The 230,686-nt window shown below is 49.3% G+C and carries 98 protein-coding genes and 1 riboswitch (2 of these 99 only partly in view); of the genes, 69 read left to right on the top strand and 29 right to left on the bottom strand.

The genetic code is table 11. The annotated features are described in order from the left end of the window. Window positions 1-162 carry the beginning of an Ig-like domain-containing protein gene (locus tag KTO58_RS10310; protein ID WP_095839437.1) on the bottom strand. Its footprint begins 2,097 nt before the window's first position, so only the first 162 of its 2,259 coding nucleotides appear in the window; its start codon is at window positions 160-162; its stop codon lies off the left edge, out of view. Between the two features lie 254 nt (window positions 163-416). Continuing rightward, entirely contained in the window at window positions 417-833 is a 417-nt protein-coding gene (locus tag KTO58_RS10305; RefSeq protein ID WP_095839438.1) for a nucleoside-diphosphate kinase, read from the bottom strand. A gap of 196 nt (window positions 834-1,029) precedes the next feature. Between KTO58_RS10305 and KTO58_RS10300 the strand changes: the two genes are divergently transcribed. Beyond that, complete coding sequence (locus KTO58_RS10300; RefSeq protein WP_095839439.1) at window positions 1,030-2,034, top strand: DHH family phosphoesterase; 1,005 nt, start codon at window positions 1,030-1,032, stop codon at window positions 2,032-2,034. Window positions 2,035-2,060: 26 nt separating this feature from the next. Beyond that, complete coding sequence (locus KTO58_RS10295) at window positions 2,061-2,981, top strand: FKBP-type peptidyl-prolyl cis-trans isomerase (RefSeq protein ID WP_095839440.1); 921 nt, start codon at window positions 2,061-2,063, stop codon at window positions 2,979-2,981. A 67-nt stretch (window positions 2,982-3,048) separates the two neighbouring features. Here the strand turns inward: KTO58_RS10295 and KTO58_RS10290 are convergent, their stop codons facing one another. From KTO58_RS10290 to folP, 3 genes are read right to left on the bottom strand one after another with little or no spacing between them, the layout of a single operon-like run. Next, complete coding sequence (locus KTO58_RS10290; protein ID WP_095839441.1) at window positions 3,049-3,450, bottom strand: thiol-disulfide oxidoreductase DCC family protein; 402 nt, start codon at window positions 3,448-3,450, stop codon at window positions 3,049-3,051. Window positions 3,451-3,464: 14 nt separating this feature from the next. Continuing rightward, window positions 3,465-4,277, bottom strand: coding sequence for a diadenylate cyclase (locus tag KTO58_RS10285; protein ID WP_095839442.1), 813 nt, complete (start codon window positions 4,275-4,277; stop codon window positions 3,465-3,467). Window positions 4,278-4,317: 40 nt separating this feature from the next. Continuing rightward, on the bottom strand, window positions 4,318-5,163 hold the full coding sequence (folP, locus tag KTO58_RS10280; RefSeq protein ID WP_095839443.1) for a dihydropteroate synthase: 846 nt from the start codon (window positions 5,161-5,163) through the stop codon (window positions 4,318-4,320). Window positions 5,164-5,389: 226 nt separating this feature from the next. Between folP and KTO58_RS10275 the strand changes: the two genes are divergently transcribed. The 7 genes from KTO58_RS10275 to KTO58_RS10245 all read left to right on the top strand — a co-directional run bounded on the left by KTO58_RS10275 (window position 5,390) and on the right by KTO58_RS10245 (window position 10,547). After that, window positions 5,390-5,938 (top strand): DUF1599 domain-containing protein, encoded by a 549-nt coding sequence (locus KTO58_RS10275; RefSeq protein WP_095839444.1) that lies wholly within the window; start codon window positions 5,390-5,392, stop codon window positions 5,936-5,938. A gap of 57 nt (window positions 5,939-5,995) precedes the next feature. Further along, the gene (locus KTO58_RS10270; protein WP_095841622.1) at window positions 5,996-7,084 is read left to right on the top strand and encodes a BT_3928 family protein; all 1,089 of its coding nucleotides are present in this window, start codon (window positions 5,996-5,998) and stop codon (window positions 7,082-7,084) included. Between the two features lie 52 nt (window positions 7,085-7,136). After that, on the top strand, window positions 7,137-8,186 hold the full coding sequence (locus KTO58_RS10265) for an ABC transporter permease (RefSeq protein ID WP_225860181.1): 1,050 nt from the start codon (window positions 7,137-7,139) through the stop codon (window positions 8,184-8,186). 111 nt (window positions 8,187-8,297) lie between these two features. Continuing rightward, window positions 8,298-8,813 (top strand): GFO_1088 family ECF-type sigma factor, encoded by a 516-nt coding sequence (locus tag KTO58_RS10260; RefSeq protein WP_095839446.1) that lies wholly within the window; start codon window positions 8,298-8,300, stop codon window positions 8,811-8,813. Further along, window positions 8,803-9,336 (top strand): PG0215 family putative anti-sigma factor, encoded by a 534-nt coding sequence (locus KTO58_RS10255; RefSeq protein ID WP_095839447.1) that lies wholly within the window; start codon window positions 8,803-8,805, stop codon window positions 9,334-9,336. Before KTO58_RS10260 ends, KTO58_RS10255 begins: the two co-directional genes overlap by 11 nt. An 18-nt stretch (window positions 9,337-9,354) precedes the next feature. After that, complete coding sequence (locus tag KTO58_RS10250; protein ID WP_095839448.1) at window positions 9,355-9,882, top strand: DUF4252 domain-containing protein; 528 nt, start codon at window positions 9,355-9,357, stop codon at window positions 9,880-9,882. Between the two features lie 35 nt (window positions 9,883-9,917). Next, window positions 9,918-10,547: a DUF4252 domain-containing protein gene (locus KTO58_RS10245; protein WP_095839449.1), complete on the top strand. Its 630-nt coding sequence runs from the start codon at window positions 9,918-9,920 to the stop codon at window positions 10,545-10,547. A 54-nt stretch (window positions 10,548-10,601) separates the two neighbouring features. On the opposite strand, the gene KTO58_RS10240 is transcribed toward KTO58_RS10245, so the two are convergent. Beyond that, on the bottom strand, window positions 10,602-10,889 hold the full coding sequence (locus tag KTO58_RS10240) for a DciA family protein (protein WP_095839450.1): 288 nt from the start codon (window positions 10,887-10,889) through the stop codon (window positions 10,602-10,604). Window positions 10,890-10,906: 17 nt separating this feature from the next. After that, the gene (locus KTO58_RS10235; protein WP_095839451.1) at window positions 10,907-11,236 is read right to left on the bottom strand and encodes a YciI family protein; all 330 of its coding nucleotides are present in this window, start codon (window positions 11,234-11,236) and stop codon (window positions 10,907-10,909) included. A gap of 592 nt (window positions 11,237-11,828) precedes the next feature. Here KTO58_RS10235 and KTO58_RS10230 point away from each other — a divergent pair. From KTO58_RS10230 to KTO58_RS10195, 8 genes are all read left to right on the top strand, one after another. Further along, on the top strand, window positions 11,829-14,978 hold the full coding sequence (locus KTO58_RS10230) for an RHS repeat domain-containing protein (RefSeq protein ID WP_225860180.1): 3,150 nt from the start codon (window positions 11,829-11,831) through the stop codon (window positions 14,976-14,978). Window positions 14,979-15,000: 22 nt separating this feature from the next. Beyond that, window positions 15,001-19,326: a DUF6443 domain-containing protein gene (locus KTO58_RS10225; protein WP_095839454.1), complete on the top strand. Its 4,326-nt coding sequence runs from the start codon at window positions 15,001-15,003 to the stop codon at window positions 19,324-19,326. A 576-nt stretch (window positions 19,327-19,902) separates the two neighbouring features. Next, window positions 19,903-20,121: a hypothetical protein gene (locus tag KTO58_RS10220; RefSeq protein ID WP_157753047.1), complete on the top strand. Its 219-nt coding sequence runs from the start codon at window positions 19,903-19,905 to the stop codon at window positions 20,119-20,121. A gap of 29 nt (window positions 20,122-20,150) precedes the next feature. After that, window positions 20,151-20,435: a hypothetical protein gene (locus tag KTO58_RS10215; RefSeq protein WP_095839457.1), complete on the top strand. Its 285-nt coding sequence runs from the start codon at window positions 20,151-20,153 to the stop codon at window positions 20,433-20,435. Between the two features lie 693 nt (window positions 20,436-21,128). Continuing rightward, window positions 21,129-21,494, top strand: coding sequence for a hypothetical protein (locus KTO58_RS10210; RefSeq protein WP_095839459.1), 366 nt, complete (start codon window positions 21,129-21,131; stop codon window positions 21,492-21,494). 5 nt (window positions 21,495-21,499) lie between these two features. Beyond that, window positions 21,500-21,640 (top strand): hypothetical protein, encoded by a 141-nt coding sequence (locus KTO58_RS10205; protein ID WP_157753048.1) that lies wholly within the window; start codon window positions 21,500-21,502, stop codon window positions 21,638-21,640. Between the two features lie 276 nt (window positions 21,641-21,916). Further along, window positions 21,917-22,093, top strand: coding sequence for a hypothetical protein (locus KTO58_RS10200; RefSeq protein ID WP_157753049.1), 177 nt, complete (start codon window positions 21,917-21,919; stop codon window positions 22,091-22,093). 30 nt (window positions 22,094-22,123) lie between these two features. Continuing rightward, the gene (locus tag KTO58_RS10195; protein ID WP_157753050.1) at window positions 22,124-22,420 is read left to right on the top strand and encodes a hypothetical protein; all 297 of its coding nucleotides are present in this window, start codon (window positions 22,124-22,126) and stop codon (window positions 22,418-22,420) included. On the opposite strand, the gene recF is transcribed toward KTO58_RS10195, so the two are convergent. Continuing rightward, window positions 22,421-23,506 (bottom strand): DNA replication/repair protein RecF, encoded by a 1,086-nt coding sequence (gene recF / locus KTO58_RS10190; protein WP_095839461.1) that lies wholly within the window; start codon window positions 23,504-23,506, stop codon window positions 22,421-22,423. 216 nt (window positions 23,507-23,722) lie between these two features. Between recF and pdhA the strand changes: the two genes are divergently transcribed. From pdhA to KTO58_RS10160, 6 genes are all read left to right on the top strand, one after another. Then, window positions 23,723-24,733 (top strand): pyruvate dehydrogenase (acetyl-transferring) E1 component subunit alpha, encoded by a 1,011-nt coding sequence (gene pdhA / locus KTO58_RS10185; protein ID WP_225860179.1) that lies wholly within the window; start codon window positions 23,723-23,725, stop codon window positions 24,731-24,733. A 129-nt stretch (window positions 24,734-24,862) separates the two neighbouring features. Further along, a complete protein-coding gene (locus KTO58_RS10180; RefSeq protein ID WP_095839462.1) occupies window positions 24,863-25,564 on the top strand; it encodes a tetratricopeptide repeat protein in 702 nt (233 codons plus the stop codon). A gap of 58 nt (window positions 25,565-25,622) precedes the next feature. Further along, a complete protein-coding gene (ribH, locus tag KTO58_RS10175; RefSeq protein WP_095839463.1) occupies window positions 25,623-26,120 on the top strand; it encodes a 6,7-dimethyl-8-ribityllumazine synthase in 498 nt (165 codons plus the stop codon). Between the two features lie 129 nt (window positions 26,121-26,249). Next, window positions 26,250-26,969 (top strand): (Fe-S)-binding protein, encoded by a 720-nt coding sequence (locus KTO58_RS10170; RefSeq protein WP_095839464.1) that lies wholly within the window; start codon window positions 26,250-26,252, stop codon window positions 26,967-26,969. A gap of 42 nt (window positions 26,970-27,011) precedes the next feature. Further along, window positions 27,012-27,425, top strand: a complete 414-nt coding sequence (locus KTO58_RS10165) for an EVE domain-containing protein (protein ID WP_095839465.1) — start codon at window positions 27,012-27,014, stop codon at window positions 27,423-27,425. Window positions 27,426-27,583: 158 nt separating this feature from the next. Beyond that, on the top strand, window positions 27,584-28,273 hold the full coding sequence (locus KTO58_RS10160; protein WP_095839466.1) for a Sir2 family NAD-dependent protein deacetylase: 690 nt from the start codon (window positions 27,584-27,586) through the stop codon (window positions 28,271-28,273). 47 nt (window positions 28,274-28,320) lie between these two features. On the opposite strand, the gene KTO58_RS10155 is transcribed toward KTO58_RS10160, so the two are convergent. Next, window positions 28,321-29,646, bottom strand: coding sequence for a saccharopine dehydrogenase C-terminal domain-containing protein (locus tag KTO58_RS10155; protein ID WP_095839467.1), 1,326 nt, complete (start codon window positions 29,644-29,646; stop codon window positions 28,321-28,323). 385 nt (window positions 29,647-30,031) lie between these two features. Here KTO58_RS10155 and gyrA point away from each other — a divergent pair, with 385 nt between their 5' ends. The 7 genes from gyrA to KTO58_RS10120 all read left to right on the top strand — a co-directional run bounded on the left by gyrA (window position 30,032) and on the right by KTO58_RS10120 (window position 42,247). Then, window positions 30,032-32,629, top strand: coding sequence for a DNA gyrase subunit A (gene gyrA, locus KTO58_RS10150; protein ID WP_095839468.1), 2,598 nt, complete (start codon window positions 30,032-30,034; stop codon window positions 32,627-32,629). A gap of 197 nt (window positions 32,630-32,826) precedes the next feature. Then, window positions 32,827-34,083, top strand: a complete 1,257-nt coding sequence (locus KTO58_RS10145; RefSeq protein ID WP_095839469.1) for a tetratricopeptide repeat protein — start codon at window positions 32,827-32,829, stop codon at window positions 34,081-34,083. A 136-nt stretch (window positions 34,084-34,219) separates the two neighbouring features. Then, complete coding sequence (locus tag KTO58_RS10140) at window positions 34,220-34,543, top strand: DUF6660 family protein (RefSeq protein WP_095839470.1); 324 nt, start codon at window positions 34,220-34,222, stop codon at window positions 34,541-34,543. Between the two features lie 125 nt (window positions 34,544-34,668). Continuing rightward, window positions 34,669-39,036, top strand: a complete 4,368-nt coding sequence (locus KTO58_RS10135) for a CusA/CzcA family heavy metal efflux RND transporter (RefSeq protein WP_095839471.1) — start codon at window positions 34,669-34,671, stop codon at window positions 39,034-39,036. A gap of 11 nt (window positions 39,037-39,047) precedes the next feature. Further along, window positions 39,048-40,274 carry an efflux RND transporter periplasmic adaptor subunit gene (locus tag KTO58_RS10130; RefSeq protein WP_095839472.1) on the top strand — a complete coding sequence of 409 codons (1,227 nt, stop codon included), beginning with the start codon at window positions 39,048-39,050 and terminating at the stop codon, window positions 40,272-40,274. A 159-nt stretch (window positions 40,275-40,433) separates the two neighbouring features. After that, complete coding sequence (locus KTO58_RS10125) at window positions 40,434-42,002, top strand: hypothetical protein (RefSeq protein WP_095839473.1); 1,569 nt, start codon at window positions 40,434-40,436, stop codon at window positions 42,000-42,002. Window positions 42,003-42,052: 50 nt separating this feature from the next. Beyond that, complete coding sequence (locus KTO58_RS10120; RefSeq protein WP_095839474.1) at window positions 42,053-42,247, top strand: hypothetical protein; 195 nt, start codon at window positions 42,053-42,055, stop codon at window positions 42,245-42,247. A 68-nt stretch (window positions 42,248-42,315) separates the two neighbouring features. Here the strand turns inward: KTO58_RS10120 and KTO58_RS10115 are convergent, their stop codons facing one another. After that, entirely contained in the window at window positions 42,316-43,257 is a 942-nt protein-coding gene (locus tag KTO58_RS10115; protein WP_095841624.1) for a metallophosphoesterase family protein, read from the bottom strand. Between the two features lie 139 nt (window positions 43,258-43,396). Between KTO58_RS10115 and KTO58_RS10110 the strand changes: the two genes are divergently transcribed. Further along, a complete protein-coding gene (locus tag KTO58_RS10110) occupies window positions 43,397-43,792 on the top strand; it encodes an NUDIX hydrolase (RefSeq protein WP_095839475.1) in 396 nt (131 codons plus the stop codon). A 56-nt stretch (window positions 43,793-43,848) separates the two neighbouring features. Here the strand turns inward: KTO58_RS10110 and KTO58_RS28905 are convergent, their stop codons facing one another. The 3 genes from KTO58_RS28905 to KTO58_RS10095 all read right to left on the bottom strand — a co-directional run bounded on the left by KTO58_RS28905 (window position 43,849) and on the right by KTO58_RS10095 (window position 44,854). After that, on the bottom strand, window positions 43,849-44,073 hold the full coding sequence (locus KTO58_RS28905; protein WP_198314951.1) for a class I lanthipeptide: 225 nt from the start codon (window positions 44,071-44,073) through the stop codon (window positions 43,849-43,851). A gap of 74 nt (window positions 44,074-44,147) precedes the next feature. Further along, a complete protein-coding gene (locus tag KTO58_RS10100) occupies window positions 44,148-44,336 on the bottom strand; it encodes a class I lanthipeptide (RefSeq protein WP_157753051.1) in 189 nt (62 codons plus the stop codon). A 281-nt stretch (window positions 44,337-44,617) separates the two neighbouring features. Further along, window positions 44,618-44,854 carry a class I lanthipeptide gene (locus KTO58_RS10095; protein WP_157753052.1) on the bottom strand — a complete coding sequence of 79 codons (237 nt, stop codon included), beginning with the start codon at window positions 44,852-44,854 and terminating at the stop codon, window positions 44,618-44,620. A gap of 556 nt (window positions 44,855-45,410) precedes the next feature. Here KTO58_RS10095 and KTO58_RS10090 point away from each other — a divergent pair. Beyond that, the gene (locus tag KTO58_RS10090; RefSeq protein WP_095839476.1) at window positions 45,411-45,593 is read left to right on the top strand and encodes a hypothetical protein; all 183 of its coding nucleotides are present in this window, start codon (window positions 45,411-45,413) and stop codon (window positions 45,591-45,593) included. Between the two features lie 69 nt (window positions 45,594-45,662). On the opposite strand, the gene KTO58_RS10085 is transcribed toward KTO58_RS10090, so the two are convergent. Together KTO58_RS10085 and KTO58_RS10080 are read right to left on the bottom strand one after the other, a co-directional pair. Further along, entirely contained in the window at window positions 45,663-46,529 is an 867-nt protein-coding gene (locus KTO58_RS10085) for an aminoglycoside 6-adenylyltransferase (protein ID WP_095839477.1), read from the bottom strand. Next, window positions 46,529-47,278, bottom strand: a complete 750-nt coding sequence (locus tag KTO58_RS10080; protein WP_095839478.1) for a class I SAM-dependent methyltransferase — start codon at window positions 47,276-47,278, stop codon at window positions 46,529-46,531. Before KTO58_RS10080 ends, KTO58_RS10085 begins: the two co-directional genes overlap by 1 nt. 294 nt (window positions 47,279-47,572) lie before the next feature. After that, a riboswitch (Fluoride riboswitch) is annotated at window positions 47,573-47,641 on the top strand. A 42-nt stretch (window positions 47,642-47,683) separates the two neighbouring features. Here KTO58_RS10080 and KTO58_RS10075 point away from each other — a divergent pair. The 3 genes from KTO58_RS10075 to KTO58_RS10065 all read left to right on the top strand — a co-directional run bounded on the left by KTO58_RS10075 (window position 47,684) and on the right by KTO58_RS10065 (window position 52,606). Further along, window positions 47,684-48,976, top strand: a complete 1,293-nt coding sequence (locus KTO58_RS10075; protein ID WP_095839479.1) for a voltage-gated chloride channel family protein — start codon at window positions 47,684-47,686, stop codon at window positions 48,974-48,976. Between the two features lie 52 nt (window positions 48,977-49,028). After that, window positions 49,029-49,973 (top strand): NADP-dependent oxidoreductase, encoded by a 945-nt coding sequence (locus KTO58_RS10070; RefSeq protein ID WP_095839480.1) that lies wholly within the window; start codon window positions 49,029-49,031, stop codon window positions 49,971-49,973. 407 nt (window positions 49,974-50,380) lie between these two features. After that, a complete protein-coding gene (locus KTO58_RS10065; protein WP_095839482.1) occupies window positions 50,381-52,606 on the top strand; it encodes a bifunctional alpha,alpha-trehalose-phosphate synthase (UDP-forming)/trehalose-phosphatase in 2,226 nt (741 codons plus the stop codon). A gap of 63 nt (window positions 52,607-52,669) precedes the next feature. Here the strand turns inward: KTO58_RS10065 and KTO58_RS10060 are convergent, their stop codons facing one another. Next, window positions 52,670-54,466, bottom strand: a complete 1,797-nt coding sequence (locus tag KTO58_RS10060) for a glycoside hydrolase family 15 protein (protein ID WP_095841625.1) — start codon at window positions 54,464-54,466, stop codon at window positions 52,670-52,672. 274 nt (window positions 54,467-54,740) lie between these two features. On the opposite strand from KTO58_RS10060, the gene KTO58_RS10055 reads away from it, so the two are divergent. From KTO58_RS10055 to KTO58_RS10035, 5 genes are all read left to right on the top strand, one after another. Continuing rightward, window positions 54,741-55,181: a DUF6841 family protein gene (locus KTO58_RS10055; protein ID WP_095839483.1), complete on the top strand. Its 441-nt coding sequence runs from the start codon at window positions 54,741-54,743 to the stop codon at window positions 55,179-55,181. Window positions 55,182-55,210: 29 nt separating this feature from the next. Next, window positions 55,211-56,278: a glucokinase gene (gene glk, locus KTO58_RS10050; protein WP_225860178.1), complete on the top strand. Its 1,068-nt coding sequence runs from the start codon at window positions 55,211-55,213 to the stop codon at window positions 56,276-56,278. An 84-nt stretch (window positions 56,279-56,362) separates the two neighbouring features. Beyond that, window positions 56,363-58,789: an AsmA family protein gene (locus tag KTO58_RS10045; RefSeq protein WP_225860177.1), complete on the top strand. Its 2,427-nt coding sequence runs from the start codon at window positions 56,363-56,365 to the stop codon at window positions 58,787-58,789. 284 nt (window positions 58,790-59,073) lie between these two features. Then, complete coding sequence (locus tag KTO58_RS10040) at window positions 59,074-59,439, top strand: SpoIIAA family protein (protein ID WP_157753053.1); 366 nt, start codon at window positions 59,074-59,076, stop codon at window positions 59,437-59,439. A gap of 126 nt (window positions 59,440-59,565) precedes the next feature. Further along, entirely contained in the window at window positions 59,566-60,360 is a 795-nt protein-coding gene (locus tag KTO58_RS10035) for a M90 family metallopeptidase (protein WP_095841627.1), read from the top strand. Here the strand turns inward: KTO58_RS10035 and KTO58_RS10030 are convergent, their stop codons facing one another. Then, on the bottom strand, window positions 60,361-61,071 hold the full coding sequence (locus KTO58_RS10030) for an SMUG2 DNA glycosylase family protein (RefSeq protein WP_095839486.1): 711 nt from the start codon (window positions 61,069-61,071) through the stop codon (window positions 60,361-60,363). Window positions 61,072-61,078: 7 nt separating this feature from the next. Beyond that, entirely contained in the window at window positions 61,079-61,939 is an 861-nt protein-coding gene (locus KTO58_RS10025; RefSeq protein WP_095839487.1) for an AraC family transcriptional regulator, read from the bottom strand. 95 nt (window positions 61,940-62,034) lie between these two features. On the opposite strand from KTO58_RS10025, the gene KTO58_RS10020 reads away from it, so the two are divergent. The 18 genes from KTO58_RS10020 to KTO58_RS09930 all read left to right on the top strand — a co-directional run bounded on the left by KTO58_RS10020 (window position 62,035) and on the right by KTO58_RS09930 (window position 208,811). Further along, complete coding sequence (locus KTO58_RS10020; protein WP_095839488.1) at window positions 62,035-63,042, top strand: quinone oxidoreductase family protein; 1,008 nt, start codon at window positions 62,035-62,037, stop codon at window positions 63,040-63,042. A gap of 1,460 nt (window positions 63,043-64,502) precedes the next feature. Then, entirely contained in the window at window positions 64,503-65,027 is a 525-nt protein-coding gene (gene nusG / locus KTO58_RS10015; RefSeq protein ID WP_095839490.1) for a transcription termination/antitermination protein NusG, read from the top strand. A 60-nt stretch (window positions 65,028-65,087) separates the two neighbouring features. Then, entirely contained in the window at window positions 65,088-67,463 is a 2,376-nt protein-coding gene (gene fabD, locus KTO58_RS10010) for an ACP S-malonyltransferase (protein WP_095839491.1), read from the top strand. Between the two features lie 51 nt (window positions 67,464-67,514). Beyond that, entirely contained in the window at window positions 67,515-68,489 is a 975-nt protein-coding gene (locus tag KTO58_RS10005) for an acyltransferase domain-containing protein (RefSeq protein WP_095839492.1), read from the top strand. A gap of 145 nt (window positions 68,490-68,634) precedes the next feature. Beyond that, a complete protein-coding gene (locus tag KTO58_RS10000; RefSeq protein ID WP_095839493.1) occupies window positions 68,635-68,919 on the top strand; it encodes a DUF5952 family protein in 285 nt (94 codons plus the stop codon). Between the two features lie 281 nt (window positions 68,920-69,200). After that, the gene (locus KTO58_RS09995) at window positions 69,201-107,687 is read left to right on the top strand and encodes an SDR family NAD(P)-dependent oxidoreductase (protein ID WP_225860176.1); all 38,487 of its coding nucleotides are present in this window, start codon (window positions 69,201-69,203) and stop codon (window positions 107,685-107,687) included. A 6-nt stretch (window positions 107,688-107,693) separates the two neighbouring features. Continuing rightward, window positions 107,694-148,346: an SDR family NAD(P)-dependent oxidoreductase gene (locus tag KTO58_RS09985; protein WP_307728977.1), complete on the top strand. Its 40,653-nt coding sequence runs from the start codon at window positions 107,694-107,696 to the stop codon at window positions 148,344-148,346. A 182-nt stretch (window positions 148,347-148,528) separates the two neighbouring features. Further along, window positions 148,529-189,229, top strand: coding sequence for an SDR family NAD(P)-dependent oxidoreductase (locus KTO58_RS09980; RefSeq protein ID WP_225860175.1), 40,701 nt, complete (start codon window positions 148,529-148,531; stop codon window positions 189,227-189,229). An 11-nt stretch (window positions 189,230-189,240) separates the two neighbouring features. Further along, window positions 189,241-189,483, top strand: a complete 243-nt coding sequence (locus KTO58_RS09975) for an acyl carrier protein (RefSeq protein ID WP_095839499.1) — start codon at window positions 189,241-189,243, stop codon at window positions 189,481-189,483. Beyond that, complete coding sequence (locus tag KTO58_RS09970; protein ID WP_095839500.1) at window positions 189,467-190,705, top strand: beta-ketoacyl synthase N-terminal-like domain-containing protein; 1,239 nt, start codon at window positions 189,467-189,469, stop codon at window positions 190,703-190,705. The genes KTO58_RS09975 and KTO58_RS09970 overlap by 17 nt, the downstream gene beginning before the upstream one ends. Window positions 190,706-190,771: 66 nt before the next feature. Continuing rightward, the gene (locus KTO58_RS09965; RefSeq protein ID WP_095839501.1) at window positions 190,772-192,034 is read left to right on the top strand and encodes a hydroxymethylglutaryl-CoA synthase family protein; all 1,263 of its coding nucleotides are present in this window, start codon (window positions 190,772-190,774) and stop codon (window positions 192,032-192,034) included. Continuing rightward, a complete protein-coding gene (locus KTO58_RS09960) occupies window positions 192,031-192,795 on the top strand; it encodes an enoyl-CoA hydratase/isomerase (RefSeq protein ID WP_095839502.1) in 765 nt (254 codons plus the stop codon). The genes KTO58_RS09965 and KTO58_RS09960 overlap by 4 nt, the downstream gene beginning before the upstream one ends. 47 nt (window positions 192,796-192,842) lie before the next feature. Beyond that, complete coding sequence (locus KTO58_RS09955; protein WP_095839503.1) at window positions 192,843-193,592, top strand: polyketide synthase; 750 nt, start codon at window positions 192,843-192,845, stop codon at window positions 193,590-193,592. A 101-nt stretch (window positions 193,593-193,693) separates the two neighbouring features. After that, entirely contained in the window at window positions 193,694-198,922 is a 5,229-nt protein-coding gene (locus KTO58_RS09950; protein WP_198314953.1) for a type I polyketide synthase, read from the top strand. 29 nt (window positions 198,923-198,951) lie between these two features. After that, a complete protein-coding gene (locus KTO58_RS09945) occupies window positions 198,952-203,280 on the top strand; it encodes a beta-ketoacyl synthase N-terminal-like domain-containing protein (RefSeq protein WP_095839505.1) in 4,329 nt (1,442 codons plus the stop codon). A gap of 97 nt (window positions 203,281-203,377) precedes the next feature. Then, the gene (locus KTO58_RS09940; RefSeq protein WP_225860173.1) at window positions 203,378-205,159 is read left to right on the top strand and encodes a carbamoyltransferase family protein; all 1,782 of its coding nucleotides are present in this window, start codon (window positions 203,378-203,380) and stop codon (window positions 205,157-205,159) included. Window positions 205,160-205,215: 56 nt separating this feature from the next. Then, entirely contained in the window at window positions 205,216-206,994 is a 1,779-nt protein-coding gene (locus KTO58_RS09935; protein WP_095839508.1) for a carbamoyltransferase family protein, read from the top strand. A gap of 53 nt (window positions 206,995-207,047) precedes the next feature. Next, on the top strand, window positions 207,048-208,811 hold the full coding sequence (locus tag KTO58_RS09930; protein WP_198314954.1) for a carbamoyltransferase family protein: 1,764 nt from the start codon (window positions 207,048-207,050) through the stop codon (window positions 208,809-208,811). 80 nt (window positions 208,812-208,891) lie between these two features. Here the strand turns inward: KTO58_RS09930 and KTO58_RS09925 are convergent, their stop codons facing one another. Then, window positions 208,892-209,632 carry a 4'-phosphopantetheinyl transferase family protein gene (locus tag KTO58_RS09925; RefSeq protein WP_095839510.1) on the bottom strand — a complete coding sequence of 247 codons (741 nt, stop codon included), beginning with the start codon at window positions 209,630-209,632 and terminating at the stop codon, window positions 208,892-208,894. A gap of 92 nt (window positions 209,633-209,724) precedes the next feature. On the opposite strand from KTO58_RS09925, the gene KTO58_RS09920 reads away from it, so the two are divergent. Beyond that, entirely contained in the window at window positions 209,725-210,015 is a 291-nt protein-coding gene (locus KTO58_RS09920; RefSeq protein WP_095839511.1) for a DUF5952 family protein, read from the top strand. Between the two features lie 177 nt (window positions 210,016-210,192). Here KTO58_RS09920 and KTO58_RS09915 read toward each other — a convergent pair whose 3' ends face one another. Further along, window positions 210,193-210,924 (bottom strand): YggS family pyridoxal phosphate-dependent enzyme, encoded by a 732-nt coding sequence (locus KTO58_RS09915; protein WP_095839512.1) that lies wholly within the window; start codon window positions 210,922-210,924, stop codon window positions 210,193-210,195. A 239-nt stretch (window positions 210,925-211,163) separates the two neighbouring features. Between KTO58_RS09915 and KTO58_RS09910 the strand changes: the two genes are divergently transcribed. The 3 genes from KTO58_RS09910 to KTO58_RS09900 all read left to right on the top strand — a co-directional run bounded on the left by KTO58_RS09910 (window position 211,164) and on the right by KTO58_RS09900 (window position 214,515). Beyond that, on the top strand, window positions 211,164-212,051 hold the full coding sequence (locus KTO58_RS09910; protein WP_095839513.1) for a mechanosensitive ion channel family protein: 888 nt from the start codon (window positions 211,164-211,166) through the stop codon (window positions 212,049-212,051). 72 nt (window positions 212,052-212,123) lie between these two features. Then, window positions 212,124-213,860 carry a family 43 glycosylhydrolase gene (locus tag KTO58_RS09905; RefSeq protein WP_095841628.1) on the top strand — a complete coding sequence of 579 codons (1,737 nt, stop codon included), beginning with the start codon at window positions 212,124-212,126 and terminating at the stop codon, window positions 213,858-213,860. 79 nt (window positions 213,861-213,939) lie between these two features. After that, the gene (locus tag KTO58_RS09900; RefSeq protein ID WP_095839514.1) at window positions 213,940-214,515 is read left to right on the top strand and encodes a peptidoglycan recognition protein family protein; all 576 of its coding nucleotides are present in this window, start codon (window positions 213,940-213,942) and stop codon (window positions 214,513-214,515) included. On the opposite strand, the gene KTO58_RS09895 is transcribed toward KTO58_RS09900, so the two are convergent. Then, entirely contained in the window at window positions 214,507-215,328 is an 822-nt protein-coding gene (locus KTO58_RS09895) for an alpha/beta hydrolase (protein ID WP_095839515.1), read from the bottom strand. The two genes, KTO58_RS09900 and KTO58_RS09895, sit on opposite strands and share 9 nt — an antisense overlap. A 99-nt stretch (window positions 215,329-215,427) precedes the next feature. On the opposite strand from KTO58_RS09895, the gene KTO58_RS09890 reads away from it, so the two are divergent. Beyond that, entirely contained in the window at window positions 215,428-216,111 is a 684-nt protein-coding gene (locus tag KTO58_RS09890; RefSeq protein ID WP_095839516.1) for a phosphatase PAP2 family protein, read from the top strand. Between the two features lie 385 nt (window positions 216,112-216,496). Here KTO58_RS09890 and KTO58_RS09885 read toward each other — a convergent pair whose 3' ends face one another. Together KTO58_RS09885 and KTO58_RS09880 are read right to left on the bottom strand one after the other, a co-directional pair. Beyond that, complete coding sequence (locus tag KTO58_RS09885) at window positions 216,497-217,228, bottom strand: trimeric intracellular cation channel family protein (RefSeq protein WP_095839517.1); 732 nt, start codon at window positions 217,226-217,228, stop codon at window positions 216,497-216,499. A gap of 79 nt (window positions 217,229-217,307) precedes the next feature. Then, window positions 217,308-217,553 (bottom strand): hypothetical protein, encoded by a 246-nt coding sequence (locus tag KTO58_RS09880; protein WP_095839518.1) that lies wholly within the window; start codon window positions 217,551-217,553, stop codon window positions 217,308-217,310. Window positions 217,554-217,833: 280 nt separating this feature from the next. On the opposite strand from KTO58_RS09880, the gene KTO58_RS09875 reads away from it, so the two are divergent. Continuing rightward, window positions 217,834-220,029: a S9 family peptidase gene (locus KTO58_RS09875; RefSeq protein ID WP_198314955.1), complete on the top strand. Its 2,196-nt coding sequence runs from the start codon at window positions 217,834-217,836 to the stop codon at window positions 220,027-220,029. Between the two features lie 140 nt (window positions 220,030-220,169). Further along, a complete protein-coding gene (locus KTO58_RS09870; RefSeq protein WP_095839520.1) occupies window positions 220,170-220,556 on the top strand; it encodes a hypothetical protein in 387 nt (128 codons plus the stop codon). A 5-nt stretch (window positions 220,557-220,561) separates the two neighbouring features. Here the strand turns inward: KTO58_RS09870 and KTO58_RS09865 are convergent, their stop codons facing one another. From KTO58_RS09865 to KTO58_RS09855, 3 genes are all read right to left on the bottom strand, one after another. Continuing rightward, window positions 220,562-221,218, bottom strand: coding sequence for a VIT1/CCC1 transporter family protein (locus tag KTO58_RS09865; protein ID WP_095839521.1), 657 nt, complete (start codon window positions 221,216-221,218; stop codon window positions 220,562-220,564). A 41-nt stretch (window positions 221,219-221,259) separates the two neighbouring features. Further along, on the bottom strand, window positions 221,260-222,498 hold the full coding sequence (rocD, locus tag KTO58_RS09860) for an ornithine--oxo-acid transaminase (protein ID WP_095839522.1): 1,239 nt from the start codon (window positions 222,496-222,498) through the stop codon (window positions 221,260-221,262). A 424-nt stretch (window positions 222,499-222,922) separates the two neighbouring features. Further along, window positions 222,923-223,183 (bottom strand): acyl-CoA-binding protein, encoded by a 261-nt coding sequence (locus tag KTO58_RS09855; RefSeq protein ID WP_095839523.1) that lies wholly within the window; start codon window positions 223,181-223,183, stop codon window positions 222,923-222,925. Window positions 223,184-223,396: 213 nt separating this feature from the next. On the opposite strand from KTO58_RS09855, the gene lepA reads away from it, so the two are divergent. Further along, window positions 223,397-225,187: a translation elongation factor 4 gene (gene lepA, locus KTO58_RS09850; RefSeq protein WP_095839524.1), complete on the top strand. Its 1,791-nt coding sequence runs from the start codon at window positions 223,397-223,399 to the stop codon at window positions 225,185-225,187. A gap of 217 nt (window positions 225,188-225,404) precedes the next feature. Here the strand turns inward: lepA and KTO58_RS09845 are convergent, their stop codons facing one another. Then, window positions 225,405-225,986 (bottom strand): DUF6580 family putative transport protein, encoded by a 582-nt coding sequence (locus KTO58_RS09845; protein WP_095839525.1) that lies wholly within the window; start codon window positions 225,984-225,986, stop codon window positions 225,405-225,407. Window positions 225,987-226,066: 80 nt separating this feature from the next. Then, the gene (gene manA, locus KTO58_RS09840) at window positions 226,067-227,284 is read right to left on the bottom strand and encodes a mannose-6-phosphate isomerase, class I (RefSeq protein ID WP_095839526.1); all 1,218 of its coding nucleotides are present in this window, start codon (window positions 227,282-227,284) and stop codon (window positions 226,067-226,069) included. A gap of 119 nt (window positions 227,285-227,403) precedes the next feature. Between manA and KTO58_RS09835 the strand changes: the two genes are divergently transcribed. Further along, window positions 227,404-227,760, top strand: coding sequence for a YraN family protein (locus tag KTO58_RS09835; protein WP_095839527.1), 357 nt, complete (start codon window positions 227,404-227,406; stop codon window positions 227,758-227,760). 62 nt (window positions 227,761-227,822) lie between these two features. Here the strand turns inward: KTO58_RS09835 and purB are convergent, their stop codons facing one another. After that, entirely contained in the window at window positions 227,823-229,166 is a 1,344-nt protein-coding gene (purB, locus tag KTO58_RS09830; protein WP_225860172.1) for an adenylosuccinate lyase, read from the bottom strand. A gap of 135 nt (window positions 229,167-229,301) precedes the next feature. On the opposite strand from purB, the gene KTO58_RS09825 reads away from it, so the two are divergent. Both KTO58_RS09825 and KTO58_RS09820 read left to right on the top strand, forming a co-directional pair. Next, a complete protein-coding gene (locus KTO58_RS09825; RefSeq protein WP_095839528.1) occupies window positions 229,302-230,039 on the top strand; it encodes a menaquinone biosynthetic enzyme MqnA/MqnD family protein in 738 nt (245 codons plus the stop codon). A gap of 162 nt (window positions 230,040-230,201) precedes the next feature. After that, a protein-coding gene (locus tag KTO58_RS09820) for an NADPH-dependent F420 reductase (protein ID WP_095839529.1) crosses the window boundary here: on the top strand, window positions 230,202-230,686 show its 5' portion. 172 nt of this gene lie beyond the right edge of the window; only the first 485 of its 657 coding nucleotides appear in the window; it begins with the start codon at window positions 230,202-230,204; its stop codon lies beyond the right edge, outside the window.

Raw genomic sequence — 230,686 nt, 5'->3', positions numbered from 1 at the left:
GCCGGCGGGTTGTACAGACCGGCTGAGGGTCGTTTGGAATTGTTGCCGAAGGGTCGCGACGGCGCCGAGTGGCAGGGGCTGGGCGGTAGACTGTGCTAACAGAGGGCTGCTGAGCAGGAAGGTGCAGCAGAGCAGCCATAGGGCATGTAGTGACTGTTTCATGAAATGCTGTTTTGATTTTGGTGTGTAAGGGGATGGGCAGGGCCGTTCTTTCCCCGGCGACGGCAAAGGGGCCGCCTGGTCATAGTAGCGTAATGAAGGAGGGATCTTTTATTGGGTAAGGCAAATATCGGGGAGGGATATGCGGGGAGGTGGCAGTGTGGAAAATAAAGAGGCGGTGTAGCAAATAAAAAGGAGGGGCACGTGAGTGCCACCTCCTGGTATAAGGTGTGGGCCGGGGCCCTAGCGTACTGCGATTAGAATTTTTCGAGGCCGCTGAAGAAGAAGTTACCTTCTATAGCAGCGTTCTCATCGGAGTCAGAACCGTGAACGGCGTTACGGCCTACGGATTCAGCGTACTGTTTGCGGATAGTACCTTCTTCCGCGTTCGCAGGGTTGGTAGCGCCGATCAGTTTGCGGAAGTCTTCTACAGCGTTGTCTTTTTCGAGGATCGCTGCTACGATGTGGCCGCTGCTCATGAACTCAACGAGTTCGCCGTAGAAGGGTCTTTCTTTGTGTACAGCGTAGAATTCGCCGGCTTTTTCAGCAGAGAGACGGGTCATTTTCATGGCTACAATACGAAAGCCTGCTGCGCAAATCTTATCCAGGATACCGCCGATATGACCATTGGACACTGCGTCCGGTTTGATCATGGTAAATGTTCTGTTACTCATATAATAATTAAAGGATTATCGGTTGCCAGTTTACTTTGGAGTTAGTATGCTTCCAAAAATTGCGGCAAAGGTAAACAGATTTTATATAGTGGTAAAAAATTTTGAAATTCTGGTCCAAAAGAAGAACTTCGCACTTCGCATTTGATTAAAACGATCACATGTAATAGACTGTAAATAAATTACCTTACTGTATTTGATGAAGCCAATAGAAGAAATTAAGCCTTTGCTGGAGGACCCCAAGAAGATAGTGGTAACCATGCATCAGAAGCCAGATGCGGATGCGATGGGTTCTTCGCTAGCGTTATATCACTATCTGCAGCAGAAAGGCCACGAGGTAACTGTCATTTCGCCTACTAATTTCCCCGATTTTTTAAAGTGGATGCCTGGGGCTGCCCAGGTGGTAGACTTTGAGTCTATGCAGGAGAAGGCGTTAAAATCACTGGAAGGGGTGGAATTGTTATTTTGCCTTGATTTCAATGCATTGTATCGTACTAAGAACCTGGCGCCTTACCTGGAGCAGGTGGATGGGGTGAAGATACTGATCGACCATCACCTGGAGCCGCAGCCTACTTTCGACTACGGGGTGAGTGACACGACGGCCAGTTCTACGGCACAGCTGGTGTATGAGACATTATACCGTCTTGGTGAGGAGCGTTATATTACGGTGGATATGGCTTCCTGTATCTATGCTGGTACGATGACGGACACGGGATCTTTCCGTTTTGCCTCTACGACGGCGCGGGTACACCGCATGGTAGCTGACCTGATGGATCGTGGTTTAAAACATGAAGAAGTACACCAGGCGATATACGATAACTTCCTGGAAAACCGTTTACGGTTCCTGGGTCATGCGCTGCTGAACCGGATGGAGGTGTTCTATGAATATAATACGGCTATGATCGCCATCCCCTATAGCGACCTGAAGCGGTTTGATCTGCAGACGGGCGATACGGAAGGGGTGGTTAACTTCCTGTTGTCCATACAGGGTATCAAATTGGCGGCGCTGATCATAGACAGGAATGTAGAAGTGAAATTATCGTTCCGGTCCAAAGGTAATTTCGACGTGAATACATTTGCCCGTAAGTATTTTGACGGCGGTGGTCATTTCAATGCCTCGGGAGGTCGTAGTACCGATCCGCTGGATGTGACGGTAGACCGGTTTGTCAAAGCCATTGAAGAAAACGAAACATTATTACAATAAGTCCTTCAACCCACTAACACGATCAAATGAAAACAAACAAACAATTACTCATTGCAGCATCTGCATTGGGCTTATTCCTGGCCAGCTGTGGCGGCGGTACAGGCGATAAGAAGACGCCTCTTGGAGTAGACTACACGGTACACAAGGCCGGTAATGGCGCGCAGCTGAAATTGGGCGATACTGTACTGATGAACATTACACAGAAGATCAATGACTCCCTGCTGACCGAGTCGCTGAAGTTGGCTGGTGCCCCTGTACCTGTGGTGATTGCCAAAGGCCAGCAGAAATATGACCTGATGGATGGTCTGACACTGCTGAAAGAGGGCGATAGCGCTACCTTCATCATTCCTTGGGATTCCTTACCGGAGATGCAACGTCCTCCTTTTGGTAAAAAAGGCGATAAGCTGAAGATCATCTTCGCTATAAAGAATGTATACAGCTCTGCGAAGCAGAACGAGAAAGATGCAAAAGACATCAAAGAATACCTGGACAAAAACAAACTGAAAGCTACCAAAACACCTGAGGGTGTATATGTAGCGGTAACACAGGAAGGTGCCGGCGAGCAACCTAAAACGGGTGATACCGTATCTGTACACTACACCGGTAAACTGCTGAGCGGTAAAACTTTTGATTCCAGTTTGGATTCTACCCTGAGACCGGGTATGCCTTTAGAGCCTATCAAATTCCCTGTTGGACAAGGATTTGTGATCAAGGGTTGGGATGCTGGTATTGCTACCCTCAAAAAAGGCAGCAAAGCGACCCTGCTTATTCCTTCTGGTCTGGCTTACGGTCTGATGGGTGCACCCCCGAACATTCCTGCTAACTCTATCCTGGTATTTACCGTAGAGCTGGTAGATGTTAAAGCTGGCAAACCAGCACCTGCTGCACCGGTAACTCCTCCTCCGGCACCTGCTGAGTTGAAGTCCGGCGATGCCAAGAAAAAATAAACGATATCCAACCAGATATTTCAGGGGGCTGACCATTATGGTCGGCCCTTTTTTATTGGTGGCCGGATCAGAGGAATTTGCTGCGTAATGCAGAGGTAGGGATCATACAGGCGTCCTTTTTGCCAAACCAGCGGTAGCGGTTACGGGCGATCTGGTTATAGACGGCATCCCGCAGGAAGGCAGGCAATATCATGAACAGGTAAAGACAATAATAGGGAAAACCGAGATGACGGACTACCCGTAATGCGGCTGTACTGCGTTGATAGACTTTTCCTTCTTCTATCAATATAAAGGAAGAGCGGCTTTCGAAAGAAGTTTGGTATTGTTGTGCAAGGAGGGTAGCCGCTTCCGATTGCAGGGAGGCAAAGCGGAAGCGGTCCGCTCTATCGTGGCGGATGACGAAGTTGACGCTGTTATTACAGAGATTGCAGACGCCGTCAAATAGTATGACCGGATGGGTGATGTCCATACCAGGGGGATTTATCAGGAGTATCCATCTACCAGTACTTCGTAGAGTTTGATCTTCAGTTCTTCGAGGGAGATGTCCTGTATCAGGTTGCCATCCTGTGCATAGGAGACGGTGCCTCTTTCTTCTGAAACGATGATAGCCAGGTTGTCGCTATGTTCGGTGATACCGACAGCGGAGCGATGGCGCAGGCCCACGCGGGAAGGGAGGTTAGGATTCTCTGATACGGGGAGGATGACTTTAGCGGCCAGTATTTTATTGCCGACGATGATCAGGGCGCCGTCGTGCAACGGGCTGTGTTTTTCGAAGATACTTTCTATCAATTTGGCGCTTACATTTCCTTCTATGGAGATGCTGGAGGCGGTATCAAACTTTACACGGTAGGTAGTAGCGATGACGATCAGCGCGCCGGTGCGGGTGGCGCACATGTGGCTGATAGCGATGATGATCTCATTGATCATATTTTCCTCTTCCTTGTAGCTCTTGAATTTGTCGGGCAGGAACAGTTTGGTAAGGAAGCTGTCTTTGCTCAGGGGTGTTTTTTTGCCCAGTACGAGGAGGAACTTACGTATCTCGGGTTGGAAGATGATGATAATGGCGATCAGGCCGACGTTGATAAAGCTCTGGAGGATGGTGGTGAGGATCGGCATATTGAGTACCTGCACCAGGAAGTAGGCGGCATATACCATCAAGAGGCCTACAAATATATTGAAGGCGAGACTACCTTTCAGCAGCCGGTATAGTTGTATAATGAGAAAGATCACTATCAGCAGGTCCAGAATATTCAGCCAATTTAACTTATATCCATAAAATTGAAACACTTCCATCATATTGTAAATGTACTGATTTAGAGATTGATAACATGCTATCTTATTGCGCCTGCATATATTCTACTATGCGGATAGCTTCTACGGCAGCGGCTACATCGTGTACACGTAATAGTTGGGCGCCCTGTTGCAAGGCGATGGTGTGTACGGCGGTGGTGCCATTCAGTGCGTTGGCGGCATCTGTTTCCAGGAGTTTATAGATCATGGATTTGCGGGAGACGCCGACGAGGAGGGGGTATTGCAGCAGATGAAAGGTGCGGAGATGTTTGAGCAGGGTATAGTTGTGTGCAAGGGTTTTGCCGAATCCGAAACCGGGATCTATGATGATATCGTTAATGCCTGCTTCGCGGCAGGCGGCTACTTTGCGGATGAAATAGTCCAGCACTTCCTGTACAACATCACCGTATTGGGGTTGGCGTTGCATGGTAGCGGGCGTGCCCTGCATGTGCATGGCGATGTAAGGTGCACGATGTTGAGCTGCTACATGGATCATGTCCGGGTCCAGCTCGCCGGCGCTGATGTCGTTGATGATAGCGGCGCCGGCCTGCAAGGCTTTTTCGGCGACGCTGGCGCGGTAGGTATCTACTGAAATGACAGCCTGCGGATACTGATGTAGGATCGCATGGATGGCGGGGAGCAGGTGGTCGAGTTCTGCCTGCCCGCCGATATCGGCGGCGCCGGGGCGGGTGCTTTGAGCGCCCAGATCGAGGATGGCGGCGCCCGCCTGCAGATGTGCCGCCGCCTTGTCGAGCACCTGGTGCAGGTGTTTACTGCGGCTTTCCGTATAGAAAGAATCGTCGTTGACATTAATGATACCCATGACAGCCGGGCGGGAGAGATCCAGCAGGTGTCCGCGGCAGTTGATAGTAAAAGTATTTGCAGCATTCATAGCGGTTAGATTAAAATACTACGGTACAAATAGCCCGGCGTGGTACATATACCGGGTATCCCTCGGTTCCGGCAGACGGTCTGCCGGGACATTCTCGTAAGAATTGTTTATTTTGCCCTGCAAATTTAAAACAAAGCAGTTATTAATCGTTTAATCATCAGTACAGTATACATTATATACGGTCGAAATGATGGTTGAACGGTACTAACACCCGGTATATCTTTTTATGGAGCAGACATTGGCACAATACCAGCAGGCGCTGGCGGTATGTAAGGAAATATTTGGCAAGAAAGCGAAGGATTACGGCACCTCCTGGCGGGTATTGCGTCCTATTGCGGTGGCTGATCAGCTGTTCATCAAAGCGCAGCGTATTCGTAATATACAGGAGCTGGGGACGCAGAAGGTGGATGAAAATATCGACGGAGAGTTCCGTGCCATCGTCAACTATGGTATTATCGGGCTGATTCAGTTAGGGGAACATGGGAATCCCTATGAAGACCTGCCAGTGGAAGTAGCGCTGCGGCTGTATGAAGAGCAGGCCGCTTTTGTGCAGTCGGTGATGCTCGACAAAAACCACGACTATGGAGAAGCCTGGCGTAATATGAGCCAGGAGTCTTTTGTAGACCTGATACTCACCAAATTGCTACGCATACGGCAGATCGTCCGTAATGACGGCAAGACCCTGATATCCGAAGGTATCGATGCCAACCTGGTAGATATCATCAACTACGCGCTGTTTGCGCTGATCAAGATCAGCGAACAGCCCGTTAAATAATGATTGTCCATGCCTTTGCAAAAGGCTATCTTATACACTACCTTATTTAAAGCAATTATGAAGATCGTCCTAAACCTGTTACGCATTATAGTAGGAGTGCTGTTTATCTTTTCCGGTCTGATCAAAGCGAATGACCCGCTGGGGCTGAGCTATAAGATGGAAGAGTTTTTCGAGGTACTGCACCTGACGTTCCTGTCCCCTTACTCGCTGGCATTTTCTGTATTGATGAATGCTTTTGAGATCATTGCCGGTGTGGCGGTGTTACTGGGATACCGGATGCGCCTGTTCTCCTTCCTACTGCTGTTGCTGATCCTGTTCTTTACTTTCCTGACAGGCTTTGCACTATATAGCGGTAAGATACGCGAATGCGGTTGTTTTGGCGATTGTATCAAATTGTCTGCCGAAGGTACGTTCTACAAGGATGTAGCGCTGCTGGTGATGATACTGGTGATCTTTATCTACCGGGATCGTATCCAGCCATTGTTCAGCGCCAAAGCAGTGGGAACACTGATGATCCTTTTCACCGTTTTCTCTTTCGGCATTCAGTGGTATACCTTGCGTCACTTACCATTTGTAGACTGCCTGGCTTATAAGGTGGGTAACAATATCCCGGACAAGATGAAGCTGCCTCCCGGCGCTACACCAGATGTATTTGAGACGGTACTGATCTATGAAAAGAACGGAGAGAAAAAGGAGTTCACCATGGAGAACTATCCCTGGCAGGACAGCGCATGGGTCTATGTAGACCGTAAGGATAAGCTGGTGAAGAAAGGGAATGCAGAGCCGGCGATCAAAGATTTTATACTTACCGACTTTGACGGTGTGAACCAGACGCAGGTGATCCTGACGGAGTTGAAGCCGGTATACCTGTTCCTCGTCAAGAATGTAGATGAAGCCGGTAGCGGTTGGGATGCCAAAATGAGAGGCATCCAGGAAAAAGCTGCCGGTTCCGGCGCCCTGATATACGGTATCACTGCATCGGGCAAGGAAGCGACTGATGCTTTCAAACAGCAACACGGCCTTAACTTCCCGTTTGTACAGATGGACGGAGTGGCTATCAAGACGGCCGGCCGTAGTAATCCCTGTCTGATATTGCTGGAGAAGGGAACGATAAAAGGTAAATGGCATTATAACGATATTCCCTGATCATAAGGCCGGTATGCGGACAGCCTGCTGGCCATATTAAATTTTGTCGGTATTGCGATTCCTCTTAAGAAAGACCGGGTATGGATTACTGGTACTGGCTGGTGTGGTCGTGCTGGTGTTTTTCCTGTTCAACGTCTTACCCGGTGATCCTGCCCGGCTGACACTGGGGCAGCGGGCGGATGTGGCCTCCCTGGAGAATGTCCGCAAAGAGCTGTACCTGGACAAACCCCTGCGTACACAATTCCTGCGCTATATTAACGACCTTTCCCCGCTGGGTATACATGCCCGTAGTGACTTGCAGGATAAGCTGCACGGGGTGGCGCTGTTGCCGCTGCCGGGCGATCGGGTGCTGGCGTTGAAGACGCCTTATCTGCGTCGTTCTTACCAGGGGAAAAAAGAGGTATGGCAGATCCTGACGGAGGCGCTGCCCGGTACGCTGGTGCTGGCGCTGGCGGCTATGCTGTTCGCCACGGTGGTAGGGATATCACTGGGCGTCTTGTCCGCTGTAAAGCAGCATACCTGGCTGGATACGGGCGCCGTATTTGCCAGTGTGGCGGGGATATCGGTCCCTTCATTTTTTGCCGGCATCGTACTGGCGTATTTATTTGGTTTTGTACTGAGTGCTTATACCGGGTTGCATATGACGGGCAGCCTTTTCGATACCGATCCTTTTGCCGGGCGGCAGCTGAACCTGGGCAACCTGGTACTGCCGGCCATCACCCTGGGCATCCGGCCGCTAGCCATCATCGTACAGCTGACCCGCGGGGCTATGCTGGACGTATTGCACCAGGACTATATCCGGACGGCCTATGCCAAGGGGCTGGGGCGGCGGGCGGTGATCTGGCGGCATGCGCTGCCTAATGCCCTGAACCCGGTGGTGACAGCCATCACCGGATGGTTTGCCGAGCTGCTGGCAGGGGCTTTCTTCGTAGAATATATCTTTGGCTGGAAGGGCATCGGCAAGGTCACGGTAGATGCGCTGGAGAAGTTCGACTTCCCCGTATTAATGGGATCTGTACTGTTTACGGCCGGTATCTTTGTGATCATCAATCTGCTGGCCGACCTCTTATATACCTTGATAGATCCCCGGATCAAGCTATAGTGGCTGATCTTAATGAAAAATGGAAAAAAAGTCCACTTTTTTTGTAACAAAGCATTTCCGCAGTCGTCTCCTTCATATACAAACACACAGAAAGCTGGAATTGTCGTCCTTATGTCGTTAGAATTGTTCCTTTCCCAAGTCGTTCCCGTCAGGCAGAAGCTGTACCGCTTCGCATTCCGCCTGTTGGGGAATGAGGAGGATGCGAAGGACATCATTCAGGACGCACTATTAAAAGTATGGCATCAGCAGGAGCGGATGGCGGAACTGCAGAACCTGGAGGCCTGGTGTATGCGCATCACGCGTAACCTGGCGTTGGATAAGATCAAGTCGCGGAAGTACCGCATGTCGGAGGACCTGGAGCGGGCAGACCATGTGCCGGTAGCTTATCAGCAGGACCCGCATATGGCGGCAGAGAAACAGGATGTGATGAAGAAGGTACACGCCATCATACATACCTTACCCGAGAAATACCGTACCATCATACAGCTGCGCGATATGGACGGTTACTCTTACCAGGAGATCGCTGATATCCTGGAGGTGGAGATGAGTGAAGTAAAGATTAACCTGCACCGGGCGCGCAAGGCGGTGCGGGAAAAACTACAAAACATGGAGGTGTATGGAATATAAAGAGATCAGGCAGCTGCTGAAAAGATATTGGGAGGCGGAGACTTCCCTGGAAGAAGAGGCCGTATTGCAGGCTTTCTTTGCAGCACATGCCGGTGAGGAGCTGCCCGAAGACCTGCGGGAAGCGGCGCCTTTGTTTGCCTACTTCGGCCTGGAGCATGAGTTGGCGCTGGAGTTGCCGGAGGCGGACATCAGCTGGCCGGACTTCCACGAACGGCCGCCAATGCAGGTAATACAGGGTGGAGCCGGCAAGACGATACGTCCCTGGCAGCATTGGATGAAATATGCCGCCGTACTGCTGATGGTTGCCGGTATCGGATATGGCGTACAACGGGCACATATCAAACAAGTAGAGAGTGCTACACCGCTCGCACAGCGGGATACCTACGACGATCCGGAAAAGGCCTTTGCCGAAGCACAGAAAGCCCTGGCGCTGGTAGCCAAGAACCTGAACAAAGGTACCCGTCAGATGGAGAAGCTGACCTATTTCAACGAGGCGACCGATCGTATCAAAGAAACGAATTGAGTATTTTAATAGATCATTATGAAAAAGCGTCTTTTTTTACTGTTGCTGGTTTTGGGGAGCCTGCGTGTCAGTGCGCAACAGGGGAGTGTTATAGACCGATTTTTTGAGAAGTATGAGTCTGACCGTTCTTTTACCCTGGTGAGCATTACGCCTAAAATGTTCAGCATGTTCAGCAAAGTGTCGGTAAATTCTGTGGAGGGCAAGCGCATGATGCAGGTGATACAGAAACTGAGAGGGCTGCGTATCCTGGCCAAAGAGAACACCAAAGACGGACCACGCATGTTCAAAGAAGCGACCAGCTTCCTGGGTAAAGACTTGGAAGACCTGATGGTCGTACGGGACGGCGACAGCGACATCCGCTTTATGGTCAAAGAGAACAGCCATGGCAACATCGCTGAGCTGGTCATGCTGGTAGGAGGAAAAGATGAGTTTGTAGCCATGAGCCTGGTCGGCGATATCGACCTCAACGAGATCTCCCAGATCGCCGGTAACCTGAACATCAGCGGCTTTGACAAACTCAATAAACTGGACAGAAAGAAACTGTAATTACCTGATTATCGTTATACCAAAATCATTTCGTTATGAAACGTATATCCATCCTGACCTTCGTATTAGTAGCGGTACTGGCCGTACCAGCCCTGGCCCAAAAGAAATATCTGCGCCAGTTCCATCGTAAGTATGTAGACAAAGCCGAAACCCACCGTATCGGTGTAGGCGGTTTTTTTGTAAAGCTGGCCAGCTGGGTAATACCTGCCGAAGGCGATGAAGACACCAAAAACCTGAAACGTATACTCGGCAAAGTAGGGGGTATCAAAATATACACCATCGAGTCGGAGAACGGCCGCAGCGTGATCAACCCAGACGATATTGCCGCCCTGAAACAGAAGCTGGTAAAAAAAGGACATTTCGAGTCACTGATGGAAGTACGCAGCGACGGTGATATCGTCCATGTGATGAACAGCGGCAAAGACGACGAGATCGGCAACCTCGTCGTGCTGGTCAACGACGACGACCAGATGGTGATGATACACCTCCGTACCCGCCTGAAGATGTCGGACCTTGACTTCGTGATGAAAGAGCTGGGAAATAAAGGTTTCCTGAAACCGGAGGTCGCTAAAGAACTGCAGGAGCAGTCGCCTGTCAGCACTCCTGCCAAAGACAGTAGCGTTACTTCCAATACCGCACTCACCACCACGGCTACCGTACACTAACAACATTAGCAGAAAGAGAAAGCCCCGGTATACGTTAGTATGCCGGGGCTTTTTTTATTTGATGATGACCTCCCTGACGACCGTTTCGCCTAACATCTCATTGACCAGCTTGATGATCTTGTCTTTAGAGTAGTTCAGTTCATGTTTCAGGGGAGCGACGGAAGTAGAAATGAAGAGCTTATGGTCTATCAGCTGTATACTCTGCGTATAACGGGCGATGGTCTTCCCCATCAACTTTTCCCAGTTCTCCTGGATACGCACCTCCATATACCGGGGTTTCATCCGGCTTTTGTTGATATATTCATTCAGTGCATCCCCAATACTGGTAAATCCGTAACGCATAGCACAAAGATAGGCCTTTATTGTAACTCTCTCACCTCCGCATAGCCGTCAAATTCATAAATAGGACATCCCCGGGCAATTTCTACCGCCTCGTCCAGGTTATCAGCGGTAAGCAGGAGGAATCCGCCTACTATTTCCGTGCCTACCTGGTGGATGCCATCGCTGACCTGGGCATCCCTGCCCTTGATCAGCCTGCCATTAAGGGTAAGCCCCTTGCCGCCGGTGAGCTTGGATCGCCACTGGCCCATCCAGGATTGCCAGTGTTGCTGGTGAGCAGCTATTTCTTCCCGAGTATGTGTGCCGGTGCGGCCGTCAGGTTCCCGCATCAGAATGATGTAATTGGGCATAAGCGTGGTTTATCCGGTTTGAAAAAATGATACGGAAAGGTACGGAAAGTTGGGGGAGTGGAGAGGGGAAAGGTGTGGAAAAAGTTGTCTTGAGGAATGGGGAATTTGGTGTTAATTTGTGTGGAATGTAGCATTATATCTTAACTGAGAATAAACCCCCTGGTAATTGTTTTGATCGAAATATATATACTTATGAAATCTGTACTATTAATTATTTGTCTGTTAATCTTTCGCTTTTTGTTTCCTTAAAGTTTTACGAGGAGAATAGCAATGTACATGTCTGTGTAGAATAGATCGTGCATAACTACCATGTATTAAGTGGTGGGTATATTTATTACGTAACCCACTTGATTCCCGTTATATAGCAGATTAAAAAGTACCTGGCTTAGACTGGGCAAGATATCTAGACACACGAACATTTGTCAGAAATGCCTACAGCAAAAGACGTGGCTGCAGATAGGCGGGTCCAGAGAATGATGAATAAAAGGTTAATGTCAAAAAATGAAGAGCACATATTGCATATGATTGTGAAGAGCAAGTAATTGGAAGTGTTAAAGAATATTAAGAAAAGGACAAAATGAAATATTTATTTATGAAAAAGGGATTGCTACTATTGTTGATATTCATGGTGAAAATGATGTTTAGGGAAGATGCCGTTGCTCAGAAAGCGCCACCACTTCCTGGAAATGACCATTTGCGTATTATACCGCCAACTCCTGATGCAGCTAAGCTTGGTCAATATGGAGAGTTGAGTACAAATCTATTCAATGGAGTGCCAAATATTCAACTTCCTTTATATACGATACAATTAGGGACATTTAAATTACCATTATCCCTAGATTATACGTCGAATGGTATTAAGGTCGATGAAATAGCATCTTCAGTAGGGCTCGGATGGGTACTGAATACGGGAGGAGTTATTACTGCAAGCATTAGAGGTGGTAACGATAAGTCAGAGATAAGGCATAAACCAGCTGATATATTTAAATTCAACCCTCATGATCAGAATATCCCAGTAGGAGAAGTGATGAGTGACTATGAGTGGGCTAAAGTTATTATTAGCGGGAACTATGATACTCAACAGGATATATACTATTATACAGTCAATGGGATGTCCGGGAAATTCATTTATGATTATGATATTTCCCGGGTTATTCCCATTCCCTATGCAAATATTAAAATTGACAAGGGAGGTGCACAAATTATAGATAGTGAAGGAAATAAGTATTTATTTAACGCACGGGAAACCTCGAATACGGATGAGCGTCCTATCATAGGCAGTAAAAATAGGCCTAATCCGACATTTACTGTTTCAAGCCTTTTTTTGGAAAAGGTGATTACAAATGAAGGCAGGGAGTTATTATTTGAATATGATGAAGTCGCTGTCACTTATCTACAGGGATTATCAGAGATCAGATATGTACAACCAGGAGGAGTGACAGGTTTTTGCCCACAATTAACGATTAATGATAAGTTATATGCCAATATCAACCGCTCGATCCAACGGCGATTAAGGCGGATAACATCGGATGATGGGGCACTCGAAATAAATTTTGCCTATTCTACGCAACCAAGGGAAGATATTGCTTTTGAAAATACACGATACGGGAATGCCTTGACAAAAATTGAAATAAAATCACATACAAATTTAATTAGGCGTTTTAACTTCTATTATGATTATTTCAGAGCCTTGACCTATAACAGTAATACTTCTATTGAGGAACAATCACTCAATTCCCGGCTTAAATTAACAGCAGTTGAGGAAGAAGGGAAAGGGAAATATGAATTTGATTATGAGGAGTCCATAAAACTTCCAGCACGTTTATCTTTTGCACAAGATAGCTGGGGGTATTACAATGGAGCCAATAACAATCGTTCGCTCATTCCAGCGATTTATTTTGGTGGAACCGCTAACAGGAGTACGATCGGTACATATAAAACCGGCTGGATGATTTCTAAGATGACCTATCCAACCGGTGGCTATACCTCTTTTCGATATGAACCGCATATGACACGAGAACAAGAGCGCGAGATCACAACCCGGACAGTAAATATTGCAGAGTTATCGAATGATAAACTAGGGGCAAGAAAAGACTTTGAGATAGCTCCTGGTATGTTGTTTAATCGTATAACGATATACTGGGATTTAGCAGACGATTTTTCTCAGGCGAGGTTAACAGGGCCGGGGATTTCAAGAACATTCGGTAAAAGTGGTCGTGAATCTATTAGTCTTGGCCCTGGACAATATAGCTTAAGTATTGCGGGGAGGGGAAATGCCAGCAGGTATATAGGTATAACAGGGGAAATAGATAGTGCATATTATGTATGGAAGAACATTCCTGTGGGTGGTGTAAGAATAGCGAGTATGACTGATTTTGCTTTGTCAGGAACGGCAGTAAAAAAATATTTTAACTACAACCATCCTCAGACAGGGGAGTATAGCATTAACTATAATCACTACCCTCCTTATAATTTAGGTACTTACATTAATAGAACAATGCTTAATGCAAGTCCATATGAATGTCAGTATAATATTAACAATGCATCTTCATACCCCGAATTAGGGTCGGATAGGGCAGAATTGCCTATTGGATATCGTCATGTTACTGTTACACGGGACTCGCTTGGATATATGGGACGAATTCGATATACTTTTTCTACAAAACAAGAGGATATAAATGGGGATTTGTACACTATGCCAGATTGGTGCAGAGGATTAAATATTGAAACAGTATATGAACGATATGACGATGGGTTAAATACCTGGGCGCCTGTCAAAAAGGAACGAAACGTTTATAAAACAAATATTCATCCTACTATAGACAACAAACCTGGATATCCTGAAGAAAATGAAGAATTAGTACCATGTTTTCGAATTTCCTATTTGAAACATGAGTTGCAGCCAGGACAAGGTACAGCCATACCAGCAGAGTTTGTATATGAGGTGTTTACTTATAATTCCGGTTGGGTGAGGCTTGAACGGAAAGAAGAATATACATACAGTTCTAAAGACGGGGTGTCGCTTATAAACACGGAAGAATATTCTTATCAAAACAAGAACCATGCCCTACCCACTTTTGTAAAAACCAGAAATAGTAATAATGATATAATAACTACAACAAAAAAATACCCACATGAGTTTGCTGGTGTGCCAGTCTATGATTCGATGATCAGTCGGAATATAATTTCTCCTGTAGTAGAAGAGATAGCATTAAATGATGAAAAGATAGTGGTTAGACAAAAGAATAATTACAATTTTTATGCGGGAAATCTGATACTGCTATCAAATATTGAGAAACAGTATGGAAATGAACCATCATTTCTAAGTAGCACTTTTGATAAATATGGAAGTAAAGGGAATATTCAACAATATACGGGACAAGACGGACTTATTCATTCATTTATATGGGGATATGCTGATAAATATCCAGTAGCGGAAATAGTAGGGGTTGATTATCAAACGGCTATTAGTATCGTAAATATGAATGTTATTAATAGTTCGCTGCCAGATGAGAATTTGTTGAGAATAGAATTGGAGAAATTAAGACAAGCTTTAAAGGATAAGGCTATAATCAATACTTATACTTATTCTCCTTTAGTAGGATTGACTACTAGTACAGATCCGTCTGGTAAGATATCTTTTTATGAATATGATCAGTGGGGGCGACTAAAAGTTGTAAGAGATCATCAGGGCAAGATAGTTCGACTATTTGATTATCAATATCAATCGCCTATACAGTAATATCAAAAGTAAGTGCAGATCTATGAAATGGATACTATCTATTCTGTTTTCGTTTCCTTATATTATTAGTTGGGCACAACAACCGACAGGAGAGAACCAACCAAATGCTATTCCACAGTTATTGCCTGTTCCTTATACAAATATGAACGTTATTAATTTTACACGTATCTGGGAGCCATCCGTTTCCATCATAGATACATTGGCTGTAGTTGGTAACAATAACGTGCGGCAGGTGAAGCAGAGTAGTCAGTACTTCGATGGGCTGGGACGGCTATTGCAGACGGTAAGTAAAGGAATGGGTACCGGTGAGAAGGATATCGTTGCTCCGGTGGTGTACGATGCTTTCGGCCGGGAGCAGTTTAAATACCTGCCTTATGTATCTCCGGGTAGTGATGGGAAGTTTAAGACAAATCCTTTTGCAGAGCAGTCGCAGTTTATGAGCGGATATTACCCTGGAGAATCTGTTTACTACGGCGAGACGGAGTTCGAAGCGTCTCCGCTGAACCGGGTGATGAAATCCTACGCACCGGGTAACAGCTGGGCACGTACAGGCGGTAACCGCCCTACGGGTACGGAGTACCTGGTGAACACGGCCGCTGATGCGGTAACGATCTGGGATATGCCTATTAACGGCACTTTGCCTTCCCGCGTGGGTGCCTACCCGGCAGGTGAGCTGTACAAAAATGTGGTGAAGGACGAACGTGGTAAAAGTATTGTGGAGTTCAAAGACAAACAAGACCGGGTGATCCTCAAGAAAGTACAGCTGGCTGATAACGTAGCGGATGGACATACCGGCTGGCTTTGTACCTACTACGTATACGATGATCTCAATAACCTGCGCATCGTATTACCACCGAAAGCGGTGGAATCCCTGATCAGCAATAACTGGACCTTTGCTGCCGGGGTAGCGGAGGAGTTATGTTTTCAGTATAAATACGATGGCCGCCGCCGGATGATCGAAAAGCGGGTGCCGGGTGTAACGGCGCCTACGGAGCTCGTGTACGATGTCCGCGATCGGCTAGTATTCAGTAGAGATGGTAACCTGGCTGCTGCCGGCAAGTGGATGGTCACCTTTTACGATGGGCTGAACCGACCTACTATGACGGCTTTTTATGCCAGCACAGATGCCCGGGATGCCTTGCAGACGGGCATGAATGCCGCGGTTTCCAATACGACAACAGTTACGTACGACTTCCCGGTGCCGGGTGTACTGACCGCGAGTGAACATGATGGCCGACCCAAATACCAGGCTTCTCAAAGCATAGATTTTACAACTGGTTTTGATACCAACAGTATGGATACAGAAGGGGAGATCGTACCGGGAGGTAAGTCGGGAACTACCATACTGACGGTTACCAACCCGCTGCCTACCCTGGACGCGAACAAAGTCGATCCACTGACCTATACTTTTTACGATAACTACGATTACACGGGCGCACATGCGCTGCGGGCTGCCGATCTGAGTAAACCCCAGAGTACAGATCCTGCCCGCGAAGTAGCCACCGCTGCCAGCATTATGACCCGCGGGATGGTGACCGGTACTAAAGTGCGTGTACTGGGCACTAATCAGTGGCTCACTGCTACTTCCTACTACGATGATAAAGGCCGGGTAATACAGGCCATTGCTGATAATGTGAGTGGCAACCAGGATGTGATAAGCACCTTGTGTGCTTTCAGTGGCCAGGTGCTCAGCACTTACCAATACCATAACAATGCGAAGAGTGTCCCTACTACCACTACCCGTATACTCACGGTGCTGGACTATGACGATGCCGGCCGGTTACTCACGGTACGTAAACAGGTGAATGATCAGCCTTTAAAAGTACTCGCTACCAACGAATATGACGCGATGGGGCAGCTGAAGACCAAAACCCTGGGAAATAACCTGGAGACACTGAACTATGCCTACAACATCCGTGGTTGGCTGAAAGGGATCAACAAAAACTACATTACCGCCAACGAAACACATTTCTTCGGTACGGAGCTGCACTATGACTATGGTTATACTGCCAGCCAGTACAACGGCAATATCGCCGGTGCTACCTGGCGGAGTGCCGGAGATGGACAACGTCGTTCTTATGGTTACGGCTACGACGCAGCTAACCGTCTGCTGAAAGCGGACTTCACCGAAGGGAATGGCAGCACCTGGGCTGTCGGCGCGAAAAACTTCAGCATGCAGATGGGAGATGGTGTGAACGCGACTTCCGCCTACGATGCGAATGGTAATATCAAATCCATGACCCAGCAAGGTCTGAAAGGCACGAGTAGCGCCCCGATCGATCAGCTGACGTATGAATATTTAGCGAACAGTAATAAACTGAAAGGTGTGACCGATGCGGTGAATGATCCTACTTCCACATTGGGAGACTTTAAAGAGATCAATGGCACCAGTACGAACGACTACGCCTACGACAGCAACGGTAACCTGACCCAGGATGGCAACAAAGGTATCGCTGCGGGTGGTATCACCTATAATCACCTGAACCTGCCGGTGCAGATCACCGTAGCCGGTAAGGGCACTATCTCCTACCTGTATGATGCCGCAGGCGCCAAACTGCGTAAGACCGTGGTAGATAATACCGGTGGCACTCCTAAAACCACTATCACCGACTACATCGGTGGGTTCGTCTACCAGAATGACACCTTGCAGTTCTTCTGGCACGAAGAAGGCCGGGTACGCTGGGTAGCCGGTGGGCCGGTATTCGACTATTTCTTAAAAGACCACCTGGGCAATACCCGCATGGTGCTGACCGAACAGACGGACTTCTCCATGTATGCCGCTACGATGGAATCATCCAATGCAGCGAAAGAGAATGCGCTATTTAGCAATATCGAAGAGACGCGTACGGCCAAACCTGTGGGTTATCCATCCGGGCAGGATCAAAACGAATTCACCGCCAAGCTGAACGCCAAAAGCGGTGGCAAAAAGATCGGTCCGTCGCTGGTACTGAAAGTAATGGCTGGCGACACCATCCAGCTGAGTGCCCAGGCGTTCTATAAATCACAAGCACCTTCCAATAACAAAATCGCTACCCCGGTAGAAGATATGGTCGCCGACCTGGCGGCCGCCTTCAGCACCAGCACGCAGGAGTCCTCGATACATGGCAATGCGCAGCAGTCCGGTAACAGTCCTTTTACCAGCAACTTCTACAGCAATGATTACCAACGCCTGAAAGAACGTGACCAGGACCCGAATCAGCCCGATAAACCTAAAGCCTACCTCAACTTTGTATTGTTCGACGAGCAGTTTAACTTAGTAGAAGATAACAGCGGGGTGAAACAGGTGAAAGCAGAGCCGGATCAGTTGCAGCAGTTAGCCGTCGATAAGAGGGTGATGAGCAAGAGCGGTTATCTGTATGTGTATACTTCCAATGAAAGTCAGCAGGATGTGTTCTTTGATAATGTAATGGTGGGTAGAGCCGCAGGGCCTATCCTGGAGGAGACACATTATTATCCATTTGGATTGACGATGGCGGGGATCAGTAATAAAGCCATTGGGCCGTTGGAGAATAAGTATCAATACAATGGGAAAGAGTTACAGTCGAAGGAGTTCGGAGATGGATCAGGATTGGAGTGGTATGACTATGGTGCAAGGACGTATGATCTGCAAAATGGAAGATGGGGAGTTGCCGATCCCAAAGTTGAGAAATACGAAGGGATCTCTCCATACACTTATACTTATAACAATCCTATTAGATTTATTGATATAAAAGGAGAAGATCCTGGTGACGTTGTTGTAGCCTTTGGTGGTGCAGATATTTTTGGAAAAAAGGGGAAAGGAGGTGCTCCATTAATTATTCAACAGTTACAACAGGAATATCTCAATAAAAAAGGTGGAAATGCAGAATCCTTTTATTCTAAATATTGGAATACATTTCATCTCAACGCGGAAAGTTTGGATAATGCGACGCAAAGCGCCTATGACTACGTGTTGGCAAATTATAATAAAGACAATGGTAAAGATGTTGAAGGTGGAAAAATAGTATTGGAAGGATACAGCTATGGAGGAGTATTGGCAATGCATTTGGCAGCTAGGTTGAAAAAAAACAGCGTCCCCGTTTCCTTATTAATTACAGTGGATGCTGCCGCAGGACCTGAATCAAATAATATTAATAGGACGGTGTCCTCAAATGTAGACAAGAACATAAATATTTATCAAACTAATCCCTCCATTGTAAGGTCACATGGGGACAAAAATAAAACGCAAGAGGGAAGCCAAACGAAGGTAGTGAACATAGATGTCACTAGTATTACCAATGAGCATGGCAAGATTGATGAATATGCTTTGAAAGCAGTTGTAAATAGGATTTTAGCGGATCTTAACAAGAAAAGAAAAGTAGATAATTAAATCATTATTATGGTTATTCCAATGAGAAATATGTTCTTAGCTTTCCTATACTTTATAGGAGCAATTCTAGTTTATCCCATTTTATTATATTTTTTGCAAAATTATAAGATCATTTATAGTTACTTACCATTACTTCCCCTTCATTCATATATCCAAGTGTTTTTCAGTGGACCATTTTTAATTGTTGTAGGTGGAATACTTTTTTTCAGATATAAACATAAAGTATTCGGACTATGTTTCTTTTTAACAGGAGTACTTTGGATAGGAGCAATTTTTTATGAATTAATAGCTAAAAACCTATAACATACCTAGTTTAGGATTAAAAAGATTCTACTCACCGGCATGTCCGGTACTGGAAAAGCAACATTAATAGCGGCATTAGCTTCAATAAGCTATGCCGCTGTCGATTTGGATACAGCGGAATACTCCATAGGGGTAGATGCAGCGCTGGGGTCTGCGTATGCTGACAATGAGGTAAAACCAGGCAAGGACTGAGTATTGAATGAGTAACGTGTAAATGATCTGTTGGCAAAGGATGATAACGATGTGCTGTTTGTAATTGGCACAGCCAGTCATATGGAGAAGTTCATGGATCAGTTTGATCATGTGATATTACTTACTGTACCTGATGAAGTGATTGTGCTGCGTTTGCTGAAAAGAACAGGTGCCGCCTATGGGCAGTCAGAAGCAGAGATAGCACCCGCATTGCAGCTGAAACACGAAATAGAACCTTTACTGGGAAGCTTACAAAAAGGGAATTTGCAGAAATCGTTGCCTATGCCGAGTCTGTTGTAGGTAACTATCGGAAAAATGGGGCATTGAAAATGGTGGATGCTAAAGGAAATATTTACTATCAAAACGTTATTAGTTTTTATGGTAATGAGAGATTCGATTTCGCGATTGGTAGTGTAACGGTAACATTTAATGAGCGTGGTAAGGCTATTGGTTTCTTCGATGTTTATGATTTCGATCCAAAGCTTTATAGTAAACGAGGGCTCTTGGCTGAAACTGTTACAAGAGTTGTTTACAATAATAGTCCCTCAATGGCAAAACCTAATTTTATATACTATGGTATTAATTCAGCTAAAAACATGAATTCAATTCGCTGATACACATGAAAAAAATAACGTATTTTTTGCTTTCTGCTATTATCATTATTCCAATGGCCTATGGATATCTTTATTATACTAGGTTTTCAGAGGCTGAGAAGATTTCAGGATTTAAAATCCTTTAGGAGCAGAAATAGTTGAAAAAACTAAAAAGGCAGATGATTTTGATGGCAGTAATTTTTTATTTTTTGCTATAAAATTGAATGATGAAGAATACCAGGATTTATTTGAGCAATGTAAAAAGAGGAAATTTAAGCAAGGACCAGTTGCACCGTTAATTTATTCGAATGAATATGTGCATAAAGAAGATCCTGTTATATTTCAACTTACTAATTTTGACTTCCCGGACTATGATCTGGTTGTCTTAAATACTAAAAAAAGACTATTGATCGTATATCGTAGTGAAGTAAACAAAAGTAGATAGCTCCTAAATAGCAAGAAACGGATGTTATTTAGTATTGAATATTTGCTAAAGAAATAACAACTAATAGTAAATGCTTTACAAATATAGCTGGCTTTATTAACAGCGGCATTCGCTTCAATAAGACTTACATTTAAGCTTGAGGTTTTCATTGAAAGTAAGTATCCTTATATGGCGAAATATAATCTATTCGGTAAAGCAGAACTGTATCGTGAAAATGGGAGGTGGGAGATAAGAAGGAAATAAACGATTGGACGTAAATTAGGTAACCTATGAATATTGTAACTGAATTAAACGAAATAAATGAATTGCTGAATTCGTACGCTGGTGCAAAATTTCAGATAAAGGGATATACAGATAGCTTGCAGAAAATAGTGATAAGGCTGGCTGTACCAGATCGAAAGGAAGTATTATATATGGTTGCTGTTGGTTGTCGTTCGGTAAGTGGATTGTTTAGTTTTTCAGGAGCTGACATAGAGGTATCGAAAGAGTTAGCAGAAAATAAGCTTGATGTTTTGATAACGGTAAAAGATAAATCTGGAAATTTTCTGCTACAGGCTGATGCAGGATTGGGCTTGGCAAAGGGTTTAGAATCAGAATTCGGAGATATATTCGGAGACTTTTTGAAAGGGAAATAAGTTAGATGAAAGACAACTTAGCCTCGCTTATCACTTTGTATTCCGGAAAAATTACCGACGAGCAGTTTGTCTTTGACGGAAAGAATTATGATGAGGAACTGGGCGTCGAAGTGGATCAAGTTAGTCATAGAAAAGCAAGTGCATAATTCCTCAGTGCTATTCGTCGATAGTGGCGAAGATATCGCCTCTTGTTAAATATGATCGCAGGCACTGATACAATTGAATGGCTGTATCTGGCAGTAGAAATAGAGGTTGAGTATTTGAGTTATAATAATCCATTTCAATTTGCGAGGAAATCGTATCATGGCGCTTGCCCGGATCGGAATTTCAGCGGCTATTAACTATATTAAACCTTTAGCCAATAGTAATAATCCGATTATTGCAGGATATGCAGAAAAGAAATTAATTTATCTTTCTCAGTAATGAAAAAGATCCTCCTCACCGGCATGTCCGGCACTGGAAAAGCAACATTAACAGCGGCATTAGCTTCAAGGAGCTATGCCGCTGTCGATTTGGATACAGCGGAATACTCCATAGGGGTAGATGCAGCGCTGGGGGCTGCGTATGCTGACAATGAGGTAAAACCAGGCAAGGACTGAGTATGGAATGAGCAACGTGTAAATGATCTGTTGGCAAAGAATGATAACGATGTGTTGTTTGTAAGTGGCACAGCCAGTAATATGGAAAAGTTCCTGGATCAGTTTGATCATGTGATATTACTCACTGCACCTGATGAAGTCATCGTGCAGTGTTTGCAGACAAGGTCGGGTACTGCCTATGGACAGTCAAAGGAAGAAATAGCACGTGTATTGCGTCTGAAGCACGAGATAGAGCCTTTACTCCGAGAAGGCGCCGACCTGGAAATAAACACAGATATGCCGGTGGAAGCAGCGGTAGCATTAATACGCCATCATATAAAACACTGATCACCCCTCCATTTCAATCAACTGTAAACATGCCGGATCATGAGCAAAAGCCGCCTGTACCCGCTCTGCATGGGTATCGGTGATGAACACCTGCCCGTAGGCATCGCTGCTCACCAGCTGTATCAGCCGTATGACCCTTTCCTGATCCAGTTTTTCGAAGATATCGTCCAGTAGCAGGAGCGGAGGGAATTGTTTAAAGTTTTTGAGTACTTCAAACTGGGCCAGTTTGAGGGCAAAGAGAAAGCTTTTACGCTGACCCTGGGAGGCGTTGGTTTTCATGGGATGGTCATCCAGCAGGAATAGTAGGTCATCGCGATGGATACCGGCGCTGGTACGTTGCAAGAGCAGGTCTTTCGGACGGTTGACCCGCAGCTGGGTAGCCAGGTCTTGCTCCAGTAAGGAGCATACATAGCGGATGTTGACTACTTCATGTTTACCAGCGAGGAAGTCGTAGCGGGATTGCACCTGGTTGATGAAATCCAGTAGGAAAGCGCGCCGGCATTCGAAGATAGGGGTGCCATGTTGTACCAGCTGCTCGTCGAATACCTCCAGCAGACTGTCCAGGCTGCCGGATTGGGTAGCGGCAGACTTCAGCAGGCTGTTCCTTTGTTGTAGTATCTTTTGGTATTGGATGAGGTGATCCAGGTAGCCGGGATATAACTGTGACAGGAGGGTATCGAGCCATTTACGGCGTTCTTCGCTGCCACCGAGGATGATCTCGGCATCATCCGGGGCGATCATCACGGCAGGATATTGCCCGATATGCCGGGAAAAACGGTCATAGCTCTCGTCATTCAGGGAGATATCTTTTTTCCCATCTTTGACGGTACAGATGATCTTTCCTGCTTGTCCTTCTTTGTCCAGCAGCCCTTCTATCCGGAAACCATTGCTGTCATATTGGGTGTTCTGGCTCTCTACACTGTTGAAATAGCTGCGGGTAAAGCACAGGTAATAGATGGCATCCAGCAGGTTGGTCTTGCCGGAGCCATTGCGGCCGGTGATGCCTATAATCCTTTTATGAAAGCGGAAATGGCTTTGTGTATAATTTTTAAATTGTACCAGTGATATATGTCGTACTGTCAGCAAATGATCTCTTGTTTAAGTCGTCCAAACCGGCAGGGGAGGGCAGGGAAGCCCCGCTTGATCCGTATTTTTAATTAGATATATCTTTAATTCCTTCTCGGCCAATACCTTCAATTAAATGTTTAACCGCCGCCTGGAAATAGTTCTAAATCCCAAAATTACGTCAGGTATTTAGTTTTTAGGATTTTCCTGTTATATTTGCGAACAAATTAAGAAACAGTGGCTACAAAAACAGAAGTGAAGACGAAGTTCACCAAAGAAACGTACTTGTACTGGTATGAATTGATGCTCTTGCTGCGCCGTTTTGAAGAGAAAGCGGGCCAATTGTATGGTATGCAGAAGATCCGCGGTTTTTGCCACTTGTACATCGGACAGGAAGCAATAGCGGCAGGCGCAATGACAGCTACAAAACCCGGAGATAAGTTCATCACCGCTTACAGGGATCACGCACTGGCGATCGCCAAAGGCATGTCTCCTAACGAGTGTATGGCGGAATTGTATGGTAAAGCGACTGGCTGCTCTAAAGGTAAAGGTGGTTCCATGCACTTTTTCTCTAAAGAACACAATTTCTTCGGCGGTCATGGTATCGTAGGTGCGCAGATCGGTACTGGTGCAGGTCTTGCTTTCGCAGAACAATACCAGGGCACTGACAATGTGGTACTCTGTTTCTTCGGAGATGGCGCTGCCCGTCAGGGTATCCTCCACGAGACCTTTAACATGGCCATGCTGTGGAAACTTCCCGTGATCTTTATTTGTGAGAACAACAGATACGCCATGGGTACCTCGGTAGAGCGTACATCTAACGTATTGGATATCTATAAGTTAGCGGATGCTTACGACATGCCCAGCGATTCTATCGATGGTATGAGCTGCGAAGCAGTGGCCGAAGGCCTGGAAAGAGCCGTAAAACGTGGCAGAGAAGGGAACGGTCCTACCCTCGTAGAGATCAAAACCTACCGCTATCGTGGCCACTCGATGAGTGACCCCGCTAAATACCGTACTAAAGAAGAGGTAGAAGAATATAAAGAACAAGATCCGATTAACGTAGTGCTGAAGACCATTCAGAAGAACAAATGGGCGACAGAAGAAGAGATCGAAGCCATCAACGAAAAAGTGAAGAAAGAAGTGGAAGACTGTGTTCAGTTTGCTGAAGAGTCCCCTTGGCCTTCCGATGATGAACTGCTGAAAGATGTTTATATCCAGGAAGATTATCCGTTCATTGTAGACTAAGATATTATAAAAAAGGTTAACAAGCCGTTCGGAATGAACGTGAATTGTTAACCTTTTTTATATTTGCAGGGGGAAATAAGAAAAAACCTTATACCTCAATGATTTAAAATTTATCAATTAAACCTTCAAATGGCAGAAATTAAAAATAAAGCCACTAACGCACCTGCTAGCAGCCAGGACTTCGATCTGGAAGGCTCCATGCATAAAGCAGAAGATTTCTACGTAAAGAATAAGAACACCATCAACATCGCCCTGCTCGCAGTAGTACTGGTAGTGGGTGGTTTCTTCGCCTACAACCGGTTTGTTAAAGCCCCCAACGAGAAAAAAGCACAGGAAATGATCTTCCACGCACAGAACTATCTGGCAGTGGATTCCTTTAAACTGGCCCTCAACGGAGATGGTAACAACTACGGTTTCCTACAGGTAGCCGACAAATTCGGTGGCACCAAAGCCGGTAACGTCGCCAAACTGAGCGCCGGTATCTGTTACGTGAAATTGGGAGATTTCCAGAAAGGCATCGATATGCTGAAATCCTTCAGCGCTAGCGATAAGCTGTTACAGCCGACCGCATGGGGATTGATCGGTGATGCATATATGGAACTGGGCAAAACAAATGAAGGTATTGACTTTTACAAAAAAGCAGGTCACTATAATGATAACGAACTGACCTCTCCCGTATACCTCTTCCGTGCTGGTATGGCATTGGAAAAAGCTGGTAAACCCGAAGATGCAGTAGCTATCTACAAAGAGATCAAAGAAAAATATCCCCAGACAAACGAAGGCAGGGAAATGGATAAATACCTGTCCCGCCTGGGTGTAGTGAAGAATTAATCGCCGGTGCCGGCAGTAGCATCGCCTTGCTGCCGATACCGACATCGAAATTATAATTATGTCAATTAATAACGAAAGTTTATTAAACGATGCTGGCATTCTCAATCTGGAGGATGCCAGTGTTGTTATGGTGTATACCGAATGGAATGATGAGGTAACAGGAGAATTGATAGCCGGCTGCGAACGCGCATTGACTAAATACAACGTATCCAAAACCACCAAACTACAGGTACCCGGCGCATTTGAGCTGCCATTTGCCTGTAAACAATACTGGGAAAGAACACAGGGGACAGGCACACAACCTGGCGCTATTATTGCATTCGGATGTGTCATCCGCGGAGAAACACCGCATTTTGACTATGTGTGTAAAGCCGTGACCGAGGGTATCCTGCAATTGAACCTTCAGTTACCCATCCCTGTTATATTCGGTGTACTGACGGTAGATAACATGCAACAGGCACAGGAAAGACTGGGTGGCGCACATGGACATAAAGGAGAAGAGGCAGCAGTAACTGCACTCAAAATGATCGGTATGATGAGACAACTCAACCGGTAACCGTTACGCTACAAGAAAAAGCTTTTATTATTAGAGAATGCTCCCGGTAACAAAGACACTCCCGTTATCCGGTATCCAACCGGATCAACCCGACTACGCATCGCTGCCGGAAGAAAAATATATGAGGAAATGAACGTACAGCTTTTTATACCTTGTTTTGTGGATCAACTCTATCCTGAGACAGGATTCAACATGGTAAAAGTGCTGGAGAAATTAGGTTGTACGGTCAGCTATAATCCAAATCAGACCTGCTGCGGACAACCCGCTTTTAACGCGGGCTATTGGAATGAATGCCGCTCTGTCGCTACCAAGTTCGCCAAAGATTTTCACACATTTGATTATATAGTAGCACCTAGTGGCTCCTGTACCGGCTTCGTACGAAACTACTACGGCAAATTGTTCGATAACTCATCCACCCACAACGAAGTGAAGATGCTGCGTAAGAACCTCTATGAATTCACAGAGTTTCTGACAGAGATATTGCATGTAACAGATGTAGGCGCATCCCTCCCCGGCACCGCTACCTATCATGATGCCTGCGGAGCATTACGCGAATGTGGGATAAAGGATGGCCCCCGCCAGCTACTCGCCAACGTAAAAGGCCTCGAACTGCGGGAAATGAATGACAGCGAAGTATGTTGCGGATTCGGTGGCACATTCGCCGTGAAATTCGAGCCGATCTCCATCGGTATGGGAGAACAAAAAGTGATGAATGCCCTCGATAGCGGCGCCGATTATATGATCAGCACCGACCTGTCCTGCCTCATGCACCTGGAAGGGTACATCCGTAAACATGGACATCCTATCAAAACCATGCATATCGCCGATGTACTAGCCAGCGGCTGGTAAATCACCCATTTTAACATCAGCAAACGTAATCAGCATATCAATATGAATTATTGGCTTGTAAAGTCTGAACCTTTTAAATACTCCTGGGAACAATTCGTGAAAGATGGCGTCACCTTCTGGGATGGCGTACGTAACTACCAGGCCCGGAATAACCTGAGAGAAATGAAAAAAGGTGACGAGGTGTTATTCTATCATAGTAACGAAGGTCTTTGTGTAGTAGGCATCGCTAAAGTAGCCAAAGAGCACTACCAGGACCCAACCACTCCCGACCCTAACTGGGTAGTAGTAGACCTGAAACCAGTGAAGGCGATCAAAAAACCAGTAACACTGGCAGAAATGAAAGCCGAAAAGAGATTGGCCAACCTCTCCCTCATCAAGCAGGGACGACTTTCCGTATGCGCCGTCACTTCGGAAGAATTTAATACTATCCTCGAAATGGGGGGTATGAAAAAATAATCCATATTCCGGGAGACCATAAGTACTCCCGGAAATATCCCCACTGCCCTCCTTCGCTAGCCCCATTCCATCCCCTGCGTACCAATACTTCTTTTTCCATATTTATCTATAACTTGCTGACAGCAAAAAAGGCAAAGAGCAGATAAACTGACCAACGTATGCAAAAGAAAAAATTGATCGTACTATCCGGCGCCGGTATCAGCGCAGAAAGTGGTTTGCGGACCTTTCGTGATAGCGATGGATTATGGGAGGGATATAATGTATATGAAGTGGCTTCACCCATAGGTTGGAATAAAGATCCTCAGCTGGTACTCGATTTTTACAATATGCGCCGCCGTGATGTAAAGGCGGCGCAGCCCAATGCCGCCCATATAGGACTAGCCCAACTGGAAACCCTATACGACGTATGCATCGTTACCCAGAACATCGATAACCTGCACGAAAGGGGAGGCTCCTCTAATGTGTTACATCTGCATGGAGAAATATTCCAGATGCGGAGCGTGTTAAACGAACAACAATACTATCCCATAGAAGGAGATATCATGCTAGGCGACCTGGCAGCCGATGGCGGCCAGCTAAGACCACATATCGTTTGGTTTGGAGAACCAGTGACGATGATCGAAAAAGCTGCAGTGGAAATGATGACAGCCGATGTATTCGTGCTGATCGGTACTTCGATGAATGTATACCCTGCCGCCGGTTTAATGGACTATGTCAGACCAGAGGTGCCTAAATATGTCATCGATAAAAAGATACCACCAGTATCCCACTATGAAAATCTGATTGCAATTGAAAAGCCGGCAACGGAAGGAGTAGCTGAGCTATGCCGCCTGCTAGGTTGTGGTTGAGTAAAAAGAAACAGTTGTATTTCGTTGGAGAAACGAAATACAACTATCTATTCAAAACTTTCTTCAAAACGTATATCGAACTCTTCCAACTCTTTCAATACCGGATTGTAAATATCAGGAGCAACGGGGATATGCAACCCCTTTAAAGCTACCTTATCCTGTAAGATCATCTTCGCCATAATCCCCAATGGTAAGCCCACCGTCTTCGCCATAGCCGTCCGTAGATTATCTTCTCCCTGAACGATCATATAACTATGCAAACGAGTAGCCATTCCCCTGCGCTCAAATTCGATCTCATGCATCATCACGATCATATCCTTGTCTGTCGGTGCCATCCCCAGCTTATGTTCGATCACATGCTGTAATATATTGGCATTGGTCTGCTCCCCCTGATTGATCACATCCCCATTCAGTAATCCCAGATATTTAAGCTGCCGGATGATCTTCGACTTATTACTGACCCCCAGGTACTGAGCCATATTCTCTTCATGGCTGAGGTGCTCATCAATATTTAAATGCTGGCTCGCCCAGTTGAAATAAGTCAGGTTATCTGTACCTCGCTTGTGATCATCTTCCGTAAGCCCCAGCTTGATCAATGTGCTCCATCCCTCACAGAAATCAGGATAACGCAGGGTGGCCCGCATGAACGTCGGGATGTCATGTAGATTATACACATCCATATAACTAAGCGAATCCCTGTTAGGGTAATATGCGAGCTTACCTAACTGCGGGATCTGGATAGTCTTGGACTGGTCGAATAGCTGCTCATAGGTCAGCTCCTTCACCTTTCCTTTCTCTTTATAAGTAGCGCCGGACTTGCCGGCCAGCACGATATTACGGGCATTCCAGGATATCTTGTACTGCCAGGGATTGTCATTGCTTTCGGGAGAGATCAAACCACCGCAATAAGACTTGAAAGAGGTCATCTGCCCGCCCTTCTTCTCAATAGAATGGATGAGCTTCATGGCGGACATGTGATCAATGCCCGGATCCAATCCCATCTCATACATAAAAAGTAACCCGGCAGCTGCTATCTCTTTTTCCAACTTCTTAACCTCCGGATCTATGTAAGAAGCCGTCAGCAGGTTTTTACCAAATTGCAGACAGTCCTTCGCAACCAATATATGAAGGTGAGCCGGTAAAAGAGAGATGACGAGATCTGCTTCCTGTACGAGGGGCTGACGGGCTGCAGCATCTTCCATGTTGATCGCCGCCGGCGTAACGTAATAAGACTTGCCCGTCTTCGCTTTTATTAACATTAGATCGTGGTCCGCGATCGTCACATGCCACTTTTGCCTGGGCGCATTCGCCAACAGGTAGTCAATAAGACAGGTGGCTGATTTACCCGCACCAAACAATAGAATGTTTCTCATATATCGTCATTAGGATGGTTTATGAATCAGGGGAATAACAGCAGTTATCCTACTAATGTTCGAAAAAAAGGTAAAATTCGGTTTTACTGGTTCCTATTATTTTTCCCTGCTTTGAAGCTTTGATTATCACGAGGTTAAAGACAAATAGTTTGCCAATATTTTTTTTATTATATATAGTAAAGTTATCTTATGATGAATGAGCGATGTGACTGGGGCAAAGTTAGCATAAACACTTAAATTACAACATATTTGCATGTTGGTTTTCCCTTATATGACAAAAGCATATTTATTCACATTCAGTCACTTTTGTGCCGGATTTGGCGCTGAAATCGCTATATTTGCATCTATTTGTTTTTAGCAGAAATAACTGTAAACCAATAACTAAATGACAGAGCATACGGAAAATCAGCAGGAAGGCAGGATTGTCCAGATCAACATTGAGGAGCAGATGAAAACGGCTTACATAGATTACTCTATGTCCGTGATCGTAGGCCGTGCATTACCGGATGTGAGAGATGGTCTCAAACCCGTACACCGACGCGTGCTGTTCGGCATGAATGAACTGGGTAACAACAGTAACAAGCCCTACAAGAAATCAGCGCGTATCGTGGGTGATGTAATGGGTAAGTACCACCCACATGGAGACTCATCTATTTATGATGCGATCGTACGTCTCGCCCAACCCTGGTCTATGAGATACCCCATGGTAGATGGACAGGGTAACTTCGGTTCCGTAGATGGTGACATGCCCGCAGCCATGCGTTACACGGAGATCCGCCTCCAACGCATCGCAGAAGCCATGCTGGAAGATATCGATAAAGAAACAGTAGACTTTACCCTCAACTTTGACGATACCCTCGAAGAACCTACCGTACTGCCCACTCGTATCCCTAACCTCCTGCTCAACGGTGCTTCCGGTATCGCAGTAGGGATGGCCACCAACATTATGCCACACAACCTCAGCGAAGTGGTGGATGGTGCCGTAGCCTATATCGATAACAGAGAGCTCTCCATAGAAGACCTCATTAAATACATCAAAGCACCCGACTTCCCCACAGGTGGTATCATCTACGGCTTCGAAGGCGTAAAACAAGGCTTTGAAACCGGCCGCGGTAGAGTAGTGGTACGCGGTAAACTCAACGTCGAAACTACCAAAGCAGGAAGAGATAAGATCATTATCTACGAACTGCCTTACCAGATCAATAAAGCCGTATTACACCAGAAAATTGCACAGCTGGTCAACGATAAGATCATCGAAGGCATCTCCGACGTACGCGATGAAAGCGACAGAGAAGGGATGCGCCTGGTAATAGATCTCAAACGGGAAGCCATCGCCAGCGTTGTTGTCAACCAGCTATATAAATACTCCGAACTGCAGACCTCTTACGGCATCAATAACGTGGCACTCGTAAAAGGCCGCCCACGTGTACTGAACCTTAAAGAACTGCTAAGCGAATTTGTAGACTTCCGCCATGAAGTAGTCGTACGCAGAACCCGCTACGAACTGCGCAAAGCCGAAGAAAAAGCACATATCCTGGCCGGTTACCTGATCGCATTGGATCACCTCGACGAAGTGATCAACCTCATACGCTCCTCCAAAACACCGGAAGAAGCCAAAGAAGGCCTGATGTCCCGCTTCGAACTCACGGAAATACAGTCCAAAGCCATCCTGGAATTACGTCTGCAAAGACTGACAGGTATGGAAAGAGACAAAATCCGCGAAGAATACGATGAGATCATGAAATTGATCAGCCACCTGAAAGATGTATTGGCTGACGAAAGCCTCCGGATGAAGATCATCAAAGACGAACTGGAAGAAGTAAAGAAAAAATTCGGTGATGAACGTAAAACCGAAATTCAATACCTGGCCAGCGAAATGCGTATCGAAGATATCATCGCAGAAGAAGATGTAGTAATTACCATCTCTCACCTGGGATATATCAAACGTACCGCTGCCTACGACTATCGCCAGCAAAAACGTGGTGGCCGCGGCGCTATTGGTGGCCGTACCAGGGATGAAGACTATATCGAACACCTGTTCGTTGCCTCTACCCACCATACCATGCTGTTCTTTACCGAAAAAGGACGCTGCTATTGGCTCAAAGTATACGAAATACCAGATGGCGAAAAACAAGGGAAAGGACGTGCCATCCAAAACCTGATCACCATCCCCGCAGATGACAAGATCAGAGCTATCATCGATATTAAAGACCTGGGTGACAAAGAATTCATCAATAACCATTATATTGTACTTTGTACCAAAAATGGTATCATCAAGAAAACCCTGTTGGAAGAATTCTCCCGCCCTCGTCAGAATGGTGTAAATGCCATCACCATCAACGAAGGAGACCAGCTCCTGGAAGCAAAATTAACTAACGGCAATAGCGAGATCATGATGGCCATCAAGAGTGGCCGCGCTATACGCTTCCCCGAAAACACAGTAAGAGATACCGGTCGCGGTGCCATCGGTGTAAGAGGGATAGAAGTAGATAACGAAAGTGATGAAGTCGTTGGTATGATTTGTGTTAACAAAGAAGATGAATCCAGGACCGTACTGGTAGTTTCTGAAAAAGGTTTCGGTAAACGTACCAATATCGAAGAATACCGTATCACCAACAGAGGCGGTAAAGGAGTGAAAACCATCAATGTTACCGAAAAAACCGGTAGCCTGATCGGTATCCTCGACGTAACAGAATCCAATGACCTGATGATCACCTGTAAGTCCGGTATCACCATCCGTATGGCCGTAGCAGATATCCGTGAAGCAGGCCGTGCCACCCAAGGCGTAAGACTGATCAAACTGGATAATACCGACGAGATCGCAGCCGTGGCCAGACTGGATGAACAGGAAGAACAAAATCAGTCAGATGAAGGAGAAGAAGTAACATCGGCAACAGATATTGACGCCACTACCCCTTCCGATGATATCGCAACCGGCCAGGATACTGAAATAACAGACAACAACGAGCCGGAGGCTGAATAATAAAGACCTTTGACGCAACGGCCATTACGTAAAAAAATTATTGCGTAATGGCCGTGCACGCTAATGGTAAGTAAAGGTTGAATTGTATAGTGAAAGATGCAGCGACTGTATAGAGGTCATTATCCGTATCAAACAACTGGTGAGATATAATCAAACACCATACTTTTTATTGTAATCAGCAACTAAAAAATTTGAGCATGAAAAAATTACTGGTATCTTTTCTCTTTTGCGGAGCCGGATTCGTGGCTACAGCCCAGCGCGCAAAAGTGAACAGTGCAGATGAAGCTATCAAAAGTAATGACCTGGACAAAGCAAAGGCAGATATCGAAGCGGCATTGCAGAATGAAAAAACTAAAGATGACGCTAAAACCTGGTATGTAAAGGGTAAAGTAATGGAAGCCCTCGCTACCAAAAATAAAAGCGTTCCTGAAGCAGTAGCAGCATTTGAAGCATATAAGAAAGCACTGGAAATCAATCCTAAACTGCCCGAAGCAGTGATCGAAATGCAGAATCGCATGTTCAACCTGTATGCTACCATCGGTAACGCTGGCTACGCAAACCTTAACGAACAAAAATGGGATTCTTCCTTCGTAAACTTCCAGAAAGCACAAGAAATCGCCGCTTTCTACAATGGTAAGAACCTCGGCGGTAACATCCCCGCAGATACTTCCATGACCTTCTACACCGGCTACGCCGCTCAGCAAGCTGGTAAAAAAGAAGAAGCGTATACTTTCCTCCAAAAAGCTGCCGACCTGCAGTTTAAAGGAGAACCTGCCCTCTACGTAATCCTGGCACAGGCATACGAAGAAAAAGGCGATAAAGACAAATGGCTCAAAACGATCGAAGAAGGTAAAAAACTGTTCCCCAAGGACAAACGCTTCAACGATATGGAGATGATCTATTACTCCAAAACCGGTAAAACTGCAGAACTGTTAGGTATGCTGGAAAAGAAAGTACAGGAAAATCCTAATGATGGCGCCGTTGTACTGGACTACGCTATCCGCGTAGATAACATGGCTAATCCCCGCGACGAAAAAGGCGAGGACATGCCTAAACCAGCTAACTACGATGAGCTGATGACCAAAGCTGAAAATGCTTACAAAAAAGCCATCGAACTCAATGGTACCGACGCTACCGCTAACTTCCAGCTGGGCGCACTCTACTTCAACCGCGCCGTAGTGTTCAACAAAGAACTGAACAACATGAACAGCAAAGAACAAAGCACTCCTAAAGCGAAAGAACTACAAACAAAAGTGGAAGGCCTCATGAACCAGGCACTCCCTTACTTCGAAAAAGCAGACCAGATTTTCACCGGCAAAGCTGCCAGCCTCGAACCTGCTGACAGACAGACCTACGAAAGTTGTCTGTACGCGCTGCAGAAGATCTACGCCATCAAGAGCCAAAACGATAAAGTAGAAGCGGTTAAGAAAAAACTCGAAGGCCTGAAAAACTAATCAGACCTTACTGAAATAAAAAAAACGCGGAGCAATACTGGCTCCGCGTTTTTTTATCCTCATATAATACCAGACTCCGCAACATAGATGCACATTTATTTTTAATGTATAAAAGCTTTATCCGTAATTTTACACTATGAAATGGTGGGCATACATATTTAGTTGCTACTTCCTGCTGCTGGCAGTATTACCCTGCCAGGATAGCAAAGAGGCCGCATTGCCCGCAATAACAATAGCCAGCATATACAGCGCCGACACCCCTACAGAACAACAGCATCACTCACTCGACTTTTGCTCTCCCCTTTGCATTTGCTTCTGCTGCAGCGTACAGGTAGCTACCCCTGCCTTTATCGCACTGCCGCCAGCTTTACCTTTCACCGCTACTAACTATCAGCGGGTATTAAATAATTCCCTCCCCAACATCCCCCACACCATCTGGCAACCCCCTCAGCTTGGGTAATGACTCTCTTTATATAATGGTCCTCCCGAGAAAATAGTGCCTCATTGATCTGACATAACAGATCATATATAATCATACCTGTATCTCGGAGACCTGCTATTTACTCATTAAAGCAGTTAATTTTCATGTTAGATAAGATCATTCGCTTTTCTATTCAGCGCAAGCTGATAGTTGGCATACTCACGCTCGGATTGGTCATATGGGGCATTTTTTCACTAACAAAACTGCCGGTAGACGCAGTGCCGGATATCACCAACAACCAAGTACAGGTCATCACCCTGTCACCCTCTCTCGCAGCCCAGGAAGTAGAACGCCTGATCACCTTCCCGGTAGAACAAACAATGGCTGTCATCCCGGAAATAACAGAAATAAGATCCATCTCTCGCTTCGGGATCTCTGTAGTAACGATCGTATTCCATGACGATGTCAATATCTATTGGGCACGTCAACAGGTAAACGAAAAATTAAGCGAAGCAAAGAATAATATCCCTCCAGATGTAGGAAGCCCCGAAATGGCTCCCATCTCCTCGGGCCTCGGCGAAATATACCAATATGTAGTACATCCGAAAAAAGGCTTCGAGAAGAAATTTGATGCAAGACAACTCAGAACCATACAAGATTGGTATGTGCGCCGGCAACTGCTGGGAACACCTGGGATAGCCGAAGTAAACAGCTTCGGAGGACTACTCAAACAATATGTAGTAGCCCTCAACCCAGATAAACTACGTAGCTACAATCTCAGCATCACCGACGTATTCAATGCCCTGGAAAAGAACAACGAAAATGCCGGTGGCGCCTATATCGATAAAAAACCCAACGCCTGGTTCATTCGCAGCGAAGGATTGATAAGCAACATCGATGACATCGGGAATATCGTTGTGAAAAATACTGGCGAAGGAATTCCCATCCTTATCAAAAGCATCGCCAATGTAGAAATAGGAGAAGCTGTCCGCTATGGAGCCCTCACCCGCAACGCTGACGGAGAAGCCGTTGGAGGCATCGTCATGATGCTCAAAGGGGAAAACAGCAATCAGGTTGTAAAAAGAGTGAAGACACGCATAGCCGAAATACAAAAGACATTGCCGGAAGGAGTCGTAATCGAACCTTTCCTCGATAGAAGCGATTTCGTCGGCAGAGCAGTAGGTACCGTACAAAAAAACCTCATAGAGGGAGCATTGATCGTCATCTTTGTACTGGTATTATTCCTGGGCAATCTGCGCGCTGGCCTGATCGTCGCATCAGTCATCCCGCTGGCAATGCTCTTTGCGATCACTATGATGAACCTTTTCGGAGTATCAGGTAATCTCATGAGCCTCGGAGCGATCGACTTCGGCCTGATCGTCGACGGCGCCGTCATCATCGTAGAAGCTACCATGCACCACCTCCTGACAGGAAGAACAACACAGGTCACGCTAACGCAATCGCAGATGGACGAAGAAGTATACGACTCCGCCCGTAAAATACGTAGCACCGCCGCCTTTGGAGAGATCATCATTCTGATCGTATACCTGCCGATAATGGCGTTGGTAGGCATCGAAGGAAAAATGTTCAAACCAATGGCTCAGACGGTTTCCTTCGCCATATTAGGGGCATTCATCTTGTCATTGACATACGTTCCTATGATGTCAGCTCTTTTCCTGAATAAAAAGATCAATCCCAAAAGAACTATCGCCGATAAAATGATGGACTTCTTCCATCGTATCTATGATCCGATGATACGCGCCGCCCTGCGCGTGAAAGCTTGGGTGGTCATAGCAGCCGTAGCATTGTTCGTAATAGCCTTGCTCATCTTCAACCGGATGGGGGCAGAGTTTATTCCCACACTGGAAGAGGGCGACCTGGCCGTACAAACAGTATTACTGACCGGTAGCTCCCTCACAGAAACGATCGACAAAGTGAACAAAGCCTCCGATATACTACTCAAACAGTTTCCAGAGGTAAAAGAGGTGATCGGAAAGATCGGTTCCGCCGAAATACCGACCGATCCCATGCCCATGGATAACTGCGATCTGACCATATTACTTAAACCAAAAAAAGAATGGACAAGCGCCAAAAGCCGGGAAGAACTGGTCAATAAGATGCAGGATGCCTTGGAAGCCATTCCGGGTGTCAGCTTTGGCTTTTCCCAGCCTATCCAGCTTCGGTTTAATGAACTGATATCAGGCGTACGACAAGATGTAGGGATTAAGATATTTGGAGAAGATCTCGAAACCCTCGCCTCGCTGGCGGGCAAAGTAGGTAATATAGTAGCAGCAGTCGATGGCGCTAAAGATTTGTACGTAGAAAGGGTAGGAGGGTTGCAACAGATTGTCGTTAAGATAAACCGTGCAAGAGTAGCACAATACGGACTCGATATCAGTACCATTAACAAAGCGATCAATGCCGCTTTCGCAGGCCAGAGCGCAGGCCTCGTATACGAGGGCGAAAAACGTTTCGATCTCGTCGTACGCCTGGACCAGCAAAGCCGCCAGGGGATCGCTGATGTACAGAATTTGTTCATCACCACGCCTACCGGCAACCAGGTACCCTTGCAGCAACTGGCCACCGTAGAAATGGCAATAGGCCCCAATCAGATACAACGGGAAGATACCAAACGCCGGATCATCGTAGGATTCAACGTCCGCGGCCGCGACATCGCAAGCGTAGTCCGGGAGATACAGCAAAAGATAGAACAACAAGTCAATTTACCGGATGGCTACTTTATACGATATGGCGGCCAGTTTGAAAACCTCAAAGAGGCCAATGCCAGGCTCTCAATCGCAGTACCGGTTGCATTACTGCTCATATTCGCCTTGCTGTATTTCACCTTCTCCTCCGTTAAACAGTCAGTACTCATCTTTACAGCTATTCCAATGGCCGCAATAGGTGGCGTCTTCGCATTGTTAATTAGAGGAATGCCTTTCAGCATTTCCGCCGGCGTCGGTTTCATCGCCTTGTTCGGCGTAGCAGTACTTAATGGCATCGTGCTGATTGGTGAATTCAATCGCCTGCGCAAAGAAGGCCTCTCCGATCTCAATGAGATCGTATTAAAAGGTACAGCCGTCCGGCTACGCCCGGTACTAATGACCGCCTGCGTAGCCTCACTGGGCTTCCTGCCAATGGCACTGGCCACCAGCGCCGGCGGTGAAGTACAACGACCATTGGCCACCGTCGTAATAGGAGGACTCATTACCTCAACGCTACTAACCTTACTCGTGTTACCCTGTCTATATATCTATTTTGAAAGTATAAAGCGTAGTAAAGTGAAAAAGAATATAACCGTTGCCGTAATATTGCTGTTCCTGATACCCGCCACCGCCTTCTCCCAGGATAAACCTCTGACGATGGAGGAAGCGGTACAGACAGCTTTACAGCAGAACAAAGGCTTGAAAGCCGCCGCTTCACAGGTAGACTATTACCGCTACCTCACCCGTACCAGCGGAGAAGTAACCAAAACAGAACTGGCGTTACAATATGGCCAATATAACAGCTATGCAAAAAATGATAACAATTTCAGCATCACACAGGCTATTCCTTTCCCTACAGTCTTTGGCGCACGTAAAGCCCTCACCACCGCTCAAACAAATGCGGCAGAATGGCAACGTGCCCGCTCTCAACATGAACTGATCTACCAGGTCAGGCAGGCCTATGTACAGCTGCTCTACTTGCAGGGCGTAAAAGACCTGCTCGTAAAACAAGATAGCTTGTTCTCCAACTTCTCCCGCTCCGCCGACCTGCGCTACCGCACAGGAGAAACACGCATGCTCGAAAAAGTAGCAGCAGAAGCCCGGTTAAATGAGGTACGGAACCAGCTAAAACAAAACGAAGCCGACAGCCGCATCTATATGGCCCAGCTGCAATCGCTGCTGGCCACCGATAAACCATTGTCACTGGCAGCTTCCGAAAAATTGGAAACAGATCGCCCCGCCATTGCCGACACCAGCGGACTAGACCAACATCCATACCTGCAATACCTCAAACAGGAAGTGACCGTCGCACAACAACAACAGAAACTGGCAAAAGCCAATATACTCCCCGATATCACAGTGGGTTACTTCAACCAAACCCTCATCGGTACCGCCGTCAACAGCAGCCCTAACAGCCCGCTGGCAACCGGCTCTAACCGCTTCCAGGGATTCCAGGTAGGCCTCGCATTGCCCATCTGGGCCGGCCCGCTCACCGCAAAGGTCAAAGCACAACAAAAACAGGAAGAAGTAAATACACTGAATTACGAACACAATCGCATCATGATGGAAGGCCAACTCAAACAGGCCGTACAACAATACATCAAACAACAGAACAATATCGCCTACTACCACAACACCGCATTACCCAACGCAGAACTGATCCTGAAACAGTCCGAAAAAGCATATGCCAGTGGTGAAATAGGTTATACAGAACATTTTGTAAACCTGGAACAAGTACTGGGCATCCGCCAGGGATATTTGCAAACAGCCCACGACACCAGGCAGGCAGCCCTTTACATAGATTTTCTGGCTGGATATAAAAAATAAATATTAATACCATGACTAAACAGCTCAATATATATATCGCTACCGCATTGCTGATGACCACAATCATATGCTCCGCCTGTGGTGGCAAAAAGACAGATAACGAGGCGGCAAAAGAAGCAACAAAAAAAGAAGAACCGGAAAACGAAGTAGCACTCACCGCCGCTCAGTTCAAAACCGCAGACATCCAGTATGGTAAACCGGAATGGCGGGAAATCAGCAGCGTAGTCAAAGTGAACGGCCTGCTCGATGTACCTCCGCAACAAACCGTCAGCGTCTCCGTCCCCTTGGGTGGATTCATTAAATTTACCAAAATGCTGCAGGGAATGTGGGTCAAAAAAGGAGCAGTAATGGCTGTACTCGAAAATCTCGAATATATCCAACTACAACAGGACTATCTTGACCTAAAAAGCCAGTTGGAATACGCCCGCACCGAATACGAACGCCAACAGGCGCTGGCCCAGGAAAATGTCAACGCTCTCAAGACATTACAACAATCCAAAGCCAACTTCCAATCACTGACAGTGAAAGTAAAAGGCCTCCGCGAAAAACTACAACTGCTCAACGTCAACATGACCCGCCTGGAAAAGGGAGAAATACAATCTACCGTCAACGTATATGCACCCATCAGCGGATTCGTCACACAGGTGAATATCAATACCGGCCAACTCGTAACCCCGTCAGATATCATGTTCCGTGTCGTCGATACAGAACACCTGCATGCCGAACTGACCGTATTCGAGAAAGATATTCCTAAACTGAAAGAAGGACAAAAAGTCCGCTTCGTACTGGCAAATGAGTCCAAAGAACGAACAGCCAGCGTCCACCTCATCGGGAGAGAAATAGCAACAGACAGAACCGTACGTGTACATTGCCACCTCGATGCCGAAGACCGCGGATTACTGCCTGGCACCTACCTGCAGGCCATCATAGAAACCGGCGCCGCTAAAGTGCAGGCACTGCCCGATGCCGCCATCGTAGACTATGAAAACAAATCATACGTATTCGTGCAGATACCGGAAAAACATACCCACACCACAGATAGTACCGCCACCGGAAAAGAAGAAGAACCACATCATAACTTCCGCATGCTGCCCGTCGAAAAAGGAGCCAGCGAAATGGGATATACCGCCGTTACATTGCCCCAAAACTGGAACCCCGATACCGCCGTCGTCACAAAAGGGGCCTATGACCTCCTGGCACAGCTCAAGAACGCCGGCGAAGAAGGACACGGCCACTAATACTACCAATCACGGATGCAGAATACATCTCCAACTGTTACCCCAGGACGGTCACGCAAATGCGTGGCCGTTTTTATTGCAGGAGAATTCAATATATTTGTAATAATTTATATATTAGAGCCGCGTCCCCCAACATAAAGGACGCCTGATACCTATCCTATGAAATATCTCTGCTTGCAGGTATGTTGCCTGCTCATCCTTACCTTGTCATCATGGGCCCAAAACCCCGCTGTACAGCTAAGCCCTGCCTTCACAGTCCCCGCCGATGGCTGGGATAAACTCCTGCAATTGAAGAATGGTAATACCTGCTACCTCCACTTCAGTAAAAAAGAGGGTATATACGTTACCGTATACGATACCGGCGGTCAAGCACTGCACCGCGATACTGTCACCGGACAGCAATGGGACGCCCGTAACATGAACGACACCGAAATCGATGGAATATTCGATATCAACGGACAACCAGTTATCTTCCTCCAGCAATTGATCAAAGGACAACCAACATTATTCCGGATCATACTCGATGCACAGACAGGTACCCTCCTCCGCGAAGACCTGCTGGGAACCTTGACACCCGTCCCGGGTAAAGAAGCTAGCTCCGCAGGATACATCGCCTCGCATGATTGCTATGTAGAGAAAGATACCTATAGCGATCATTATGCAGTAGCCTTCTACGGAGCTGGCGTCCGTTTGCAACACTACGCACCCGATCATACAAGCATAGGCAACACCTCCTGGACCATACCAGATAGCAGCTACCGCTATACTTCATTTCTCGGCATGACCGTCCAGGGCAACGAACGCATATCCCTGCTCAATGGTATCTTCAACACCTCCCGCAAAGTAACAGATACACCGCCGGTCATCTATCTCTCCACCTGGCAACAGGGCCAAACAGATATCATACAGACCCGCCTCGACCATACCGCTGGTCTCACAGAGGTCCATACCAGCATGCAGTATCATCCCGAATGGCCCGAGCTGGAAATGCTCCTGGTGGCTGCCATCCCTGGTAAAACCGATAGCGTACAACTTCAAATGCAATACCTCGACAGGGCAACAGGCAAACTACTGCGACAACAGATACTCCGTCAACAACAACCGGCATATGGCACCATGTACAACGCCCTTCCGCAACAACTTACCTTGCAGCGCGATGGTAAAGCCACATTGCTCCTGGAACCCATGCAGCAATTTCTACAGGGCAAAAATGCCTATAGCCGCATACATACCAATCTCGGAGATGCCGGCATATGGCGCATCAATCCCCGGGGAGATACAGATAGTATCCGGCTCTCCCCCAAAATGCAGATAGCAAATGGTGGCTTCAGCCCCTTGTATATCCAACGCCGCAACAAAGGAGAGTGGATATTTCGCAACAGGATAGCCGCCGTCCACAATACCGCCTACATGTCATTCGAACATATCCCCGTACCGGGTGCCGACTATGTACTCTACAATGATTACTTGCAACAGCTCGACAGGGGAGGGATAGAAGATGCCAAAAAGCCACTGCGCTACATAACCGATGCCAACCTCGTTTGCTATAAATATACACCGGGCGGCAGCGAACGCCTCTTCCTCTTCGGTACACCAGAGTACGGCAAAGGGTATTATTGCATATTAGGTGCCGCACATTACAACGCCGCCAACCAGGTATACGCCACCATTATGATCAGCCGCCAGGGCACAACACAGCAGGCTCAACTGGCATGGATCAGATTCTGATACCACTGGCAACGTTTTTGTACCGGCATATATAAGCAAAACAGAAAAATATGACTATCCGGAAAAGTACAGCCAAGAAAAGAGCCATCAAAGAAGAGAAAAGGAAAAATGAAGCCGCACCAGTACCCAAAAAAGCGGCAAAAAAAGAACAGAATGATGATGGGAATAACGTCCTCGAAGGATACAATGAAGAAGAGTATGATCCGAAAGATAAAGCCAAACGTAAAGCGGCTAAAGGAAAATAACTGGGTAGAAAATAAAGATCCGTAGCTGTGCGGTATTCATACAGACAGCTACGGATAGATACCCGTAGCTACACCTTCCAACCGTAAGAAATATATTCGTTGTCAAAAGAACCGTCACTATATAAGTTCACCATTGCATAACCATTGTCAGTACGGTAACGCATCCCTTTCCACCAATCTCCACTTACAGCCCCGTTGCTGATGTAGGTCACACCGTTGTACATGATCTGCTCGTACAAATGTATATGGCCACTCAAACATAATTTCACATTCGGATGTTTGTCAAACAAACTGATGATACGGGCGGCATCCGTATGCATAGAACCTTGCCCTAAAGTATAACCAAAATCATCCCGGTACTTGTTATCCACCACTACCGTTGCCGCAGATACGATCGGGGCATGCGAAAGTACAATCACATGTTTACCGGTATTAGCAGCCAGATCCTGCTCCAGCCAGTCAAATTGCTCTTCGTCCAGCTGACAGGTATACCAGCTGCCATCCACCTTCGGTTGTATGCTGTCCAATACGATGAAATGCCACCCCGCCTTGTCAAAACTGCGATAACGACGCTCAATACGCATCATATCTAATGAATAGTTCTTACCGTACAAAGCATCCGTCTTCTCACCAGCAGCCCATATGTCATGATTGCCGATACAATACTCCATCGCTAGACTATTGTCTCCCTTCATAATAGCATGCCACAGCTTCCACTGCGCCTCTACACGGTCTCTGGGCTGCTTCAGCGCATCCATGATACAATCCCCGGTATTAACAATGAAAGCAGGCTTATCTTTCTGCGACTGTATATGATGTAAACAGGTCGCAAGTCCTTTCGGCGCTTGCTGCTCCGGTTGCATATGAACATCCGTAAGATGTGCAAAACGTAATACCCGCTTCTTCGGTGCAATAACAGCTTCCCGCGTAGCCGCGAGTAACTTAGATCCCGGAATCGCACTTACCAGCGCACCTAATCCCAGTTGTTTTAATAATGAACGACGATCCATGGATTGAGCTTTTTGAAAAGTGAATGCATCAGCCTGCAAACTTATCAGCACACATCTGAAAATACCACCCGTCTTCACATACTTAATCTAAATTTAACGTACCACGCACCCAAACACCCTTTTTTGTAATTTCGCTGGCATGAGAACAATAGAAGTCGCCTGCCTCGTACATGTCGAGAATGGACAGTTATTATTGATAGAAAGTAAAAAGAATCCAGGCATCTATTATATGCCGGGAGGAAAGATAGAACCGGGAGAAACAGCAGAACAGGCACTGGTAAGAGAATTACAGGAAGAACTGAATATCACGATCGATCCCGCTACCATTCGCCATTTTGGAGATTTTCGTGCACAGGCCGTCAATCAGCCCGATGGAGTAGACGTGCATAACCATTGTTTCTTTGCATCGTTTACAGGTACGCCGCAACCTGCCGCAGAAATAGCAACCATACAACTATTTACTAAAGCTGCCTACCTCGCAGCACCACGCCAGGCGCCCGCCGTCCTCAAAATACTGGACGCCCTCGCAATTTAATACAACAAAGCAATAATTACCACCACAGGTAGTAGCGCCACCAGCAGGGTAACCACTCAAAGCTCCGGGCATACTACAATAGATTCAGGAAGACAACTCCCACAACTTTGATAAATGGTAATACAATTAAAATTACAGCTTTCCTTCACTGTCTCCAGTGGACATACCACACAGCTGGGCTGAAAAGTCTGCTGCCCACCGCCGCTGATCATATTACTGCTCAATCGGGCAATCGTAACTTTCTGCAGCGATAACTTGGTGTTAAATGTTCTCTTTTTCATAGTGTATAACATTAGGGGTAAATTATACCTGCCGGCATCACTACCGGCAGGTATAAAAATGAATACGATACCTGTTAGAATGTACAGGTGCGAATAGTCACAGGATTACAAACAACCCGGCAACTGATAACCCTCGTATCAAGCGGACAGATAACCTCCACAGAAGCAGCACCACCCGCCAGTAAACGGGTTTGCTCATGGCTCAAGCTGGCAATAGTAGTTTTGTTTAAAGATAACTTCGTGTTAAACGTTTTCTTTTTCATGTATATGAGAGTTAATGTGAACAAAAAATGCTATAAAAAGCAAGACTTGTAGTCTCAGGATTACAAATAGGTAAACAACTGACAGCCAGCGTATCAAAAGAGCATATGCTTCCTGCAATAACAGCTCCCCCGGCTATTACACGGACTCGCGCCGCCACTCACCGTCGCGGCCTGGGATTGACTCAGTCGCGCATTCGTCCATTTGTTGATAGATAGCGGGAGTTTAGTGCTTTCTTTTTCATACGTAATAGGCGTAGAGATACTGAAATAATCCCCGTTGATCAAAGGATAGGCCCCGTAATAGTGTTCGTAAATGGTCCGGTAGCAGGCCCCGTCTCCGGTATACAAAGCCCCCGGCAACTATTTGCGCGTGTTGGTGCACATACGGCACAGCTTAATACTACATCCCAGGATGCTACAGTACCACCGCCTGCAAGCGAAGCAGCTTGTGCTGCACTCAGTCGGGCAATCGTGGTTTTGTTGATAGATAATCGGGAGTTTAGTGCTTTCTTTTTCATATGTATATGTTTAGGAAATAACAAATGCACAGTATTTAACGGGTAGCAGTGCCCGGCAAACAAATACGCAGATATGTCTTCGCCAGCGTTTGCGTACAAAGCATACAATTGTTCATATAAGTCACCAGCGCACTACGGTCACGCATAAACAACGCAGCCGTTGCTTTTTTCTTACATAGGCTCTAATAAAAAATGCTGGAAGGCAAATCCACTATTGCTCGTACAGGATGATAGAGGAAGGACTAGTCAAAACTGATCACAGGCAAACAAAGGATCAGCCAACTGGTAATCGTAACCTTATCAAGGGATCAATCTTACGTAACACCTTTCTTTTTCATAAACGCTCATTTTAGTACTCGAAGAAATTACAGGTCCAGGGTGCAATAAATAACGTGGGAAAACTACAGATTCAAATATAAAGAGATGACAGGCAATCACACCGCAGGGGGATTACCTAATACTGAAAAATAGCCGCATTTACTTTTGTCCGTTTGTAGCCAACAGCGTATCTTACAACAATACCTATTTTTTCAACCCAAATCCAATCATCACTTCCATGAAAAAGTTAACAACCTTCGGTAAAGGAATCAACAAAAAAGAACTGAAAACCATCAAAGGCGGTGGTTCCAACAACAACGCATTGGTTTGCAAATCCTTCCTCTGTATCCAAACCTGCAACGAACTCGGTTTTGACTACGGTCACTGCCTGGGTAACAACTGCGCCTGCACGAACGGCTGATCCCTGTAAAGGAATTAAAAAAGGCTTGCCAGTAATATACCGGCAAGCCTTTTTATTTAGCAACCACTATCACCTGCCAAAAGTAGCGTACTGCTGTCGCAGATAGGTCATCACATTTTCCTCATCCTCCCGGTTGATCACAAATCCCAGGGCCCCGCCTACGTCATGCGCAAGCGCCTTAAAAAGATCAGCCAACCGTAATAATGCCTGCCAGTTTTCCTCAGGCTCATAGCCAACATATGTCGTTAATATATCCTTATACAACGCCTCCGGCAAATATCGCTGCATCAATTTGCCGGCTTTGCCAAAAGAAACCGCAAACTGATGCTCCACGCCGATCTTCCACGACACCATCTGCAGGAACATCGGCCGTAGATAACGCTCCAGCATCTCTTTTACATACGTAGGCTGATGACGCTGCAATCCCTTCACCACATTCATACTCACCCACCAAAACTCATTACAGGTCTCCGCAAATGCCTCCGCTTCCGGCCGGCGGATATGATAGTCAATATCATCGCTGAGCCCTACATCGCCGAACATCCCGTCCTTATCCAGCCATACCACAGTCAGACTGTCCTTCACAAAGTCACTTTTCAGCTTGTCCACCGGAAACAAAGTAAGGTCAATACGATTCCCGTCTTTGAACTGCATAAGGTATCCAAACGATATCGGCGTATAATTAGGCTCGATCCCCACATAGCGCATCGTATCGGGCAGCTGCATCATGACCCGCTCTCCAAATATATCCACCCACGAATGGTCCGCAATAAAACCATCAAGCGCCGTCACCACAAACACAATATCATAATCCTGGAAAATATCTTTGTCAATAGCAGGATTAGCGCGCGAGCCGTTCAATAACACAGCCCGTATCCGTTCATCCCGCCCGGCAACGTCCAATATCAGCTGTCGTATAGTCGTCTCGCTTCGCATTAACAGAATATCTTTTTAGGTTTCTCCGCCGCAATCAATAACATCATCGGCCGGCGTAATTCATCCCGCATCCCTTCCACCGATTGTAGCATCTCCTCGCTGGGAGCCGGTTCGATGACCTCCCGGATATAAAATCCCTGCCGTAACAAACCTTGCAGATAAGTTGTAAGCGTACGATGGTACTTGATCACCTGCGTCCCCAGGAATGCCGCCTGCCGTGCCCCTTCCTCGAAGTATCGGTCTACAGGCCAGTGCCGGATGACACCTTGCTCGTCATACACCCAATCCTGACCACCAGCTGCCGTAAATACCGGATGCTCCACCGAAAACACAAAGTGCCCGCAGGGTCGCAACCATTCATACACATGACGACAAATGTCATCGAAAGAGGCAAGGTAGTGGAATGCCAGCGAACTGAATACCACATCAAATCGCTCCGGCGGATACTTCACATCCTCGATCGCCTGCCGCATATATGTGATGCCTTCCATCGAATTGATCTCCCTCGCACGGGCCAGCATCTTCTCAGAAATATCAATGCCCACCACAGACCCCGCTCCATGCTCCATCACATAACGGCAATGCCATCCAAACCCACATCCCAGATCCAATACGTCCTTGCCAGCAACGGTGGGCAGCATATGCCGCAATGCATGCCATTCCCCCGCACCAGCCAATCCTAGTTGCGACCGCTGCATCTTCCCGTATCGTGAAAAAAATCGCGCATCATCGTATTTATTCTCCTTCATAGCCAATGTTTAATAACTACCGAAATACACGTAAATATCATACCCTTTCCGTAAATTAATACAGCCAAACCGGGGAAATAGCCATGGCAAAAGCAGGTCTATATGGGGGTATTTGTGTCGAATTGACGCATAAGTGTTTGTTTATTAATTGTTTGCATATTTTGTATTAGTTGTAAATTGCTGTAGATGAAGAAGTTAACTGTTCAGGTCCACCTCTCCCGTATCATTCGCTTAATTAAGGTATATCATTTGTTTAAGCAACGTATATCATTCCTTTTACTATCTTAGTGCTTCAGATTAACAGGAAATGGTGTCTTCCTGCTCAAAAACCGCCCACTCAGGGCTGATGGCGCCTACAAATAGCTACTCACATCAAGTAAGTAGCATCGTAATTATTTGTAGGATATGAAACAGAACAACGCATCCCATTCACCGCTTAACATCACTTACCAATTACTTCGTTGGACGTTACTGCTCATCCCGGTCTCCCTTGTTACAGGCTCCTTGGTAGCATTATTCCTTTGGTTGCTGGATAAAGCTACCCACCTGCGCTGGCAATACCCCTGGTTGCTATACTTACTACCCCTGGCGGGAATACTCATTTATTGGTTATATCGTTGGAGCGGCCGTAATGCCGCCGCCGGCAACAACCTCATTATGGAAGAGATACATCGCCCGGGTGGTGGGGTGCCGGCTCGCATGGGCCCCCTGGTATTAGCCACTACTATCATCACACACCTCTTTGGAGGCTCCGCCGGCCGCGAAGGTACCGCCGTACAGATAGGAGGGAGCATGGCGGGCAAATGGGCTCGCTGGTTGCGATTAGGCCCCACTGATACCAGCATACTGCTGATGACAGGTATCGCTGGTGGATTCGGCGCCGTATTCGGTACCCCGCTGGCAGGCGCCGTATTCGCCCTGGAAGTCCTCGCCATCGGTACCATCAGGTACAATGCATTACTGCCTTGCCTCATGGCTGCCGTCGGCGCCGACCTCGTATGTGCCGCATGGGGCATCTCCCATACACATTATCATATCGGCTACCGGCAATTACCCTTTAAGCAATGGACACACCTGGACATACAGCTGCTGGGAAAAGTCATACTCGCCGGCGTCGCTTTCGGCAGCGCCAGCTGGTTGTTCGCCTACACCATGCATCGCATAAAAGATGCCGCACAACGGTTAATACCAATCCCCTGGATGATACCGGCCATAGGAGGTGTGCTGGTCATCTTGCTCTGCTGGCTCCTGGGTACCCGTGATTACATAGGATTAGGCGTATATAGCCAATATCCGGGTGGTGTCAGCATCACCGCCGCCTTTCAACAGGGGGGCGCAAACACCTGGAGCTGGCTGCTCAAAATCCTGTTCACCGCTATCACCTTAGGGATGGGCTTCAAAGGAGGAGAGGTCACCCCTCTGTTTTTTATCGGAGCTACCCTGGGTAATACCCTCGCCATCCTCCTGGGCGCCCCCGTAGATCTCTTCGCTGCCCTGGGATTCATTGCCGTCTTCGCCGGCGCCACCAATACCCCCATCGCCTGCACGTTGATGGGTATAGAACTGTTTGGCGCCGAACATACCCTCTATTTCGCCGTCGCCTGCTTCACCGCATACTATTTCAGCGGCCACAATGGGATCTACCAGGCACAACGTATCGCCGTATCCAAAGATGGCATACCGCCGTCAACAACTTAACTATGTCTGGTAGATTACCTATTTTTATGTCTCCTCACTAAAAATAAAAATAATGAAAGCAATAGCAGTGACAGCCTTTAAGGCCACCCCCGAATTAGTAGATGTACCCAACCCGGAAGTACGCCCGGGTACCGTATTAATACGTGTATCCGCTGCCGGTATGAACCCTTTTGACTGGAAAATGATAGATGGTATTCTCGATGGCCAGATGCCACACCAATTCCCCATGATCGTCGGCGTAGATGGCGCAGGCACCGTCACTGCAATAGGAGAGGGCGTCACCCGGTTCAAAATAGGTGACAAAATATATGGCCAGTTCATTCACGCTCCCATCGGAGAAGGCTCCTATGCCGAATATGCCGTCGTTCCCGAATCCGCGTCCATCACCACCATACCCGATGGCATCTCCTTCGCTGAAGCCGCTGCAATCCCCACTTCCGGTATGACCGCACAACAAATGCTGGAACAACTCGACCTCCAACCCGGACAAACAGTATTGATCAATGGCGCCACCGGCGGCGTAGGCTCTTTCACCACACAGCTGGCCGCCTTGCATGGATTACATGTCATCGCTACCGCACATGGCGACGATATCTCCCGCATGAAAAAATTAGGGGCTAAAGAAGTAATAGACTATAAAGCAGCACCACTGGCAGACCAGGTAAAACAAGCACATCCCGATGGCATCGATGGCCTCATCGATGTTGTCAGCAACGCCGATACACTGAAAGCATTATCCGCATTGGTGAAAAAAGGTGGACCCGTACTCACCACCGTGTTCGTCGCCGACGAAGCAGCCCTCAAAGCTAATGGCCTTCGAGGTGGTAACTTCGAAACAAAAGGCAGCGCCAACTCACTCGACAAACTAAAAGATGCATTAGGCAAAATAGAAATACCTATCGCCCGCCGCATCAAACTTACACAAGTGGCTTCCGCTATTGAAGATAGCCGCAACGCTATCTCCAGCGGAAAAACAATCATCGAAATAGATGCCTGATCTTACTTTATATACATAAAAATGGGTACCCGCTTCACTTGGGTACCCATCCCCGAAATACCTGCCAAAACATCCACCAACCACTGTACCATAGTACCATAGAACAAATTCCACAGTTTGCCACACCTCCCGCAAATGAGCCACTGGCCGCATAACTCCAAAAAAATGCGTATATTGTGCATCATTTTGATGCAGCATACTACTACCGCCGCATGAACCGGCAGCTGCGCCCGCTTTATACAACTACTTGCAAAGCGCTTTACCCACAAATGTTTTTGTTTCATTTGTCTATTTAATTTTCGCGTTTAGTTGGGTGCATTTTTTGTATTAAAATCAATGTTTTGCATACAGCAAACAGACAGGTTTTGATAAACAGATCATTATTCAGATAAAAGTTTAACCGCATTATGAGCAAGACCATTATTGTATCCAACAGATTGCCCGTTAAGATCACTGAAAAAGAGGGAACGTACACACTGGCACCTAGTGAAGGTGGTTTAGCAACCGGATTAGGATCCATCTACAGAAACGGTAATAATCTCTGGATAGGATGGCCAGGAATGGACATCAACGACGAAAAGGCACAGGACGATATCCGCCAGCAAATGGCCAACATCAATCTTCATCCCGTTTTTCTCACTGCCGATGAGATAAATAATTTCTACGAAGGCTTCTCCAATGAAGTATTGTGGCCCGTATTTCACTACATGTCAGTATACGCACGCTACGAACAAGCCTACTGGGATTACTACCTGCAGGTTAATACAAAATTCAGAGATGCCATTCTCCAGGTAGCAGCACCAGGAGACATCATCTGGATTCAGGACTATCAACTACTCCTCCTGCCAGGCCTCATACGTAAAGAATTACCCGATGTATCCATCGGCTTCTTCCAACACATTCCCTTCCCCAGCTATGAACTGTTTCGCCTAATACCCTGGAGACAGGAACTGCTGGAAGGTATGCTGGGAGCCGATCTCCTCGGATTTCATACTTTCGACGACAGCCGCCACTTCCTCAACGCAGCAAGCCGCGTATTACCTGTCAATGTTACAGCTAATATCATCACCATCCAGGATCGCCCCGTCGTCGTAGAGACATTCCCGATGGGCATCGACTTTAATAAATTCGAATCCATCGCTCACGACGACGACGTGAAAAAACAACTGGACAACCTCGAAGAAACATTCGGCCACCTCCAGATGATCCTCTCCATCGACAGGCTCGATTACAGCAAAGGCATCTTACAACGCCTGGAAGCCTTTCAACTCTTCCTCCAGCTCAATCCGCAATACATGGAGAAAGTAGTACTCTACATGATCGTTGTCCCCTCCAGGGATACCGTACCGCAATACAGAGAACTACGCGATGAAATAGATAAACTCGTTGGTGGCATCAACGCTCGCTTCCGAACCATGAACTGGCATCCCGTACACTATTTCTATCGCTCGTTCCCCATAGAAACACTGGCCGCCCTCTACAATTTCGCCGGCATCTGTCTCGTCACTCCCATGCGCGATGGCATGAACCTCGTCAGCAAAGAATATGTCGCCAGCCGCATCAACAACGATGGCGTACTCATACTGAGCGAAATGGCAGGTGCATCTAAAGAACTAATAGATGCCATCATCGTAAATCCAAATAATATCGGCGCTATCGCCAGGGCCATCAACCAGGCCCTCAACATGCCCGAAGCAGAACAACGCAACCGCATGCGACAAATGAGACAGATCGTCTCTAAATTCAATATCGCACATTGGGTCAAATTATTCACCAACAGACTCGCAGAAGTAAAACAACTGCAACAATCCATGCTTGCTCGCCGCATCAGCTCCGACCTGCGCAAACAAATATTCTCACAATATGCTACCGCCGGAAAAAGATTGATACTGCTCGACTACGATGGCACCTTGGTAGGATTCCATGGCAACATCGACATGGCCAGCCCGGACCCGGATCTGTACTACCTCCTCAATCACCTGGCAGACGATCCGGCTAATGAAGTAGTGGTCATCAGCGGCCGCAAACACGAAACACTCGAAGAATGGATGGGACATCTCCCCATCGATATCATCGCCGAACATGGTGCCTGGACCCGCCTGCAAGGAGAAGACTGGTACCAGCTTCCTACACTCACCGACCAGTGGAAACAGGAAATATGGCCCATGCTCGAAACATACACCGATCGCACACCAGGCTCTTTTATAGAAGAGAAAAGTTACTCCCTCGTATGGCACTTCCGCAATGCCGCCGAAGGACTGGGAGAACTGCGCGCCAACGAACTGATGGAAACACTTCGCTTCTATACCAGTGGAAAAGGACTACAACTACTCCCGGGAGATAAAGTCATAGAAGTGAAAAACATCGAGATCAACAAAGGAAAAGCAACACTCACCCGCATCAATGGACAATACTACGATTTCATCCTCGCCGTCGGCGACGACTTCACCGATGAAGATACCTTCAAAGCACTACCGCCCGAAGCCATCACCATCAAAGTAGGCAGCCAGGTCAGCGCAGCACGCTACTACCTCCGCAGCCAACCCGAAGTAAGGAGCTTCCTCCTCGAACTCGTCCGGCAGGGTGGCACAGGAGAAACCAAAATAAATGAAAGCGAAGCCATAAAGATCTGATAAAATAAAAAGCCGCAGGCAACACACCTGCGGCTTTTTTATCGCCAATAAAATTTGAAAAAACTACTGCGTAAGCGTCTCTAAAAAGATAGGACGATCCAGCTTCATCGAAATACGATACGCCGCATTCATCAAGCCAACATGACTGTAAGCCTGCGGAAAATTACCCCACTGACTGCCATTGTCCTCATCCACATCCTCGCTGAATAATAACAGGTGATTGGAATATTGCAACAGGTTCTCAAACTCCCGGATCGCATCATCTAGCCTTCCCACACAAGCCAACGCCTCCACATACCAGAACGCACACACCAGGAAGGTCGACTTCGGCTTCCCGAAATCATCCGAATGCAAATACCGGTAAAATAACCCCTGCGGCGTCTTCAACTCCTTTTCCAGCACCGCCAGGTGATCCTTCGCCCGCTGGCTCGCCGGATCAAGATAATTCATCATGATCAGCTGCAACGTACTGGCATCCAGGTGATCACTCCCCGCCGCATTCGTATATACCTTCCGCACCGGATCATAACAGCTCTCTATATGTGCCGCCGCCCTTTCTTTCAAAGAGATCGCCTTCTGTACCAACTGCTGATGACCAATACCGCGCGCAATCTTCTCCGCCGCATTACATCCCGCCCACTGGAATAAATTACTGTAACAGTGAATGTTCGCAAAATTGCGGAACTCCCAGATACCAGCATCCTTCTCGTCGATCGTACGCTCTATCTTGTTCAATAAAAAGTCGATCCACCGGTCAGAATCCTTCCGCTCAGAGAAAATAAATCGATGATCCGTATACAATGGCAACATCGAGATCAACACCTGCCCGTAAATATCATTCTGTATATGCTCATACGCCTGGTTACCAATACGTACCGGCGTATTACCCATATAACCGTCCAGGTGCGGCAATATCGTCTCCACCAACGCCTTCTGACCCGTTATGCCATACAATGGCTGATAACGGAAATCATCCGAAAACGAAATATCCGTGATATAATTGAAATATCGCTCCATCTCCTCAAAATGCCCGATATGGTTCAATGCCGTGATCACATAATAGGTATCCCGCAACCAGCAATAACGGTAATCCCAGTTACGCCCGCTGCCCGGATGCTCCGGCAGGCTCGTCGTACTGGCAGCAATAATTGCCCCCGTATCCTCATACTGATGGATCTTCAACGCAAGTGCCGACCGGATCACATAAGGCTGATAGAAATTAGCGATGTTACTGTGTTTGATCCACAACCGCCAATAAGCGATCGTATTACGGACAAAGGTCTCCGCAGTACTCACCAGCGGCGCCTCCAACGGATGACCATACGTCAGCAACAAATAACGGGTGTCATTCAACACAAAATGCTGCGACTCCATCACATAATTGATCGGAATATTCGTCGTCAGCCGCAACCGCTCCTCACATCCCTCAAACTCAATGTGATTACTGCCGCGTAATGCCTTCAACGACTTGCCACCATAATCGCATACCGGCAAACATTTCACCTTGATACGCGGAGATCCCTCCAATGGCTCTATCTTCCGGATCAACATCAATGGCTTGAAAAACCGCTCATATTGATAAAACCGCGGCGCCACATCCGTAATCAGGTACTTGCCGCCAGTTGTGGAGATTTCTGTACACAATACATTCGTATTCTCCAGGTAATACTGCCGGGATGTATAATCCCCGTCCGGTAAAATAGAAAACTCGCCGCCCTTCTGCTGGTCCAGCATCCCCCCAAATATGAAGGAACTGTCCATCCTGGGCCAACAAAGCCAGTCTACATTAGTGTTCTTGTTAATATGCGCCAAATACGCGCAGTTGCCAATCAGGCCGGTCTGGTAGGTATGTCTTTCCATGCTGTACATTTAGAATTCCTCATTTGGTAACGCGGTTTTTTCTGCTCTTCATAGAACCATTTATCGTTCCGGATTGTTCACAGTGCAGCAAAAGCTATTCCAGTTATTCCCGCAACTGGCTTTTTCCCTGCTGGTACAGCCCGCCGCAACATTTAACAAACAGGCAGCGCCGATTATTCGTAACTTAATGTACCGTATGGATGGCTTCGGAACGTTATTTGTATCATAGGCACGGACCCTCGTCCGTTATCGTATCATCAATAAAATGGTCACTATGGCGCAACAAATGCTGATTACACAGCTACAGGCTTTCTTCAATCAATATGGACAGGCTCTCATGACCTTCGATGCCAACAATATCATCGATAGCTATGCCACCCCATTCCTCATGATCTCCGACGAACAGGTCAACGCATTCACCGATATAGATGTACTCCGTAATATCTTCGGACAAGGCGCTACCGTATACCAGGCGTACGGATTCGCCAAAGCCATCCCAGAAGTAAAAGCCGGCCGCAACGTCTCCGGTAGCATCATCCAAACCAACATCCACTGGCGATATCTCGACACCGATGATCAACTGATATACGATTGCGATTATGAATACCTGCTCCGTACCAACGAAGCCAAAGAACTGAAAATACATACCGCCATCGCTATCAACGAACCAGAAAAACTCGCCGCCCTTGTCAAACAACGACCAGGCTCCCTATAATTACACTTTCTAAATACCAATACCGAGATATGCACGTAGTCAACAAGCAGGAATACCTGCCACGCTTCGCAAATATGATCGATGCCGCAACAACCGGTGTACCCACCTATGTAATGGGGGGAGACCTGGGAGGAACTAAAACAAACCTGGCCCTCTTCAATATCGCCAATGGCCAGCTGCAAATGATCGATACCGAAACCTATCGCTCCCGCGAATATGCCGCCATCGGAGATATACTCAAATTGTTCCTCAGCCGCCAACCAGATAAAACACCCGAACGTATATGCATCGGAGTGGCAGGCCCCGTCATAGATGGCAAAGTAGACCTCACCAACCTCGCCCTCGACCTCAGCGAAGAAGAAGTCAAACATGCCACCGGCGTCAAAAATGTCAAACTCATTAACGACCTCGAAGCAACCGCATACGGCCTCGGTACCCTCACCCCGGATCAACTCGTTACCCTCCACAGAGGAAACGTCCGGCATAAAGGAAATATGGCCATCATAGCCCCAGGCACCGGCCTCGGAGAAGCGGGCATATTCTGGAACGGCAGCGCATACCTGCCATTCGCCACAGAAGGCGGCCACTGCGACTTCGCCCCCAGAACAGATCTCGATATAGAACTTCTCCAGTACTTCCAGGAAAAATATGAGATCGTCAGCTGGGAACGACTCCTCTCCGGACCAGGTATCATGGACATATACATCTTCCTCCGCGACGAAAAAAATATGCTCGAACCCGACTGGCTCGCACAAACCATGCGCGAAAATGACCCGGCCGCCGTCATCAGCACCAATGCCCTCGAAGAAAAACTCTCCATCTGCATCAAAACAATGGAACTATTCGTCCGGTACCTGGCCCGCGAATCCGCCAACCTCGTACTGAAAATGAAAGCAACAGGTGGCCTCTTCCTCGGTGGTGGCATCCCGCCGAAAATAGCCCCCCTGCTGCAAAACAACGACTTCTATCATCACTACCTGCAAAGCGATCGCCTCGTAGAACTACTCACCGGCGTACCCATACATCTTATCAATAATGATAAAACCGCCTTGTGGGGCGCCGCATACTACGCCGCCTTCGCCGCAGCAGACCAATGAACTCCCCGTAAGGAGCAATACAATAATAAATAAACACATACCCGTGTTTATGATCGATCTTTTATAAGCTTAAATATCCTGAATATGCGGAAATGGTTGCGTTATGGACTCATTGTTTGCGGTGGCCTCTTAGCCCTCATCATCATCGCTTGGCTCGGACTGGCCTGGTACATCTCCGCTAATAAAAAGACCATCCTGGTCCAAATAAATACACGCCTCAGCGAACGCCTCAACGGCCAACTCGTCATCGGTGACATGTCCCCATCCCTCGTACGCAGCTTCCCCAACGTTTCCGTCGGCCTCAAAAATGTCACCTTGCAAGACAGCCTCTGGGCAAAACACCACCACACCTTGCTCGATGCATCCCTCATATTTGTCAAAATCAACACCGCCGCCCTACTCAAAAAACAACTCGACATACAAGAGATCACCTTCGACAAAGGGGCCATATACCTCTTTACCGACAGCCTCGGATATAGCAACACCAGCGTATTCCGCCGCGGTCGCAAAAAAGAGGGCAAAAACAACACCGATGCCGCCATCAGCCGCCTCCAAATGAGAGACGTACAGTTCACCCTGGAAAATCACCAGAAACACAAACTGTTTAAACTCAACATCCAATACCTCAAAGGCACCGTACAATCCTCCGACACCGCCCGTCTCATCGATCTCACCACCGCCATCCACATCAGCAACTTCGAATTCAATACCGACAAAGGCAGCTATATCAAAGACAAATTGCTCGAAGCCACCAACATGCGCCTCGTCTTCAATAGGAAAGAAAAAATATTGCGTATACCCGCACAGGATATCCGCATCGACAAACAACCAGTCAACCTCAACGGATCATTCGACTTCGGCCCCAAACCGCCCGCCTTCGCATTGGATATCACCGTCAATAATGTCGCCTTCCGCAAAGCAGCATCATTCATGCCGCCTAATATCTCCGGCAAACTCAAACACCTCGACCTCGAAAAACCACTGGACATAAAAGCCGTCCTCAGAGGACACATGCAATACCGCGATACCCCCCTCGTCCGCGTCTCCTGGAAAACAACCAACAATACCTTCATCACCAAAGCAGGCACTTTCAACGAGTGTAGCTTCACCGGTGGCTTCTTTAACGAACTGGTGCCCGGAAATGGTCACAACGACGAAAACTCTATCGTACATCTTAATAAACTATCCGCCAAATGGCTGGGCGTACCTCTCCAGGCCGATACCGTCCGCGTACTCAATCTCAAACACCCCGCCCTCTCCGGCCACTTCCGATCCAAATTCCCACTCACCGATCTCAATGAAGCAGCAGGGGGAGATGTGTTCCAGTTCAATAGCGGCACCGCCGTCGCTGACCTCTATTATAAAGGAGGCGTCACCGAAGGAGATACCATCCAACCATTCCTCCGCGGTATCATCCAGGTGGAAAAAGGAGCCATGGTATACCTCCCGCGTAACCTCTCCTTCAAAGATTGTAACGCCACCCTCGCATTCACCGGAAATGATCTCGTACTCCAAAATATCCGCATCCGCACAGATAAAAGCGCCCTCATGATGGAAGGCACCGTCCGCAACCTCATGAACTTCTACTTCAGCGCCCCAGATAAAATATTACTCGACTGGAAAATAAAAAGCCCGGTAGTAGACCTCAACGAATTCCGCTCCTTCCTCGCCCAAAGAGGAAAAGCCAAAAGCACCGCCACCACCCGCAAAAAAGTCTCCCGTGCCGTTACCCAGCTCGATATCGTCCTCAATCAAAGTAATGTCAACATGCAGGTACAACTCGATAAAGTACTGTACCGCCGCTTCAATGCCCAACAGGTAAAAGCAGACCTCACCCTCACACAAACCGGCATCCTGCTCCGGCAGATCGCCTTGCAACATGCCGGCGGCTCACTCAATATGAAAGGAAATATCCAGCAGGATGGCAATAACAACAAATTCAAAGTCAATGCCTCCCTCAACAACGTACACATCGATCAGCTATTCTATGCCTTCAATAATTTCGGCTTGGAAAAACTAACCTCCAACAACCTCAAAGGCATCCTCTCCGCCAACATCGACCTCAGTGGCAACGTACTCGATAATGGCACCCTCGTCAAACACTCCCTCTTTGGCTCCCTCGGATTCAACCTCCGACAAGCAGCACTCATCCATTTCGAACCGCTGGAAAACATCGGCAAATTCGTCTTCCGCCGCCGTAATATGTCTAACATCACCTTCGACAACCTCCGCAATACTTTAGAAGTAAAAGGCAACAAAGTCATCATCCCACCCATGCGCATCGCCACCAGCGCCATCAATATGGACGTAGCAGGCGTATACGGCCTGGGCACCGGTACCAACATCAGCCTCGATATCCCCTTGCGCAACCCCGCTAAAGACAGCGCTATCACCGACGAAGCAGAAAAACTGCGGCGTAGTCGCAAAGGATTGATCGTACATTTGCACGCAGTGAACGACAAAGATGGGAAAGTGAAAATAAAACTCGGTAAAGCGGATAATGATGACTGACCAATTGCCGGTATCCGTGCCGGGATGTCATATACTCATCTTGGGTAACCAAAGCAACACTGACAAAGTGCCTGTAATAAATGGCAGCGCCACCGCGTTATTTGCTTAACAATATTCGTTCACTACCACGTCCAAAAACGCCATCAACAACAATACTGATCGAAAATTTTCCGTTTTGCATAATATCCGTGAATAAATATTCCTAATTCGTCATCCTTCCGGCATATTGTTTGTTTTCAGCTACTTAGATGCCCAAAAACCGCATCAAAAAAACTGTTCTTATTATGTTGCAGATCCTTACTGACCTTCCAAGTCACGTAGTAGGTATAGAGGCCTCCGGCCGTATTGATAAAGGAGATTTTGAAAAAGTACTGATCCCTGCCATCGATTCGCTCGCAAAGCGTACAGGAAAAATTAACTACCTCCTGTTGTTAAACACAGACATTCGCCATTTTAGTACAGGCGCCTGGTGGGAAGATATGCTCGTCGGCCTTAAACACTTCACCAAATGGAGACGTATCGCCATCGTAACCGCCTCCAGGAGCATACACAAATTTTCAGACTTCTTTAGCGTACTCGTTCCGGGAGAATCCCGCGGCTTCTCCATCCATGAACTGGAAGCTGCCAAACAATGGGTAGCCGCAGAGTAATAACCGCATACCCGGGCTGATCATCCAATATACCCTCCCGACCCCCGCGTCAGGAAACCAAACCCCCACGCCCGGCCACATCGGTATTATTTTGTGATGCCTGCTAAATCACATAGCTTTATCCTCATGTACATAGGTGCATATATCCTGGTAGGTGTAATGACAGTACTGTTCACAGGCCTGTTGTTCCTCTATGTCAGACACTATCTCAAACGATGGCAACGACAACGCGTCGCCGTACCAGGTAATGATGAATTATTGTTGGCCCGACACGTAAAGTACTATCAGCAACTCGACCAACCGGCAAAAACACGCTTCGCACAACTCGTCCGCCAGTTCCTCCACCATACCACCATAGAAGGAGTAGGAGTGGAGGTCGAAAGTGTCGACCGCATCCTCATCGCCGCCAGCGCCGTCATTCCCGTATTCGGATTCCCCTCCTGGAAATATACCAACCTCACCAACGTCATCCTCTATCCCGATACCTTCGACGAACAATACCAGTTCGAAGGAGATCGCCGCAACATCCTCGGCATGGTAGGTAGCGGTACCCTCAACGGACAAATGGTACTGTCCCGGCAAGCACTCCGGCATGGCTACACCGCCGAAAGCGGCACCAGCAACACCGGCATCCACGAATTCGTACACCTGCTCGATAAATCCGATGGCATCATCGATGGATTCCCACGCAACTTCCTCGAACATCGCTACAGCGACGCCTGGCAACATATCATCCAACAGGAAACACAAAATATAGAAGAAGGGACCTCCGATATCAACCCCTACGCCGCTACCCGCGAAAGCGAATTCCTCGCCGTAGCAGCCGAATATTTTTTCCAGGAACCTGCCCGCCTCAAAGCCCATCATCCCGCACTATACGGCATCCTCGGTCTTATATTCAACCAGGAACCTGCCTACTGATCACTGCCCGGTCGGCCCCACATCCGCAAATGCCTGCAGATACTTATCAACATACAGATCCTTCGTCTTCGCCTTATACTGCATCACAAACCGCGGATGCTCCAATGGCACCACCTCCCCGAAAAAGCCGTGCTCCGCATTCAACTGCGTAAAAAACACCGCATTTTTACCCGTCCCCATCACATAACATACCTCCCGGTCCAACCCAAATGTTAACTGCCGCTCCAGGCTGCTCACAATCAAAGGCAACGCCGCCTTTGTCAACTCCTTGCTGTCGTAGTAATTATAGTTCACCTCCTTACCACCCGCCGTACGCGACACAAATCCCAGCGGACAAACAGAACCTATATACAAATCCTGGTAAAATACCGCCGGCCCGCCATAGGCAGCAATCACGTCATAAATGAATACAGAAGAGGGCTCATGCGTCTTCATCCCCGGGATCGTAATACCACACACCTCCTGCATACGTTTCGTATCCGTAAAAGGTACCCCCGTACTGCCAGAGCCCAGCCGGCCAGGATTAATTCCGAGTATCAACCGCCGGCGCCGGCGGTCACCGTAATATTTTTTGTAAAACTGCTGCATCACGTCCATCACACCCGCCTGCTCCCGGAATGGATTCATCACCCGGATACCCGCCGGCAACACAGCATCAAAAGATAATTGCTCATTAAAGGCAATAACATGGTCCGCAAAGGTCTTGGACATACAACTTTTATTTTTGAAGGAATTGTTTCCGGTACTCAGATGGATTCTGACCCTTGTACTTTTTGAAAATACGATTCAAATGACTCTCATCCGTAAACCCTAACTCCAACGCAATCTCATTCATCCGCATATCACTATACTTTAAACGGGCCTCCACCAACCGCAACTTATAGTTGGTAATATACTGCTGCAACGTCTCGTTGGCGTGCTTCTTAAAATATCGCCCCAGGTAACTCTCCGATATCCCGAAATACTTACTGATCGCCTCTATCCGGATCTTCTCCGGCTCATAGATATGCTGCTGCACATATTGCAAAATGTCCAGCGCCTTATCGTCCGTCCGATCACTGATCTTCTCCGGCATATTCATCGCCAGGTTACGCACCACTATAATGATCAGCGTATTGATCATCTGCTGTATCAACTCCTGGTTGTATAAAGCCGTATTCTCCTGCTCCCGGATAATACTCACGACCAACGGCCGCACCAGCGACTTATCACATTGATGCCGCAATATACACCCCGGATCATGACTGGCATGCTGTAACACGTTCGCCAGCCGCTCCAGCCACTCCGTACGGTGCTGCCGCGCTACATGAAATTGACCCGACCGGATGAACAAAGCATTAAAACGTACCAGGAAAAAACGCGTAGCGGTCACAATGTCAAAAGACTGACAATCCCCCGGCGTAGTCAAAAACATATGCCCGGCCGCATAGGCAAACTTATGCTTGTTGATACACTGATGCCCCGTCCCCGACAATACATACACAAACTCAAAGAAATTATGCCGGTGCGCCGGATCATGACCAGGCTCCAGGTCACAAAGAATGATCTCAACCGGCTGATGCAGATGTGGCTTCTCCATAGCCGCAAAGATACAAGATTTTAACAGAAATGTACAAGTGGTGGATGTATATATGTGCGCAACTTTGTAGCACTAAATCATAATAAAATACAGGTATGAAAGCAGTTATTTTAAGCGGCGCCAACAAACCGGTGCACATAGAAGACATCCCAACACCCACCCCCGCAGCCAACGAAATACTTATCAAACTGGCCTATTCCGCCTTCAACTACCGCGACGTCTGGATACGTACCGGCAACTACAACAGCGCCGTAAAAGATAGGATCGTACTGGGCTCCGATGGCTTCGGCACCATCGCCGCCTTGGGCCACGACGTAACAGGGTGGGAGATAGGGCAGCCGGTTATTATCAACCCCAGCCACAATTGGGGCGATAACCCCGCCGCCTTCGACCCTTCCTTCAAAATACTGGGTAGCCCTGATCAGGGCACCTTCGCCGAATACATCGCCGTCGGTCAGCAATACGTACATGCCAAACCCGATGGCTACACCGATGAAGAAGCCGCCGCATTACCGCTCGCAGGTATCACCACCTACCGCGCCGTAACTACCCGCGCACAGGTCAGAAAAGGAGAGAAGGTACTCATCACCGGCATCGGCGCGGGCACCGCATTGCTCGCTTTACACTTCGCACTGGTAGCTGGCGCAGAAGTATATGTCACCTCCAGCAGCCCAGAAAAGATCGCTAAAGCCCAAACATTGGGCGCCAAAGATGGTTTCAACTACCGCAACGCCGACTGGGTCGACAAAGCAACAGCATCCTCCGGTGGCTTCGATGTAATACTGGATAGCGCATCCGGCGATGGATTCGCCAGCCTGCTCCAACTGGCAAAACCCGGAGGCCGCATCGTATTCTGGGGCGCCACCAGTGGCATCATCAACAACATCCGGCCGGCAGATATCTTCTACAAAAACCTGTCCGTCCTCGGCACCACCATGGGCACCCCACAGGAATTCAAAGACATGCTGCAGCTCATCAAAGATCACCCCTCCATCAAACCCATAGTAGATAAAGTATACCCGTCCCTCGATCACGCAGAAGAAGCATTGCAATACATGAAAGCAGGCCAGCAATTCGGTAAGATCGTACTCACCAATCAATAAAACCAACCATACATATATATACCGGTATAACGGTATCCAATACACTAAGTAATAACTGCAGTATTACTGCTTAAATGCAGTATACACGCAGTTATTACTCGTTAGTAACGTTAACCGACCGCTCAAATAAATCCGGATGACGGAATTGTATTTGTGTCAATAATTACATAAATTTAATATCGCAATTACTGTAGATTACTTTTAGCCTGACAAACCATCAAACCGTTAACCCCGGAACTAATACCAGCAATTGCTTAGACCGGTAATAATAGGAGAGCCACTAAACACCAAAACAAATCGACACAACATCATCTCCTGTAACTGTCAATATAGATAGGATGAATGACATGTTAAGCGAAGACAAAATCATTACAAAAATTATGAGTATGATATGAAATAAAAACAGTTTTATCTCAGCACCCGTATGTCTGATAAAAATTAGATTCCACTGTAACGCAGCTTTTACAGTTAAGATTATGAAGAATACACGTATGAATGAAGGTGATAAATACAAATAACATCCACGTATGAAAACCTTCCCGTTAAATAGCCAAACACATAGATCAGCTGCCCATTACCAACAGTAATATTATTGCAGTGAGATAATAATATTTAAGTGTCACTGTTACAGTATTGATGCTTTTGACAATATGAATCCGTTGAAAGCCGCTACAGACATGCAGAATAACTGCAGCAGGTAAAAGAAGGTGACATGTCTTTGACCCCGTTTTTTTTACCGTATTTGATCGGTGATGATCGTTACATATAATTGCATACTCACTGCACGTTGAAGGCGGTGCAATTGTTGATTCATGTTGATCATGCCTGTTAGCGCTTTTCTGTGGCCGTTTTGCAGGTATAGTGTTTTTTTTAATGCATACATTTAGATCATCAACATTGCATTTTTAGTTATTAAAAGATGATTAATCTTACGCAATTTTACGTAGGTCATTTGTTTGTTTGAGGTAATTTGACTATTTTAGATTTAGTTGATGGTTTGCATATGCTAAAAGAGTAATTGTAGTCATTTTTTTACGACGAGTTAGAGAAGACCCCCCTGGAACCATGAAGCCAACAGGTTAAAAAAATGCTATCATATTAGAACCCTCAAACCATTAACTACAGTTTGCTGAGTAATTACCTTGCTACTTGTTACTAAGCGCCCCTTCGGACACGACTGGATATTGAAGATTCCCCCGTGTTTTCCAAAGATTTTTTTTGATATAAACTATGTCTGTGACATAAATGGGCGAAGCCCTGTCCCCAAATAAGAAAAGTAATATTGAAAACCTGCCACAACCGGCTGTTGTTGACTCCATTGTCGTATTACCGCATACAAACAGGACACTCGCTTCCATTCAGTTTATGCCTTTATAAATTTCAGCGTTTGACGATCAGCTTCACAGCTGCTTGACCGGAACTGTTATGCCTATTTGGTTTAGCCCTTGAAACCTGTTAATATGGAACCCGTAGTTATTAAGCCAACACTGCTTGAGAGAAAATGGTATGTACTATACACAAGACCCAAATTTGAGAAGAAGATCACCCAGGAGATCCTCTATCAGGACACCGAATGTTACCTCCCGGTGAGAAACGAACTGCGAAAATGGAGCGATAGAATGAAAAGTATCCAATCACCACTCTTCGCTAACTATGTATTCGTTAAGATGCACCTCAGCGAAAAAACCAGGATACTATCCATTCCAGGCGTTATCCGCATCGTCTCCTTCGAAGGCAGACCCGTATCCATCAGCCAGGAAGAGATCGATAAAATAAAACGCATAGAAGCCAAAGGTTCTGATCTCACCACAGAATATTTTTACTGTATCGGTGATAAAGTCCGTGTAGTACAAGGCATCTTCTCCGGCCTCGAAGGTATCCTGCTCCGCAAATCCAATCAGGTACGATTCGTGATCAAATTACCCGTGATCAACCAGGCCGTATCCGTAGAAATAGAAAGCTGCCAGGTCGAACGAATAGGATAACCCCTTAACTACCAATCGATCCCCTCCCCACCCGTATATAATCCCACAACCAATATTCATATGAAAGCATACTTGTTTCCCGGCCAGGGTTCGCAAAGAAGAGGCATGGGCGAACAGCTGTTTGATAAATACAAACAACTGACCGCCGCCGCCAGTGAAGTTCTCGGCTATGATATCGCAGAACTCTGCTCCAAAGACCCGCAGCGCATCCTCAACCAGACACAATACACACAACCCGCACTATACGTAGTCAACGCCTTCACCTATCTCGATCGCGTAGAAACAGAAGGCGAACCCGACTTCGCATTAGGACACAGCCTCGGCGAATATGTCGCCCTGTTCGCCGCCGGCGCATTCGACTTCGAAACCGGCCTCAAACTGGTGAAGAAAAGAGCCGAGATCATGGGCCAGATCAAAAACGGTGGCATGGCCGCCCTCATCGGACTCAAAATAAATACCGTCGAGAAAATACTGCAAGAACACAACTTCAGCAGTATGGATGTCGCTAACTATAACTCCGCCGAACAAATCGTAATATCAGGCCTCCGCGAAGATATCATCGCCGCACAAGCCCCATTCGAAGCCAGCGGCGCCAAACTATACTTCCCCCTCAACGTCAGCGGCGCATTCCACTCCCGGTACATGAAAGAAGCCGAAGACAACTTCCGCTCCTTCGTCAACGGATTCAAATTCTCCCCGCTCAAAATACCCGTAATCGCCAACGCCACCGCACGCCCCTACACAGATAGCACATTGGCAGACTGGCTCACCCGGCAGATCACCAGCCAGGTAAAATGGTACGCCAGCGTCAGCTACCTCGTACACCAGGGCGTCACAGGATTCCATGAAGTAGGCCCCGGCGACGTACTCACTAAAATGACCGACTTCATCCTCAAAAATCCAATTCCTGCCTCCGAACTGGACATAACACCGCCCACTATACGCACACAACATAAAGCACCGGCCGTAACCAAAAATACCAACGGCCAGCCTTCCTGGTTACCAGACCTCCTGCCGCCCACACCCAAAGGCGCCATCACCATCCCAGCCAACGCCTTGGGCGACGAACAATTCCGCCACACCTACAACGTAAAATATGCATACGTCGCAGGTGGCATGTTCCATGGCATCTCCTCCAAAGAACTCGTAGTACGCATGGCGAAAGCCGGCCTGCTCAGCTTCTTCGGTACAGGTGGGCTCTCCCTTCAGGAAATAGAAACTGGCATCAATGCCATAAAGGCCGAACTCGAACCAGATGCTCCCTATGGCGTCAACCTCTGGCACAACGCCGCCGACCCGGCCGCAGAAGATGCCGTCGTTGCATTACTCCTCCAGTACAACATCCGTAACATAGAAGCCGCCGCATACGTAGGACTCAGCAATGCCATCGTTCATTATCGCCTAAAAGGCCTCCGCCGCGATAACAAAGGACGCGTAATACCAACAAATCGCATCCTGGCCAAACTATCCCGGCCCGAAGTAGCTCAGGTATTCCTCGAACCTGCCCCCAAACAGATCGTAGACACCTTGCTCAGCGAAGGCAAGATCACCAGCGAAGAAGCAGCCCTGAGCCAGCTCATCCCCATGGCAGACGATATCTGCACAGAAGCCGACTCCGCAGGACACACCGATCGCCGCATGCCCTACGCCTTATTCCCTACCATCAGCAGGCTCCGCGACGAACTGGTTCAGCAATATAAATATGCCGTACCCGTACGTATAGGGGTAGCCGGTGGTATCAGCACTCCCGAATCCGCCGCCGCATCATTCCTCCTCGGCGCCGCATTCATCCTCACCGGATCTGTCAATCAATGTACCGTAGAAGCAGGCACCAGCAACGTCGCCAAAGACCTGCTGCAAGACATGAACATCCAGGACACCGACTACGTACCCGCCGGCGACATGTTCGAATATGGCGCTCGTATCCAGGTCCTCAAAAAAGGATTGTTCTTCCCCGCCCGCGCCAATAAACTCTACGAACTGTATAAAAGATATGATACCCTCGAACAAATAGATCCCAAAGACAAATCCCAGCTCGAAAGCCGCTACTTCCAGCAACCACTGGAAACCGTTTTCGAAGCACTAAAAGCCGTCACCCCCGCCGCCGAAATCACAAAAGCACAACAACAACCCAAACATAAAATGGCCCTAGTGTTCAAAGCCTATTTTGCCAACAGCCTCAAAGCAGCACTGGTGGGTAACAACGATGCCAAAGTAGACTTCCAGATACATACCAGCTCCGCCTTAGGCGCCTTTAACCAATGGGTGAAAAATACCCCGCTCAAAAGCTGGAAAAATCGACACGTCGACGAAATAGCCGTCCTCCTCGTCGAAAGCGCCGCCGCATACCTGGCCCAATTCTACCGCTCCGTCCCCTCCGCAGTGACAGCCGTAGCAGAAAAAGAAGAAAAAGTGCTCAACGGTAGCCTGGTATAACACCAATAACCCCACAGCACCAACCCAGTTCCTCACAACAACAAACGAACTATGGAACAAACGAAACCAACGGTATTCCTGTTCGCAGGACAAGGATGCCAGTACTACAACATGGGTGAGGAATTATACCAATCCAACGAAACCTTCAGAAATACATTACTTACACTCGACCTGCACGCCCGCCAGCTGATGGCTGCCTCCGTACTCGATACCGTCTACGGCAACCACCAGCCCCGTGGCGCCGCATTCGATGAACTCCGATTTACCAACCCGGCAATCTTTATGATACAATACGCACTGGCCGTCATGTTGCAGCAAGACCTGCAACTACGGCCGGACTACGTATTGGGCAACAGCCTCGGAGAAATGGTAGCCGCCGCCGTTAGCGGCGCCGTAGCACCGGAAAATATGCTGTCCGCTGTCATACGGCAGGCAGAAGTCCTATCTTCATATTGCAGAAAAGGAACCATGATTTCCATCCTGCACGACAACACCATTTTCCGAAAAGCCCCGGAATTATATACCAACAGCACCCTCGCTGCCGTCAACTATGATCAGCATTTTACCATCGCTGCCGCAGAAGATAGGGTACAACCCATCATCAGGTTCCTGGACCAAAATGAAATGCTCTACATGCAGTTGCCCGTTCAATACGCTTTTCACAGCCAACTGATCGACATAGCAGAAAAAAAATTCAAAGACACCTTCTATAACATTTCCTTTATCCCACCAGCGATCCCTTTCATCGCTGGCGTACACGGACAGCCGCTTTCCACATTAGACGCCGATTACTGTTGGCAAGCAGTAAGAGCTCCAATGAAACTCAACGAGGCCGTCCAATTCCTGGAAACAAAAACCCCCTGCAGGTACATTGACTGCAGCCCCTCCGGAACAATAAAAAACATACTGAATAAAATTGTTAACCCCGCTAATGGCTCTAAACAATATGGCATCATGAGCCCTTTCCGGCAGGAAATTAAAAACTTACAGCAACTGAGAGAAGTAACCGCCTCAGCCAGCTTATAACCATCCTGATTTAAAAAAAAGAAAATAAATGAATTGATTTGTAAGCATGAATATGCATGCCGCTACATAAAAAAGCCTGTAAGCCTTTCGCGGTAAAACAGATCGTGACCCCAAAAAAATAGTGTTAATGTTAAAATCGTTGACTATGGAAAAGCTCACATTAACCATCAATTGCGAATTTATTAATGAGGTGGGGATACTGGTAAACCACACTCTCAAAGCGGATGCATGTACCACCCCGGAAATCGCTGATAAATACATGTTTATCAGTAAGAACCATTTTAAACCCATTGTGATCAGAATCCTGAACATTGTACAGGCAGCTTTTTCCCCTTCCGCTACCGCAGAACTCATCTGCGACGGAGAAGAAGTCGATGAACTCGACAATATCAAGGAAGCCTTCTGTTACTCCAGGTTCATCATCGATTGAAACCCTATACCTCCCATCGTACAATGATATCCGGTAGTTGTGTCTCCTATGGAATAACTACCGGATACCGGCGTCATCAGAAATTATCAGCCACCACAACAGGCTGCTGCGGACCGCTCATCACTATCGCACCGTACTACATTTTCCACCGTCCACTTATCATACACTATGCCTAACGGTATGTTCGTATCGTATACTCCCGCAAGAGTATAGCGGATAGCATTTTTTTGTCGCACTGTATAAAAAATCCAGCTGCGGTCTCATTAAAATAACTGCACAACATGTTAACGGTTCTTAACAGTTACGCACATGGCTACGTAACCGTGCCTGCAATCATGGCTTGCAAACGCCATGGACTGTTCCTTATACTGGAGAATGATCAGCATATCGCTTTTGATCAACTGGTCACCTCAACAAAGGCAAATGCCGGATACCTCCGCATAGCCCTCCAAATGCTGGAATCAATGGGATGGGTAACCCGACATCGTGACGATACCTGGTCCGCAACACCAGCCGCCGCCCTGCACCGGCAAATACCGGAGATCGCCGTCGACCTCCTCACATTCCCTATCCGGGAATACCTGGACAACCAAACCAATATATCCCTGCTACCATGGATAAACCTGGCAGCAGCACGGTGGAACACCTCCGATAACACGCTGGCCAGCTTCCTGGATGGACTGCTCGTCATCACGATACTATTGGCAATGAGGGAAAAAGAATTGCTCCAAAGCAAACCCGATTGGCAACGCCTCCAAACGCACGCCCGGGAAGAACTAATCACCTTCTTCGCCAATCAGCGCTGGATCCGATCAAAAAACGATCCGTCCGCTTATACCGATACAGGAAAATATATCTCAGAGAGGATTTTTATCACCGCCACCGCTGCATCATACCGACCTATGCTGGCCCAGATGGATACAGTCATATTTGGCGATCATCTGTCAGTGTTCAGGCGTGATGAGGTGGCTCATGAACAACATATTGATCGTACCATGAACGTAAAAGGAAGCGGATTTCAACACGAAAAATACTTCAGCGATATAGAAGACATGATCCTCGAACTGTTTAATAAACAACCGTTCGACAATCAACCGGCATATATCGCAGACATGGGATGTGGCGATGGCTCACTCCTGAAGAAGATATTCAATATCATCAAGCATAAATCACTTCGCGGACAAGTACTCCAACGATACCCCCTGAAGCTGATCGGCATAGATTATAATCCGGAACCCCTGGAACAAACCCGCATAACCCTCCAGGGCATTGACCATATAGTCATCAAAGGCGACATCGGAGACCCCATCACCCTCATCGCAGACCTGCAGGAAGCTGGCATCCGCGATACAGATAATATCCTCCACGTACGCTCATTCCTGGATCATAATCGCCCATTCATCCCCGCTAAAGATGATGCGAAAATCAAAGAAAGAGAAAGTATCGTAGGAAACGCCGTATGCGTAGGCGACGACGGACAGGAAATACGCCCCGCCGCCGTCATGCAAAGCCTCGTAGAACACCTGTCAAGATGGTCATCCATCCTGGGCCGGCATGGCATGGCCGTACTCGAAGTACACTGCCTCGAACCCCGGATCATCAACACCTATCTCGACAGGTCCGAAAGCCTCCACTTCGATACCTACCACCGCTTCTCCCACCAGCTACTGGTAGAAGCCGAACAGTTCCTCATGGCTGCCGCCGAAGCCCAACTGTTCCCGCATCCCTCCTTCTTCCGTAAATACCCCAAAACACTGCCTTTCGGCCGTATCACCCTCAACTACTTCCAACGCAGAGACTATATAATACGCCTGGCAACATCGGCCGACCTACCAGCACTGCTGGAAATAGAAAGCGCCTGCTGGCCCGCCGATCTCTGTACACCGGAAGCCATCATCCGCCAAAGACTGGAAAAATACCAGCTAGGACAACTGGTACTCGAATACAATGGACGCGTCACCGGCGTATCCTACACCCAAAGGATACAACACCTGGAACAACTCAACAACGTCAACGCCAACAACGTAGACGAATACCACCACCCCGATGGCCCCATCGTACAACTGCTCTCCCTGAGCATACTGCCAGACATGCAACACCTTAACCTCGGCGATCAGCTGCTGGAATTCGTATTGCAACGCAGTACCCTCACCAGCGGCGTCCAACAGGTAGTAGGTATCACCCGCTGCAAAGACTATCATCAACATACCCACGTCCCCTACGCCGACTATATCCGGCAAAAAAACATACAGGGTACCCTCACAGACACCACCTTGCGGTTTCATGCCATGCATGGCGCCGAAATCAGCAACCTCGTACCAGGATATCGCCCCGAAGACAACCTCAACCTCGGATATGGCGTACTGATCACCTACGATATCTTCAGCCGCAAACGTAAAGACTTGCTCGCAGAAGCAGCAAGTACCCTCCGCGCCACACAACCGCCCGTAACAGAGGTACTGCGCGAAGACATCCGCGCCTTCATCACCAAAACAGTATCCGACATACTGGGAGAAACCAAACAATACCGCTTCTCCCTCCAACGCCCACTGATGGAAATGGGCCTCGATTCCGCCGACCTCCTCGAATTCAACGAAAAGATCCGGCATACCTACCAGGTACCCCTCGACCCTTCCTTCTTCTTCGAATACAACACCGGCGCACAGATCATAGAATACCTCCAGTCAGTGTTACCCGCACTGCCACAACCCCCGGCAGCCCACTCCGCCGCCCTTTCCGAACACCAGGCAGAAAGCATCTCCGCCTACGTGAAAGACACCATCCTGCAAATACTGGGAGCGTCCAAACAAGCCCGCTTCGCCCCGCAACGCCCCCTGATGGAAATGGGCCTGGATTCCGCTGATCTCCTCGAACTACAGGAAAAGATCCGGTTCCACTACAAACTCGACCTCGAACCTTCTTTCTTCTTCGAATACAATACAGCAGAACAGATCTCCGGTTACCTTCGGGAACAACCAGGGATCGCTGACATCGTCACCGTAACACCAGCAGCCACAACACCTCCCCAAACAGTAACTGCCGCCACCACCGCCACAAGAGATATCGCCATCATCGGCATGGCCTTCCGCCTCCCGGGTGGCATCAACACCCGCAGACAACTATGGGAGCTGCTGGAAAATGGACAAAGCGCTATCAGCTCACTCCCCCTGGATAGATGGAACTGGCCCCAAGAGATCGATATAGAAAACGATCATAAAGGCATCAACAAAGGGGGATTCATGAACAACATCACCGACTTCGATGCCGATTTCTTCCGCATCTCGCCGCGCGAAGCCGAACGTATGGACCCCCAGCAACGGATCATGCTGGAACTAAGCTGGGAATGCCTCGAAGATGCCGGATACCCGCCTTCATCCCTCGCAGGCACCAACACCGGCGTATTCATCGGCGCCAGCGGATCAGACTATCAACTACTACTTAACGAACACCATACCCGCGTAGAAGCACACTCCGGTAGCGGTACCTCCATGGCCGCATTGCCCAACAGGCTCTCTTATTTCTACGACTTCGATGGCCCCAGCATCCAGGTAGATACCGCTTGCTCAGGATCACTGGTAGCCATACACGAAGCCGTAAAAGCCCTGCGCGCCGGAGAGTGTGGACTCGCCCTCGCTGCAGGCGTGCATGTCATGTGCCACCCGTCCAATAGCATCGCCTACTATAAAGCCGGCATGCTGTCACCGGATGGAATATGTAAAACTTTTGATAAAAGCGCCAACGGATACGTACGTGCCGAAGGCGCCGCTATCCTGCTACTCAAACCCCTGCACGAAGCAATAGCCGCAAAAGATAATATCTACGCAGTCATCAAAGGCTCCGCTACTAACCATGGTGGCCAGGCCAGCGGCCTCACCGTACCCAACCCGGCCAAACAGGCAGCATTACTCATCAACGCCTATAAAGATGCCGCAATAGATGTCGCAACCGTAGGTTATATAGAAGCGCATGGCACCGGCACCTCGCTGGGAGATCCCATCGAAATAACCGCGCTCAAAAAAGCATTCAACTCCTTGCTGCCAATTCCACCGGTAGCACCTTTCTGCGGCATAAGCTCGCTCAAAACCAACATGGGGCACCTGGAAGCAGCCGCCGGTATCGCCGGTGTCATAAAGACGATCCTCTGCTTGCAACATAAAACACTAACACCCACCGTACACTATCAGACACTAAACCCACATATCAACCTCGACCAGACACCGTTCTATGTCGTAGATAAAAAACGCGCCTGGCCGTCACAAACACCAGCAACGCCCGCAAGAGCAGGGGTCAGCAGCTTCGGCTCCGGTGGCGCCAACGCCCACCTGGTACTGGAAGAAGCGCCGGCCAACACACCCGCACATCCCACTCAACAACCGGCCTACCTCATATGCCTGTCTGCCCGCAACCAAAGTGCCCTGCAGCAAAAAGCTGCCGACCTCGCCGATTGGCTGCTGTCCGATGGTAAAGACGTACACCTCGCAGCACTCTCCTCCGCATTGCTCCTGCAAAGAGAACATTTCGACGTACGCGAAGCCTACCTCGTAAAAGACATGCAGGAACTACTGGAACTGCTGGAAAAAGTACAGTCCGCCGGCAACGCCCCGGGATACTTTTCCAGCGACGACAAAACAGCGGATAAACAAAACTGGTACGCTACCCTGGGCAAACAATTGATAAACGAACTGCTATCCGCCCCATCCACCACACCTGCCGCATACAGAGAGAAACTGGAAATAATGGCTGGCCTCTACGTAACAGGAAATGCCATAGAATGGAAACTGTGGTTCACCGTAGCACAACTACCAGTAAGATTACCGGCATACCCGTTCTCCCGCGAACGCTATTGGCCACTCGATAAACGACAAACCCCTGCATCCTCGCCGGCAAAGAGCGCACAACCGCTCTCCCTGGCTATACATACAACCCCCGTTCCGGTACACACCCCTCCGGAAGAAAAAATCCCCGAACAGTCAGTGTCAACAGTAGATAAAGACCTCCTGAAAGCATCCCTGATAGCCAGTTTGGCCGACGCATTATACCTCGATGCCGCCTTACTCGACCCAGACAGGACCTTCATAGAAATGGGACTGGACTCCATCATCGGAGTAGAATGGATCAGAGGAATCAACAAACAATACAATATCAATATCGCCGCTACCAAAGTATACGACTATCCCACCATAGATAGCTTGGCCACTTTACTGGAAGTAGAGCTGAATAAAAAAAACCGGCCCGCACGATCCGTAGCGCCACCCCCGTTACAGGTAGCGCTGCAACCCGTAACACCGGCCCCCGCAACGGCTGCCGAACCCATACCGGTATATACTACCCCCGCAATCGTAGAAAGTGCAGTCACCGGCAACACCGATATCCTGGAAGAACTACGCAACAGCCTCGCCGAAGCACTATATCGCTCCCCGGATTCCCTCGATGCCGAACGCCGCTTCGTAGACATGGGCCTGGATTCCATCATCGGCGTAGAATGGATCAGGGCACTCAACAAACGCTACAGCATCACCCTCCCGGCTACTAAAGTATACGACTACCCCACCTTAAAAGAATTCGCCGCCTTCGTACAGGGAGAACTGCTTCGCCGGAACAAAACAACCTCGCGTTCCTCCGCAATAACCCCTCCACCGCCCGTTACACAGGCCGCACCGCCCACGTCCGTAGCAGCCGATCAATGGGAAGAGGAACTGAAAGTAAGCTTGGCAGAGGCACTCTATCGCGAACCCGATACCATCGATCCTTCCCGCCGTTTCGTAGATATGGGCCTGGACTCCATTATAGGAGTAGAGTGGATCAGAGGACTCAATAAAAAACATCATTGCAATATCGCTGCTACCAAAGTATACGACTATCCCACCATCAAAGAATTTGCCGCTTACCTGGCGCAGCTGGTTAATAAAAAAGGAAACGCACCGGCAACTCCCAGAACAACCCCGCCACCAACATCCGGTGTTAAACCGATCGGGTTGCCGTCAATACCTGCCGCCTCATCCACAGCTATAGCAACATCCACTCCCGCCAACGCTTCCGAAACCGTTATCAGATCCCGCTTCTTATCAGCAGAATATGGCCTGGTAGTCAACACCGTCCATACACTCGATGAAGCAGTACTGAATAACTGGCAAGTACCTGCACCGGCACCTCATGAAGTGAAAATAGCCGTAAGAGCTTCCGCTATTAACTTCCCCGATACCATGTGCGTAAAAGGATTATATCCCACCATGCCGGAATATCCTTTCGTACCGGGTTTCGAAGTGGCAGGTATCGTAACACAGGTAGGTGCCGGCGTCACAGATATAAAAGCAGGCGATGAAGTCATAGCACTCACCGGTCCACAAATGGGCGGACATGCCGATTTCGTAAACGTACCGGCCAGTCAGGTAGCACCCAAACCTGCCTCCCTCTCATTCGCCGAAGCGTGTAGCCTGCCCATCGTATTTGCCACCGTATACCATGCATTTGAATTAGGTAAACTGAAAAGAGGAGAGAAGGTATTGATACATACCGCAACAGGTGGTTGCGGACTAATAGCATTGCAACTCGCTCACCTTAAAGAGTGTGAAATATTCGCTACCGCAGGTAAAGAAGAAAAAAGACAATTACTCCACCGCCTGGGTATCACACAGGTCCTCAACTACAAAGACAATTTCGACCAGGAAATACAAATACGCACCGCTGCCAAAGGTGTCGATGTCGTATTGAACATGCTCTCCGGTGAGGGCATACAAAAAGGCTTGAACAGCCTCCGCACCGGCGGACGGTATCTCGAGTTAGCCGTACATGGACTCAAAACAAGCCCCAAACTCGACCTCTCCAGGCTCCTGCAAAACCAAACCATCCACAGCATCGATATCAGACAACTGATGCTGGATCACAATATCAACATACGCGCACTACTCCTCACCATGGGAGAAATGGTCGCCGCAGGCCAGATCGTACCGATCGTATCCCGTATATACCCGGCCAACCAGATCAGGGAAGCATTGGCATTTGTTGATAAAGGCGAACATATTGGTAAAGTGGTGATCAGCCACGAAGTGAATACCGTCATGGACCTCGAAACAGTTTGTATACAGGCGGTACAAAAACAACAACAACGGAAAGCACCATCAGCCCCGACTCCCCAAATAAATACACCGGTAAGAAAATTACCGGCAAACGATAGTATCGCCATCATCGGCATGAGCGGTCAGTTCCCGCAGGCCCGCGACATCAACGCCTTCTGGGATATACTCAGCAATGGTAAAGATGCGATCACAGAAATACCGGCCGGCCGCTGGCGCGCAGATGATTACTATCACCCCGATCCTGACACCGAAGGCAAAACCATCAGTAAATGGATGGGCGTACTCGAAGATGCAGACAAGTTCGATCCGCTGTTCTTTAATATCTCCCCGGCAGAAGCAGAACTGATGGACCCTCAGCAACGCACTTTCCTGGAAAGCTGCTGGCATTGTATCGAAGATGCCGGCATACGCCCGGGTGCCCTCTCCGGCAGCCGTTGTGGCGTATTCGTTGGCTGCATGACAGGAGACTATGGACTGGGATTGGATGGACAACGCCTCAGCGCACAAAGCCTCATCGGAGGCGCTACCTCCATATTGAGCGCCCGCATCTCTTACCTCCTTAACCTCAAAGGCCCATCCCTCGCCATCGACACCGCCTGCTCCTCCGCCCTCGTCGCCATCGCAGAAGGATGCAATAGCCTCATCCTCGGTAGCAGCGACGTCGTACTGGCAGGTGGCGTATGCGTAATGGCAAGCCCCCTGATGCACATCCTCACCAGCAACGCGGGTATGTTATCCCCCACAGGTCGCTGCTATACCTTCGACAACAGAGCCGATGGATTCGTCCCCGGAGAAGGCGTAGCCGTACTGATGCTCAAACGCCTCAGCGACGCAGAACGGGATCGCGACACCATCCATGGCGTCATCCGCGGATGGGGAATCAACCAGGATGGTAAAACAAATGGTATCACCGCCCCGAGTGTAAAATCACAGATCGCACTCGAACAGGAAGTATACGACCGCTTCAACATAGACCCCGCCACCATCACCATGGTCGAAACACATGGCACCGGCACCCAATTAGGCGACCCGATCGAAGTAGAAGCACTCGTCACCTCCTTCCGCAGGTATACAAACGCACAACAATATTGCGCTTTAGGATCTTCGAAAAGTAATATCGGCCACCTGCTCACCGCTGCTGGCGCAGCAGGCCTCATAAAAGTCCTGCTCGCCATGAAACACCGGCAACTGCCGCCAACCATTCACTTCGAACACCTCAACGAACATATCGATCTCTCCGACAGCCCATTCTTTATCAACACCGCATTGAAAGAATGGCTCGTACCTGCCGGCCTCCCGCGTCGCGCCGCCATCAGCTCCTTCGGATTCAGTGGTACCAACGCCCACCTCGTAGTAGACGAATATCAGGCAAGCCTTAGACCGCGCACACCCACACCCACCCCGCTGTCAAATATATTCCTCCTTTCCGCTCGTAATGAAGAACGCCTGCACGCATACGTAAAAGCATTACATGCACATATAAGCAGTAATGACAACATCGATCTGCCAACAGTGGCCTACACACTACAGGTGGGTAGAGAACCCATGGAATTCCGACTCGCCATATTAGCCGACTCAAGAGAACAACTGCTGTCCGGCCTGGAAGTATACATCGCAGGCAAATCAGCCGCCACCTGTATCACCGGACAAATAAAAGGTAATAAAGAGGGTATCGGCCTGCTGGAAGGAGAGGAGGAAGTACTGTCCATGGTACAAAGCTGGATACAGAAAAATAAGATCAGAAAAGTAGCGGCCTTGTGGACCAAAGGACTGGAGATCACCTGGGAAGACCTCTATAAAGACCATAAACCCGCCCGCATCCCATTACCGGGCTATCCGTTCAGCAGGGATCGTTATTGGATAGATCATAGGGCTGTAAGCAACAAACAGCTGGAAAAACATCCTCAGATCTCTGCACTGCATCCGCTCCTACAGGAAAATATATCCGGCTTTACAGGCCCTCAGTTCCGTACCGCTCTGACAGCAGCAGATAAAACACTACCGGCACTGTATCAGCTCGAAATGGCCCTGGCAGCAACCCGGATAGCCGCCACCATAACACTCGCACAGCAACAACTTGTAATTGAAGACGTAAAATGGGGCGCCGCATCTGTCGATACCATCGCCTCCTGCAACATACTCACGTCTCTCTATCAGGAAAATGATACACAGGCCGCTTTCGAAATAACCGACGCCAACAAAGCACATATATTCAGTCAGGGAATCGTATCCTTCACTGCCAACAAACCGTCCCTCCGCCAGCAACACCTCGACACTCCCTGGCAGATAGACCTGTCGGCAGATACCTCCTGGAAAAATACCACGACCGTATTACCGCTCGCCTTGCTGGACCAGCTTGCAGTGATAATCGAAAAAGTAGTAGCCTCGCCTTCGCAAATAACGGCATTGGATAAACTGGAAATAAGCGCGCCTCCCGCAGATATCAGCTTGGTACAGGTACAGTTCAATGCTGCCATAGGAAGCCTCGACCTGCTGCTCGCAGATCGCTCCGGCAACGTATATGCGACATTCTCCGGCCTGCACCTGCAACCACTACAACCGCATGGAGTAAAATTGTTCCGCGAACAATGGATAACCCCAGCCGCAGCAGATACAGTACCGACAATACAATACGACCAACAGATAGTGATCACCGCAGATACCATCCCGGGATTACAGGAACAACTGCAACAACACGCAAAACAGGTACGACTGTTAGTTTTACCGGACACACGCAACGGCCTGGCCACAGTATATACAACACAGGCCATATGGCTACTCGATGTAGTAAAAGAATGGCTACAATCTGCAACAACCGGTAAAATACTCATCCAGCTCATCACCTCAACAGCACAGGAACTGCAAAGTGGGCTGTTCGCCATCCTGCAAACGGCTCACCTGGAAAATCCCCGCATCGATGCTAAACTGTTACTGATAGATGAGCAGCTACAGGTAACCGCCCTGGCAGAAGAACTGCGCAGGCAAGCCAATTCCTCCGCACACATCCTCCGTCTGGCAAATGGTAAAAGAGAAGTTCCCCATTGGCAACAGTATACCGTCAACACCGGTAACCGCACACCCTGGAAAACACAGGGCGTATATCTGATCACGGGCGGAGCCGGTGGCCTCGGTGCCATATTCGCCGGCGATATCGCAAAAGCAAATGTAAACGCCACCATCATATTGACAGGCCGCCGCGCACTCAATGATGCACAACAGACACAACTGGCTGCGTTGAACACCAACAGGGCAAATGTCATCTATCGCCAGACAGATATCGCAAATTCCCAGGCCGTAAAAGCACTAATACAATATATCATCGACAACTACGGCAAGTTGGATGGCATACTCCACAATGCCGGCGTTATCCACGATAACTACATCATCAGAAAATCACCGGCAGAACTGCAGGCCGTTTTCGCAGCTAAAGTACAAGGCCTGCAATCACTTGATGAAGCAACCGCCACCCTCAAATTGGATTGGTTCATACTCACATCGTCCCTGGCCGCCATCGCCGGCAACCCCGGACAAGCAGACTATGCCGCCGCCAATGCATTCATGGATAAATATGCAGCGTGGAGAAATGCCTGGGTGAAAAAAGGCCACAGGCAGGGTCACTCGCTGTCGCTCAATTGGACATTGTGGAAGGAGGGGGGCATGCAACTCGACGAAGCCCTGACACAACAACTACAATATGCTGGCCTCCGGCCGTTGGAAACAAAGGATGGCCTGCAAGCCCTCTATCAGGCATTACAGGAACAACTCACACAAGCCATCGTGCTCTCCGGTAGCTGGCAGTCCTGGCAACAGTTCATCAACGGCGCCTCCGGTACCATACAGGAACCGGTGCCCCCAACTCCCGTTACAGATACAACAGCGTTGGAAGAAAGAGTATTGCTGCAACTGAAAACATTGTTGAGCAAACATGTCAAACTGGACCCCGCCAGGATACAAGCCGATGAGCCGCTCGAAAGCTATGGCATCGACTCTATCATGATCTCAAAATTGAATCAACAGCTGTCAGCCGTTTTCGGAAATATATCCCGCACACTCTTCTTTGAATACCAACACCTACAAGCACTAGCCCGGTATTTTGTTGAACAATATCCCGGTACCGCGAGTAAATGGACCGGCCTGGAAAATACCAGTGCAAACACAACCACATTACCTGGTACCGCCCATCATTCCCAGGTATTGACACCTATCCGCAAACAACCAGCCAGATCACCTCTACCTGCCCCCTCGCAGGACCACCTCTCGTCCATGCCCATCGCCATTATCGGTCTGAGCGGCAGGTATCCGCAGGCCGATGACCTCCGACAGTTCTGGGAAAACCTGAAGACAGGCAAAAACTGTATCACCGAAATACCTGCCGACAGATGGCCCCTGGAAAACTTCTATCATCCCGATATGGAGCAGGCCATAGCCAGTAATAAAAGCTATAGCAAATGGGGTGGATTCGTAGATAACTTTGCAGCCTTTGATCCATTGTTTTTTAATATATCCCCGAGAGAAGCCCACAACATGGACCCCCAGGAGCGCCTGTTTGCAGAAATAAGCTGGGAAGTACTGGAAGATGCCGGGTATACTAGAGATGTACTGGCAAATAAATACCAACGGAAAGTAGGCGTGTTCGCCGGCATCACCAAAACAGGATTCGAACTGTATGGCCCCGCATTGCGCCGCCAGGGAGAGAAAGCTATGTTACATACTTCCTTTAGCTCCGTCGCCAATCGCATCTCCTACTTGCTCAACCTGCAAGGCCCCAGCATGCCGATAGACACCATGTGCTCCTCCTCACTGACAGCCATCCACGAAGCCTGCGAACACCTGCGGAGAGGAGAGTGCGAACTGGCAATAGCCGGAGGCGTCAACCTCTACCTCCATCCGGAAACCTACATCCTGCTTAGCGCACAACGCATGCTGTCCACCGGCGGAGAATGCCGCAGCTTCGGCGCCGGCGGAGATGGATTCGTACCGGGTGAAGGCGTAGGTGCCGTACTCCTCAAACCCCTGGCACTGGCAGAAGCCGATGGCGATCATATCTATGGCGTCATCAAAAGCAGCTGCATTAACCATGGTGGTAAAACAAATGGATACACCGTACCCAACCCGGCAGCACAAGCCGAATTAGTCCGCACCGCCCTGGATAAAGCGGGCGTAAATGCACGTGCCATCAGCTATATTGAAGCACATGGCACCGGCACCGCCCTCGGAGATCCCATCGAAATTACCGGCCTATCCCAGGCTTTCTCAAAAGATACTTCCGACAAAACATATTGCGCCATAGGTGCCGTAAAAAGTAATATCGGCCACCTCGAAGCCGCAGCAGGCATCGCCGGCCTGACAAAAATATTATTACAACTCCAGCACAAACAACTGGTACCCACATTACATGCAGGTGTCCATAACCCTAATATCAACTTTAGTGAAACGCCTTTCGTCATCCAACAACAGCTCCGGGATTGGGAACAACCTGTCCTCAATATCAATGGCGAGATACGCGAATATCCCCGCACCGCTGGCGTATCCTCATTCGGAGCCGGTGGCGCAAATGCCCACCTCATCGTAGAAGAATATACGCCGAAAGCGACAGCAAAAGCAGATATACGCCCCCCTTATGTCGTAGTACTGACGGCACGCACCGAAGAACAACTAAGCGCACTGGCGAAGAAATGGCAGCAGCACCTGCTGAACGAAAACTATCAGCAGGATCAACTGGCAGCCATCGCATATACCTCACAGGTAGGAAGAGAAGCACTCGACGAACGTATCGCATTGCTGGTTTCCTCCGTCGATGAACTGACCGACCTGTTAGCCGCCTTCCTCGCCGGACAAACAGCAACACCTGGTTTATACACCGGACAAGCAGGGAGTACCAAGGAAGCCTTGAGCGTATTTACCGATAATACCCTCCAGGAAGCGATAGACAAATGGCTCGAACAGGGCAAGCTGGGAAAACTGCTGGAACTATGGACCAAAGGACTCACCTTCGACTGGAACCGCTTGTACAAAGGAAATGTACCAAACCGTATCAGCTTACCCGTATATCCGTTCGAAAAAGAACGCTACTGGCTACCGGCAACAGCCGCAGTAGAAGATAACACACCAGTACCCATCCCACCGGCAAATACTTCCCCGTCCACACAGCTACCGGATGTAACGCCCATCCTGGCACAGGAAGTAGCAGCAAAACCCGCTGGTGTCACACTCATGGGTAAAGTAGCCTTGACTACAACACCGCCGGCTGAAATGGCTGCAACAACGGAAGAAACAATACCGGTGACCACAGCAGCCATACCAGAACAGGTACCTGCCTTCACACTAAAAGAAATCGAAACAATACTGGTACGCCAATTCTCCGAAGCCCTGATGCTCAAACCCGCCGATGTAGCCAAAGACAAGAACTTCATCGACATGGGCCTGGATTCCATCGTAGGCGTAGAATGGATCCGCACCATCAACAAAGAGTTCGATATCAATATACCAGCCACTAAAGTATATGACTATCCTACCATCAGGGAATTCAGCGCCTACCTGCAGAAAGAATTAGGGAACACACCAGCGCCCGATCGCAATACACCGCCTCCGGCAACAAATACGGGCTCCAAACCAATGGCAGCTCCCCTGAAAAATATAGAAAGAGCAAATATCCCCCTGCAAACAACCTCCGATCAGTACGGACTAGTAGTCTCTACCGTACATACCATCGCAGAATTGACATTGCAGGAATGGCCGGCAACTCCACCCCAACAGGGAGAATTGACCGTTAAAGTAATGGCGTCCGCTATTAACTTCCCCGATACCTTGTGTATAAATGGACTGTATCCCACCATGCCGGCATATCCATTTGTACCAGGATTCGAAGTGGCAGGCATCGTCACTAGCATAGGCGACGACGTTACCGGATTTCAAATAGGAGATGCCGTAATAGCACTTACCGGCGCACAACTGGGCGGACATGCCGCATTCGTCAACGTCAAAGAAACAAATGCCGTACTGAAACCAGCCCGCTTGTCCTTTGAAGAAGCGTGTAGCCTACCCGTAGTATTCTCTACCGTATACTACGCTTTCAAACGGGCAGCACTGGAACAACACGAACATGTATTGATCCATACCGCCACCGGAGGATGTGGCCTGATCGCCTTGCAACTGGCAGCATGGAAGGGTGCCGTAATACATGCCAGCGCAGGTCGCCCGGAGAAACTAGCTATACTGAGAGACCTCGGTATTCCCTACGTCTTTAACTACAAAGACAACTTTGACAACATCGTAAGAGAACAGACCGGTGGCCGTGGAGTCGACGTTGTCCTCAACATGCTCGCAGGAGATCCCATACAAAAAGGGATCAACAGCCTGGCAGCTGGAGGCCGCTATATCGAACTCGCCGTACATGCACTGAAAACAACCACCCAGCTGAACCTCTCCCGATTGCTGGAAAACCAGTCCATACATAGCATCGACCTGCGACAGATGAGCCTCTACCACGGATTCTCTCCCAAAGCATTGCTGGAAACAATGGTCGAAATGGCCGATGCCGGCGATATCGTACCAATCGTATCCCGCATCTATCCAATCAGCCAGATAAGATCCGCATTGGAATATGTCGCAGAGGGCAACCATATCGGCAAAGTAGTGATCAGCTACCAGGCACATAGTATACAAGACCTGACCGATACCTGCCTGGATGCACTAAAAGCACAGCAACAACGGCAACAGACCGCGGCTCGCCCGGCAACATCTCCGGTAGGAAAAAAGATAACAACGCAAACCTCCCAGGTTATCGCTCCCATCGCCATCATCGGCATGAGCGGCCAGTTTCCCCAGGCCGATAACCTCGACGCTTTCTGGCACAACCTGGCAAATGGTAAAGATGCTATCACCGAAATACCTTCCCAACGCTGGTCCCTTGATACCTACTACGACCCAAATCCGGCCGCACCGGGCAAAACATACAGCAAATGGATGGGATCACTGGAACATGCCGATAAGTTCGATCCGCTGTTCTTCAATATCTCCCCCGTAGAAGCCGAACTAATGGACCCCCAACAGCGACTCTTCCTGGAAAATAGCTGGCATTGTATCGAACATGCCGGCATACGCGCAGGAGCACTGTCAGGTGCCCGCTGTGGCGTATTCGTAGGTTGCGCCGCCGGTGACTATGGTAATGGTGCAGAAAGCATACAATTAAGCGCACAGGGGCTCACAGGAAATACATCCTCCATCCTCAGCGCCCGCATATCCTACCTGCTCAATATAAAAGGCCCTTGCATGGCCATCGATACCGCCTGCTCCTCCGCACTCGTCGCCGTCGCTGAAGCGTGTAACAGCCTCACATTAGGAAGCAGCGACCTGGCACTGGCAGGTGGCGTATGCATACTAGCAGGCCCTTATCCGCATATCCAAACCAGTAAAGCCGGAATGTTATCCCCGACAGGTCGCTGTTATACCTTCGACCAAAGAGCCGATGGATTCGTACCGGGTGAAGGGGTAGGAGTAGTATTGCTGAAAAGACTGGAAGATGCACAACGCGATGGCGATACCATCCATGGCATTATCCGCGGTTGGGGCGTCAACCAGGATGGGAAAACAAATGGCATCACCGCCCCCAGCGTTATATCCCAAACCGCACTCGAACAGGAAGTATATGACCGCTTCAACATCGACCCAGCCACCATCACCATGGTAGAAACCCATGGCACCGGCACCCGGCTCGGTGATCCCATAGAAGTAGAAGCCCTGGTCACCGCATTCCGGCACTACACCGACGAAAAAGAATATTGCGCCATCGGCTCCGTAAAAAGCAATATCGGCCACCTGCTCACCGCCGCCGGCGCCTCCAGCATCATGAAAGTATTGCTGGCACTTAGACATAAACAAATACCGCCTACCATACACTTCGAAAAATTAAATGAACACATAAGACTGGCCAACAGCCCATTCTATGTGAATACTTCATTGACCCCATGGTCGCCCCCCGGCAACCACCCCAGGAAAGCCGCCATCAGCTCCTTCGGCTTCAGTGGTACCAACGCCCACCTCGTCATAGAAGAATATACCAACACTACATCCGCAGCACAGGTACCCGTTAGCCCACTAGCCTCAGTATTCCCATTGTCTGCCCGAAACCTGGAACGACTATACGCATACGCAGCAGCCCTCGAAGCACAAGTCAGCGGGCAGACAACAATAGACCTGCAGGCATTAGCATACTCCCTGCAGACAGGCAGAGAACAAATGTCCGCGCGCCTCGCGATCATCGCAGATAACAGGCAGCAACTGCTGGATGCCTTGCAAAAAATAAAACAACACCAGCCCGCACCAAATTATGTGATAGGGCAGGCCAATAAACTAGAACTCAACGAAGAACAGGATGCTTCAGCACTGCTCACCAAATACCTGCAAAGTGGAGAAAAATACCTGCTGGCAGAGAATTGGGTGAATGGCCTTACCATCACCTGGGAAGAGGGATACACCAATGGCAAACCCGCCAGGATCAATATCCCCATATACCCCTTCGCCAGAGAACGTTACTGGATAAATAACAATACCACATCCACACATGTCGCAACATTACACCCGCTGTTGCACCAGAACACATCTGGTCTCCAGGGGCTTCGATTTAGCACCGATATACAAATACTGCAAACAGTACCAACAGCGCTATCGCTGCTGGAATTACCGTTAGCAGCCTTCACACAACTGTATACCGGTAAAGAACAAACACCGGCCATCCGCCTGGATATGGTGGTATGGGAAGATGCGCCGGCAGACCACCAGTACCATACATTACATACCTCCATAACACCACAGGACAGCGGTAGCCTGGCTTTTGAATTATACGACGATCACGAACATATACACACCCAGGGATATATCACCGGTACCAATGCCGCGCAAAACCGCGTAGATATAGAAGCACTCAAAAGCACAACATCACTGCTGATACTGGAACTACCCGCACAACACGAATATCTCTTCTCACCGGTGTTGACAACGGCCTTGTTGAATGCCATCGCCGTAGAAGAAGGGAGCGCCCCGGTATTATTATTCCTGCAAAGTGCCAGGATTTGGAAAGGCATGCCTGCAAAAATACTGTTGCATATACATGCCGCCAGTACAGGAGATAATTGCTGGAATGTAACAGGGTATGATGAAACAGGGACCATATGGCTGGAGGTATTGGAACTGGAAACACAGCCGCAGATACCGCCGCAAAAAATTAAAACTTTCATATACGAAGAAGAATGGATCGCAGCTGCTGCAGATACCGCCGTACAGAAACCAGCGTTCAATGATCATCATATCTGGCTCTGTGGCGCTAATCCCGAAATGTCCGCATACTTACAGCGTTCATTTCCAAATGCGCTGGTGACCATCCTGTCGCCTGCAACCGGCGACATCGCTACACAATATACGCTCGCTGTCAAACAGGCATTTACACTCATTCAGCAACAACTGGAACGCAAGACCACCAACACTTCATTTATTCAGATCGTAACCTTGAATCAAGGCGAACAAAAAATATACAATGGATTAATCGCATCTGCCAAAACCATGATGCTGGAAAATCCCCGGATACAGGCACAGCTCATCGGACTACGCGACTGGCAATTATCCGCTGTGGTAGAAAAATTACGGGAAAACAGCCATAGCGCAGATAACTATATCAGGTATAATGAAGTAGAACGCCTTCTCCCAACCTGGCACGCAACAACACTGACAGATACATACCCTGCTCCCTGGAAAACAAATGGTGTCTATCTCATCACTGGCGGTGCTGGTGGATTAGGACTGATATTCGCCACCGCGATGGCGAAGACAACAAAAAATATCACCTTGATATTGACTGGCCGTTCCTCGCTATCAGGGGAAAAAGAAAACACCCTGGCAGCAATCCGTAACCTGGGTGCCACAGTAATTTACCGGCAAACAGATGTAACAAGTAAAGAGGAAGTGACAGCTTTGATTGCCGCTATTGTAACAGAACATAAGACATTACATGGCATCATACACGCTGCCGGCATTATCAGGGATAACTATATCATCAGGAAAACAGTCGCCGAGCTGGAAAGTGTATTGGCGCCCAAAGTGACCGCGCTATACCTTCTGGATGCAGCCACGAAAGACCTGGCATTGGAAACCTTCATCGCCTGTTCGTCTGTTGCTGCCGTCTCTGGCAATGCCGGACAGTTCGACTATGCCGCCGGCAACGCCTTCATGGACGCCTTTGCCAGCTATCGTAACGACCTGCAGCAGAAAGGACAACGTAAAGGACATACCATCAGCATCAACTGGCCCCTTTGGGCCGATGGTGGCATGCACGTCGATACAGCCACCCTGGATCAACTACAGCAGTCAGGTATATACGCCCTGCCTGAAGCAGAGGGGATAAATGCCTTACACTACGCCCTCACAAAAGAGGTGGCACAACTGTTAGTACTCACTGGGGATGAACAGAAATTGAATACGTTTATAAACAACGTATCAGAAAAAATAGCAGCAATAACAACAGCTGCAACTTCCCCAGTAAAAGAAGATGTACTAAAAGAACAGGTACAACGCTCCCTGCAACAACTCCTGGGCAAACATATCAAACTGGAAGCCGCACGCATCGACGCAAATGAACCGTTGGAAAGCTATGGTATAGATTCTGTGATGATCACGGCACTCAATCAGCAATTGGTAGAGATCTTCGGCCCGCTTTCCCGTACCCTCTTCTTCGAATACCAGACGATCAGGGACCTGGCAGCCTATTTCACAACGGCACATGCTACCGCCTGCCTGCGATGGACAGGTATGTCAGCAACATCGCAAATACCTGCTGCACCCGCCACACCTAAACAACGCCGCACCCCACTACGGACACCGGAACGGAAGAAAAAAAATGTGACCGCTATGACAGCCCAACAGGAAAGCATTGCCATCATCGGTATCAGCGGCCGGTACCCGCAGGCAGCCAACATACAGGAGTTTTGGAATAACCTCAAAGATGGCCGAAACTGTATAACAGAAATACCTGCGGATCGCTGGTCATTGGAACAATTCTACGAGGCAGATGCCGACCTCGCAGTAGAACAGGGTAAAAGCTACAGCAAGTGGGGTGGCTTCCTGGAAAATTACGCGGCCTTTGATCCATTGTTCTTTAACATCTCTCCCCGCGAAGCACAAAGCATGGACCCGCAGGAACGCTTATTCACGGAGATATGCTGGGAAGTACTCGAAGATGCCGGCTACACAAAAGAACTGCTAGCTGCAAAACATCAGCACAAAGTTGGCGTATACGCAGGAATCACCAAAACAGGCTACGAACTGTATGGCCCCGCCTTATGGCAACAAGGAGATAACATCTACCCGCACACATCATTCAGCTCCGTTGCCAACCGCATATCCTACCTGCTGAACTTACGCGGACCCAGCCTGCCCTTCGATACCATGTGCTCCTCCTCACTAACCGCCATTCACGAAGCTTGCGAACACCTGCTGAGAGGCGAATGCGAACTCGCCATTGCAGGAGGTGTCAACTTATACGTACATCCGTCCAGTTACGTCATCCTCAGCTCCCAGCGAATGCTGTCAGCCGGAGGCGTGTGTCGTAGCTTCGGCGCCGGCGGCGATGGTTTCGTGCCGGGCGAAGGTGCCGGCGCCGTACTATTAAAACCACTGTCGCGTGCAGAAGCCGATGGCGACCATATATACGCCGTCATCCGCAGCAGCGCCATTAACCATGGTGGCAAAACAAATGGATATACCATACCCAATCCTGCCGCCCAGGGAGAACTGGTACGCACCGCCCTCGATAAAGCCGGACTCGATGCCCGTAGCATCAGCTATATCGAAGCACATGGTACTGGCACCGCATTGGGAGACCCCATCGAAATAACAGGCCTCACACAGGCATTCGAAAAAGATGGCAGCGAAAAACAATATTGTGCCATCGGCGCAGTAAAAAGTAACATCGGCCACCTCGAAGCCGCTGCAGGAATCGCCGGCCTCACCCGCATCGTCCTGCAACTCCGGCATCGCCAGCTGACTCCTACCTTACATGCGGCCGAAAAAAATCCTAACATAGACTTCGAACAAACACCATTCAAAGTGCAGCAAACCACAGAAGAATGGCGCCGCCCGGTAATCAATGGACAACAAATGCCATTGAGAGCGGGCATCTCCTCCTTCGGCGCCGGTGGCGCCAACGCACATGTCATCCTCGAAGAATACCAGCCGCAATTACAGGAACAACCATTGACTAATGGTCCCTGGCTGGTAATATTATCAGCTCGCAACCAGGAACGACTCCTGCTACAAGCCCAGCGCTTACTCGATAATATCACACAACAGCAACATACCGATAAACAACTACCGGCCATCGCCTATACCCTGCAAACAGGTAGGGAAGCATTGGATGAAAGAGTAGCCATAATCGTTGATAGTATAGCAGCCTTACGCCAGAAACTGGAAGACTTCATCTCCGGCGCCACTCATACCTTCGACCTGTATATAGGTCAGGGCCGGAAAAAGAAAGACCAGCTCGGAGCCTTCCTCGAAGAAGATGTTAACAAATGGATCGCCACCTGGGCACAGGAAGGCCACTACAATAAGGTAGCCGCAGCCTGGGTTGCAGGTGTCAACATAGACTGGCAGGTACTTTATCCGCATCATACGCCGGCGAGGATCAGCTTGCCGGTATATCCGTTTGCCCGCGACCGATACTGGCTGCCAATAGCACAACCGGCAGAAAAAAGGAATGACAATACAGCAACACAGCCCACCATCCGGCCGGCCGTTGCCTTTGAAATGCCAGCCGATACCATCGCAAAACCACAGGGCCTTTCACTGAGCATCCCCGCCTTCTCCACAGACATACCGGCCATAGAGAACGTTCCCATACCAATAGCAACGAACGACCTACCGGTAGAAACTGCGATGACCAACCCACACCCCGCACCGGCAACAGATATCAATACCATACAGGAAGAGCTCATCAACAGTTTCGCTTCCGCGTTACTGCTACGTCTGGAAGATGTAGATACAGACAAGAGCTTCATTGAAATGGGTCTGGATTCCATTGTAGGCGTAGAGTGGGTGAGAACGATCAACAAACAATATAGTACGACGATACCTGCTACCAAAGTGTATGATTACCCAACCATCAACGAATTCGCTGCCTACCTCGCAGAAGAAATCACCAGGTTACCCAAAGCACCCAAAGCTGCTCCTGTAGCTACGCCGATACCTGCCGCCGCCCCCGCGTTCCGCCTCGAAACACGGTCAGTAAAACCAGTGCCAGCCACCGTCACCGGCGATTATAAAGATACCGGCCTCGTAGTATCCACCGTACACGACCTCGCAGACATCGCATTGCAACCCTGGCAGGTACCTGCACCGGCAACAGATGAAGTCACCATACAGATCAAAGCTGCTGCAATCAACTTCCCGGACACCTTGTGCGTGAAAGGCCTCTATCCAACAATGCCTGCCTATCCCTTCGTTCCCGGATTCGAAGTAGCAGGTATCGTCACCGCCGTAGGTGCCACCGTAGAAGACCTGCAACCGGGGGATAGCGTGATCGCCTTAACCGGCAAACTGTTAGGTGGACATGCCACCAGTGTCAATGTCCCGGCCGGAAACGTAGTGATAAAACCATCCACACTATCATTCGAAGAAGCGTGTAGCCTGCCCGTAGTATTTTCAACAGTTTACTACGCCTTCGAACAAGCCAGGTTGAAACAGGGCGAAAAAGTCCTGATACAAACCGCCACCGGCGGCTGCGGCCTGATGGCCCTGCAACTGGCCAACCTCAGACAAGCACAGATATTTGCCAGCGCCGGTCAGGAACATAAAAGAGAAATATTAAAACAACTGGGCGTATATCATGCATTTAGCTATAAAACAGCCTTCGATAAAGAAATACAATCACTGACCGCCGGAGAAGGTGTCGACGTAGTCCTCAATATGCTCGCCGGCGATGCAATACAAAGAGGACTGAATTGCCTCGGTGCAGAAGCGCGCTACCTCGAATTGGCCGTACATGGACTAAAGACCAGCCCCAGGCTCGACCTGTCCGGTCTCACCGCCAACCAGACCTTCTACAGCATAGACCTCCGCCAACTAAGCATACGGCATAACACCACCGGCAAACACCTGCTGCAACTAATGACCGATATGGCAGACGCTGGTGATATCGTTCCTATCGTATCCAGGATATATCCGTACGCCGACATACAGGAAGCACTCCGCTACGTAGAAAAAGGAGAACATATCGGAAAAGTAGTGATCAGCCACGACACCTCGGAAATGATAGATCTCACAAAAGATTGTATCGCCAACCTGAAAGCACACAAACAACGCGCCGCAGGTCGTACCATAAAAAGTAAACCTTCGCCTGCACTGATAACAGCTACAACCACAACGCCGCAACACGAAGATGCCATCGCGATCATCGGCATGAGCGGACAGTTCCCCAAAGCCAAAGACCTGGATACATATTGGCAAAATCTGCGCGAGGGAAAAGATTGCATAAGCGAAGTACCCGCAGATCGCTGGGAACACGAACAATACTACGAGGAGGATATAGAGGCTGCCGGTAAGACCAACAGCAAATGGATGGGAGTACTGGAAGATGCCGACAAATTCGATCCGCTGTTTTTTAATATCTCTCCGGCAGAAGCCGAATGGATCGACCCGCAACAACGCCTCTTTATGGAAAGCTGCTGGACCGCCATCGAAGATGCCGGCATACGGACTGCCGCCCTCTCAGGCACCCGCACCGGCGTATTCGCCGGTTGCGCTACCGGCGACTATGGCCAGAGCGTCGACAGCCAACGCCTCAACGCACAGGGCCTCATGGGTGGCGCTTGCTCTATACTCAGCGCCAGGATATCCTACCTCCTTAACCTCAAAGGTCCCAGCATGGCAATCGATACCGCCTGCTCCTCCGCCATGGTAGCGATCGTAGAAGCATGTAAAAGCCTCGTACTGCGAGAAAGCGACCTGGCACTGGCAGGGGGCGTAAATGTCATGGCCGGACCACTCCCGCATATCATGATCAGCAAAGCGGGCATGTTCTCACCAACCGGTCATTGCTACACCTTCGACCAGCGGGCAGATGGCTTCGTACCAGGAGAAGGTGTCGGTGTCGTACTGCTGAAAAGATTGAGCGATGCCCAACGAGATGGAGATGCCATACATGGCGTGATCCGGGGATGGGGCATCAACCAGGATGGAAAGACCAATGGCATCACCGCTCCAAGCGTAAAATCACAGACCTCGCTGGAACAGGAAATATATAAACGCTTCAATATCGATCCTGCCACCATAACAATGGTCGAAGCCCATGGCACCGGTACCAAACTTGGCGACCCCATAGAAGTCGAAGCCCTGATCAAAGCATTCGCCCAACCTCAAAACATAACCCCTTATTGCGCACTGGGATCTGTAAAAAGTAATATAGGACATCTCATGGCAGCAGCAGGCGCCGGCAGCCTCATCAAAGTACTACTCAGCCTCCGCCATAAAGAAATCCCCCCAACTATACATTTTGATCAACTGAATGAACATATCTCCCTGGAAGGGGCACCGTTTTTTATCAATACCGCCGTCCGCAACTGGGAATCACCAGAGGGCACACCGAGAAGAGCAGCCGTCAGCTCATTCGGCTTCAGCGGTACCAACGCTCACCTGGTAGTAGAAGAATATACGATGCCCACCACAACTACCAGCAAAGAAGATGCCCCGGCATTGATAGTAATATCCGCCAGGACCAAAGAACGCCTCCGGGCTTACGCCACACAACTACATCAGTTTATAACAGCAAATCCCTTAATCAGCCTGGCAGACATCGCCGATACCTTGCTGAGAGGAAGAGATCAGTGGGAAGAAAGACTGGCAATAGTAGCAGAAAATAGAGAACATCTGCTGGCATTGCTCGCATCCACACCAGGAGGTGAACACGCAGACAAGATATTCACCGGCTACGCCCGCAAAAACAAACCGGCTGATCAACATAAAACAGCTGCGATAACAACCGCCTGGGAAAATAAAGATTGGCCTATCCTGGCAAATACCTGGGTACAAGGTTGGGATATCACCTTGCCCATTCAGGACAGTCACCGGTCTGCAAAAGTACACTTGCCTACATACCCCTTCCGTCGTGATCGCTATTGGGAAAAAGCGGCTATCCTGGTACCCTTGCCGGCACCAGCGCCAGCAACCTTCTCTGCCCCCGCAGATACCTTGATACTATCACCAGCATGGTCCTCGCTGCCGGCACCTGCAGCATCCCATACACAGATAAAACATATCGTATTGCTGTGTGAGCCGCCGGAAAATATAAGCAGCTCCCTGCCAGGCTTATTGCCGCAGATAAAAATAACAACACTGGAAGCTACCGCACGAAATATCGCAGATAGATACACTTCCGTAACAATAACCTTACTCGATATTATACGCGAACTGCTGACAGCCGGAGACAACAAAACATGCCTGGTACAATTACTGACTGCCGGCGAAGACAATACCTTCTATGAAGGACTACTGGCATTACTCAATAGCGCCAAACAGGAAAATCCGGGCCTGCAAGGGCAGTTGCTCACACTGGACAGCTGGAAAGAACCAGATACGATCGCCGCATACATCCTGGAAAATACCGCCGCAGTCAATAACTATATCCGTTACGATATAAATGATACCCGCTATGTAAAAACATGGCAACCACTTTCTGAAAAGGACAATAAAACAAATACCCTATGGAAAGAAGAAGGCGTTTACCTCATCACAGGTGGCGCGGGTGGCCTGGGACGCTTATTCGTACAGGATATCATCACACAGGTAGAAAAAGCAACCGTTATCCTGACCGGTAGATCAGCCTGGCAGGGACAACCAGATGAAATAGGACAGAACGGAATAACAGTCGTGTACCACCGTACGGACATCAGCAGACAGGAAGATGTACAGGAACTGATACAACATATCATTCAGCAATATGGCCGCCTGGATGGCATCATGCATGCAGCAGGCGTGATCCGCGATAACTATATCATCCGGAAGATGCCTCAGGAAGCCCTTCAGGTACTACAACCCAAAGTACAGGGACTGGTCGCACTGGATCTGGCTACTCGCCAACTGCCATTGTCATGGTTCATTTGCTGTTCCTCCATTGCAGGGGTCGCTGGCAACGCCGGACAGGCCGATTACGCCGCGGCCAACGCTTTCATGGATGCCTACATGACCACGCGTCAAAAGAAGGCTGACAGAGGCGAAAGAAGCGGCCGCTCATTATCAGTAAACTGGCCCTTGTGGAAAGAGGGAGCCATGCAAGTAGCCGAAGAACACCAGCAACTGGCGGCAGAAAAAGGATTGTTACCCCTACCCGTAAAAGCAGGCTTACAAGCCCTTCATTATAGCTACAATACCGCAAGTGTACAGGCGCTGGTATTGTATGGTGATCACCAGAAACTCCAACAGATACCGCTCTATGTAAACGATGGACTTCCCATAGCAGAACAAAATCATACCCCGGTAGCTATCAACAAAGAAGCACTCACGACAGCGGTCTTGCAACAACTGAAATCATTATTAGGTAAACAGCTGAAAATAGATCCGGTAGAGATAAGTGAAGAAGAACCCTTGGAAAGATATGGCATAGATTCTATTCTGATCACCCGGCTGAACCAACAATTGATAACAGCATTCGGCAATATACCGCGTACCCTGTTTTTCGAATACCAGACACTGGCAGCATTAGCCGCTCACCTCGCCGCCGTATATCCGTCACAGGCAGAAACATGGACCGGCCTGCAAATACCCAGATGGTCAGCCGTTCAGTCACCCGCCGCTGCACAACCGCTAAAACATCGTGCTGCTGCAATAGTAGCAGCCCCCGCATCCGGACTTGCCGCCAACACTAACCCATTGCCGGCACAGGAAGGAATTGCCATCATCGGCATCAGCGGCCGCTACCCTGGCGCAGATAACATCCGGGAGTTCTGGGAACAACTGAAAGCCGGGAAAGACTGTATAACAGAAATTCCTGCCGAACGCTGGTCTTTAGAAGACTTCTACTATCCGGATGCCAACGCCGCCATCGCAAAGGGAAAAAGCTATAGCAAATGGGGCGGCTTCCTGAATAATTTCTCGGCCTTTGATCCATTGTTCTTTAACATCGCCCCTAAAGAGGCCCTGTGCATGGACCCCCAGGAACGCCTCTTTATAGAAAGTAGCTGGCTGGCGCTGGAAGATGCAGGATATACCCGCGAACTGCTCACCTCCCGCCATAACAACAGGGTAGGCGTATTCGCAGGTATTACCAAAACCGGCCATGAACTATATGGCCCCCTGTTAAGAAGACAGGGAGAGACCATCTTCCCGCATACCTCCTTTGGTTCCGTCGCCAACAGGGTATCATACCTGTTCAACCTGCAAGGGCCCAGCATGCCGGTAGATACCATGTGCTCCTCATCCCTGACAGCTATCCATGAAGCTTGTGAACACCTCTTACGTAATGAGTGCGAACTGGCCATAGCAGGTGGCGTTAACGTATATGTACATCCCGATACATACAGCGCCCTCTGCACACAAAGGATGCTCTCAGAAAGCGGACAATGCCGCTCCTTCGGAGAAGGTGGCGACGGATTCGTACCGGGCGAAGGCGTTGGCGCCGTACTGCTAAAAAGACTCTCCCAAGCAGAAGCCGATGGCGACCACATATATGCAGTAATAAAAGGAAGTAGTATCAACCATGGTGGTAAAACAAATGGCTATACCGTACCGAACCCCACCGCGCAGGCTGCCGTCATCAGAACAGCGCTCCAGAAAGCAGGGGTGACAGCCAGCCGCATCTCCTACGTGGAAGCACATGGCACCGGCACCGCATTGGGAGATCCTATCGAAGTGACAGGCCTGGTACAAGCCTACTCAAAAGATACCACCACATCGCAATATTGTGCCCTCGGTGCCGTAAAAAGCAACATCGGCCATCTCGAAGCAGCCGCAGGTATTGCAGGGCTCACCAAGATCATCCTGCAAATGCAACATAAAACCCTCGTCCCCAGCCTCCATGCCGCAGATACCAATAGCAATATAGACTTCTCCGGCACACCGTTCAAAGTACAACAACAACTACAGGAATGGGATACACCGACACTGACGGGCGATAATAAATACACTCGCATGGCAGGACTGTCTTCCTTCGGAGCAGGGGGCGCCAACGCACACCTGATCCTGGAAGAATACATACCGGTAAATAAAGTAGCCGGAACAACCAGCCAGGGACCATTCATGATCACACTGTCCGCCAGGAACAGCGAACGCCTGACAGCAGTCGTACAACAACTGCTGCAGACCCTGGAAAATGAACACTATACCAGTCACCAATTACCGTCAATTGCCTTCACCCTGCAGACCGGAAGAGAACACCTGGAAGAAAGAGCCGCCTTCCTGACAGCAGATATCGAACAACTCAAACAACAATTGACAGCATTCCTGACCGGAACCACTACCGGCAATGGTATTTATCATGGACAAGTGAAAGCCGGGAAAGATACACTTGGATTACTGGGCGACGACGACCTGGGACCTGCCATAGAAAGATGGCTCGAACAACAGAACTTCGGCAGGATATTACAGTTATGGGTAAAAGGCCTCAAATTCGACTGGCAACGATTATACAGCGGCCTGTCCATACAGCGTATCAGCCTCCCCGGATACCCCTTCGCAAAAGAAAAATACTGGGTCGGCGATCTGCTGGACACTGCAGTAATGAATATCAGTGCACATACCAACCTACCCGTATTACATCCATTGTTGCATCGGAATATTTCAGGATTCGATGGCCCCTTGTTTACCACCACGCTAAATGGTGCTGAACAAATTATGCAACAACATCCGGATGGTACACAATACCTGTTGCCAGGACTGGGACTGCTCGAAATGGTATTGGCAGCATTGTCAGAAGTAACACAAAAAGAACTGGCTGTTACCTTGTCAGAAATAGTCTGGGATGCTCCCGTTACCATCACCGGTGAACCACTAACCTTATTCACTGCCTTATACAAAAATGCCAGCGGCCTGATTCACTTCGAAATTTATGATCACAACCAGGTTTATCTGCAGGGGAAAGCATCCTTACAGGCAGATACCCTCAATGAAATACCAGCTTCCCTCCCGGGTGTAAACCTCCTGACAGCACTGAAAGAGGAACAATGGAAACTCCCGCTTTCCCTCTTGCAACGTCCGTTGACAACATTGCCGGATACTGATGCCGGCCGGTTATATCCCTCCGGATTAAAAGAACTTCAGATCGTTACCACGGTAACCGGACAATTACAGATCGCAAGCACCACCACCGATACCACAGCAACACCTTCTAGCTGGGATATCACCTTGTACAACGGAACAACCGTGTACGCTGCCTTCAAAGGATTGGAATACCGCTATCAGGCAGCAGGAAAAACAAAAGCAGCGTCCACCTTATTGCTACAGCCTTCCTGGACATCACTGCCACAAACAACATATGCAGCTAACCAGGACAAACAGATAATGATCCTGATAGAACCAGATGAAAGAACAATCACCTGGCTGACTGATACATACCCCAAGGCATTGATACTGCAAGCAAATGCACCGTCTGCCGCAGAACGCTACCAGGACTATGTATTACAATTACTTGATCATATCGCAGGTTGGCTAAAACAAAAGGAAAAACAACAGACGATACTGCAGGTGTTGATAACAGCGGCAACACCGCTCCTAAGAGGGATACAGGGGCTGTTAAAGACCTTGGAAAAGGAAGCACCTCACTATCGTGGACAACTGCTGGAATACGAAGATTGGGATGCCTGCAGACAACTATACGAACAACATGCACTGGATGCTGCCCTGCCCAACACACATATCAGGTTTATCAAAGGACAGCGTCATATAGAAGAATGGTCAACAATAACAGCACAGGACCCATCTGCTGTGCCTGTCTGGAAAAATGGAGCGGTATACCTGATCACCGGCGGAATGGGTGCCCTGGGACTGCTGTTTGCCCGCGATATCATCCGGCATACAAACCAGGTGACACTGATCCTGACAGGAAGAAGCCAGCTGAGTGAACAACAGTCATTGTTACTGCGCGAATTAAATACTGCCCACGCCACAGTAGTGTATAAACAAACTGACATCTCCCGCCAGGATGCAGTAGAAAAATTGTTACAATACATCATAGATGCATTCGGCCAGCTGAATGGCATATTGCATAATGCAGGTAGCATCAGCGATAACTTCATCATCCGTAAGTCAGCACCGGAAGCACAGCAGGTACTGCAACCCAAAGTGAACGGAACACAATACCTGGATGAAGCCACCCAGGATATCTCCCTGGATTTCTTCATCACCAGTTCCTCCGTAGCTGCCGTTTTGGGCAACGTAGGACAAGTAGACTACGCCGCTGCCAATGCCTTTATGGATGCCTACATACAACATCGTAACAAGTTGGTGGCCGCCGGTCTCAGAGCGGGCAGGAGTATATCCTTCAACTGGCCCTTGTGGCAGAATGGCGGCATGAATGTCGACAAAAGCATACTGGCACAACTCACCGCCGCTGGCGTAACACCAATGCCTGATACTGCCGGACTTACTGCGTTACATACCGCCTTATCAACTGGCATTTCCCAGGTACTGGTGTTACATGGACAGGCCGAGAAACTACTGGCCTTACTACCTGGGAAAACGACCGGAACAACAACTGCGGCAACGATCAGTTTGACCAAAGAACAGCAACAACAACTGAAGACAAGAGTAGTACAGGAATTGAAGAAAATGTTGGCCCGCCAGATCAGACTGGAAGCTGCTAGGATAGATGCAGAAGAGCCGCTGGAAAGTTATGGCATCGACTCCATCATCATCACAAACCTGAATCAGCAATTGGAACAGACCTTTGGCACAATATCCAAGACACTGTTTTTTGAATACCAGCATTTGAATGCGTTATCAGAATATTTTGTTATACACCATGCCGCTGCCGCTACCCGATGGACCGGGCTGGAAGCATTACCACAAGCCGCGTCGCCCGCAGCGATAGCAGGACTGGTAAAATGGGGGCCCCGCCAATTTAATCTTTCATCGCCCGCAATAAAAAGTAGCTATATAGCAGGGGAGGAGCCCATCGCAATCATCGGCCTGAGTGGCCGCTATCCGCAGGCAGACAACCTAGCTGCCTATTGGAATAACCTGGTCGCAGGCCGCAATACCATCACCGAGATACCAGAAGAAAGATGGAGCCTGGAAGGATTCTATTTACAAGACCCGGAGACAGCAGCACGCGAAGGGAAGAGCTATAGCAAATGGGGCGGTTTCCTGGATAACTTCGCCAGCTTCGATCCGTTATTCTTTAATATATCTCCACGCGAAGCCCTCAATATGGACCCGCAGGAACGTTTGTTTGTACAAACCTGCTGGGAAGTACTGGAAGATGCCGGCTACACGAAAGATAGCATCGCCGGAAAATACAATAGCAGAGTAGGAGTGTTTGCCGGTATCACCAAAACGGGATATGAATTGTATGGCCCACCCATGCGTAGCCAGGGTACACAGGCATTCCCACATACCTCCTTCAGCTCCGTAGCAAATAGGGTCTCTTACCTGCTGGACCTGCATGGACCAAGCATGCCGGTAGATACCATGTGCTCCTCTTCTCTGACCGCCATACACGAAGCTTGCGAACACCTGCGCAGGGGAGAATGTGAAATGGCCATCGCTGGTGGCGTAAACCTGTATGTACACCCGTCCAACTACGTCCTGCTGAGTGCACAGCGTATGCTCTCCGCCAGTGGGGAATGCCGTAGCTTCGGCGCCGGCGGCGATGGATTCGTTCCGGGTGAAGGCGTAGGGGCCGTATTGCTCAAGCCATTGTCAAAAGCAGAAGCCGATGGCGATCATATCTACGGTGTCGTAAAAGCATCCGCCATCAATCATGGTGGTAAAACCAATGGCTATACGGTGCCCAACCCCAATTTACAGCGCGACCTTATCAGGGAAACATTAGATAAAGCAGGCGTCGATGCAAGAACCATAAGCTATGTAGAGGCCCATGGTACAGGTACCTCCCTCGGCGATCCGATCGAAATTACCGGCCTCACCCAGGCATTTGAAAAAGATACCCGCGATACACAGTATTGCGCAATCGGCGCTGTTAAAAGTAATATCGGCCACCTGGAAGCAGCTGCCGGCATCGCTGGGCTTACCAAAGTATTGCTGCAAATGCAACACAGACAATTGGTCCCCACTCTGCATGCCGACCGGACAAATCCGAATATTAACTTCCATAATACCCCTTTCCGTGTACAACAACAGCTGGAAGATTGGAACAGACCCTTGCTGGATACAGCGGGTACACTACAGGAATATCCTCGCGTAGCTGGCATATCTTCCTTCGGTGCAGGTGGCGCCAACGCCCACATCATCATCGAAGAATATACCACCCCGGCAGCCTCATTCAAAACAAACCTCCCGGTAGTAATAGTAATATCCGCTCGCACACAGGAAAGACTGACCGTAAAGGTGCAGCAGCTGATAGCAACATTGAAAGAGGAACACTATACCAATGCACAGCTGGCAAACATAGCATATACCTTGCAGACAGGACGCGAACACATGGAACATCGCCTGGGAGTGACCGTTAATACCCTCGAAGAAGTTGTTACCAAACTACAAGCCTTCCTGAATGGCGATATAGCCGATCAGCTCTATACAGGACAATTGAAAGGCAATAAAGAGACCTTACATGTATTCGAAGACGAAACCCTGCAGGATGCTATCGCAAAATGGCTGGAAAAGAAAAACTATGGAAGACTGCTGGAACTATGGGTGAAAGGCCTGGACTTCGACTGGGAGCGCCTGTATACCACACAGGTGCCGGCAAAAGTATCCCTGCCGGTATACCCGTTTGCAAACGAAAAATACTGGATAGAGGCAGCATACCGTAAACAGGAGGCTGTCACCTACTCACCGGTATTCCCCTCGCCACCGCCAGATACCCCGCAGGAAGAACCGGCATCCAACGTACATATAGGCAACTCCATACTGGAATTGACAACATGTATCGAACAGGATCTCCAATCTATCATCAGCAGACTACTGACTATACCATCCCAACGGCTGGATATAGAAGAAAGCCTGGCCGCATTCGGCTTCGATTCTGTCACATTGGCTACATTCGCGAGTGAACTAAGCCGGCATTACAGTATCAGTATCAGCCCGGCTTTATTCTTTACCTATCCCACCATTGCACAGCTTACAAACTACTTCCTGCAGACGCACGCGCTTGCAATGAAAAAAAGATACCAGCTATGTATTGCTGACGCGCCGGCCACAGCCGCACCTCGCACGCTCCCCCTCGGATCACAGCCGGCTACGACAATACCAGAACCTATAGCTGTAATAGGCATGAGCGGTAGATTCCCGGGATCTTATAATATCGAAGAGCTGTGGAATGACCTGGCCAATGGCATAGACAAGATCACACCCATGCCCGCCGATCGGCAATACAGACGTTTCTTCACCGACCCCTCGGCAACACCTGGCAAATACTGGGGAGGATACCTCCCCGGTGTCGATGAATTCGATCCTTTGTTCTTTAATATCTCTCCGGCAGAAGCAATAGAGATGGATCCACGCCATCGCCTGCTTTTACAGGAATCCTGGAACGCACTGGAAGATGCTGGCTATGGCGAACGCCATGTCAAAAAAGAACGTATCAGCATGTTCGTCGGTGCAGAAGAGGGGGAGTATGGATTCCTGTCTGCCGAACAATCCACCATTACTGCTAATCATAATGGTATATTGGCCGCCCGCTTAGCCTACTTCCTCAATTTCAGCGGCCCCGTAATGACTATCAATACCGCTTGCTCTTCCGGATTGGTAGCCGCACACCAGGCTTGCGTAAGCCTGCGCAACAATGAATGCGACACCGCACTGGCAGCAGGCGTTAACCTGATATTATCCGTAGATGGCTTTGAAGGAATGCAGCAGGCCGGTATGCTCTCGGAAGATGGGAAATGTTATGCATTCGACAAACGTGCTAATGGCATGGTGCCGGGAGAAGCAGTAGTCGTCCTGGTATTGAAGAAACTCTCAAGAGCCGTCGCCGATGGCGATCATATTCATGCCGTCATCAAAGGTAGCGGTGTCAATTACGATGGCAAAAGCAATGGCATCACCGCACCAAGCGGCGCCGCACAGGCAGCATTGCTGAAATCCGTATACACCAGCCACCAGATTAACCCGGAACAAATCGGATACATCATCACACATGGTACCGGCACCCGCCTGGGAGACCCGGTTGAAATACAGGCACTCAATGAAGTGTTCAGTCATTACACAGAAAAAAAGGCCGCTTGTGCCCTGACTTCCGTTAAAACAAACCTGGGACATACCTTCGCCGCTTCCGGCCTCGTCAGCCTCATTACCCTGATCAGCGCCATGCAGCAGCACATCATACCAGCCAGCCTGCATTATGAACAGGAAAGCGACTATATCGACTGGGATAACAGTAATTGCTATGTCAACCAACAATGTCGCCCATGGCAGGCGTCCGGCAATCGCATAGGCGCCGTCAGCGCATTCGGCATGAGCGGCACTAACGCCCATATGGTAGTGGAAGAAGCGGTCAACAACGTAAAAGCAACCGTATTGCCAACATACCTCCTGGTAATTGCCGCTAAAACAACAGCGGCACTCAAAGCAAGAGTAACAGCATATCTCAGCTACCTGAAAGCACGTACACTTGTACCACAGGAATGGACGGCCTTCATCTATACCCTACAGGCTGGCCGCTATCATTTTCCACATCGCCTAGCTTGCGCCGTAAATGACCAGAAAGAAGCAATAACCCTCCTCGCAAACTGGCTGAATGATACAGGTACAACACAGATACAAACAGATGTCGTACAGCCGGACTTCAGACTATCAGCCGCCCTCCAGCAACAAGTAAAGGAACTCGCAGCCGATAGCAACAAGCTGCTGAATGATCCCGCCAGATACCGGCATACACTCATCGCATTGGGAGCGTATTATTGCCAGGGAGCAAACATCCCCTGGGAAATGTTGTACAATGGACAAATACCTGGCAGACTCAGTTTACCGGGATACCCGTTTGCACAGGAACACTATTGGGTGACACCGGCAGTTGCTAAAATAACATACATACCGCCTGTAAATAATACCGATCCTGAAGACTTGCTCACCTTTACAGAACATTGGGTGACAAGTCCTGTAAATACACAACAAACCGAACAGTTTGCCACCATACTTTGCTTTACAGGCAACAAACAAACTACCCAAACTGTAACAGCGTATTTAAAGCAACATAATACAGATACACGTGTCATATTCGTTGAATATGACAACAGCTTCCGGCAGATAAATGCCACGCATTTTACCTTAAATGCCCAGCAACCGGAAGACTATAGCCAACTGTATAATAACATATCCCAACTACCGGGCAAAACAGCCATATGGTACATGGCAAACGACCAGGAGCTGAAACAGGAATACCACCATATATTCTGCTTGCTCAAATCACTTGCCACAGCAGCATTACCACCGGTAGAAATAATATTGACTGCCCGTATCAATACCGCAATAGATCGTGTGTACATAGATACCTGGATAGGATTTGAAAGATCATTGGCTTTTGTACTGCCGGGCAGCCGCCTGCGCTTAATAGCATTTGAAGCAGAAGAACCCAATCTCATCCAAAAAGGCTGGGAAGAACTACACCTGCAGACAGGCCAAAGCATTTGGTATGAAAAAGGAAAAAGGAAGACCCGCAGCGTACAACCCATCCTGCTACAACCGGCAGAAAATATACTGGTAGAAAATGGAGTATACCTGATCACAGGAGGAACCGGTGGATTAGGCGCTTTATTCGCCCGTCACCTGGCAGGAAAATATAAAGCTACCTTGCTGCTTACCGGCCGCTCCGCATTAAATAGTGATCGCTCCGCAATATTGAAGGAGCTGCAAAAACTGGGAGCAAACGTACATTATATACAGGCAGATGTTTGCGACGAAACAGCATTACGCCAGGTATTCCAGACAGCCTTGGATACATACGGCAGGATCGATGGTGTCATACATGCCGCCGGCATCGCAGCAGATACCCTGCTGCAGCATAATGAATGGCCACGGTTCAGCAACGTATTATCACCGAAAATTACAGGCACCTTGCTGTTGGATAAGATATTGCAGGAAACCTGCACTGCGCATCCGCCGGCCTTTGTCTGCTATTTCTCGTCCTCCTCAGCTATTATAGGTGACTTCGGCTCCTGCGATTACGCCATCGGCAACCGCTTCCAGCTTTCTTATGGTCAGTATAGAAGCGCACAACGATATCCCGGAAAAACAGTGGTCATCAATTGGCCACTATGGAAAGAGGGTGGAATGCGCTTTGACCAGGATGCCAGTACCCAACTGTATCTCAGAACCAGCGGACAACGCCTGCTACATGCCGCAGAAGGCATTGCTCTCTTCGAACAATTACTGGCACAGCCCGAAGGTACCTACCTCGTATTGGCAGGCCAACAGGAACGCATACATCGTTTCCTCGGTGTAACACCAGCTACGGAAACAACAGCACCTCCCGCTCTCGCACCGGCCAGCAACGGAACAACCATCAAATCAGATAAACAAAATAATAGTAAACGCCTCGAAACAGACATTAAAGGATTCATCAGCCACCAATTAAAGATAGATGCAGACAAACTGGATCCAAGAGTGAACCTCGCAGATTTTGGCTTTGACTCCATCAAACTGTCCGCATTGGCAAAAACATTAAGCAATCATTTCAATACTACCATCACCCCAGCCGTCTTCTTCGGACATGCTAGTATCAATGCACTGGTAACATATTTCGAAACCAACTTCGCTACTGCTATAACACAATTGTATCAGCAAAACGAACAAGCACCGGCAATTACCGCTTCCCCCGCAGCTAGCCCCTCCGGAGCAGGAGAACTTCTACACCTGACGGAAGGCCCTATCGCTATCATCGGCATGAGTGGCCGCTTCCCGCAATCACGGAATATCGCCGAACTCTGGGAACTGCTCACCGGTGGAATAAACGCCGTACAGGAAATACCGGCAGATCGGTTTGACTGGAAAGAATACTATGGCGACCCCGCACAGGAAGAAGGCCGCACAAATGGAAAATGGTGCGGTACCGTACCAGGAGCCGGAGAATTTGATGCGGCATTTTTTGAATTCTCTCCCCGGGAAGCCACCGGGATGGATCCCCGCCAGCGCCTCCTGCTGCAGGAAGCCTGGAATACACTGGAAGATGCAGGATACGGCCCCGAACAACTTACTACACAAACCATCGGTATGTACGTAGGCGTAGAAGAGGGCGATTACGCATTGCTCGCCAAAGGACAAGGAAACATCACCTCTTCACATAACGCAATATTGGCTGCTCGCTTAGCCTATCACCTCGGATTCAATGGTCCTGTAATGGCTATCAATACCGCCTGCTCTTCAGGGCTGGTCGCCGTACACCAGGCTTGCATGAGCTTGTGGAGAAATGAAACAGATGCTGCCATCGCCGCAGGCGTCAACCTGCTGCTCACACCCGATAGCTTCATCAGTATGGGACAAGCAGGCATGTTGTCGCCGGATGGAAAATCCTATGCCTTCGATTCAAGAGCCAACGGCATGACTCCGGGCGAAGCCATCGCCGTAGTGATGTTAAAACGACTGGCCGACGCAGAACGGGATGGAGATCCCATATACGCCGTCATTAAAGGTAGTGGGGTGAACTATGATGGTCGCAGTAATGGTATTACCGCTCCCAATAGCACAGCACAGAGTAGCTTGATGCAAAATATATATCAGCGGTTTGAGATCGCTCCGCAACAAATAGAATACATAGTAACACATGGTACCGCTACCCGTATAGGCGACCCCGTGGAGATACAGGCACTGGATAACGTATTCCGCCAACATACCGATCGTAAACAATATTGCGCATTGACATCCAATAAGAGCAACCTGGGCCACACATTCGCTGCCGCAGGGATCGTCAACCTGATCAATATGGTACAGGCCGTAAAGACCGGCCTGATCCCCGCCAGCCTGCATTGTGAACAGGATACCGATTATATTAACTGGAAAGACAGCTGCTTCTTTGTCAATAAATCCACCCGCACCTGGGATACCGCCAACGCCAATGGCCGCCTGGGCGCCGTGAGCGCATTCGGCATGAGCGGCACCAATGCACATGTAGTAGTACAACAGTATGCAGCTGCTGCAAAGGCAGCGGCAAAGCTACCGGCTTATCTGCTCCTCCTCTCTGCCAAAACAGAGAGCACATTGCAACAACGGATCAGCCAATTGTTAGCCTTCCTCGAATCTCCCGCAGCCGATACCGCCGCACTGGCCGCCATAGGCCATACTTTACAAACAGGCCGGCACCACTTCAGATATCGCTTTGCCGGTGTGATACATACACGCGAAGAAGCAATTGCCACATTGCGCAGCAGCCTGTCAGGAGACCAGCATCCGCAAATATTCCGTGGTATCGTACCGCCCGTTTTTGAAGAACAGGAAGTACTGGCCAACTATACAAAAGAACTTCTCCTGCAATGCCGGGATCGCCAGGACAGCACAACCTATGCCGAACACCTGCATGGATTGGCAACACTCTACTGCCAGGGATATGATATCAACTGGAGCGACCTGTACGATCAGCTACGCCCCGCCCGTATCCACCTGCCCACATATCCGTTTGAACGTCTCGTATACTGGCCGGTAGCAAAAGCAGAGAAAGTAATTACTCCTCCGGAACCCCTGGAACCCGAACAAACATCGGAACCCATTGCCAAACCAATCGCTATCACCCTCGGACAACCCGTAGCAATAACACTGGAAGCCGAAGAGAAAAAAATAAATATTGCAACACTACCGGCAATGGTGCCAGCTACCACCGCCGTTACGCCTGCGGAAACAAAAGCAATAACAGCGACAACCGCACCGCGTATACAACAACTGGAAACAGCATTGGTGAATAGCCTGGCGGCCGTACTTTACCTGGAACCTGCAGAAATAGACAAGACCAAAACTTTCATCGAGTTAGGAATGGACTCCATCATCGGTGTGGAATGGATAAGGACCGTCAATAAAAAATATGCCACTACACTCGGAGCCACCAAGGTCTATGACTATCCAACTATCAAAGAATTCGCAGTCTTCTTGCAGGAACTGTTAACGCCGCAACAGAACGATCACACTACTGTACCTGCCAGCCCGGACATAGCACCGATACCTGTTCAACAGGTCCTTCCACCTGTCAAACCAGCCAGGAATATAAATACCCTGCAGAATGAACTGATAAGGACATTCGCTGACATATTATACGTCGAACCGGGTGATATAGACCCTGATAAAAAGTTTATTGAAATGGGAATGGACTCTATCATCAGCGTAGAATGGATACGCCAGCTCAATAAACAATACCAGACAACAATTTCTGCAACTAAAGTATACGACTATCCTACGATCCGTGCATTTACCACCTTCCTCGCAGAGGAACTGGACCAGCGCATACAGACCACCGCAACAGACACATCCGCTTCCCTGGATGACGTACTGAAACAGGTAGAAGATGGCCAGCTGGACATCGATCAGGCGACCCAATTTTTACATCAGCTAAAGTTTTAAAGACCTATGGACCTACAAGAGATTTTACGTGCGTTAAGGGCAAAGGAAATCAGCGTGGAACAAGCCAAAGCCCTCATGAAGCAGGCCCCGTCATCACAAACATCGTCAACCCCGGCTCCGGTAAAAGAGGGCGCCAACGGCCAGCTACGGACCGTCGTCTCCCCGGAGCAAAGCCTGCTATCCGGCATGAGTAATAATATAGCAGATGGCGATAAGATCGCCATCGTAGGTATGTCCGGCCGATATCCTGAAGCAGCCGATCTGCAGGAATTCTGGCAAAACTTACAGGAGGGTAAAGACTCCGTAAAAGAGATCACACCAGACAGATGGGACGTAACACAATACTATGCCCCCGGACCCTACCAACCTGGCAAAACCTACTGCAAATGGTTAGGCATGCTGGATGATATCGATTGCTTCGACCCCCTCTTCTTTAATATATCACCTGCAGAAGCAGAACTGATGGACCCCCAGCATCGCATCTTTCTGCAGGAAGCCTATAAAGCTTTCGAAGATGCCGGGTATGATCAGACCGCTTTAAATAATAGTAATTGCGGGGTGTACCTAGGCATCATGAGTAATGAATATGGTATCCTCCTGCAGCAACAACAGCACGAAGCCACTAACGCTACCGGCAACAGCTTCGCCATAGCAGCATCCCGTATTTCATACTACCTCAACTTAAAAGGCCCCGCTATATCAATAGATACCGCCTGCTCTTCCTCACTCGTAGCACTACACCTCGCATCACAGGCCTTGTTGAATGGCGAGATCGAAATGGCACTGGTAGGCGGTGTCACCTTATACCTGCTACCAGAAGCTTTTATCAGCATGTCCAGCGCCGGAATGTTGTCCGCTGATGGTAAGTGTAAGACCTTCGATAACAGCGCTAATGGATTTGTGCCGGGAGAAGGTGCGGGCGTACTCGTGCTTAAACGTTTAAAAGATGCCATCGCTGATCATGACCACATCTATGGCGTCGTAATAGGATCAGGGATCAATCAGGATGGTAAAACAAATGGTATCACAGCTCCTAGCGCCAAAAGCCAGATGGAACTGGAAAGAGCCGTCTACAAACGATATCATATAGATCCTGCCAGCATTAGCTATGTCGAAATGCATGGCACCGGCACCAAACTGGGAGATCCCATCGAACTCGATGCGTTGTCCAGCGTCTACAAAGAGTTTACCGGCAAAAAACACTACTGCGCCATAGGTGCCGTCAAATCCAATATTGGCCATATCTCCGCAGCTGCAGGCATCGCCGGGATACAGAAAGTACTGCTGTCAATGCAACAGCGACAACTGCCACCATCGCTGCACTTCACCACGGAAAATGAACATTTTAACTTCTCCGATAGCCCCTTCTATGTGAATACAAAGCTGCAAGCCTGGGAACCTGCCCACGAACAGCTGCGCCGTGCCGCTGTCAGCTCCTTTGGTTTCAGCGGCACCAATGCCCATCTGGTTATAGAAGAATATATACAGCCCACCAGCGAAATAACCGGTCAGCCGCAGCTATTTGTACTATCTGCCCAAAGCCGGGAACAATTGCATACCTATGCACATAACTTACAATCCCATATAGTTGCCGCTCCCGCCCTGAACCTCCTGGATGTCGCCTACACCTTGCAGATAGGACGAGAAGCATTATCACATCGCCTGGTAATACTGGCGGCTGACAGGCAGGAACTGCTAGATGGACTGTCAGCGTTCATATCAGGTAAAAAAAACACACAGGTATGGACCGCTGTTGTGAAAAAAGAATCCCCGTCAGAAGAAGAGGAAGACGGCGATGAAATATTACACAACTGGTTGAATAAACGGAAATGGAAAAAATTAGCAGCGTGGTGGGTGAAAGGTGGGCTCATCGATTGGAAAACGTTATACACGGAAACAACACCATACAAAGTAAGCCTGCCGGTATATCCATTTGCAAAAGAACGATATTGGGCGCCCGCAAAAGGAGCCGCCAATAATATTAATCGCTTCGTATCAATACCACCGGTTACTCCCGCAACCCCCGATGCTACCGCTGCTTTGTATACAGAACAATGGCAACCGGCTACCGATGCACAGGATGCAACAGCCTATCCAAAAGGTATGATCTGCATCGTCAACACGACAGAGACAGAGAAATTAGTGAAAGAGACAATAGGCAACACAATACCCATAGCCTTCGCCAGAAATACAGGTGCGGAAGATAGCCTGGAAGAAACATTACAGACCATTATCCGCAACACTAACCAATGGGATACCATTTGGGATCTCCGGACATTTGAACAGCCATCCCGTATCAGCGACTTTAAATACCCCTTGCAGCTGTTGCAGGCCTTACACAAAGGCAAAATAAACGTAAAGTACATACTGGTAGCGTTGGCACCGGCAACCGCGTTGGAAGAATGTTATGCAGATGCATACATCGGCTTCGAAAGATCCCTGTCACTGATACTACCATCGGTGAATGTGAGCATAGGTATTACAACCGCCATGACCGCAAAAGAGGCGATACAGGCCCATTGGCGGGCTGCCGGCAACCCGGCAGAAAGCTACTGGTACAAGAGTGGAAAACGTCATGTAAGCCGCATCACCCCCGTGACTACACCGTCCCGTACACCGGCATTCAAAGCGGGTAAAACCTACCTGATAACAGGTGGAACAGGAGAACTGGGCAGTGCCGTCGCTCGTCATATTGCCGCCGGTACAAAAGCAAACCTGATCCTGACCGGCAGAGGCAGCCTGGATCAGCCGCGTCACAATCTACTCCAGGAACTGCAAATCCTGGGGAGTGAAGTCCTGTATATACAGGCCGATAGCAGCGATGCCACTGCAATGACAACGGGTCTCCTGGAAGCAAAAGAACGTTTCGGTACCGTACATGGCGTAGTTCACGCAGCGGGCATTGTCACAGCTACAGATGTATTGAATAACGATATAGAAGGGTTCGAAAAAGTACTCAAATCCAAGATCCACGCCACATTACTACTGGATGAATTGTTCGCTGGCGCACAACCGGAATTCGTTTGCTATTTCTCCTCCTCAGCAGCTATCCTAGGCGATTTCGGCAGCTGTAACTATGCCATCGGTAATCGCTTTCAGCTGGCATATGCCCAATATCGTAATGAACTACATCCCCAAAGCCGCACATTAGCCATCAGCTGGCCACTATGGCAGGGTAGTGGCATGCAACTGGGTACCGAAGACAGCACAACACTCTACCTGAAAAGCAGTGGACAGGCAGCACTGCCTCCGGCCACAGCACTCACACTATTGGATACATTGTTCGCTCTCCCGGGCGCCGCATACCTGGTAATGCATGGCCAGCAACAAAAGATAGCACAGATACTGGGCCTGTCGGAAACAGTCGCCGTAAGTAATACTCCGCTGCAACATACCGGCAAAGGCAGAAAAAAAGAAATGAAAGGATGGGAACTGGATGTCTGTGTAGCCTGGGACCTCAAGAATATTATCTGTAACATACTAAAAGTAGCTCGGGAAAAACTGGGCACAAAAGATAACCTCGCCGACTTCGGATTCGACTCCATCAGCCTCGCTACTTTCGCACGCGAACTAAGTGGCTACTATGAATTGGAAATTACACCGGCCTTATTTTTTGGCTATACCACCATCGAGAAATTAGCGGGATACCTGCTGGAAGAATATCCGGCTGTAATGGCAGAATTCTATGCAGCAGGTACCAACGCAGAACCATTGCTGGCAGGTTCGGCCAGGGCAGGCAATACTACCCGGCAAACTACATCGCAACCCACAGCAGGTGATAACAATAAGGAAACATCTTCCGCTCAGGAAAAGATCGCCATTATCGGTATCAGCGGCATATTCCCCCAGGCAGCCAACGTCGAACAGCTGTGGAAAATGCTCGAACAGGGCACAAATGCTGTTACAGAAATACCGGCAGACAGGTTTAACTGGCAGGACTATTACGGAGATATTACAACAGATAGCACCAAAACAAACAGCAAATGGTGCGGAACTATTCCTGGCATCCGGGAATTCGATCCGCTCTTTTTCAACATCTCCCCATTGGAAGCAACAGGCATGGACCCACGCCAGCGCCTGTTATTACAGGAGGCCTGGAAAGCACTGGAAGATGCCGGCTATGGAGAACAAAGAGTGAATACCAGCCGTATAGGTATGTTCGTAGGCGTAGAAGAGGGCGATTTTGGCTTATTAGCGGCCCAGCAGGAGGTAGGAGTTACCTCCAACCATACCGGTATATTGGCCGCCAGGTTAGCCTACTTTATGAACTTCTCCGGTCCCGTAATGGCGATCAATACCGCTTGCTCCTCCGGACTCGTCGCCGCACACCAAGCGTGTAACAGCCTCCGCAATGGAGAGTGTGAAGTAGCCATCGCCGCCGGCGTTAACCTCATGATCACACCTTTACCCTTTGTAAGCATGGGACAGGCAGGCATGTTGTCCCCCGATGGCAAATGTTACGCATTCGACCAACGTGCCAACGGGATGGTGCCGGGAGAAGCAGTAGTAGCTGTCGTACTAAAACCGCTTTCCCGCGCAGAGGCCGACGGAGATCCCATATATGGTGTCATCGCTGCCAGTGGTATCAACTACGATGGCAAAAGCAATGGCATCACCGCTCCTAACGGTAACGCACAGGCCGAACTATTCAAAAACGTATACAAACAACACAAAATAGATCCGGCAACCATCGGTTATATCGTAACACATGGTACCGGAACTAAACTGGGAGACCCGATCGAGATCAACGCACTCTATGAGGCGTTTACCACTTTGACAGATAAACAGCATTATTGCGCGTTGACATCTTCCAAGTCTAACTTCGGGCACACCTTCGCCGCCTCAGGCCTCCTAAGCCTCGTCAACCTGCTGAAAGCAATGCAACATCAGCAGATACCGGCCACTTTACATTGCGAATCAGAAAGTGATTACATCCAGTGGAAAAAAAGCCCGTTCTACATTAACAAAACAAATAATTACTGGCCGGCAGATAACAATGGACTACGCCGCGGAGCCGTCAATGCTTTCGGTATGAGTGGCACCAATGCTCATATGGTAATAGATAACTATACCCGCCTGGCCACCACCCCGGTATATAACTATCCATACTATATCCTGCCCTTATCCGCAAAGACAACCGTGGCCCTTCGCCAAAAAGCACAAGACCTGCTCAACTTCCTGAAAACGCATAATACATCAGACAATAACCTCGCCGCCATCAGCCATACACTACAGGATGGCCGTTTCCATTTTGAGCATCGTTGTACAATGGTAGTAGATAGCATAGATGCCTTACTACACCTGCTCGAACAAATAGCTGCCGGAAACAGAGAGATAATACCCAACCTTTCACATGGCGTCCTGCAACCAGACTTTACCGTTCAGCCAGCATTGAAAGATTATGCGCAGGATATGCTACTCCAAAGCCGCCTGCAACTGCAACAACCGGAAAAATACCGCGAAACACTAAATGCCCTCGGCGCACTCTATTGCCAGGGGTACCTGTTGAACTGGCATATCCTGTTCGATGGACAACAACCTCCGCGCATCAGCCTGCCGGCATATCCCTTCGCCAGGAACGAATACTGGCTGGATATCCCCGCCGGACAACCGTTACAGGTAAATCAAATACTGCCGGGTAAAAAAACAAATGAAACACCTCCCGGAGATCCTGCACCAGCAAGTGTACATCTGATACCCGCATGGAATAGAATAAATGAAGAGGCAAGAGCCGCTGTTACACGTTATAACCGGCAACATAAAGTATTGCTGCTGGCTGCTGGTAACAGCCATAACACATGGCTGACTCAATACTATGACGAAGTACATACCCTCACAATACAACCCGCCGATGACATCGATACCATCCGGGAAAAGCTGTCCGCTTTACCGGTAATACAACATATCTATTGGATACTGCCAGCGGGCAATGACATAGTATCTGCAGACTACCTGGTAAACGCACAACAAAATGGGGTCGTTCAGGGCTTTAAAATGGTAAAAGCATTATTGCAGTTAGGGTATGATGCACGCGATATCAAATGGGATATTATTACCTCGCAGGCATTGACACTGCATCCAGGCGATCCTGCTGATCCCGCACACGCAGCCGTACATGGATGGGCAGGATCCCTGGCAAAAGAATATCCGCATTGGAAAATAAGGATACTGGATATGGAACAGGCCCAACCCTGGGATGTTTCCACATTGCAGTCCTTGCAGGATCACTCCTCCGGAGAAACCGTGATACGCCGTAACAATACCTGGTACAGACAACAATTACTTCCCTTGCGCCAGGCGCCCCAATACAATCACAATCCGGCATACAGGAAAGGTGGCGTTTATGTAGTACTGGGTGGAGCAGGTGGAATAGGAGAAGTATGGACACGCTATATGATAACCCATTACCAGGCACAGATCATCTGGATAGGAAGAAGGCAAGCGGACGATACAACCGTCACAGACAAACTAAATACATTCCCGGCGGAAGGGCTCCGGCCATACTATATCTCAGCGGATGCCACTGATAAGACCGCTCTTCAGCAGGCCTACGAAAAAATTAAAACTGTCTTCGGTACCGTACATGGTATCGTACATGCAGCCATCACACTGGCAGATCGCAGCATCGCCAATATGAGCCTTGAAGAACTGGAAACAGTACTGTTCGCTAAAGTAGCCACCAGCGCCTACCTGGTCGAACAGTTCGCTGGAGAACCCCTAGAATTGCTGCTGTTCTTCTCCGCAATGAATGCATTCGGCCGCCCCGCCGGACAAAGTAATTACGTAGCCGGCTGTACCTTCAAAGATGCCTTCGCCACCACGTGCGCACAAAAATTCCCGGGCCGCGTAAAGATTATCAACTGGGGCTTCTGGGGACATGTAGGAATTGTAGCTACCCAGACATATCGCGATATCATGCAACAAGCCGGCATAGGTTCTATTGAACCTCCGGAAGCATTGGAAGCAATAAACCTGCTTTGCAATATCCCCACCCCGCAGGCAGGCTTTATTAAAACAACTGCCCATAATAGCCTTGCAAACACATCCCCCGGCGACCAGCTCACCATACTGCCAGACCAACCAACACACCCGTCAGCGCAATCCATAGCCGCAGGCATCAGCGTAAACATTACACCCTTACAGGAAGCAGAAAAAGCAACCGCAGCAGATGCCGCAACACTGGGAAATACCTTACATCGCTTGTTGTTTGCACAGCTGAAAGCAATAGGACTGTTCCGGCAGAACAATGTATCAACTGCTCAGTTATATGCTAACGTCAGCGACAAGTATCATCGCTGGCTAGATGAAACCGTACGCGTTTTAAATCAGGCAGACATACTGGAAGTAAAAGGAGACTACTATCATATCAAAGTGGAACAAGAGGAAGATGCAGCGACTATATGGGAGCAATGGGAACAATATAGAACACAATGGGAGCAAAACCCCGCGTTGAAAGCCCAGGTAAAACTACTCTCCGCTACCCTGAAGGCACTGCCCGGAATACTGACAGGCAAACTGGCAGCTACAGATATTATCTTCCCCGATGCTTCAATGGACCTGGTAGAAGATATCTACCAGCATAACATCGCTTCCGATTTTTATAATGACGTAGTAGCAGACAGCGTAGTAGCATACCTGGATGCCCGCCTGCAACAACAGCCCGATGCCAGGCTGCAGATTATCGAAATCGGCGCTGGTACCGGTGGTACCAGTGCCCGGGTATTTGCTAAACTAGATGCTTATAAGCAACATATCGCCCGATATACCTATACCGACATCTCCAAAGCATTCCTCTTACATGCAGAAACAGCTTATAAGGCAGACGCACCCTATCTCGAAGGTCAACTCTTTAACGTCGAAGAACCATTGCAGGGGCAAAAAGTGATCCCAGGTAGTTATGACATAGTAATCGCAACCAACGTATTACATGCAACCCGCGATATCGCAAATACCCTTCGTAATGTAAAAGCTTGCTTGCATAAAGAAGGACTCCTGATCCTCAATGAACTGATCAGTAATAACCTGCTCAGCCACCTCACCTTCGGACTACTGGATGGCTGGTGGAAATATGAAGACACCGCCATACGTATTCCGGGATGCCCCGGCCTATCCGTAGCGGGCTGGCACCAGGTGCTGGACGAAGAAGGTTTTACGGATATCGCACTGCCGGCACAGCACCTCCTGCCATGGGGCCAGCAGGTGTTACTGGCAATCAGCAATGGATACATCCGCCAGCAGATCCCCGCCGGCAATAGCAGCGAATCCACTGAAATAATGCCCGCAACGGATACCGTGGCGGCCCCGCAATACCCGAATACAGGAGGCACAACCGTCATCAGCGGGCAGATGTTGAAAGAACAGGTACGATTGGTAATACATGAAAGCCTGTCAGCGTCACTGAAGATCAATACAGCAGATATACAAGACCACCTGAGCTTCTCAGCCTACGGTGTAGATTCCATTATTGCTGTGAAGTTTGTTAACCAGCTGCGTAAACAACTGGAACTGAAACTACAGACAACCATACTGTTTGACTATAATAACGTCAACGAACTGACGGCCCATCTGGTAGCAGAATATGGCGAAGCATTAAGTAGCAGACCTCTCGCTGGCGCCATAACAGCAACACCAGCCGGAAATATAACAACACAGGGTGTACCCATTGTCCGCCAGGAAGAAAAGACATCGGTGGCTTCATCTACAGCCAATAGAGAAGAACCGATCGCCATTATCGGTATTAGCGGTCGCTACGCCCAAAGTGATACACCGGAAGAATTCTGGCAACATATTGCCGCTGGAAACGAACTGATCACCGGCGTAACACGCTGGGATATCGATCGTTACTATGACGCTGCTGGAGTAGAAGCCGCTAATCGTTGTAGAACCGGCGGATTCTTAAATGAAATAGATCACTTCGATCCTGCTTTCTTTAATATCACAGGGCTCGAAGCAACCTACATGGAACCACAGCAACGTATATTCCTCGAAGAGTCCTGGAAGGCATTGGAAGATGCAGGATATGTAGGCGAACATATTGCAGGACGCAAATGTGGAGTGTACCTGGGATGCCATGCTGGTGACTACTCCCGACTGCTGGGTGCCGAATTGCCACCGCAGGCCTTCTGGGGTAACGCAGCGGCAGTCATTCCTGCACGTATCGCTTACTATCTCAATCTCCAGGGCCCGGCTATCGCCATAGATACCGCCTGCTCCAGCTCCCTCGTAGCAATACACCTGGCAAGCCAGGCCCTGAAAGCAGGAGAAATAGAATACGCCGTCGCCGGTGGCGTATTCATACAGTGTACCCCCGGATTCTACCTCTCCAGCGGCCATGCCGGTATGTTATCACCTACCGGTCATTGTTATACTTTCGATGACCGCGCCGATGGATTTGTTCCGGGAGAAGGAGTAGGAGTCGTGATATTAAAGCGATTGAAAGATGCCCTCGCCGCAGGCGACCATATCTACGGAGTAATAAAAGGCAGCGCTATCAACCAGGATGGCGCTACCAACGGTATCACTGCACCAAGCGCCAGATCCCAGGAACAACTCGAGCTGGAAGTATACCGCAACGCTAATATTGACCCTGCTACCGTACAGCTGGTAGAAGCACATGGTACCGCTACAAGATTAGGCGATCCCATCGAATTCAACGCACTCACAAAAGCATTCGGCCAGTATACCGACAAGAATAATTACTGCGCAATAGGTGCCGTAAAAACAAATATCGGCCATACCTCCGCTGCCGCCGGTGTCGCAGGCTTACTCAAGATTCTCCTGGCTTTTAAACATGAACAACTACCTCCGTCCCTGCATTTCGAAACAGGAAATACCAACATCGACTTTTCAGATAGCCCCTTTTATGTAAATACACAATTGCGTCCCTGGAATACAGCATCCGACAACCCCAAACGGGCACTCCTCAGCGCCTTCGGATTCAGCGGTACCAATGGCCATCTGTTGATAGAAGAAGCGCCGCCGCAAAAACGGATTACAACGGCCAACCCGGCATATCTCGTTACGCTGAGTGCACGTACCGCCGCACAATTAGTACAACAGGCCACCAATCTGCTCCACTATCTGGAGCAATCACCTGCCGCGTCTTTGGAAGACATCAGTTATACCTTACTGGCAGGAAGGAAACACTTCAATCACCGCCTGGCTTGTGTCGTTAGATCAAATGAAGAACTCACCAGTCTGCTGCAAAAATGGATAGCTAAATCCCGCGTACCCCAGATATATACCGCCGTAATACAGGAACAGGAAAAAAGAGAACAGGCCACTATAAAGAAATATGGGAACGAATGTATACAACAACTCTCAACAGGAAATAAACCGGTATCCGAGTACCTGGAGCTCCTGGCTACTGTTGCAGATCTGTACGTACAGGGATACACGCTCAACTATACGGGGCTGTTTAGCACAGGCAACCCCGGACGTATCTCCTTACCAGGATATCCATTCTCCAGACAACATTACTGGATACCCGACAACGCCCTGAACAAAGACTTCCTCGATCCTTCCAGGCTCATACCCGTAGCACCAAAACAACTGTCGCTCGTATTGACACCCCATTGGAAAAACGAAATAGCGACTGGATATCCTGGTGCTACCGCTTATGTACAACACCATGTCTTTACAGTAGGAGGAGAAGAGACTACCTGGTCGGCACTGAAAGAGAGCGTACCCACGGTGGCCTTCCATCAGCTTGCCACACATGTTGAAGACCTGGCCGAAGCATTCACGTCAGATTGCCTCCAAGTATTCAGCACGATAAAGGAAATATTATCAGATAAACAAAGCACCAGGGTACTGATACAAATATTACTGCCGGAAGATGGCATATGGAAAACCTGGGCCGGACTGAGTGGATTATTGAAAACAGCGGGACTGGAAAACCCCAGGATAATATCCCAGCTGATCACCATCCCGGCTCAGAGTACACCGGCACAAATCGCGGCGATCTTGGAAGAAAATAAAGGTGCTCAAAAAGATAATGATATACGATACGATGAGCGGGGTAGAAATATACAGCGTTGGACAGTAGCCTCCAATCATACCGCGGCACCACTGATATGGAAGTCCAATGGGGTCTACCTGCTTACAGGTGGCGCCGGTGGTATCGGCTTGCATGTCGCCAGGGAGATCGCATCCAAAGCTCCGCAAGCCACCGTACTGTTGACGGGCAGAAGCATACTGTCAGCAGAGAAAACAGAAACGATCCGCAAATTGGGAAGGAACGTAGTATATAAACAGGCCGATGTGACCGATGAACAGGCGGTAAAGCAACTACTGGAAGATTGTACAGCGGCCTACGGTACCCTGACCGGCGTCATCCACAGCGCAGGTGTCATTAACGATAACTTCCTCCTGAAAAAAGAAGCGCACATATTCAGAAAAGTACTGGCACCTAAAGTAAAAGGGCTGACATTACTGGATCATTACACCAGGGATATGCACCTGGACTGCTTTATCGTATTCTCCGCTGGTGCCGGCGTATCCGGTAATCTCGGCCAGGGAGACTACGCTGCCGCCAACGCTTTTATGGATGCCTTCATCACCTGGAGGAACGAAAGGGTACAGAAAGGAGAACGATATGGAAGAGCATTGTCAGTAAGCTGGCCCCTTTGGAAAGAGGGGGGCATGCAGGTAGATGAAATTACGGCAGAAAGATTGCTGGAAGGCGGACATACCGCACTGGAGACGGCCGATGGAATCCGATGCCTGTATGAAAGCTGGACCACCGGCGCTAGCCACACATTGGTAATAGCAGGACATGCTGAGCAACTGCAGCAATATACCTCCGCATCCGCTCGCCCGTCAACAACCGCAGCAACTAACCTCACCGCCCGGGAATTACAGGAGGCCGTACTGCTTCAACTCAAACAACTACTTAGCGAACACCTCCGTATTGACGCTTCCAAAATAGAAGGAGATGAGCCGTTCGAGAGCTATGGCATAGATTCTATCATGATCACTCGCCTCAACAGAGAACTGGAAAAAATCTTCGGTGAGATATCCAAAACATTGTTCTTTGAATACCAATACCTACGTGAACTGGCAGATCATTTCGCTACAGACTATCCACAGAAAAGCCGCCACTGGGTACAGCCAGACACCACTAATGAACTGGCCGTAAACGGATTATTACCGGTAGCCGACACACGTACAGCAAAGGGGACCGCCAACCCAACAGTTAAATATTCACACGACAATCACGAACCAATCGCCATTATCGGCATCAGCGGTCGATATCCACAGGCAGATAACCTCAATGCCTATTGGAATAATCTTAAAGATGGCAAAAGCAGTATCACCGAAGTACCTGCAGATCGCTGGTCAATGGATGGGTTCTTCCATCCGGACCCGGATACCGCCGTGAAAGAGGGAAAGAGTTATAGTAAATGGGGCGGTTTCGTAAACGACTTTGCCGCCTTTGATCCGCTCTTCTTCAACATATCTCCACTGGAAGCAATGAGCATGGACCCTCAGGAAAGACTATTCCTGGAAACCTGCTGGCACGTACTCGAAGATGCCGGATATACCCGGGAAGCATTGGCGATAAAACATGACAGAAGGGTAGGAGTATTCGCTGGCATTACCAAGACCGGTTTCGATCTCTACGGACCTGCTTTGTGGGAAAAAGGAGAAAAAATATTTCCCCATACTTCTTTCAGCTCAGTGGCCAATCGCATCTCCTACTTGCTTAACCTCCAGGGCCCCAGCATGCCGGTCGATACAATGTGTTCTTCGTCATTGACAGCCATCCATGAAGCTTGTGAACATCTCCTGAGAGGCGCTTGTGAATTGGCCATCGCAGGTGGCGTAAACCTATATCTACATCCTTCCAGCTATAAGGCACTTAGCGCCCAGCGAATGCTGGCCACCACCGATGAGTGCCGCAGCTTCGGAGCCAACGCTGATGGCTTCGTACCCGGAGAAGGTGTAGGAAGTGTCCTCCTGAAACGTTTGTCACAGGCAGAAGCAGATGGAGACCATATATACGCCATCATCCGCAGTACTAATATCAATCATGGTGGCAAAACCAATGGATACAGCGTCCCTAACCCCGTAGCCCAGGGAGCCCTTATCCTCGAAACATTGAAAAAAGGAAAAATAGATGCAAGAGCAGTAAGTTATATAGAAGCCCATGGTACCGGTACCGCACTGGGCGATCCCATAGAAATAAAAGGTCTGACACAGGCATTCCAGCACGATACCGCTGAAACGCAGTATTGCGCACTGGGGTCCGTAAAGAGTAATATAGGACATCTGGAAGCAGCAGCAGGCATCGCCGCACTGACTAAAACAGTATTGCAACTCCAGCACAAACAACTGGTGCCCAGCCTGCATGCTGCCGTACTGAACGAAAACATCCGCTTCCATCAAACGCCTTTCACCTTACAACAAACATTGGGCGACTGGCAACCGCCCGTATGGTCCGCCGACGGTCAGCAACACAGCGCCCCGCGCATAGCAGGCATATCCTCCTTCGGCGCAGGTGGCTCCAACGCCCATATACTGGTGGAAGAATATCGCTCCGCCGAACTGCAGGAAATACAACTCAACCACCCGCTGGTGATCGTCTGCTCCGCTAAAGAAACAGATAGGTTATATGTAGTAGCTGCACAGCTATTGCAGGCACTGGAAGAAAATAATTACACTGATGTACATCTGCCGTATATCGCCTATACTTTGCAGACCGGCAGGGAAGCAATGGAAGAACGACTCGCAATAGTGACGACTGGTCTGCAGCACCTGAAGCAAACATTGCGCGACTTCCTGGATAACGTCAGCAATGAAAATAGCTTCACCGGACGCATCACCAAACCCCTGCCCGCATTAACCTCATATCAAGGCAACGAACAGCAGCGTATCGCCGCCGCCTGGGTAAATGGACATGCCCATTATTGGGAAGACCAATACCCGTCAGGAATAAATCGCCGCATCAGTCTACCTGGGTATCCTTTCGCCCGTGAACGCTATTGGATCGACGAAATACTTGGCTTTAACAACAGAACATTATCAACTTCCGCGGATACTACTGCAATGCAACTAACCCCAACACCCGCTCCCATAGCTAATCTGGACGCAGATACGCTGCTGCTGCAACCTGTCTGGAAAGAACAACCTTCCTCGGATACAACCAGCAACAACCCCGGCGTACATATAGTATTATGTGACCCTTCCGTATGGCTGGTCAAAACATTAGGAGAAAAACTGCCGGCAACAAAAGTATTGTCACTGCCGGGAACACTCAGCGATGTAGCCACCCGCTATATGACAGATGCCATCTCTCTGTTCACTTACGTACAGCAACTCCTGACAGAAAAAAATACAGAACAGATACTGGTACAACTGCTCATCACAGACAATACCCCGACTGCCGGACTCTTGAGTGGCTTGATAGGTGTATTGAAAACCGCCCACCTGGAAAACCCCCGCATAAAAGGACAGCTGCTGCTGATGGAAGATGATCCGTCCCCCGCATTGATCACGGAACGGTTGCAGCGCGAAGTGAAAACCGGAGACATCGCCATCCGCTATGCTGCTGGTAAAAGATGGATACAAGAGTGGATCACAGCTGACACAACATCTGCAGGAGAACTACCCTGGAAAACGGGCGGTGTTTACCTGATCACAGGAGGAGCAGGAGGAATCGGCTTACAACTGGCGACAGCCATCACAACGGCTGTGTCGGCAGTAACGATCATACTGAGTGGCCGCTCTGTACTGTCAGCATCCAGACAAGCCTTACTTAAAAAATACGCCCAACAAGGGGCAACAGTCGTATATCAACAGATGGATATTACCGATCCGCTCGCCGTTCATAGCCTGATCGATCATATTACAACTACCTACGGAAAACTCAATGGTATCATCCATAGCGCAGGTATCATAGCAGATGACTTCATCATCCGTAAGAACACCGCCACCTTTGAAAAAGTAGCAGCACCCAAAGTGAAAGGCATCGTCTTATTAGATGAAGCAACAAGACATCTCGAACTGGATTGGTTAATTAGCTGCTCCTCCGCATCAGCGATATTTGGGAACGCCGGACAGGCAGATTACGCGTCCGCAAATGCATTCATGGATGCCTATGCCATTTATCGCAATAACCTGGTAGCCGCCGGAAAGAGAACAGGCCGCTCCTTGTCGATGAACTGGCCGCTGTGGAAAGATGGCGGGATGCAGGTGGATGAAGCCACCCTCCGGGAACTGAAAAACAGCGGGATGCAACTATTGGAAACAACAGCTGCAGTAACCGCCCTCCGCCAGGCCCTTGCTACTGGCAATAGCCAGATACTCGTACTTTGCGGACAACCGGACCTGCTGAAAGCCAGCCTTACACCTGAAGAGCAACCTAAACAGGTAGCCGGCAACCAGGACCGGAAAGTAGACCTGTCAGTACTAAAAGAAAAAACAGTCTATGCCCTGAAACAACTCCTAGGTAAACAAATACGACTGAACGTATCGCGTATAAAGGCAGATGAACCGCTGGAAAATTATGGCATCGACTCCATCCTGATCACACACCTTAACCAGGAACTCACTGCCATATTCGGTAAGATACCTAAAACACTGTTTTTCGAATACCATACATTGAACGCGCTGGCCGATTATTTCATCGGCGCATGGCCCGATGCTACGCAACAATGGACGGGTGGAACGCCCGCCAGCGAACCGTTGGCGATACCACAAAAACAGATAACAGTAGCGGCACCGCGTCCGGAAACCAAACCGGCTCCTCGCATCGTGCAACCAGATCATTTACAGGAACCCATTGCCATCATTGGTATGACAGGCAGATACCCACAGGCAGATAACTTACAGGCCTACTGGGAAAACCTTCGGAATGGAAAACATTGCATAACAGAGATACCGGCAGATAGATGGGATGGAGACCAATATTATGAAAAAGATATTGATACGGCAGTAGAACAGGGAAAGAGCTATAGCAAATGGGGCGGATTTGTAAACGACTTCGCCGCTTTTGATCCGGTATTCTTTAACCTGTCCCCACGGGAAGCCCGCGATATGGACCCCCAGGAACGACTCTTCATCGAAAGTTGCTGGCTGGTACTGGAAGATGCCGGGTACACCAGGAAATTACTGGCCGAAAAACACCAGCACAGTGTAGGCGTATTCGCAGGCATCACCAAGACCGGCTTCGAACTATATGGACCGGACCTGTGGCGCAGAGGTGAAAAGTTGTATCCACATACCTCTTTCAGCTCAGTAGCCAACCGGATATCTTATCTGCTGAACCTCCGTGGTCCCAGTATGCCGATCGACACCATGTGCTCTTCCTCGCTCACAGCGATACACGAAGCGTGCGAACACCTGCTGAGAGGCGAATGCGAACTGGCCATCGCCGGTGGCGTCAATCTATATGTACATCCTGCTACCTACGTCGTATTAAGCTCGCAACGCATGCTCGCTGCCAGCGACAAATGCCGGAGCTTCGGCGCCGGAGGAGATGGCTTCGTACCGGGCGAAGGAGTAGGCACCGTACTACTCAAACGGTTATCCCAGGCAGAAGCAGATGGTGACCATATATATGCCGTAATAAGAAGCAGCGCCATCAACCACGGAGGTAAAACAAATGGTTATACCGTCCCCAACCCGGCCGCACAAAGCGAACTGGTGAGAAAAGCAATAGATAAAGCAGGCATCAACGCACGGCATATCAGCTACATAGAAGCCCATGGTACCGGTACCGTATTAGGCGATCCCATCGAGATCAACGGACTGACACAGGCCTTCGAAAAAGATACCGCCGATAAAGGATATTGTGCCATCGCCTCGGTCAAAAGCAATATAGGCCATCTGGAAGCAGCAGCGGGTATCGCCGGACTCACCAAAATAGTCCTGCAGCTACAACATGGCATGATCGCACCTTCCCTCCATGCACAGACACTAAATAGTAACATCGATTTTGAAGCGTCTCCTTTTGTTGTACAGCAGCAGGCATCAGACTGGCCACAGCCGGAAATAAATGGTCAAAAATGGCCAAGGATAGCTGGTATATCCTCCTTCGGTGCCGGTGGTGCCAACGCACATGTCATCATTCAAGAATATATACCTGCCACAACAACCGTTAATAATAACAGACCTGTTATCGTTACATTATCAGCCCGCACACCGGAACGACTGCTCGTTAAAGCCACACAACTGAAAAATGCAATCGCGGACTACACAGAAAATGACCTGGCCGCCATCGCATATACACTCCAGGAAGGAAGAGAAGATATGGAAGAACGCCTGGCCATCGTAGCCGAAAATATAGTCGTCCTGCAACAACGCCTGGCAGAGTTCCTGTCTACCTCAGATGAAGGATATCAGGTATTCCGTGGACAAACAAAAAAGAAGAAAGATGCTGGTAACGAGCTGCTCGATGAAGATGCAGCCCTGCTGCTCAACAACTGGTTGCATACACAGAAATATGGCAAAATAGCGGCTGCCTGGGCTAATGGAATGGAAATAAACTGGACATTACTGTACAATGACCAATTCCCTCGTCGCATTTCCCTGCCGGGATATCCCTTCCTGCGCGAACGCTATTGGATACCTGATTCCTCTTTACAAACCGTGTCACCGGTAAAAGGTACAATAGAACATAGCCTGCCTGTACTAACAGTACCTGACCTGCAGGAAATAGCCATCAACCCGGCCAAACCACAGGGTATCACATTAGGAAGTACCCGGGCGTTTGATGAGATAACAACAGCATCTCCTGCCGTTTCACGTACATTATCCACCATAGCAACCCATCAAGACCTGGCGGAATACCTGCCTCCGCTGAGCACCGGGACGGTCTACACAGTAGATGGATTGGAACAGGAATTGGCCGCCAGCCTGGCAGAGATACTACTATTGCCCGTAGAGGCTGTTGAACCAGAAAAGAGTTTTATCGATATGGGCCTGGACTCCATCGTAGGTGTAGAATGGATACGAGGCATCAACAAAAAATATAATGTCAATATACCGGCGACGAAAGTATACGACTATCCGACCATCGTCGAATTCGCAGCATTCCTCCAGGAAAAATTAGGAGGCATTGCCACCCCTGCACAGGTGGTTCACCAACAAAGGACAGCCGGAAGCTCACCGGCACCATTGCCGGCAGTAGCATTAACAACAGCACCGCCGGTAACAACACACCACCTGGATACCCTGATGATATCACTATCACAAAGCCTGGCAGAAGCACTATGCCTCGATGTAACAGGGATTGACCCGGAAAAGCCGTTCATCGATATGGGCCTCGACTCAATAGTTGGTGTCGAATGGATCAGGGTCATCAATCGAAAATACCTGCTAAACCTTCCCGCTACCAAAGTATACGACTATCCGACCCTGACAGAATTCAGTGCTTACATAGCCAGTCAGCTGAATGGACAACTGCCGGAACATCATCCGGCCGAAAGTAACATAACAACACCTGTTCAATCGCCGACAGCACCCGTACACATAGCCGCATTGCAACAGGTACTTATCGAAACGCTGGCACAGGCGCTTTGCCTCGAACCACATCAGATTGACCCGGAGAAACCGTTCATCGATATGGGACTAGACTCAATAGTAGGCGTGGAATGGATTAGGCAACTGAATAAATTGTACAACACCAACATACCGGCTACCAAAGTATACGACCATCCCACCATACTGGAATTCGAAAACTATTATGTCAACGAGATACAACCGGCAGAAAACATCGCAGCCCCGCCGATACCATTACCAACGCTCGCAACCACGCCATCACCTGCACCATGGCAAATAAAGATCGAACAACAGCCTGAAGTACTGCCGGCTCCAACTCCTTTGCCAGCAGAGGGTAGCTATGGGCTGGTGATAAATACCGTGCAGACATTGGAAGAACTGCAGTGGAAACCCTGGCCGATACCTGAACCGGGAAAAGATGAAGTGACCATCCGCGTGATGGCCTCCGCAATCAATTTCCCCGATACCATGTGTGTACGAGGTCTGTATCCTACCATGCCGGGGTATCCGTTCGTACCTGGCTTCGAAGTAGCAGGTATCATCAGTAAAGTAGGCAGCGCCGTAAGGAACCTGCGCGAAGGCGATGCGGTAGTAGCACTCACAGGAGCGCATCTCGGTGGTCATGCGGGCTATGTCAACGCACATGCAGAAAATGTAGCCATCAAACCTGTCAATATCAGCTTTGAAGAAGTATGTAGCCTGCCCGTAGTATTCGGTACCGTACAATATGCGTTCGAACTGGGTAAACTGTCAAAAGATGAAAAAGTTCTCATACATACCGCCACCGGAGGTTGTGGCCTGATAGGTTTACAACTGGCCCATTTAAAAGGGGCCGAAATATATGCCAGCGCTGGCAAAGCCCATAAACTGGACCTGCTCCGGCAACTGGGCGTAAGGGAAGCCTTCAATTATAAAGGCGCTTTTGACCAGGACCTCATGAGAAGCACATATGGAAAAGGAATGGACGTCGTACTGAATATGCTGCCGGGAGAAGCCATACAAAAAGGCATCAACAGCCTCGGCGCAAATGGCCGGTACCTCGAACTGGCAGTACATGGCCTCAAAACAAGTCCTAAACTCGACCTGTCACGCTTGCTGAAAAACCAATCCATTCATAGCATCGATCTCAGACAACTGAGCTTCCGGAATGAATTCGCCGGCAGACATATGCTTCAGGAAATGGTCAACAGCCTCGCTACCGGCGACATCGTGCCCATCGTATCCCGCGTATATCCACTGCAACAGGTAAGAGAAGCATTGCAGTTCGTCGATAAAGGAGAACATATCGGTAAAGTAGTCCTAAGCCACCAGGCAAAACACATGCAGGACTACACAGAAACTTTGGTACTCAAACTTCAACAACAAAAACAACGGGCCGCACAACAAGCCCCGCGTCAGTCCGTAACAGTACCGGTAACCACACATACAGCACCCGTAGCAAACCTTATAGATGGTATCGCCGTGATCGGTATGAGTGGACAGTTCCCCCAAGCTACCAACTTGGACATATACTGGCAGAACCTGCGGAATGGAAAAGACTGCGTAACAGAAGTGCCAGCCACACGTTGGTCCGTCGATAAATACTACGATGCAGACATCCAGGCGGAAGGAAAAACCAATAGCAAATGGATGGGCGTACTCCGGGATGCCGACAAATTTGATCCGCTATTCTTCAACATATCTCCCGCAGAGGCAGAACGGATGGACCCGCAGCAACGCCTGTTCCTGGAAAGCTGCTGGCATTGTATAGAAGATGCCGGTCTCCGGCCTGCCGCCCTATCAGGTAGCCGCTGTGGCGTATTTGTAGGCTGCGCAGCAGGAGACTACGGACAGGGTGCAGAAAAACAGGGATTGAATGCACAGGGACTGGTCGGTGGTGCTACCTCCATCCTCAGCGCCCGTATATCCTATCTCCTGAACCTCAAAGGCCCCTGCCTCGCTATCGACACCGCTTGCTCCTCTACATTGGTAGCAATAGCCGAAGCATGTAACAGCCTCCTGTTAGAGGGCAGCGACATCGCACTGGCAGGTGGCGTATGCGTAACAGCAGGCCCCATGAGCCACATCCTGACCAGCAAAGCAGGCATGCTGTCAGCTACCGGCCACTGCTATACGTTCGACGATAGGGCAGATGGCTTCGTCCCCGGAGAAGGAGTAGGTGTCGTGTTGTTAAAGCGACTGAAAGATGCAGAACGCGATGGCGACAGGATATATGGCGTAATTAAAGGATGGGGCATCAACCAGGATGGCAAAACCAATGGGATCACCGCTCCCAGCGTTAAATCACAGATCGCCCTCGAACAGGATGTTTACAGCCGGTTTAAGATAGACCCGGCCACCATCACCATGTTAGAAGCGCATGGAACCGCCACACAGTTGGGAGATCCGATCGAAGTGGAAGCTTTAATAGCAGCATTCAAAAAATTCACCTCCCGGCAATCCTACTGCGCACTGGGCTCCGTAAAAAGTAACCTGGGACACATGCTCACAGCAGCAGGCGCAGGAAGCTTTATTAAAGTATTACTTTCCCTGCAGCATAAAGAAATACCCCCGACCATACATTTCAATAAACTGAATCCGCATATCACCTTATCCGAAAGCCCGTTCTTTATCAATACCACATTACGCAACTGGGATACACCTGATGGAACACCCAGACGGGCCGCCGTCAGCGCATTCGGTTTCAGCGGCACCAACGCCCACATCGTAGTGGAAGAATATCCCGCCGCCACCCAACTACAACCGGTAGCAAAAAAAACCGTATTGTCAACATTGTTTCCGCTGTCAGCCAGGACTGAAGAACGCCTGAAAACATATGCGGAAAATTTGCTGCAATACCTGCAACAGGAAAATGTCAGCCTACCCTCCCTGGCCTTTACTTTACAGCGCGGACGTGATGCAATGATCCACCGGCTGGCACTGATAGCAGACACACAGGAAACATTGCAGCATACAATTGAAAAATATCTTGCGGGTCAGAGCGATCAACATTGGATAAGCGGCCAGGTAATAAGAGGCCAGAAAGCACAGATCGCATCAGATGAACTTACCCACTGGCTGGAAAAAGAAAAGATAATACCTGTTGCTCAACGCTGGGCAGATGGCGCAACCATCGCCTGGGAAGAACACTATCCCAAACCAACACCAGCATTGATAAGCGCTCCGGTATACCCCTTCGCCCGTGAAAGCTACTGGCTAAGTGAAGCGATTATACTGGCAGATAATCAGGACAATAACTCCCCGACAACTGAAGTGTTACATCCATTGCTGCATCGGAATATTTCAGATACCCAGGCACTTCGTTTTACGACAGTGTTTAACAATACCTCGGCTTTAAAGGATACTCGCGGCCTCGGCTACCTGGAAATGATGATCGCCGCAGGGAAAATATTACAACATCAACTATCCGGTAACGTTACAGTAACAAACATCGCCTGGGCCACCCCACTACCAGAAAAAACAACATCGCTCGAATTGCAGACATCCGCCTATCCCGATACCGGCAACAGCCTGGTACTGGATATACATACCGTAGAGGGCGTAGTGACCTGCCAGGGAGTGATCCGCTTCAATGAAGTTACAGCCCCCGAAAAGATAGATGTCGCTGTTATTCAGGCTGATAAGGCAACCGCAGCGGCACTAACCGGATTTTCAATAGAGAAGAAACAGGATGGTACTATACTTCCATTGGAATGGCTGCAACAGCTGGGAGAGGCATTAAATAAACATATCGGAAATGTATATCCGGCCTCATTGCAGGAATTAACACTCTCCGCAAATACACCTGATGCCGGCTGGATCTATATACATAACATCACAGCCCTAGAAGAAGGATACATATTGGACATAAATAGCTGTAACCTGGATGGACAGGTATATGCTACTTGCAAACAACTGGTCGTAAAGCCTGCCGATAATACCGTCTCAACGGTGCTGCTGGCTCCGGATTTCTTACCGGCAACAAACACAGTCGAAAAGACATATGAGAAACGGCTGTTGGTATTCATCAGCAATGACGAGGCCTTGGAAGCTGAAGTGAGTTCAGAGATGCACGATACAGAAGTGCTGGTTTTCAATGAGACGGGACCACTTGCTGATCGTTATACTACAGCTGCCATTGCCTTATATGAAAAAATAAAAGCGTTGCTGAGCAGCGAAAAGAAAGGCAGCGTCTGCATACAACTGGCTACCATACAGGACGGAAGTGCCGGCGTATTTACAGGATTATCCGGATTGTTGAAAACAGCACAGCTGGAAAACCCCGCGTTGATAACACAGATAGTTACTACAAATACCATCCTCAATGCACGCGACTGGGCGTCATTGCTAAATAAGGCTATAACTATACCGCAAACCTATATACGCTGGGAAAATAACACCCTGCTTGCCCAACAATGGAATGAGTTGACAGATACGCCAGCCATATCGATACCTTGGAAAAACAGAGGCGTATATCTGATCACTGGCGGTATCGGAGGACTAGGACTGATATTTGCGAACGCTATCGTTGCGGATGCAAAAGATACAACGCTCATACTCACTGGAAGGTCTGCATGCTCAGCAGAGAAAACCGCATGGTTGGAAAAGCTGCGCACAACCGGCGCTATAGTAGAATATCACCAGGCCGACATTACAGATGAAACAGCAGTGAAAGAACTGATCCGTCATATAATCGGCACTTACGGTAAATTGAATGGCGTACTACATAGCGCAGGTGTCATCAGGGATAACTTCATTATCCGTAAATCGGTAGAAGAATTCAACGAAGTACTTAGCCCGAAAGTAAAAGGGCTGACGGTCCTCGACGAAGCAACCCGCGACCTGCCGCTGGATATCTTCATTTGTTTCTCCTCCGTAGCAGCAATGGCTGGCAACGTCGGACAAGCGGACTATGCTTGCGGGAACGCATTTATGGATGCCTATGCTACCTATCGTAATAATCTGGTCGATAAGAAGGAAAGAAGTGGCTGGTCACTGGCGGTCAATTGGCCGTTGTGGGAACAAGGTGGTATGCAGATTGACGAAGCCACACTACAACAAATGCAGGAAGCTGGTTTATATCCACTGACGACAACTGCTGGCATACAGGCACTTTACCTCGCAATAGCAGCGCGTCGGTCCCAGGTAGCGGTATTAAATGGGGATAGACAACGGCTGCTCTCCTTGTTGCAGTCCTCTCCGGCAGACCACACCGCGCCACAAACAACCCCCATCATACCGCCACTGCTGGTGGAAAAAGTCCTGCATCAGCTCAAACTGTTATTGGGAAAACAGGTGAAACTGGAACCAGCCCGGATCGATGCAGAAGAACCACTGGAAAGTTATGGTATTGATTCGATCCTGATCACTCGCCTCAATCAACAACTGAGCGAAGTATTCGGTAACATTCCCAAAACACTGTTCTTTGAATATCAGACGCTGAAAGCTATCAGTGAATATTTCGTTGCTCATCACACAAATGCCTGCTTGCAATGGACAGGATTAGAGAACACAACAGCGCCTGTGCCATTGACTGCTCCCCTAAAAGACAGATTTGCCAGGTTACAGCAGAAAGCCCTGTTGAGCAATACAAGAGAACTAACTAATACCCCTGCTTCCCGCGAACCGATAGCTATCATCGGTATCAGCGGTAGATACCCGCAAGCCGATAACCTGGATGCCTTTTGGGAGAATCTCAAAGCAGGTAAAAACTGCATTACAGAGATACCACAGGAGCGTTGGTCTGTATCAGAATTTTATCACCCTGATCCGGAAGTGGCTGCTATGACAGGTAAAAGTTACAGCAAATGGGGTGGCTTTATAAATGACTATACGGCATTCGATCCGCTGTTCTTTAATATACCACCTCGTGAGGTGATCAACATGGACCCGCAAGAACGCTTGTTCATAGAAACCTGTTGGCAGGTACTGGAAGATGCAGGCTATACACGTGCACTATTGGGTAGCAAACATGATCATAGTGTAGGTGTATTCGCTGGCATCACCAAAACCGGCTTTGAATTATATGGCCCCGAATTATGGAGACAGGGAGAAAAACTGTTTCCTAATACCTCCTTCAGCTCAGTCGCTAACCGCATATCCTATCTGCTGAACCTCCAGGGGCCAAGCATGCCGGTAGATACCATGTGCTCTTCCTCATTGACAGCTATTCACGAAGCCTGCGAATATCTGTTAAGAGGCGACTGCGAATTGGCTATTGCTGGCGGCGTTAACCTCTATGTACATCCCACCAGTTATATTGGTCTTTGCTCCCAGCATATGCTGTCAACTAGCGATGAATGCCGGAGCTTCGGCGATGGCGGCGATGGATTTGTACCTGGTGAAGGGGTAGGCGCCGTGTTATTGAAACGATTGTCGCAGGCTGAAGCAGATGGAGATCATATCTATGCCGTTATCAAAGCGTCTGCGATCAATCATGGCGGAAAGACCAATGGTTATACAGTCCCCAATCCCGTTGCACAGGGCAACCTGATACGCAAAGTGCTGGATAAAGCCGGCTTATCCGCAAAAGCACTGAGTTATATTGAAGCCCATGGTACCGGAACCGCATTGGGAGATCCGATCGAAGTCGCCGGCCTGACACAGGCCTTCCGGCACGATACACAAGATGTACAGTATTGCGCGCTCGGTTCCGTGAAAAGTAATATCGGACACCTGGAAGCAGCCGCAGGGATCGCAGGACTGACCAAGATAGTACTCCAATTGAAACATAAACAACTGGCTCCCAGCCTCCACGCAGCCCGGCTGAATCCCAATATCGATTTCCCAGCTACCCCTTTTGTCGTACAACAACAATTGGGAGATTGGAATACACTTTCATACGAACACCAGGGAGCGTATAGGACCTACCCGCGGCTGGCCGGTCTCTCCTCCTTCGGCGCCGGTGGAGCAAATGCACACCTGATCGTGGAAGAGTACGTACCTGGGGAAATAATCCCAACAGCGATCGAAGCACCACTACCTGTTTTACTTTCTGCCCGCAATACGGCCAGGTTAAAAATACTGGCAGCAAACCTCCTGGCACATATAGACAACAAAGAGCTGACAGACAAAGAGCTACCGGCCATTGCCTACACCTTGCAAACAGGACGGGAAGCAATGGATGAGCGCCTCGCTATATTGGCGAAGCATATAGATGAACTCCGTAATGGATTGAGATCATTCCTGGATGAGGATACCTCCGCCGAAAATATATACACTGGCCAGGTCAGAAATAGTAAGGATACACTCACACTCTTCGCCACGGAAGAAATGCAGCAGGCCTTGAACCAATGGCTCGACCGTAAGAAATATCCACAACTGGTAGAAGCGTGGGTAAAAGGAGTAATGATCAACTGGCAACAATTGTATCGCCACGAACATCCCATACGTATCAGTTTGCCTACCTACCCGTTCGCACGCGATCGCTATTGGTTACCACCGCTGACAGGAGCAATGCCAACCGTAGCAGCAGCGGCAACTAACAGCGGCACAACAACCGCCGACAACACATTCCCCTTACCGACCCTCTTTATTGAAGAACAAACAAAGACCTTCGCAAAACCCATAGATATTGCCCTGAGTACACTTCAGGCTGTTAATGAAACATCGACTATGAATATGCCCGAATCATCCGCTCAACAGACCGTCCATATAGAGACAACACCGGCGATGCCACTTCCTGCTGCTGCGCCCGTTGCCAACGTCATCCCGCTGGATCAGCTGCGGGAAGAACTGCAATATAGTTTTGCCGAAGCTTTGATGATGCAACAGGAAGATGTAGAAATGGATAAAGGGTTCATGGATATGGGATTAGATTCCATCATTGGAGTAGACTGGATACGTGCTATCAATCGCCAATATGGAACAAACATCGCTGCTACCAAGGTATACGACTATCCCACCATCCGGGAGTTCGCCGTATTCCTGCAGAAAGAACTAAGCAAGATAAAACCCGCAACAACACCGGTGACAGAAGCGATTGCCACACCGGTTCGTCACACTGCCCCTCCGGTGCCCGTAGCATTGCCTCCCATGACAACAGCTATTCCGGTGGCGTCCGCTTTATCCCTGACGACCGGCGAATATGGGCTGGTGGTGAGTACCGTACACTCCCTGGATGAACTGCAGTTGCGCCCCTGGACACTCGCAGCTCCCACAGCCGGCGATGTCAAGATCAAAGTAAAAGCATCTGCCATCAACTACCCCGACACAATGTGCGCTAAAGGATTGTATCCGACCATGCCGGCTTATCCTTTTGTACCCGGATTTGAAGTAGCAGGGATTATCAGCGAAATAGGAGCAGAGGTAACAGACCTAAAGGTAGGGGATGAAGTAGTCGCCCTGACAGGTGCTGTCTTGGGTGGTCATGCTGGCTTCGTTAATGTACCCGCCGGCAACGTCGCACGCAAACCACGTAGTCTCTCCTTCGCAGAAGCCTGTAGCTTACCGGTAGTATTCGGCACCGTATACTATGCCTTCGAACTCGCCAGACTATCGCGCAATGAAAAAGTACTTATACATACAGCCACAGGTGGTTGCGGCCTCGTAGCCATACAACTGGCACAACTGGCCGGCGCTGAAATATACGCGACCTCCAGCAGAGAAGAGAAATTGCAGATACTAAGAGAGCTGGGAGTAAAACAGGCATTGAACTACAACGAAGCCTTCGATAAAGAGATACACCGGTTGACAAATAACGATGGTGTAGATGTAGTTCTCAATATGCTGTCTGGTGACGCCATCCAGAAAGGTCTGAACAGCCTTGCCGCAGGAGGACGATACCTCGAACTGGCCATACATGGTCTCAAAACAAGCGGAAAACTTGACCTGTCGGGATTATTGGAAAATCAGACTTTCCACAGCATCGACCTCCGCAAACTAAGCATGAGACATGGATTCGCGGCCCGCGAAATGCTCGAAATAATGGGTGATATGGCAGAACGTGGACAACTCGTACCAATCGTCTCCCGAATATATCCCATCGACCAGATAGGTGCTGCCCTGGCTTACGTAGACAAAGGCGCACACATCGGTAAAGTAGTGATCAGTCACGAAGCAACGACCATTGAAGACCGCACCGAAAAATGCATCGCCGACGTACTGGCACATAAAAAACGTAATAACAACCACAGCCGGCCCGTAGGGAAAAAACAAACAACTACTGCAACGGCAATGGCTGGCAGCTTCAATGAACCTATTGCTATTATCGGCAGAAGTGGACAGTTCCCCCAGTCTGATAACCTGGATATCTACTGGGAAAATCTCAGGAAAGGACAAAGCTGCATCACCGAAATACCGGCAGATCGCTGGCCGGCAGACATGTTCTATGATGAAGATCCACTGGTGCCAGGCAAAACCAATTGCAAATGGATGGGTGCCCTGGAAAACGCGGATAAATTCGATCCTTTATTCTTTAACATCTCACCGGCAGAAGCTGCACAAATGGACCCGCAACAACGGTTGTTCCTCGAAAACTGCTGGCGTTGCATAGAAGATGCAGGTATACGCCCCGCTGCCTTATCCGGTAGCCGTACCGGCGTATTCGTAGGGTGCGCAACCGGCGACTACGGCCAGGGATTAGATAGCCAACACCTGAGCGCACAGGGACTGATAGGCGGCACCATGTCTATACTGAGCGCCCGTATCTCCTACCTGCTCAACCTGAAAGGACCTTGCCTCGCAATAGATACCGCCTGCTCTTCTACTTTGGTAGCTATCGCAGATGCCTGCAACAGCCTCTTACTGGGAGCCAGTGACCTGGCACTGGCAGGTGGCGTATGCATCATGGCCGGCCCTCTCACCCATATCCTGACCAGCAAAGCTGGCATGCTCTCCGCTACAGGTAAGTGTTATACCTTCGATAGCAAAGCCGATGGCTTTGTACCTGGAGAAGGAGTAGGCGTTGTATTGCTGAAACGACTGAGCGATGCGGAAAGAGATGGAGACCACATATATGGTGTCATCAAAGGATGGGGCGTCAATCAGGATGGTAAAACAAATGGTATCACAGCCCCTAGCGTACTCTCCCAGATATCGTTGGAAAAAGAGGTCTATGAACGTTTCCATATCGACCCCTCAACGATCACAATGGTAGAAGCACATGGCACCGCGACCAAACTGGGCGATCCCATCGAAGTAGAAGCCCTCACTACCGCCTTCCGGGAATATACTTCCGGCAATAGCTACTGTGCATTAGGATCCGTAAAAAGCAATATCGGACACATGCTCACCGCTGCAGGAGCTGGCAGCATCATGAAGGTCCTGCTATCCCTCCAACACCAGGAAATCCCACCTACTATTAACTTCGAACATCTCAACGAACATATTGACCTCACCGATAGCCCTTTCTTTGTAAACACATCATTGCGCAAATGGGAAGTACCCAATGGTACCCCCAGACGTGCCGCCGTCAGCTCCTTTGGCTTTAGCGGCACCAATGCTCACCTCGTCATCGAAGAATATACAGCCACAGCAGCACCAGCACATCACTCAGGTCCACTTAACGACCTGTTCCTGTTGTCTGCCAGAACAGAAGAACGGTTACAGGCATACGCTGCCAGCCTGCGCGACTTCTTACTGGGCAATAATACCGCCCGCCTCGCAGATATCGCATACACCTTGCAGGTGGGCCGTAACCCCATGACCCATCGCCTGGCAGTCATCGCAGACACAAAAGAAAAACTCTTGCTGGCAGTAAACAACTACCTGGCAGGAAAGACAGCGGGCTGGACCAGCGGACAGGTCAAAAAGGGGAAAGAAGGAGTAGGCATGCTCGAAGGAGATGAAGATGTAATGACCCTCGTCGAGACCTGGATACAAAAACAGAAATTCAAAAAAGTAGCCGACCTCTGGGTAAAAGGCCTGGAAGTAAACTGGGAACAACTGCATGGAGACCGCCATCCCCAAAGGATCAGTATCCCCACTTATCCCTTCGCAAGAGATACCTATTGGGCCAACGATGTCGTATTACTATCCGGCAAACAAACAACCCCACCCAAAACTTTACCGGGAAAGATATGGGGCACCGTAGTAGAAAAACAGGATATCGGCAATGCTATACTGGATATCACTTTATATGACCAGGACAGAAATGTACAGGCACACTTTAGTGACGTACATTTTATAGCACATACAGACGAAATTTCCCAAAAGGCAGAAACACTTTTATTGCAGCCTTACTGGGAAGAAAAAAACAATACCGTAACACCGACTGCACTACCCGCACATCACTGGATATTACTGGTAGAACCGGCTGCAGGAATAGAAAATATATTGAAACAAACATTCCCGCAAGCGCAGATCATCGCCTGGCAGTCCGAAACACCCTACATACAGGATCGCTTCACTGCATATGCAACGGACCTGTTCGAACACATACAACAAATACTGAAAGATAAATCCATTCCGTCAGCCGCGCTGCAGCTAATACATGCAGATACAGCAGAGGTATCACTATTCAGTGGCTTGTTAGGCATACTGAAAACAGCCCGCCTCGAAAGTTCCAGGATACAGGGCGGCTTCATTACTATAGACGATTGGAGCAATACGGCAACACTCATCACCGCAGTAAAGGATAACCTCGTGCTGGATGGCAACCACGTGAAATATCACAAGGGACAACGATGGCTGGAAAACTGGCATCCTGTCGATGCCGGTATTACAAATAACATACCCTGGAAAACCAATGGCGTATACCTCATCACAGGAGGTGCCGGCGGTCTAGGCTTATTATTGGCTGGCGAAATAGCCGCCCATAGCCCTGTTACACTTATACTGACGGGTCGTTCACAAAAGGGAGCTGAAAAAGAACAGGTATTCGCCAGCCTCAGACAAGCAGGTGCAATCATCGATTATCAACAAACGGATATTACCAAAGAGGCCGATGTAAAAGCACTCTTTAACCATATCACCAGCTCCTACGGAAAACTCAATGGTATCATTCACAGTGCAGGAGTGATCCTCGACGATTTTATACTTCGTAAAACAACGGACTCCCTGCAGCAGGTAATGGCACCCAAAGTACATGGACTGGTATACCTGGATGAAGCGTCCAGGACACAGCCACTGGATTGGCTGATCTGCCTCTCTTCTATAGCAGCCGTAACAGGAAATCCCGGACAGGCAGACTACGCCGCCGCCAATGCTTTCATGGATGCCTATGCCACCTACCGCAATGAAGAAGTCGCAAAAGGAAAGGCATATGGACATACCTTTTCCGTAAACTGGCCATTGTGGGCCGCCGGTGGTATGCAGGTAGATGAGGCAACCGCACAACACCTGGCCAATATGGGCATGCAGCCCCTCGAAACAACAGCTGGTATCCAGGCTCTGTATGCAAGACTGAATACTCCTGCAGCAAGAACCTTGGTATTATATGGCGACAGACAGCAACTGACCTCGCAGTTCGCACAACAAACCACAGCTGACGAACCAGAAACCACCTCCCTTACCACATCAACAGATATCACCGGGCTTAAAGAGAGAGTGATATTGGCATTGAAGAAAACATTGGCAAAACATATACAACTGGATGCCGTAAAGATCGATGCCGAAGAAGCACTGGAAAGTTATGGCATCGACTCTATACTCATTACACGGCTGAACCAGGAATTGTCAGCCGTATTCGGACAGATAGGCAAAACGCTCTTTTTTGAATACCAGACACTGGATGCCCTCGCCCAATATTTTACAACACATCACCCGACCGCTTGTCTGAAATGGACGGGACAGCAAAAACCAAATACACATGGCAAAACCATCGCCAATCCATCCACATATACCCGGACTTTTAAAACGCCGGCCATACGTACCGCACCGGTTCATAACAGCCTCCCATCACAGCCGCCCGTTACAGCACCCATCGCTATTATCGGTATAAGCGGCAGGTACCCGCAGGCCGATGATCTGGAGAAATATTGGGAAGGGCTGGCAGCAGGCCGCAACAGCATCCGTGAAATACCGGCTGAAAGATGGCCGCTGGAAGGATTCTATGAAGCCGATATAGACAAAGCAGTTGAACAGGGCAAAAGTTATAGCAAATGGGGCGGTTTCCTGGATCACTTTGCCGACTTTGATCCGCAGTTTTTTCAGATATCTCCGCGTGAAGCCCTGAACATGGACCCCCAGGAAAGACTTTTCATCGAAAGCTGCTGGCAGGTATTGGAAGATGCCGGCTACACAAAAACACTTATAGCCACTCAACACCAGCACAGGGTAGGCGTTTTCGCAGGCATCACCAAAACCGGTTTTGAACTGTATGGCCCCGCATTATGGCAACAGGGTACCAAAGTATTCCCGCATACTTCCTTCAGCTCCGTGGCAAACAGGATATCATACCTGCTCAACCTGCAAGGCCCCAGCATGCCGATAGATACCATGTGTTCATCCTCTCTGACTGCCGTCCATGAAGCGTGCGAACATCTCCTGAGAAACGAATGCGAACTGGCAATAGCTGGGGGCGTCAACCTGTATGTACACCCCGCCAGCTACATCGGGCTTTGCTCACAGCGAATGCTCTCCGCCAGCGGCAACTGCCGCAGCTTCGGCGAAGGAGGAGATGGTTTCGTGCCGGGAGAAGGCGTAGGTACCGTACTGCTGAAAAGATTATCACAGGCAGAAGCCGATGGAGATCACATCTATGCCGTAATAAGAGCTACAGGCATCAACCATGGTGGTAAAACCAATGGCTATACAGTACCCAACCCCATAGCACAGGGCAACCTGATCCGGCACACACTGGATAAAGCAAACGTAAACGCCCGTACCATCAGTTTTATAGAAGCACATGGTACCGGCACCGTATTAGGCGATCCTATAGAAATAAGTGGCCTGACACAAGCCTTTACAAAAGATACTTCCGACAAAGGATTCTGTGCCATCAGCACCGTAAAAAGTAATATAGGCCACCTGGAAGCTGCTGCCGGAATCGCCGGATTGACAAAGATCGTCCTGCAGTTGCAACATCAACAGTTGGTCCCTAGCCTACATGCCGCCGTCTTAAATCCCAACATCGATTTTGAAAATAGTCCTTTCAATGTTCAACAGCAGCTCACTCATTGGCAGCGCCCCGTAGTGAACATTGATGGCCAGGAAAGAGAATACCCAAGACTGGCAGGGCTTTCATCCTTCGGCGCCGGTGGCGCTAACGCCCACGTAATCGTAGAGGAATACATCCCTCCGACACAACCGGTCTCAGAGATCGGCGCGCCACAGATAATAGTCCTCTCCGCTAAAGAGCCTGTTGCTTTACTGCAATATGCAGCTGCACTCAAAACACATCTGCAACAACGTACAGATGAGGAACTGCCTGCAATCGCCTATACCTTACAAACAGGACGGGAGGCAATGGAAGAAAGACTGGCCATCGTCACAACGACGATCAGTGATCTCAGCGCCCGCCTGGCAGCACTACTGGCTGGCGAAACAATAATAGAAGATGTATACCGTGGACAGGTCAAAAATAATAAGGAAACACTTAGCGTATTTGCGGACGAAGAACTACAGGAAGCCATCGAAAAATGGCTGGAAAAAGGTAAACTGGGCAAACTGACGGAACTGTGGGTAAAAGGATTGCCTTTTGACTGGAAACGCCTATATACCGTTATCCCCAACCGCACTTCCTTACCTACCTATCCCTTTGCCCACGAACGATACTGGTTTTCCCTTACACCGGCACCCCTGGTAACAACGCCTGCACCTGTCATCACCCGGGAACCAAGCATAGCCGGCGACAAACCTGCCGGAATTGCATTGAGCGCACCTGCACCGATAGCCGTTGAGGTAAGAACACCGGAGTATACAATAACAGCAACCACACAGTTGCCGGCTGTTACAGTGCCCGTACAGACGGTTTATCCGGTAACCAACCTGCAACAGGAACTGTCAGATAGCCTGGCAGAAGTACTGCTGCTGACAGCAGAAAAGATAGATATCGATAAGAACTTTGTCGAAATGGGACTGGACTCCATTGTAGGCGTTGAATGGGTACGTACCATTAACCAGCGTTACAATATAGCTATCCCCGCGACCAGAGTGTATGACTATCCGACGATCCGGGAACTGGCTTCCTTGTTACAGGGCTTGGTATCAACTGTATCACCGGCGATACCGTTTGCTCCCGTGCAAGCGGCAGCCTCCATATCCGCGAATACAGCGACATTACGTCAGCAACTCAGGGAAAGTTTTGCTGCATTGCTCTATCTGCCGGTAGAGAATGTGGATACCGATAAGAACTTTGTAGAAATGGGACTGGATTCTATCGTAGGCGTAGAATGGATCCGTCTCATCAACAAACAATATAATACGGCCATCACCGCTACTAAAGTTTACGACTATCCCACCATCAACGAGCTGACCGCCTACCTGACCACGCAAATTACCGGAGAACTGCAGCCTGTGGCGATCTCCTCGGCAGCCACCTTACCTGCGCAGGATACCCCGGCCAAGATCAATTTGGGGTATGCACCCATACAACCTGTAGATGCCCCCTCCGCAGGCAAAGGACTCGTTATTACGAACGTACATACCCTCTCGGAAATATCCTGGCAGGATTGGAAGGTACCGGCGCCCGCACCTGGCGAAGTCACCATACAGGTGATCGCCTCTGCCATCAATTTCCCGGATACCATGTGCATACGGGGATTGTATCCTACAATGCCGGCATATCCTTTTGTACCGGGATTTGAAGTAGCCGGTATCGTTATAGCAGTCGGCGCAGGCGTAACAGATCTCAACCCCGGCGATGAAGTAGTGGCACTCACCGGTGATCAGCTGGGTGGACATGCGACCGTCGTAAATGTCAAAGCAGACAACACCGCCCTCAAACCGGTTAACCTGTCCTTCGAAGAAGTGTGTACACTTCCCGTAGTATTTGGGACCGTGTATTATGCCTTTGAACTCGGAAAACTCAAAGCAAACGACAAACTGCTGATCCACACCGCCACCGGTGGCTGCGGCCTGATGGCCCTCCAGCTGGCACAATTACAGGGTGCTGACGTGTATGCCAGTTCCAGCCGCGAAGAGAAACTAGCCCTATTAAGACAACTGGATGTAAAGTATGCTTTTAATTACATGGGTGCTTTCGATAAAGAGATTCGCTCCGTCACCAATGGAAAAGGAGTCGACATCGTATTGAACATGCTGTCCGGTGAACATATCCAGAAAGGTTTGAACAGCCTCGCTGCCGGCGGCAGATACCTGGAACTCGCCGTACATGGACTAAAGACCAGCGGCAAATTGGACCTTTCTGCTCTATTGGAAAATCAAACCATACATAGTATAGACCTCCGTCGCATGAGCCTGCAGGAAGGTGCAACAGCAAAGGATATGTTGAACCTCATGCGCACCATGGCAGAGAATGGACAGATAGTATCTATCCTCTCCCGCGTATATCCGGCACAGGAAGCAACGGCAGCCCTGGCATATGTGGACAAAGGAAGTCATATAGGGAAAATAGTGATCAGCCACCGGGCAACAGAAATACAGGATTACCAGGACAAATGCCTGTCAGCAATCCGCGACCATAAACACCGGCATGCAGCCAAACGGGGAACAACCATTCCGTCACAATTAAAACAGCCTGCTGCCGCCAGTATAGAAAGGGAAGAAGCCATTGCCATCGTCGGGATGAGCGGACAGTTCCCCCGGGCGGCTAACCTCGATCTGTATTGGGATAACCTCAAACAGGGAAAAGATTGCGTAACAGAAGTACCTGGAGAAAGATGGTCAACCGATGCGTTTTATGATGCCGATATCACCGCACCAGGAAAAACAGTCAGCAAATGGATGGGATGGCTGGAAGATGCCGATAAATTTGATCCGCTGTTCTTTAGCATCTCACCGGCAGAAGCAGAATTAATGGACCCGCAGCAACGCCTCTTCCTCGAAAATTGCTGGAGTTGTATCGAAGATGCAGGCATCCGTCCTGGTGCCCTATCAGGAACCCGTACAGGCGTATACGTGGGCTGTGCCCCCGGCGACTACGGACAGGGAATGGCAAGCGAAGGCCTCAGTGCACAAGGACTGACCGGCGGCGCTACCTCCATACTGAGCGCACGTATATCTTACTTGCTCAACTTAAAAGGACCTTGCCTGGCTATCGATACCGCTTGTTCTTCTACATTGGTAGCCATCGCAGAAGCATGCAACAGCCTGGTACTGGGTGGTTGCGACCTGGCACTGGCAGGTGGCGTCTGCGTATTGGCAGGTCCACTGACGCATATACTGACCAGCAAATCAGGTATGTTATCCCCGACAGGTCGCTGTCATACCTTTGATGGTAAAGCGGATGGATTTGTACCTGGCGAAGGGGTAGGAGTGGTGTTACTCAAACGGCTGAAAGATGCAGAGAAAGATGGTGATGATATTTACGGCGTCATCCGCGGCTGGGGCATCAATCAGGATGGTAAAACCAATGGTATCACCGCCCCCAGCGTAAGGTCCCAAACAGAATTGGAACAATATGTATACGATAGGTTTAAGATCGACCCGGCAACCATTACCATGATAGAAGCCCATGGCACCGGTACACAACTGGGAGATCCCATAGAAGTCGAAGCGCTCGTCAATGCATTCAGAAAATATACAGATCGTCAGCAATACTGTGCCCTGGGTGCCTCCAAAAGTAATGTAGGACATCTGCTTACCGCCGCCGGCGCAGCCAGCGTAATAAAGGTCTTGCTCTCATTACAACATCGGGAATTACCGCCAAGTATCAACTTTCAACAGCTGAATCAACATATTCAACTGGATGGTACACCGTTTTATGTAAATACTGCATTGAAGTCATGGGAGACTACACCGGGCATCCCCAGACGGGCAGCCATCAGCGCATTTGGTTTCAGTGGCACAAACGCTCACCTCGTAATAGAAGAACATACACCTGCCCGGGTAAATACCGCACTACCTGCCACTCCCGCATTGTTCGTGCTCTCCGCCAAAGAAGAAGAACGACTCCTCGACTATGCCAGCCGTTTAGCGCAATATCTGCAGACCGATACAAGCATATCCCTAACCGACATCGCCTACACCTTGCAAACAGGCAGGGATGCTATGTCCTGTCGCTTAGCCTTTGTAGCAGATACCAGGGCTGCCGCTATCACAGCACTTAACCAATACACTGCTGGTACACCGTCCACCACTCCATACACAGGAAAAGTGAAGAAAACTGGCGACGAACAGGAAATATACTCGCTGCAGAAAAATGGTAAGGACCTGGATGCCTTGGCCGCAGCTTGGGTAAACGGAAAAATAATACCCTGGGAAGGACTATATGATACCGTCCTGCCTAAAAAAGCACATATCCCGACTTACCCGTTTGCCCGTGACCGGTATTGGCTCAGCCAGGCGGTTACACTCATGCAAGCACCTATCATACCAGCAGCAGCAAAAAATATATCACCCTTACAGGAAGATATACATGTTTTTCAGGAGCAATGGGTAATAAACAACGATATAATAGAACAGCTTCCTGTGGACACCTTCGGTACACTTATCTGTTTTGCAAACGAATCAGCTACCCGGAATGCCCTCGAAGAAGCACTCTATGCCAGAGGGATCGACGCATCCCTGTATTATGTAGTCATCGCCGATACCTATAAGCAGGATGGGAATACCTTCCATATCAACCCGGCCAGTAAGGAACAATATGATCGCGTACTGCATACGATCCATGAAATACAGGGACAATGCGCGCTGCTATACCTGTGGGCTTTCGAAGATGAGAAATGGCTGAACGTTCCGGCCAATATAGTACACCTGCTCCAGGGGATCGCTGCCGCTCAACAAACTGTGGCTCGCGTACTACTCGCCGGACAAGCCCCGGCAGACAGCCTGGCGCAGTGCTATATAGATGCCTGGATAGGGTTCGAACGTTCCCTCGGCTTGATATTGCCGGACACTAAGATCATCGTGACCAACCTTCAGGAAATAACCGGTCTGTCACAATTACCCTTATTGCTGACCACACTATTGGCACGCGAAGCAACAAACAACAGGTATACAGCCAGTCAACGATATACACGGAGTATCGCTCCGGTTGCTTTACAGGCAGCAAATACCCCTCTGGTAACAGGGGGGACCTATCTTATCACAGGTGGCGCAGGCGGAATAGGCTTTCACTTTGCGAAAGACTGGGCGCGCCGGTTCAAAGTAAACCTAATATTGAATGGACGTTCCCCACTGAATGAAGCACGCCGCCAGCAACTGACAGAGCTGGAAAGGCTGGGTAGCCAGGTATTATACATCAGCGCAGATGTGACAGATCGGGTAGCCATGAAAGAAGGACTAATCTCCGCCAGGGAAAAATTCGGCCAATTAAATGGCGTATTACATGCCGCTGGAATAAGTGGATCAGTGCCGCTTCCCTACAACTCCATAGACAACTTTGAAAGAGTATTGTCACCCAAAATAAAGGGTACACTGATACTAGAAGAATTACTGCAGGAGGTGTACGGCCATACAAACCCGTCACTGATGATCTACTGCGCTTCCTCCTCAGCCGTCATTGGGGACTTCGGTGGCTGCGATTATGCAGTAGCCAATCGTTTTCAACAGGCATATGCACATTATCGTCAACAAAACATACCCGGCAAAACATGCGTCATCAACTGGCCCTTATGGCAGGAGGGAGGCATGCAGCTGAATATAGATGGTAGCACACAACTGTACTTGCAATCCAGCGGACAGCGATTACTGGGCACAGCAGAAGCACTGGAGATATTCGATCGCCTGGTAGCACAAACCGGCGTTCAATACTTGGTGATCCCCGGCGATAAAGAACGGATACAGCGTTTCCTGCAGGCAGCTACAAAACCAACTACCTGGGAAACAAGTACGATCGTAGACGTTACACCGGTACAAGCAACGCCGGCAACAACCGATCTCACCGGCCAGGTCATAACAGACCTTAAATCGCATATCAGCTTGTTATCCAAGATACCTGTGCATAAACTCGATGTGGAAATGAACCTGGCGGACTTCGGTTTTGATTCTATCAACCTCGCGACACTGGCCAGAAACCTGACAGCCCACTTTGGTTGGTCGATCACACCGGCAGTATTTTTCGGATATACTACCATAGAAAAACTTGCACAATATTTTGTAACAAACCATCTGCCGGCATTACAACAACGTTACGGCAGCTCCGGACAGGAACCGGTCAGGAACGGTGAACTGATAATGATGCCCGCCGATAAAGAAAAGCAGGTACAACCGGTACAAAAACATACAACGAAAGATTGGCAGCCGCATACCGAGCCGATCGCTATTATTGGCATGAGCGGCCGCTTCCCGCAATCCCGTAACATCGATGAATTATGGGAGCTCCTTGCCAACGCAAAGAGTGGCGTAACAGAAGTACCCGCCGAACGTTTTGACTGGCAACGACTATATGGCGATCCGCTGAAAGAACCAGGAAAGACCAATTGCAAATGGCTGGGGGCCATCCCCGGTGTAAGGGAATTCGATCCCTTGTTCTTCGAAATATCTCCGCGCGAAGCAGCTACCATGGATCCCCGTCAGCGCTTGCTGCTACAGGAAGCTTGGAACGCCCTGGAAGATGCAGGATATGGACCAGCGCAGATCAAAAATGCGATAATGGGCATGTTTGTGGGGGTAGAAGATGGAGATTATGCCCTACTGGCAAAAGAACAAGGCAGCGTAACGGCTAACCACAACGCCATCCTCGCTGCTAGGTTAGCCTACTTCCTCAATTTCAATGGCCCTGTCATGGCTATCAATACCGCTTGCTCATCCGGCCTGGTAGCCGCACATCAGGCTTGCAGCAGCTTACGCAACAGGGAGTGTGATGCAGCGATCGCCGCGGGCGTAAATCTGTTGCTCACAGCAGAAGGATTTGTAGGAATGGGGCAAGCAGGAATGCTCTCACCCGATGGTACCTGCTATGCATTTGATAAACGGGCGAACGGTTTGGTCCCGGGTGAAGCTGTCACCGCAGTAGTACTAAAAAGATTAAGCGACGCAGAAAAAGATGGAGATCCTATTTATGCAGTGATAAAAGGCAGCGGGATCAACTACGATGGGAAAAGCAATGGGATCACTGCGCCAAATAGCAGTGCACAGGCAGCTCTCTTGCAATCAATCTATTCACAATATGATATAAATCCTGAAAATATAACGTATATTGTAACCCATGGCACTGGCACCCGTCTGGGAGATCCCGTAGAAATACAAGCCCTGGATGAAGCCTTTAAACGTTATACCCAAAAGCAGGGATACTGCGCATTAACCTCTGCCAAAAGTAACCTGGGCCACAGCTTTGCCGCCTCAGGTCTCGTCAGTCTCATCAGCCTTGTGCAAGCCATGCGCAATGAGACAATACCGGCAAGCCTGCATTGTGAGCAGGAGAGTGATTACATAGATTGGGTAAATAGCTGCTTCTTCGTCAACCGGGAGCGCCGTAACTGGACTCGTACGGATGACAACGAACTGATGGGCGCCGTTAGCGCTTTCGGTATGAGTGGGACAAACGCACATCTGGTCGTGGAAAGTTATACCGCACCAGTAAAAGTCATACCCACACCGGCTGCCTGCCTGCTGGTACTGTCCGCAAAAACAGCCGCCGCCCTGCAGGAACGCATAGCCAACCTGGTAACAGTACTCGAAAGTGGTAACATGGACTTAACAGCGTTAAGCCATACACTGCAAAACGGTCGCTATCATTTCCGCTATCGTTGCAGCTGGATTGCCACCGATATAACATCCGCACTGGATGGTCTCAAAGCTATTCAAACGGGCGCCCAGACACCGCAGATAGCCACCGGCACAGTACCCCTGGTATTCACTGCCCAGCCAATGCTGCAGAAATATGTCAACGATCTACTGGACCAGAGCACAACAAAAAAAGGTGATCACAACGCATTCCGGGAAATACTGGAAGGCTTAGGTACACTGTTCTGCCAGGGATATGATATCAACTGGACGCGTTTGCAACCAGAAAACATAAATACACCGCGACTGCATCTGCCCGTATATCCTTTCGCAAGGACCCACTACTGGGTGGCAGAAGAACAACCTACCGCAGTAAAAGCGACCCCGATGACTGTGACTACAGCCGGCAACGCCGTGCCCGAAATGTCCTACGAACAGCTACTGGACGCTGTATTAGAGGATGCCATCAGTATCGATAATGCTATTAGTAAGATCATAAATAACTAATTGAAAATACCCGCAACACTACACCGCATCTGCTAACGATGTTAAAACCCATGCCCCGCGGTGTAGGTAACCCCTTATTTACTGACTGCTATCAATAAATTTTTCAATGACCCTTCCCAAAAAGGGCATTGAAAGACCAATGCCCGCTTGACCCGATTCAATCCGTTGTATTCAACTATTTTATGAAACCAGCACCCCGAGATATGAAAGAGACCCTGAGCGCACAACTACAACACATTTTACAGGAAATGAGGAATAACAGGCTGTCAAAAACAGCCGCAATGGAACAGATACAACGACTGAAAGAAGAGATGGCCCGTCTGAATACTACAGAAACATCCTCTTCTGTTCCGGCAGCATCTCCCTTACCTGTAAATGGTTTACCCCCGGTAGCCACCAACGGCCACCATAGCGAGGAGCAACAAAAGGTCATTCAACTACATCTTCCCGCAGCAAATACACTGCACCAGGATACTGATATTACGACCCCGCCGGTAATCGCCCTCACAGGAGCAATGCCCGCCATACCTGATACCCCCGCACTACCGCCTTTCAGCAATGAAATGCCTCCCCCTCCAATATCACGGCAGCTGGATACCATCACCTTACATCAATCATTGCAGGACTCCCTGGCTGCCGCATTATGTATTTCAGTGAATGAAATAGATATAGATCGCAATTTTATTGAATTAGGCCTAGACTCAATTGTAGGGGTAGAATGGGTACGGGTAGTCAATCAGCAATACAATATCAACATATCAGCCACTCGCGTATACGACTATCCCACCATTCGCGAATTCGCTGTAATGCTTCAAGAGGAAGTATCACAACAACCAGGTATACCCCATGTACCCAAAGAGATACCCATAGTTCCGCCTGTTCATAATGTCCCGGCAGCAATAAAACAGCGTGCAGCAGCTACCATAGATATTAATAGCCTTTACGAAGAACTACGCACCAGCCTGGCAGCTATATTATGCCTGGAAGAATCCGCTATAGAAATGGAGCGCAACTTCATTGAACTAGGATTGGATTCTATCGTTGGCGTAGAATGGGTGAGAATGCTCAATCAGCAATATCATACTAACATCGCAGCCACCCGCGTATATGACTATCCAACTATAAAAGAATTTGCGGCATTCCTGGCAGAAGAACTGGATGCCATTACTCCTACCGAAGTAGTAACAGTCGCTTACGAAGTAAATGCCGTAACTGAATATACTTCACCTCCCAAACCGGCAACTCCTATCGCCACACCGGCAGAACTTCCCGCTGCTCCCTACGGACTGGTCATATCCTCTGTCCATCAATTAGACGAAGTAAGCCTTCGTAACTGGCAGGTAGCGCCACCGGCAGCAGGAGAGATCACCATCGCTGTGAAAGCTTCCGCCGTCAACTTCCCTGATACCATGTGTGTCAAAGGCCTGTATCCCACCATGCCGCCTTATCCCTTTGTACCGGGTTTTGAAGCGGCAGGAGTAGTACATGCCATAGGGGAAGGTGTCACCGACTTCAAACTGGGAGATGCCGTGATCGTAATGGCTGGCAGACAGCTCGGAGGACATGCCAGCTTCATGACCGTACCTGCCGGCAATGCAGTAAGAAAACCGGCTAACTTCTCATTCGAAGAAGCCTGTAGCCTGCCGGTAGTATTCGGCACCGTATATTATGCCTTCGAACTGGGACGACTCCAGGAAGGAGAGAAAATATTAATACACACTGCTACCGGTGGCTGTGGCCTGATCGCATGGCAATTGGCTAACCTCAAAGGATGTAGCATATATGCCACCTCGAGCAGAACGGCCAAGCTAGATGTTCTTCGACGATTAGGCGTTGAAAGTGCCATTAACTACCAGGGCGCATTCGATAAAGACATCCGCCAACTAACAGGGGGCAACGGAGTAGATGTAGTACTAAATATGCTGTCAGGAGAAGCCATACAAAAAGGCCTCAACAGCCTGGGGGCAGGTGGCCGATACCTGGAACTGGCAGTACATGGGCTGAAGACCAGCCCCAAACTGGACCTGTCCAGGTTGCTGGAAAATCAGACCATTCATAGCATTGACCTGCGTAAGCTGAGCTTCCGGCATGGTGCAGCAGGCAGGCAACTCCTGGAAGTAATGGTGGCAATGGCAGAAGCCGGACAGATCGTACCCATCGTAAGCAGGATTTATCCGGTACACCAGATCAATGATGCATTGAAATATGTAGATAAGGGAGAACATATCGGTAAAGTGGTCATCAGCCACACCGCAACAGCCATGGAAGATTGCCTGGAACAGTGTATCACCCGCCTGCAGCAACAAAAAAGAGATAGTATACATGCCAGACCGCTGGCCGTGCATCAACTACCTCCTGCCACAACCGGCCCGCTGGCATATGAAGCGGAAGGCATCGCCGTGATTGGGATGAGCGGCCAGTTCCCTCAATCCCCCTCACTGGATGTTTATTGGAAAAATCTCCGGGAAGGAAAGGACTGTATCACAGAGGTGCCGCCAGAAAGATGGGCAGCAGAGCAGTTCTATGACGAAGATCCCACCGCAGTAGGCAAGTCCAACAGTAAATGGATGGGCACATTAGAGGACGTGGACAAATTCGATCCCTTGTTCTTTAACATCTCTCCGGTAGAGGCCGAATTAATGGACCCGCAGCAACGGTTATTCCTTGAAAACTGCTGGCGTTGTATCGAAGATGCTGGCATGCGCCCCTCCGCATTATCAGGTACGCGTTGCGGGGTATTCGCAGGCGTAGCCGCCGGAGATTACGGCCAGGGCCTCGATGCACAAGGACTAAGCGCACAGGGACTCACCGGTGGGGCTACATCAATATTAAGTGCGCGGATCTCGTATCTCCTGAATCTCAAAGGTCCATGCCTCGCAATAGAGACCGCCTGCTCCTCCGCATTGGTCGCCATGGCCGCCGCCTGCGACAGCCTGGTGCTGGGAAGAAGTGACCTGGCACTGGCGGGTGGTGTCTGCGTAATTGCCACCCCCATCATGCACATCCTTACCACCAAAGCAGGAATGTTATCGCCTACCGGGCATTGCTATACGTTCGACGGACGGGCCGATGGCTTCGTGCCGGGAGAAGGGGTAGGAGTAGTGCTGTTAAAACGACTCAGCGATGCAGAAAGGGATGGCGATCATATCTATGGCGTTATCCGCGGCTGGGGCATCAACCAGGATGGAAAGACCAATGGCATTACCGCTCCCAGCGTAAAGTCGCAGACCGCATTGGAACAAGAAGTATATCAGCATTTTAATATAGACCCGGCTACCATCACCATGGTGGAAGCCCACGGTACAGGTACAAAATTGGGAGACCCCATAGAAATCGAAGCATTGACAGCCGCATTCCGTAAGCATACCCGTGCGCAACAATTTTGTGCCATAGGGTCAGTAAAAACAAATATCGGACATGCGCTGACAGCCGCCGGAGCAGCAAGTATGCTGAAAACATTACTGGCAATCCGTCATCAGGAAATACCGCCTTCTTTACACTTTGATACCCTCAATGAACATATACGCCTGGAAGGTAGCCCCTTCTATGTAAATACTTCCTTGCAAAATTGGCAGACTCCGGCAGGCATCCCCCGTCGGGCGGCTGTCAGCTCCTTCGGTTTCAGCGGTACCAACGCGCACTTTGTAGTAGAAGAGTATAAACCAGCGATCCCGCCGCAATCCGTCGAAAACAACCATCCGCTTTCCTCCTTTTTTGTATTGTCAGCAAAAAATAGAGATCGGCTGGAAGCATATGCCGCTACCCTGAAACAATGGTTGCTGGATAAACCCGAAGCAGACCTCACCGCCCTCGCACATACATTGCAGACAGGACGCGAAGCAATGGAACACCGGCTCGCAATCGTAGCCACCTCCGCACAGACACTGATTGCCGGACTCGAACTATTCCTAGGGGGCAAAACAAGTAGCACGGTACAGTGCAATCAGGTCAAAAAGAATCGCGAACAGGTCACCGAACTGGAAGGTGATGAAGAAGCATTGGCACTGGTTAATACTTGGCTGAAGAAAGGAAAACTCAATAAGCTGGCGGGCCTGTGGACAAAAGGTGTAGCCATTCAATGGGAACAACTCTACGGTACCGATTCCCCCAAAAAGATACCGGTACCTACCTATCCGTTTGCCCGCGAACGCTACTGGCTAAACGCCGCACCTGCCAATAACCCACAACCTGCAACATTCGGCCCCGCCGGTGGATCTCATCACTTACACCCCCTCTTACATCATAACATCACTACACTCGAAGAACAAAAATTCTCATCCATATTTACAGGTAAAGAACCTTTCTTCGAACCACAAACAAGTACGTTGCCTGCCGGCTGCCTGCTGGAAATGGGCATACAAGCCGTCCTGCATGCTGGCATCACCTGGACTACAAACACCTATATCCGCTTACAACAGGTACAATGGGGTCCACCACTACAGGTAAACAACAATAGCCGCCTCCTTTATACAACCGTTTATCCACTGGCAACCGGAGGATTTGGATTTGATATCTATGAGGTAGCAGGGATCGAAACAATAGTATACTGCCAGGGAGAGCTCTACCTGAAAGAAATCAGGACCGCCGGAGAAAATGTAGATAAACTGCCGCCCCGGCAGAACATCGAAAGCGGAGAGCAGTATGTCCTCCATCCGGAATGGAGCAAAGGAATGGGGCAGCAAGAGCATAATAGTACAGATACATACCAGTTCTCTACGCTGAATACCTGCGATATTTATGCTCCTGTTACCGCAGCAATGAAGACACATTGCGAATGGCAGGATGATAATAAACGAATCGTCCGTTTCTCGTCGCAGAACGAAAATGGAGAGGTGGCACTCATAGGACAGGAGTTGTTGCTGATAGCAAAAGAAAACGAACCCTCCCTAGTATTGTTATCACCCGGATGGCAGCCGGCTACAGTTATGCATACGCATACTAACTATGTTGCACATGTCATCGTCGCAATAGAGCATACATATAAACCTGTGGCTGAAAACGGCAACCTCCGGGTTATTCAGATTACACCTCCTGCAGGTAATATAGCTGTCGAATTCAGCCATGCAGCCAGCAGCTTGTTCGGGACCATAAAAGCACTATTGGCTGATGGTATAACAGGAAAAACCCTGCTGCAGGTGATAATACCAGCAAAGAAAGAAACAACTTACCTGGGACTGGCAGGGTTATTGAAAACCACCTCCCTGGAACAACCCTTGCTGGAAACACAACTCATCCTCTTAGAGGAGATCACAGATGCTTTACTACCGGAACTACGGAAAGAAAATCCCATACCAGGCAACACAACAGTGATCCGGTATAGAAATGGGCAACGGGAGATCCAACGGCTACATCCCGTAGTAGAAAGATCAGCACAAAGCAACACACCTGTTCGAAAAAATGGTATTTACCTGATAACCGGCGGCGCCGGAGGACTGGGACAGATCTTTGCCCGCGCATTAACACAGGTAGAAAGCAATATTACACTGATCCTCACCGGCCGGCAAACATTATCCGCCGACAGGGAAAAAGAACTGAAAACACTCCGCAGCACAGGCGCCAATATACTATACAAGCAGGTGGACATAACCCGGCAATCGGACGTAACAGCATTGGTGGAGGATATTCGCCGTGCCTATGGCAACCTGCATGGCGTAATACATAGCGCCGGTATCATCCAGGATGACTTCATCATCAGAAAAGAGGAAGGAACTTTCGACCAGGTACTGGCACCAAAAGTGAAAGGCCTGCTATACCTCGATGAAGCAACCACTGACTTATCACTGGACTGGTTCGTTTGTTTCTCCTCCGGGGCAGCCATCAGTGGTAACCCCGGACAGGCAGACTATGCCGCTGCCAATGCTTTCATGGACGCATATGTATATCAGCGTAATGACCAGGTAAAGGCCGGCGTCAAAAAAGGACACTCCTTGTCTCTGAACTGGCCATTATGGGCAGAGGGTGGCATGCAGGTAGACGAAGCTACCCGCGCACATATGTATAACATAGGCCTGCGTCCCCTGGATACGGCAACCGGAATACAAACCTTCTTCCGCACACTCCGGAATGAAGAACCGCAAGTAGTAGTATTATACGGCATCCAATCCCGGCTGCAGATACAGGGCTCACAACAGGTACCGGAAACATCTGCTACATCCGATAGCTTATCTCCGCAAGACCTGCAAAGCCTGAAAGAGAAAACAGGACAGGCCCTGAAACGACTCCTTGCCGCCAGCATAAAACTGGACGCCGAAAAGATCGATTTGGATGAACCACTGGAAACATACGGTATAGATTCGTTATTGATTACCCAGCTCAACCAACACCTGGGTAACATATTCGGAAATATTCCCAAGACGCTGTTCTTCGAATACCGTCATCTGGAAGCATTGACCGAATACTTTATCGAACATCATCAGGCTGCTTGTCTGCAATGGACAAACAGCAACACAAATATCACTGCTCCTGCCGGTATAAATCCCGTACCTGTCAGCAAATTGAAACGGAAAAACGAGGTGAAAATAGGCCGTACGGCTGTACCTGTTATATCATCACATCCGGATCATAACGAACCTATCGCCATTATCGGCATTAGCGGTCGTTATCCGGGTGCTAATAACTTACAGGAGTACTGGACTAATCTGGTAGAGGGAAAAGATGGCATTACCGAGATACCAGCATCCCGCTGGCCGATGGAAGATTTCTATATAGCGGATAAGGAAGAAGCAACTGCTAAAGGAAAAAGCTACAGCAAATGGGGGGGATTTTTATCCGACTTCGCAGCTTTTGATCCCTTGTTCTTCAATATCTCACCGCGGGAAGCCAGGAACATGGACCCGCAGGAACGCCTCTTTATCGAGACCTGCTGGGAAGTGTTAGAAGACGCCGGCTACACCCGCCAGTTACTATCACAGCGTCACCAGCGCAGAGTGGGCGTATTTGCCGGCATCACCAAAACAGGATATGATCTGTATGGACCTGCACTGTGGCAATCAGGAGAACAGGTATATCCACGCACCTCATTCAGCTCCGTCGCCAACAGAGTCTCCTATCTGTTCAACTTACAGGGACCGAGTATCCCGGTGGATACCATGTGCTCCTCATCACTGACAGCTATACACGAAGCTTGTCAACATCTGCTGAGGAACGAATGCGAGCTGGCCATTGCAGGGGGAGTAAACCTATACCTACATCCGGCTAGTTACGTAGAATTATGTGCCCAACAGATGTTGTCCGCAGATGGGAAATGTAAAAGCTTTGGCACAGGCGGAGATGGCTTTGTTCCGGGAGAAGGAGTAGGTACCGTACTGCTCAAGCGTTTGTCAAAGGCAGAAGCAGATGGCGACCATATCTATGCGGTAATACGTAGTACTGCCATCAATCATGGTGGTAAAACAAACGGTTATACCGTTCCTAATCCTACTGCCCAGGGAGAACTGATTCGCACAGCCCTCGATAAAGCAGGAATAGATGCCCGCCAGATCAGTTATATAGAAGCACATGGCACCGGTACCACCCTGGGAGACCCGATAGAGGTAGCTGGTTTGATACAAGCCTTCGGGAAAGATATCCGTGATAAACAGTATTGTGCTTTAGGTACGGTAAAGAGTAATATCGGACACCTGGAAGCAGCAGCGGGTATAGCAGGACTCACCAAAGTATTGCTGCAAATGAAACATGGTATACTGGTGCCTACCTTACATGCTGCAAATACCAATGAACATATTGATTTCCCGAATAGTCCCTTCATCCTCCAACAACAACCGGCAGAATGGAAACGCCCGGAAGTAACAGTAGATGGTATCACCAAAATACATCCTCGTACCGCGGGTATTTCCTCTTTCGGAGCGGGCGGTGCCAACGCACATATCATCGTTGAAGAATATAATCAACTGCCAGTAACACAGCCGGAAGGTGCAGTTATTATCGTATTGTCCGCAAAAGACTCCAACAGGCTGCAGGCCCGTATCCTGCAACTACATCAGGCAATAGCCGGAAGTGCTTACCAGGAGAATGACCTGCATGCCATAGCATATACCTTGCAGACTGGCCGGGAACCGATGGAAGAACGGTTGGCGTTGGTAGTAAACTCCCTGACCGGATTGCAGCAACGATTGAAAGAGATACTGGCAGGACAAAAAGAGGTAGCCGGTACATATACCGGTAATAGCCGCAACCGGAAGGAAATGGGAATAGCTTTTGCCGGTGAAGAAACACAACAATGGTTAGCCAGCTGGATCAGAGATAAACATTATGAAAAGATCGCCAGCCTCTGGGCAAATGGTTGGGAGCTGGACTGGACCTCCTTATATCAGGAGACATTACCGGTACGTATCAGTTTACCAACCTACCCATTTGCGAGGGAAATATATTGGCTGGATACCGCCAAAGCACTAAAGACGCCTTTCGTCGCAGGCTCATCCCAGAAGGACGAAAAAATATCCGGAACAGAAGTACTGGTATTTAGTGAAAAGGAACAACAAGTATCATTGCCGGAAGGACCTGCGCAGACATACAAAACTTTAGTCTGCTTTATCACAGCAGCCCGCAATCGCCAGGAGCTGACTGGCATACTACAGCCGCTGACGCCAGATACAAAAGTGATATTTATTGCACAGGGCATGGGATATCAACGGCATAGCGCACAACAGTACAGCATCCAGCGAACAGATGCTGATACCTATCTGTCCGCTTTGCAACATGTCGTAAAAGATCATGGGCATATAGATGCCGTATTGTATGCCTGGAGCCTGGAAGAAAGCACCGCTGCCGATCATTACTATGATATTACCTTCCTGTTACAGGGCTTGCTCACACTGCAACAGTCGCCTGCCAAGGTCTTATTGGCTGGTAAAGGGCTTTCTTCCTCCCTGGAAGCATGTTATATCGATGCCTGGAGAGGACTGCCGCCGTCTGTAACAGCACTCCTGCCCGTAACCAGCGTACAAACAGTTCGGTTGGCAACCGATAGTGTGATCGGTTCCGAAGATTGGTCGCGCATAGCACAGGAACTGTTGAGTACGCAGAAAGCAACAGCGGTTTACTATAGCGGACAAAGACATGTGGCGCACCTGGAACAACAAACAATCACCGGCAATAATACACTGCTCAAACTAGGAGGAACCTACCTGATCACCGGTGGCAGCGGTAAGTTGGCACAACAGCTCGCAAACTATATTAGCCATCGGTATAAAGCAAATATTATATTGACAGGCAGAAGGCCGGCTGATGAACACATCACAGCGATTATAGCTGCACTGGATACCGCTGGTGGAAATGCCACTTACCTGCAGGCAGACATAACAGAGGCAGTGGCCATGAAACAGGCGATTGCCGCCATCTATCAACGCTACAATAGCTTGGATGGAGTCATCCACACCGCTGGCATCGCTGGCAAGACAGCACTGCCCGGCAAATCCCGGGAAGATATCGAACAGATATTAGCGCCGAAGATCAAAGGAGCATTAGTGCTGGACGATGTACTGGCAGGCAGACAACTGGATTTTGTGGCATATTATGGATCCATCGCTTCCAGATTAGGCGATTTTGGCGCTTGTGATTATGCGGTGGCCAATAGCTTCCTGACGGCGTATGCGCAATACCGTACCCGGCAAAATAAGCCGGGAAGATCCGTTACGATTAGCTGGCCGCTATGGGAGGATGGTGGAATGAATTTCGATAATCAGGACAATAAAAAGTTATATCTGAAGAGTAGCGGCCAACGCCTCTTACAACACGGTGAAGGCCTCTCCTTATTCGATCAGCTGCTGGCACAGCAAGGGTCCGATTTCTTTGTCCTCTCCGGACAGCCCTCCCGGTTATTGACCCTCGCCGGCATTCAGCCACCCCCTGCCACCCCCATCCCGGCAACAGACACTACGCCGCAAGATCTGTACACACAGGTCATGCAGGATATAAAAAAATATATCAGCCAGCTACTTAATATCCCCGAAGATCGACTGTATCCGCAGGATAACCTGGCCGACTTCGGGTTTGATTCTATCAGCTTAGGAGCACTGGCCAAAGCATTGTCTACCCACTACCAATTGGAAATAACACCTGCATTGTTCTTCCGCTATTCGACGATCGGGCAACTAACAGATTACTATAACACGCAACATGCCGATACGCTTCAATTGTTCTACAAACGAAACGAGGAAAAGATCTCCGTACCTGTCGCAAAACCTGATGCGGGCAACAGGGCGATACCTGACACCCTTAATGGTGCCGGCGTAGTAGACCAGCTGCAGGAGCCGATTGCTATCATCGGTATGAGTGGCAGGTTTCCACAGGCACGTAGCGTAGATGAACTGTGGCAGATACTGGCGGCTGGTATAGATGCTGTGACAGAGATCCCCTCCGACAGGTTTAATTGGCGGCAGTACTTTGGCGATCCGATAGAAGATCCCAGTAAAACCAATAGTAAATGGTGTGGCTCCCTGCCAGGTGTAAGGGAGTTCGATCCTGCCTTCTTTGAAATATCACCTAGGGAAGCGATCAGCATAGATCCCCGCCAGCGGTTGTTGTTGCAGGAAGCATGGAATGCATTGGAAGATGCAGGTTATGGTACGCAGAAGATGAAGACCGGACGCATAGGCATGTACGTAGGAGTGGAGGAAGGAGACTATGCACTGGTGGCAAAAGAAGCCGGCAGTGTCACCGCTAATCACAATGGTATACTGGCAGCCCGGCTCGCCTATTTCCTAAACTTCAGTGGCCCCGTAATGGCGATCAATACGGCTTGCTCATCCGGATTAATAGCTGCCCATCAGGCTTGCCTGAGCTTAAGAAATAATGAATGTGATACCGCCCTGGCCGCCGGCGTCAACTTGATGCTAACACCCGAAGGACTGGTAGGAATGGGACAGGCGGGTATGCTCTCCGCAGATGGTAAATGTTTCGCATTCGATAAAAGGGCCAATGGCATGGTGCCTGGAGAAGCAATAACAGTAGTAGTCCTGAAACGACTATCCCGCGCCCTCGCAGATGGAGATGCCATACATGCCGTGATAAAAGGCAGCGGTATCAACTATGATGGAAAAAGTAACGGCATAACAGCTCCCAATGGCGCCGCACAGGCAACACTGCTACAGTCGGTATATGATCAGTATAAGATAGATCCGGAAAATATAGATTATATCGTAACACACGGCACCGCCACACGCCTGGGAGATCCTGTGGAAATACAAGCCCTGGATGAAGCATTCAGCAAATACACCGACAAACGGCAATATTGTGCACTGACTTCCACCAAAAGCAATTTTGGACATAGCTTCGCTGCATCTGGGTTGGTAAGCCTGATCAGTCTCGTTCAGTCGCTACGCCACGAAGTGATACCTCCCAGCCTGCATTGTGAACAGGAAAGCGATTATATCGACTGGACAAACAGCCGCTTCTACGTTAACAAAGCAGCAAAACCATGGAAAGCCGTCAAAGGACAAGTAAGGACGGGTGCTGTCAGCGCATTCGGCATGAGTGGCTCAAACGCCCATATGGTGGTCGAAAGTTTTGAAATGCCGGCAGCAGCAGCACCGGCATTACCTGCTTGTCTGATAGTATTATCCGCCAAAACTGAAAAAGCCTTGTCAGGACGTGCCCAGGAGCTGCTGACATTCCTGGAATCCGGTCGCATAGAAGAAAAAGAGCTGTCATCCCTGGCTTACACTTTGCAAACCGGAAGAGTACATTTCAGATATAGAATAGCCTTTGTAGCACAAGATCTGCGCACCGTCATAAGAATATTACGCAACTACCTGTCTGAAGAAGAAAACACTAGCCTCCTGAAATCAATAGTGCCGGCTTCCTTCCAGACAGAACAGGCCACACGGCAACATATAGCGCAATTGCTCTCCCAATATCAGGCGGTGGAAAATACACCGGCAGCATATCTAGCAAGATTGCAGGAACTGGCCTCCTATTATGGGCAAGGTCATGACATAGCCTGGGAGCAGATATACGGAACCGAAAAACCGTCGATCTTACACCTGCCTGGCTATCCCTTCAGCCGCGAACATTACTGGCCCAATAGTAAAACAACCGCGCCAACGACCGCATCCATCACCATAAAAGCCCCAACCCCAGTGATTAAAGAAGAACTAACCACTCAAAAGCCTGCTGGAATTGCACTTCGGTCGTTATCCGATGTAATACCCGAATTGCCGGTCACTCACCCCCCTGTGGAAGCAGTAGAAGCTGTCGCAGCGCCCGTAACGCCCGTTCAGGCGCCCACGCCGGTAACCACAGCTTATACAGTAGCAACACCGGCCATTAGCATCGAACAATTGGAAGAGGAACTGGCTGCAAGTTTGGCCGAAGTATTGTACCTGCCCTTCGAGGATATTGAGCGCAACAGGAACTTCATCGAAATGGGATTGGATTCCATCGTTGGCGTAGAATGGATACGCGTTATTAACAAACAATATGGCGTTAGCCTGCCGGCTACACGCGTATACGACTACCCTACCATACGCGAGTTTACCGCCATGTTAGGTGATATGATACAGCAACAGGCTGGTAGATCTGCTGTAGCCGATACACCGGCGCCGGTTTCTGTACCAGTGATGGTGGAAACGCCGGAGTTAACATCAACAGCTATCAGCCAACCGGTAAATACACCTTCGGGCCCCGCTATAGATATTCCGCTGGAAACTATCGCCACCGAATTGACAGCCAGCCTCGCAGAAGTATTATACGTAGCTGCAGATGAAATTGATCCGGATAAAAATTTCATCGAAATGGGTTTGGACTCTATCGTGGGGGTAGAATGGATAAGAGCCATCAATAAATTATTTGGGATCACGATTCCGGCTACAAGAGTATATGACTATCCAACTATAAGGGAATTCACTGCCTACCTGGGAGATGCCCTGGCCCGTGAAGCGATCAGAAACGCACCGGCAGCACCAGCCGCCATACCCGAAAAACAGGTGGTCGCTGCACCGTTGACAATGAGAACAACAGCGCCAGTACCCGAAAAAATACCTCCTGCTACCACACCTGCCCCATCAAACGTGCCACCTCCCGCAGATCATTATGGGCTGGTCATTAATACCGTATTGGGACTAGATGAGCTTACCTGGCAACATTGGGATGTTCCTGCCCCGGCGCCGGGAGAAGTGAAGATAAAGGTCATGGCTTCAGCGATTAACTTCCCGGATACTATGTGCGTCAGAGGATTATATCCCACAATTCCAGCCTACCCGTTTGTTCCTGGTTTTGAAATGTCAGGCATTATTGCCCAGGTTGGTGCAGGAGTACAGGGACTACAACCGGGAGATGAAGTAGTAGCACTCGCCGGCGCACAACTGGGAGGACATGCCGCTTATGTAAATGTACCGGCTACCAATGTCGCTATCAAACCTTCGAATATCTCCTTTGAAGAAGTATGTAGCCTGCCCGTCGTATTCGGAACCGTATACTATGCCTACGAACTGGGCAAATTGCAACTGGGCGAAAAAGTATTGATACATACTGCCACCGGTGGATGCGGACTTGTAGCATTGCAACTGGCGCAGCTGAAAGGTTGCGAGATATTTGCCAGCTCTAGCCGCACACACAAGTTAGACCTGCTCCGCCAGTTAGGTGTAAAACATGCCCTGAACTATAAAGAAGATTTCGACAGGCAGATCCGCCAGCTGACAGCAGATCGCGGAGTAGATGTCGTATTGAATATGCTGTCCGGCGATAATATCCAGAAAGGATTAAATAGCCTGGGCGCAGGAGGACGATACCTCGAACTGGCCGTACATGGCCTCAAAACCAGCCCCAAACTGGATCTGTCCCGTCTGCTGCAGAACCAGGTCATCTATAGCATCGACCTTCGGCAGCTGAGTTACCAGCATGGTTTCGCAGGACGCAGCACCCTGGATATTATGAGCGATATGCTGGCATCCGGACAGATTGTACCCATATTGTCAAGGGTCTATCCGCTACACCAGATAAAAGATGCCTTACACTTCGTAGATAAAGGAGACCACATCGGCAAGGTCGTTATCAGCCATAGAGCTACTCAAATGGAAGACCATACAGACCGCCTGCTGGCAAGTCTGCGGGAGCAGGGTAAACAACGCCAGCGCCCGGCTCCATTGCCCATACCAGTTAAATTTCCAACAGCACCTGCCGTAGCAGAAAATGAATCCATTGCTATCATCGGTATCAGCGGACAATTTCCCAAATCTGAAAATCTGTCCGCCTACTGGGAAAACCTCCGCGCAGGCAACAACTGTATCTCCGAAGTACCGGCAGAAAGATGGCCCTTAGACCACTTCTATGATGCAGACCCCAACGCAGCGGGAAAAAGTAACAGCAAATGGATGGGCGTACTGGAAGATGCAGATAAATTCGATCCGCTGTTCTTCAACATTTCACCGGCCGAAGCAGAATTAATGGACCCGCAACAACGGTTATTCCTCGAGAATTGTTGGCGCTGTGTAGAAGATGCCGGTATACGCCCCGGTGCATTGTCCGGTACCCGTACAGGCGTTTTCGTAGGTTGCGCCACCGGCGACTACGGACAAGGGTTTACGGTAGATAACAGCCTGAGTGCACAGGGATTGACAGGTGGTGCTACCTCTATACTAAGCGCGCGTATATCTTATCTGCTGAACCTTAAAGGCCCCTGCCTGGCTATCGAAACAGCTTGTTCATCAGCCTTGGTAGCCATCGCAGAAGCCTGCGACAGCCTGCTGCTCCATCGTAGCGACCTGACACTGGCAGGAGGCGTATGCGTAATGGCAGGTCCCTATATGCATATCCTGACCAGCAAAGCAGGGATGTTATCACCTACCGGTAGATGTTATACTTTCGATGGCCGCGCCGACGGATTCGTACCGGGCGAAGGGGTAGGAGTACTACTATTAAAGAGATTAAGTGAAGCCGAACGGGATGGCGACCGTATCTACGGCACCATCCGCGGATGGGGAATCAACCAGGATGGTAAAACAAATGGTATTACCGCCCCGAGCGTAAAATCCCAGATAGCACTCGAACAGGAAGTATATAGCAGATTTGGCATAGACCCGGCTACCATTACTATGGTAGAATCACATGGTACCGCTACCAAATTGGGAGATCCCATAGAAGTAGAAGCACTGACCACCGCTTTCAGACATTTCACAGATCAGCAGGGCTATTGCGCCCTCGGCTCTGTAAAAAGCAATATCGGCCACCTGCTGACGGCCGCTGGCGCTGCCAGCGTCATCAAAGTGCTCCTGGCAATGCAACATAAAGAACTGCCGCCAACGATCAATTTTGAAACACTTAATGAACATATTGACCTCTCCGCAAGCCCCTTCTACATTAATACCAACCTGCGCCCATGGCAGACAGCGGCGAACATACCTCGTCGGGCTGCCATCAGCTCCTTTGGTTTCAGCGGTACCAATGCTCACCTGGTACTGGAGGAATATCCACAACAAACGCCACCCGTAACAACACAGGTAACACCCCTGTCATCCCTCTTTTTATTATCCGCTCGTAACGACGAAAGACTACAGGCCTATGCCTCCGTCCTAAGAGCTTACCTGGATAAAGAACAAACGCTACACTTACCGGCACTGGCATTCACCTTACAAACCGGCAGAGATGCCATGAGCAGCCGCCTGGCCATTATCGCCGACAATAGAGAGAAACTGCTGCTTGCACTGGATAACTTCCTCGCAAATAAACCTGGAGGAGGATGGCTGGGTGGTCAGGCTAAAAAAGGTCGTGATGGTGTAACCGTACTGGAAGGAGATGAAGATGTAACATCACTGGTACACACCTGGATACAAAAGAAAAAGATCCGGAAAGTAGCCGAACTCTGGAGCAAAGGCATGGATATTACCTGGGAATCGTTGTATAACGCAACTCCGCCCGCACGTATCTCCGTTCCAACTTATCCGTTTGCACGTGAACGCTACTGGATCAGTGACAGTGGTCAATCAACATCCGGTACTAACAATACCGGAATGATACACCCATTGTTACATCACAATACCTCAGATATCAACGGCCTCCGCTTTAGCAGTCACTTCGCATCCATCGGTCAATACGAATCTGCAGCTGCATTGTGTTGCCTGGAAATGGCCATCGCTGCGATCAGACAGGCCAAAAAGGCAGGCGGGCAAACCATCGTGTTGCAGAACATCAGCTGGCCGGCAGCGATCGACGCGGTTAGTGACCTGACATTACATGTGAATATATATCCGCAGGAAGAAGAAATGCAATTCGAAGTATACAGCCTTGATAGCGAAGGAGCTGCAGTAGTCTATTGTGAGGGTAGCGGGTATAGTGAACAAAGGATATCAAACTCCGTCCCATCGGTACAAGTTGAAAACTTACCTGCTATATCGGTCACTGACAACAAAAATGAGAACATCACACTGCCCCCTTCACTTCTCCTCGGACTACAGAAGTTGATCAGCAATACAACTGGGCTGTCGGGTATACCTACTTATCTGGCACAACTGGAAATATTTGACAGCATACCGGAAAACAGCCGGGTATCAATATCCCTGGACCCACAGCAGACCGGCAACACCTTACTGGAGATTATATTATATAACGATAACGGCTCTCCTTATGCGCGGTTCGGTCAGCTACAATGGAACACGCATACGGAAAATCACGGTACCCCCGTATTATTGCGTCCTGAATGGGTGACGAAAGAAGTGCCCGCGGATAAAGCCGCAGCAACCGGCGCGCACTGGGTCATCTGTTGCGAAAGAACAGAGGAAGAAACTACATACATACGTAACACACTAAGCAATATTGCCGGGATACGGAACTGGAAAGACGAGGGCGAAGCAGATAAAGCAGCCTCCTACAGCAAACATGCGCTCGCGTTGTTCAATCTGGTGCAACACCTCCTACTGGATAAAGGCAGTGAAAAGATCAGGATACAGGTATTGGTCAATGATGACGAAAGCAGTCTGCTATATCAAGGACTGGCGGCTATACTACAGACCGCACAAAAAGAAAATCCCCGCTTAAACGGACAAGTGATCACAATACCTGCCGGTATAACATTGGAGGCATTAAAATCCTGCATACAGGATAATGCAAGTACCAGCGATACCCTCATCAGATACGACCGGCAGCTTCGCAGGTCCGTACTGCAGTGGTCACCATTGCCGGTTACGGAGGCCATTCAGCCTTGGAGACAGGGTGGCGTCTATCTCATCACCGGAGGTATAGGAGGATTGGGATTGCTGTTCGCTCAGCATATCACGAACGCTACCAACGGAAAAGTAACATTGATCCTTACCGGCAGAAGCGAACTGTCGGCAGACAAACAGGCAATACTGGACCTGCTTAAAAATAAAGGTGCGGGTGTTATCTATGAGCGGGTAGATGTAACAGATAGAAAAGGCTTGGATGAGTTGATCACCCGTATCGTCAACAATCATCGTACGTTGAATGGTGTGATCCACAGCGCTGGATGGATCCATGACAATTTCATTATTCGTAAATCGGCCACGGAATTCACACAGGTACTGCTACCTAAAGTAGCTGGCATTTGGCAGCTAGATCAGGCAACACAGTCGTTACCCCTTGATCACTTTATATGTTTCTCATCTGTAGCTGGCGCTGCCGGAAATGAAGGCCAGGCTGACTACGCCGCCGGGAATGCTTTCATGGATGCCTTCAGCCATTACAGGAACGAAAGGGTGAAGCAAGGCAGCCGTAAAGGACATACCATCTCCATCAACTGGCCCCTCTGGACATCCGGCGGTATGCAGGTAGATGCCGCTACAGCAGCTCAATTACAACAACGGGGATTCAATACATTGGATACCGCAGCGGGTATTGCCGCTTGTTACCGCGCACTCTCTTCCAATGAATCCCAGGTAATGGTGCTGCCAGCCTCCCGCGTAGAAAAACAACCACCTGTAGCCCAGCCCCGGGTTATCCATACAACAAATACGATCAATAATATCACCCCCGATATACTAAAGGAAAAAATACTACTTCGGCTAAAACAGCTCCTGGGCAAACATGCAAAACTGGACCCTGCCAGGATAGAAGTAGATGAGGCGCTGGAGAACTATGGGATCGATTCTATCTTGATCACCAACCTCAACCAGGAACTGGTAACCGTGTTCGGTAGTATTTCCAAAACATTGTTCTTCGAATACCAGACATTATCCGCATTGGCTACCTACTTTATAGCTCATTACGAAGAAGCCTGTATTAACTGGATAGGGGGAACAACAAATACACCTCCGGTTACTGCAAAAGCAATCCCGCTGCAACAACGTACCGCCTATAAAAGCCCCCAAAGGATCAAAAAAACAATATCCCAGACAGTAGCGAATACGCTTGCATTCCAACACGATCCCATTGCTATCATCGGGCTGCACGGCCGGTATCCGCAGGCAGACAACCTGCAGCAATATTGGGAAAATCTCAAAGCTGGTAAAGATTGTATTACGGAAATACCCAATGAAAGATGGTCCCTGGATGGCTTCTACCAGCCCGATCAGCAAAAGGCAGTGGAAGAGGGTAAGAGCTACAGTAAATGGGGTGGATTCCTGAATGACTTTGCAGCCTTTGATCCCTTGTTCTTTAACATCTCACCGCTGGAAGCCATCAATATGGACCCGCAGGAAAGATTATTCCTCGAGAGTTGCTGGTTGGTATTGGAGGATGCTGGCTATACTAAAGAACTACTGTCTTCCCGTCATCAACGTAGAGTAGGCGTTTTTGCAGGGATCACCAAAACAGGATTCGACCTCTATGGACCTCTGTTATGGCAGCAGGGATCAAAACTTGCCCCACATACGTCTTTCAGCTCCGTGGCCAACCGTATATCTTATCTGCTGAACCTGCAAGGCCCAAGTATGCCGATTGATACAATGTGCTCCTCCTCGCTTACCGCCATACACGAAGCGTGTGAATATATAAGACGTGGAGATTGTGAAATGGCCATTGCCGGTGGCGTAAACCTCTATGTACATCCGGCAAGCTATATAGGGCTTTCTGCACAGTTCATGTTGTCTGCTGGTAATGAATGCCGCAGCTTCGGTGCCGGTGGTGATGGTTTTGTTCCGGGAGAAGGCGTAGGTACCGTACTGCTGAAAAGGCTTTCACAGGCAGAAGCAGATGGAGACCACATCTACGCTGTCATTCGCAGCAGTAGTATTAATCATGGTGGTAAAACAAATGGATACACCGTTCCCAACCCGGCTGCACAGGCAGAACTGATCAGGCATACTATGGATAAAGCAGGTATCCATGCCCGGAGTATCAGCTATATCGAAGCACATGGAACAGGCACCGCATTAGGAGATCCGGTGGAGATTACCGCACTAACACAGGCATTCGTAAAAGATACCGGCGAAAAAGAATATTGCGCTTTAGGATCTGTAAAAAGTAATATCGGCCACCTGGAATCTGCTGCGGGCATCGCTGGCCTCACCAAAGTAGTACTACAATTACAACATGGAGTGCTAGTTCCTACACTACATGCAACAACCCCCAATCCTAATCTCGAGCTGTCCGCATCACCTTTCGTCTTGCAACAGTCATTACAGGAATGGCGCCGCCCGGAGACTATGGTGAATGGGGTAATCAGCACATTCCCGCGCATCGCAGGTATTTCCTCCTTTGGCGCTGGCGGCGCTAACGCTCATCTGATCATAGAAGAATATGCCGGCCGCATACGGGAAACAGCAGTGACGAATGCTGCACCGGTTATAATAGTACTGTCTGCAAAAAATAAAGAGCGACTGAAGGAAATGGTAAATGGATGGTACAATTGGTTGTCCTACACCGCTCTTTCAGATAAAGACCTACCGGCTATTGCCTTCACCTTGCAGACAGGCAGGGAAGCAATGGAAGAAAGACTGGCCCTGACCGTCTCTTCACTGTCCGAACTTAAACAGGGGTTGGAACAGTTCCTGTCTGGTCAGACCATTATCGAACATCTCTATACAGGAGGGGTAAGATCGAACAAAGAAGCCCTCAGTATATTCGCTGGAGAGGAACTTCAGCAAACCATCACCAATTGGATACAACAGGGTAAATGGCATAAGCTGGCAGAAGCCTGGGTAAAAGGCGTTCAGGTAGATTGGAACACGATCTATCAAGGGCTACCGCCGGAAAGAATAAGTCTGCCTGGGTATAAATTTGCGAAAGAACGTTACTGGCTGGATGGAGAAAAACTGCTTACCCAACCGCTGACCGCTAACATTACCGCTACTGCACTGCTTAACAAGGTGCATTTGTTCCAGCCGGTACAGAAACCTGTCCAGGCAACAGGAACAGCTCACTATACGCGCAAATATTTGCTGTTGTGCAATCCCGTACCCGATAGCAATACAGGACTAGCCAAAGCGTTACCCGATGTAACCGTCATTACGTTACATACAGAACAAACATCGATCACCGATCGCTACACAGCATATTCTATCCAACTGTTAGATTGGCTGAAACAATTATGCGCTGCCGGACAAACCACAAAAACGCTCATTCAGGTACTTACGCCGGCAGATGACGCTGCCGCTTTATATATGGCACTCTCCGGGTTGCTTCGTACCGCAAGACTGGAAAATCCCTCCGTTACAGGACAGGTAATCGGATGGCGGCAGTGGGAAGAAACAGATACCATCGCAGGATGGCTTACCAATGATAGCCACTCCGCAGATGAAGTGGTATTATATGACGCGGGCATACGTTACGTAATGGAATGGACGCCGGTGGATACTACCCATGTACCTCATCATCCCTGGAAACCGGATGGAATATACCTGATAACAGGCGGTGCCGGTGGCCTGGGTTGGATATTGGCACAGGACATTGCAGTAAAGACACCAGCCGCCACTATCATACTGACAGGTAGAAGTAAACTACCAGCCACCAGGATACAGTCACTGGAACAGCTGCGGACAAAAGGCATAAATATCAACTATCGGCAGGCAGACATTGCAGACGAAATAGCTGTCAATACCCTCATCCGGGATATCATTGCTGACTATGGCCATATCAATGGCATCGTGCATAGCGCAGGTATCATCCGGGATAACTATCTGCTCAATAAAACAACGGAAGAACTGAAAGAAGTATATGCATCAAAAGTACAGGGTCTGCATATATTGGATGAAGCTACCCGCCAGCTGCCACTGGATTTCTTCTGCGCCTATTCTTCCGTAGCAGCAGTAGCGGGTAATATCGGCCAGGGAGATTATGCCGCGGCTAATGCCTTTATGGATGCCTATATACAGTACCGGAATACATTGACAACCCAAGGAAAACGTCATGGACACGCGGTATCTGTGAACTGGCCGCTATGGAAGGAGGGAGGTATGCAGATAAATGAAGCAACCGGTGCGGGATTACAAGCTGCCGGCATCCGGCTACTGGATACTACCAGCGGATTACAGGCTCTGTATATCGCCCTGGCACAGCGGGTTACACAATTATTGGTGCTGTCCGGCGATCTGCCCGGAAAAGATAAAGCTACAGCTGCTCCCCGGCAAATACCTGCTGTAGCAGAAAAGCAGAACGGTATCGCATCAGAAGTATTGGCCAGGGAAACGCTCCTGGCGCTGAAACGATTATTCGGAGAGCAGGTAAGAATGGATGCCAGCCGTATCGATAGCCAGGAACCACTGGAAAGTTATGGCATCGATTCTATCATCATAACCAAACTAAACCATCAATTGAGCCAGGTATTCGGCGATATATCAAAAACGTTGTTCTATGAATACCAGACACTACAGGCACTCAACGAGTACTTTATAAATAACTTCTCCGAAGCCTGTATCGCCTGGACTGGCCTGCAGACAACAACAATTGCACAACCGGCAACTGGTCCGGATACAGCAAAAACAGAACGCCCGCCATTACCTGTTACCGGCTCCCTGCAGGAACCAATTGCTATTATTGGCATCAGCGGCAGATATCCGCAGGCGAATAATATCGAGGAATTCTGGCAGCACCTTCGCGCGGGTAAAGATTGTATCAGTGAAATACCCGCCGACAGGTGGCCGCTGACAGATTTTTATCTCGCAGATATGGATACCGCGGCGCGCCAAGGCAAAAGCTACAGCAAATGGGGCGGCTTCGTAAATGACTTCGCTGCCTTTGATCCGGTATTTTTTGGCATATCTCCAAGAGAAGCCAGGAGCATGGATCCACAGGAACGCCTCTTTATTGAAAGCTGCTGGGAAGTACTGGAAGATGCCGGCTACACCAGGGATTTGCTGGCTACACGACACAATCGCAACGTCGGTGTGTTCGCCGGTATCACTAGAACAGGCTTTGAACTGTACGGACCTGCATTCTGGCAACAAGGGGAGGCTATCTATCCGCACACATCCTTTAGTTCTGTCGCCAATCGTATTTCCTATTTGTTCAATCTGCAAGGCCCCAGTATGCCTATAGATACCATGTGTTCTTCTTCATTGACTGCCGTACACGAAGCCTGTGAACACCTGCTGAGAGGAGAATGCGAATTGGCTATCGCCGGTGGCGTTAATCTTTATGTTCACCCGTCCAGCTATGTGATCCTGAGCGCACAACGCATGCTGTCAGCAGGAGGTGCCTGCAAAAGTTTCGGTGAAGGCGCCGACGGATTTGTACCGGGAGAAGGAGTAGGCACCGTATTGTTAAAAAGATTATCACAGGCAATAGCAGATGGAGATCATATCTATGCCGTGATCAAAAGTACCGCCATTAACCATGGAGGTAAGACCAATGGCTATACCGTACCAAACCCTAATGCACAGGGGGAACTGATCCGCAAAGCATTGGACAAAGCAGCAATCAATGCACGGGCAGTCAGTTATGTGGAAGCACATGGTACAGGTACATTACTGGGCGATCCGATAGAGGTCACTGGCCTGACGCAAGCCTTCGCCCCAGACACAACAGCTACCGGGTATTGCGCACTGGGGGCTGTAAAAAGTAATATCGGCCACCTGGAAGCTGCCGCCGGCATCGCAGGCCTTACAAAAGTAGTATTACAGTTACAGCATGGACAGCTCGTACCTAGCCTGCATACCACCCACCTCAACGCGAACATCAATTTCGCAAAAACACCGTTCGTCGTACAGCGTGAATTATCCGAATGGAAACGTCCCGTTGTGGAAGCAAATGGTATACAAACAACTTACCCCCGAATCGCAGGATTATCGTCCTTCGGTGCAGGAGGAGCAAATGCACATGTAATACTCGAAGAATATACCGGCCATCCGGCTACCTTCCTTCATGAACCGCCTTATATATTCCCGCTCTCGGCCAGAAATGCCGAGGGATTACAGCAAAGGTCCCGGTTGCTGTTAGACAAACTGACCGCTGGTAGGTATAATGAAAAAGACCTGCCCGCAATCGCATATACGCTTCAGACAGGTAGAGAACCAATGGAAATCCGCCTGGCAGTCATAGCAGACAATATCTCCTCACTCTCCGATGCCTTGCGCAAGTTCCTGAAAGGGGAAAACAGTCATGAATTATTTACCGGACAGGTAAAAGGAAATAGAGAAGAGATAAGTGCCTTTACTACGGAGGAAGAAGGACAGGGCTTGATTACACATTGGCTGACCACAGGTAAATATGATGAATTGTTACAGCGCTGGGTGAAAGGTTATGCGTTCGACTGGCAACGCCTGTACACCAACGAACAACCATATCGGATCAGCTTACCGACGTATCCGTTTAGCAGGGAACGCTATTGGATACCAGAAAGCCCCGTTGTTGAGATAGTAGGATCCAGAATAACAACTACCTCAGCCGCACCGTCGCTGACGATACCCGGTGTGGAAACAACTACCCAGGTAGCTGCTGGTACCAGCAAACCCTCAGGTATCGCGCTGACATTGACAGGTTTGGCTACATCGCTACCGGTAGCTCCCCCTGTCGATATTTTCCCGGAAGTTCCGGCGCAGGTAACTACCATACAACCAATAGCCGTAAATCATGTAATAGCAGCCATTAGCATAGATACGTTGGAGAAAGAGCTCACCACCAGCTTATCTGATATATTACTACTACCCTATGAAGAGATCGATCCTGAAAAGAGCTTTGTTGAAATGGGACTGGATTCCATCGTAGGTGTTGAATGGGTTCGGATTATCAATCGGCAATATGATATTAGCATTCCAGCTACAAGAGTATATGATTACCCCACTATTCACGAGCTGGCAGCTTGGCTGTCTACAAATATCCGCCCTGCTGCCGTACCGGCAGTAGAAACACCGGTCTATGCAGAACCGCAACTATCCAAAGCACCAGCTCCTGTTCTGGAAAAAGAGCTGCCCACTAAATACCAGATTGCTCCTGAACAACTGTCAGAAGAATTAAAACTGGGTCTGGCAGCGGTACTTTATCTGCAACCCGAAGAAGTAGATGAAGAGAAACAATTCGTCGAAATGGGCCTCGACTCTATCGTAGGGGTAGAATGGATACGGATGATCAATCAAAAATATAATCTAACATTACCAGCTACCAGGTTATATGATTATCCTACAATAGGAGAGCTGGCCAACTTCTTGTCGACAGAGATCGCACAATACGGACAACCGGTAACTTCTACCACAACTGCACAACCAGTGGTCCCATCCACTGTATCGCTTACACCCCCCAAGGTTGAAGAACAACCCTTAACGCGGCCTGCATCCATAAAGATCAAAGATGCCAATTGCCAGGGGCTCGTAGTCTCCACTGTACATACATTGGAAGAAATAAGCTGGCAGCCCTGGCATATAACTGCTCCGGGAGAAGGAGAAGTGACCATACAGGTAAAGGCCTCCGCCGTCAATTTCCCGGATACTATGTGCGTGAAGGGGCTGTATCCTACGATGCCTGCTTATCCCTTTGTACCGGGTTTTGAAGTGTCCGGACTGATCAGCCAGGTAGGCCCGGGTGTTAAAGGGTTTCGTGTAGGTGATGCCGTAGTGGGACTGGCAGGTGAACGGTTAGGTGGGCATGCCACCCATATCAATGTACCGGTAACAAACATCGCCCCCAAACCGGCTAATATATCCTTCGAGGATGTATGTAGCTTGCCTGTAGTATTTGGCGCTGTCTATTATGCCTTCGAACTGGGAAGACTACAACAGGATGAAAATGTCCTGATACACACCGCTACAGGTGGTTGTGGACTGGTAGCATTACAGCTCGCTCACCTCAAAGGAGCCACCATATATGGTAGCTCCAGCCGCCAGGAAAAACTGGAAATATTACATCAACTGGGTATATCCAATACCGTTAACTATAAAGATGCCTTTGATAAACAATTATTGGCAATAACCCGTGGTAAAGGTATGGATGTCGTACTCAACATGTTATCCGGCGACAATATCCAGAAAGGACTTAACTGCCTGGGTGCCGGTGGCAGATACCTCGAACTGGCCGTACATGGACTGAAAACAAGTGGTAAACTGGACCTGTCCCGCCTGATGGAAAATCAGACCATTCATAGCATTGATCTCAGACGTATGAGCCTTCGCCATGGATTCGAAGGTGGCAGCATGCTGGATATCATGGTTGATATGCTGGCCAAAGGACAGATTGTTCCCATCGTATCCCGGATATACCCGGTGAGCCAGATCAGAGAAGCATTGCAATATGTTTCCAGAGGAGAACATATCGGTAAAGTAGTGATCAGCCATGAAGCCACCGAAACACAGGATCGTACCGCTGAATTGATCGCCAGATTACAGCAACAGCGACTCCGGAGCCAGCAAGCATTGCCGGTAGGGGGAAAAACCATCACAACGGCACCGCGCCGCGAAGAGATACATCAGGAAGCGATCGCTATCATCGGAATGAGTGGACAATTCCCACAGGCCAGCGACCTTGATAGCTATTGGGATAACCTACGCTCAGGCAGGAACTGCATCACAGAAGTACCGGCCAATAGATGGGTAGCAGATGATTTCTATGACCCCGACCCGGCAGCCCCGGGCAAAACCCATAGCAAATGGATGGGGGTACTGGAACATGCAGATAAATTTGATCCGTTGTTCTTCAACATCTCCCCGGCAGAAGCCGAATTGATGGACCCGCAACAACGCCTATTCCTGGAAGCTTGCTGGCATTGTATCGAAGACGCCGGATTACGCACCGCGATATTATCCGGTTCTCGTTGCGGTGTATTCGCTGGTTGCGCTTCCGGAGACTATGGCCAGGGCATCAACAACGAGGGATTAAGTGCACAGGGATTGGCAGGTGGATCATCATCTATATTGAGCGCCCGCATCTCTTACCTGCTCAACCTCAAAGGTCCTTGCCTCGCCATTGATACTGCATGCTCTTCCGCATTGGTTGCCATCGCCGCCGCCTGCGACAGCCTCTTGTTACAGCGTAGCGACCTGGCATTGGCAGGAGGCGTATGTGTAATGGCCGGCCCGGTCACACACATCCTGACAAGTAAAGCAGGAATGTTATCCCCCACAGGCCGTTGTTATACCTTCGATGCAAGAGCAGACGGATTTGTGCCCGGAGAAGGCGTGGGTGTACTACTACTGAAAAGATTAAGTGATGCAGAAAGAGATGGTGATCGCATACATGGCGTAATACGGGGCTGGGGCGTAAACCAGGATGGAAAGACCAACGGTATCACTGCACCAAGCGTAAAATCACAGATATCCCTGGAACAGGAAGTATATAAACGCTTTCACATTGACCCAGCCACCATTACAATGGTAGAAGCACATGGCACCGCTACACAACTGGGCGATCCTATCGAAGTAGAAGCCCTGGTAACCGCCTTCCGCCATTTTACACAACAACAGGAATATTGTGCATTAGGCTCCGCAAAAAGTAATATCGGTCACCTGCTGACAGCCGCAGGAGCCGCAGGAGTAATGAAAGTACTGCTGTCCATGCAACACCGGCAAATACCACCAACCATCCATTTCGAAACACTGAATCAGCATATTCACCTGGAGAAGAGCCCCTTCTATGTCAACACGACATTGCGCCCCTGGCAGGTACCTGAAGGACAACCTAGAAGAGCCGTTGTCAGCTCATTTGGCTTCAGCGGTACCAACGCTCACCTGGTCATAGACGCATATGAGCATCACGTAAATACTGCTGCAGTATCAATATCACCTATCGCAAGCGTGATCGTACTCTCTGCTAAAACAGAAGAGGGGCTATTGAACTATGCCCGCAAACTGGAAAGTTATTTACAACAGGACAACCTCCTGGCACTTCCCTCCATTGCTTACACCCTGCAGACAGGACGTAATCCGATGAATTACAGACTGGCGATCGTAGGAGAGACCGTCAGTGAGATCCGGGAAACATTACAGGACTTCATCCATCAACTACCTAATGACAGATACATATCCGGACCGGCAAAAAGACTCCGGGAAAATATCTGTATACTCGATAGGGCAGATATAACAACAATAACAGACCCGCTGGCGATACAGGAAACGTTGTTGCAGCTGGCAGCTGCTTGGGTAAAAGGTCAGGAAATAGATTGGAGATCCTGGTATGGCAACACTCATCCGCCAATAGTCAGCGTACCCGTGTATCCGTTTGCACGTGACCGCTATTGGATCGGCGACGGAAATGAGGGCGTATCATCAGCTAATAAAACTGCCAGCCTGCATCCATTGCTACATCATAATACATCCGGCTTAGAAGGGTTGCGATTCAGCAGTACCTTTTACAGCACGACGCAAGATGATATAACGACTTGCTTCTATTGCCTGGAAATGGCGGTCGCTGCACTCAGACAGGTATACGGTAATAGTAATGACAACATCCGCCTATTTGATAACACCTGGTATAAACCGCTGTCATTATCAGCAGAAGGAGTAACAATACATGTCGCCCTGGTGAAAGCAGCAGATGGCATAATACACTACGAAATTTATAGCGAAACCGTAGCGGGCGAACGTACTATTTATGTACAGGGCAAAGGGGGGAATAGTATAGCTGCCAGTCGCGAACCGGTAAACATAAGCCAACTAAAAAAGCTCGAATGGGAACCCATTTCATCGTTAGATCCCCAATTGGTATCGTTACAACCTTCATTGCTGAGTAGCTTGGCGGCACAATACGTGAAGGTAACAGGGGCTGGTATAATACCGGCCCATCTGAATACATTGGAAATATACCAACACATACCGGCGGTTGTTTATTATGAAATAATCCAACAAAATGGGAGTAGCGATATCCTGTTGTACGATGCAGAGGGTAATAACATCATTGCGTTCAAAGGGCTACGTTATACCAAAGTGGCAATTGAGCAGGTACCCGCCACACTCCTGGTATTGGAACCCACCTGGCAGGAAGCCTTACTGCCCGTATCAACGGAACATACGCATACTGGTCAACGGGTGATTGTTTGCTGTGACTGGCCGGACAATATCGTGACCGCCTTGCAGTCAGCTTTACCGGAAACCAGGATATATACCCTGACACATCCGGCCACCGATAGTAATATCCGTTACGAATCAATGGCTGTGCAACTCTTCTCTTTTGTGAAAGAATGGTTGGAAAAAGGGGGTGAAAAAGTATGGGTGCAACTGGTAACCGGCAACAAAGCAGAAGACCTGCTCATGGGAGGTTTAGCCAGCTTATTAAAAACTGCCAATCAGGAAAACCCAAGGATAAGCAGCCAATGGATAGCCCTGGATAAACAAGTGTCGGCAGAAGTATTGGTTGACATCCTTTCTGCAAATGCTTACACGGGAGACAAAGAAATTGCCTACTCCGGAGAAACCAGGAAAGTGCTCGACTGGCAACCCGTTGGTGACAAAGACGTCACTGGCAGTGTTTGGCAGAATGAAGGAGTATATCTGATTACTGGTGGCGCTGGCGGATTGGGGCTTTTACTGGCAGCGGATATCGTGTCAAATACAGAAGAAGTGGTGTTGATATTGACAGGTAGAAGGACTGAAACACCTGCGATCAGGAAACAACTGGCACCTTTAGAACGGAATGGCGCCAGGGTAATCTATAAAACATTGGACGTAACGGCTCCCTTGCAAGTGGCCTCACTGGTGAAGGATATTATCGCGGACTATGGGAAACTGAGCGGCGTACTACATAGCGCAGGTATCATAAAAGACAATTTTATTCTTCGTAAATCAACAGATGAATTTGCAGCAGTACTTTCTCCAAAAGTAAGTGGCATAAAATGGTTGGATGATGCGACTAAAGACCTGCCGCTGGAATTGTTTATCAGCTTTTCCTCCATTGCTGGCATAAGAGGGAATAGCGGTCAGGCAGATTATGCTACGGCTAATGCATTCATGGATCAATATATTACCTATCGTAATGACTTGGTGAAAAAGGGAATACGTTCTGGTAGGTCCTTATCGGTAAACTGGCCCCTATGGGCAGAGGGTGGCATGCACATCGATGCCGTACACCTGCAGCAAATGCAAACAGCCGGCATTCAGCCCTTAGATACTGCTAGTGGTTTACGCGCATTGCAAATAAGTTTGGATAGCAGTGCCGCTCAAACAATGGTATTATATGGAAATTTGCAAACAACATCATCTGCCGGCCAAAAAACAGGGACAAATATACCTTCGGCAAAAACGCAGATATTATCCGCTGCCGAACAGCAGGAACTGCTCGACTTCGTATTAAAACAACTGAAATCTTTACTGGGCAAACAGGTAAAGATCGCTCCTCACAAAATTGATCATACAGAACCGCTGGAAAGTTATGGTATTGACTCAATCGTTATTACCAGCCTGAACCAACAACTGGCCACTGTATTTACCGATATCTCCAAAACGCTTTTCTTTGAATACCAGACATTGGAAGCGTTAGCGGGCTATTTTATACAGGATCATCAATCAGCTTGTTTAAACTGGGCAGGATGGGAACATTCCGGACCACCCGCACAGTCCCGCTTTGAGCCCCCGGTTGTCACAGAGGTGGTCAGCATAAAAGACCTGGCCGTACAGGAAAGAACAGCCGTACTCCATAATACTTCCCGTATAGATGAGCCGGTGGCTATTATTGGCATCAGTGGACGTTATCCGCAGGCAGATAACCTGTCTCAATACTGGGAGAACCTTAAAAATGGTAAAAACTGCGTCACCGAAATACCGGCAGAACGCTGGGCCATAGAAGGCTTCTATCACCCGGATATGGAAGAGGCGATCGAACAGGGTAAAAGCTATAGCAAATGGGGGGGATTCGTAAATGACTTCTCATCTTTTGACCCGTTATTTTTTAACCTGTCTCCCAGAGAGGTCCTGAACATGGACCCCCAGGAGCGTCTCTTCATAGAAAGCTGCTGGCAAGTGTTGGAAGATGCTGGTTATACACGCGAACTACTGGCCAGCAGACACAATCGGAATGTTGGCGTGTTCGCCGGTATTACTAAGACCGGTTTCGAACTGTATAGCCCCTTATTATGGATGCAGGGTGCCAAGATAGCGCCGCATACTTCTTTTAGTTCCGTGGCCAACCGCATTTCTTACTTATTAAATCTGCAAGGCCCCAGCATGCCGATCGATACGATGTGTTCTTCATCCCTCACCGCTATTCATGAGGCTTGTGAATACATTCGTCGCGGAGATTGTGAACTGGCTATCGCCGGCGGTGTGAACCTGTATGTACATCCTGCCAGCTATGTTGGATTGTGTTCGCAAAGGATGCTATCGACCAGCAACGAATGCAGAAGCTTCGGCGCTGGCGGAGATGGCTTTGTGCCAGGAGAAGGTGTAGGAGCCGTTTTGTTAAAACCGCTATCACGCGCAGAAGCAGATGGCGATCATATCTATGCAGTGATCCGCAGCTCCGCGATTAACCATGGCGGCAAAACCAATGGATATACAGTGCCAAATCCTACGGCACAGGGAGACCTGATCAGGAGGGCAATGGACAAAGCGGGCATACGTGCGGAGGCAATCAGCTATATCGAAGCGCATGGTACCGGTACCGTACTGGGAGATCCCATAGAGATCACAGGGCTGAAACAGGCTTTTGCGGCCGATACCTCACAACGGCAGTATTGCGCCATCGGCTCCGTAAAAAGTAACATAGGACACCTGGAAGCGGCTGCCGGTATCGCCGGACTGACCAAGATCGTCCTGCAAATGAAACATCGCCAGCTGGTCCCCAGCCTTCATACTGCAACCCTGAACCCCAATATTGATTTTACAAAAACCCCCTTCACCGTGCAGCAAACATTGACTGCATGGGAACAACCACTGGTAGCAACCCATGGAGAACAACGGCCATCCCCTCGCATTGCCGGCCTGTCCTCCTTCGGAGCAGGTGGCGCAAATGCTCATATTATCGTGGAAGAATATCAACCTGGAACTAGCCGTATAGCCCCATTCCCCGCAACACCTGCACTGATCGTTTTATCAGCCCGCAATACCAATGGTTTGCAAGAACAGGCAAAAAGATTATTAGAAGCAGTACGCAATGAATATGATAAAGAAACCGATCTCCTGCGCATCGCCTTTACCTTGCAAACAGGCAGAGAAGCAATGGAAGAACGACTGGCCTTCATCGCACACGATATCAATGGGCTGATCAGGCAATTGGAAGTTTTTATCTCAGGTGGTAACAACATGGATGAATTCTTCACCGGACAGGTAACAGAGAATAAAGACACTTTGAGCTTGTTCTCCGGAGACGAATTACAATCTACCTTAGAAAAATGGATTGCCGATCATAAGTATTCCAAATTGCTGGAAGCATGGGTGAAAGGCTTACACATTGAATGGCCCCGTTTGTATGGCGTGCATATGCCACAGCGGATCAGTTTACCAACCTACCCCTTTGCACGTGATAAATATTGGCTGCCTGCCAGCGTATTATCCGGTGGAATTGATCTATCCAGAAAAATACAGGAAAAAGCCGTATCATCCACCGCCAAATTTACAACGCACCAGGTCGTTGAAGCCCCAGAAATCCCAGTGTTATCTAAGCCTGCCGGCATATCCCTAAGTTTTAATACGTTGGAAGTGCCGGCTTCGGAAAACATGGTTCCGGAACCACTTGCAATCATACCTGATACTCCGGAAGTACCGCCTGTAACGTCAGTCGCCTTCGATCTCACGCATGCCGCTTTACAACAGGAATTACTAAAAAGTTTTGCCGCTACACTATTGATCCCGGAAGGAGAGGTCGATATCAATAAGAATTTTATAGACCTCGGACTGGACTCAATAGTAGGAGTGGAGTGGATCAGAACAGTGAACCGGCAATTTGGTATCACGATCCCCGCTACCAAAGTATATGATTATCCTACCTTGAAGGAATTCACGAATTGGCTTTATACAGAAATGAAACAAGTGGCAGGTATAAATAGGGTCGCAGTAATACCTGTAACAACAGCTGCCGTGAACGAAAATTTACAGGTTGCCGCACAAACGCCAGTACCAGCTGCATTCACATTAGCGCAACTACAGGAACTCCTGAAACAGAGTTTTGCAGAAACCCTCTATATGCCGGTAGCGGATGTCGATATTGCCCGTCAGTTCGTTGATATGGGGCTCGACTCCATCGTTGGTGTAGAATGGGTAAGAGGCATCAACAGATATTTCGGAACCACTATACCTGCTACAAGAGTATATGATCATCCAACGATCCGTGAGTTCGCAGCATATCTGCTTACAGAATTATCGCTGGTGAACACATCGGTCCATGAACCCATTCCGTCATTAACAATACCTGCCGATATGCAGTCTGTAACACTTCCGGCATGGGGTACAGGGATCATCGAAGCACAAAGCAATGGCCTGGTCATCAGGACAGTTCATACACTGGATGAAGTAAAATGGGAAACATGGCCGGTACTACCAGCTGCTGCAGGAGAAATAACCATTAAGGTAATAGCCGCTGCCGTGAATTTTCCTGATACCATGTGTGTGACAGGGTTATATCCAACCATGCCTGCTTATCCCTTTGTACCGGGATTTGAAGTCGCAGGGGTGGTAACCCAGGTAGGAACCGGCGTTACCGGCTTCCGGGCAGGAGATGCCGTTATCGCGTTGACGGGTGCCCGGTTGGGAGGACATGCTGACTACGTAAATGTGCCGGCAGTGAATGCCGTACTAAAACCGGCTAATGTCAGCTTTGAAGAAGCTTGTAGCTTACCGGTAGTATTCGGTACCGTATACTACGCCTTTGAGTTAGGAAGATTATCAGCCGGAGAGAAAGTGTTGATTCATACGGCGACAGGTGGCTGTGGATTAGTCGCCTTACAGCTGGCGCAGCTGAAAGGCGCTGAAATATATGCCAGCGCCGGCAAAGAAGAGAAACTAGACATCCTGCGCCGCCTGGGTGTAAAACAGGCTTTCAATTACAAGGATGCCTATGATGATCATATCCGTACCTGGACCCACGGCAATGGTGTGGATGTAGTATTAAACATGCTGGCTGGCGACAATATCCAGAAAGGACTGAATAGCCTTGGCGCAGGTGGAAGATACCTGGAGCTGGCAGTACATGGACTTAAAACAAGTCAGAGACTGGACCTTTCCAGGCTACTGCAGAATCAGACCATTCACAGTATCGACCTGCGCAGCATGAGTATGCGTGCCGGCGCCGGCGGTGCAGGGCTGTTGGATAAAATGTCCGACATGCTGGCCTCCGGAGATATACAGCCGATCGTTTCCAGGATTTACCCCGTACACCAACTTTCAGACGCACTGCAATTTGTAAGCAAAGGTGCCCATATAGGTAAGGTAGTGATCAGCCACCAGGTACAGGTAATGGAAGACCGTACGGAAAAATTGATCCAACAGATACAGCAACATAAACAAACGCATACTGGCAAACAATCGGCAAACATACCCGCTCCGCAGCCAGTTGTATCAACGTCCCCCCCTGTCGTCGCAGAAGAAGAAGCGATCGCTATCATCGGTATTAGCGGACAGTTTCCGCAGGCCGCCAACCTCGAACAGTATTGGGACAATCTCCGTGGAGGCCGGGATTGTATTACAGAAGTGCCCGCCGATAGATGGTCGCTGGATGCTTTCTATGACCCGGATCCGCGCGCGGTGGGAAAAACAACGGGCAAGTGGATGGGCGTGATGGAAGACGCAGACAAATTTGATCCGTTGTTCTTTAGCATATCACCAGCAGAGGCAGCCGTAATGGACCCGCAACAAAGGTTATTCCTGGAAAATTGCTGGCATTGCATCGAAGATGCGGGCATCCGCCCTTCAGATCTCTCTGGTAGTAAATGTGGTGTTTTTGTTGGCTGTGCCACCGGCGATTATGGCCAGGGACTGCAAAGCGATGGATTGAGTGCCCAGGGGCTGACCGGAGGGACTACTTCCATCCTCAGCGCACGTATATCCTATCTCCTCAATCTCAAAGGCCCCTGCCTGGCTATCGATACCGCTTGTTCTTCCGCCCTGGTAGCGATCGCAGATGCATGCGACAGCCTGTTACTCAGGCGGAGTGAGCTGGCCCTGGCTGGTGGCGTCTGTGTATTGGCCGGTCCGGTAATGCATATCACAGGCAGTAAATCTGGTATGCTCTCTGCCTCCGGCCGCTGCTATACCTTCGATCAACGTGCTGATGGTTTTGTACCCGGAGAAGGAGTAGGCGTAGTATTACTGAAACGCCTGAGCGACGCACAACACGACAATGATCACATATATGGCGTGATCCGCGGTTGGGGTATCAACCAGGATGGAAAGACAAATGGCATCACCGCCCCGAGCGTAAAATCGCAGATCGCACTGGAACAGGAAGTATATAGCCGCTTCAAAATTGACCCGGCTACCATCACCATGGTCGAAACACATGGCACCGCTACACAACTGGGAGATCCGATTGAAGTGGAAGCCCTGACCTCCGCCTTCAGGAAATTTACTACCAATACCCACTACTGCGCACTGGGGTCTGTCAAAAGTAATATCGGCCATGCTCTCACCGCCGCCGGTGCCAGTAGCATCCTCAAAGTGTTGCTGTCACTACAACACCGGGAAATTCCGCCTACTATCCATTTCGAAAAGCTGAATGAACATATACTGTTGGAAAACAGCCCCTTCTATATCAATAACACCCTACGGGACTGGGCAACGCCTGCAGGCATTCCCCGCAGAGCAGCTATCAGCTCCTTCGGGTTTAGTGGTACAAACGCGCACCTGGTCATCGAAGAATATACAGCAAATGTTCGCTACTCAAATAGCCAATCACAACCAGTATTGATCGTGCTGTCTGCTAAGAACAGCACACAACTGAAAGAGTATGCTGTCCATCTCACGAAATATCTGCAGCATACACCCGATATTGCACTGACTAATCTGGCATACACCCTGCAGGTAGGTCGAGAGGCTTTCGATCATCGCCTGGCTATTGAAGCAGATAATGTCGCACAGCTGATAGCATTACTGACAGCATTTACCAAAGAAGAACGCACACCTGGTATCTATAACGGACAAGTAAAGAAAAACAGGGAAGGTGTGACACTGCTTGACGGCGATGACGATATGCAGGCGTTGATCAGCACCTGGGTACAAAAGAAAAAGTTGAGTAAAGTAGCTGCCTTATGGGTACAGGGATTGCATGTATCCTGGGAAGAATGGTATGTAAAGGGAAGTGTACAGCGTATTCCGGCACCTGGTTATCCTTTCATAAGAGACAGGTACTGGCTTCAACCCACAGTACCGACAAATACTACAGGGGGCGCTGCCAACTCCCACCTCCATCCTTTATTACATGCTAATACCTCACATCTTTCTGCGCAGCGTTTTACAGCTACTTTTCATAACGATGCAGCAACCGCAGCGCAAAATAGTGCACAAAGCTGGCTGCTGCTGGAAATGGCCATTGCCGCATTACGTTTCTCCGCCGAACAACAACCAGCTCCCGCGTCCGTATCTATCCGCGATGTTTTCTGGGAACAACCGACTTTACTGCTGCCCGAAACACTGACCCTGCATACAAGACTATACCCGGCAACAGATGACAGCATTCAGTATGAAATATACCAGGAAGATACAGCTGCACAGACCACCGTCTTCAACCTGGGTACTGGCAAGGTATGCTATAACAATATAAAAGAACGCCCTCAACTCGATTCCGCTGCTATTGCCGCTGCACAACAGATCACCATAACATCGGTACCGGCAGCAGTCATACTGCCGCCTGCTTTGTTGCAGTCATTAGCAGAGCTACTGAATGAAGGCCAGCCAACTGCCTTGTATCCCATGCAGCTGCTTTCCCTGGAAGTATGGGAGCAGGCGCCGCAGAAAATATTGATACACATCGTACGCCAGCAGGTAAAAGACAGTGTATGGGCTGACATACAGCTAGCCAATGAGCAAGGTTCGGTATTTGCCGCGTTCGAAGAAATACGTTTACAGCCATTGGTCGATAAGGAAAAGACAATCCCCGTGATGTTATCCTTACAGCCGGTATGGCAGGTACAACAGGCTGCAACCAGCCAAAACGAAGGCGCTTACACACACCATCATATCATATGTTGTGAAATACCGGCAACAGTACCATCATTGCTAAGTGCGCATTTTTCAACAGCCGCCATCCATACTTGGCGAAGTGATGCAGTAACAATCGCTGCGCGTTATCAGGAATATGCCGTCAGCTTATTCGGACTTGTACAAACAATATTGTCACAACAACCGGCAGAAAAGGTCTGCATACAGATCCTGGTCACCGGCGACAATACGGCTAAACTGTTTGAAGGCCTGGCAGGGATATTACAGACAGCCCGATTGGAGAATCCTTTTGTAAGCGGCCAGGTGATCTACCTGGACCCGCTGTCCTCAAAGAATGATAACAGCTGGCAGCAACGACTGGCTGAAAACATCGGTCATGCTGCATCACGTATACGGTACGAAAAAGAAGTACGATATGTCCCCGTATTGCAACCGCTGCCGGCAGCTGCCGTCGTGCCTGCTCCCTGGATAACGGAAGCAGTATACCTGATCACCGGTGGAGCTGGTGGACTGGGGCTGCTGCTAACACAGGTGATAGCCAGAGAGGCCCGCCAGGTGACGCTGATACTCACCGGCCGTTCCCCGTTGTCAAAAGAAAAAGAAAACATACTGGCACAACTACGGCAACAGGGTGCTACGGTAGTATACCAACAGGTCGACATCACAGCACCCCGCGCCGTTGATCAGTTGATAACCGATGTACTGCAAACTTATGGTCGTATTGATACGATCATTCACAGCGCTGGTATCATACGGGATAACTTCATCATTCGTAAAGGCATAGAAGAGTTTAATGCCGTGCTATCCCCCAAAGTAAATGGAGTAGCCATATTGGATGAAGCAACAAAAGATATTCCGCTCCGGCAGTTCATCTGCTTCTCTTCTGTGGCAGGCGTGTCCGGCAATGTGGGGCAGGCAGATTACGCGGCAGCAAACGCTTTCATGGATGCCTACATGCATTATCGCCAGCAATTGGTAGCTGCAGGACAACGCAGTGGTCATTCCTTATCCGTGAACTGGCCGCTTTGGGAAGAAGGAGGCATGCAGGTGGATGCTACGACTGCCACACATCTGAAGGCAGCAGGCATGCTGCCTTTACCGTCAGCGACGGGGATACAGGCATTGTCTGAAGCGCTGGCAGGAACCAACCCGCAATCCATTATACTATACGGATATGAAGCACAACTGCATCAAATAGTAACCGGTACTACCGCAACCGGCGAACAGGGGCAGGATATCCTTGCCGGTCAGGAAGTAGATATCACAGCATTGACAAAACAAGTGTTGCTAAAACTAAGAGAGCTGCTGGCCAGGCAGACCAAAATGGAGTTAAGTACTATAGATGCAGAAGAGCCGCTCGAAAGCTATGGTATCGACTCACTGATGATCACCAGCCTCAACCAACAGCTTACGGATATCTTCGGGAACATATCGAAAACCTTGTTCTTCGAATACCAGACCTTGAATGCACTATCTGCATATTTTGTCAATACCTACCAGGCTGCGAGTAGAAAATGGGTAGGTCAGAATACACAAAACCATGAAAAAGATCGTACTATAAATACATCTGCCGCCAAGCTGCAGTCCGCGGATAGATATTTGCAACGCAAGTTAACCTCGAAACCTATCCGCCCTGAAGTGCCAAATACGACTCATCATCGGGAACCTATTGCCATTATCGGTATAAATGGCCGGTACCCGCAAGCAGATAATCTCTTCGAATACTGGGATAATCTGAAAGCCGGCAAGAACTGTATCACGGAGATACCCTCCGAACGTTGGGCATTGGAAGGATTTTTCCAGGAAAATGCTGACAGCGCCGTCACGCAGGGGAAGAGCTACAGTAAATGGGGCGGCTTCGTTCGTGACTTTGCTGCCTTTGATCCCAAATTCTTCAACATAGCACCTCGTGAAGCGCTCAATATGGACCCTCAGGAAAGGCTTTTCATTGAAAGCTGCTGGCAGGTGCTCGAAGATGCAGGATATACCCGCCACCTCCTGGGAACACGTCATCAATACAGCGTTGGCGTATTTGCCGGTATTACAAAGACGGGCTTTGAGCTATATGGCCCCTCTCTATGGCAACAGGGTGCTAAGATATTTCCGCATACTTCCTTCAGTTCCGTAGCTAACCGTATTTCTTACCTGCTGAACCTCCAGGGACCAAGTATGCCGGTTGATACCATGTGTTCTTCTTCACTCACAGCTATCCATGAAGCATGTGAACATCTGCTGCGGGAAGAATGTGAACTGGCCATAGCCGGTGGCGTAAACCTCTATCTGCACCCGGCTAGCTATGTCGGACTCTGCGCGCAGCGTATGCTGTCCGGAGGAAACGAATGCCGCAGTTTTGGTGCCGGAGGAGATGGCTTCGTACCGGGCGAAGGAGTAGGTACCGTATTGCTCAAACGACTATCACAGGCCGAAGCAGATGGAGATCATATATACGCCATAATACGTGGCACCAGCATTAACCATGGAGGAAAGACAAATGGCTATACCGTGCCAAACCCGGTTGCACAAGCGGCCGTTATCCGCAAAGCGCTGGATAAAGCGGGTGTAAATGCACGCGATATTAGCTATATAGAAGCACATGGTACCGGTACCGTATTGGGTGACCCGATAGAGATCTCAGGTCTCCAACAGGCTTTCGGAAAAGACACGGCAGACAAACAATATTGCGCGATAGGATCGGTAAAAAGCAATATCGGACACCTCGAAGCCGCAGCAGGTATCGCCGGTCTGACCAAGATCGTTCTGCAAATGAAACATCGCCAGCTGGTACCCAGCCTGCATGCTAATGTATTAAATCCGAATATCGATTTTGAAAGCTCTCCGTTCATCTTGCAACAGACATTGCAGGAATGGAAACGACCGGTAAGTGAAGTAGACGGAGAGCCGAAAGAACAACTGCGCATAGCCGGACTTTCTTCTTTCGGCGCAGGTGGTGCCAATGCACATATCATCGTTGAAGAATACGTTGCACCAGTATCCGGCCCCAACAATGTGTCAACACCTCAGGTGATCGTATTGTCCGCCAGACATGCAGATCGCCTGAAAGAGAGAGCAGGGCAGCTGTTGGAGGCATTGTCCCGGGGCATTTATAAAGAGGCCGACTTACCGTCTGTCGCTTACACATTGCAGACCGGACGGGAAGCAATGGACGAACGACTGGCCATAATAACAAATGACCTGGTACAGCTACAGGAACAGCTCACTTCCTGGTTGCGTGGAGAGAAAATCGCAGGTGTGATCTCAGGGCAGGCTAAAGGCAACAAAGAAACACTGGAGTTACTGGAAGAAGAAGAAATGCAGATTGCCGTAGAGAAATGGACCCGTCAGCGGACCTATGATAAACTCATGAAACTATGGGTGAAAGGAATGCCTTTCGACTGGCAGCAATGGTATGATGGTCATTCGCCTCGTCGCATCAGTTTACCGGGTTATCCATTTGCCAAAGAAGTATATTGGCTCCCGGAAATATCTGTGACCCCTCCGGTAACAACACCTGCTACAACCCCGGTAACTACTGCTATCCCCACTATAACCGATCCGGCGGAAAGCATCCACAAACCCCAGGGTATTCAGCTAAACCTGTCAGCTTTTACACCGGCAGCCGTAGCAGATACATCCTATGCTGCGCCGGCGCAGATAGTGCAGGAGCCTGCAATAACAGTCATCCCGGCGCCTGCTCCGTCGACAGCGCTCCCGCAACTGCTACCGCTGGATACCATTAAAGAAGAATTGACGAAAAGCCTTGCCGAAATGCTCTTCCTCTCTCCTGATGAAGTGGAGGTAGACAAACAATTTGTAGAAATGGGACTGGATTCCATTATAGGGGTAGAGTGGATACGGGCAGTCAATAAACAATTCGGCACGGCGATCCCCGCTACAAAAGTATATCACTACCCGACCATAGACGAATTAGCGGCTATGATAGCGGAAGAGATGGCCCATCCGTCTGTCGATATCACCGCTCTGTCGGATATACCTCTGCCTGCTATCACCATACCTGCGGAAAGAAAGGATTCCATTCAGGCAGAGCTGCCGTTAGTGAACTTAACAACATTTGAACCTGTAACAACGTCAGCACCTCCAGCCCACACAGGATTAATTCCGCCTGCTTCTGTGCATCATATTGCAGCAGCTGATATGATCCAGGAGAAACGTATCGTATCGGTAACGCATCCGGTGATTTCGGAAGAAGAGCTGGCGACAGCGCTGATCGTCAGTTTTGCGGAAACATTATTCCTGTTACCGGAAGAGGTAGATGTAGACAGGCCGTTTATCGATATGGGCCTGGACTCAATTACAGGAGTGGAATGGGCACACGCAATCAATAAACGGTTTGGAACCAGCCTGGCTGCGACACGGCTATACGAATATACCACCATCAGGGACTTGACAGGATACCTGCATGAAGCGTTGTCCGGAAATGGCAGCAGCAGTATGCTGGCAGAAGTATCCTCCGTAGATGAGCTGCTGTTGCAGGTGCAGGGTGGTGCCCTCGATATAGAAGACGCTGACAAGATTTTATCTCAATTAAACCTCTAAATATCAGACACATGGAAAAAGAAGCCATTTTTCAGATCATCGTGAAGCACACACTCGAAGTTATTCCGGAACTGGAATCACATGAATTTAAGATCACCGACCAATTAAAGGAATTAGGTGCTAATTCCGTAGACCGTGCGGATATCACTACAATGACAATGGAAACCCTCGAACTGGAAGTACCGTTGGTTGAGTTGTTTGGTGCTCAGAACATAGAAGACCTGGTAGAGTTATTTTATGCAAAGAAACAATAACCCCTCCTGCGTTATATCGGGTGTGGGTATAACAGCCGCTGTTGGCCAGGGCAAAGCGGCCTTTTCAACAGCTTTGCTAAACGGGGATCACGCATTCAAAGTGATGGAACGTCCCGGCCGCCAGTACAATTCTGCTTATCTGGGTGCAGAGATACCTGCACTGACCTATCCTGATAGCATCCCCCGCAAACTCCTGAGGGGTGCTTCCCTCTCTGCGGAAGTGGCGCTCGTGACACTGGCGGAAGCCTGGGCGGATGCCGGATTGGGAGAAGTAGATGCCACCCGTATAGGCCTTATCGTAGGAGGTTCCAATGTACAACAACGGGAATTACAACAAACTTATGAGCAATACCGGGATCGCGCTCGCTTCCTCCGGCCTGCATATGGCATATCCTTTCTGGATAGCGACATCTGCGGCCTCTGTACAGAGCAGTTTGGTATCCGTGGATTCGCTTATACGCTTGGCGGCGCATCTGCCAGCGGGCTGGCGGTGATACTCCAGGCAGCCGAAGCTGTCATGTCAGGCCAGGCGGATGTTTGCATCGCGATAGGCGCTCTGATGGACCTGTCTTACTGGGAGTTCCAGGCATTTCGTTCGCTCGGAGCCATGGGCTCTACGAAACATGCCGAAACACCGGCAAAAGCCTGTCGACCCTTCGACAGTAACAGAGATGGTTTTATCTATGGAGAGTCCTGCGGTGTAGTAGTCGTAGAAAGAGCCGACCTGGCAGCTGCCAGGGGAAGGCGATCCTATGCAACTATTAGCGGTTGGGCGATCGCAATGGATGCCAACCGCAACCCCAATCCTTCCTATGAAGGAGAATGTACCGTAATCAGGAATACCCTCGAAAAGGCTGGTATTACAGCCGCAGATATTGACTATGTAAACCCTCATGGCACCGGATCTATGGTAGGAGATGAGACAGAATTGCAGGCATTGCAAGACTGTGGCCTCACTCATGCCTATATCAATGCCACCAAGTCCATTACGGGACATGGCATCAGCGCCGCCGGCACCGTAGAAGTGATTGCCACCCTGCTACAAATGGAGGCCGGCCGCTTACATCCTACCCGTAACCTGGAAAACCCCATCGTTCCATCCTTCAACTGGGTAAAAGAAACCCCGGTGGAACATGCCATACAACACGCTATAAGCCTGAGCTTTGGCTTTGGAGGTATCAATACTGCCATCAGCTTATGTACCCCGACACCCAACATCTAAATTGATCACCCATTCTTTAATCCTGCGCCTGCATCACTATCCGCAAGCGCTAACAAATTTACCCTTATGACTAACGTTGGAATTGAAGCATTGAATGTTTTTGGCGGGACGGCCAGCCTGGATGTTATGGAGCTAGCCAGACACCGCAAGCTGGATACCGCCAGGTTCGAGAACCTCCTGATGAAAGAAAAAACAGTGGCACTCCCTTATGAAGACCCTGTTACATTCGGTGTAAACGCTGCCAAACCCATCATCGACCGGCTCACACCGGCAGAAAGAGATCGTATAGAATTACTCATCACCTGTACAGAGTCCGGCGTGGATTTCGGTAAATCTATGAGTACATATATCCACCACTATCTGGGACTGAACCGCAACTGCCGCCTGTTTGAACTCAAACAAGCCTGCTATTCCGGTACAGCAGGATTCCAGATGGCGGTTAACTTTATCCTCGGACAAGCATCGCCCGGCGCCAAAGCCTTGGTGATAGCCACCGATATCTCCCGCTTTATGGTAGTAGAAGGTGGTGAAGCCATCTCCGAAGACTGGTCATTCGCTGAACCTAGTGGTGGCGCCGGCGCCGTAGCCATACTCGTAAGCGATCGTCCCTACGTATTCCAGGTAGATGTAGGCGCCAATGGCTACTATGGATTCGAAGTAATGGACACCTGCCGCCCCGTTCCCGATAGCGAAGCCGGAGATGCCGACCTCTCACTGATGTCCTACCTCGATTGCTGCGAACGCGCATTTGGCGAATACCAGAAAAGAGTAACAGGCGTCAGCTATAAAGACACCTTTCAATACCTCACCTTCCATACTCCTTTCGGTGGCATGGTAAAAGGCGCACACCGTACCATGATGCGGAAAGTAGTAAAAGCATCTCCCAACGAAATCGAAGCAGACTTCAAACAACGCGTAACACCAGGGCTGACCTATTGCCAACGAGTAGGCAACATCATGGGCGGCACCGTATTCATGTCATTGGCCGGCACCATCGATACCGGCAATTATGATGTGCCCAAACGTATCGGTCAGTTCTCCTACGGCTCCGGCTGTTGTTCTGAATTCTACAGCGGTGTAGTATCCAAGGAAGGACAAGCCAGACAACAAAGTCTTCAGATCGAAAAACATATCAGCGAACGCTATAAGCTGTCCATGCAGGAATACGATGCACTGCTGGTAGGTAATGGCGCGATCCGCTTCGGTACCCGCAACGTTACCCTCGATAAAAATATCATCCCGGGAGCCTGGGCATCCACACAGGGTAAACAACGCCTGTATCTGAAAGAAATCAGGGAGTTTCACAGAAAATACGAATGGAGCGCATGAACTACCAAACACTAAAAGTCCGCTTCCAGGACACTATCTGTTTTTTACAGTTCCATCGTCCGGAAGCGAATAATACCATCAACGATCAGTTGATCGCGGAATGTATCGAAGTACTCACACTTTGTGAGTCCACTGCTACTATCGTGGTGGTAGAAGGATTGCCGGAAGTGTTCTGTTTCGGTGCAGACTTTAAGGCAGCAGCCGGAGAAAACACAGGCACGCAGACGGTCCCCACCCAGGGACCCGAGGCCTTGTACGATCTCTGGCTGCGTCTCGCCACAGGACCGTTTATTACTATCGCTCACGTAAGAGGGAAAGCAAACGCCGGTGGTATAGGCTTTGTCGCAGCCTGCGATATCGTACTGGCGGACCAACAGGCAGTGTTCAGCTTGTCAGAACTGTTGTTCGGACTATTACCTGCTTGTGTAATGCCTTTCCTTATCCGGAAGATCGGTTTCCAGAAAGCACAGTATCTTACACTGATGACCAAACCGGTAACCGTACAACAGGCGCATGCCTGGGGGCTGGTAGATGCATTCGATTCTCAAAGCGATGCACTGTTGCGTACACATCTCCTCCGTCTGAAGAACCTGTCTAAAACAGGCATCCAGCGTTATAAACGCTACATGAGCCTGTTGCATGATCTGCAGGCGCCGAGAGCAGCCGCGATTGCAGCCAACAAAGAAGTATTCTCTGACCCCGAGAACCTCGCACGTATCACCCGCTTTGTCAAGACCGGATTGTTCCCTTGGGAAAATTAATCCTACGCCATCGCCCCATATTCCTTCACCCCAACAAACCCTAGAAAATGTCACAACCCGCAGTTGACTTAAGAGAAATAGAACCTGGCATTGTACTGCTGACCATGCAGGATAAAGAACATAAAAATACGTTCACCGAAGATATCATGGTAGGGCTAATAAAGGCTTTTGCAGCTATCGGCGAAAATCAGCACTACAAAGTGGTGATCCTTACCGGATATGACAGCTACTTCTGTTCTGGTGGTACACAGGACGCTTTGCTGGCCATTAACGATGCCAAAGTGAAATTTACCGATACCAACCTGTATAGCCTGGCATTGGAGTGCCGCATCCCCGTAATCTCCGCAATGCAGGGACATGGTATTGGCGGTGGTTTTGTATTCGGCCTGTTCAGCGACTTTGTAATCCTGAGTAAAGAAAGTGTCTATACGACCAACTTTATGAAATACGGATTCACGCCTGGTATGGGTGCTACCTATGTGCTCCCCCAGAAACTAGGTATCAGCCTCGCAGAAGAAATGCTACTCACCGCCGCTAACTTCCGGGGAGTAGAACTAGAGAAAAGAGGCATCTCTTTCCCGGTACTACCGAGAGCAGAGGTATTGGAATATGCCCTGCAACTGGCAAGAACGCTGGCAGAAAAACCAAGAGTATCACTCATCACCCTTAAAGATCACCTGGTAGCAGAAGCCCGTGAAAAATTACCTGCCATCATAGAAAAAGAAGTAGCGATGCACGGCGTCACCTTCCACCAGCCGGAAGTGAAAGACCGTATTATGGCCCTCTTTGGCAGATAATAATTTGTACAGTTAACAACAGGTGTCAACCGGGATATCCCCGGTTGAACATCACCTGTATGCCAATGGATAACTGTCCGTTCACTAAAGCTTATTGTACCATGAATTCACAGGATATTTTACGCGCGCTGAAAGCAGGAGAGATCAGTCCTGAAGAAGCAAAGAAAGCATTGCAACAGCTTAAAGCCGCACAGGCAACACAAAAGATCCCCACTCCGAATCCTACCCCATCAGATATCGTGCCTCCCGCACAGGGGGCAATAGCTGCAGATACAACACCTATTGCCATTGTCGGCATTTCAGGACGGTATCCGGGCGCTGCCCATTTAGACCAATACTGGGATAACCTTCTGCATGGCAGAAATACCGTACGGGAAATACCCGCCTTCCGCTGGGACGCAGATGCATTCTATGCACCTTATCCTTACCAGGAAGGTAAGATCTATTGCAAATGGATGGGCATGCTGGATGATATCGCAGAATTTGATCCGCTGTTCTTCAACATATCACCGGCAGAAGCAGAAGCAATGGACCCGCAACACAGGATATTTCTGCAAGAGGCTTACAGGGCATTTGAAGATGCGGGCTATTGCCGGCAGTCTCTGAGCAATAAGAATTGTGGTGTATACATGGGGATCATGAGCAATGAATATGGCGTTATCCTTTCTCATTACAATAACAGCTCATCGGCGACCACTGGCAACAGCTATGCGATCGCACCGGCCAGGATCTCTTATTTCCTGAACCTGAAAGGCCCCGCAATACCGATCGACACCGCCTGCTCCTCCTCTTTGGTAGGAGCCCACCTGGCTTGCCAGGCACTACGGCATGGCGAGATCGATATGGCACTGGTAGGTGGCGTAACACTCTATCTCACCCCCGGCTCCTACATGAGTATGTGTAGTGCAGGAATGCTCTCTCCGGATGGGCAGTGTAAGGCCTTCGACAACGGCGCCAATGGATTCGTACCCGGAGAAGGCGCCGGCGCCCTGATATTGAAACGCCTGCAAGATGCGGAAGCAGACCATGATCATATCTATGGCGTCATCATCGGCTCCGGTATCAACCAGGATGGTAAAACCAATGGTATCACAGCACCTAACCTGGGCAGCCAGATCGCATTGGAAAAAGAAATATATCGTCGCTACCGGATAGATCCGGCTACCATTTCCTATGCAGAAATGCATGGCACCGGCACCAAACTGGGCGATCCTATAGAGCTCGAAGCACTCTCAACGGCGTTTAAAAGCAGCACCGATAAAAGAAATTATTGCGCCATCGGTGCCGTCAAGAGTAATCTCGGACATACTTCCGCGGCTGCCGGTGCCGCCAGTATTCATAAAGTACTGCTTTGCATGCAGCATCAGCAACTCGTGCCTACCTTGCATTTTAAACATCATAACGAACACTTTAACTTTTCCGACTCGCCGTTTTTTGTCAATACAGATACCAAACAATGGCAAACAACTACCGGGCAGCCCCGTAGGGCTTGTGTAAGTTCTTTTGGATTTAGCGGTACTAATGCACACCTCGTCATCGAAGAATATAGGGCTAACACTGCCGGTGTGGAAGACCATCACCCTGCATTATTTGTACTGTCTGCCCATACACAGGAGCAATTGCATGAGTATGCGGCGAAAATGAGCGAACATATTACCGCACATCCAGCATTACGCCTCGCAGATATTTGTTACACCGCCCAGACCGGCCGGGATGAAATGTCGTGGAGACTGGCGATCGTTGCCGATAGCCTCGCAGCATTGCATACGACATTACAGCATTTCCTGGAAGAAAACAGCAGCCCTGCATTATTCACAGGGCATGTCAAAAAAGGAAAAGGAAGTTCATCGGCGACAGCGGCGCAGTTGGAGAGCTGGTATATGCAGCAGGCATTGTCAGCGCTGGCTGCCGAATGGGTGAACGGTGCCCGTATCAATTGGTTACGGCTATACAATACAACAGTACCTTACCGTGTTAGTCTGCCTACCTACCCCTTTTTACGGGAGTCCTGGTGGTGCGCCCCTCCCGCTGCATCGATACCGGCAGCGACCCCTGTACCTGTAGCCGCTGCACTACCCGTAGCTACGCCACCACAGCAGACCACACCGGATACCCGCAGCCGTTCTTGGGTCTCTAAACAGTGGATAACAGCCGAGTGGCCACGGTCTACGGAAAGTCCATTCTTACAAACAGTAGCTATCCTAGTAAAAGAAGAAGATGATCTGCTAGCACAACAAATAGCCGGGAGATTTTCTACACCGATCATCTTACATCCGGATCAATTGTCCTCCTTTGACTGGATAACAGCTCCCCGCTTCGATGGGTGCATAGACCTGCTGGGATGTAGCCGCTCTTCAACAGACTGGTCGCTTTGGGTACCTTGGTTGCAGCAGCTGATCGAGCAGGATAGACAACATAAACTGACCTTGCTGGCCCTGAGCCGCGGACTGGAAGCATTCCTGAATCAGGACATGCTATTATCAGGGGCAGGACAGGCCGCTCTGTACCGCATGTTGCAAAGTGAATACAGTCATCTGTGTTCCCGACATATTGATATCGCAGCGGCTACAACGGAAGAGGAGCTGCAAAAGATCATCGCTACCGAATGGGAAAGCACCGGCAACGAACCAGAAATAACTTACCGCAACGGCCAGCGTTACCGGTCCGTCTTGCAGCAACTACCCCTGCCCGGCACCAATGGCAGAAAACCGGTTTTTTTGCCAGGACAGGTACTGCTCATCACCGGCGGCACCAAAGGTATCGGCATGCAATGTGCCTTGCATTTCGCCAGACACTATCATGTCAAATTCATCGCATTACTTGGTCGCGAACATTGGCCCCATAAAAGCGAATGGGCAGCTATCAAACACAGCGACAGCCCACTGGCACAAAAGATCCGTGACGTAGAAGAACTGGAATCTATGGGGGTCTCTGTAAGAGTGTATCAACCAGATCTGACAAACAGGGAAGCGGTAACGCAGTGCATCGAAAAGATCACCAATACGCTTGGGCCTATTGCAGGCGTGATACATAGCGCCGGTATCGTGGATAAGGATAATCCTGCCTTTATCCGTAAGACAATTCCAGGTATGGAAGCCGTATGGTCTCCCAAGACCATTGCCCTGGAGCTGCTGTATGAGCAGCTCAAAACATCTCCATTGCAATTCTTCCTGTTATTCTCTTCTGTATCGGCGATCATCCCTTCCTTGTCCATCGGACAGAGTGACTACGCCATGGCTAACGCCTGGATGGATTATCGTGCCCAAACGCTGGCGCCGCATTTCCCGATCATCAGCATACAATGGCCCAGCTGGAAAGAGACCGGCATGGGAGAGACCAGGGGAAGCGTCTATCAGCGTACCGGCTTATGGAGCCATACAAATGAAGAAGGATTACAATGGCTGGATCACATACTCGCACATAGGCCGGCTGCCGTAATATTGCCTGCTATCGTACATCCCGGAAGATGGAAGCCGGAACAACTCCTTCAAAAAGCACTGGAACCATCACCAGCTGTACAAGCGCCGGTAACGCCAGTGCCACAGGAAAAGAAACTGGCTCCCGCAGCAGATCTTTTTACCGGTGTACGGGGATGGTTGCTGACGCTGTTTGCCCAGGAGCTGAAAATAGCAGCAGACCGGCTGGAAACAGATACCGCTTTTCAGGATTATGGTGTAGACTCTATCATCCTGACGCAGATCGTAAGACATATCAACCAGCTGATACCAGCTCCGATGGACCCCTCCATCCTGTATGAATATGCTACGATCGATGCATTGGCAGACTGGTTATCCAAAGAATATGAATCCCCTTTAAGGGAGTTGCAGGCTATGACCACACCGGCTATCGCTTCAACGCCGTCGAAAGCACCAGCTGCTGCAGCAAAACAAACCACTGCAGCACCATCGACTGCCACTGCTACGACTACAGATATTGCGGTAGTAGGCATGTCCGCACGCTTCCCCGGAGCGCCTGATCTGAAGCAGTACTGGACATTACTGCGGGAAGGACAGGTAGCGATCGGAGCAGTACCACCGGCACGTACAGGTAAAACAGCTGGTTATTATGCCGGCACCATAACAACATTGTCTCATTTCGACCCTGCCTACTTCCTGCTACCCGAAGAAGATGCGCGTGCCATGGACCCCCAGGCATTGCTGATTCTCGAAGAGAGCCTGAAAACATTCCACCATGCAGGATATACGGCGGCTGAAGTAAAAGGACAGCCAATAGGTGTATATATTGGCGGCCGGAGTCGGCACACACCTGATCCCGAAGACTGGCGCAAGGCACGCAATCCGGTGGTTACCGTCGGACAAAATTACCTGGCGACGAATGTCTCCCAGTTTTTTGACCTCAGGGGACCAGCCTTGGTCGTAGATACCGCTTGCTCTTCAGCCCTCACCGGTATGCAGATTGCCATCCAATCCCTGTTGACCGGTCATATACGATCTGCCTTGGTAGGAGGGGTGAGTGTGCTGCAGGATGGCAGCCAGCTGCTGTTCCAGCAGAGAGGGCTGTTGGGAGATACACCGGCCTTCCATGTATTTGATCAACGCGCACGTGGCATCATCCCGGGAGAAGGGGCCGGCATGGTATTATTGAAAACCTTGTCACAGGCACAGGCAGATGGCGATCAGATCTATGCGGTGATCAAAGGATTAGCCATCAATAATGATGGCCGTACTGCCGGTCCCGCCACACCAAACCCGCAGGCGCAAAAGGAAGTCATGATACAGGCATTAGCCGCTAGTGGATTAACGCCAACGGATATAGGATATATAGAAGCCAATGGCTCGGGTTCCGAAGTAACAGACCTGCTGGAGCTAAAAGCCATTCAGACAGTATACAGCACACCCGGGCGAACTGCCCTGGGCCTGGGAAGTATTAAACCCAATATCGGCCATCCATTGTGTGCAGAAGGGATTGCCAGTTTTATCAAGGTAGCGCTGATGCTGGCACATCAGGAAACGGTACCATTCCTGTCCGGAGAACAGCCCTTGCGGCATTTTGATATGGCGGCGGCTTCACTGGAATTCCCGCGGCAGGCAGGTGCGTGGCCATATGAAGCCACAGCAGCTGCCATCAACTGTTTCGCCGATGGTGGCACTAATGCACATGTGATACTGACAGCTGCAGCAGAACAGCCGGACCATATCATCACCAGGAAACCCCTGCCCATCCCTGCACTTAACAGACAGGACCTGCATCCGGCAAAACCTGCCGTTGCTACAAAACAACCGGCTTCCGGTGATGCCGTAGGTGTATACCTGCAACATCCCTCCGGATCGGACCATAATATCTGGAAACTGATGCAAGCCACCTCCTGAGTAACATTTATTCATTCAACACCTCATTCATGATAGAAGACAGACTTCTGATCACGGCGGCACACCCCGTGCTGCAATGTCATCATGTGCTGGGACAACCGGTATTACCCGGACTCGCATATATCGACTTGCTGTACCAGCTGTTCCGCGATCAGGGATATGATTATACCAGACTGGAATTACGCCACCTGACGATATACACGCCATTGGCAGCAACAGCTTATCCGGTCGAGATAACGATCACTTGTACACCGGTAACACCTGAGCGTTGGCAGGTCACCGTAACAGGTACTGTTATGGACAACAATCCTGCACCGGTATCGCAACGCTATGCAAGCGCAGAAATGTGGATGCATGCAGTAACAACCCAATGGGAGGATACGCCTGTTATGCCGGAATGGCGCGGGGAAGTAAGTACTGCGATCGATATAGACGCCGCCTACCAGATATATAGCGCCCAGCAGGTAATACACAGCGGTTGGATGAAAGCTGCCGGGACCATCAACTTTACCAGTGATACCGTATGGATGGAGCTGCAGGTCCCGGAGGAAGGGCAAGACAGTGCCCTTCATTTTATGTTCCACCCGGTACTCATCGATGGAAGTGCGGTCGGTAGTGTACTGGCAGCATATGCCTGGGCAAATGGTACCCAACAGTTATTTCTGCCACTATACTACGAGTCTTTCCGGGCTTCTTCATTATTGCAGGCATCTTGCCTTACCCGTATCCGGACATCGGATATGGTTAGCAAAAATGAGCTGGTACAATTGTCCTTTGCTTTCTTCAATGAATCGGGTCAACAGGTAGCAGCCCTGAACAATTTTACCGCCAAACTGGTGCGGGATGCAGCATTTGCCACTGCCACCCCGACACCAGCAGCGGCGGCAAAAGACATCGTGTCAAATAAGGAAGCCGTGGCCGCCATCGATTACCTGCGTTCACTATGGGCAGCACGACTGCAAAAGCCCGCGACCCATGTACCCATCAATAGCGGATACTACGAAATGGGACTCGATTCAGCGGCTTTACTTGATATCGTGAGTACGATCGGCCAACGGGTACAGCAAAGCCTTCCCCCCACCTTACTGTTTGAATACACCACGCTCAGCGAACTGGCCGACTACCTCTTTACACAGCATCCGGGATTCTTTACAGCATCGGCAGCAGATAAGACCACCACACAACCGGCCACGGTAGGAACAGCGGTACATGCTGCTACCGCAGATGAGGGGATTGCGATCATATCATTGGCAGGTCGTTATCCGGGAGCACCGGACATTGATACTTTCTGGACAAACCTATGCGAGGGAAAGGACGCTATTACCACCGTGCCTACCAGCCGTTGGGACCATACCGCATATGTAGACGATAGCGGCACGCGCCTGGACAGCACCCGTTGTCAGTGGGGAGGATTCCTGGAAGACATCGACAAATTTGATCCTTTGTTCTTTCACATTGCACCCGCCGAAGCGGCACTGATTGATCCGCAGGAACGCCTGTTCCTGGAAACGGTATGGACACTGCTGGAACGTGCAGGATACAGCCGGCGCTCTATTCAGCAGCAATATCAAAGTAAGGTAGGGGTATTTGCAGGCGCCATGTATCAGCAATATCAGCTATTACCTGCCGACCTTGTCCAGGGAGCTGTAACGGCATTACAGGCATTTGCCGGTATTGCCAACCGGGTGTCTTACTGGTTTAATTTTCAAGGTCCTAGTATCGGCCTGGATACCATGTGTTCTTCTTCAATGGCTGCAATACACCTGGCTTGCGAAAGCTTGCGGCGGGGAGAGTGCCGATTGGCGGTAGCAGGAGGGGTGAACCTGACATTGGACCCTAAAAAATATATAGGCCTAAGCATATCCGGACTACTGGGGAGTACAGCAGGCAGCCGCAGCTTCAGCGATGGGGATGGATTTTTACCGGCAGAAGCCGTAGGGGCTGTACTGTTAAAACCCCTTTCCGCTGCTGTAGAAGATGGAGATAAGGTATTGGCGGTGATACGGTCCACCACCATTAGCCACGGCGGTAACAGTGGCGGATATACGGTACCTGGCGTTAACAGCCAGTATCAGATGATCACGGATGATATTGCCAGAGCAGGTATTGATCCCCATACTATTTCCTATGTGGAAGCCGCCGCCAATGGCTCCGCACTTGGCGATGTGATAGAAGTAGCAGCGCTGACCAAAGCATTTAATAAATATGCTATTCCTATAGCATCCTGTGCGATCGGCGCCGTAAAATCCAATATAGGACATGCCGAAGCTGCCTCCGGCATTTCGCAATTGACCAAGGTTGCTTTACAGCTGACACACAAAACCCTGGTACCTACCATCTTGTCGCATCCGCTGAATCCAAAGATCGAATTCGGCGATAGCCCCTTCTATCTCCAGGAGAAGCGGGAGCAATGGATATCTAAACAACCAGGCGTACCGCTGAGGGCTATGATCACTTCATTAGGTGCAGGTGGTGCGAATGCGCATATAGTGATAGAGGAATTTATAGATAACCATCCGGGTATCCTGGCGGAAGAGGTATCTCCACAGGTGCTGGTATATTCCGCCCGTAACAAGGAACGGCTCCACGCTTTGATAAGTTTACACCTGCAGTTCCTGCAGCACGCGGACCAGTCGTTAAGTCTATCCGCAATGGCATATACTTTACAGGAAGGACGGGAAGAGATGGAAGAGCGGTTGGCTTTTGTCGCGACAGACCTCTCAACCGTACAGCAAGCTTTACAAGCCTACCTCGACCAGGATGCTACAGCTACCTCAACGTACCCCCGCTTGTTTACAGGATCGCTTGTCGCTGGTGTAACGGATATCGACCCATTGTTTGAAGGAGAAACGGGTGCACATATGTTGCGTGCATTGCTGGCGGCGGCAGACCTGGAGAAGCTGGCGTCATGCTGGGTACGTGGCTGCAGTATTCCCTGGCAGCAATTATATCCGGGAGGGGCACCGCAGATGCTGATATTACCGACCTACCCATTTGAAAGACGGCACTGTTGGATAAAAACGGTACCGGTAACGAGGGATACTGCAGTACCCGCGGTACCGGTAGCGGCCACTGATCCGGATATGGAAAATGCCGTTACAGAAGTAGTGGCCCGGCTGATCGGTATCACTCCGGAAGAACTCAATCCGGACCTGCCATTACAAAAGCTGGGGTTTGATTCTATCTATGCCACCCGTCTGCTGCAGTTCCTGCAGGGCAGCTATGGTGCTACACTGGATATGGAACGTTTCTGGCAATGTGTGACGTTGCGGGATGTATGGGCCATATTGCCTGCTACGCCATTGCCGGCAGCACTGCAGCCGGTAGCAGCGGCTACATCCCCTGCCATCCGGTTCCCCGAGCTATTGCATATGAACAACCATACTACGGGCAGGCCTGTATTCTGGATACATGCAGTGACCGGTGGGGTAGAAGTATATCATCATATCGCGGGCGTAAGCGCGCGTCCATTTTACGGTATACAAGCCAGGGGATGGATGTCGGATCGTGTGCCCTTACAGGGCGTACACGCTATGGCAGCCTATTATGTACATATTATCCAATCTATACAGCCACAAGGTCCCTACGATCTGGGGGGATATTCGGTAGGAGGGGTACTGTCCTTCGAGGTGACGAGACAGCTGCAGGAGCTGGGCGAAACGGTCAATAGCATCGTCATGCTGGACTCTTTATACGTGGAGGACTGGGAATCGCCGGAACTAAAACTGCCTGAAGAGGCCTCACTGCCCAAACTGCTGGCTTTCCAGACGGTAAATATGATGATCACAGTTGCTTTTACCGACCCGGCGGAGATCGCCGCCGCTATGATACATCGGGATACGCCGGACTGGGACCTGGAAGAAGATGCGTTCATGGAGCAGCTCATCGCCATCGCGCATGAACGGGGTGTTACCAAAAGTACGGAGCAGCTAAAGACCCTCGTACGACAGAGCGTAAAGACACAGGAAGCCTATGCCATCACAGATTATCATTTTGGTGATTTACCTGATCCGGAGGGGGTTACCTGTTACTATTTTCGCAATCGTAACGGTGAATTCCTCGGAGCGCTGAAACCTTACTTCGCTTTATGGGATGAACAAAGTGAGCAACTGGGGAAGATCAATTATTGGGAGGGATGGGAACAACGTTTTGCACACATGTACCTGATGGATGTGAATGCAGTTAATCACATGCAGCTGTTGTCAGATCCGCCGGCTGCCGGAACGATACTGTCATTTTGTACGGCGTTGTATAGCGGGGAGGAGCTGTCACCGGATTTCTTGTCAGACTTCCTGACCACCACCCTGCAAAAACATGGCAGCCGTCCTCCGCTGGATGTTGCTGTAGAAGGTATTTGAGCATCTATTCCATCGTGAATGCAGGCCTTTTAACGGCCGGGCTGATTGTTAAACTGTCATTTGAAACCTACAACTATAATCACCCAAATACCTACGCATGAAAAAACGCAATTACATTGGCCTTGCCACCACCTGTCACGATCCGGCCATCGCCATTATTAACACAGCCGGAGAACTGGTCTTTGCAGAAGCCACGGAGAGATATCTGCAGAATAAGAGAGCCTGGAATGCGATACCTGATGATGTGATCCGTATGGAGAAGCTGGTAAAGGAGTATTGTGACCCGGGAGCTGACCTGGTGATCGCCAACTCCTGGCAACGGCAATTCATACGCGGCAGCAAGATCGTATATCCGCTCTTACGCTGGGGGATCAAACGGGCGGTTCCTGCTGCTGACTGGTACGCGATGGATATCGTGCTCAGGGGAATGATCAGCACAAGCCATACGGCCGGTACAGCGCTGACCCATCATTTTCTGAAACGTTTTCCGGAGGCGGTGGTAAAACGGACCTCTTTTAATCACCACCTTACTCATGCAGCCTACGCCTGTTACAGCAGCCCTTTTGAAGATGCGGTTTGTGCGGTGATGGATAGTTACGGAGAGGATAGTTCTACCGGGTTCTTTCATTATCATAAAGGCACCCTGAAGCAGCTATCGATCAAAAGATCGACCGTCAGTCTGGGACATTTTTATTCAATGATCTGTGAATTATGTGGCTTCGGCACTTTTAAAGGGGAAGAGTGGAAGGTGATGGGAATGGCGCCTTATGGACAATATGATAAAGCTATTTATGAGATATTACGTTCAGCGATTGCTGTTACGGATTGTCGCTTTACGCAACGCCCCAACCATGTTAAGTTTGCGCAGATGATACGGGAAGCGTATCCATTGCAGGCCGATAAAGATGCGATGCAATATGCTGACCTGGCCCATACGGCACAATTCCTTTTTAATGAGCTGGTGGCGGAGATGGCTACGAACCTGCATAAACGTGGTTTGTCTGATAACCTGATCATAGGTGGGGGATGTGGTCTCAATTCAGTTTGTAACGGTAAATTAGTGGACGCAACGCCTTTTAAGCGGGTACATGTGCCCTGTGCTCCCGCGGATGATGGCAACGCCGTAGGTGCCGCTGCGCTGGCCTATTACAAAGATAACCCCGCCAGTAGCAAGATCCGTCATATCCGTTCTCCTTACCTGGGCTCTACTATCTCGAAGGATGCGCTGGGACGGCTGAAACGCTTTAGCAAGTTCGCCAAAGATCCTTCTTCCGGGGAAGATATCTTCACTGCAACAGCCCGTATGCTGGCAGAAGGAAAGATCATTGGATGGATGCAAGGTAAGGCGGAGTTTGGCCCGCGTGCATTGGGCAACCGGTCTATCATTGCCGATCCCCGTAACCCAGAGATCAAGGATATCATCAACAGTAAGGTCAAGTTCAGGGAGGAGTTCCGTCCATTCGCTCCTTCGATATTAGATGAATATGGTCCCGAGTATTTTGAGAACTACCAGGAGACGCTCTACATGGAGCGGGCACTGGTATTTCGTCCTGAATGCCGTCATAAAGTACCTGGCGTGGTACATGTAGACGGCACCGGCCGTCTGCAGACGGTGAAAAAAGAATTCAACGAGCGGTACCACCGGCTTATTACCGCTTTCCATGCCCTTACAGGCGTTCCGATCATACTTAATACCAGCTTCAACGTAATGGGCAAGCCGATCATTCATACCGTTGAAGATGCTGTCGCTACTTTTTGCACCACTGGCCTCGACGCATTGGTCATTGATGACGAGATTATTACTTTTTCGGACCAGGTAGATAACACAGCATTAGATATAGTTCCTAGTACGTTTGCTGCTCCAGTCGATGATTATTAACTGTCTATAACCGCTCACTCCAGCAGCACCTCCACGCTGCGTTAAACTGTTACTACATGAAAAAGAGAAACTACATTGGCATAGCCACAACCTTTCATGATCCGGCTATTGCTATCATCAATCCGGACGGAGAGTTGGTTTTTGCGGAGGGTACCGAAAGGTATCTGCAGCTTAAACGGGCCATCAATTGTATGCCGGATGAAAAGAACCGTTGTGAAAAGCTCATTAAACAGTATTGTGATAAGGATGCCGACGTAGTCATCGGTACTTCCTGGTCCGATCAGTACATCCGATCCAGCAAATGGTTATATCCCTTGTTGAAGTGGGGCGCCAAAAAGGCCTATTCAAGGGATGCCCAGCACACCATTGAATTTACGCTGGAAGGTCAGTTTGCTGTCAACCGGCTGGCAGGACTGGGATTTGCTGGTAAGTTCATTAGCCGGAACAATGACGTGAGGATCGTCCGTAAGAACTTCAACCATCACCTGGCACATGCTGCATTTGCTTGTCACAGCAGCCCTTTTGATGAAGCTGTCTGTGCCGTGATAGATGGTTTCGGAGAGGATGGTTCTACCGGATTTTATACTTACAAAGGCGGAAAGATCACACCGATCAAAGGCATCAAACGTTCTACCGGTAGCCTCGGCATTCTCTATGCCGTGATCTGCGAAGCCTGTGGTTTTGATTCTTTCCAGGGAGAAGAGTGGAAAGTGATGGGCATGGCGCCCTATGGTAAATTTGACCAGAAGATCTATGATGTACTGGCATCTACGATCAAACTGAAGGACTGTACGATAGCGCGTACAGGGGTGTATAAAAGTTTCTTTACAGACAAGCCGGCATTATCCAAGCCGGCACCGGATGCCCATTCACTTGACTATGCGGACCTGGCTTATACCGGTCAGGTGTTTTTTACCGACACGCTGTCTCAGCTCTTACATAACCTCCATAAGCGGGGTATTTCAGACAACCTGGTGCTGGGAGGTGGTTGTGGCCTGAATTCCGCTGCCAACGGTAAGATCGTGCAAATGACACCTTTTACCGGCCTGCATGTACCCTGTGCACCAGCCGACGATGGTAATGCAGTAGGCGCTGCGTTGCTGGCATTTTACGAAGATCATCCGCATAGTCAGCAGGTGAAGAATGTCCGCTCTCCCTACCTGGGTACTGGTATCTCCAAAGATACGTTGAGCCGTGTACGCTCGTTCGGTAAGCTAGGGGCTTCTACTGCCGGCGGCAAGGATATCTTCAAGGCTACGGCAGAGTTGCTGGCACAGGGTAAGATCATCGGATGGATGCAGGGAAAAGCTGAATTTGGCCCGCGGGCATTGGGCAACCGCTCTATCATTGCGGACCCCCGTAATCCCAAAATGAAGGATATGATCAACGGGAAAGTGAAATTCCGGGAAGAGTTCCGGCCTTTTGCCCCCTCCATATTACATGAATACGGACATGAGTATTTCGAGCATTACCAGGAGACTATTTACATGGAACGGGCGCTGATGTTTAAACGGGACGTGATGCATAAGGTACCTGCAGTCGTGCATGAAGATGGCACCGGCCGTTTGCAGACGGTGAAGAAAGAATTCAACGAACGTTATCACCGGCTGATCACCGAATTTTATAAGCTGACCGGTGTGCCTATTATCCTGAACACCAGCTTTAATGTAATGGGGAAACCCATCATACATACAGTAGAAGACGCAATAGCGACTTTTTTCACTACCGGATTGGATGCCCTTGTTATCGATGATGAGTTGATAGATCTGAGTACTTATTCGCTTACTGCCGGTGCAGTAGCGCTGGAGTCAGCGAAGCAGGCTGTCATTCATTGATCGTCGTCTGGCCGGAGTGCATTCTCCCATCGTCTAAACTCCAAATGAAACCCATGAAAAAAAGAAACTACATTGGTATTGCCTCTACATTCCACGATCCTGCTGTAGCGATCATTAGCGGAGAGGGTGAACTTGTCTTTGCGGAAGGCACTGAAAGGTATCTTCAGCTCAAACGCGCTATTAACTGCATGCCGGATGAAGCTAACAGGAGTGCAAAACTGATAAGGGATTACTGTGATGCGCAGGCAGACCTGGTGATCTCTACCTCGTGGTCCAAGGCCGGGTTAAAGAGTGCCCGTATAGCTTACCCGGTGTTGCGCTGGCTGACAAAACGGTTCAATACCAGGCCATCGGCTAATCACCTGGATTTTATGGCGCGTAGCCAGCAGGCTATTAATAACCTGGCAGGACTTGGTTTTACCCGGAAATACATCGAGGTAAATGAGCAGGCAGACATTCTCCGGAAGACCTACAACCACCACCTGGCGCATGCCGCTTATTCGTGTCATAGCAGCCCTTTTGATGAAGCGCTTTGCGCCATCGTAGATGGTTTCGGAGAGGACAGTTCTACAGCCTTTTATCACTTTGATCAGGGGCGTCTCAAAGAACTGACACCCCGCCAGAAGTCATCTGCCAGTTTAGGTTATCTGTATTCGGCTGTTTGTGATGCCTGTGGTTTTGATTCTTTTCAGGGAGAGGAGTGGAAGGTGATGGGCCTGGCTCCTTATGGCAAGTTTGAACAACACTGGTATGATCTGCTGGCGTCTACGATGGTGGTAAAGGATTGTCACCTGGAGCGGACGAAAGCTTACAATGGATTCTTTACTGGTCATTCTGTGCTGCCGGCACCTGACCCGAAGGCGGATTCCCTGCAGTATGCCAACCTGGCCTTTACTGCCCAGCAATTTTTTACCGACACTTTATCGCAGCTGCTGCACAACCTGCACAAAAAGGGGCTTTCGGACAACCTGGTGCTGGGAGGTGGTTGTGGCCTGAATTCCGCCGCCAATGGCCGGCTGATAGAGCTTACGCCATTCCGTCAACTGCATGTGCCCAGTGCGCCGGCTGATGATGGTAATGCGATCGGGGCTGCCTTACTGGCCTTTTATGAAGATCATCCGTATACACAGAAAGTGAAAAATATCCGCTCCCCGTATCTGGGTACCAGTGTGTCCAAAGACGGACTGGCCCGGATGAAGGCCTTCGGTAAACTGGGGCAGCGCACTACTTCCGGAAAGGATGTATGTCGCCGTACGGCAGAGTTGCTGGCACAGGGAAAGATCGTAGGCTGGATGCAGGGAAAGGCCGAATTCGGTCCCCGTGCGTTAGGCAATCGCTCTATCATTGCAGATCCCCGCAATCCCCAGGTAAAGGACCTTATTAACAGCAAGGTGAAGTTCCGCGAGGAGTTCCGTCCTTTCGCACCTTCTATTCTGCATGAATATGGTCCGGAATATTTTGAGAATTACCAGGAGACGTTGTACATGGAGCGGGCCCTGAAGTTCAGGCCGGAATGTATGCACAAGGTACCCGGCGTAGTACACGTAGATGGAACGGGCCGTTTACAGACGGTGAGAAAAGAGTTCAATGAAAAATATCATCGCCTGATCAGTGCTTTCCATGAATTGACGGGAGTGCCTATTATCCTAAACACCAGCTTTAATGTGATGGGCAAACCCATCATTCATACTGTTGAGGACGCATTAGCTACCTTTTTTACTACGGGCATTGATGTGCTGGTGATAGAAGACGAGCTGATCGACCTGAGCGCTTATGAGCTGGAGCTGGGTAAGGGGCAGATGATCGTTGGAAGTTAAACAACTGTCAGGCTGTTATTGTTGTGATGGATGAGGTGACTGCTCCGGACAACGGGGCTCACCCATCCATTACCGGTTGTTTATTTTGCTGTCAGCTGCCTGACCACACCGGAGATATCGCAGGTGGTTTTCCGGGGCAGGACCAATGACCAGGCATGCCCTTGCGCTATCCATGACATGGCCCTGTATTGCATAAAGTGTTTGTACGTAGTGGTGATGATACCCTGGCTATCCTGTTGCACCAGATCCAGTTCATAGATGGACAGATCTGCGGTAAGGCCCGTCCGGAATACTTTCGATAGCGCCTCTTTAATGGTCCATACCAGTATCATCCTTTCATTGGGAGGGTAGGGCAGTGCCGCGATGGCTTTTTGTTCCTGTCCGCTGAGAGGTACGATGGTATTGAGCGCCGCATCGGCGTTGAGGTCTTCTACGTCGATGCCCATGGGATGTGCTTCGGGGAAAGCGAGTGCCATTCCCCAGCTGCCGCTGTGAGAGATGGTCAGTTGGACATTGTTGGACCGGGGATGGAGGACGATCGGCTGTTCGAAGACGCCGGGTTTTATTTCAATACGGCGAAGGTCTGTTTCCTGCAGGTAGCCTGCAATAGCAGATTTGCCGGCATATCTGCCCAACAGGTAGCTATGTTGCCGTCTGGCGGCAGGCAAAGTATTGAAGTAGGTGAGTTCATTCGGATGCAGGCATTGGGCCTGTAGGTTCTGCAGCTTTTCCAGCGACAGATGTTCTATGTGCAGGCAGGCGTTAAATGTTCCTTTTTGGCGGTATAGCTGGAGAGTCTGGTGGATCGATGGATACATCATGTGGTTCTTTCTTCTTGGGCGAGCACAATATTAGTTCCTTCTGCGCATAATGACAAGGGGTCTTTATTTCGAGCACACCAAATCTATATCATATGAGAAAGTATGTCCTGAAAATCGATTGTGATGTCCTGAATGAGATGGGACTTACTGTGAACCGGCTGCTGAGTGTAGCCACCAGCACAGAACCGCTTCCCGGTGATAATTATCGTTTCCTGATCGGGGATATCTCACACCCTATTATTATCAAAATTGTAGAGGTGGTATCCATATTGCCGACCAGTAGTGACGAAGTGATGGAGATACAATGCAACGGAGAGGAGATTGATGAAGATGATACGGGTATAAAGGAGAATTTTGCCTGGCACACCTTTAGTTTTTATTAGGTGGGCGGTGTATGATGTCATTCCGAGCAGCAACGCTGTCCGGAATGACAAGGGCGGGGGATTTCTGCCGCTGAGAGCGTCTTATTTTCTACTGTTTTCCACTTATTTTCTCCTATATGCCTATATACCGGTCTCATGTAGGAAGACCATCTATGCCTGTACTGTAAAGCATCCTGCCTACTCAACACCTTCTTCATTCCACACCTCTTTGCCGGGTATACGATTACCGAAAACGGCGGTTCCTACCCGTACTATATCAGCACCTTCGGCGATCGCCATTTCCAGGTCCTGCGACATGCCCATCGACAATTGGAGTGTGTGAATGCCCGCCAATCCTTCCTGCAACAGGTGGTCCCTTGTGGTCCGCAGCAGGGTCAGGGAGGGGCGCATCTTTTCCTTTTCTGCATCTAACAAACCGATGGTCATCAGGCCACGGATCCGGAGGGTATCATATGCTGACACCATTTTCAGGAAAGCGACGGCTTCGGCCGGATCTATGCCGAATTTGCTTGTTTCGCCGGAGGTATTGACCTGGATAAAGACGTCCAGGCTACGGCCTTCGGCCTGCAGTCGTTTGTCGAGTTCCTGTGCCACCTGCAGGCGGTCCAGCGACTGGATGCAGGTGACATAGCGGAGTACCTCTTTGATCTTGTTGGTTTGCAGGTGACCGATAAAATGCCTTTCTATAGGGAGGCCTGCCAGCGCTTCGTCTTTATCTCTCAGCTCCTGCACTTTATTCTCCCCGGTCAATCTTTCTCCCGCTTCTATGGCTATCCTGATGGTGGCAGCAGGCACTGTTTTAGTGGCTAGCAGCAACCTCACTGTTTGAGGGTCTCTGCCGCCCTCCTGGCAGGCGTGGGTGATCCGCTGACGGGTATGCCTGATATTTGCTATGATCCTTTCTTTCATCATTATCGTGTTTAGGGCAGGCGATCTTGCCGGCTGCCAGGCAGCAAATGTCGGTGCTGTTGTGCGGATGTTCCTGGTCCAGTTTCAGCAAAGGCAGATAGGCCAGCCAGGATCGCGGATCTGGTAAAAATATTGCTACGTGCTTTCATGGCACCGAATTTGCTGATTGGCGGGGTTTTACAGGAATAGCTTATTTTTAAGCGGTAATATGAACGGCAAATAAAGGGTACAAAGTTTTCATGGTGAATGACCTAACGACAAGTAAGAAACGCCGGAAGGACCGGAAAGAGCGCATCATTTTTTTAATTAAACTGATCGCATATATCGCGCTGGTGTACATTAATGTGAACCAGCCGGATTTTTATCTGCGATTTACCTGGCTGAGTAAGGTGACCGGTGCACTTACCTTTTTCCTGGGGGCTAACCTGGTTATATCGCTGATGTGGCTGATCGTATTGTCCTGGTATATCCGCAGGCATCATCTGAAGGAAAATATGCAGGATAACTTTGTACTGGGTATCAATCGTATTACCTCGGTGCTGAATACGGTTTGTTTTTTCCTGGCGGTGATGATATTTTTCGGCATCGATCCTTTAAAGTTCCTGACGAGTATTACGATCGTGGCGGCGGCCATTGCGTTGTTGTTCAAGGATTACATCACTAATATGATCAACGGGCTCATTATCATGTTCTCCGATCAGTTGTCGCTGGGCGATCATATCAAGGTGGGAGATCTGCACGGTAAGATACTGGATATTACGCTGGTGAATGTGGTGATACAGAATGACGATGATGACATCGTACTGGTCCCTAACGCTATCATATTTACTTCCCTGATCATTAACCAGTCGAAGCAGAATATCCGTAAGCTCTCCCTGGAATTTGAGCTGGACCTGAAGTACCAGTATTTGCCGGATATGCTGGAACAGCGGTTGAAGGCGGTACTGTCACCTTTTAAAGACAGTGTCAAGGAGAGTAGTTTTTCGCTGAAGACGCTGGAGATCAAAAAGGACATGGTACGGTTTAAGATACAGGTGCAGATGCCGAGGCTGGACCGGGAGGTGGAACGCCGTGTCCGTCGGGCATTAAATACGGAAATTATGCGTTTGTCTGTGAAGGATGCATAAAATAATCTGCTATAAAACTGGCATTTCTTGGCCCTTATCTATAAATTTAGCCCTTTCATCAAACCGATTGTCATGAGAGGATGGATGATATTGGGTCTGTTAGTCCTTATCTGCCGTGTGCAGGCGCAACAGCAGACGTATTGTAACCCGATCAACATAGATTATGGTTTTTGCCCGATCCCTAATTTTTCCGAGCAGGGGAAACACCGGGCTACTGCTGACCCTGTGATCACCCTTTTCCAGGGGCGCTATTATCTTTTTTCTACCAATCAGTGGGGCTACTGGTGGAGCAGTGACATGCTGCACTGGCAGTTTGTGCCACGTAAGTTCCTGAAGCCCTGGCATAAGGTGTATGACGAGTTATGTGCCCCTGCGACGCTGGTATTGGGTGATACGTTGCTGGTGATAGGCTCTACCTATACGAAGGATTTCCCGTTGTGGATGAGTAAGACGCCTATGCAGGACCGCTGGCAGGAAGCGGTGGATTCTTTTAGTGCCGGCGCCTGGGACCCTGCCTTTTTCGCGGATGATGATGGCCGCGTATATCTCTATCATGGTTCCAGCAATACGTATCCTTTGTATGGCGTGGAAGTAGACCGTGGTACGTTGCAACCCAAGGGGGAACGGCAGGAGTTGATCCGGCTACGGGATAGCCTACACGGCTGGGAGCGTTTCGGGGAGTATAATGACAATACTTTCCTGCCGCCATTTATCGAAGGCGCCTGGATGAACAAACACAACGGTTGGTACTACCTGCAATATGGCGCTCCGGGTACGGAGTTCAGTGGATATGGCGATGGGGTGTATGTAAGCCGGCATCCTATGGGGCCCTTTAGTTACCAGGCACATAATCCTTTTTCGTATAAACCCGGTGGTTTTGCCCGGGGGGCAGGGCATGGGGCTACCTATGCGGATAAGTATGGCAACTGGTGGCATGTATCTACCATTGTGATCGGTGTCAAGAACAATTTCGAGCGGCGTATCGGCATCTGGCCGGCGGGTTTCGATCAGGACGATATTATGTACTGTAATACGGCTTATGGCGACTACCCTCATTTCCTGCCGGCCAAGCAGCAGGCAGCGGCGCAAAGCCTGTTTACCGGCTGGATGCTGCTGAACTATAACAAGCCCGTTGTTGTATCTTCTGCTTATGGTGGCTATCTCCCTAACTATGCAGTAGATGAGGACATTAAGACCTACTGGAGTGCGGTCAGTGGTAATAAGGGAGAGTGGATACGATCCGACCTGGGCGCTGCCAGCGATATCTATGCGATACAGGTGAACTATGCGGATATGGATGCGACAGTAATGGGGAAGGTCCCCGGCCTGTATCACCAGTACCGTATACTGGTATCGGATGACGGGCAGCGATGGAAGGTGCTGGTGGATAAGAGCCGGAATAAGACGGATGTGCCGCATGACTATATACAGCTGGATAAGCCGGTGAGGGGACGTTATGTTAAACTGGAGAACATACATATGCCAACGGGCAAGTTTGCTATCAGCGGATTGCGGGTATTCGGCAAGGGGCCAGGAGCGGTACCGGATACGGTGCAGCATTTTACGGTATTGAGAGGGGACAGCGAACGGCGGAATGCGTGGTTGAAATGGCAGGTACAGGACCAGTCTACGGGCTATGTGATCTATACCGGTACTGCGCCGGATAAGTTGTATACTAGCATCATGGTATATGGTAAAAATGAGTATTATTTTAAGGCGATGGAACGGGATCAGCCTTATTATTTCCAGATAGAGCCATTTAATGAGCGCGGTATAGGGCGGCGGAGTGCGGTCGTGAAAGTGGATTAGCCGTACGCAGATACGATGGTGGCTGGTCTTCGTATCTTTCCACCGTGATCTTATTTATTGCACATACACAACATTTCTTATGAAAGCGAAAGGAAAGTTCCTATTATTGAACCCGGCAGAATTCAGTCACTGGCTGGATCTGCAGCCACTTACCCGTAAAATATCCCTTATACAGCAGCACCACACCTACAAACCGGGATACCTGCATTTTAAGAACGACAATCATTTTGACCTGGCGGAAGGGATGGAGCGTGCTCACCTGGAACGGGGATTTGCGGAGATTGCCCAGAATTTCACGACCTATCCGGATGGCAGCATTATGGTGTGCCGGAACATCAATACGATACCGGCGGGTATTAAGGGGGCGAATGCCAATGGGATCTGTATAGAGCATGTCGGTAATTTTGACCTGGATGGAGATACGATGACCACGGCGCACCGGAATGCGATCCTGTTGATCACGCGGACCTTGCTGAGCAAGTATAAACTGGCGCCCAACGACAAGACGGTGGTATATCATCATTGGTATGACCTAGTGCTGGGTACCCGTATCAAAAAGGAAGGAACCGGTACGACGAAATCCTGTCCGGGAACGAACTTCTTCGGGGGGAATACGGTAGAAGATTTTACGGCCCACTTCCTGCCTTTATTGTAAGTGATTGAGCCAGCTTAGTATGTGGTCGAGTACGGCCTTTTTCTCTATTTCATTGTGCATTTCATGATAGTAGCCCGGCCACTCTTTGAAGGTGAGCAGCTCTTTGGGGGCCCGTTCGCTGAAGAGGCGGGAACCTTTGATGCTGGTGAATTCATCCTGGTCACCATGGATCAGCAGGGCGGGTACTTTAAGACGCCGGGCGTTTTCCAGGCTCCAGGCGGCATTATCCAGCAGGGCACTTCCCAGTAAGATGGAGATACGGTCATGCCGGAGGGGGTCCTGGCGGAACCGGTCAACTTCCCGGGTATCGTGCGATATCTTCCGGAGGTCGAGTCCTTGTGCGATGGTAAAGTGAGGTAATATTTTGCTCAGCCAGCGTACGGTACGCTGGTACCAGGGAGCCGGATGTTTTGGTAACAGCAGGAGTGGGGCAGAGATGATAGCTGCCTGGATATTAGGTTGGCGTTTGAGTAGGAAGCCGGTGGTGATGCCACCGCCCATACTATGGCCATATAATACGATGGGGAGTTGATAGCGTTGTCTTACGTCGTCGAGGAAGTCCTGCAAATAATCGAAGATGAACTGGATGCCTTTGGTCGTGCCGCGTTTGCCTTCACTTTTACCATGACCATAATGATCGATGCCAGTGACAAGGAAGCCGTACTGGTTGAAGTATTCGGCAACGGGGGCATACCGGCCGACGTGTTCACCGATGCCATGTATGATGATCATGACCCTGTCGAATCGTTGGGATTCCCACGTGATACCATGAAATCGAGTGTGTTGAGAGACAAAGGAAAAGGTTTGCGTCATGTGCAAATAGGTTTCTATTAATAAGTTACGTCAGCTTTTGCAAATAACCATATATCCTTATCGGGAGGGTTGTCAATATTTTTATTCCTATTTTGTAGTATGTCAGTACAGGAACGTATAACATTCCGGCAGCGCCAGCGGGAGGTGATCCGGCAGACGAGGGTATTATTGATCCCTTTTTTATGTCTATTACTTGGTGTGTTGATCATTAAGTTCTTGTATACCAAGGAGGAGATCTATTATTACGTCAATGGGTTGCATTTTGCGGCGGGGGATGTTTTTTTCCCGTTGGTAACGGAGTTGGGGAGTACGACGATGGCATTGCTGGTTATTTTTGTGTTGTTATGTGTCAGTTACCGGAAGGGGTTTATTGCTGCGACGGGTTTTGTGTTTACCGCTGGTATAGGGGCGATATTGAAGCAGTTGTTCGGGGCGCCGCGTCCGAAGTTATTTTTTGAGCAGGCATTGCGGGAGATCTATTATGTGAAGGGGGTGACGGTGTTGAGTAATCATTTAAGTTTTCCATCGGGGCATAGTATCTGTGCTTTTACGTCGGCGACGTTGCTGACTTACCTGGTACCGCGGAAGGCTTGGGGGGTATTGTTCCTGTTGCTGGCGATGCTGGTGGGGTATTCCCGGTTGTATATGAGCCAGCATTTCTTTGAGGATGTGGCGATGGGTGCCAGTTTGGGGGTGTTTCTGACGCTGTTTTGGGTGGGTTGGCTGGATGTGCAGCCTTTTTTACAGCGGCCATCGTGGCAGCGGGGCTTGTTAAAGCGATAAAGCCATCCGGTGATCCGGACGGCTTATAGGCTAACTGTTCCGTCTATATTGACTGTCCGGTCCGCATTAAGCGGGGGGACAGTACATCCACCAAAGAATTAGCAGGCTACGATGGCGGTGCAGCCTGATATACGTATTGTGCTGGGAAACTGGCCCCCGGCAGGTAGCAATAAAGGAAAGTGAGCAGAAGATGTGCTGTTTAAGACAGTTTACACAGGGTGACACACGTTACGACGCATATAACAGGACATTTGCTGGTATCATTCATTGCGGGGGCCAAAGCGCACGAATTACCATTAATAGCATTCTATAACCATCATAACACCAGAACCTGTAAAATGTTTACACCATTTCTTGTAAAAGAAGGGGAGGAGTGGCTGCGGTATTATTTGGTGATACGGGGGAGGTGCCAGCCGTAGCGGAGGGACAGGAGCCGGACGATGACGATGACGGTGATGGAGGTGCTTTCTATAAGGGCAGGCGACCAGGTGCTGTGCCGGAGTCCGAGGAAGAGGACGCCGCCGGTGATGGAGGCGACGGCATATACTTCGCGGGTGAACAGGGCGGGAGATTCACCGATGATGACATCGCGGAGGAGGCCGCCGAAGGTACCGGTAATGGCGCCGAGGGCGGCGCAGATGGGTACGGGCAGGCCGGCTTGCAGGCCTTTGTTGATACCGATGATAGTGAAGATACCTAATCCAATGGCATCGAATACGTTGAGCCAGCGGGTGAGTCTTTTTACGTAGGAGTAGCCCAGGGCGGTGACGGTGGCGCCAGCCAGGATGGCAAGGATATTGGAGTCGTCGGTCATCCAGGCTACGGGGGTATTGCCGATCAGGATATCGCGGATGGTACCGCCCCCGATGGCGGTAACGAAGGCCAGGGTGAGCAGGCCGATGAGGTCGTATGCTTTATTGACGGCGGCGGTGGCGCCGGATACGGCGAAGGTGAATGTTCCCAGTAGTTCGAGATAATGTATCAGCGGAAAAGGCATATGCATTCCAAATAGTGCCGGATAGTCCGGCGACAGCGAAATTAGGGTAAACGCGGCATACAAACGCCATATTCCGGCAGTGAGGGGTATAAAAGTATAGTTGCCGGGATGGCCGGGCATTCAAAAAGGATAGCTAACTCAAAAGAATATACGATAAATAGTTGGTGGCGAGTTATTGCCGGGGTATATGTGTGATGTATTATGCTTCTCCTCTTAGCATCATTTCTATTTGTTCTTGTGTGCCTCTGCTGAAGCCCAACAGTTCAATACGGGGTTGCTGGTCGAGATTAATATTGATACGACCAGATTCCTGCAGCAGCAGGTCGCGCAGTGGTTCAAGCAGGGCGTACAGCAGGCTCCTGGCGCTTTCTGCCAGTTGATTGACCACGCTGTCTTCCCATTGAAAGAACTCTCTGTCCTTGTAAGAATAGGTAACTTGTATCATGGAACATGGTTTTCATACAGGAGCCGGCCTGTAGGGCTAATAAACACCTCAGATAATGTAACAATATACCGGCTGAAATAAAAAGTTGTCCTCCCTTTAATCAATTTTCTGATTGAATAACGGTATAAAAATATCAAATATTATCATTGGCTGTTCTACTTTTTACCTGATAATTTTATCCACAGTAGTTGTCGGTGGTCGTTGTATTTTGCCGGTCATGTAACACTGCGTTAAAACTGGTGGTTAATATTTATATTGCCAGATTATTAAATATCTACACATGCAATCTTTCCGTTTTTTATCCACTTTGGGTAAGATCGTTTGTTTCAGTATGTGTTTGTGGGCCGGAGGCCTGCAGGCACAACGTGGCTCCGGCGTCAAGTGGAGCCGGGATGGACAATCGTTCTTAAAAGCAGAGCAAGGCGCTATTGTCGCCGTGCGCGTTAAAGACAACCAGTCTACCCCGCTGGTGCAGGCATCGCAGCTACAATCGGGTACAGGTAAGCAAGGCCTTGCTATCCGTGATTTTGAATTCTCCGCAGATGAGAAGAAGGTATTGATCTACACCAATTCACAGAAGGTATGGCGTTATGAGACGCGCGGTGATTATTGGGTACTGGATGTTGCCAGCGGCAAATTGCGCCAGCTAGGTAAGGGACATCCAGCGGCATCCCTGATGTTTGCCAAGTTTTCGCCGGACGGTTCAAAGGTGGCTTATGTAAGTGAGCATAACCTGTATGTGGAAGAGGTGGCCACTGGTCAGATCAAAGCGTTGACGAAGGACGGTACCCGCCGTTTCATCAACGGTACCTTTGACTGGGTATATGAAGAGGAATTTGGGTGCCGGGATGGTTTCCGCTGGAGTGAGGATGGTAATTCAATTGCTTTCTGGCAGATCGATGCTACCAAGACCAAAGACTTCCTGATGATCAACAATACGGATTCCATTTATTCTTTTACCGTACCTGTTGAGTATCCGATCGCGGGTGAGCGTCCTTCTAATTGTCGTATAGGCGTAGTAGATATCCGCAGTAACAAAACGACCTGGATGCAGGTACCTGGTGATGCGCGGGATCACTATATCCCCCGTATGGAGTGGATACCTGGCAAGCAGGAGCTGATCATCCAGCAGCTGAACCGTAAGCAGAACCAGAGCCGTCTGTATACCTGTAATGTGGGAAGTGGCAAGGCGCAGCAGATCTATGAGGAGCAGGACCCTTCCTGGGTAGACGTGAAATCCCGCTGGGATGACGACAATATCGCGGGATGGGATTTTGTGGAGAAAGGTAAAGCCTTTATCTGGGTGAGTGAGAAAGACGGTTGGCGTCACTTGTACCGGGTAGGACTGGACGGTAAGGAAACGCTGCTGACGCCGGGTAACTATGATGTGATCAACCTGTTGCATGTAGACGAGGCGACTAACAGCTTTTACATCCTGGCATCTCCTGACAACGCGGTACAGCAGTACCTGTACAAGGTGAAAGCAGGGGCCGCTCCTGAGCGGGTAACGCCGGCGGATCAGCCAGGTACGCATGACTATGAGCTGTCTCCCGACAGTAAATATGCCATACATGTATTTTCCAATCATTATTTCCCCCGGACGAAAGAGGTAGTGTCTTTACCAACTCACCAGTTCATTTCCGGCAATAATATTTCGACGGCGTTGCAGACGCGGAAGTATGCTAACTCTGTGGAGTTCTTTACGGTGAAGACGGAAGATGGTATCGAACTGACGGGCTGGATGAACAAGCCTAAGAACTTTGATCCATCGAAGAAGTATCCTGTGGTATTTTATGTGTATGCGGAACCCGGTGGCGCTACTACGAAGGATGAATATGGCGCAGGACGTAACTTCCTGTATGCAGGTGACATGAGCCAGGATGGTTATATCTATATATCGCTGGACAACCGCGGTACGCCGTTGCCCCGTGGCCGTGAGTGGCGTAAGGTGATCTATCGTAAGATCGGTCAGCTGAACATCCGCGACCAGGCGATGGGTGCGAAAGCGTTGCTGGCAGAGCGTTCTTACCTGGATGCATCCCGTGTGGCGGTATGGGGCTGGAGCGGCGGTGGTTCTACCACGCTGAACCTGTTGTTCCAGTATCCGGAGCTCTTCAAGACAGGTATTGCTATTGCGGCGGTAGGTAACCTGCTGACCTATGACAATATCTACCAGGAGCGTTATATGGGATTGCCGCAGGAGAACCGTGAGGATTTTGTGAAAGGTTCCCCTGTTTCTCATGCGAAAGACCTGAAAGGTAACCTGTTGTACATTCATGGTACGGGAGATGATAATGTGCACTATGCGAATGCGGAGATGTTGTTGAATGAGCTGATCAAATACAACAAACAGTTCCAGTTCATGGCTTATCCGAACCGTACGCACAGTATTTCTGAAGGGGAGGGTACATTCCAGCACCTGGTAACGTTGTATACCAATTACCTGCGTGCTCACTGTGAGCCAGGCGCAAAATAAGCAGCTGATATTATTTCAACAGGATGGGTATGTCTGTTACCGGTAGGGTGGCGACGTACCCATCTGCTTTTTTAATCGGGTGTAAGCGTATTACTTTAGAATATCTTACGCTACCTTTGCGGTTTCTGAAAATTCAATCCATGTTCAAATCAAATGTGATAGGTATTGCGGCGGCTGTATTGATCATCATCAGTGCGTTTCTGCCCTGGCTGACGATAGACAGTAAACAGCTGCTGTTGACGGGGCTGGACACTACGGGCACCAGTTTCGGCGAGCCTGGTAAGCTGGCTATTTTGTTGTCGGTGGTGGCGATCGTCTTTTTCCTTGTGCCGAAGGTGTGGGCACAGCGGGTGAATCTTTTTGTATGTGCTTTTTTGCTGGCCTGGGCGTTCCGTAATATGCTGATCTTTTCCCGTTGTGAGATGGGCGAATGTCCGCACCGTCAGATTGGTTTATACCTTTCTTTGTTGGGTGGGCTGGTGGCTTTTGTCAGTGTGTTGTCTGCGAAGGTAAGGCCGAAGGCTTAACGTTGTCAGTAGTTAATATCTTTCAATACGTATCCCAGCAGGAGGGCGGCGCCCAGTACTACGCCTGCTATGATGAGGTATCGGAGTGCGGTGGTCCAGTTACGCTGACTGGTTGCGGCTGCTTTGAACCAGCCGAATGCGGTGGCAGCGACGAGGCTGCTGGTGATGGCGGTACGGCTGGCCTGGGGGAAGTTTTCATTGGCCAGGTAGCAAAAGAGGGGGATGATACCGCCGAGCAGGAAGCTGGCGGCTGTTACCAATGCGCTGCGTAGGGCTTTTCGGGCGTTAAATTCCACGGTTCTTACCTGTATAGACTCCAGTGTTTTCTCCCATAGTGCTGCATCTTTTTCCATTTCTGCGGCGATCTGGCCGATCATAGGATCGGAGATATCTAGTTTTTGCAGTTTTTTCCTTTCTTCGGGTGAGAGGGTAGATTCGTCGTGTTGTGAATCGCCTTTGTTGGCACTGTAGGCGGTGATGCCTACGAGGGTGGCCCCGATGATCCAGATACCGGTGTTGAGGGTATAGAAGGTCTGTACGGACAAGGGGAGGCCCTGTGCAGCATGGGTAGTAAATAATAGCACATAGAGCCCTTCGGGGAATCCGATGAGGAAGTCTGTTTTCCAGCCGGTGCTGCGGATGGTTCTTTCGTTTGTTTGCATGCTCGTTGAGACGGGAGCGTCCCGGTATTAGCGATAAAATCTTATAGTTTGAGATCGCGGAGGCCTTTGCCGATGATATCTACGCATTCATCTATCTGGGCGGCGGTGATATTCAGCGGCGGTGCGAAGCGGATCTTGTCGCCATGGGTAGGTTTGGCGAGGAGACCGTATTCTTTGAGGGTGAGGCAGAGCTCCCAGGCGGCTTCCGGGTTAGGATGTTTGATAACGATGGCATTGAGGAGTCCTTTTCCTCTGACGGTGGCGATGAAGGGGGACTGGAGTGTTTCCAGGCCTTTGCGTAGCCGTATGCCCATTTCGTGGGCATTTTCCAGCATATTTTCTTCTTTCAGCACGGCGAGGGCGGTCATGGCCACTTTACAAGCCAGGGGATTGCCACCGTAGGTGGAGCCATGTTCTCCCGGGCGGATGGTGAGCATGATCTCATCGTCGGCGAGGACGGCGGATACGGGTAGGGTGCCTCCGGAGAGGGCTTTGCCCAGTATGAGGATGTCGGGACGTACGTTTTCGTGATCGAGGGCCAGCATTAGGCCGGTGCGGCCCAGGCCGGTCTGTATTTCGTCGCCGATGAAGAGGACATTGGCGTCGGTACAGTATTGGCGGGCGGTGGCGAGGTATCCTTCGTTGGGGACGACTACGCCGGCTTCGCCCTGGATGGGCTCTACGAGGAATCCGGCTACATGAGGGTCCTGCAGGGCTTTGGCCAGTGCGGGCAGGTCATTGTAGGGGATGCTGTCGTAGCCCTGCATATAGGGGCCGAATCCTTTGCGGGCGGACGGGTCGCTGCTGAAGGAGATCACGTTGAGGGTACGGCCATGGAAGTTCTGGGAGCAGGTGATGATCTTGGCCTTGTTCTCCGGGATGCCTTTGATCTCATAGCCCCAGCGGCGGCAGAGTTTGAGGGCTGTTTCCACGGCTTCTACGCCGGTATTCATAGGGAGTACCTTGTCGTAGCCGAAATATTGGGTGACGAACTGCGCATATTCTCCGAGCAGGTCGCTGTGGAATGCGCGGGACGTGAGTGTCAGTTGTTGTGCCTGCTCTATCAGCGAGGCGATGATCTTGGGGTGGCAATGGCCTTGGTTAACGGCGGAATAGCCAGACAGGAAATCATAGTAACGCTTACCATCCACATCCCATACAAAGACCCCTTCGCCGCGGTTCAATACAACCGGTAGCGGGTGATAGTTGTGTGCTCCATACTGCTCTTCCAGCGCCAGATAATGTTGTGTCTTTTCACTTAATGTATATGCAGGTATCATATGACCAAAGTTAGGGAAAAGGCGGGAAGGCGGAAAAAGTTAGGCAAGGGGATTTACCAGGTAAATCGGACCCGGCAAGCGGCGGAAGGTGAGCCGGCGGCAGGTTGGCCCTGTTTGTAAGTGTATGAATATTAATTTTTTGTGAAGGGTATGTATAAGTGTCCTATAGCCGTTGTATAAGCATTGTATAAGCGTTCTATAGCCATTGTATAACCAGGGTATAAGCTGGCTATAAGGGCGGTATATCGATCCTATACTGATGGTATAAGTTGGGATATGCTTTGCTTACAGGATGACTATACGAATGTTATACGAATGATACAGGAGTGCTATAGGAAGGGGATGTGGGGGAGGCAAAAAAGACAGCCCGCGGTGGTTGCTGCGGGCTGTGTATATCACTTGATGAGTATGCGGAGGGGGAGGATCAGGCGCCTTTGAGCTGGGCGACGAGATCGATGTAAGCCTGTTGTGCCTGTTCGGGGGAGGTGCCTTTCAGTTTATTCCAGGCGTCGTACTTGGCTTTGTTCACAATGTCAAACATATTAGCAGGCGGGTCGATGTTGATATCGCCTTCGGTGGCTTGTTTGAAGAGTGAGTATAACTGCAACAGGATGTCATTGCTAGGTTTTTTGGTCAATGTTTTACTGGCTGCCACGGCCGCGTCGAATTTCTCTTTCAGGTCCATATTGTCAATTTAATATTAAAAGTAAGTAAATGGGGGTAAAAACCAAGGTACCACGACTTTTAAGATTAGCTAAATTTAGATATCTTTGCGCATTGGGCCGGAGAGAAGGCTGTAGAATATCGTTTCGTGTATATAGTTGAGGGTGATCAGCCGGCGACCATATGAATAGAGCGAGACCCTCGGTGACCTGACGCCAGCCTGTTAAATGATCATATGAAGAATATCAGAAATTTTTGCATCATTGCGCATATTGACCATGGCAAGAGTACATTGGCGGATCGTCTGTTAGAGCATACGAAGACCATTTCTGCCCGGGATATGCAGGCGCAGGTCCTGGATGATATGGACCTTGAACGTGAGAAAGGTATCACTATCAAGAGTCATGCTATCCAGATCAACTACTCTTACAAAGGGGAGAACTACGTTTTTAACCTCATTGACACTCCTGGTCACGTGGATTTTTCTTATGAAGTATCCCGTGCACTGGCGGCCTGTGAAGGTGCGCTGTTGCTGGTAGATGCCACACAGGGTATACAGGCGCAGACCATTTCCAACCTGTACCTGGCAGTGGGTAACGACCTGGAGATCATTCCCGTGATCAACAAGATCGATATGGACGGTGCGATGATCCCGGAGGTAAAGGATCAGATCATCGAGCTGATCGGTTGTAAAGACGAAGACATCCTGCTGGCCTCCGGTAAGACGGGGCTGGGGGTTGAAGAGATATTACAAGCTATTGTGGAACGTATCCCGGCGCCACAGGGTGAGCCGGAAGCGCCTTTACAGGCGTTGATTTTTGACAGCGTATTCAACTCTTTCCGTGGTATCATCGTATACTTCCGGATATTCAATGGTACGATCAAAAAAGGGGATCGTATCCGGTTTGTGAATACGGGAGAGGATTATTTTGCCGACGAGGTAGGTATCCTGAAGCTGGGGCTGGAGCAGAAAAGTGAGGTGAGGACCGGCGATGTGGGCTATCTTATTACCGGTATCAAAAATGCGAAGGAAGTGAAGGTGGGTGATACCATTACGTTAGCGACTAATCCTTGTTTGGAAGCGATCCATGGATTTGAGGAGGTGAAGCCGATGGTATTTGCGGGTATTTTCCCGGTAGAGACGGATGCTTTCGAGGAGTTGCGGGATTGTATGGACAAGCTGCAGCTGAACGATGCTTCCCTGACCTATGAGCTGGAGACTTCTCAGGCGTTAGGTTTTGGTTTCCGATGTGGGTTCCTGGGGATGCTGCACATGGAGATCATACAGGAGCGCCTGGAGCGGGAGTTCAACCAGACGGTGATCACGACGGTACCGAACGTGAGCTTTATTGCCCACACTACCCGTCAGGAGACCATTATTGTGAACAACCCCTCGGAGATGCCCGAGCCATCGAAACTGGAGCGTATTGAAGAGCCGTTCATCCGTGCGCAGATCATCACCAAACCGGATTATATCGGTAATATCATGACCCTTTGTCTGGGTAAACGTGGTATCCTGATTAACCAGAGTTACCTGACTACCACCCGTGTGGAGCTGATATTTGAGATGCCGCTGACAGAGATCGTATTTGACTTCTATGATAAGCTGAAGAGCCAGACCCGTGGATATGCGTCTTTCGACTATACACCGATCGGTTATCGAGACAGTGACATCGTGAAGATGGATATCCTGTTGAATGCGGAGAAAGTGGATGCTTTGAGTGCCTTGATCCACCGCAGCCGTGCACAGGACTTTGGCCGTAAGCTGTGTGAAAAACTGAAAGAGCTGTTGCCTCGTCAGCAGTTCCTGATCGCCATACAGGCGGCTATCGGTGCGAAGATCGTAGCCCGTGAAAACATCAGTGCGATGCGTAAGGATGTGACCGCGAAGTGTTATGGTGGTGACATCTCCCGTAAGCGTAAGCTGTTGGAGAAACAGAAAGAAGGTAAAAAACGTATGCGCCAGATCGGTAGCGTAGAGGTGCCACAGGAAGCATTCCTGGCGGTGCTGAAGCTGGACGATTAACAGCAACGAATATATTTTTATAGAGAGCGGGCCTCACTGTTATACAGTGAGGCTTTTTCGTTTTTATAGACGATATAACGGTAAGGTATATGTGCTATTGCTCTGTAGGGAAAAAAAACGGGGTGCACAATAGCATTATACATTGCATTGATAGCATGCAGGGGCATAAAAAAGGAGAACATCACTGTTCTCCTTTTTTAGTATCTGTAGGTGATGATCAAGCCAGTTGGTGCTGGTGGAAAGCATATCTTTTAATAATGGCGTAGGCACCGAACAGTACGGCACTGTAAAATACATGTCCCATGATGGTGTTGAGGAAGAAGCTGCCAAACAGGTCGTTCTTGTAGAAGGGAACGCCGGCTGCGAGGCAGGTCATCAGTCCGTTGAATGTGTGTGGGTAGTAGTTGCCGGAAGCCCATACCCCGAAGTTGGTGATAAAGAAGAACAACAATCCGGAGCCTATGGCGGCGAAGAAAATGCTGAGTGCATTTATTTTCTTCAGCTGTGTACCGATGAGAGTAATGAGCAGGAAGGCGCCATATACGAAGAGCATACCTATTCCATAGAAGCCTTTGATATTGGTGAAAAATTCAAAGAACAGGTCGGTGAGGAACAGGGTGAATAGGGGGATGGCGTAAGCGTAACGTTTATCCCTGATAGTGACGCCTGCGAATAGTGCGCTGGCACCTATTGCCGTGAAGTTCCACATTTGCAGTTCGTTGGTGATCAACCGGCAGAGGGCTGTCAGGAAGATCAGGGCAGCTACTACTAATACCTGTGTAAGCTTTTCCTTTTTCATATAGTTTGATAATTATGCTAATCAAAAATAAGCATTTTAGTGCAAATGAGATGAGGCTCCGGTAGGATGCTCAAATACTGCTAGTTGTTGACCGTAGCTTTATAGATCAGGGCACCTTGTGTGGTGCGGATGCTGTAGGTAGCTGCGGGGGTGATAAAGGCGGATTGGCCCTGGTGCAGGGAAAGAGTGCCTTTACCGTTAAAGTCGGCTTGTCCGTTCATGACGATGAGTATTTCCGGGTGTAGGCTGGTATAGTTGTATTGCTGTCCGGGTTGCAAGCGGATCACGCTTACCAGGAAGTCGGGTGCTGGCGAGTGATAGATCAGTTCCAGGCCGTCGGCGGCAGGAGTGCCGTTGATGACATGCGGATGAACGGCTTCAAAACGGGTATGTTTCAACAGCTCGGGTACATCGATATGTTTGGGGGTGAGACCACCGCGGAGTACATTGTCTGAATTGGCCATGAGCTCCACGTTTTGTCCTTCGAGATATGCATGTGGGATACCGGCATCCTGGAATACGGCATCGCCCGGGTGTACCTGCATGATATTAAAGAAGTAGATGGAGAAGATGCCTCTGTCGAGGCGGTCCAGGCCTTGTGGATCGTTGTCGATAGCGCGGCCGGCCCAGAAGGCGGGATCGGATTTCTGCAGCTGTCCTGCTTTATAGGCAGGCAGTACACGATCTGCCAGGGGGCGGAGCAGGGTGTTTACGGCATCCTGCGGCATTTCCATTACACGTTTATACAAGCCGAAATATCCTTCGGAGGAGAAGGTGTCGGCGAGGGAGGCAAATTCGGGAACGGTATGGAGGACCTGTTGAAGTTTATCTTCGGGGAGGAATCCATGGAGCAGCCAGAATTCGCTGAGGGCCACCATGATCTCCGGTTTGTGATTGGCATCTTTGTAGTTACGATCGGCAGCGTTGAGGGGGATGCCTGCTTCATTTTCCCGGGCGAAACCTTTTTCTGCCTCTGATTTGGTAGGGTGTACCTGTATAGAGAGCATATCTTTTACGTCCAGTATTTTCAGCAGGTAAGGCAGCTGACCGAACTGTTGTTGTACGCGGGCGCCCAGTACCTGGTCGGGGTGGGCAGCAGCCAGTTGGTCGAGTTTTACGGGGCCTTCACTGGTGGTGATGGTAGCAGGAGCGCTTTGATGGGCGCCCATCCAGTATTCGGCACAAGGTTGTGTGCCTGCCGGTATACCTAATAATTGCGGGATGTAGTTAAAACCACCCCAAGCATAGTGTTGTACCTTTCCTTCCAGTTTAAATAGCTGCTGATCAGTAACGTTCATATCTCTTTGATTTAGTGAGTCATCAGGATGCAAAGTAAATACTAAAGGGCGGATATCCCAAGCTACGTGAACAACTTCCCGGTATTTGCTGTTAAGCACATTCAATCCGGACAGGTACTATGGCATTACATCTTGAATTGGGCAGGAAGGGGGAGGCGGTGGCGCGGTCCTATTTAGAAGAGCAGGCGTATGCGCTGTTGCATGTGAACTGGAAGAGTGGGCGTTGGGAGGTGGATATTGTGGCGGCGAAAGACGGGCTGATCATTTTTGTGGAGGTAAAGACCCTGATGGGCGAGCAAGGCGGCTGGCCGGAGCAGGCAGTGACAAGCCAGAAGGAGGAGCGACTGCGAAAGGTGGCGGCAGCTTATCTGGAGGTGACAGGGATACGGCCCCTGGATATACGATTTGACATCATCGCTATTACCTATTACGATGCGGGGCATTATGCGCTGTTACATATGGAAGATGCCTTCTAAAAAAGAAATAGCCCTTCGTATAACGAAGAGCTATTACCTGTAAGATGCCAAATAAAAAGATATTACTTACCCCAGATACCGGTGTAGTTATGCGGGGTGATCGCTTTCAATTCTTTTTTCAGCGCGGGGCTGATTTTGAGCCCGTTGATAAACTCCTGAATGGTATCGCGGTTGATCTGTCCGCCACGGGTAAGGGCTTTAAGCGCTTCGTAGGGTTGCGGGTAGTTCTCCCGGCGTAATATGGTCTGGATAGCTTCGGCTACCACGGCCCAGTTACTGTCGAGGTCTTCTTTGAGTTTAGGCTCATTAAGGATCAGTTTGCCCATTCCTTTTTGAATGGATTTGAGTGCGAGTATGCTATGACCGAAGGGTACGCCTACGTTACGCAGTACGGTAGAGTCGGTCAGGTCTCGCTGGAGGCGGGAGATCGGCAGTTTGGCGCTCAGGTGTTCGAAGAGGGCGTTGGCCAGGCCGAGGTTACCTTCGGCATTTTCAAAGTCGATCGGATTGACTTTGTGTGGCATGGCGGAAGAGCCTACTTCCTCCTTTTTGATCTTTTGCTTGAAGTAATCCAGGGATATATAGGTCCATATATCGCGGCAGAAGTCGACGAGGATATTATTAATACGTTTGAGGGTATCGAAGTGAGCGGCGATATTGTCGTAATGTTCGATCTGGGTGGTGTACTTCATACGTTGAAGGCCCAGGGCGTTGTTAACGAATTTGTCACCGAATTTCTCCCAGTTGATTTTAGGGAAGGCTACGTGGTGGGCGTTGAAGTTGCCGGTAGCGCCGCCGAATTTGGCAGCGAAGGGGATATCACCCAGGAGTTTGATCTGGCCTTCGAGTCTTTCTACGAATACCAGTATTTCTTTTCCGAGGATGGTGGGAGAGGCGGGCTGACCGTGGGTACGGGCGAGCATGGGGATCTCCATCCAGGCTTGTCCCATTTTCTTCAGGTCCAATACCAGGTTGGCGATAGCCGGCATATACACCTGTTCCACGGCTTCTTTCCAGAAGAGCGGGGTAGCGGTATTATTGACGTCCTGGGAGGTGAGTCCGAAGTGGACCCATTCCAAGTGTTCTTCCAGGCCGAGGTTTTTGAGTTCATTTTTCAGGAAGTATTCCACCGCTTTTACGTCGTGGTTGGTGATCTTTTCTGTATCCTTCACCAGCTGGGCCTGTTCTACGGTCAGCTCCTGGTAGATGCGGCGTAGTGCGGGCACCTTTGTTTTGGGCAGGGAGAATATCTTCTGTTCAGACAGTGCAATAAAGTATTCTACTTCCACCATTACGCGATAACGGATGAGCGCGAATTCTGAAAAATAAGCAGACAGTTCTTCGAGCTGCTTGCGATAGCGTCCGTCCAGCGGAGAAATGGCAGTTAAAGGTTGTAGTTGCATCATTATATAATATCAGTTTCCAATGTATCGGTTCACATGCGCTAAGTCTTCTTTTCACCGGTTTTATGTTCCGCTTTTGGAAATTGGAGCACGGGAATCGGAATTTGTCTAACTTAGCGGGCCACAAAATTACAGAAATTGGAACGGAAAGTAAAAGTAGCGGCAGTAAGTTATTTGAATACGAAGCCATTGTTACACGGATTTGAAGGACATCCGGTAATGAAAAGAATGGAGCTGACCCTGGATTACCCGGCAAAGATCGCACAGCAGCTGATAGATGGAGAGGTAGATGTGGCATTGATTCCTGTAGCGGTATTACCTAAAATGAAGGAGTTTCATATCATTTCAGACTTTTGTATAGGTGCGGAAGGACCGGTAGCATCGGTATGTTTATTCAGCGAGGTGCCTTTGCATGAGATCAAACGTATACATCTGGACTACCAGAGCAGGACGTCCGTAGCGTTGTTGAAGTTGCTCGTAAGAGACTACTGGCAGCTCAATGTGGAGTTTGTCGAGACCAGCGGTAACTATCAGGACCTGATCAGGGGTACGGATGCTGGTCTAGTGATCGGCGACCGTGCGTTGGAGCAGCGGAAAGTATCTCCTTATATATATGACCTGTCTGAGGCGTGGACCCGTTTTACGAGCCTGCCATTTGTATTTGCTGCGTGGGTGAGCAACAAACCGTTGCCGACAGACTTCATCCAGGAGTTTAACAATGCGACCAGTATTGGTATCCATGATATCCCTGCTATCGTAGCGGCACATCCCTATCCCGTATATGACCTCACGGTATATTATACACAAAATATCAGCTATCCGCTGACGCCTTCCAAGCGCCAGGGTATGCAGCGCTTCCTGAGCTATCTGCAATAAGCGGATGAACGATTGTACTTATTGTATCTTTTTTGACAGGCCAAAGGGGGAAAGACCCTTTGGCCTGTTTGGTCCTATACCTGCGGGAAGTATGATTACACTCATGCTGATCCTGTTATCAGCTTTTTTGCTTAAATTAACAGTTCTGCAAAACTCCCCTTCATGAGAATCGGTATTCTAGGCAGCGGATCCGTAGGCCTCACCCTCGGCAAAGGACTTATTCAGTTGGGCCATGAAGTGATCATTGGTACACGACGACCTCATAGCAGCGCATTACAGGAGTGGATCACCCATCAGGGCGGGCTGGCAACTGCCGGTACGTTCCGGGATGCGGCGGAACAAGGAGCGCTGATATTATTATGTACCAGTTGGGTAGGCACCAAGAGTGCGATAGAGCAGGCAGGTGTCTGGAACTTTAAGAACAAGACGGTGGTAGATGTTACTAACCCGACGGACAATAAGGGACCGGATGCGGAGGGGCGGCTGACGTTTGTGATCGGCCATACCAATTCGGCGGGTGAGCAGGTACACGCCTGGCTACCACCGGATGCGCGGGTGGTAAAAGCGCTGAGCTGTATTGGTTACGAGCATATGTTCCGTCCGCAGATGCATCAGGGTTCCCCGACGATGTTCATCTGTGGTAACAG

Origin of the sequence: Chitinophaga pendula (genome assembly GCF_020386615.1) — a bacterium.
GTDB lineage: Bacteria > Bacteroidota > Bacteroidia > Chitinophagales > Chitinophagaceae > Chitinophaga > Chitinophaga pendula.
Note: the sequence above shows the minus strand (reverse complement) of the source record. Positions and strands in the feature narration are given on the sequence as shown.

Bases quoted from the DNA above. Each gene is read 5' to 3' on its own strand.
- KTO58_RS10075 (WP_095839479.1), top strand. From the start codon at position 47,684: ATGAAACAGAACAACGCATCCCATTCACCGCTTAACATCACTTACCAA.
- KTO58_RS10270 (WP_095841622.1), top strand. From the start codon at position 5,996: ATGAAGATCGTCCTAAACCTGTTACGCATTATAGTAGGAGTGCTGTTT.
- KTO58_RS10235 (WP_095839451.1), bottom strand. From the start codon at position 11,236: ATGCCCAATTACATCATTCTGATGCGGGAACCTGACGGCCGCACCGGC.
- KTO58_RS10215 (WP_095839457.1), top strand. From the start codon at position 20,151: ATGGTGGATGCTAAAGGAAATATTTACTATCAAAACGTTATTAGTTTT.
- KTO58_RS10300 (WP_095839439.1), top strand. From the start codon at position 1,030: ATGAAGCCAATAGAAGAAATTAAGCCTTTGCTGGAGGACCCCAAGAAG.
- KTO58_RS10225 (WP_095839454.1), top strand. From the start codon at position 15,001: ATGAAATGGATACTATCTATTCTGTTTTCGTTTCCTTATATTATTAGT.
- KTO58_RS09880 (WP_095839518.1), bottom strand. From the start codon at position 217,553: ATGATACAAGTTACCTATTCTTACAAGGACAGAGAGTTCTTTCAATGG.
- KTO58_RS10275 (WP_095839444.1), top strand. From the start codon at position 5,390: ATGGAGCAGACATTGGCACAATACCAGCAGGCGCTGGCGGTATGTAAG.
- purB (WP_225860172.1), bottom strand. From the start codon at position 229,166: ATGATGCAACTACAACCTTTAACTGCCATTTCTCCGCTGGACGGACGC.
- KTO58_RS28905 (WP_198314951.1), bottom strand. From the start codon at position 44,073: ATGAAAAAGAGAACATTTAACACCAAGTTATCGCTGCAGAAAGTTACG.
- KTO58_RS10090 (WP_095839476.1), top strand. From the start codon at position 45,411: ATGAAAAAGTTAACAACCTTCGGTAAAGGAATCAACAAAAAAGAACTG.
- KTO58_RS10025 (WP_095839487.1), bottom strand. From the start codon at position 61,939: ATGGAGAAGCCACATCTGCATCAGCCGGTTGAGATCATTCTTTGTGAC.
- KTO58_RS09870 (WP_095839520.1), top strand. From the start codon at position 220,170: ATGTTCAAATCAAATGTGATAGGTATTGCGGCGGCTGTATTGATCATC.
- KTO58_RS10055 (WP_095839483.1), top strand. From the start codon at position 54,741: ATGGCGCAACAAATGCTGATTACACAGCTACAGGCTTTCTTCAATCAA.
- KTO58_RS09975 (WP_095839499.1), top strand. From the start codon at position 189,241: ATGGAAAAAGAAGCCATTTTTCAGATCATCGTGAAGCACACACTCGAA.
- KTO58_RS10070 (WP_095839480.1), top strand. From the start codon at position 49,029: ATGAAAGCAATAGCAGTGACAGCCTTTAAGGCCACCCCCGAATTAGTA.
- KTO58_RS10240 (WP_095839450.1), bottom strand. From the start codon at position 10,889: ATGCGTTACGGATTTACCAGTATTGGGGATGCACTGAATGAATATATC.
- KTO58_RS10220 (WP_157753047.1), top strand. From the start codon at position 19,903: ATGGAGAAGTTCATGGATCAGTTTGATCATGTGATATTACTTACTGTA.
- KTO58_RS10085 (WP_095839477.1), bottom strand. From the start codon at position 46,529: ATGCGAAGCGAGACGACTATACGACAGCTGATATTGGACGTTGCCGGG.
- KTO58_RS10305 (WP_095839438.1), bottom strand. From the start codon at position 833: ATGAGTAACAGAACATTTACCATGATCAAACCGGACGCAGTGTCCAAT.
- KTO58_RS10125 (WP_095839473.1), top strand. From the start codon at position 40,434: ATGAAATATCTCTGCTTGCAGGTATGTTGCCTGCTCATCCTTACCTTG.
- KTO58_RS10230 (WP_225860180.1), top strand. From the start codon at position 11,829: ATGAAAAAGGGATTGCTACTATTGTTGATATTCATGGTGAAAATGATG.
- KTO58_RS10035 (WP_095841627.1), top strand. From the start codon at position 59,566: ATGTACATAGGTGCATATATCCTGGTAGGTGTAATGACAGTACTGTTC.
- KTO58_RS09915 (WP_095839512.1), bottom strand. From the start codon at position 210,924: ATGAAAGAAAGGATCATAGCAAATATCAGGCATACCCGTCAGCGGATC.
- KTO58_RS10110 (WP_095839475.1), top strand. From the start codon at position 43,397: ATGAGAACAATAGAAGTCGCCTGCCTCGTACATGTCGAGAATGGACAG.
- KTO58_RS10115 (WP_095841624.1), bottom strand. From the start codon at position 43,257: ATGGATCGTCGTTCATTATTAAAACAACTGGGATTAGGTGCGCTGGTA.
- KTO58_RS10205 (WP_157753048.1), top strand. From the start codon at position 21,500: ATGAAAGACAACTTAGCCTCGCTTATCACTTTGTATTCCGGAAAAATT.
- KTO58_RS09920 (WP_095839511.1), top strand. From the start codon at position 209,725: ATGAGAAAGTATGTCCTGAAAATCGATTGTGATGTCCTGAATGAGATG.
- KTO58_RS10080 (WP_095839478.1), bottom strand. From the start codon at position 47,278: ATGAAGGAGAATAAATACGATGATGCGCGATTTTTTTCACGATACGGG.
- KTO58_RS09875 (WP_198314955.1), top strand. From the start codon at position 217,834: ATGCAATCTTTCCGTTTTTTATCCACTTTGGGTAAGATCGTTTGTTTC.
- KTO58_RS09890 (WP_095839516.1), top strand. From the start codon at position 215,428: ATGTCAGTACAGGAACGTATAACATTCCGGCAGCGCCAGCGGGAGGTG.
- KTO58_RS10200 (WP_157753049.1), top strand. From the start codon at position 21,917: ATGAAAAAGATCCTCCTCACCGGCATGTCCGGCACTGGAAAAGCAACA.
- KTO58_RS10030 (WP_095839486.1), bottom strand. From the start codon at position 61,071: ATGTCCAAGACCTTTGCGGACCATGTTATTGCCTTTAATGAGCAATTA.
- lepA (WP_095839524.1), top strand. From the start codon at position 223,397: ATGAAGAATATCAGAAATTTTTGCATCATTGCGCATATTGACCATGGC.
- KTO58_RS10040 (WP_157753053.1), top strand. From the start codon at position 59,074: ATGTTGCAGATCCTTACTGACCTTCCAAGTCACGTAGTAGGTATAGAG.
- fabD (WP_095839491.1), top strand. From the start codon at position 65,088: ATGAAAGCATACTTGTTTCCCGGCCAGGGTTCGCAAAGAAGAGGCATG.
- nusG (WP_095839490.1), top strand. From the start codon at position 64,503: ATGGAACCCGTAGTTATTAAGCCAACACTGCTTGAGAGAAAATGGTAT.
- KTO58_RS09910 (WP_095839513.1), top strand. From the start codon at position 211,164: ATGGTGAATGACCTAACGACAAGTAAGAAACGCCGGAAGGACCGGAAA.
- KTO58_RS10245 (WP_095839449.1), top strand. From the start codon at position 9,918: ATGAAACGTATATCCATCCTGACCTTCGTATTAGTAGCGGTACTGGCC.
- KTO58_RS09845 (WP_095839525.1), bottom strand. From the start codon at position 225,986: ATGAAAAAGGAAAAGCTTACACAGGTATTAGTAGTAGCTGCCCTGATC.
- KTO58_RS09865 (WP_095839521.1), bottom strand. From the start codon at position 221,218: ATGCAAACAAACGAAAGAACCATCCGCAGCACCGGCTGGAAAACAGAC.
- gyrA (WP_095839468.1), top strand. From the start codon at position 30,032: ATGACAGAGCATACGGAAAATCAGCAGGAAGGCAGGATTGTCCAGATC.
- KTO58_RS09960 (WP_095839502.1), top strand. From the start codon at position 192,031: ATGAACTACCAAACACTAAAAGTCCGCTTCCAGGACACTATCTGTTTT.
- folP (WP_095839443.1), bottom strand. From the start codon at position 5,163: ATGAATGCTGCAAATACTTTTACTATCAACTGCCGCGGACACCTGCTG.
- KTO58_RS10295 (WP_095839440.1), top strand. From the start codon at position 2,061: ATGAAAACAAACAAACAATTACTCATTGCAGCATCTGCATTGGGCTTA.
- KTO58_RS10290 (WP_095839441.1), bottom strand. From the start codon at position 3,450: ATGGACATCACCCATCCGGTCATACTATTTGACGGCGTCTGCAATCTC.
- KTO58_RS09925 (WP_095839510.1), bottom strand. From the start codon at position 209,632: ATGATGTATCCATCGATCCACCAGACTCTCCAGCTATACCGCCAAAAA.
- KTO58_RS09885 (WP_095839517.1), bottom strand. From the start codon at position 217,228: ATGCCCGGCCATCCCGGCAACTATACTTTTATACCCCTCACTGCCGGA.
- glk (WP_225860178.1), top strand. From the start codon at position 55,211: ATGCACGTAGTCAACAAGCAGGAATACCTGCCACGCTTCGCAAATATG.
- KTO58_RS10095 (WP_157753052.1), bottom strand. From the start codon at position 44,854: ATGAAAAAGAAAGCACTAAACTCCCGATTATCTATCAACAAAACCACG.
- rocD (WP_095839522.1), bottom strand. From the start codon at position 222,498: ATGATACCTGCATATACATTAAGTGAAAAGACACAACATTATCTGGCG.
- KTO58_RS10155 (WP_095839467.1), bottom strand. From the start codon at position 29,646: ATGAGAAACATTCTATTGTTTGGTGCGGGTAAATCAGCCACCTGTCTT.
- KTO58_RS09930 (WP_198314954.1), top strand. From the start codon at position 207,048: ATGAAAAAAAGAAACTACATTGGTATTGCCTCTACATTCCACGATCCT.
- KTO58_RS10000 (WP_095839493.1), top strand. From the start codon at position 68,635: ATGGAAAAGCTCACATTAACCATCAATTGCGAATTTATTAATGAGGTG.
- KTO58_RS10065 (WP_095839482.1), top strand. From the start codon at position 50,381: ATGAGCAAGACCATTATTGTATCCAACAGATTGCCCGTTAAGATCACT.
- KTO58_RS09965 (WP_095839501.1), top strand. From the start codon at position 190,772: ATGACTAACGTTGGAATTGAAGCATTGAATGTTTTTGGCGGGACGGCC.
- KTO58_RS10140 (WP_095839470.1), top strand. From the start codon at position 34,220: ATGAAATGGTGGGCATACATATTTAGTTGCTACTTCCTGCTGCTGGCA.
- KTO58_RS09980 (WP_225860175.1), top strand. From the start codon at position 148,529: ATGAAACCAGCACCCCGAGATATGAAAGAGACCCTGAGCGCACAACTA.
- KTO58_RS09955 (WP_095839503.1), top strand. From the start codon at position 192,843: ATGTCACAACCCGCAGTTGACTTAAGAGAAATAGAACCTGGCATTGTA.
- KTO58_RS09945 (WP_095839505.1), top strand. From the start codon at position 198,952: ATGATAGAAGACAGACTTCTGATCACGGCGGCACACCCCGTGCTGCAA.
- KTO58_RS10130 (WP_095839472.1), top strand. From the start codon at position 39,048: ATGACTAAACAGCTCAATATATATATCGCTACCGCATTGCTGATGACC.
- KTO58_RS10120 (WP_095839474.1), top strand. From the start codon at position 42,053: ATGACTATCCGGAAAAGTACAGCCAAGAAAAGAGCCATCAAAGAAGAG.
- KTO58_RS09900 (WP_095839514.1), top strand. From the start codon at position 213,940: ATGAAAGCGAAAGGAAAGTTCCTATTATTGAACCCGGCAGAATTCAGT.
- KTO58_RS09835 (WP_095839527.1), top strand. From the start codon at position 227,404: ATGGCATTACATCTTGAATTGGGCAGGAAGGGGGAGGCGGTGGCGCGG.
- KTO58_RS09895 (WP_095839515.1), bottom strand. From the start codon at position 215,328: ATGACGCAAACCTTTTCCTTTGTCTCTCAACACACTCGATTTCATGGT.
- KTO58_RS10260 (WP_095839446.1), top strand. From the start codon at position 8,298: ATGTCGTTAGAATTGTTCCTTTCCCAAGTCGTTCCCGTCAGGCAGAAG.
- KTO58_RS10005 (WP_095839492.1), top strand. From the start codon at position 67,515: ATGGAACAAACGAAACCAACGGTATTCCTGTTCGCAGGACAAGGATGC.
- KTO58_RS10135 (WP_095839471.1), top strand. From the start codon at position 34,669: ATGTTAGATAAGATCATTCGCTTTTCTATTCAGCGCAAGCTGATAGTT.
- KTO58_RS10020 (WP_095839488.1), top strand. From the start codon at position 62,035: ATGAAAGCAGTTATTTTAAGCGGCGCCAACAAACCGGTGCACATAGAA.
- KTO58_RS09935 (WP_095839508.1), top strand. From the start codon at position 205,216: ATGAAAAAGAGAAACTACATTGGCATAGCCACAACCTTTCATGATCCG.
- KTO58_RS10285 (WP_095839442.1), bottom strand. From the start codon at position 4,277: ATGATGGAAGTGTTTCAATTTTATGGATATAAGTTAAATTGGCTGAAT.
- KTO58_RS09995 (WP_225860176.1), top strand. From the start codon at position 69,201: ATGTTAACGGTTCTTAACAGTTACGCACATGGCTACGTAACCGTGCCT.
- KTO58_RS09985 (WP_307728977.1), top strand. From the start codon at position 107,694: ATGGACCTACAAGAGATTTTACGTGCGTTAAGGGCAAAGGAAATCAGC.
- KTO58_RS09950 (WP_198314953.1), top strand. From the start codon at position 193,694: ATGAATTCACAGGATATTTTACGCGCGCTGAAAGCAGGAGAGATCAGT.
- KTO58_RS09970 (WP_095839500.1), top strand. From the start codon at position 189,467: ATGCAAAGAAACAATAACCCCTCCTGCGTTATATCGGGTGTGGGTATA.
- ribH (WP_095839463.1), top strand. From the start codon at position 25,623: ATGTCAATTAATAACGAAAGTTTATTAAACGATGCTGGCATTCTCAAT.
- KTO58_RS10165 (WP_095839465.1), top strand. From the start codon at position 27,012: ATGAATTATTGGCTTGTAAAGTCTGAACCTTTTAAATACTCCTGGGAA.
- KTO58_RS10170 (WP_095839464.1), top strand. From the start codon at position 26,250: ATGAACGTACAGCTTTTTATACCTTGTTTTGTGGATCAACTCTATCCT.
- KTO58_RS10145 (WP_095839469.1), top strand. From the start codon at position 32,827: ATGAAAAAATTACTGGTATCTTTTCTCTTTTGCGGAGCCGGATTCGTG.
- KTO58_RS09940 (WP_225860173.1), top strand. From the start codon at position 203,378: ATGAAAAAACGCAATTACATTGGCCTTGCCACCACCTGTCACGATCCG.
- KTO58_RS10045 (WP_225860177.1), top strand. From the start codon at position 56,363: ATGCGGAAATGGTTGCGTTATGGACTCATTGTTTGCGGTGGCCTCTTA.
- KTO58_RS10060 (WP_095841625.1), bottom strand. From the start codon at position 54,466: ATGGAAAGACATACCTACCAGACCGGCCTGATTGGCAACTGCGCGTAT.
- KTO58_RS10180 (WP_095839462.1), top strand. From the start codon at position 24,863: ATGGCAGAAATTAAAAATAAAGCCACTAACGCACCTGCTAGCAGCCAG.
- KTO58_RS09855 (WP_095839523.1), bottom strand. From the start codon at position 223,183: ATGGACCTGAAAGAGAAATTCGACGCGGCCGTGGCAGCCAGTAAAACA.
- KTO58_RS10255 (WP_095839447.1), top strand. From the start codon at position 8,803: ATGGAATATAAAGAGATCAGGCAGCTGCTGAAAAGATATTGGGAGGCG.
- KTO58_RS10160 (WP_095839466.1), top strand. From the start codon at position 27,584: ATGCAAAAGAAAAAATTGATCGTACTATCCGGCGCCGGTATCAGCGCA.
- KTO58_RS10210 (WP_095839459.1), top strand. From the start codon at position 21,129: ATGAATATTGTAACTGAATTAAACGAAATAAATGAATTGCTGAATTCG.
- KTO58_RS10250 (WP_095839448.1), top strand. From the start codon at position 9,355: ATGAAAAAGCGTCTTTTTTTACTGTTGCTGGTTTTGGGGAGCCTGCGT.
- KTO58_RS10100 (WP_157753051.1), bottom strand. From the start codon at position 44,336: ATGAAAAAGAAAACGTTTAACACGAAGTTATCTTTAAACAAAACTACT.
- manA (WP_095839526.1), bottom strand. From the start codon at position 227,284: ATGAACGTTACTGATCAGCAGCTATTTAAACTGGAAGGAAAGGTACAA.
- KTO58_RS09905 (WP_095841628.1), top strand. From the start codon at position 212,124: ATGAGAGGATGGATGATATTGGGTCTGTTAGTCCTTATCTGCCGTGTG.